General features: G+C 64.1%; 211 protein-coding genes, 2 tRNA genes and 5 pseudogenes (2 of these 218 cut by a window edge). 121 read left to right on the plus strand and 97 right to left on the minus strand.

Annotation, left to right across the window (positions count from 1 at the left end; translation table 11 throughout):
* A protein-coding gene (gene rimM, locus VDQ28_RS07635) for a ribosome maturation factor RimM (protein WP_323035367.1) crosses the window boundary here: on the plus strand, positions 1-94 show its 3' end. It extends 410 nt beyond the left edge of the window; only the last 94 of its 504 coding nucleotides appear in the window; its start codon lies beyond the left edge, outside the window; it ends in the stop codon at positions 92-94.
* Positions 91-909 carry a tRNA (guanosine(37)-N1)-methyltransferase TrmD gene (gene trmD, locus VDQ28_RS07640; RefSeq protein ID WP_323035368.1) on the plus strand — a complete coding sequence of 273 codons (819 nt, stop codon included), beginning with the start codon at positions 91-93 and terminating at the stop codon, positions 907-909. The genes rimM and trmD overlap by 4 nt, the downstream gene beginning before the upstream one ends.
* Here the strand turns inward: trmD and VDQ28_RS07645 are convergent.
* Positions 906-1,640: a heparan-alpha-glucosaminide N-acetyltransferase gene (locus tag VDQ28_RS07645; protein WP_323035369.1), complete on the minus strand. Its 735-nt coding sequence runs from the start codon at positions 1,638-1,640 to the stop codon at positions 906-908. The two genes, trmD and VDQ28_RS07645, sit on opposite strands and share 4 nt — an antisense overlap.
* A gap of 21 nt (positions 1,641-1,661) precedes the next feature.
* Complete coding sequence (gene arsB / locus VDQ28_RS07650; protein WP_323035370.1) at positions 1,662-2,672, minus strand: ACR3 family arsenite efflux transporter; 1,011 nt, start codon at positions 2,670-2,672, stop codon at positions 1,662-1,664.
* 500 nt (positions 2,673-3,172) lie between these two features.
* Between arsB and rplS the strand changes: the two genes are divergently transcribed.
* From rplS to VDQ28_RS07670, 4 genes are all read left to right on the plus strand, one after another.
* Positions 3,173-3,553, plus strand: coding sequence for a 50S ribosomal protein L19 (gene rplS, locus VDQ28_RS07655; RefSeq protein ID WP_323035371.1), 381 nt, complete (start codon positions 3,173-3,175; stop codon positions 3,551-3,553).
* Positions 3,554-3,564: 11 nt separating this feature from the next.
* Positions 3,565-3,786, plus strand: a complete 222-nt coding sequence (gene rpmE, locus VDQ28_RS07660) for a 50S ribosomal protein L31 (RefSeq protein WP_323035372.1) — start codon at positions 3,565-3,567, stop codon at positions 3,784-3,786.
* A 100-nt stretch (positions 3,787-3,886) separates the two neighbouring features.
* Complete coding sequence (locus VDQ28_RS07665) at positions 3,887-5,068, plus strand: hypothetical protein (protein ID WP_323035373.1); 1,182 nt, start codon at positions 3,887-3,889, stop codon at positions 5,066-5,068.
* Positions 5,069-5,154: 86 nt separating this feature from the next.
* The gene (locus VDQ28_RS07670; RefSeq protein WP_323035374.1) at positions 5,155-5,964 is read left to right on the plus strand and encodes a division plane positioning ATPase MipZ; all 810 of its coding nucleotides are present in this window, start codon (positions 5,155-5,157) and stop codon (positions 5,962-5,964) included.
* On the opposite strand, the gene VDQ28_RS07675 is transcribed toward VDQ28_RS07670, so the two are convergent.
* The gene (locus tag VDQ28_RS07675) at positions 5,954-6,112 is read right to left on the minus strand and encodes a hypothetical protein (protein WP_323035375.1); all 159 of its coding nucleotides are present in this window, start codon (positions 6,110-6,112) and stop codon (positions 5,954-5,956) included. The two genes, VDQ28_RS07670 and VDQ28_RS07675, sit on opposite strands and share 11 nt — an antisense overlap.
* A 199-nt stretch (positions 6,113-6,311) precedes the next feature.
* Here VDQ28_RS07675 and VDQ28_RS07680 point away from each other — a divergent pair, with 199 nt between their 5' ends.
* Positions 6,312-7,628, plus strand: a complete 1,317-nt coding sequence (locus VDQ28_RS07680; RefSeq protein WP_323035376.1) for an FAD-binding domain-containing protein — start codon at positions 6,312-6,314, stop codon at positions 7,626-7,628.
* An 8-nt stretch (positions 7,629-7,636) separates the two neighbouring features.
* Here VDQ28_RS07680 and VDQ28_RS07685 read toward each other — a convergent pair whose 3' ends face one another.
* On the minus strand, positions 7,637-8,110 hold the full coding sequence (locus VDQ28_RS07685) for an SRPBCC family protein (protein ID WP_323035377.1): 474 nt from the start codon (positions 8,108-8,110) through the stop codon (positions 7,637-7,639).
* Between the two features lie 25 nt (positions 8,111-8,135).
* A complete protein-coding gene (locus tag VDQ28_RS07690; RefSeq protein ID WP_323035378.1) occupies positions 8,136-8,537 on the minus strand; it encodes a VOC family protein in 402 nt (133 codons plus the stop codon).
* Between the two features lie 217 nt (positions 8,538-8,754).
* On the opposite strand from VDQ28_RS07690, the gene VDQ28_RS07695 reads away from it, so the two are divergent.
* From VDQ28_RS07695 to VDQ28_RS07705, 3 genes are all read left to right on the plus strand, one after another.
* The gene (locus VDQ28_RS07695; protein WP_323035379.1) at positions 8,755-10,908 is read left to right on the plus strand and encodes a malate synthase G; all 2,154 of its coding nucleotides are present in this window, start codon (positions 8,755-8,757) and stop codon (positions 10,906-10,908) included.
* 105 nt (positions 10,909-11,013) lie between these two features.
* Positions 11,014-11,439 (plus strand): heme-binding protein, encoded by a 426-nt coding sequence (locus VDQ28_RS07700; protein ID WP_323035380.1) that lies wholly within the window; start codon positions 11,014-11,016, stop codon positions 11,437-11,439.
* 68 nt (positions 11,440-11,507) lie between these two features.
* Positions 11,508-12,281, plus strand: coding sequence for a gamma-glutamyl-gamma-aminobutyrate hydrolase family protein (locus VDQ28_RS07705; RefSeq protein WP_323035381.1), 774 nt, complete (start codon positions 11,508-11,510; stop codon positions 12,279-12,281).
* A gap of 117 nt (positions 12,282-12,398) precedes the next feature.
* Here VDQ28_RS07705 and hemN read toward each other — a convergent pair whose 3' ends face one another.
* Entirely contained in the window at positions 12,399-13,754 is a 1,356-nt protein-coding gene (gene hemN, locus VDQ28_RS07710) for an oxygen-independent coproporphyrinogen III oxidase (protein WP_323035382.1), read from the minus strand.
* Between the two features lie 51 nt (positions 13,755-13,805).
* Here hemN and fnrL point away from each other — a divergent pair, with 51 nt between their 5' ends.
* The 4 genes from fnrL to VDQ28_RS07730 all read left to right on the plus strand — a co-directional run bounded on the left by fnrL (position 13,806) and on the right by VDQ28_RS07730 (position 16,707).
* Positions 13,806-14,561 carry a transcriptional regulator FnrL gene (gene fnrL / locus VDQ28_RS07715; RefSeq protein ID WP_323035383.1) on the plus strand — a complete coding sequence of 252 codons (756 nt, stop codon included), beginning with the start codon at positions 13,806-13,808 and terminating at the stop codon, positions 14,559-14,561.
* Between the two features lie 135 nt (positions 14,562-14,696).
* The gene (locus tag VDQ28_RS07720) at positions 14,697-15,188 is read left to right on the plus strand and encodes a hypothetical protein (RefSeq protein WP_323035384.1); all 492 of its coding nucleotides are present in this window, start codon (positions 14,697-14,699) and stop codon (positions 15,186-15,188) included.
* A 107-nt stretch (positions 15,189-15,295) separates the two neighbouring features.
* Positions 15,296-15,829, plus strand: a complete 534-nt coding sequence (locus tag VDQ28_RS07725) for a hypothetical protein (protein WP_323035385.1) — start codon at positions 15,296-15,298, stop codon at positions 15,827-15,829.
* Between the two features lie 395 nt (positions 15,830-16,224).
* Positions 16,225-16,707 carry a hypothetical protein gene (locus VDQ28_RS07730; RefSeq protein ID WP_323035386.1) on the plus strand — a complete coding sequence of 161 codons (483 nt, stop codon included), beginning with the start codon at positions 16,225-16,227 and terminating at the stop codon, positions 16,705-16,707.
* 1 nt (position 16,708) lies between these two features.
* On the opposite strand, the gene VDQ28_RS07735 is transcribed toward VDQ28_RS07730, so the two are convergent.
* Positions 16,709-17,038 (minus strand): TfoX/Sxy family protein, encoded by a 330-nt coding sequence (locus tag VDQ28_RS07735; protein ID WP_323035387.1) that lies wholly within the window; start codon positions 17,036-17,038, stop codon positions 16,709-16,711.
* A 57-nt stretch (positions 17,039-17,095) separates the two neighbouring features.
* Complete coding sequence (locus tag VDQ28_RS07740; protein WP_323035388.1) at positions 17,096-19,063, minus strand: bifunctional 2',3'-cyclic-nucleotide 2'-phosphodiesterase/3'-nucleotidase; 1,968 nt, start codon at positions 19,061-19,063, stop codon at positions 17,096-17,098.
* A 244-nt stretch (positions 19,064-19,307) separates the two neighbouring features.
* Here VDQ28_RS07740 and VDQ28_RS07745 point away from each other — a divergent pair, with 244 nt between their 5' ends.
* Positions 19,308-19,796 carry a hypothetical protein gene (locus tag VDQ28_RS07745; RefSeq protein WP_323035389.1) on the plus strand — a complete coding sequence of 163 codons (489 nt, stop codon included), beginning with the start codon at positions 19,308-19,310 and terminating at the stop codon, positions 19,794-19,796.
* Between the two features lie 81 nt (positions 19,797-19,877).
* Here the strand turns inward: VDQ28_RS07745 and VDQ28_RS07750 are convergent, their stop codons facing one another.
* Positions 19,878-20,717 (minus strand): universal stress protein, encoded by an 840-nt coding sequence (locus tag VDQ28_RS07750; protein ID WP_323035390.1) that lies wholly within the window; start codon positions 20,715-20,717, stop codon positions 19,878-19,880.
* 232 nt (positions 20,718-20,949) lie between these two features.
* On the opposite strand from VDQ28_RS07750, the gene ccoN reads away from it, so the two are divergent.
* The 10 genes from ccoN (at position 20,950) to VDQ28_RS07800 (ending at position 30,733) form a co-directional block, all read left to right on the plus strand.
* Entirely contained in the window at positions 20,950-22,548 is a 1,599-nt protein-coding gene (ccoN, locus tag VDQ28_RS07755) for a cytochrome-c oxidase, cbb3-type subunit I (protein WP_323035391.1), read from the plus strand.
* An 11-nt stretch (positions 22,549-22,559) separates the two neighbouring features.
* Positions 22,560-23,285 carry a cytochrome-c oxidase, cbb3-type subunit II gene (gene ccoO / locus VDQ28_RS07760; protein WP_323035392.1) on the plus strand — a complete coding sequence of 242 codons (726 nt, stop codon included), beginning with the start codon at positions 22,560-22,562 and terminating at the stop codon, positions 23,283-23,285.
* A 13-nt stretch (positions 23,286-23,298) separates the two neighbouring features.
* On the plus strand, positions 23,299-23,517 hold the full coding sequence (locus VDQ28_RS07765) for a cbb3-type cytochrome c oxidase subunit 3 (RefSeq protein WP_323035393.1): 219 nt from the start codon (positions 23,299-23,301) through the stop codon (positions 23,515-23,517).
* Positions 23,517-24,395, plus strand: coding sequence for a cytochrome-c oxidase, cbb3-type subunit III (gene ccoP, locus VDQ28_RS07770; RefSeq protein WP_323035394.1), 879 nt, complete (start codon positions 23,517-23,519; stop codon positions 24,393-24,395). The genes VDQ28_RS07765 and ccoP overlap by 1 nt, the downstream gene beginning before the upstream one ends.
* A gap of 200 nt (positions 24,396-24,595) precedes the next feature.
* The gene (gene ccoG / locus VDQ28_RS07775; protein WP_323035395.1) at positions 24,596-26,071 is read left to right on the plus strand and encodes a cytochrome c oxidase accessory protein CcoG; all 1,476 of its coding nucleotides are present in this window, start codon (positions 24,596-24,598) and stop codon (positions 26,069-26,071) included.
* Positions 26,071-26,538, plus strand: coding sequence for a FixH family protein (locus VDQ28_RS07780; RefSeq protein WP_323035396.1), 468 nt, complete (start codon positions 26,071-26,073; stop codon positions 26,536-26,538). Before ccoG ends, VDQ28_RS07780 begins: the two co-directional genes overlap by 1 nt.
* Positions 26,539-26,548: 10 nt before the next feature.
* A complete protein-coding gene (locus VDQ28_RS07785; protein ID WP_323035397.1) occupies positions 26,549-28,744 on the plus strand; it encodes a heavy metal translocating P-type ATPase in 2,196 nt (731 codons plus the stop codon).
* A 37-nt stretch (positions 28,745-28,781) separates the two neighbouring features.
* Positions 28,782-28,940 (plus strand): cbb3-type cytochrome oxidase assembly protein CcoS, encoded by a 159-nt coding sequence (ccoS, locus tag VDQ28_RS07790; RefSeq protein ID WP_323035398.1) that lies wholly within the window; start codon positions 28,782-28,784, stop codon positions 28,938-28,940.
* A gap of 119 nt (positions 28,941-29,059) precedes the next feature.
* The gene (locus VDQ28_RS07795) at positions 29,060-29,668 is read left to right on the plus strand and encodes a superoxide dismutase (protein WP_323035399.1); all 609 of its coding nucleotides are present in this window, start codon (positions 29,060-29,062) and stop codon (positions 29,666-29,668) included.
* A gap of 234 nt (positions 29,669-29,902) precedes the next feature.
* Entirely contained in the window at positions 29,903-30,733 is an 831-nt protein-coding gene (locus tag VDQ28_RS07800; RefSeq protein ID WP_323035400.1) for a DUF429 domain-containing protein, read from the plus strand.
* Positions 30,734-31,259: 526 nt separating this feature from the next.
* Here the strand turns inward: VDQ28_RS07800 and speB are convergent.
* Genes speB through panC form a run of 3 tightly spaced genes read right to left on the minus strand, consistent with a single transcriptional unit; the run spans position 31,260 to position 33,903 of the window.
* On the minus strand, positions 31,260-32,207 hold the full coding sequence (gene speB / locus VDQ28_RS07805; RefSeq protein ID WP_323035401.1) for an agmatinase: 948 nt from the start codon (positions 32,205-32,207) through the stop codon (positions 31,260-31,262).
* A 9-nt stretch (positions 32,208-32,216) separates the two neighbouring features.
* Complete coding sequence (panB, locus tag VDQ28_RS07810) at positions 32,217-33,044, minus strand: 3-methyl-2-oxobutanoate hydroxymethyltransferase (RefSeq protein ID WP_323035402.1); 828 nt, start codon at positions 33,042-33,044, stop codon at positions 32,217-32,219.
* 13 nt (positions 33,045-33,057) lie between these two features.
* Entirely contained in the window at positions 33,058-33,903 is an 846-nt protein-coding gene (panC, locus tag VDQ28_RS07815) for a pantoate--beta-alanine ligase (protein ID WP_323035403.1), read from the minus strand.
* A 173-nt stretch (positions 33,904-34,076) separates the two neighbouring features.
* Between panC and VDQ28_RS07820 the strand changes: the two genes are divergently transcribed.
* The 3 genes from VDQ28_RS07820 (at position 34,077) to VDQ28_RS07830 (ending at position 37,496) form a co-directional block, all read left to right on the plus strand.
* Positions 34,077-34,475: a hypothetical protein gene (locus tag VDQ28_RS07820; RefSeq protein WP_323035404.1), complete on the plus strand. Its 399-nt coding sequence runs from the start codon at positions 34,077-34,079 to the stop codon at positions 34,473-34,475.
* Entirely contained in the window at positions 34,472-34,882 is a 411-nt protein-coding gene (locus VDQ28_RS07825; protein ID WP_323035405.1) for a hypothetical protein, read from the plus strand. The genes VDQ28_RS07820 and VDQ28_RS07825 overlap by 4 nt, the downstream gene beginning before the upstream one ends.
* Positions 34,883-34,997: 115 nt before the next feature.
* Complete coding sequence (locus VDQ28_RS07830; protein WP_323035406.1) at positions 34,998-37,496, plus strand: FAD-dependent oxidoreductase; 2,499 nt, start codon at positions 34,998-35,000, stop codon at positions 37,494-37,496.
* Between the two features lie 58 nt (positions 37,497-37,554).
* Here VDQ28_RS07830 and VDQ28_RS07835 read toward each other — a convergent pair whose 3' ends face one another.
* Positions 37,555-39,489, minus strand: a complete 1,935-nt coding sequence (locus VDQ28_RS07835) for a bifunctional 2',3'-cyclic-nucleotide 2'-phosphodiesterase/3'-nucleotidase (RefSeq protein ID WP_323035407.1) — start codon at positions 39,487-39,489, stop codon at positions 37,555-37,557.
* A gap of 234 nt (positions 39,490-39,723) precedes the next feature.
* Between VDQ28_RS07835 and nudC the strand changes: the two genes are divergently transcribed.
* Together nudC and VDQ28_RS07845 are read left to right on the plus strand one after the other, a co-directional pair.
* Positions 39,724-40,686 (plus strand): NAD(+) diphosphatase, encoded by a 963-nt coding sequence (gene nudC, locus VDQ28_RS07840; protein ID WP_323035408.1) that lies wholly within the window; start codon positions 39,724-39,726, stop codon positions 40,684-40,686.
* Between the two features lie 22 nt (positions 40,687-40,708).
* A complete protein-coding gene (locus VDQ28_RS07845; RefSeq protein ID WP_323035409.1) occupies positions 40,709-41,146 on the plus strand; it encodes a hypothetical protein in 438 nt (145 codons plus the stop codon).
* Between the two features lie 31 nt (positions 41,147-41,177).
* Here VDQ28_RS07845 and glpK read toward each other — a convergent pair whose 3' ends face one another.
* Complete coding sequence (gene glpK, locus VDQ28_RS07850; RefSeq protein ID WP_323035410.1) at positions 41,178-42,656, minus strand: glycerol kinase GlpK; 1,479 nt, start codon at positions 42,654-42,656, stop codon at positions 41,178-41,180.
* A 115-nt stretch (positions 42,657-42,771) separates the two neighbouring features.
* Between glpK and VDQ28_RS07855 the strand changes: the two genes are divergently transcribed.
* On the plus strand, positions 42,772-43,728 hold the full coding sequence (locus VDQ28_RS07855; RefSeq protein ID WP_323035411.1) for an agmatinase: 957 nt from the start codon (positions 42,772-42,774) through the stop codon (positions 43,726-43,728).
* Between the two features lie 9 nt (positions 43,729-43,737).
* Positions 43,738-44,487 (plus strand): SDR family oxidoreductase, encoded by a 750-nt coding sequence (locus VDQ28_RS07860; RefSeq protein ID WP_323035412.1) that lies wholly within the window; start codon positions 43,738-43,740, stop codon positions 44,485-44,487.
* A gap of 117 nt (positions 44,488-44,604) precedes the next feature.
* On the opposite strand, the gene pncB is transcribed toward VDQ28_RS07860, so the two are convergent.
* Positions 44,605-45,900: a nicotinate phosphoribosyltransferase gene (pncB, locus tag VDQ28_RS07865; RefSeq protein ID WP_323035413.1), complete on the minus strand. Its 1,296-nt coding sequence runs from the start codon at positions 45,898-45,900 to the stop codon at positions 44,605-44,607.
* A gap of 57 nt (positions 45,901-45,957) precedes the next feature.
* On the opposite strand from pncB, the gene VDQ28_RS07870 reads away from it, so the two are divergent.
* The 3 genes from VDQ28_RS07870 to VDQ28_RS07880 all read left to right on the plus strand — a co-directional run bounded on the left by VDQ28_RS07870 (position 45,958) and on the right by VDQ28_RS07880 (position 51,590).
* Positions 45,958-46,962, plus strand: coding sequence for an NAD(P)H-dependent glycerol-3-phosphate dehydrogenase (locus VDQ28_RS07870; RefSeq protein ID WP_416349357.1), 1,005 nt, complete (start codon positions 45,958-45,960; stop codon positions 46,960-46,962).
* A gap of 259 nt (positions 46,963-47,221) precedes the next feature.
* Positions 47,222-48,400: an aminotransferase class I/II-fold pyridoxal phosphate-dependent enzyme gene (locus tag VDQ28_RS07875; RefSeq protein ID WP_323035415.1), complete on the plus strand. Its 1,179-nt coding sequence runs from the start codon at positions 47,222-47,224 to the stop codon at positions 48,398-48,400.
* 7 nt (positions 48,401-48,407) lie between these two features.
* On the plus strand, positions 48,408-51,590 hold the full coding sequence (locus VDQ28_RS07880; RefSeq protein WP_323035416.1) for a DNA translocase FtsK: 3,183 nt from the start codon (positions 48,408-48,410) through the stop codon (positions 51,588-51,590).
* Positions 51,591-51,911: 321 nt separating this feature from the next.
* On the opposite strand, the gene pncA is transcribed toward VDQ28_RS07880, so the two are convergent.
* Entirely contained in the window at positions 51,912-52,517 is a 606-nt protein-coding gene (gene pncA, locus VDQ28_RS07885) for a bifunctional nicotinamidase/pyrazinamidase (RefSeq protein WP_323035417.1), read from the minus strand.
* 143 nt (positions 52,518-52,660) lie between these two features.
* Here pncA and VDQ28_RS07890 point away from each other — a divergent pair, with 143 nt between their 5' ends.
* The 3 genes from VDQ28_RS07890 (at position 52,661) to VDQ28_RS07900 (ending at position 56,386) form a co-directional block, all read left to right on the plus strand.
* The gene (locus VDQ28_RS07890) at positions 52,661-53,530 is read left to right on the plus strand and encodes a LysR family transcriptional regulator (RefSeq protein WP_323035418.1); all 870 of its coding nucleotides are present in this window, start codon (positions 52,661-52,663) and stop codon (positions 53,528-53,530) included.
* Entirely contained in the window at positions 53,527-54,459 is a 933-nt protein-coding gene (locus VDQ28_RS07895; RefSeq protein WP_323035419.1) for a DMT family transporter, read from the plus strand. Before VDQ28_RS07890 ends, VDQ28_RS07895 begins: the two co-directional genes overlap by 4 nt.
* A 271-nt stretch (positions 54,460-54,730) precedes the next feature.
* Entirely contained in the window at positions 54,731-56,386 is a 1,656-nt protein-coding gene (locus VDQ28_RS07900; RefSeq protein ID WP_323035420.1) for an LCCL domain-containing protein, read from the plus strand.
* A gap of 60 nt (positions 56,387-56,446) precedes the next feature.
* On the opposite strand, the gene VDQ28_RS07905 is transcribed toward VDQ28_RS07900, so the two are convergent.
* From VDQ28_RS07905 to VDQ28_RS07920, 4 genes are all read right to left on the minus strand, one after another.
* Entirely contained in the window at positions 56,447-56,950 is a 504-nt protein-coding gene (locus VDQ28_RS07905; protein ID WP_323035421.1) for a tetratricopeptide repeat protein, read from the minus strand.
* A gap of 35 nt (positions 56,951-56,985) precedes the next feature.
* Positions 56,986-60,360 carry an error-prone DNA polymerase gene (locus VDQ28_RS07910; RefSeq protein ID WP_323035422.1) on the minus strand — a complete coding sequence of 1,125 codons (3,375 nt, stop codon included), beginning with the start codon at positions 60,358-60,360 and terminating at the stop codon, positions 56,986-56,988.
* 71 nt (positions 60,361-60,431) lie between these two features.
* Positions 60,432-61,913 carry a DNA polymerase Y family protein gene (locus VDQ28_RS07915; RefSeq protein WP_323035423.1) on the minus strand — a complete coding sequence of 494 codons (1,482 nt, stop codon included), beginning with the start codon at positions 61,911-61,913 and terminating at the stop codon, positions 60,432-60,434.
* Between the two features lie 190 nt (positions 61,914-62,103).
* Positions 62,104-63,762 (minus strand): thiamine pyrophosphate-binding protein, encoded by a 1,659-nt coding sequence (locus VDQ28_RS07920; RefSeq protein ID WP_323035424.1) that lies wholly within the window; start codon positions 63,760-63,762, stop codon positions 62,104-62,106.
* Positions 63,763-64,059: 297 nt separating this feature from the next.
* On the opposite strand from VDQ28_RS07920, the gene VDQ28_RS07925 reads away from it, so the two are divergent.
* Positions 64,060-65,373 carry a hypothetical protein gene (locus tag VDQ28_RS07925; protein WP_323035425.1) on the plus strand — a complete coding sequence of 438 codons (1,314 nt, stop codon included), beginning with the start codon at positions 64,060-64,062 and terminating at the stop codon, positions 65,371-65,373.
* Here the strand turns inward: VDQ28_RS07925 and VDQ28_RS07930 are convergent.
* Positions 65,370-67,322 (minus strand): lytic transglycosylase domain-containing protein, encoded by a 1,953-nt coding sequence (locus VDQ28_RS07930; protein WP_323035426.1) that lies wholly within the window; start codon positions 67,320-67,322, stop codon positions 65,370-65,372. The two genes, VDQ28_RS07925 and VDQ28_RS07930, sit on opposite strands and share 4 nt — an antisense overlap.
* A gap of 121 nt (positions 67,323-67,443) precedes the next feature.
* Here VDQ28_RS07930 and dapA point away from each other — a divergent pair, with 121 nt between their 5' ends.
* Entirely contained in the window at positions 67,444-68,319 is an 876-nt protein-coding gene (dapA, locus tag VDQ28_RS07935; RefSeq protein WP_323035427.1) for a 4-hydroxy-tetrahydrodipicolinate synthase, read from the plus strand.
* Positions 68,320-68,366: 47 nt separating this feature from the next.
* Here the strand turns inward: dapA and VDQ28_RS07940 are convergent, their stop codons facing one another.
* From VDQ28_RS07940 to VDQ28_RS07955, 4 genes are all read right to left on the minus strand, one after another.
* Positions 68,367-69,140 (minus strand): pentapeptide repeat-containing protein, encoded by a 774-nt coding sequence (locus VDQ28_RS07940; protein ID WP_323035428.1) that lies wholly within the window; start codon positions 69,138-69,140, stop codon positions 68,367-68,369.
* Positions 69,141-69,170: 30 nt separating this feature from the next.
* Positions 69,171-69,503 carry a hypothetical protein gene (locus VDQ28_RS07945; protein WP_323035429.1) on the minus strand — a complete coding sequence of 111 codons (333 nt, stop codon included), beginning with the start codon at positions 69,501-69,503 and terminating at the stop codon, positions 69,171-69,173.
* A 125-nt stretch (positions 69,504-69,628) separates the two neighbouring features.
* Positions 69,629-70,561 (minus strand): 3-keto-5-aminohexanoate cleavage protein, encoded by a 933-nt coding sequence (locus tag VDQ28_RS07950; RefSeq protein WP_323035430.1) that lies wholly within the window; start codon positions 70,559-70,561, stop codon positions 69,629-69,631.
* Between the two features lie 84 nt (positions 70,562-70,645).
* Entirely contained in the window at positions 70,646-71,980 is a 1,335-nt protein-coding gene (locus VDQ28_RS07955) for an amidase (protein WP_323035431.1), read from the minus strand.
* 94 nt (positions 71,981-72,074) lie between these two features.
* Between VDQ28_RS07955 and VDQ28_RS07960 the strand changes: the two genes are divergently transcribed.
* Positions 72,075-73,301 carry a UbiH/UbiF/VisC/COQ6 family ubiquinone biosynthesis hydroxylase gene (locus VDQ28_RS07960; RefSeq protein ID WP_323035432.1) on the plus strand — a complete coding sequence of 409 codons (1,227 nt, stop codon included), beginning with the start codon at positions 72,075-72,077 and terminating at the stop codon, positions 73,299-73,301.
* A 191-nt stretch (positions 73,302-73,492) separates the two neighbouring features.
* Here the strand turns inward: VDQ28_RS07960 and hrpB are convergent, their stop codons facing one another.
* Positions 73,493-75,949 carry an ATP-dependent helicase HrpB gene (gene hrpB / locus VDQ28_RS07965; protein WP_323035433.1) on the minus strand — a complete coding sequence of 819 codons (2,457 nt, stop codon included), beginning with the start codon at positions 75,947-75,949 and terminating at the stop codon, positions 73,493-73,495.
* Positions 75,950-76,044: 95 nt separating this feature from the next.
* Between hrpB and meaB the strand changes: the two genes are divergently transcribed.
* The 3 genes from meaB to VDQ28_RS07980 all read left to right on the plus strand — a co-directional run bounded on the left by meaB (position 76,045) and on the right by VDQ28_RS07980 (position 77,987).
* A complete protein-coding gene (gene meaB / locus VDQ28_RS07970; RefSeq protein ID WP_323035434.1) occupies positions 76,045-77,049 on the plus strand; it encodes a methylmalonyl Co-A mutase-associated GTPase MeaB in 1,005 nt (334 codons plus the stop codon).
* Between the two features lie 96 nt (positions 77,050-77,145).
* Positions 77,146-77,436: a 50S ribosomal protein L28 gene (rpmB, locus tag VDQ28_RS07975; RefSeq protein WP_323038087.1), complete on the plus strand. Its 291-nt coding sequence runs from the start codon at positions 77,146-77,148 to the stop codon at positions 77,434-77,436.
* A gap of 326 nt (positions 77,437-77,762) precedes the next feature.
* Complete coding sequence (locus VDQ28_RS07980) at positions 77,763-77,987, plus strand: hypothetical protein (RefSeq protein WP_323035435.1); 225 nt, start codon at positions 77,763-77,765, stop codon at positions 77,985-77,987.
* 165 nt (positions 77,988-78,152) lie between these two features.
* Here VDQ28_RS07980 and VDQ28_RS07985 read toward each other — a convergent pair whose 3' ends face one another.
* The 4 genes and pseudogenes from VDQ28_RS07985 to VDQ28_RS08000 all read right to left on the minus strand — a co-directional run bounded on the left by VDQ28_RS07985 (position 78,153) and on the right by VDQ28_RS08000 (position 81,946).
* Positions 78,153-79,427: a folylpolyglutamate synthase/dihydrofolate synthase family protein gene (locus tag VDQ28_RS07985; RefSeq protein ID WP_323035436.1), complete on the minus strand. Its 1,275-nt coding sequence runs from the start codon at positions 79,425-79,427 to the stop codon at positions 78,153-78,155.
* Positions 79,424-80,376: pseudogene (gene accD / locus VDQ28_RS07990) on the minus strand (acetyl-CoA carboxylase, carboxyltransferase subunit beta). The gene VDQ28_RS07985 and the pseudogene accD overlap by 4 nt, the downstream one beginning before the upstream one ends.
* Positions 80,377-80,447: 71 nt before the next feature.
* Positions 80,448-81,335, minus strand: a complete 888-nt coding sequence (locus tag VDQ28_RS07995) for a CPBP family intramembrane glutamic endopeptidase (RefSeq protein ID WP_323035437.1) — start codon at positions 81,333-81,335, stop codon at positions 80,448-80,450.
* Between the two features lie 8 nt (positions 81,336-81,343).
* Positions 81,344-81,946: a DNA-3-methyladenine glycosylase I gene (locus tag VDQ28_RS08000; RefSeq protein ID WP_323035438.1), complete on the minus strand. Its 603-nt coding sequence runs from the start codon at positions 81,944-81,946 to the stop codon at positions 81,344-81,346.
* A gap of 132 nt (positions 81,947-82,078) precedes the next feature.
* On the opposite strand from VDQ28_RS08000, the gene VDQ28_RS08005 reads away from it, so the two are divergent.
* Complete coding sequence (locus tag VDQ28_RS08005) at positions 82,079-82,768, plus strand: NnrU family protein (RefSeq protein ID WP_323035439.1); 690 nt, start codon at positions 82,079-82,081, stop codon at positions 82,766-82,768.
* Positions 82,769-82,777: 9 nt separating this feature from the next.
* Here VDQ28_RS08005 and VDQ28_RS08010 read toward each other — a convergent pair whose 3' ends face one another.
* The 3 genes from VDQ28_RS08010 to VDQ28_RS08020 form a co-directional block, all read right to left on the minus strand.
* Positions 82,778-83,329, minus strand: coding sequence for a carbon monoxide dehydrogenase subunit G (locus VDQ28_RS08010; RefSeq protein WP_323035440.1), 552 nt, complete (start codon positions 83,327-83,329; stop codon positions 82,778-82,780).
* 175 nt (positions 83,330-83,504) lie between these two features.
* The gene (locus VDQ28_RS08015) at positions 83,505-83,726 is read right to left on the minus strand and encodes a DUF1150 family protein (RefSeq protein WP_323035441.1); all 222 of its coding nucleotides are present in this window, start codon (positions 83,724-83,726) and stop codon (positions 83,505-83,507) included.
* 13 nt (positions 83,727-83,739) lie between these two features.
* Positions 83,740-84,153 (minus strand): Hsp20 family protein, encoded by a 414-nt coding sequence (locus tag VDQ28_RS08020; RefSeq protein ID WP_323035442.1) that lies wholly within the window; start codon positions 84,151-84,153, stop codon positions 83,740-83,742.
* Between the two features lie 177 nt (positions 84,154-84,330).
* Here VDQ28_RS08020 and VDQ28_RS08025 point away from each other — a divergent pair, with 177 nt between their 5' ends.
* Positions 84,331-84,549, plus strand: a complete 219-nt coding sequence (locus tag VDQ28_RS08025; protein WP_323035443.1) for a YdcH family protein — start codon at positions 84,331-84,333, stop codon at positions 84,547-84,549.
* A gap of 117 nt (positions 84,550-84,666) precedes the next feature.
* A complete protein-coding gene (locus VDQ28_RS08030; protein ID WP_323035444.1) occupies positions 84,667-85,539 on the plus strand; it encodes a hypothetical protein in 873 nt (290 codons plus the stop codon).
* 7 nt (positions 85,540-85,546) lie between these two features.
* Here the strand turns inward: VDQ28_RS08030 and VDQ28_RS08035 are convergent, their stop codons facing one another.
* Entirely contained in the window at positions 85,547-86,650 is a 1,104-nt protein-coding gene (locus VDQ28_RS08035; protein WP_323035445.1) for a class I SAM-dependent RNA methyltransferase, read from the minus strand.
* Between the two features lie 103 nt (positions 86,651-86,753).
* On the opposite strand from VDQ28_RS08035, the gene purE reads away from it, so the two are divergent.
* From purE to VDQ28_RS08055, 4 genes are all read left to right on the plus strand, one after another.
* Complete coding sequence (gene purE, locus VDQ28_RS08040) at positions 86,754-87,233, plus strand: 5-(carboxyamino)imidazole ribonucleotide mutase (protein ID WP_323035446.1); 480 nt, start codon at positions 86,754-86,756, stop codon at positions 87,231-87,233.
* On the plus strand, positions 87,226-88,296 hold the full coding sequence (locus VDQ28_RS08045) for a 5-(carboxyamino)imidazole ribonucleotide synthase (protein ID WP_323035447.1): 1,071 nt from the start codon (positions 87,226-87,228) through the stop codon (positions 88,294-88,296). Before purE ends, VDQ28_RS08045 begins: the two co-directional genes overlap by 8 nt.
* A gap of 230 nt (positions 88,297-88,526) precedes the next feature.
* Positions 88,527-89,621, plus strand: a complete 1,095-nt coding sequence (locus tag VDQ28_RS08050; RefSeq protein ID WP_323038088.1) for a carboxynorspermidine decarboxylase — start codon at positions 88,527-88,529, stop codon at positions 89,619-89,621.
* Positions 89,622-89,642: 21 nt separating this feature from the next.
* On the plus strand, positions 89,643-90,881 hold the full coding sequence (locus VDQ28_RS08055) for a saccharopine dehydrogenase family protein (RefSeq protein ID WP_323035448.1): 1,239 nt from the start codon (positions 89,643-89,645) through the stop codon (positions 90,879-90,881).
* A gap of 182 nt (positions 90,882-91,063) precedes the next feature.
* On the opposite strand, the gene VDQ28_RS08060 is transcribed toward VDQ28_RS08055, so the two are convergent.
* A complete protein-coding gene (locus tag VDQ28_RS08060; RefSeq protein WP_323035449.1) occupies positions 91,064-92,362 on the minus strand; it encodes a FliI/YscN family ATPase in 1,299 nt (432 codons plus the stop codon).
* Between the two features lie 100 nt (positions 92,363-92,462).
* On the opposite strand from VDQ28_RS08060, the gene VDQ28_RS08065 reads away from it, so the two are divergent.
* The 10 genes from VDQ28_RS08065 to VDQ28_RS08110 all read left to right on the plus strand — a co-directional run bounded on the left by VDQ28_RS08065 (position 92,463) and on the right by VDQ28_RS08110 (position 97,556).
* Complete coding sequence (locus VDQ28_RS08065) at positions 92,463-92,816, plus strand: FlgB family protein (RefSeq protein WP_323035450.1); 354 nt, start codon at positions 92,463-92,465, stop codon at positions 92,814-92,816.
* A gap of 11 nt (positions 92,817-92,827) precedes the next feature.
* Positions 92,828-93,229, plus strand: coding sequence for a flagellar basal body rod protein FlgC (gene flgC, locus VDQ28_RS08070; RefSeq protein WP_323035451.1), 402 nt, complete (start codon positions 92,828-92,830; stop codon positions 93,227-93,229).
* Between the two features lie 12 nt (positions 93,230-93,241).
* Positions 93,242-93,535, plus strand: coding sequence for a flagellar hook-basal body complex protein FliE (fliE, locus tag VDQ28_RS08075; RefSeq protein WP_323035452.1), 294 nt, complete (start codon positions 93,242-93,244; stop codon positions 93,533-93,535).
* Entirely contained in the window at positions 93,535-93,801 is a 267-nt protein-coding gene (locus VDQ28_RS08080) for a flagellar biosynthetic protein FliQ (RefSeq protein WP_323035453.1), read from the plus strand. The genes fliE and VDQ28_RS08080 overlap by 1 nt, the downstream gene beginning before the upstream one ends.
* Positions 93,802-93,804: 3 nt before the next feature.
* On the plus strand, positions 93,805-94,521 hold the full coding sequence (locus tag VDQ28_RS08085; protein WP_323035454.1) for a flagellar hook-basal body complex protein: 717 nt from the start codon (positions 93,805-93,807) through the stop codon (positions 94,519-94,521).
* Positions 94,522-94,530: 9 nt separating this feature from the next.
* Positions 94,531-95,316, plus strand: coding sequence for a flagellar basal-body rod protein FlgG (gene flgG / locus VDQ28_RS08090; protein ID WP_323035455.1), 786 nt, complete (start codon positions 94,531-94,533; stop codon positions 95,314-95,316).
* The gene (flgA, locus tag VDQ28_RS08095; RefSeq protein WP_323035456.1) at positions 95,316-95,747 is read left to right on the plus strand and encodes a flagellar basal body P-ring formation chaperone FlgA; all 432 of its coding nucleotides are present in this window, start codon (positions 95,316-95,318) and stop codon (positions 95,745-95,747) included. The genes flgG and flgA overlap by 1 nt, the downstream gene beginning before the upstream one ends.
* Before the next feature lie 12 nt (positions 95,748-95,759).
* The gene (flgH, locus tag VDQ28_RS08100) at positions 95,760-96,494 is read left to right on the plus strand and encodes a flagellar basal body L-ring protein FlgH (RefSeq protein ID WP_323035457.1); all 735 of its coding nucleotides are present in this window, start codon (positions 95,760-95,762) and stop codon (positions 96,492-96,494) included.
* 11 nt (positions 96,495-96,505) lie between these two features.
* Positions 96,506-97,036, plus strand: a complete 531-nt coding sequence (locus tag VDQ28_RS08105; RefSeq protein WP_323035458.1) for a flagellar basal body-associated FliL family protein — start codon at positions 96,506-96,508, stop codon at positions 97,034-97,036.
* A gap of 85 nt (positions 97,037-97,121) precedes the next feature.
* Positions 97,122-97,556 carry a DUF1801 domain-containing protein gene (locus tag VDQ28_RS08110; protein WP_323035459.1) on the plus strand — a complete coding sequence of 145 codons (435 nt, stop codon included), beginning with the start codon at positions 97,122-97,124 and terminating at the stop codon, positions 97,554-97,556.
* Between the two features lie 54 nt (positions 97,557-97,610).
* Here the strand turns inward: VDQ28_RS08110 and carB are convergent, their stop codons facing one another.
* The 6 genes from carB to VDQ28_RS08140 form a co-directional block, all read right to left on the minus strand.
* A complete protein-coding gene (gene carB, locus VDQ28_RS08115) occupies positions 97,611-100,940 on the minus strand; it encodes a carbamoyl-phosphate synthase large subunit (protein WP_323035460.1) in 3,330 nt (1,109 codons plus the stop codon).
* Positions 100,941-101,142: 202 nt separating this feature from the next.
* A complete protein-coding gene (locus VDQ28_RS08120; protein WP_323035461.1) occupies positions 101,143-102,375 on the minus strand; it encodes a glycosyltransferase family 87 protein in 1,233 nt (410 codons plus the stop codon).
* 153 nt (positions 102,376-102,528) lie between these two features.
* Complete coding sequence (locus tag VDQ28_RS08125) at positions 102,529-103,683, minus strand: iron-containing alcohol dehydrogenase (protein WP_323035462.1); 1,155 nt, start codon at positions 103,681-103,683, stop codon at positions 102,529-102,531.
* A 47-nt stretch (positions 103,684-103,730) separates the two neighbouring features.
* On the minus strand, positions 103,731-105,083 hold the full coding sequence (locus VDQ28_RS08130; protein ID WP_323035463.1) for a glutamine synthetase family protein: 1,353 nt from the start codon (positions 105,081-105,083) through the stop codon (positions 103,731-103,733).
* 12 nt (positions 105,084-105,095) lie between these two features.
* Positions 105,096-105,932, minus strand: a complete 837-nt coding sequence (locus VDQ28_RS08135) for an N-formylglutamate amidohydrolase (protein ID WP_323035464.1) — start codon at positions 105,930-105,932, stop codon at positions 105,096-105,098.
* A gap of 98 nt (positions 105,933-106,030) precedes the next feature.
* On the minus strand, positions 106,031-106,786 hold the full coding sequence (locus VDQ28_RS08140) for a prepilin peptidase (RefSeq protein ID WP_323035465.1): 756 nt from the start codon (positions 106,784-106,786) through the stop codon (positions 106,031-106,033).
* Between the two features lie 81 nt (positions 106,787-106,867).
* On the opposite strand from VDQ28_RS08140, the gene gspG reads away from it, so the two are divergent.
* Genes gspG through VDQ28_RS08180 form a run of 8 tightly spaced genes read left to right on the plus strand, consistent with a single transcriptional unit; the run spans position 106,868 to position 111,839 of the window.
* Positions 106,868-107,335, plus strand: a complete 468-nt coding sequence (gspG, locus tag VDQ28_RS08145) for a type II secretion system major pseudopilin GspG (protein ID WP_416349358.1) — start codon at positions 106,868-106,870, stop codon at positions 107,333-107,335.
* A complete protein-coding gene (locus tag VDQ28_RS08150) occupies positions 107,304-107,816 on the plus strand; it encodes a GspH/FimT family pseudopilin (RefSeq protein ID WP_323035466.1) in 513 nt (170 codons plus the stop codon). The genes gspG and VDQ28_RS08150 overlap by 32 nt, the downstream gene beginning before the upstream one ends.
* Entirely contained in the window at positions 107,807-108,169 is a 363-nt protein-coding gene (locus VDQ28_RS08155; protein ID WP_323035467.1) for a prepilin-type N-terminal cleavage/methylation domain-containing protein, read from the plus strand. The genes VDQ28_RS08150 and VDQ28_RS08155 overlap by 10 nt, the downstream gene beginning before the upstream one ends.
* A complete protein-coding gene (locus tag VDQ28_RS08160; protein ID WP_323035468.1) occupies positions 108,166-108,720 on the plus strand; it encodes a PulJ/GspJ family protein in 555 nt (184 codons plus the stop codon). Before VDQ28_RS08155 ends, VDQ28_RS08160 begins: the two co-directional genes overlap by 4 nt.
* Positions 108,717-109,634: a hypothetical protein gene (locus VDQ28_RS08165; protein ID WP_323035469.1), complete on the plus strand. Its 918-nt coding sequence runs from the start codon at positions 108,717-108,719 to the stop codon at positions 109,632-109,634. The genes VDQ28_RS08160 and VDQ28_RS08165 overlap by 4 nt, the downstream gene beginning before the upstream one ends.
* Positions 109,634-110,827: a hypothetical protein gene (locus VDQ28_RS08170; RefSeq protein WP_323035470.1), complete on the plus strand. Its 1,194-nt coding sequence runs from the start codon at positions 109,634-109,636 to the stop codon at positions 110,825-110,827. Before VDQ28_RS08165 ends, VDQ28_RS08170 begins: the two co-directional genes overlap by 1 nt.
* Positions 110,824-111,324 carry a type II secretion system protein GspM gene (gene gspM / locus VDQ28_RS08175; RefSeq protein ID WP_323035471.1) on the plus strand — a complete coding sequence of 167 codons (501 nt, stop codon included), beginning with the start codon at positions 110,824-110,826 and terminating at the stop codon, positions 111,322-111,324. Before VDQ28_RS08170 ends, gspM begins: the two co-directional genes overlap by 4 nt.
* Complete coding sequence (locus tag VDQ28_RS08180; protein WP_323035472.1) at positions 111,321-111,839, plus strand: hypothetical protein; 519 nt, start codon at positions 111,321-111,323, stop codon at positions 111,837-111,839. Before gspM ends, VDQ28_RS08180 begins: the two co-directional genes overlap by 4 nt.
* On the opposite strand, the gene VDQ28_RS08185 is transcribed toward VDQ28_RS08180, so the two are convergent.
* The 4 genes from VDQ28_RS08185 to VDQ28_RS08200 form a co-directional block, all read right to left on the minus strand.
* Positions 111,829-113,040 carry a type II secretion system F family protein gene (locus VDQ28_RS08185; protein WP_323035473.1) on the minus strand — a complete coding sequence of 404 codons (1,212 nt, stop codon included), beginning with the start codon at positions 113,038-113,040 and terminating at the stop codon, positions 111,829-111,831. The two genes, VDQ28_RS08180 and VDQ28_RS08185, sit on opposite strands and share 11 nt — an antisense overlap.
* A complete protein-coding gene (locus tag VDQ28_RS08190) occupies positions 113,037-114,485 on the minus strand; it encodes a GspE/PulE family protein (RefSeq protein WP_323035474.1) in 1,449 nt (482 codons plus the stop codon). The genes VDQ28_RS08185 and VDQ28_RS08190 overlap by 4 nt, the downstream gene beginning before the upstream one ends.
* Before the next feature lie 3 nt (positions 114,486-114,488).
* Positions 114,489-116,411 carry a secretin N-terminal domain-containing protein gene (locus VDQ28_RS08195; RefSeq protein ID WP_323035475.1) on the minus strand — a complete coding sequence of 641 codons (1,923 nt, stop codon included), beginning with the start codon at positions 116,409-116,411 and terminating at the stop codon, positions 114,489-114,491.
* A gap of 67 nt (positions 116,412-116,478) precedes the next feature.
* Positions 116,479-117,153 carry a hypothetical protein gene (locus VDQ28_RS08200; RefSeq protein WP_323035476.1) on the minus strand — a complete coding sequence of 225 codons (675 nt, stop codon included), beginning with the start codon at positions 117,151-117,153 and terminating at the stop codon, positions 116,479-116,481.
* A gap of 77 nt (positions 117,154-117,230) precedes the next feature.
* Between VDQ28_RS08200 and VDQ28_RS08205 the strand changes: the two genes are divergently transcribed.
* From VDQ28_RS08205 to VDQ28_RS08235, 7 genes are all read left to right on the plus strand, one after another.
* Positions 117,231-117,758 (plus strand): hypothetical protein, encoded by a 528-nt coding sequence (locus VDQ28_RS08205; RefSeq protein WP_323035477.1) that lies wholly within the window; start codon positions 117,231-117,233, stop codon positions 117,756-117,758.
* 3 nt (positions 117,759-117,761) lie between these two features.
* Complete coding sequence (locus VDQ28_RS08210; RefSeq protein WP_323035478.1) at positions 117,762-118,142, plus strand: winged helix-turn-helix domain-containing protein; 381 nt, start codon at positions 117,762-117,764, stop codon at positions 118,140-118,142.
* Positions 118,143-118,205: 63 nt separating this feature from the next.
* The gene (gene modA, locus VDQ28_RS08215) at positions 118,206-118,970 is read left to right on the plus strand and encodes a molybdate ABC transporter substrate-binding protein (RefSeq protein WP_323035479.1); all 765 of its coding nucleotides are present in this window, start codon (positions 118,206-118,208) and stop codon (positions 118,968-118,970) included.
* Entirely contained in the window at positions 118,967-119,671 is a 705-nt protein-coding gene (gene modB, locus VDQ28_RS08220; RefSeq protein ID WP_323035480.1) for a molybdate ABC transporter permease subunit, read from the plus strand. The genes modA and modB overlap by 4 nt, the downstream gene beginning before the upstream one ends.
* Positions 119,664-120,752 (plus strand): molybdenum ABC transporter ATP-binding protein, encoded by a 1,089-nt coding sequence (gene modC, locus VDQ28_RS08225; protein ID WP_323035481.1) that lies wholly within the window; start codon positions 119,664-119,666, stop codon positions 120,750-120,752. The genes modB and modC overlap by 8 nt, the downstream gene beginning before the upstream one ends.
* A 101-nt stretch (positions 120,753-120,853) precedes the next feature.
* Entirely contained in the window at positions 120,854-121,372 is a 519-nt protein-coding gene (locus VDQ28_RS08230) for a hypothetical protein (RefSeq protein ID WP_323035482.1), read from the plus strand.
* 49 nt (positions 121,373-121,421) lie between these two features.
* Positions 121,422-121,919 carry a hypothetical protein gene (locus VDQ28_RS08235; protein ID WP_323035483.1) on the plus strand — a complete coding sequence of 166 codons (498 nt, stop codon included), beginning with the start codon at positions 121,422-121,424 and terminating at the stop codon, positions 121,917-121,919.
* Positions 121,920-121,984: 65 nt separating this feature from the next.
* Here VDQ28_RS08235 and VDQ28_RS08240 read toward each other — a convergent pair whose 3' ends face one another.
* The 8 genes from VDQ28_RS08240 to VDQ28_RS08275 form a co-directional block, all read right to left on the minus strand.
* Positions 121,985-122,209, minus strand: a complete 225-nt coding sequence (locus VDQ28_RS08240) for a formate dehydrogenase subunit delta (protein ID WP_323035484.1) — start codon at positions 122,207-122,209, stop codon at positions 121,985-121,987.
* Positions 122,199-123,050: a formate dehydrogenase accessory sulfurtransferase FdhD gene (gene fdhD / locus VDQ28_RS08245; protein ID WP_323035485.1), complete on the minus strand. Its 852-nt coding sequence runs from the start codon at positions 123,048-123,050 to the stop codon at positions 122,199-122,201. Before fdhD ends, VDQ28_RS08240 begins: the two co-directional genes overlap by 11 nt.
* The gene (gene fdhF, locus VDQ28_RS08250) at positions 123,050-125,938 is read right to left on the minus strand and encodes a formate dehydrogenase subunit alpha (protein ID WP_323035486.1); all 2,889 of its coding nucleotides are present in this window, start codon (positions 125,936-125,938) and stop codon (positions 123,050-123,052) included. The genes fdhD and fdhF overlap by 1 nt, the downstream gene beginning before the upstream one ends.
* Positions 125,935-127,452 (minus strand): NADH-quinone oxidoreductase subunit NuoF, encoded by a 1,518-nt coding sequence (locus VDQ28_RS08255; RefSeq protein WP_323035487.1) that lies wholly within the window; start codon positions 127,450-127,452, stop codon positions 125,935-125,937. The genes fdhF and VDQ28_RS08255 overlap by 4 nt, the downstream gene beginning before the upstream one ends.
* Positions 127,449-127,931: a formate dehydrogenase subunit gamma gene (locus tag VDQ28_RS08260; RefSeq protein WP_323035488.1), complete on the minus strand. Its 483-nt coding sequence runs from the start codon at positions 127,929-127,931 to the stop codon at positions 127,449-127,451. The genes VDQ28_RS08255 and VDQ28_RS08260 overlap by 4 nt, the downstream gene beginning before the upstream one ends.
* Positions 127,932-128,027: 96 nt before the next feature.
* Complete coding sequence (locus VDQ28_RS08265; protein WP_323035489.1) at positions 128,028-128,906, minus strand: LysR family transcriptional regulator; 879 nt, start codon at positions 128,904-128,906, stop codon at positions 128,028-128,030.
* Between the two features lie 48 nt (positions 128,907-128,954).
* Positions 128,955-129,599, minus strand: coding sequence for a DsbA family oxidoreductase (locus tag VDQ28_RS08270; RefSeq protein WP_323035490.1), 645 nt, complete (start codon positions 129,597-129,599; stop codon positions 128,955-128,957).
* Between the two features lie 114 nt (positions 129,600-129,713).
* A tRNA-Ile gene (locus tag VDQ28_RS08275) sits at positions 129,714-129,789 on the minus strand.
* Positions 129,790-129,985: 196 nt separating this feature from the next.
* On the opposite strand from VDQ28_RS08275, the gene purM reads away from it, so the two are divergent.
* Both purM and purN read left to right on the plus strand, forming a co-directional pair.
* The gene (gene purM, locus VDQ28_RS08280) at positions 129,986-131,029 is read left to right on the plus strand and encodes a phosphoribosylformylglycinamidine cyclo-ligase (RefSeq protein ID WP_323035491.1); all 1,044 of its coding nucleotides are present in this window, start codon (positions 129,986-129,988) and stop codon (positions 131,027-131,029) included.
* Positions 131,026-131,625 carry a phosphoribosylglycinamide formyltransferase gene (gene purN, locus VDQ28_RS08285; protein WP_323035492.1) on the plus strand — a complete coding sequence of 200 codons (600 nt, stop codon included), beginning with the start codon at positions 131,026-131,028 and terminating at the stop codon, positions 131,623-131,625. The genes purM and purN overlap by 4 nt, the downstream gene beginning before the upstream one ends.
* Here purN and VDQ28_RS08290 read toward each other — a convergent pair.
* Entirely contained in the window at positions 131,614-132,828 is a 1,215-nt protein-coding gene (locus VDQ28_RS08290; protein WP_323035493.1) for an MFS transporter, read from the minus strand. The two genes, purN and VDQ28_RS08290, sit on opposite strands and share 12 nt — an antisense overlap.
* Positions 132,829-133,061: 233 nt before the next feature.
* On the opposite strand from VDQ28_RS08290, the gene sucC reads away from it, so the two are divergent.
* The 9 genes and pseudogenes from sucC to VDQ28_RS08335 all read left to right on the plus strand — a co-directional run bounded on the left by sucC (position 133,062) and on the right by VDQ28_RS08335 (position 142,661).
* Positions 133,062-134,255, plus strand: coding sequence for an ADP-forming succinate--CoA ligase subunit beta (gene sucC / locus VDQ28_RS08295; RefSeq protein ID WP_323035494.1), 1,194 nt, complete (start codon positions 133,062-133,064; stop codon positions 134,253-134,255).
* A gap of 30 nt (positions 134,256-134,285) precedes the next feature.
* Positions 134,286-134,912, plus strand: a complete 627-nt coding sequence (locus VDQ28_RS08300) for a hypothetical protein (RefSeq protein WP_323035495.1) — start codon at positions 134,286-134,288, stop codon at positions 134,910-134,912.
* Between the two features lie 46 nt (positions 134,913-134,958).
* Positions 134,959-135,842, plus strand: a pseudogene (gene sucD / locus VDQ28_RS08305) (succinate--CoA ligase subunit alpha).
* Positions 135,843-136,016: 174 nt separating this feature from the next.
* Complete coding sequence (locus VDQ28_RS08310; RefSeq protein WP_323035496.1) at positions 136,017-138,986, plus strand: 2-oxoglutarate dehydrogenase E1 component; 2,970 nt, start codon at positions 136,017-136,019, stop codon at positions 138,984-138,986.
* Positions 138,987-138,998: 12 nt separating this feature from the next.
* Positions 138,999-140,217, plus strand: a pseudogene (odhB, locus tag VDQ28_RS08315) (2-oxoglutarate dehydrogenase complex dihydrolipoyllysine-residue succinyltransferase); the annotation flags it as partial.
* Between the two features lie 84 nt (positions 140,218-140,301).
* A complete protein-coding gene (locus VDQ28_RS08320) occupies positions 140,302-140,520 on the plus strand; it encodes a hypothetical protein (RefSeq protein ID WP_323035497.1) in 219 nt (72 codons plus the stop codon).
* Positions 140,517-140,927, plus strand: coding sequence for an MAPEG family protein (locus tag VDQ28_RS08325; protein WP_323035498.1), 411 nt, complete (start codon positions 140,517-140,519; stop codon positions 140,925-140,927). Before VDQ28_RS08320 ends, VDQ28_RS08325 begins: the two co-directional genes overlap by 4 nt.
* A 99-nt stretch (positions 140,928-141,026) precedes the next feature.
* A pseudogene (lpdA, locus tag VDQ28_RS08330) lies at positions 141,027-142,416 on the plus strand (dihydrolipoyl dehydrogenase).
* A 171-nt stretch (positions 142,417-142,587) separates the two neighbouring features.
* A tRNA-Cys gene (locus tag VDQ28_RS08335) sits at positions 142,588-142,661 on the plus strand.
* Positions 142,662-142,735: 74 nt separating this feature from the next.
* On the opposite strand, the gene VDQ28_RS08340 is transcribed toward VDQ28_RS08335, so the two are convergent.
* Entirely contained in the window at positions 142,736-143,023 is a 288-nt protein-coding gene (locus VDQ28_RS08340; protein ID WP_323035499.1) for a hypothetical protein, read from the minus strand.
* Between the two features lie 44 nt (positions 143,024-143,067).
* A complete protein-coding gene (locus tag VDQ28_RS08345) occupies positions 143,068-144,234 on the minus strand; it encodes a nucleotide sugar dehydrogenase (protein WP_323035500.1) in 1,167 nt (388 codons plus the stop codon).
* Between the two features lie 313 nt (positions 144,235-144,547).
* Here VDQ28_RS08345 and VDQ28_RS08350 point away from each other — a divergent pair, with 313 nt between their 5' ends.
* The 6 genes from VDQ28_RS08350 (at position 144,548) to VDQ28_RS08375 (ending at position 152,455) form a co-directional block, all read left to right on the plus strand.
* Positions 144,548-147,484 carry a tetratricopeptide repeat protein gene (locus VDQ28_RS08350; RefSeq protein ID WP_323035501.1) on the plus strand — a complete coding sequence of 979 codons (2,937 nt, stop codon included), beginning with the start codon at positions 144,548-144,550 and terminating at the stop codon, positions 147,482-147,484.
* Positions 147,485-147,905: 421 nt separating this feature from the next.
* Entirely contained in the window at positions 147,906-148,118 is a 213-nt protein-coding gene (locus VDQ28_RS08355) for a hypothetical protein (protein WP_323035502.1), read from the plus strand.
* 107 nt (positions 148,119-148,225) lie between these two features.
* Positions 148,226-148,462 (plus strand): hypothetical protein, encoded by a 237-nt coding sequence (locus VDQ28_RS08360; protein WP_323035503.1) that lies wholly within the window; start codon positions 148,226-148,228, stop codon positions 148,460-148,462.
* Positions 148,463-148,580: 118 nt separating this feature from the next.
* A complete protein-coding gene (locus tag VDQ28_RS08365) occupies positions 148,581-149,243 on the plus strand; it encodes an NUDIX hydrolase (protein WP_323035504.1) in 663 nt (220 codons plus the stop codon).
* 410 nt (positions 149,244-149,653) lie between these two features.
* A complete protein-coding gene (locus tag VDQ28_RS08370; protein ID WP_323035505.1) occupies positions 149,654-151,093 on the plus strand; it encodes a mannose-1-phosphate guanylyltransferase/mannose-6-phosphate isomerase in 1,440 nt (479 codons plus the stop codon).
* A gap of 3 nt (positions 151,094-151,096) precedes the next feature.
* Positions 151,097-152,455 carry a phosphomannomutase gene (locus VDQ28_RS08375; protein ID WP_323035506.1) on the plus strand — a complete coding sequence of 453 codons (1,359 nt, stop codon included), beginning with the start codon at positions 151,097-151,099 and terminating at the stop codon, positions 152,453-152,455.
* 494 nt (positions 152,456-152,949) lie between these two features.
* Here VDQ28_RS08375 and VDQ28_RS08380 read toward each other — a convergent pair whose 3' ends face one another.
* The 6 genes from VDQ28_RS08380 to VDQ28_RS08405 all read right to left on the minus strand — a co-directional run bounded on the left by VDQ28_RS08380 (position 152,950) and on the right by VDQ28_RS08405 (position 160,010).
* Entirely contained in the window at positions 152,950-154,320 is a 1,371-nt protein-coding gene (locus VDQ28_RS08380; protein ID WP_323035507.1) for an MmgE/PrpD family protein, read from the minus strand.
* 52 nt (positions 154,321-154,372) lie between these two features.
* The gene (gene purB / locus VDQ28_RS08385; RefSeq protein ID WP_323035508.1) at positions 154,373-155,737 is read right to left on the minus strand and encodes an adenylosuccinate lyase; all 1,365 of its coding nucleotides are present in this window, start codon (positions 155,735-155,737) and stop codon (positions 154,373-154,375) included.
* Between the two features lie 67 nt (positions 155,738-155,804).
* Positions 155,805-156,956 carry a cystathionine beta-lyase gene (metC, locus tag VDQ28_RS08390; RefSeq protein ID WP_323035509.1) on the minus strand — a complete coding sequence of 384 codons (1,152 nt, stop codon included), beginning with the start codon at positions 156,954-156,956 and terminating at the stop codon, positions 155,805-155,807.
* A gap of 27 nt (positions 156,957-156,983) precedes the next feature.
* Positions 156,984-158,513, minus strand: coding sequence for a tripartite tricarboxylate transporter permease (locus tag VDQ28_RS08395; protein WP_323035510.1), 1,530 nt, complete (start codon positions 158,511-158,513; stop codon positions 156,984-156,986).
* Between the two features lie 9 nt (positions 158,514-158,522).
* Positions 158,523-158,987, minus strand: coding sequence for a tripartite tricarboxylate transporter TctB family protein (locus tag VDQ28_RS08400; protein WP_323035511.1), 465 nt, complete (start codon positions 158,985-158,987; stop codon positions 158,523-158,525).
* 72 nt (positions 158,988-159,059) lie between these two features.
* On the minus strand, positions 159,060-160,010 hold the full coding sequence (locus VDQ28_RS08405; protein ID WP_323035512.1) for a tripartite tricarboxylate transporter substrate binding protein: 951 nt from the start codon (positions 160,008-160,010) through the stop codon (positions 159,060-159,062).
* 114 nt (positions 160,011-160,124) lie between these two features.
* On the opposite strand from VDQ28_RS08405, the gene VDQ28_RS08410 reads away from it, so the two are divergent.
* Entirely contained in the window at positions 160,125-161,009 is an 885-nt protein-coding gene (locus tag VDQ28_RS08410; protein WP_323035513.1) for a LysR family transcriptional regulator, read from the plus strand.
* 32 nt (positions 161,010-161,041) lie between these two features.
* Here the strand turns inward: VDQ28_RS08410 and VDQ28_RS08415 are convergent, their stop codons facing one another.
* The 4 genes from VDQ28_RS08415 to VDQ28_RS08430 are packed head-to-tail and all read right to left on the minus strand — an operon-like array spanning position 161,042 to position 165,524.
* Positions 161,042-161,986: a sugar kinase gene (locus VDQ28_RS08415; RefSeq protein WP_323035514.1), complete on the minus strand. Its 945-nt coding sequence runs from the start codon at positions 161,984-161,986 to the stop codon at positions 161,042-161,044.
* 2 nt (positions 161,987-161,988) lie between these two features.
* Positions 161,989-162,717, minus strand: coding sequence for an FCD domain-containing protein (locus VDQ28_RS08420; RefSeq protein WP_323035515.1), 729 nt, complete (start codon positions 162,715-162,717; stop codon positions 161,989-161,991).
* Positions 162,714-164,519: a glycoside hydrolase family 2 protein gene (locus VDQ28_RS08425; RefSeq protein WP_323035516.1), complete on the minus strand. Its 1,806-nt coding sequence runs from the start codon at positions 164,517-164,519 to the stop codon at positions 162,714-162,716. The genes VDQ28_RS08420 and VDQ28_RS08425 overlap by 4 nt, the downstream gene beginning before the upstream one ends.
* Before the next feature lie 27 nt (positions 164,520-164,546).
* A complete protein-coding gene (locus VDQ28_RS08430) occupies positions 164,547-165,524 on the minus strand; it encodes a TRAP transporter substrate-binding protein (protein ID WP_323035517.1) in 978 nt (325 codons plus the stop codon).
* 223 nt (positions 165,525-165,747) lie between these two features.
* On the opposite strand from VDQ28_RS08430, the gene VDQ28_RS08435 reads away from it, so the two are divergent.
* Genes VDQ28_RS08435 through VDQ28_RS08455 form a run of 5 tightly spaced genes read left to right on the plus strand, consistent with a single transcriptional unit; the run spans position 165,748 to position 171,609 of the window.
* Positions 165,748-166,278 (plus strand): TRAP transporter small permease, encoded by a 531-nt coding sequence (locus tag VDQ28_RS08435; RefSeq protein WP_323035518.1) that lies wholly within the window; start codon positions 165,748-165,750, stop codon positions 166,276-166,278.
* Positions 166,279-166,281: 3 nt separating this feature from the next.
* Complete coding sequence (locus tag VDQ28_RS08440) at positions 166,282-167,589, plus strand: TRAP transporter large permease (protein WP_323035519.1); 1,308 nt, start codon at positions 166,282-166,284, stop codon at positions 167,587-167,589.
* A gap of 5 nt (positions 167,590-167,594) precedes the next feature.
* Positions 167,595-169,004, plus strand: coding sequence for a glucuronate isomerase (gene uxaC, locus VDQ28_RS08445; protein WP_323035520.1), 1,410 nt, complete (start codon positions 167,595-167,597; stop codon positions 169,002-169,004).
* The gene (gene uxuA, locus VDQ28_RS08450) at positions 169,001-170,185 is read left to right on the plus strand and encodes a mannonate dehydratase (RefSeq protein WP_323035521.1); all 1,185 of its coding nucleotides are present in this window, start codon (positions 169,001-169,003) and stop codon (positions 170,183-170,185) included. The genes uxaC and uxuA overlap by 4 nt, the downstream gene beginning before the upstream one ends.
* Positions 170,182-171,609, plus strand: coding sequence for a mannitol dehydrogenase family protein (locus VDQ28_RS08455; RefSeq protein ID WP_323035522.1), 1,428 nt, complete (start codon positions 170,182-170,184; stop codon positions 171,607-171,609). The genes uxuA and VDQ28_RS08455 overlap by 4 nt, the downstream gene beginning before the upstream one ends.
* 20 nt (positions 171,610-171,629) lie before the next feature.
* Here VDQ28_RS08455 and VDQ28_RS08460 read toward each other — a convergent pair whose 3' ends face one another.
* Genes VDQ28_RS08460 through VDQ28_RS08480 form a run of 5 tightly spaced genes read right to left on the minus strand, consistent with a single transcriptional unit; the run spans position 171,630 to position 178,539 of the window.
* A complete protein-coding gene (locus tag VDQ28_RS08460) occupies positions 171,630-173,135 on the minus strand; it encodes a carboxylesterase/lipase family protein (RefSeq protein WP_323035523.1) in 1,506 nt (501 codons plus the stop codon).
* Positions 173,132-174,100 carry an ABC transporter ATP-binding protein gene (locus tag VDQ28_RS08465; RefSeq protein WP_323035524.1) on the minus strand — a complete coding sequence of 323 codons (969 nt, stop codon included), beginning with the start codon at positions 174,098-174,100 and terminating at the stop codon, positions 173,132-173,134. Before VDQ28_RS08465 ends, VDQ28_RS08460 begins: the two co-directional genes overlap by 4 nt.
* Entirely contained in the window at positions 174,097-176,019 is a 1,923-nt protein-coding gene (locus VDQ28_RS08470) for a dipeptide/oligopeptide/nickel ABC transporter permease/ATP-binding protein (RefSeq protein ID WP_323035525.1), read from the minus strand. The genes VDQ28_RS08465 and VDQ28_RS08470 overlap by 4 nt, the downstream gene beginning before the upstream one ends.
* Positions 176,020-176,023: 4 nt before the next feature.
* A complete protein-coding gene (locus VDQ28_RS08475) occupies positions 176,024-176,968 on the minus strand; it encodes an ABC transporter permease (protein WP_323035526.1) in 945 nt (314 codons plus the stop codon).
* Positions 176,969-176,994: 26 nt separating this feature from the next.
* A complete protein-coding gene (locus VDQ28_RS08480) occupies positions 176,995-178,539 on the minus strand; it encodes an ABC transporter substrate-binding protein (protein ID WP_323035527.1) in 1,545 nt (514 codons plus the stop codon).
* 135 nt (positions 178,540-178,674) lie between these two features.
* Between VDQ28_RS08480 and VDQ28_RS08485 the strand changes: the two genes are divergently transcribed.
* Positions 178,675-179,715: a LacI family DNA-binding transcriptional regulator gene (locus tag VDQ28_RS08485; protein ID WP_323035528.1), complete on the plus strand. Its 1,041-nt coding sequence runs from the start codon at positions 178,675-178,677 to the stop codon at positions 179,713-179,715.
* 56 nt (positions 179,716-179,771) lie between these two features.
* Here VDQ28_RS08485 and VDQ28_RS08490 read toward each other — a convergent pair whose 3' ends face one another.
* Positions 179,772-180,677 carry an NAD-dependent epimerase/dehydratase family protein gene (locus VDQ28_RS08490; protein ID WP_323035529.1) on the minus strand — a complete coding sequence of 302 codons (906 nt, stop codon included), beginning with the start codon at positions 180,675-180,677 and terminating at the stop codon, positions 179,772-179,774.
* A 136-nt stretch (positions 180,678-180,813) separates the two neighbouring features.
* On the opposite strand from VDQ28_RS08490, the gene VDQ28_RS08495 reads away from it, so the two are divergent.
* The 10 genes from VDQ28_RS08495 (at position 180,814) to VDQ28_RS08540 (ending at position 190,049) form a co-directional block, all read left to right on the plus strand.
* Positions 180,814-181,770, plus strand: coding sequence for a radical SAM/SPASM domain-containing protein (locus VDQ28_RS08495; protein ID WP_323035530.1), 957 nt, complete (start codon positions 180,814-180,816; stop codon positions 181,768-181,770).
* Positions 181,767-182,708, plus strand: coding sequence for a phosphopantetheine-binding protein (locus tag VDQ28_RS08500; protein WP_323035531.1), 942 nt, complete (start codon positions 181,767-181,769; stop codon positions 182,706-182,708). The genes VDQ28_RS08495 and VDQ28_RS08500 overlap by 4 nt, the downstream gene beginning before the upstream one ends.
* A gap of 53 nt (positions 182,709-182,761) precedes the next feature.
* Complete coding sequence (locus VDQ28_RS08505) at positions 182,762-183,397, plus strand: glutathione S-transferase (protein WP_323035532.1); 636 nt, start codon at positions 182,762-182,764, stop codon at positions 183,395-183,397.
* Between the two features lie 111 nt (positions 183,398-183,508).
* A complete protein-coding gene (locus VDQ28_RS08510; protein WP_323035533.1) occupies positions 183,509-184,540 on the plus strand; it encodes an NADP-dependent oxidoreductase in 1,032 nt (343 codons plus the stop codon).
* A gap of 160 nt (positions 184,541-184,700) precedes the next feature.
* A complete protein-coding gene (gene dapF / locus VDQ28_RS08515) occupies positions 184,701-185,531 on the plus strand; it encodes a diaminopimelate epimerase (protein WP_323035534.1) in 831 nt (276 codons plus the stop codon).
* A complete protein-coding gene (mtaB, locus tag VDQ28_RS08520) occupies positions 185,528-186,784 on the plus strand; it encodes a tRNA (N(6)-L-threonylcarbamoyladenosine(37)-C(2))-methylthiotransferase MtaB (RefSeq protein ID WP_323035535.1) in 1,257 nt (418 codons plus the stop codon). The genes dapF and mtaB overlap by 4 nt, the downstream gene beginning before the upstream one ends.
* A gap of 165 nt (positions 186,785-186,949) precedes the next feature.
* Complete coding sequence (locus tag VDQ28_RS08525; protein ID WP_323035536.1) at positions 186,950-188,482, plus strand: ATP-dependent DNA helicase; 1,533 nt, start codon at positions 186,950-186,952, stop codon at positions 188,480-188,482.
* Positions 188,479-189,021 carry an RNA 2',3'-cyclic phosphodiesterase gene (gene thpR, locus VDQ28_RS08530; RefSeq protein ID WP_323035537.1) on the plus strand — a complete coding sequence of 181 codons (543 nt, stop codon included), beginning with the start codon at positions 188,479-188,481 and terminating at the stop codon, positions 189,019-189,021. The genes VDQ28_RS08525 and thpR overlap by 4 nt, the downstream gene beginning before the upstream one ends.
* A 57-nt stretch (positions 189,022-189,078) precedes the next feature.
* Positions 189,079-189,315, plus strand: a complete 237-nt coding sequence (locus VDQ28_RS08535; protein ID WP_323035538.1) for an Lrp/AsnC ligand binding domain-containing protein — start codon at positions 189,079-189,081, stop codon at positions 189,313-189,315.
* Positions 189,315-190,049 (plus strand): SDR family oxidoreductase, encoded by a 735-nt coding sequence (locus tag VDQ28_RS08540; protein WP_323035539.1) that lies wholly within the window; start codon positions 189,315-189,317, stop codon positions 190,047-190,049. The genes VDQ28_RS08535 and VDQ28_RS08540 overlap by 1 nt, the downstream gene beginning before the upstream one ends.
* 6 nt (positions 190,050-190,055) lie before the next feature.
* Here the strand turns inward: VDQ28_RS08540 and VDQ28_RS08545 are convergent, their stop codons facing one another.
* The 10 genes from VDQ28_RS08545 to VDQ28_RS08590 form a co-directional block, all read right to left on the minus strand.
* On the minus strand, positions 190,056-190,838 hold the full coding sequence (locus VDQ28_RS08545) for a TIGR02186 family protein (protein WP_323035540.1): 783 nt from the start codon (positions 190,836-190,838) through the stop codon (positions 190,056-190,058).
* A gap of 9 nt (positions 190,839-190,847) precedes the next feature.
* Complete coding sequence (locus tag VDQ28_RS08550; protein WP_323035541.1) at positions 190,848-191,768, minus strand: sulfite exporter TauE/SafE family protein; 921 nt, start codon at positions 191,766-191,768, stop codon at positions 190,848-190,850.
* A gap of 85 nt (positions 191,769-191,853) precedes the next feature.
* A complete protein-coding gene (locus tag VDQ28_RS08555; protein WP_323035542.1) occupies positions 191,854-192,819 on the minus strand; it encodes an ABC transporter permease in 966 nt (321 codons plus the stop codon).
* 1 nt (position 192,820) lies between these two features.
* Positions 192,821-193,912 (minus strand): ABC transporter permease, encoded by a 1,092-nt coding sequence (locus VDQ28_RS08560; protein ID WP_323038090.1) that lies wholly within the window; start codon positions 193,910-193,912, stop codon positions 192,821-192,823.
* 2 nt (positions 193,913-193,914) lie between these two features.
* A complete protein-coding gene (locus tag VDQ28_RS08565; protein ID WP_323035543.1) occupies positions 193,915-195,483 on the minus strand; it encodes an ABC transporter ATP-binding protein in 1,569 nt (522 codons plus the stop codon).
* Positions 195,484-195,495: 12 nt separating this feature from the next.
* Positions 195,496-196,491, minus strand: coding sequence for a BMP family ABC transporter substrate-binding protein (locus tag VDQ28_RS08570; protein ID WP_323035544.1), 996 nt, complete (start codon positions 196,489-196,491; stop codon positions 195,496-195,498).
* A 168-nt stretch (positions 196,492-196,659) separates the two neighbouring features.
* Positions 196,660-197,652 carry a tRNA (adenosine(37)-N6)-threonylcarbamoyltransferase complex dimerization subunit type 1 TsaB gene (gene tsaB, locus VDQ28_RS08575; protein WP_323035545.1) on the minus strand — a complete coding sequence of 331 codons (993 nt, stop codon included), beginning with the start codon at positions 197,650-197,652 and terminating at the stop codon, positions 196,660-196,662.
* 63 nt (positions 197,653-197,715) lie between these two features.
* Positions 197,716-198,273, minus strand: coding sequence for a NifU family protein (locus tag VDQ28_RS08580; protein WP_323035546.1), 558 nt, complete (start codon positions 198,271-198,273; stop codon positions 197,716-197,718).
* 117 nt (positions 198,274-198,390) lie between these two features.
* Entirely contained in the window at positions 198,391-198,729 is a 339-nt protein-coding gene (locus VDQ28_RS08585; protein ID WP_323035547.1) for a PilZ domain-containing protein, read from the minus strand.
* 10 nt (positions 198,730-198,739) lie between these two features.
* Positions 198,740-199,027: a PilZ domain-containing protein gene (locus VDQ28_RS08590; RefSeq protein WP_323035548.1), complete on the minus strand. Its 288-nt coding sequence runs from the start codon at positions 199,025-199,027 to the stop codon at positions 198,740-198,742.
* 177 nt (positions 199,028-199,204) lie between these two features.
* Here VDQ28_RS08590 and clpB point away from each other — a divergent pair, with 177 nt between their 5' ends.
* Positions 199,205-201,820, plus strand: coding sequence for an ATP-dependent chaperone ClpB (gene clpB / locus VDQ28_RS08595; RefSeq protein WP_323035549.1), 2,616 nt, complete (start codon positions 199,205-199,207; stop codon positions 201,818-201,820).
* A 70-nt stretch (positions 201,821-201,890) separates the two neighbouring features.
* Here clpB and VDQ28_RS08600 read toward each other — a convergent pair whose 3' ends face one another.
* On the minus strand, positions 201,891-203,135 hold the full coding sequence (locus tag VDQ28_RS08600; protein WP_323035550.1) for an Hsp70 family protein: 1,245 nt from the start codon (positions 203,133-203,135) through the stop codon (positions 201,891-201,893).
* Positions 203,136-203,305: 170 nt separating this feature from the next.
* Positions 203,306-203,512 (minus strand): cold-shock protein, encoded by a 207-nt coding sequence (locus VDQ28_RS08605; RefSeq protein ID WP_323035551.1) that lies wholly within the window; start codon positions 203,510-203,512, stop codon positions 203,306-203,308.
* Between the two features lie 476 nt (positions 203,513-203,988).
* Here VDQ28_RS08605 and VDQ28_RS08610 point away from each other — a divergent pair, with 476 nt between their 5' ends.
* Positions 203,989-204,201 carry a hypothetical protein gene (locus tag VDQ28_RS08610; protein WP_323035552.1) on the plus strand — a complete coding sequence of 71 codons (213 nt, stop codon included), beginning with the start codon at positions 203,989-203,991 and terminating at the stop codon, positions 204,199-204,201.
* A 173-nt stretch (positions 204,202-204,374) separates the two neighbouring features.
* On the plus strand, positions 204,375-205,160 hold the full coding sequence (locus VDQ28_RS08615) for a class III extradiol ring-cleavage dioxygenase (protein ID WP_323035553.1): 786 nt from the start codon (positions 204,375-204,377) through the stop codon (positions 205,158-205,160).
* Positions 205,161-205,169: 9 nt separating this feature from the next.
* On the opposite strand, the gene VDQ28_RS08620 is transcribed toward VDQ28_RS08615, so the two are convergent.
* Both VDQ28_RS08620 and VDQ28_RS08625 read right to left on the minus strand, forming a co-directional pair.
* Complete coding sequence (locus tag VDQ28_RS08620) at positions 205,170-205,805, minus strand: methyltransferase (protein WP_323035554.1); 636 nt, start codon at positions 205,803-205,805, stop codon at positions 205,170-205,172.
* Positions 205,806-205,946: 141 nt separating this feature from the next.
* Positions 205,947-207,860, minus strand: a complete 1,914-nt coding sequence (locus tag VDQ28_RS08625; RefSeq protein WP_323035555.1) for a DUF4139 domain-containing protein — start codon at positions 207,858-207,860, stop codon at positions 205,947-205,949.
* 235 nt (positions 207,861-208,095) lie between these two features.
* Between VDQ28_RS08625 and VDQ28_RS08630 the strand changes: the two are divergent.
* Positions 208,096-209,908, plus strand: a pseudogene (locus tag VDQ28_RS08630) (ABC transporter transmembrane domain-containing protein).
* A gap of 81 nt (positions 209,909-209,989) precedes the next feature.
* Positions 209,990-211,885: an acyl-CoA synthetase gene (locus tag VDQ28_RS08635; RefSeq protein WP_323035556.1), complete on the plus strand. Its 1,896-nt coding sequence runs from the start codon at positions 209,990-209,992 to the stop codon at positions 211,883-211,885.
* 117 nt (positions 211,886-212,002) lie between these two features.
* On the opposite strand, the gene VDQ28_RS08640 is transcribed toward VDQ28_RS08635, so the two are convergent.
* Complete coding sequence (locus VDQ28_RS08640; RefSeq protein WP_323035557.1) at positions 212,003-212,740, minus strand: alpha/beta fold hydrolase; 738 nt, start codon at positions 212,738-212,740, stop codon at positions 212,003-212,005.
* Positions 212,741-212,812: 72 nt separating this feature from the next.
* Here VDQ28_RS08640 and VDQ28_RS08645 point away from each other — a divergent pair, with 72 nt between their 5' ends.
* The gene (locus VDQ28_RS08645; protein ID WP_323035558.1) at positions 212,813-213,259 is read left to right on the plus strand and encodes an NUDIX hydrolase; all 447 of its coding nucleotides are present in this window, start codon (positions 212,813-212,815) and stop codon (positions 213,257-213,259) included.
* Positions 213,260-213,263: 4 nt separating this feature from the next.
* Here the strand turns inward: VDQ28_RS08645 and VDQ28_RS08650 are convergent, their stop codons facing one another.
* The 5 genes from VDQ28_RS08650 to VDQ28_RS08670 all read right to left on the minus strand — a co-directional run bounded on the left by VDQ28_RS08650 (position 213,264) and on the right by VDQ28_RS08670 (position 218,377).
* Positions 213,264-214,076: a manno-octulosonate cytidylyltransferase gene (locus tag VDQ28_RS08650; RefSeq protein WP_323035559.1), complete on the minus strand. Its 813-nt coding sequence runs from the start codon at positions 214,074-214,076 to the stop codon at positions 213,264-213,266.
* Positions 214,069-214,905 carry a 3-deoxy-8-phosphooctulonate synthase gene (gene kdsA / locus VDQ28_RS08655; protein ID WP_323035560.1) on the minus strand — a complete coding sequence of 279 codons (837 nt, stop codon included), beginning with the start codon at positions 214,903-214,905 and terminating at the stop codon, positions 214,069-214,071. The genes VDQ28_RS08650 and kdsA overlap by 8 nt, the downstream gene beginning before the upstream one ends.
* Before the next feature lie 13 nt (positions 214,906-214,918).
* Positions 214,919-215,899, minus strand: a complete 981-nt coding sequence (locus VDQ28_RS08660; protein ID WP_323035561.1) for a KpsF/GutQ family sugar-phosphate isomerase — start codon at positions 215,897-215,899, stop codon at positions 214,919-214,921.
* Positions 215,900-215,986: 87 nt separating this feature from the next.
* The gene (locus tag VDQ28_RS08665) at positions 215,987-217,645 is read right to left on the minus strand and encodes a SulP family inorganic anion transporter (protein ID WP_323035562.1); all 1,659 of its coding nucleotides are present in this window, start codon (positions 217,643-217,645) and stop codon (positions 215,987-215,989) included.
* A 78-nt stretch (positions 217,646-217,723) separates the two neighbouring features.
* On the minus strand, positions 217,724-218,377 hold the full coding sequence (locus VDQ28_RS08670; protein WP_323035563.1) for a carbonic anhydrase: 654 nt from the start codon (positions 218,375-218,377) through the stop codon (positions 217,724-217,726).
* Between the two features lie 156 nt (positions 218,378-218,533).
* Between VDQ28_RS08670 and VDQ28_RS08675 the strand changes: the two genes are divergently transcribed.
* The 3 genes from VDQ28_RS08675 (at position 218,534) to VDQ28_RS08685 (ending at position 221,270) form a co-directional block, all read left to right on the plus strand.
* Positions 218,534-218,914: a hypothetical protein gene (locus tag VDQ28_RS08675; RefSeq protein WP_323035564.1), complete on the plus strand. Its 381-nt coding sequence runs from the start codon at positions 218,534-218,536 to the stop codon at positions 218,912-218,914.
* Positions 218,915-219,012: 98 nt separating this feature from the next.
* Positions 219,013-220,440 (plus strand): leucyl aminopeptidase family protein, encoded by a 1,428-nt coding sequence (locus VDQ28_RS08680; protein WP_323035565.1) that lies wholly within the window; start codon positions 219,013-219,015, stop codon positions 220,438-220,440.
* Complete coding sequence (locus tag VDQ28_RS08685; RefSeq protein WP_323035566.1) at positions 220,437-221,270, plus strand: C40 family peptidase; 834 nt, start codon at positions 220,437-220,439, stop codon at positions 221,268-221,270. The genes VDQ28_RS08680 and VDQ28_RS08685 overlap by 4 nt, the downstream gene beginning before the upstream one ends.
* Before the next feature lie 126 nt (positions 221,271-221,396).
* Here the strand turns inward: VDQ28_RS08685 and VDQ28_RS08690 are convergent, their stop codons facing one another.
* From VDQ28_RS08690 to VDQ28_RS08705, 4 genes are read right to left on the minus strand one after another with little or no spacing between them, the layout of a single operon-like run.
* Positions 221,397-221,867 carry a copper chaperone PCu(A)C gene (locus tag VDQ28_RS08690; RefSeq protein ID WP_323035567.1) on the minus strand — a complete coding sequence of 157 codons (471 nt, stop codon included), beginning with the start codon at positions 221,865-221,867 and terminating at the stop codon, positions 221,397-221,399.
* A gap of 45 nt (positions 221,868-221,912) precedes the next feature.
* The gene (locus tag VDQ28_RS08695) at positions 221,913-222,263 is read right to left on the minus strand and encodes a hypothetical protein (RefSeq protein WP_323035568.1); all 351 of its coding nucleotides are present in this window, start codon (positions 222,261-222,263) and stop codon (positions 221,913-221,915) included.
* A gap of 55 nt (positions 222,264-222,318) precedes the next feature.
* Positions 222,319-222,933 (minus strand): enoyl-CoA hydratase/isomerase family protein, encoded by a 615-nt coding sequence (locus VDQ28_RS08700; protein ID WP_323035569.1) that lies wholly within the window; start codon positions 222,931-222,933, stop codon positions 222,319-222,321.
* The gene (locus VDQ28_RS08705; protein WP_323035570.1) at positions 222,930-223,697 is read right to left on the minus strand and encodes an SDR family oxidoreductase; all 768 of its coding nucleotides are present in this window, start codon (positions 223,695-223,697) and stop codon (positions 222,930-222,932) included. The genes VDQ28_RS08700 and VDQ28_RS08705 overlap by 4 nt, the downstream gene beginning before the upstream one ends.
* Positions 223,698-223,833: 136 nt before the next feature.
* On the opposite strand from VDQ28_RS08705, the gene VDQ28_RS08710 reads away from it, so the two are divergent.
* Together VDQ28_RS08710 and VDQ28_RS08715 are read left to right on the plus strand one after the other, a co-directional pair.
* Entirely contained in the window at positions 223,834-225,321 is a 1,488-nt protein-coding gene (locus VDQ28_RS08710) for a hypothetical protein (RefSeq protein WP_323035571.1), read from the plus strand.
* A gap of 4 nt (positions 225,322-225,325) precedes the next feature.
* On the plus strand, positions 225,326-226,354 hold the full coding sequence (locus tag VDQ28_RS08715) for a trans-3-hydroxy-L-proline dehydratase (protein ID WP_323035572.1): 1,029 nt from the start codon (positions 225,326-225,328) through the stop codon (positions 226,352-226,354).
* Between the two features lie 102 nt (positions 226,355-226,456).
* Here the strand turns inward: VDQ28_RS08715 and VDQ28_RS08720 are convergent, their stop codons facing one another.
* Positions 226,457-226,804, minus strand: partial view of an isoprenylcysteine carboxylmethyltransferase family protein gene (locus tag VDQ28_RS08720; RefSeq protein ID WP_323035573.1) — the 3' portion only. 201 nt of this gene lie beyond the right edge of the window; the window shows 348 of its 549 coding nt (coding positions 202-549); the start codon falls outside the window, past its right edge; its stop codon occupies positions 226,457-226,459.

Consider the following 226,804-nt stretch of genomic DNA (forward strand, 5'->3'; position numbering starts at 1 on the left):
CGCGCTGTTGCCCTTCACCCTGGCCGTCGTGCCGACCGTCGATCTGGCGAGCGGCCGCATCATCGCCGACCCGCCCGAGGGGCTGCTGGAATGAGCGACGACACGCCGCCTGAGGCCCCAAGACGCTCGCATGGCCGCGTCGCCATCAACCTCTCGCGCCAGCCCAGCGACCTGATGGCCGGCCCGCCGCGCCTCAAGGGGGCCTGGACCGCCAAGGTCATCACCCTGTTTCCCGAGGTGTTCCCCGGCGTCCTCGGTGCGTCGCTGACCGGCAAGGCGCTGGACTCGGGGCACTGGGCGCTGCAACCCATCGACCTGCGCCCGTTTGGCGAGGGCAAGCACCGCAATGTTGATGACACGCCCGCAGGCGGCGGCGCGGGCATGGTGCTGCGCGCCGATGTGTTGTCACGCGCGCTCGATCACGCCGCCACCGACACGCCAGACCGCGCCCGCTGGCCGGTGATCTACCTGTCGCCGCGCGGTCGCCCCTTTGATCAGGCCACCGCCCGCCGCCTCGCCAAGGCGGACGGCGTGACCCTGCTTTGCGGTCGCTTCGAGGGGGTCGATGAGCGCGTGCTGCAAGACTACGATATCGAGGAAATCAGCCTTGGCGACTTCGTGATGACCGGCGGCGAGATCGCCGCGCAGGCTCTGATCGACGCCACGGTGCGCCTGTTGCCGGGCGTTCTGGGCAACGCCGACTCCGCGGTCGAGGAAAGCTTTTCCCACGGCTTGCTGGAGCACCCGCAATACACCCGCCCCGCCGAATGGCGCGGCCATGCGATCCCCCCCGTTCTGCAATCGGGCAACCATGCCGAGATCGCCAAATGGCGGCGGGCGCAATCCGAGGCTCTGACGCAACACCGTCGCCCGGACCTGTGGGCCGCGCATCTGAAAACCAAACCCTAGCCGCGCAGCAGCGGTGTCACCAGCCAAAGCCCGGCGATCAACACCGGCTGATGGATCAGGTAAATCCACAGGCTGTGCCGCCCCGCCCAGGCCAAGCCGCGACCCAGCGCGCCGGGGCGCAGCGTAAGCCCGGACAGCTTGGCCGCCCACAGCCGCGCCGCCGCCATGCCCAGCAGGAACGGCCCGAACCACGGGAAAATCGGCTCAAGGTCCATGCTCAGGGGGGCGGCGCTGGCAAAGCCGATCCACGCCAGCGTGCGCGGGTTGAACAGATCGAAGCTGATCAGATAGGGCAGCGCCCAAACGCCCGCGCCCAGGACCACAAGCGCCCAGGCCGGAACCCGCAGAAACGCCAGCCCCAGCACGCGGCTGACGGCGATGATATGCAGGATGCCAAAGAAAATCCACATCTCCGGCATGGCAAGATAGGTCGCCACACTGACCGCCAGCGCCGCCACCGCGACCAGCGCCGTGCCGCGCCGAAAGCTGCGCCAGCGGATGCCCGCGCCATGCGCAAGGATCATGCTGACCCCGGCCAGAAACACGAAACTGCCCGCCACCAGCCGCGCAAACCCCATCCAGCCCGGCCGCAGGATGTTGCCCGGCGCGACCCAGCCAAAGATCTCCAGATCCAGCGTGAAGTGAAACACCACCATGCCGATCAGCGCCACGCCGCGCGCGATATCAATGCTGGGCAGGCGTTCGCTTTGGCGCATCACAGGGCTTTGCATCAGAGTCCTCGGGTTACGGGGTCATGCGGGAAACCGCGCGCGTGTGCGGTTGGCAAAGGCCACCAGAGACAGCATGACCGGCACCTCGACCAGCACGCCGACAACCGTGGCCAGCGCCGCGCCAGAGTGCAGGCCAAACAGGCTGATGGCCACCGCCACCGCCAGTTCAAAGAAATTCGACGTGCCGATCAGCGCGCAGGGGGCGGCAATGCGATGCGGCACCTTCAGCGCAAAGGCCGCCGCATAGGCAAGCGCGAAAATGCCATAGCTTTGCAACAATATCGGCACCGCGATCAGCACGATGACAAACGGGTCCGAGACGATCACATGCCCCTGCAAGCCGAACAGGATCACCACCGTCGCGATCAGCCCGATGATCGAAAACGGCTTTGCCCGTGCCTGAAATGCCTCGATCGCCGCCGAGGTCCGCAGCATCTTGCGGGTGACAAGCCCGGCGGCCAAGGGCAGCGCGATGAACAGCGCCACCGACAGCACCAGCGTTTCCCACGGCACGGAAATATCGGTAACGCCCAGCAGCAGCGCGACAATCGGCGCAAAGGCGATGACCATGATCAGGTCGTTCACCGAGACTTGCAGCAGGGTATAGGTCTCGTCGCCGCGCGTCAGTTGCGACCAGACAAAGACCATGGCCGTGCAGGGGGCCGCGCCCAGCAAGATCAGCCCGGCGATGTATTGCGACGCATCCTCGGGCTGAATCCAGGGGGCAAAGACGTATTGGAAAAAGATCACCGCCAGCGCCGCCATGGTGAATGGTTTGATCAGCCAGTTCACCACCAGCGTGATCAGCAAGCCGCGCGGTTGGCGGGCCACATCGCGCAACGAGCCGGGATCGACGCCGACCATCATCGGATAGACCATGGCCCAGATCAGCACCGCGACCACCAGATTGACGCTGGCAAACTCGGCCGCCGCCGTCGCCGCCACCAGCCCCGGCGCAAGCGTGCCCAGAACCAGACCGGCGACCATCGCCAGCGCGATCCACAGGGACAGGTATTTCTCGAAGATGCTCATGGGTGCGGGCCGTTTCCTGTGATCGGGTGGTTGCCGCATCAGACAAAGTCTCGCCGCGCTTGGCAACCGCAATACGACAGGCGTCTCTGGGCCGGGCATCTCTCGCGCTTTTTGTGACGGCTGATGCCGCTGTTTTTTAGGCGTCGGTCCGTGGGGAATGCTAAGATTTCGTAAACGCTGCACGCCAAGCCCTTGATTTTGCGTGTCTCTCACTGTGTCCCCCGGTGGGACATCACGCTGTCCCCCGCCTCGCCGATTCGCTTGACCCGCCCCCATTCGCCCCCTATACCGCGCCAGTCTGGGGCCGGAATCGGCCACCGGGCCTGTTCCTGCGTGGCCCCATCTTCTTCGATGGAACCCGGACCCCGCAGGGTCATGAAAACGCAAGGACGACCTTATCTCTGGCGGGCTGTTTTGACGGGACCCGATAGAAGACACAGAGCTCTTGGGCGGCACACAATTCACGGAACAACCGTGACAGATGATAGGAGTAGATCAGAATGAACCTGATCGCACAGATCGAAGCCGAGCAAATCGCTGCTCTGGCCAAAGAGATCCCGGATTTCAAAGCCGGCGACACCATCCGCGTCGGCTATAAAGTGACCGAGGGCACCCGCTCGCGCGTTCAGATGTTTGAAGGCGTCTGCATCAGCCGCCGCAACGGCGCCGGCATCGCCGGTTCGTTCACCGTGCGCAAGATTTCGTTCGGCGAAGGCGTGGAGCGGATGTTCCCGCTCTATTCGACCAACATCGACAGCATCACCGTGGTCCGCCGCGGCCGTGTCCGTCGCGCCAAGCTGTACTACCTGCGCGATCGTCGCGGCAAGTCGGCTCGTATCGCTGAACAATCCAACTACCGCGCACCAAGCGCCGCCGAGTAAGGAGCCCGACCATGAAAGACGCGATTCATCCCGAATACCACACGATCAACGTCAAGCTGGTCGACGGCACCGTCGTGCAGATGCGTTCGACCTGGGGCGCCGAAGGCGACTCGATGGCGCTGGACATCGACCCCAGCGTGCACCCGGCCTGGACCGGCGGCACCTCGCGCTTGATGGACACCGGCGGCCGTGTGTCGAAGTTCAAGAGCAAATACGCCGGTCTGGGTTTCTGATCCAAGACGTCTGGCAATTTGGAACGCCGCTACACTCGTAGCGGCGTTTTGAATTTTACGAACCCTGTGTCATAGTCCCGGCTTTTCACGAGGCCTGTTCATGTTGCTGGAACTGGCGATTTTGCTGGCGACGATCGGCACCGGCGCCGTGCTTGCTGTGCCGCGTCTGCGCAAAGCGGTGGTCTGGCGCGCGATCATCACCCCGTTGGCGTCAATCATCGGCTCGGGCTTCCTGGTCCTGGGGCCGCTGTTGAACCATGCATTCGGCTGGTTCGCCCCGTTGGCGATGATCCTGCTCTGCGCGGTTTCCTGGGGGGTCGGTGCCGCCATCCGTGACAACATTGCAGCCTTCGGGGATAAGGGTGTGCCGCATGGCCGGGCCGAAACCCTGGCCTCGGCGCTGCTGGGCTTTGCCTATATCATTTCGGTCGCCTACTACCTCAACCTGCTCGGTGCATTTGCCTTGTCGCTGACACCGCTGACGGAACCCGTCTATGGCCGGATATTGGCGACGGCGGTCTATCTCGTCATCCTGGGTGTGGGTTGGACTCGGGGGTTTGCCCTGCTGGAATCCATGGAATACGGCTCGGTTGCGTTGAAGCTGTCGATCATCGCCGGGTTGCTGGTGGCGCTGGGCATCTATCTTGCGCAAACGCTCAACGCCGGGACTGTGGTTGTCGCGCCTGCGCAAATCACGGGTTGGACGGGGATCACGCTGGGCTTCGGGATGATCGTCACCGTGCAGGGTTTTGAGACCTCGCGCTATCTGGGACACACCTATGACGCTGAAACGCGCATACGGTCGATGCGGCTGGCGCAGATCATCTCGGCGGCAATCTACCTTATTTACATTGTATTTATTGCCTACAGCTTTCAGCCCGATGCGGTTGATCTGTCGGAAACGGCCATTGTTGATATGATGGGGATCATTTCTCCGATCTTGCCGGTGTTGCTGGTTGCGGCGGCCTTGGCGGCGCAGTTTTCGGCAGCCGTGGCCGATACCAATGGGTCGGGCGGATTGATCACCGAACTCAGCCGAAACCGCCTGAAGCCCAAACAGGCCTATGCGGTCACGGTGGGTTTAGGGCTGGTGATCACCTGGACGGCCGATGTGTTTCAGATCATCTCGTATGCGTCGCGTGCATTTGCCGCCTATTATGCCGTGCAAGCCGGTATCGCGGCGGTGCGAAACTGGCCGACCCACAAATTGCGCGCCGGGATCTTTGCGGGCTTTTCGGGCTTGGGGCTGATGATCGTCATGTTTGGCACCGCGATCGAATAAGTTGGTGCGTCGGCGCTTCCCTCTGGCGGGCGCGCACCCTATTGTCGGCGCGCGCAGGTTTGGCGCAGAACAATCAGGAAGAGTTTGTGGCGCATATCATCGTCACCGGAAATGAGAAGGGTGGGTCGGGGAAATCGACCACCGCGATGCATGTCGCGACGGCCTTGGCACGCATGGGTTACAAGGTCGGCGCGCTCGATCTGGACCTGCGGCAGCGCAGTTTCGGCCGTTACATCGAGAACCGTATGGCGATGATGGCGCATGAGCGTCTGTCTCTGCCGACGCCGCAATATCGCGAGCTGCCCGAGATCGACGCGGCCAGCCTTGGCCCGGATGAAAACATCCACGATCATCGCCTGTCCGAGGCGATCAGCGGGCTGGACGCCGAGTGCGAATTTGTCGTGATCGACTGTCCCGGCAGCCACACGCGCCTGAGCCAGGTGGCGCATTCGCTGGCCGATACGCTGATCACGCCGATGAATGACAGTTTCGTGGATTTTGATCTGTTGGCGCGGATCGAACCCTTGAGCAACAAGGTGCTGGGGCCGTCGATTTATGCCGAGATGGTCTGGCAGGCGCGGCAATTGCGGGCACAAGCCGGGCTGAAGCCGATTGACTGGATCGTCGTGCGCAACCGTCTGGGCGCGCAACAGATGCACAACAAGCGCAAGGTGGGCGAGGCATTGGATCAGCTGTCAAAGCGGATCGGATTTCGTGTCGCGCCCGGTTTCAATGAGCGCGTCATCTTTCGCGAACTGTTCCCGCGCGGCCTGACCTTGCTGGACCTGCGCGATGTGGGCGTTGATCAGTTGAACATGTCCAACGTCGCCGCCCGGCAGGAATTGCGCGATCTGTTGACCGCGCTTCGCCTGCCCGGTGTGACGGTCAGTGTTTGAAGAAACGCTTTTCCGGCAGCGTGCTGGGCATGGTTTTGTGCATCTCATCCAGACGCATCATCACGCGATCTTCTTCATCGGCGAAAATGTTGAACGGCAGTTTCACGGCCTTGCCGAGACGGCTGAGGGTGGTGGGGTGCGTGCGCATGGTTGATTTCCTTTCTGGAATACCGGGACTGCGCTCACCTTGCTGTCCGCCTGTGGCAACACTTGGGCGCAGGTGGGGTTCTTTGGCGGTGAGGCCATGACACTCTTGCGGCAAAAGGTGGTTGCGAGAGATGCGAAACTAGGGGTAAACCGTGAACATGCGGGCGCAGGATGGCGGCGCCCCCAAGTGGCGGGTTTCTATGCTTTCGCTTGTCTGGTTCAAACGCGACCTGCGGGTCATAGACCACCCGGCGCTTGCCCTTGCTGCGGCGCAGGGCGGCGTGTTGCCGGTCTATATCGTCGAGCCCGGGCTTTGGTTGCAGCCTGACGCTTCGGCGCGGCAATGGGATTTCGTGGCGGAATCACTGGTCGAATTGCGCCGCGATCTTGCCGAACTTGGCCAGCCCTTGATCGTGCGCGAGGGGGATGCGGTCACGGTTCTGGCGCGACTTCATGCCAAGCACAAGGTCGATCAGATCCTCTCGCACGTTGAGGCCGGTACAGACTGGAGCATCGCCCGCAATGCGCGCGTCAGGGCCTGGGCCGGTGACACGGGGGTGCCGTGGGTCGAGGTCTCGCAATCGGGCGCGGGGCCTTTGGCCGATCCCCCCGCGCTGACGCCTTTGTTCGAGGGGACGGGCGGCGTGCCAACCGCGCGGTCGCTGAAATTGGCCGAGGATCGGTGCCCGTACCGGCAAACCGGCGGGCGCGCGGCGGCAGAGCTCGCGCTGGATCGGTTCTTGTCGAGTCGCGCGCAGACCTATGACCCGGCCGCCATGCCTGCGCTGACTGCAGAGCGTCTGAGTTCGCGTCTGTCGCCCTATCTGGCGTGGGGCGTGGTCTCGTCGCGCGATGTTGCGCAGCGGGTCGCACAGGAAAAATCCGCGCGGCGCGGGCAGCGGGCGTGGGCGACCGGTCTGCGCCGGTTCGACAAATGCCTGCGCCGGCGTGATCCCGGCGCTACGGCCTTGGCGGACACGCATGAGGATGACATCCCCGATGCCCAGCGCCTTGCGGCATGGTCCGCCGGCGAGACGGGCGTTCCGTTTGTGGATGCCTGCCTGCGCTACCTGCGCGCAACCGGCTGGCTTGAGGCGCGCGCGCGGGCTGTTGTCGCCGGGTTTGGCGTGCATCATCTGCGCCTTGGGGCCGAGGCCGTGGGTCTGCATCTGGCGCGGTCCTGTGTCGATTATGACCCGGCGATCCTGCGGCATGAGATGTCGCGCCTGACGCAAGGGCGGATCATCGACCCGATCACCATGGGGCGCAAACTGGACCCGGACGGCGGGTTTACGCGGCGCTGGCTGCCAGAGCTTGCGCCGGTGCCCGGTGACTTCCTGCACACCCCATGGTTCTGGCCCTCCGCGCGCGAGGCGTTGAACGGGCGCTACCCCGAACCCTTGGTCGATCCGGCCTCGGCCGCGCGCGCGGCAAAGGCGCGCATGGTCACCTTCGCGCGCCGTATCCCCGCCGCACCCCGACGCGCGGCGCTTGGGCAAATGGCCCTGGACCTGTAGGCCGGATGTCAGGCCGTGGCCAAGGACAGCGCATAGGCATCCAGTTGATCCGCCACGATCCCCCAGCCCGTGTGAAACCCCATCTCCTCATGCTGTTTCGCGGCCTCGGGCGTGCGGTGTCGCGCGATGGCCGTGTACTGCGTGCCGCCGTCGTCGGCGTCCTCCAGAAGGATGATGGCGGTCATGAAAGGCTCGGGCGCGGGCTTCCAGCCCTCGGTATAGGTGTCGGTGAACACCAGTTTGCGGCCCTCCACGATCTCCAGATACACGCCGTTATTCTCCATCACCGTGCCGCCGATATCAAAGGTGGTCTTGCACGCCCCACCCGGCCGCAGATCGAGGGTGCAGGCCGTGACGGTGTTGGGCGCGGGCACGAACCATTGCATCAGGTGCTCGGGCGTCGTCCAGCATTGCCAAACGGTCGCGCGCGGGGCGTTCGATTTGCGCGTCAACACAAGGTCGGTGTCAGGGTCCAAGATCATTCCGAAAGTCCTTTGAATCAGTGCCTTACGCGCTGTCTTGTGGCGGAAAATGGGTCAGTTCCCAGATATGGCCATCCGGGTCGGTGATCGCCCGGTAATACATGAACCCGTGATCGACCGGCTCGCCATGGGCTGCACCGCCCAGCGTGCCGGCGGCATCACAGAGGCGGTCCACATCCTCTCTGGTTTCCACCGTCAAGGCCAGCAGAACCTCACGCGCCTGCGGCGTCTTGGCGATTTCCGACCGCGAAAAGCCGCGGAATTTGTCATGCGTCAACAGCATTGCGAAGATGGTGTCCGAAAGGACCAGACAGGCCGCGGTGTCGTCGGTGTATTCGAGGTTGAAATCGAACCCGAGCGCGCGCCAGAATTTCATCGCGCGGGGCAGGTCGGCCACGGGGAGATTGACAAAAATCATGCGGGGCATTGCGCGCTCCTTTGGATCTGATCGCGGGTATTCGCAACCATCGACGCGAGTCGCGCAAGAATAAACATGGCCGGCGGGCGGTTTTGCGGCGTTCAGCGTCCGTCTCCGGTGGCGCGGCTTTGGGATCGGTGTTGCCTATCGGAAACAAATTCCCTACCTGTATTCCGCAGCATACAGGGACGCGTCGGAGACGCGCGGCGAACATGGAGGGCGCATCATGGCGCAACGAATCGACAAGGACGGATTGCAGGTTGACGCACATCTGGCGGAATTCATCGACACGCAGGCTCTGCCCGGTTCGGGCATCGAGGCCAAGGCGTTTTGGGCGGCGTTTTCCAGTCTGATCCATGACCTCGCCCCCAAGAATCGCGCACTTCTGGCCAAGCGTGATGAGTTGCAGGCAAAGATCGACGCCTGGCACCGCGATCACAGGGGGCAGGCGCACGATGCCCCGGCTTACAAGGCATTCCTGGAACAGATCGGCTATCTGCTGCCCGAGGGCGAGGATTTCCAGATCGGCACCACCAACGTGGACCCCGAAATCGCCAGCATCGCCGGGCCGCAGCTGGTCGTACCGATCACCAACGCGCGCTATGCGCTGAACGCGGCCAATGCGCGCTGGGGCAGTCTGTATGACTGCCTCTATGGCACCGACGCGATGGGCTCGACCCCTCCGGCGGGCGGTTATGAGCGTGGCCGGGGTGCGCGGGTCGTGGCGCGGGTTCGGGTGTTCCTGGACGAGGCCTTTCCGATCGAGGGCGGCAGCCACGCCGATGCGCGGCGCTATAGCGTCAAGGACGGCGCGTTGCTGGTCGATGACCTGCCGCTGATCAACCCGGGCAAATTCGTCGGCTACACCGGCAACCCCAAGGCGCCCGACACGGTGATGCTGATCAACAACGGCTTGCATGTTGAACTGGTGTTCGACCGCGCGCATCTGATCGGCAGCCGCGATCAGGCCCTGTTGGCGGGCGTGCATCTGGAAAGCGCGCTGTCAGCGATCATGGATTGCGAGGATTCGGTGGCCTGTGTCGATGCCGAGGACAAGGTGCAAGCCTATGGCAACTGGCTGGGGCTGATGAAAGGCACGCTGTCCGAGGAGTTCAAGAAAGGTGGGCAGACGGTGTCGCGGCACCTGAACGCCGACAAGGTGATCACCGGGGCGGATGGGTCCGAGGTGGTCCTGAAGGGGCGCGCCGTGATGTGGATCCGCAATGTCGGCCACCTGATGACCAACCCGGCGATCCTGACCCGTGACGGCGATGAAGCGCCTGAGGGTTTGATGGACGCGATGATCACCACGCTGATCGCCAAGCACGACCTGCAAAAAACCGACGGGCTGCGCAACTCGGTCAAAGGCTCGGTCTATGTCGTGAAACCCAAGATGCACGGCCCCGAGGAAGTGGCCTTTGCCGATGAAATCTTCTCCCGTGTCGAATCGGCGCTGGGCCTGCCCGCGAACACCGTCAAGCTGGGCATCATGGACGAGGAACGCCGCACCTCGGTGAACCTCAAGCAGTGCATTGGGGCCGCGCGCAACCGCGTGGCGTTCATCAACACCGGCTTTCTGGACCGCACCGGCGACGAGATCCACACCTCGATGGAGGCCGGGCCGTTCAGCCGCAAGGATTTCATCAAGCGCAAGGCGTGGATCAAGGCCTATGAGGATCGCAACGTCGATATCGGGCTGGAGTGCGGGCTGTCGGGCAAGGCGCAGATCGGCAAGGGCATGTGGGCCGCGCCCGACCTGATGGCGGCGATGCTGGACCAGAAGATCGAGCATCCGCGCGCCGGGGCGAATACGGCTTGGGTGCCCAGCCCGACCGCCGCCACGCTGCACGCGCTGCATTACCACAAGGTCGATGTGTTCGCGGTGCAAAAGCGGTTGTCCGGCGGCGGGCGTCGCGCGCATGTGGAAACGCTGCTGGATATCCCGCTGGCCAGCTATCAAAAATGGACCGAGGCGCAGATCCTGGCCGAGGTCGAGAACAACGCGCAGGGCATTCTGGGCTATGTGGTGCGCTGGATTGATCAGGGTGTCGGCTGTTCCAAAGTGCCGGATATCCACGATGTCGGCCTGATGGAGGACCGCGCGACCTGCCGGATTTCCAGCCAGCATATCGCCAACTGGCTGCATCATGGCGTGGTTTCGCAAGTGCAGACCATGGACGCGATGAAGCGCATGGCCGAGGTTGTCGACCGCCAGAATGCGGGTGATCCGTTCTATCAACCGATGGCACCGGGGTTTGATGGGGTTGCATTCCTGGCGGCGTGTGATCTGGTGTTCAAAGGCCGTGAGCAACCGTCGGGCTATACCGAGCCGGTTCTTCATGCGCGCCGCCTGGAATTGAAGGCCGCGCGGAACAGGTGAGGGGGTGCGGGGGGCCAGCCCCCCGCACCCCCCCGCCCAGGGGGGCGCACGCGCCCCCCTGGGAACCCCCCGTGAGTATTTCCTCGCAAGATGAAGGAGCAAGGCATGAGCGTGACACTGGAGCAGGCGCGTGTGATCATCGCGGCGACGCGTGCCAAAGGGCGCGAGATGGGGCTCAAGCCGCTGTCGGTGGTGGTGCTGGATGCGGGCGGTCATGTTGTGGCGTTCGAGCGTGAGGATGGCGCGCCGGTCGGGCGTTTCGCGCTGGCGCAGGGCAAGGCCTATGGGGCGGTGATGATGGGCATGGCGGGGCGCGCGCAATTGGCATTGGCCGCGGCGCGCCCGGCGTTTGCCGGTGCTCTGATCGGCGTGTATGACGGCAAGTTCATTCCGGTGCCGGGCGGTGTTCTGTTGCGGGATGCGGCGGGGGCCATAATCGGCGCAATCGGGATCACCGGCGATACTTCGGAGAATGACGCCGAGGCCGGACTTGCCGGGGCGGCGGCAGCCGGGATCGCGGCAGAGGCGTGACTCCCCCTTTCCCTTGGCGCGTCAGCGGGCTAGGTTCCGTGCCGAGGGAATGAGCCACGGGTAATACCATGTCGCCAAAGCGTCCCGTTGTCGGGGTTATCGGCAACAGCGCCATGCTGAATGAAACCTATGCCGTCCATGCGGGTGGCGTGATGAACTCCTGCGCCATTGCCGAGGTTTCCGGCGCGATGCCGCTGTTGGTGCCGGCCGATCCGCGCTTTGTGTCGGTCGAGGAATTGCTGGAGACCTTTGACGGGTTCTTGCTGACTGGCGGGCGGCCCAATGTGCACCCCGAGGAATATGGCGAGGAACCGACCGAGGCGCATGGCGATTTCGACCGTTCGCGAGATGCTATCGTCTTGCCGCTGGTGCGGGCTTGCGTCGAGCGCGGCCAGCCGTTCTTTGGCGTGTGTCGCGGCTTTCAGGAGGTCAATGTCGCGATGGGCGGCACGCTGTATCCGGAAATCCGCGATCTGCCCGGGCGGTTGAACCACCGGATGCCACCGGAGGGCACGATCGAGGAAAAATTCGCCCTGCGCCATATCGTGACCTTCACCGAGGGCGGCGTGTTTCACAAGCTTTTGGGGGCGTCCGAGGCGATGACCAACACCCTGCACGGGCAGGGTATCAAGACCCCCGGCAAGCGGATTGTGATCGACGGCTATGCCCCCGACGGCACGCCCGAGGCGATCTATATCAAGGATGCGCCGGGTTTTACGCTGTCGGTGCAATGGCATCCAGAATACAATGCCGCGAATGACCCGGTTTCCAGACCGCTTTTCGCCGCGTTTGGTCAGGCGTTGCGGGCGTGGCAGGGGCGTGACCGGGCGTCAAACGGCTGAACCGTTCCGCGCCGGGGATGACTGGGAGCTGCCGGTCGAAACCCGTTGCGCGCCGGACCCCGGCACGGCGTGGCAAATCCAGCCGCGGCACCCCCTGAGATATCGCGCAAGCTGCCTTCAGATCGCCGAGGAATGCCCGGTTTTCGTCATCGCATAGGCGTCGAAATGCGTGGCGATCATGCGGGTCAGGGGGCGACCCGGCACCGGAACCGCCAGCCCCTCGGACGTGTGCGACACGAAATCCCCGAATTTATCGGCAATCGGCTGAAACAATGCGTCGATCTGGGCGCGGCTCACCGGGAAATCCTGCAGCAGTTCCTCGGTGCTCACCTTGAAATCACACATCAACGCCTCGATCATGCGGGCGCGCAGACGGTCGTCGTCGCTGAACGCATGGCCGCGGGTTGTCGCGAATTCACCGGCATTCACGGATTTCCCCCAAGCGGCGGTTGCCGGGTTCATCTGGGCATAGCCTTGCGGGAATTTCGAGATCGAGGACGTCCCCAGCCCCACCAAGACCTGCGCCGGGTCATCGGTATAGCCTTGAAAATTACGCCGCAGGGTGCCGTTTCTGGCGGCAATCGCCAGCCGGTCATCGGGCCGCGCAAAATGGTCAATGCCGATATCGACATAGCCATCCCAGGTGAACAGCTTGTTTGCCGTTTCAAACAGAGCAAGCCGTTCCTCGGGGCGGGGCAGGGTGTCCGAGGGGATCATCTGCTGTCGCCGCGCCATCCACGGCACATGGGCATACCCATAAAGCGCCACGCGATCCGGCGACAGCGACAGCAGTTTCTGTACCGATTCCGACAGACGTTTGTTGGTCTGATTGGGCAAGCCGAACAGGATGTCGGCGTTCAGGCTGTGCACGCCATGCGCGCGAATGGCCTCGACGGCGCTACGGGTCAGTTCATAGGATTGCTCGCGCCCGATAATCGCCTGAATCTCGGGGTCGAAGTCTTGCACGCCAATCGAGGCGCGGTTCATGCCGGCCTCGGCCAGCGCGTCCAACCGGGCGCTGTCGATCTCGTTGGGGTCGATCTCGACCGAGAATTCGGCATCCTTCGCCAAGGGCGTGATCGCGAAAACTGTGGCGGCAAGGTCGCGCATGGCGTCGGCGGGCAGCAAGGTGGGCGTGCCGCCCCCCCAATGCAGCCGCGACAAAGTGACGCCTTCGGGCAAGGCATCGCGCAGCATGGCCAGCTCTGCCTTGAGGGTTTCGACATAGGCCAAGACCGGGGTGTCCGAACTCGTGCCTTGGGTCCGACACGCGCAAAACCAGCATAAACGCCTGCAAAACGGCACATGCAGGTACAAAGAGATCTGTGCGCCCGGCTCAATCGCCGCCAGCCAGCTGCGAAAATGCGCGGCGCCGACGTCACCCGAGAACTGCGGCGCAGTCGGATAACTGGTGTATCGCGGCACACGCGCGTCAAAGAGCCCCAAGCGGGCGAGTTGTGATTCGGTATTCATTCGCCTAGATTGTGTGAAGAATGGTTCCCAGCCTTGATGTAGATCAATAACATGACCAAAACCACAAATGCATCTTTGAAAACCGTCCATGCCGATTGCGGTGATTGCCCGATTCGCCATCGGGCGGTTTGCGCGCGTTGTGATACCAACGAGTTGATCAAACTGGAAGAAATCAAATACTACCGCAGTTTCCAGGCGGGCCAGACGGTTGTGTGGTCCGGTGACCGCATGGATTTCGTGGCCTCGGTGGTGTCGGGAATCGCGACGCTCACGCAGACGATGGAAGACGGCCGTCGGCAAATGGTGGGGCTTTTGCTGCCCTCCGATTTTGTCGGTCGTCCGGGGCGCGATTCTGCGGCCTATGACGTGGTTGCGACGACCGATCTGGTCATGTGCTGCTTTCGCAAGAAGCCGTTCGAAGAACTGATGTTGACGACCCCGCATGTCGGGCAGCGTCTGCTGGAAATGACGCTGGATGAACTGGACGCGGCGCGCGAATGGATGCTGCTCTTGGGCCGCAAGACGGCGCGTGAAAAGATTGCCAGCCTGATTGCGATCATCGCGCGGCGCGACGCCTCGCTGAAACAGGGGGGCAGCCTGGGCCGCGTGGAGGTTGATCTGCCGCTGACCCGTGAGGCGATGTCGGAATATCTGGGGCTGACGCTGGAAACGGTCAGTCGCCAGATCAGCGCGCTGCGCAAAGAGGGCGTGATCGAGATCGAAGGCAAGCGCCACGTCACGATCCCGGATTTCGACAGTCTGCTCGAAGTGGCTGGCGACGACAGCGACGGTGGCTTTCTGGTGTGAACAGCCCAGGCCCCATGGCCGGGTGCTTGAAGCGCAAGCGTATTCTCTCCTATAAGTTGTCCGTTGGCGGGACGTTCCGGCGACGGCAACGACCTGCGGTGCGAACACCCCCGGTTTGAGAAAGCAGAGTGGCGCATGTTTGACTGGGATGACGATGTTGAGGCGCTGTATCAGCAGACGCGTTTCCAGGATCAGGGTGCCAAGCGCGACGCGGCGCGAAAGACCGGCCGCTTCCGGGCGGCATGGCGCGTATTGGCGATGACGGGCACCCTCGGTGCGCTGGTTGTTGCGGTGCAGGTTATTGTGCCGCCGCAGAACGACGCGACGCCGGCGGCTCTTGCCGGGCATGGCGGCCCGCAATCGGAGCCATTGCCCGTCGGTTTGCGCGAATACGGCCCTGCGCAATATGCGAATTTTGCGCGCGGCATTGGCGCGTTCAGCGACGCCGCGTTATCGCGCCACGCGCAATCGGTGTTTGCGCAGCTTGAGGCGACGGATGATCTCTTGCAGCCCTTTTGGCACGACACCTTGTTGTTGACGAATTTCGAGCTGTCTCGGCGCGGTTTGCCTCGGGTTTCGATGCCGGATGCCGGTGATTTCGTGGCGATCAGTCTGCCCGACCGGTGATCCGTTCACCCGGTGTCACGAAATGGGCCATGACGTGCCGCAGTCTCGCCGTCTTTTGCGAAGAAGGTGCTTGTGAACCCACGCCACAGGACAGAGGGACACGGGCCATGTTCGACTGGGACAGAGATCTGGATTCGATCACCGCAAGCCCGTCACGGCCCGTCGCCGTCACGGCGGACGGTGTCGTCAATCGCGCCGGAACGTCGGGGCGCATCAGGGCGTTTCTGGCCCGTTGGGTCGCCCCTGTTGTGGTTGTCGCGGGGCTGGGCTTTGCCGGGCAATTCGCATTTCAGCCTGATGCACACCAAAGTCACGCCAGCGCGTCGATCAGCGGGGCGTTCTCGGGCGTTTTCACGGCAGCCCACCCGCCGCGACCGGCCGCGCTGTTGGTTTATGATGACCAGCAATATGCCCGTTTCATGCGCGGGATCGTCGGCTTCACCGATGAAAATCTGCTGGCTTATGCCTCGGCGACGGCCCACGATCTGAGCTTGAACGATGCGTTGATGACCCCGTATCTGCTGGATGTCCTGTATCTGACAAACCAGCAGATAGAGCGTCGCGGGTTGTCGCATCCGAGGGTGCTCGCCGCCTATGAGGCCGAAAGGGCAAGCTTTTCTGCGACACCGCGCGATTCGTAGGTTTCTCGCGAAACCGGCACCGCCGCATTTAAATCGTATTTGAGTCAAATTGTCGCCGAAAACCACCGTCTAAATAGAAGGATGGTGCCGCCGTTGTTCGCGGACCATCAACCCCAGGAGGACAGGCCATGAAGGTTCAAAAGCGTCAGCAAACAGCCCCGCATCGTGACCAGGACCGGGTTCGCATCTATCGGTACGGCGCAGATCGTGAGGGCGCACGTCCCGGCGCGTCGTCTTTTGCCGGTGGCGGCTGCGGCGGCGTCGTATGCGGTCGGCCGTAATTGAATAAAATATCGGGAATTATCGATCTGGCGACATCGGTCATTCGGTGATGTAATCGAAAAACCTCCGAAAAGGCCAAGTCAGTGTCAACAGGTTCCTCTCTGCGCATCATCGTGGCTCGCCCATTGTTTCGCTTTCTCAGGTCAGAACGCGGCGCGGTCACGGTTGACTGGGTGGTTCTGACGGCAGCGGTCGCAGGACTTGGGATCACGACGATTTTGGGTGTGCAGACCGGCGTCATCAACCTGGGTGGCGAGGTCAACAGCGCGCTGTCTGGCGTCGCAGTCGCGTCACTGACAGGCGAGGACGTGTCCTCTGGCGGCTACACGCCCTTTATCGCCACGCAAGATGACATTGCCAATTGGGTTCAGGAGTATACGGATAACTTCTCGGATGACGAACTTCGGAGCCTGTACGCTGAACTGTCAATGGGCGCTGCCAACGCCTTGGATGCCGGAAATCCCGCGGGTTCAGAAATCTACTTTGATCTCATGTCGGCGGCCAATACCGCGCTTCGCAACCGCGGGCTTGATATCCCCGACGGGTCCAGCAGTTTTGATGACCTGATGGCTCGCTATGACGCGGCAGTAACCTGAATCATTTCGTCGGCAGCTTTGAGACAAACCCCTTCGCCAGATTGATCAACGTCGCGCGCCGATCATCATCGGCCACGGTCTCATCGGTGACATCGACAAACCCGCGCATCGGCCGTCCGGTGAACGCCATTGCCTGCGTACCGTCCACGGCGAGGGCGGCGGCGATATTGTCCATGCCGACCCGGAACATGCCCCCGCCCTTGTGGACGCCGCACAACATGTTGCCGTCCATCATGAACACCAGGCCGCCGAACATCTTCTTTTCCGCAATGCCGGGTGTGTCGTGCAGCGCGTCCCGCAGAATATCTGCCAGGCCTTCATCGTAAGCCATAAAGGTCCGTCCGATCGTGGGCGGGCCGCCGATCCGGCAGCCCGCGTCGTTGTGATGTCAGAGCGTGATGCGATAGAGCGCAAAGCCGTTTTCGCCGTCTCCAGCGGGTTCGATGTTGATCCCGCGGCCCTGAATGTCGCCCAGATACTGCACGCCCGCGGGCCCGGTTTCAAACAGCACCGTTGCGCCCTCGACCGGGGCAAAGCCCCAATTGCCATCCGCTGCCGGTGAGATCGTGCCCTTGGCCACGATATAGCGCACGATGATGTCGCGGTTGGTATCGGGCGCGCGGAAGACGATGGTCGAGCCATCCGCACCCGGGAAATGCCCGCCGCCCGAAGCGCGATAATTGTTCGTCGCGACGATGAACTCGGCCCCCGGGTCAATCGGAGCGCCGTCATACTTCAGATCGACGATGCGATGCGCGTCCGGGTTCACCACCTCGCCGTCGTTGTTGTAACGCGACGCCTGGGTCAGGTCGATTGCATAGGTCACGCCGTCGATCACGTCGAAATTATACGACGGGAAATCGGGGTTCAGCAGCACCTGATCGGCCACGCCCGGTTCAATCTGGTTGAACATGCCCGCCGAACGTTCCAACCACTCGCGCACCTGCGCGCCGGTGATGCGCACTGCCATCAGCGTGTTCGGGTAGAGATACAGGTCGGCCACGTTGCGGATTGCCACCGGGCCTGCGGGAACATCGGTGAAATACTCCGGCCCGCCGCGCCCGCCGGCCTTGAACGGGGCGGCAGCCGAGAGAACCGGAATGCCGTCGTGCTCGGTGCCTTCCAGAATGGTGCGCACATAGTCGCCCTGCGCATCGCTGACCACCTGCACCGAGGGGTCATCCGCCACCAGCGCAAAATAGGAGTACAGCGGCACCGAGCTTTGCCCGACTTCGGCGCGCACATACTCCAGCGTTTCCTCATGCGCTTCGGCGGTGGCGTCGATGATCGGAATGTAATCCTCGGCCAGCGCGGTATAAGAGCGATCCTCGTTGCGGCGCGAAATCGGCCGGGTGCTGCTTTCCGAGGTGTCGATCTTCCAGCCGTCGCCGTCGCGGGTCAGCATGAGGTCCAGAATGCCCAGATGCGAGCCCCAGAATCCGGCCATGACGGCGGGTTTGCCCATCAGGGTGCCGCGCTCGTTGTCGATGCCTTCGCCCTCGAAGGTCGCGGACGGGAACACCTGATGCTGGTGGCCGCAAACGATGCAGTCGATGCCCTCGACCCCGGCCAGATACAGCGAGGCGTTTTCCATCATCGGGTCATAGGGCGCATCCGAAATGCCCGAGTGTGACAGCGCGATCACCAGATCCGCGCCCTCTTCGCGCATTTTCGGCACCCAGGCCTCGGCGGCCTCGACAATGCCGCGCGTGGCGAACCTACCGTGCAGATGCGCGCGGTCCCATTGCATGATCTGCGGTGGCAGGAAGCCGATGATTCCCACCTTGATCGGGAATTCCTCGCCCGTGCCATCAATCAGCATCCGGTCAAGGATCACATAAGGCGGCAGGTGCAGGGTGTCCTCAAGCGGCGTGGCACCGAGGCTGCTGGCGAAGTTGGCGCAGACCTGCGGGAAATCGGCGCGCGCGTTCACAAGGTCCATGAACTCGACACCATAGTTGAACTCGTGGTTGCCCAGCGTGCCCGCGTCATAGCCAAGCGCGTTCATCGCCGCCATGACAGGGTGCAGATCGCCCTCATGCATCCCGTGCGAATAGGCCATGTAATCGCCCATCGGGTTGCCCTGGAAATAGTCGCCGTTGTCGACGGTCAGGGTGTTGGTGGCCTCGCCGCGGATTTCCTCGACGATCGAGGCGGTGCGCGCCAGACCCATCGTGTCATTCGGGCGGTCGGCGTAATAGTCATAGGCCCGCACATGGCAGTGCAGGTCGGTGGTGGTCAGGACGCGCAGATGCGCCTGCCCGGCGCCGGCGCGGGCGGAAAACGGATGAAGCATCACCAGCCCGGCGGCGGCGGTCGTGGACATCAGGAATGAGCGGCGGGACAAACGGGTCATGAGGGCTCTCTCTGTTGGTGAGTCGGGTTTATCGCTGCATGGTGGACCCACTCCGCGTATCGGGCAAGAAATTTGACCATGTGGTGAAATCGAACCGGCGGCGACGTGCCACAGGGACCAGTGCCACGCCGATGCAGGAAAACGGGCCGAACTCTGCAAGGGCGGTGGGTTTTGCCAAACATTCGCCACAAAACAACGCGATGCTGACACTATCCTCTTAGTCAGATGATCCGGAGCGCGTGGAATGCGATTGGTTGATTTCCTTCGGGACGAGCGCGGCGCGGTGACCGTGGATTGGACGGTGCTGGCCGCGGCCGTCGTCGGGCTCGGCATTTCGGCCATTGCCGCGGTACGAACCGGTGTTGTCAATCTGGGCGGCGATATCAACACAAGTCTCGCAGGTGCCAGTGTCGCGGCTTTGGGGACTCTGGGCGGAGGTGGTGCGCCCAGTCCGCAAGATATCCGCGACGGCTATGACGTGGTTGCCTGTTCCGGAGGGCTTGATGGGGTCTACGAGTTTGGCCGGGCATCCGTGGATGCCGGGATGGGTCATTTTGACAATTACGCCGATTCGGATGCCCATGTTGACGGCTGGCTGGATGCCTCGCCGCAGGAGTTGCTTTCCGCAATTGATGAATACAACCGCTGGGTCGGAGACGGTAGCTTTTCCGATGACGAACTGATCCAGTTTGCCGCCGCGCATTGCCTCGCACAAGCGCAGGGGTTGATTTGACGCGCGCGCTGATTTCCGAACGACCAAAGGACTCTTGGGCGGCGTGTGTGGGGGCGCATCCCCCCGCACACGCGACTCGCCCTAATGCGCCAGAAAGATCGCGCGTTTGGCGTTTTCCAGCACGTTGCGCGTGGCGCCGCCCAGAATGGCCTCGCGCAGGCGGGAATGCCCGTAGGCGCCCATCACCAGAATGCTGGCGTCGATATCGCGAACATGGCGCATCAACACATCAGACACCCGCGGCATGGTTTTCGCCAGCACGGACACTTCGGCGCGGACCCCGTGGCGGGCCAGCATCTGGGTCAGCAATCCGCCGGGGTCTGAACGCTCGGGGCTGTGCACGGGGGGATTGACCACCGCAACCGAGACATGGTCAGCGGCTTGCAGCAAGGGCAATGCGCGGCGCACGGCAGAGAGCGCCTCGTTCGATTGGTTCCACGCCACGACGATTCGCTTGCCAAAGTCTTCCGGCAGTTCCTTGTTCGGCAAAACCAGCACGGCGGCTTGCCCCTCGAACAGGGCGGCTTCCAAGGCGGCTTCTTGCGTTGGCAGGGCGTTTTCGCCGTATGGACTCGTCTGGATCACAAGATCCGAGAATCGGGCGCGCAGGCCGACCATCGCCGGCAACCCGCCAAACTGCACCACCGCCGAGTCGGTGGACCAACGGAGGTCGTGTTTTTCGCACAGACGTCGGGCGATCACTTCGAGGGCCTCGGCCTCGTGCTGCGCGCGTTCCAGCGTTTCCTGAAGCAGGATTGGCGAGGCTCCCATGTAAAACCCACCCGCCGGGGTCATATCGACGCCCAAGAGATACGACGTCAAATGCGCCTGATGGTCGCGCGCGAAGGCCAGTGCCGCTGGCAGCGTTGCTGACAACTCGGCCTCACTGCCCAGAAATGTGACAATTGATTTGTAAGCCATGCGTATTCTCCAGAAAGTGCCACCGAGGCTGTCTCGAAACAGAAGTCTGGGGCATACGACACAGCGCCGCATTGATTTCTGTCAAGTGGCACCCTATGCGCTGATAACATGAACTTGACCTGAATCAAGGTTTTGGCAATTTGAGCGCGCGATAAGGGCGCTGGCGCGACGGGCCCGATTCTGTTTGGAATCGTGGGAAACGCTAATAAAACGAACGAAGGGACGCAAAACAATGTGGGATTACGTCAAGCTGATCGTGCTTGCCGCAGTCGCGGTCGCTGCCGCCTATGCGGCAAGTCACGCGCGCGATCTCGCCTATATGGTTCACATGATCATTTTCGTGTTGGCCGCGGCGACATTTTTCGTGTGGCAGATTCGCCATATGGGCGAGACTGAGCACAATCAAAGAGAATATCTGGACGGGGTGATCCGCTATGGCGTGATCGCGACGGCAGGCTGGGGAGTCGTCGGATTCCTCGTTGGCGTGATCATCGCCTTCCAGCTTGCCTTTCCGGAAACGAACCTGGAGCTGACCGGAGGCTATTACAACTTTGGTCGCCTGCGTCCCCTGCACACCTCGGCGGTGATTTTTGCCTTTGGTGGCAACGCCTTGATCGCCTCGGCGTTCTATGTGGTGCAGCGCACCTCGGCGGCGCGGCTGTTTGGCGGCAACCTGGCGTGGTTCGTGTTCTGGGGCTATCAGGTGTTCATCCTGCTCGCCGCAACCGGCTATGTTCTGGGTTCGACGCAAAGCCAGGAATACGCCGAGCCCGAGTGGCTGGCCGACCTGTGGCTGACGATTGTCTGGGTGGCCTTCCTGCTGGTCTACATGGGCACGCTGATCAAACGCAAAGAACCCCACATCTATGTGGCGAACTGGTTCTACCTGTCGTTCATCGTCACCATTGCCATGCTGCACCTGATCAACAACGCGCAGGTTCCCGTGTCGTTCTTTGGCTCGGATTCGGTTCCGGTCTGGTCGGGCGTGCAATCGGCGATGGTGCAGTGGTGGTATGGCCACAACGCCGTGGGCTTCTTCCTGACCGCCGGCTTCCTGGGCATGATGTATTACTTCATCCCCAAGCAGGCTGAACGTCCGGTTTACAGCTACAAGCTGTCGATCATCCACTTCTGGGCACTGATCTTCCTCTATATCTGGGCTGGTCCGCACCACCTGCACTATACCGCGCTGCCGGACTGGGCGCAGACACTGGGCATGACCTTCTCGATCATGCTGTGGATGCCGTCCTGGGGCGGCATGATCAACGGTCTGATGACGCTCTCGGGCGCCTGGGACAAGCTGCGCACCGACCCGGTGATTCGCATGATGGTTGTCGCCGTGGGCTTCTACGGGATGGCCACGTTCGAGGGGCCGATGATGTCGATCCGCGCCGTGAACTCTCTGTCGCACTATACGGACTGGACCATCGGTCACGTCCACTCGGGTGCGCTGGGCTGGAACGGGATGATCACCTTCGGGATGATGTATTACCTGGTGCCGAAACTGTGGAAGCGCGAGCGCCTCTACAGCCTGTCCCTGGTCAGCTGGCACTTCTGGCTGGCTACGATCGGCATCGTGCTTTACGCGGCCTCGATGTGGGTGACCGGCATCATGGAAGGTCTGATGTGGCGTCAGGTAGACGCGCAGGGCTTCCTTGTGAACTCCTTCGCCGACACCGTGGGGGCCAAATTCCCGATGTATGTGGTCCGGGGTATTGGCGGGCTGATGTTCCTGACCGGTGCGCTGATCATGTGCTATAACCTGTGGAAAACTGTGACGAGCGTGGGCGAAGCAAAGCCCGTCGCTGCGTCTGCAGTTCCCGCCGAATAACGGAGGGTGAAATGGGTATTCTAGATCACCACAAGAAAATCGAAACGCACGCCACCTTGTTGCTGGTCCTCAGCTTTCTGGTGGTCACCATTGGCGGCCTCGTGCAGATCGTGCCTCTGTTCTATCTTGAGAACACGATCGAAGAGGTCGAGGGGATGCGCCCTTACGCACCGCTGGAACTTGCGGGACGTGAGATCTATGTGCGCGAAGGCTGCTACACCTGTCACAGCCAGATGATCCGCCCGATGCGTGACGAAGTCGAGCGGTACGGCCCCTATTCGCTGGCGGCGGAGTCGATGTACGACCATCCGTTCCAGTGGGGCTCCAAGCGGACCGGGCCTGACCTGGCCCGTCTGGGCGGGCGCTATTCGGACGAATGGCACGTCGCCCACATGACCGACCCGCGCAGCGTTGTGCCGGAATCGGTGATGCCAACCTACGGCTACCTGTCGAACACCGTGATCGACGGCCGCTATGTCGAGGATCTGTTGCGCACCTATCGCATGGTGGGCGTGCCCTACAGCGACGAGATGCTGGAAAATGCCCGCGCCGACTTCCTGGCACAGGCTGATCCTGACGCGGATCATTCGGGCTTGCTGGAACGCTATCACTCGGCACAGACGCGGAACTTCGATGGCCAGCCGGAACTGACGGAAATGGACGCAATCATCGCCTATTTCCAGATGCTCGGAACGTTGGTTGATCGCAGCACCTTCGTCGTCGACGCAAGCCGCTAAGGAGGAAGGGATCATGGAAACCTACACCCTGCTCAGAGAGTTCGCGGACAGCTGGTATCTGCTGTTCATGACCTTGTTCTTTATCGGCATCGTGATCTGGGCGTTTCGCCCGGGCAGCAAGGCAGTACATGCCGAAACGGCGTCGATGATCTTCCGCAATGACGACAGACCGGCACAGGACGGGGCACCAGCCCCCTCCTCGGGTCGGGATCACAGCCAGGGAGCACGCTGATGGCCGCTCAACCAAAGAAAAAGCCCAAAGGCGATCCGTCGACGACGGGCCATTCGTGGGACGGGATCGAAGAGTTCGATAACCCGATGCCGCGTTGGTGGCTCTGGTCGTTCTACATCACCATCATCTGGGCCGTGATCTACATGATCTTCTACCCGGCTTGGCCGCTGATCAACTCGGCGACCACGGGCATCCTTGGCTACTCGACGCGCGCCGAAGTCGCGGCCGAGATCGCCGCCGTCGATGCGCGCAACCAGGTCTGGTATGACCGCCTGATGGAGGCTGATCTGGCCAGCATCACCGACGACGCCGAATTGCAACGCTTTGCGGTCAACGCGGGCGCGGCAGTGTTCCGGGCGCAATGTTCGCAGTGCCACGGTGCGGGTGCGGCGGGCGTTCAGGCCGGCGGCTTCCCGAACCTGCTCGACGACGAGTGGATCTGGGGCGGCACGATCGAGGACATCGAGCAGACCGTCACGCATGGCATCCGCAACGAGGATTATCCGGATGCACGTTGGTCGGAAATGCCCGCCTTCGGGCGTGATGAACTGCTGACCGGTGAAGAAATCGACCAGGTTGTGCAGCATGTTCTGAACATCTCGGGCCAACCCCATGATGCCACACTGGCATTGGCGGGTGCCGAGGTCTTCGATTTGAACTGTTCCTCCTGCCACGGTATCGACGGCGAAGGCGACACCTTCTCGGGCGCGCCAGCGTTGAACAACGCCATCTGGCTTTATGGTGGTGATGCGGAAACGATCCATGAAACCGTCATGAATGCCCGGTTCGGCATCATGCCCGGTTTCGGCGAGCGACTGCCAGCCGCGCAGGTCCGCGCCGTTGCGGCCTATATCCACCAGTTGGGCGGCGGTCAGTAACCGACACTGCGATCTGGCGCTCCGGGCAATCGGGGCGTCAGGGGCTGCACCAACCCCCGGTCCTGTTCGCGCGTTTCCAGGGGGTTTGGTGCAGTCAAGGCTGACACCAAGGGCGCGCCCGGCCACTCCGGCCGGAGTGCGCCTTTTTGGCGCATAACCCATTTTTAAAATCCGTATTATTGATTCAAGTCAAGGCTGGAATGCGGGTAGGGTGTCAATCACGCTCAAGGCCACCAACAAGGAGCGAATCCGTGAGTTCGTCAGAAGAAAAAAGCCTCTACGAAAAACGCGAGCCGATCTTTCCAAAGCGTGTCAAAGGGGCGTTTCGCAACCTCAAGTGGTGGTTGATGGCGTTCACGCTGGGCATTTACTACATAACACCTTGGATTCGCTGGGATCGTGGGCCGGTTCTGCCGGATCAGGCGGTTCTGGTCGATCTCGCCAATCGACGTTTTTTCTTCTTCATGGTCGAAATCTGGCCGCATGAGTTCTACTTCGTCGCGGGCCTGTTGATCATGGCCGGCATCGGGTTGTTCCTGTTCACCTCGGCGCTGGGGCGTGTGTGGTGCGGGTATGCCTGCCCGCAAACCGTCTGGACCGACCTGTACATCCTTGTCGAACGCTGGATCGAGGGCGACCGCAACGCGCGGGTCCGGTTGCATCGCCAGAAATGGGGTGCCGAGAAAATCCGCAAATATGGGTTGAAATGGCTGGTCTGGTTGCTGATCGGTTTGGCCACCGGCGGGGCCTGGGTGTTCTATTTCACCGATGCGCCGACCTTGCTGCGCGATCTTCTGTCGTTCAACGCGCATCCGGTTGCCTATGGCACGATCATTTTCCTGACCCTCACGACATTCCTGTTCGGGGGCTTCTTCCGCGAGCAGATCTGTATCTATGCCTGCCCCTGGCCGCGGATTCAGGCCGCGATGATGGACGAGGACACGATCACCATCGGCTATCGGGATTGGCGCGGTGAACCACGCGGCAAACAACGCAAGGGTGCCGAGGCTGAAAAACTGGGCGATTGCATCGACTGCATGGCCTGCGTCAACGTCTGCCCGATGGGCATTGATATTCGCGACGGGCAACAAATGGCCTGTATCACCTGCGGCCTGTGCATCGACGCCTGCGACGATATCATGGACAAGATTGGCAAGCCTCGCGGGTTGATCGGCTATCTGGCCCTGACCGACGAGGTCAGCGAACGCAAGGGCGAAGCGCCCAAGTCGGTCTGGAAGCATATCTTCCGGCCGCGCACGATCGTTTACACCGTGCTCTGGGGCGGTATTGGGCTGGGGCTTCTGGTCGCCTTGTTCCTGCGCACGGATGTGGATATGTCGATCTCACCGATCCGCAATCCGACGCATGTGGTGTTGGCCGATGGCTCGGTGCGCAACGCCTATGACATCCGCTTGCGCAACATGAACCAGGAGGCGCGTGAATTCCTGCTGTCGGTGGCGGATAACAACGATATCATCCTGACGATGGAAGGCATTGACGGCCAGAGCGTTCTCGTCGGACCGGACGAGCAATTGAACCAACGCGTCTACCTGACCGCAATGCCCAACACACCCGAGACCGCGGCGGGCATCACACCGGTGAGGATCTGGGTTTCTGTGGTCGGCGGCGAAGAGCGGATTTACGGCGAGACCGTCTTTAACGGAAGGGGTCGATAATGGCGAAATCTGGCGAGCGCGAACTCACCGGGCGCGGCGTGCTGATGATCACGGTCGGCGCGTTCGGGGTCATCATCGGCGTGAATTTGTTCATGGCCTATGTTGCGATTGATACCTTTCCGGGGCTTGAGGTGCGCAACTCGTATGTTGCCAGCCAGGGGTTCAACGAACGCCAGGCAAGCCAACGCGCGCTGGGCTGGACCACCGAGGCCGACCTGACCGCAGGACGATTGCGCCTTGCGATCAACAACGCCAACGGCTCGATTGCGGCGATTGACAGCTTGCAGGTCACGCTGGGCCGCCCGACCACTGCGCGCGAAGACTTCATGCCCGAAATGCGCCTCGAAGATGGGGCCTATGTTGCCGATGTCGACGTCGATTACGGTAACTGGAACCTGCATATTGTCGCAGTTGCCGCCGATGGCACTGATTTCACGCAGCGCATCGGCCTGATCCACCATCGTTGAAGGCCACGCCATGACCGACACGTTTGACGCGCCCTCTGTTTCGGCCTGCCCGGCTTGCTCCGTCGCCCCGTCGGCGATGGAGCGCGCGGCGGCGGCCAAGGCCGAGAAGGGCGCGCGCCTGATGCTGTCGGTGCCTGACGCGCATTGCGCGCTGTGTATCTCGACGATCGAGCGCGATCTGGAGGTCATGCCGGGCATTCGGTCCGCACGGCTGAACCTGACCCTGCGGCGGGTCTCGGTCGATGCGGATATCGACGTGACGCCCGAGCAGGTCATCGAACGCCTGGCCACCGTCGGCTATACCGCCCATGAGCTGGACCCCGGCACCCTGTCGATGACCCACACCGACCGCCAGGGCCGCGATCTGCTGATGCGCCTGGGCGTGGCCGGGTTCAGCATGATGAATATCATGCTGCTGTCGGTGGCGGTGTGGTCTGGCGCGACGGATGCGACGCGCGACCTGTTCCATCTGATCTCGGGGGCGATTGCCCTGCCGACCGTGGCTTTTTCGGCGCAACCCTTCTTTCGCAAGGCGATTGCCGGGGTGCGTGCCGGTCGCCTCGACATGGATTTCCCGATCTCGCTGGCCATCATTCTGGCCACCGGAATTTCGCTTTATGAGACGTTGAACAGCGGGCACCACGCCTATTTCGATGCGGCGGTGATGCTGACCTTCTTCCTGTTGGCGGGCCGTTATCTGGATTTCCGCACCCGCGCCGTGGCGCGCTCTGCCGCGCAGGAATTGGCCGCGCTCGAGGTGCCGCGCGCGATCCGCCTGACCGGAACCACCGAGGAAACCGTGTCCGTCGCCGAACTGAAGGTCGGCGATCTGGTGCTGGTCCGTCCCGGTGGGCGCATCCCGGTGGACGGGGTGATCACGGCGGGCACTTCGGAACTCGACCGCTCCTTGCTGACCGGCGAGACCTTGCCGGTCTTCGCCAGCCCCGATCTGGTGGTGTCTGCTGGCGCGGTGAACCTGACCGGCCCCTTGACCGTGCGCGTGACGGCGGCGGGCAAGGACAGCTCGTTGCACCGCATGGCCGATCTGGTGGCCATCGCCGAAAACGCGCGCAACAAATACACGACCTTGGCCGAACGCGCCGCGCGGATGTATTCGCCCAGCGTGCATATCCTCGCCTTCGGGGCCTTCGTGGTCTGGATGTATATCACCGGCGGCGACGCGCGCTTTGCCCTGAACATCGCCGCGGCGACGCTGATCATCACCTGCCCCTGCGCGCTGGGTCTGGCCGTGCCTGCGGTCGTGACGGCGGCCTCGGGCAAGCTGTTTCGCGCCGGGCTGTTGATCAAGGATGGCTCCGCGCTGGAGCGTCTGGCCGAGGTTGATACCGTCGTCTTCGACAAGACCGGCACCCTGACGATGGGCACCCCGCAGCCGGTGAACCTGCAGGATCTGAGCCGTCAGGATCTCGGCGTTGCCGCCGGGTTGGCGAGTGCCTCCAGTCACCCGCTGGCGATATCACTGGCCAAATCCGCCCGCGCGCAAGGCGTTGTCCCGGCAATGCTGGACGATATCGCCGAGGTGCCCGGCCACGGGATTCAAGCCCTGTGGCATGGTCAGCGCGTGCGTTTGGGGCGCGCGAACTGGGTCGGGGCCGAGGCTCTGAACGTCACCGCCACCTATCTCGCGATTGGCACGCAGCCGCCGCACGCGATCGCCTTTGCCGACCAATTGCGCGATGGCGCCGCCGAGGCCGTGGCGGCCTTCAAGGCGCAGGGCAAGCAGGTCATCCTGATCTCGGGCGACGTGCCCGGCGCGGTTGGTGATCTGGCGGCGCGACTGGGCATCGACGACTGGCGCGCCGAGGCCCTGCCGCAAGACAAGGCCGACGCGATCAATGCGCTTCAGGCGCAGGGGCACCGGGTGCTGATGGTCGGCGACGGGTTGAACGACACGGTTGCGCTGGTCGCGGCGCATGTCTCGATCTCGCCCGCCTCGGCACTGGATGCGGCGCGCGTGGCCTCGGATATCGTGCTGCTGGGCGCCTCGCTGGCCCCATTGCCCGAGGCACAGCGCGTCTCGGTGCTTGCCGTCAGGCGCATCCGCCAGAATTTCGCGGTGTCGTTTGGCTATAACATCATCGCCGTGCCGATTGCGCTGATCGGGCTGGCCTCGCCGCTGCTGGCAGCGCTGGCAATGTCGCTGTCGTCGATAACCGTCGCGCTGAACGCTTTGCGGCTGAAATAACGCGCCTTAGCATGTAGGCGCAAGGATCGGATAGACAATGGATATTCTGGCAGTACTGATCCCCGTGTCCCTGATCTTGGGGCTGGTCGGCCTCGCGGCCTTCTGGTGGACCCTGCGGCGCGGCCAATATGACGACCCCGAGGGCGACAGCCAGCGCATCTTGCGCGGGGATTACGACGATCACCCCAAACCGTGACGCTGGCTGCCGGGAAAAACCTCATCCGAGATGTCGGTCTTCTACCGCGCCGGGCTTGACCTTTGGGCACCAGAGACCCTTATTACTCTCAACGGGATAACCAACCAATGAGGACCGCTATGTCATTTACCCTTCCTGACCTGCCCTATGCCCACGACGCCCTTGCTGCGCTTGGCATGAGCAAAGAGACGCTGGAGTATCATCACGACCTGCACCACAAGGCCTATGTCGACAACGGCAACAAGCTGATTGCCGGGACCGAGTGGGAGGGCAAGTCGTTGGAGGACATCGTCACCGGCACCTATCAGGCCGGGGCGGTGGCGCAGAACGGGATTTTCAACAATGCCTCGCAGCATTGGAATCACGCGCAGTTCTGGGAGATGATGGGGCCGAATGGCAAGGCGATGCCGTCGGAACTGGAAGCCGCGATTGTGGACTCGTTCGGGTCGGTGCAGAAGTTCAAGGATGACTTCGCGGCGGCGGGTGCCGGGCAGTTTGGCTCGGGCTGGTGCTGGCTGGTTCGGGACAAGGACGGTGGGTTGAAGGTCACCAAGACGGAAAACGGCGTGAACCCGCTGTGTTTCGGGCAGACGGCGCTGCTGGGCTGTGATGTTTGGGAGCATTCCTATTACATTGATTTCCGCAACAAGCGCCCGGCCTATCTGACCAACTTCCTTGAAAAGCTGGTCAACTGGGAAAACGTGGCGGCGCGGTTGGCCTCGGCTTGAATGTGCTGGATTGACGGACGGGGAAGGGGGGCTTTGGCCCCCCTTTTTCCTGCGCGGTGTCGGGGGTGTCCCCCCGTGGGACAGGGTGTGAGACAGGGGAAATCAAGGGGTTGGCGTGCAGCGTTTACCCTTTGATAACGGTTCCACGCCGTAAAGAAGGGGCCAGCCCCTCGGCGCGGGTGCGCCTCACCCCGGGATATTTGGGGAACCAAGAGCACCGCAAGAGGAGAGGTGATGCAAGTTGTGAGCGGGCAAACCGAGTGTATCGTGTTCGGGTTTGACAGTGCCTGGACCGACAATCCGAAGGCCCCCGGTGCGATTGCTGCGCTGGGGTTTGATGCGGCCGGGCAGGGTGTGTTTCATGCGCCCGAACTGGTCAGTTTCGCGCAGGCGGCGGTGTATGTGCATGCGCGCCGCGTGGGGTATGGCCTGAGCCTGATTGCGCTGGATCAGCCGAGTGTGGTGCCGAATGCGGGCGGGATGCGGCCCGCCGAGCGGGTGGCGGCCTCGGTCCTGTCCTATACCGGGGGCGGGGTGCAGCCTGCCAATCGCGGAAAACACAGGATGTTTGGCGATCATGCGCCGCTGTGGCGGTTTCTGGACAGTGTCGAGGCGTGGCAGGAGGTTGCCTTGTCGCGGCGGGCAGTGACCGGGCATTTCCTGATCGAGGTGTTTCCGGCGCTTGCCCTGGCCGGGTTGCATGAGGGGTTTGCGGCGCGATTGGGTGCGCCGAAGTATAACCCGCAAAACCGCAAGACGTACCGGCACGCGGATTGGGGGGCGGTGTGCCGGGTGGCGGCGGAGGCGGCGGCGCGGTTGGTGGTGCCGGCCCTGACGACGTGGTTCGCGCAGATGGCGCAGATGGCCGCGCCCGGGAAGGGTGATCAGGACCGGCTGGATGCGGCGCTGTGCGTGTTGATCGGGTTGATCTGGCGGGCGGCCCCCGAGGGGGAAGCGCTGTGCATTGGTGATGCGCGGGCGGGGTATATTGTGACGCCGGTTTCTGCACCGGTACGGGCGCGGTTAGCGGCGGCGGCGGCGCGGTTGGGGGTGTTCCTTGGTTGACGCCGCGCGTGGGGCGGGCGTGGTGATGTGAGTATTTTTGGCAAGATGAAGCCGCAAGTGCGGGTGTGCGACCCGGCGCGTTTGCAAGGGTTCAGGGGGCGCCCGTTTTGGGGGGAGGCCGCGTTGGCAAGGCAATGGCACGCACGGCGGAAGGTGGGTTCCATCGGGTGTGACAGGGGTTGGATGGGGGGCGCATCAGGGTGCTCGCCGTTGCAAGGGGGGCGGCGGCGGTTGCGGGGCGGCGTGTTTTCTTGCCTTGTTGAACCCGTCACACCATCGCAGTTGGTGGGCGTAGCGGTTGCCGGGTGCCGGGTGTGTCAGCCCGGAGACCCGAGCGCGCGCCGGATCTGGGTGGGGTTTTTTGGTCTTTGGTGCGCAGGGCAAGGGGGACAATGTGGCGGATATCGCCGGGCCCTGGCGAAGCCGTCTGGCCCGCGACGGTGCGGGGCGTTGATCCTTCGGGGTGCCGGACTGGTGTTTGGTGATTGCGGCCTGACCGCATTTCGGGTGAGCGCCCCCCGAGACGTCACAGCGCGCGGTGGTGCAGGATGCGGCCGATGGTGTTCATCAGGATTTGTGCCGCCAGGATCGAGGTGGTGCCGGTCTGGTCGTAGTCGGGCGCGACCTCGACCAGATCCATGCCGACGATGGCGCCGCGTTTGGCGAGCCCGTCGAGCAGTTCCAGCATCTCGTAGTAATAGAACCCGCCGTGGCTGGGCGTGCCGGTGCCGGGCGCGATGGAAGGGTCGAACCCGTCGATATCGAGGGTGACGTAGTAGCGCGCGCCCGCCGGGATGCGGGCCAACATGCCCTCGACCCCCAGTTTGCGGAACTGGCGCACGGATTGGATGTCGGTGCCCATGGCGCGCGCGGCCTCGTAGCCGTCGCGGGCGGTGGAGGAGACGTTGCGGATGCCGATCTGGCTGATGCCGGTGACATAGGATTTTTCCGCCGCGCGGCGCATCGGGTTGCCGTGGCCGTTGCGCACGCCGTGGCGCACGTCGACGAAATCGAGATGCGCGTCGATTTGCACGATATGGATCGGATCCTGGTCATCGAAAGCGTCGATACAGGGGATATTGACCGAGTGATCGCCGCCCAGCACCACCGGAATCGCCCCCGCCGCGAGGATTTTGCGCACGCCGAAGGCAATATTGGCGTGGCTGGTTTCCGTATCGGTGTGGATGATGTCGGCATCGCCGATATCGACGATATGGGTGAGCGCCGGGTCGAGGTAGGTGATGTCGTCCTCGTGGTCATAGGCCCCGCCGAGGCCGAAGGAAAACAGCGTCGAGGCCTCGCGGATCGCGCGTGGCCCCATGCGCGCGCCCGAGCGGAACTGGGTGCCCGCGTCAAACGGTGCGCCCATCACGGCGACGTCGGCGTCAATCGCGTCCCAATCCGACACATGCGGGTATTTGCCGAAGGTGCAGATGCCGGTGAAGGGCAGGTTCAGGCGGCTGGATTGGGGCATTGTGGCCTCTTAGCGGTAGGTTTCATCGTCAGACGGAAAGGCGCGGGATTTGACCTCAGCCGCGTATTTTGACACGGCGCGTTCCATCATGCCGCCGAACTCACCGTAGACCTTGACGAATTTGGGCGGCTTGGGGTTGAGGCCCAGCATATCCTCGAGCACGAGGATCTGCCCGTCGCAATCGGCGGAGGCGCCGATGCCGATGGTGGGGATGTCGATGGCCTGGGTGATCTTGTTGGCCAAGGGTTCGACGACGCCCTCGACGACGACGGCAAAGGCCCCGGCCTCGGCGACGGCGATGGCGTCGTTGATGTGGTGCTGCCATGTGGCCTCGTCGCGGCCCTGGGTCTTGAAGCCGCCCATGACGTTGGTGGACTGCGGCGTGAGGCCGATATGGGCCATCACCGGGATGCCGCGATCGACCAGAAAGCGGATCGTGTCGGCCATGCGCGCGCCGCCCTCGAGCTTGACGGCCTGGCACATGGTGGCGGTCATCACCTTGGCGGCGTTGCGGAAGGCGACGCTGGGCGATTCCTCGTAGGTGCCAAAGGGCATGTCGACGACGATCAGCGCGCGTTTCGTGCCGCGCACAACGGCTTTGCCGTGGGTGATCATCATGTCCAGCGTCACGCCGACGGTGGATTCCATGCCGTGCATGACCATGCCGAGGCTGTCGCCGACGAGGATGAAATCGGCGTATTTGTCGACGATGGCGGCGGTGTGCGAATGGTAGGAGGTCAGCGAGACGATGGGCTCGCCGCCTTTGCGGGCGCGCAGTTGCGGCACGGTGATGCGGCGGATCGGGGTGCCGGGCTGGACGGAGGTCTGGGTGGACATCGGGGTTCCTTTCTCAGGGCGTGACGACGCGTTGGTCGATCAGGAGGACAGCGCCGAATTTCACCGCCAGCAGAATCACGGCGGGCGCCTTGAGCGGGCCGGAGATGCTGCGCAGGGTTTGCGCGTCGCGGATGTCGGCGGATTGCAGGTCGGCGCGCGGTTCGCTCTGGATATGGGCGGCGACCCAGGCGCGCAGACGCGAGGCGGTGATGCCGGTTTTGGCCAGGTCGGCGGCTTGGGTCAGGGCGCGCGACAGGATCACGGCGGCGGCGCGGTCCTGAGGCGTCAGGCGCACGTTGCGCGAGGACATGGCGAGGCCGTCGGCTTCGCGTACGGTGGGGACGCCGACGATGCGCACGGGGATGTTCAGATCGCGGGTGAATTGGCGGATGACGCAAAGCTGCTGGTAATCTTTCTCGCCAAAGCAGGCGACGTCGGGCTGGATGATGTTGAACAGTTTGGTGACGACGGTCGCCACGCCGCGAAAATGACCCGGGCGCAGTTTGCCGATCAGGATCTTCGCCAGATCCGTGGTTTCAACAATGGTTTGCGCGCCCTCGGGGTAGATTTCGGCGACCTCGGGCAGGAACACGGCGTTGACCCCGGCGGCCTGAAGCATTGCCAGATCGCGGGCCTCGTCGCGGGGGTAGGTTGACAGGTCCTCGTTCGCGCCGAATTGCGTGGGGTTCACGAAGATCGTGGTGACAACCCGCTGCCCCTCGGATTTGGCGCGTTCGACCAGCGCCATGTGTCCGGCGTGCAGATAGCCCATCGTCGGCACCAAGGCGACCGACTCACCGGCGGCGCGGAAGCCGGCGGTGGTGGTGCGGATGTCGGCGATGGTGCGGCAGATGTGCATGACGGGGCATCCTGAGGGGCGTTCCCTTGGTGATACCGCGTGTCTTTGAGCGGAGCAATGCGGCTGCGGGAACGGGATGCGACAAAGCGCCCCGGCGCGTGTCGCGGAAAAGGCGGCGGAAACCCGGGCTGGCCGCGTATAATGGTCGAGGTCTGACACAGGGATATGCGGATATGACCAGGATTGTGCAACGTGGCCTTGGGCTGGCAGCCGTCGGTTTCGGGGTTTTGACCGTGATCTCGGGGTTTTCGGTGTTGTTCGGCGGGGCGGATGTGGCGTCGCTGGCCGGGAACGTGGTGGCGGGTGTCTTGTGGTTCAATGCGCTCAGTGGCTTTCTCTATGTGATCGCCGGGGTCTGCCTGTATCGCAACAACCCCTTCGCCTTTACCCTTGCCAAGGGATTGGCCGCCGCCATTGCCGTCGTCTTTGTGGCGCTTGGTTGGCATATCCTTGAAGGCGGTGCCTATGAGGCAAGGACCGTGGCGGCGATGACACTCCGGCTGGGGTTCTGGCTGGCGATTGCGGTCTATCTGTTTCGGAAACGGCACACGGCCACAAGAGCGGCACCATGATCACGGGGAAAGCGAATATCGTCACGGGTTTGTGGTTTCTGGCCGGGTTCATGCTGTACGGGTTCTTCCTGATTTACCTGCGTGATTTCGCGCCCGGCCGCGAGGACTGGATCGCGCAGTATTCGACCGGCGTGCATTTCGAATCACGTCTGGCGCATGTGCATGGCAACCTCTTTGCATTGCTGAACGTGCTGATCGGGTATCTGATCTTGCGGTTGCCGATTTCGGCGGGGCAGGCCAAGCTGGCCTCGTGGCTGGGGCTGGCCGGGATGCTGATGCCGGTCGGCATTCTGGCCGAAGTGCTGTTCGGTGTGCCGCCGTATCTGGTGATCGTTGGGGGTGTCTCGATCGTGGCGGCGATGGTGGTTCTGGGACTGGCCATTTGGCGCGCGGATTTGTCGAAATAGCACCGCTGGCAGGGTGCGGGTCGTTTTCGCGCGTTCATCGGTCGGGTGCATTTGACCGCCGCGTGTGATTTGCTGCGATGACGTATCAAAATTGCAGCAGCCGGAGCACCGCGCGATGAAAACCCATGTGAAAGCCCTTGTCGTTGGTGGTGGTGCCGTCGGCACCGGCATTGCCTATCATCTGGCGAAGGCGGGCTGGGACACCATGCTGGTCGAACGCGATGAACTGACCTCGGGTTCGACCTGGCACGCGGCGGGCTTGCTGCCGCTGTTCAACATGAGCTACGCGACGACGCATATCCACAAATACAGCGTTGATTTCTATAAATCACTGGAGGCCGAGACGGGCCTGAATGCCGGTTTCGCAGTGGTTGGCAACCTGCGCATGGCGCAGACTGACGCGCGGATGGACGAATACATGCTGTATTCCTCGGTCGCGGAAACGGCGGGTGTGCACCATGAATTCCTGACACCGGAACAGGTCAAGGCACGCTGGCCGCTGATCCGCACCGACGATCTGAAGGGCGCGCTCTATCACCCGCAAGACGGCTATATCAACCCGGCCGACGTGACGCAGGCAATGGCCAAGGGCGCGCGCCAGCATGGCTGCACCATCGAGCGCAAGATTCAGGTCAACGCCTATCGCTGGACCGGGTCCGCGTGGGTGGTGACCTGCGAGCGCATGGCGGAAAAGGGCGGCAATCTGGTGCCCTCGGGCGAGGTGTTCGAGATCACCGCCGAGCATGTGGTGACCGCCACCGGCAACCACGCGCAGCGCACGGCGAAGCTGCTGGGCATCAAGATCCCCGCGATCCCCGTCGAGCATCAGTTCATCGTCATGGATCAGGATCCGGCCTTGGTCGAATGGCGCAAGTCGAACCCGGAACACCCGGTGATCCGTGACGCCGATGCGCAATCCTATGTCCGCGAGGAGCGCGGCGGCTGGATTCTGGGCGTCTATGAGCGCGGCGCCCCGGCGCGGTTTGACTATGGCGTGCCCGACAGTTTCCGCGCCGATCTGTTCCAGCTGGATCTGGAGCGGATCGAAGACCAATACGCGGCGATGATCCACCGGATACCGTCTTGCGAGGACAGCGGCCTCAAGGATGATTTCAACGGCCCGATCTGCTACACGCCCGACGGCAACCCGCTGGTTGGTCCGGCACCCGGTCTGCGCAACATGTGGCTGGCCGAAGGGTTCAGTTTCGGCATCACTGCGGCGGGCGGCACGGGCTATTATCTGGCGCAGTTGATGACGCAGGGCGAGGCCGAGATCGACATGGCCTCGCTGGACCCCAAGCGTTACGGCGACTGGATGACCACCGAATACGCGGCGCGCAAGAACGAGGAATGCTACGAGCACGTCTATATCCTGCACCACCCCGACGAAGAGCGCGAAGCCTGCCGCCCGCTGCGCACGACGCCGGTGTATGGCCGGCAAAAGGCGCTGGGTGCGCAGTTCGGGCAGGTGAACGGCTGGGAGCGGCCGAACTATTTTGGCCCGCTGGATGCGCCGTCGAATTTCGACCACGATGGCCGCAGCTTCCGGCGCGGCGCCTGGTGGCCGTATGCCGTCGCCGAGGCCAAGGCGATCCGTGAGGGCGTCGGCATGATTGATGCCTCGGCCTTCACCAAGCATCTGGTGCGCGGGCCGGGGGCGACGGCGTTTCTGGATCATTTCACCTGCAACAAGCTGCCCAAGGTGGGCCGCATCAACCTGACCTATGCGCTGACCGGGGCGGGCACGACGCGCACCGAATACACCATCGTGCGGCTGGCCGAGGAGGAATATTACCTGGTGTCGGCGGGGGCCTGGACGGCCTATGATGCGGATTTCCTGCGCAAATCGGCGGCAGATTTCATGGCCGCGCAGAGCACTTATGTCGACATCCATGATGTGACGACGCAATGGGGCGTGTTCGCGGTGGCGGGGCCGAAGTCGCGTGAGTTCCTGAACACACTGGTCCGCGATGCCGAGCCGTCAACGGTGCTCTCGAACAAGCGGTTCCCGTGGCTGTCGATGCGCAACATCGAATTGGGCATGTGTCCGGTGCGGGCGATCCGCGTGGCCTATACCGGCGAGCTGGGCTGGGAATTGCACCACCCGATCGAGATGCAGGCCTATCTGTTCGATCAACTGATGGCGGCGGGGCAGGAGTTCGGGCTGAAACTGGTTGGCGCGCGGGCGCAGAACTGGCTGCGGCAAGAAAAATCCTATCGCGCGTTCGGCAACGAATTGGGCCGCGACGCCACGCCGTTGGAGGCCGATCTGCCGCGGTTCGTGGATCAGGGCAAAGACTTCCACGGCAAGGACGCGATGAACGCCACCGGCATCCGGGCGAAATGTGTCACGGTGCTGATTGACGGGCCGCAGGACGCCGATCCCTGGGGCCGCGAAGTGCTGCTGGTGGATGGCAAGAAGGTCGGACGTCTGACCTCGGGCGGGTATTCGGTGGCGTTCGGCAAGCAGATCGGCATGGGCTATGTGACGCCCGATCTGGCGGTCGTCGGCACCAAGCTGAAGCTGCGCATGATGCGGCAGGAATGGGATGCGGTGGTGGTCGAGGACAGCCCCTATGACCCGACGAACGCGCGCATTCGCATAGATGGCTGAGCGATGACGGTTGCGCGAAAAGGGGCAGCGATCGTTGCCCCTTGATTGCCCGGTCGGCTCAGACCTCGCCCGATAGATCCAGCTTCAACCGCAGGAATCCGCTGCGCGTCAGGCCACGGGGGACAGGGTTGTAGCGGGCGATCTCGCTCAGGTGATGGCGGGCCTTTGGCCCGGTTTCAAACACCACACTGGTGTCAGGCATCGGTGTGAACCGCAGGCTGCCACCCGTGCCGACATGGACCGTATCACTTTGCGCAACATACTGGCGCACGATGTCACGGGCCACGGCCTCGTCCGAGAGCACGAGATTGGCGCTGCGTGCGCCGGCGAAATTCCCGGCACCCCCGGCGCGATAGCTGTTGGTACACAGGATATACCGGGCCTCTGGGTCCAGCGGCGCGCCATGCAGCGACACCGAGGCCACGCGGTGCGCCTTGTCGTTGATCATGGTGCCGTCGGCGTTGTAGCGGGCCGGTTTCGACAGGTCGAGAACCACATCGAGCGGGTTGATCATCTCGAAATTATAGCCCGGAAAGTCGGGGTCTCGCAACAGCGTGCCGGTGCTGCCCAGCCGGACCTGGCTGAAGGCCGATGCCGAACGTTCCAGCCATTCGGTGATCTCCTTTCCGGTCAGGCAGAGCGCGGCGATGGCGTTGGGAAAGGCGTAAAGATCGGCGATATGGCGCAACGCCAAAGGCCCGGCGGCAATATCGGTATAGCCCGCAGGACCGCTGCGACCGCCGGATTTGAACGGGGCCACCGCCGACAGAATCGGCAGATCCATGAGGTCGGGGTCGGTCAGTTGTGCGGCGACATAGGCGCGCTGGGCCTCGGCCACGACGCGCAGGGCATCGAATTCGCCCAGATGGGTGAAATAGGAATGCAGCGGCTGCTCCGATTGCCCGACCGGGCGACGAATGGCGGCGAGGGTATCGGTATGCGCCGCAGCCACGGCAGCGGCCACGCGCTGCGCCTTTTGCGGTGCGGCGGCGGGCGGGGCCTTGGGCAAGGAGCGAACCTCGGAGCGGGTGCCCAGAACCTCCCATTTGCCGGCGTCGCGGGTCAAGAGGATGTCGATCAGGCCGATATGCGCCCCCCAGCAACCGCCCATCACCGCCGGTTTGCCCGAAACGGTGCCCGCGGCGATATCAACGTCGGTCAGGTTGCTGAACACCGGCGACGGAAACACCAGATGGCTATGCCCGGTCAGCAGCGCGTCAATGCCGGGCACACGGCCCAGAGGCACGGCGGCGTTTTCCATGCCCTCGGTATGGCGCGAGGCGCCGATGCCGGTATGCGCCAGAGCAATGATCAGATCGGCCCCGGCCTCGCGCATTTCGGGGACATAGGCGCGGGCGGTTTCGATGATATCGCGGGCGCGCAGGCGGCCGTCCAGGGCGTGACTGTCCCAATCCACCACCTGCGGCGGGGCAAAGCCGATGACGCCAATCCGCAAGCGGTGCTCGAACCCCTGATCATCCGCAACCATCTTGTCGATCAGCACATAGGGCTTCACCAACGTGGTGTCGCGCAGCGGGTTTGCGCCGTGCCTGACGGACAGATTCGACGACACCACGGGGAACGCAGCACCGCCCAGCGCCGTCATCAGGAAATCGAGCCCATAGTTGAATTCGTGATTGCCCAGCGTGATCGCGTCGAATTCCAGCGCGTTCATCGCGGCGATGACCGGGTGCACATCGCCCTCGCGCAGGCCGCGTTCATGGGCAACATAATCGCCCATCGGCGTGCCTTGCAGGAAGTCGCCATTGTCGAACAGCAGGGTGTTGTTGGCCTCGCTGCGCGCGTCCTCGATCATTTGCGCGGCGTTGACCAGACCGATGCCGTTCCACGGCTTGTCGGCGTAATAGTCATACGGCAGCAGGTGCAGGTGCAGGTCCGTCGTTTCGATCACCCGCAGGTGAACGGCACGTTGACCGGCAGTCAGGCCACGAAAGGTGCTGGAGTTGAGCAACGCATTTCCTCGAACGATCACGTCATTGTCCCACTGCCGCCCTGAGTCGAGGACCGAAACCCAAAGCGCAGTACGAAGCTTTGGAAATGACCGCAATCAAAGGCAAAATTTAGACAAAACGCTGTCTGTGTCATGGCAACTAAGCACACCTTCTGGTTGCAAGACAACTCTCTGGATGATCTTTCCCTTTCATATAGTGGTTTTCATAACACAGAAAATGGCTTAAAGCAGCGGCGGTTCCAAAATGGGTGCTCCGTGCAACGCGATATCGTCTTTTCTGCTGAATGGGATGACCGGACCGCCGAGGTGCGCCGCGACCCGGCCGCGATTGCGGCCTTGCGGTCGAACCCGACGACTCGGGTGTTGCCGATGTGGCGCGGGCGTCCGTTGATCGCCGGCGCGGCGCGGACCAAGGCGGGCTGGGTCGCGCCGGGGCACAAGATCCTGGACGATGCGCGCGACGATTGGGTGTTTCTGGGGCATCACGAGGGGGCTGCGCGCTTTGCGGCGGATGTGTCCTCCTGGGTGCCCGATTCGCTGGAAGAAGCAGCGATGGCCGCATTTTTTGATCCGGTGGATTATTATCACCCGGCCGTGCCCTCTGATTACGCCTTTCTGGAGCTGCGCGGCTTGATGGTGTCGCTGTCGGCGACGGATGCGGCAATGGCCTCGACGGCGCGCGCGTTGATGAATTGGCACCAGTCGCACCGCTATTGCGCGTCTTGCGGTCAGCCGAGTGTCGTCACCCAGAGCGGTTGGCAGCGGCGTTGCCCGGCGTGCAAAGCCTCGCATTTTCCGCGCACCGATCCGGTGGTGATCATGCTGGTGCTGCGCGGCAACAAGGTGCTGCTGGGGCGCTCGCCCGGTTGGCCCGAGGGGATGTATTCCACCTTGGCCGGGTTCGTCGAGCCGGGCGAGGCGCTGGAGGGGGCGGTTCGGCGCGAGGTGCATGAAGAAACCGGCATCACCGTTCGCGCGGTGCGATATGTCGGCGGACAGCCGTGGTCCTGGCCAAATTCCCTGATGCTGGGGTTTGTCGCCGTGGCCGAGGATGACGAGATCACGCTGGACCCGGTTGAACTGGAAGACGCGATTTGGGTGACGCGCGAGGACATGGTGGATGTCCTGGCCGGGCTGCATCCGACGGTGCGCCGTCCGCGCGCCGGGGCAATTGCCTATGAATTGATCACCCGGTGGCTGTCTGGCGCCCTTGATTGATTGATTAAGAGAGTAGCGACTTATGAAAATTGAAACGATCCGTGATTTCCAGCGGCCCCGCGCGCAGGTTTTGCACATGTTCCGCGATCCGGCCCGGATTGAAACGGTCCTGCAAGAGATGGGCGCGCGCGTCGAGCGTGTCTCGGTGGCGCCGCAGATGGCGTGGTCCTGTGCGATGGTCTGGCGCGAAGAACCACGCAAATTCTCGGTCAATCTTCTGGAGACGTCCACCGATGAGACGATGACCATGACCCTTGAGTCGGACCTCGCCGGGGCCGACATGGTCATGGATTTTTATGACCTCGACGACGGCGGCTGCCGGATCATCGTCGAAGCCGAATTGTCGGCGCATACGATGGTTGCCAGACTGGCGCTGCAATCGCTGCGGCTGGTGCGGGGCAAGGCCGAGGACCGGTTGAAGCGGTTTGTCGGCGCGCTTGGCGGCCCGCCTCGCAAATGAGAGGTGGCGCCGGATTGGGCGCGGCGCCGGGTCACGCGGCGGCGATGGTCGCCCGAACGGCGCGTTGCCACGCCGCATAGCGTGCCTCGCGGGTGGTCGGGTCCATGACCGGCTCGAACCGGTGATCAAGCGCCCAGAGATCGGCAAACCCCGCCGCATCCGGCATGATCCCGGCCTTGTGCCCCGCCAGCCAGGCCACGCCCAGCGCCGTGGTTTCCAGCACGGTCGGCCGGTCAACCGGCGCGCCAAGGATATCGGCCAGGAACTGCATGGCAAAGCGGCTGGCGCTCATGCCGCCATCGACGCGCAACACGCCCTGGACGGCCTCGGCCCCCTGCGAGGCCCAATCGGCGCGCATCGCATCGGCCAGATCGCGGGTCTGAAACCCGACGCTTTCCAAGGCGGCCTTGGCAAATTCGGCGGGGCCGGAGTTGCGCGACAGGCCGAACACCGCGCCCCGGCACTCGGGCCGCCAATAGGGCGCGCCAAGCCCGGTAAAGGCGGGCACGATGATCACCTGCTGCGCGGGGTCGGCGGCCTCGGCCAAAGTCTGCGTTTGCGGCGCGTCTTTGATGATTTTCAACCCATCGCGCAGCCATTGCACCACGGCCCCGGCGATGAAAATCGACCCTTCGAGCGCATAGGTCACCTGCCCGTCGATCTGATAGGCAATCGTCGTCAACAGGCGATTTGTCGAGGGCACCATCACCGTTCCGGTGTTCATCAGGGCGAAACAGCCGGTGCCGTAGGTCGATTTCAGCATCCCCGGCTGAAAACACGCCTGACCGATGGTCGCCGCCTGCTGATCGCCCGCCACGCCCAGAATGGGGATCGGCACGCCAAACAGCGTGGTCTCGCCGAAGCTGGCGTTGCAATCGCGGACCTCGGGCAGCAGGGCCATGGGCACGTTGAACAGGGCGCACAGGTCCGCATCCCAGCCGCCGGTTGCGATGTTATAGAGCATGGTGCGCGCGGCGTTGGTGGCGTCGGTGGCGTGGGTCTTGCCGCCGGTCAGCCGCCAGATCAGAAAGCAATCGACGGTGCCCAGTGCCAGCTCGCCGCGCTCGGCACGCGCGCGGGCGCCGGGCACGGCATCCAGCATCCAGGCGGCCTTGGTGGCGCTGAAATAGGGGTCCAGCAACAGGCCGGTGCGGGCGGTGACCTCGGGCTCATGGCCAGCGGCTTTGAGCGTGGCGCAAATGTCCGCGGTGCGGCGATCCTGCCAGACAATCGCGCGGTGGATCGGCTCGCCGGTGGCGCGGTCCCAGATCAGCAGCGTTTCTCGCTGATTGGTGATGCCGATGGCGGCCACCGGACCGGCCTGATCCAGCGCGGCGCGGCAGGTTTCCAGCGTGGTGTCCCACAGGTCGGCGGGATCATGCTCGACCCAGCCCGACGCGGGAAAATGCTGCGGAAACTCGCACTGGGCCAGAGCTTTGACGCGCAACTCGGCGTCAAAGATGATGGCGCGGCTCGAGGTGGTGCCCTGGTCGATGGCGAGTATCTGCATGGTTCGGCGTCCTTTGGCGTGCGCTAGAGTGACCGCGCGCGGCGCGCAGGTCAACATGGGGGTGACAGGGCGCGGGGCATCTGATTGTCTGATCGAAACGCAAAGGGGGTTCGCCATGTCCACCGATTTCCAGCCAGTCTCGGGCTTCGTTCTGCCGCGCTATGCCGGGGTTCCGACCTTCATGCGCCTGCCGCATATCCCGCTGGATGACCCGCGATTGGCGCAGGTTCACATCGGCCTGATCGGCGCGCCCTGGGATGGCGGCACCACCAACCGCCCCGGCCCCCGCCACGGTCCCCGGCAATTGCGCGACGCCTCGACGATGATCCGCGCGCAGCATGGCATAACCGGCCTGCGCCCGTTCGAGGCCGCCAATTGCGCGGACCTTGGCGATGTGGCGCCCAACCCGGCCGATGTGCAGGACAGCCTGCGCCGCATGACCGAGTTTTACACCCAGGTCCGCGCCGCCGGGATCGTGCCGCTGACGGCAGGCGGCGACCATCTGTGCACTCTGCCGATCCTGCGGGCGCTGGCGCATGACCGGCCCCTTGGCATGATCCATTTCGACAGCCACACCGACCTGTTCCACAGCTATTTCAACGGCATGATGTACACCCACGGCACCCCGTTCCGCCGCGCGGTGGAGGAGGAACTGCTGGACCCAAAGCGCGTCTGCATGATCGGCATTCGCGGCACCGCCTATGACAGCGAGGACCGCGAGTTCGCACGCTCCGTCGGTATCCGCGTGATCCCGATCGAGGAATTCCACAAGCGCGGCGTTGCGGATGTGATGGCTGAAGCGCGCGAGATTGCGGGCGCGGGCGACACCTACGTCAGCTATGACATCGACTTTGTCGACCCGGCCTTTGCCCCCGGCACCGGCACGCCCGAGGTTGGCGGCCCCAGCAGTTGGCAGGCGCTGGAATGCGCGCGGCTGCTGGCCGGGATCAAGATCGTCGGCGCCGATCTGGTCGAGGTCTCGCCACCCTTCGACCCCTCTGGCGGGACGGCTTATCTCGGCGCCTCCTTGATGTTCGAGATGCTCTGCGCCATCGTGCAGGCAAAATCCTGAGGAAACCTTATGACCAAAATCGCGCTTGTCACCGGGGCTGCGCGCGGCATCGGCCTCGCCACCACGAAGCTGTTCTTGGAACTGGGCTGGCAAGTCGCCATGATCGACCGCGATCTGCCGGCCCTCGACAGCGCCTCGGCCGATCTGACAGGCGCGCAGAAATTCTACTGCGACGTGTCGATCCCCGCCGAAGTCGAGGCCACGCTACCCGCGGTTCTCAAGCATTTCGGCCAGATCGACGCGCTGATCAACAACGCCGGCGTGGCCGATTTCGGCCCCATCGAGGACACGAATTTCACCCGCTGGCGCACGGTGATGGAGACCAACCTCGACGGCGTGTTCCTGATGACCCAGGCCACAATCCCGGCGCTGCGCCAATCCAGGGGGGCGGTGGTGAACATCGCCTCGATCTCGGGCCTCCGGGCCTCCACCCTGCGCGTGGCCTATGGCACGTCAAAAGCGGCGGTGATCCAGCTGACCAAACAACAGGCGGTGGAACTCGGCGAATATGGCATCCGCGCCAACTGCGTGTGCCCCGGCCCGGTGCGCACGAAACTGGCGATGGCGGTGCATACCCAGGACATCATCGACGCCTATCACGACGCGATCCCGCTCAACCGCTATGGGTCCGAACGCGAGATTGCCGAGGTGATCGTGTTTCTCGCCTCTGACAAGGCCAGCTATGTCACCGGCCAGATCATCGCCGCAGATGGCGGATTCGACAGCACCGGCGTCGGCCTGCCAGCGCTCAGGCACTGACCCGGTTACCTCTGGCCTGTCTTTGTTCTTCAAATATCCACGGGGGGTTCCAAGGGGGACGCGTGCGTCCCCTTTGGCGAGGGAGCGCGAGGGGCGAGGAGCCCCTCGCTCCCCCCTCTACACAATCACGTCCTGTGCCGCTTGCTCGCCGACGCCAAACACCCGCTTGTAGCGCGCGATCTCCTGGGCCGGGCCCATCGCCTTCTTGGGGTTGTCCGACAGTTTCACCGTCGGGCGGCCGTTTGCGCTGATGGCTTTGCACACCAGCGAGAATGGGGCCAGGCGGTCATCGGCGACCAATCCGCGAAAGTCGTTGGTCAGCAAGGTGCCCCAGCCAAAGCTGGCCTTCACGCGGCCCTTGAATTGCCGGTGCAGCGTTTCGATCTTCTCGACATCCAGCCCGTCCGAGAAAATCACCAGCTTCTTGCGCGGATCTTCGCCACGGGCCTTCCACCACTGGATCGCCATTTCAGCGCCCGCCGCCGGATCACCCGAATCAATGCGAATCCCGGTCCAGCCCGCCAGCCAGTCGGGAGCATTGCGCAAAAATCCTTCGGTGCCAAAAGTGTCGGGCAGGATGATGCGCAGGTTGCCGTCGTGTTCTTCGTGCCAATCGGCCAGCACGTCATAGGGCGCGCGCGCCAGCGCCGCGTCATCCTCGGCGAGGGCGGCATAGATCATCGGCAATTCATGCGCGTTGGTGCCGATCGCCTCGATATCGCGGCGCATGGCGATGCGGCAATTCGAGGTGCCGATAAACGTGTCCTTGCCCAGCCCCTCGACCATCGCCTGCACGCACCAATCCTGCCACAGGAAGCTGTGCCGCCGCCTTGTGCCGAAATCGGCCAGTTTCAGCCCGTCGATGGCGCGCAGGCGTTCGACCTTTTCCCACACCCGGCTCATGGCGCGGGCATAGAGCACCTCCAGCTCGAACTTGCCCATGTCCTTGGTCACCGCACGGCTGCGCAATTCCATCAGGATCGACAGGGCGGGCACTTCCCACAGCATGACCTCGGGCCAGGACCCTTCAAAGGTCAGTTCGTATTGCCCGTCTCGCGTGTCCAGCTGATAGGGCGGCAGGCGCATGGTTTCGAACCACTCCATGAAGTCCGAGCGGAACATCGCGCGTTTGCCGTAGAACATGTTGCCGCGCAGCCAGGTGCTTTCGCCACGGCTCAGCGTGAGGCCGCGCACATGGTCCAGTTGCTCGCGCAATTCGCCCTCGTCGATCAGCTCGGCCAGGCGGATCGATTTGGTGCGATTGATCAGGCTGAAGGTGACTTGTGTGTCGCGCTTGTTGCGAAAGATCGACTGGCACATCAGAAGCTTGTAAAAGTCGGTGTCGATCAGGGACCGGATGATCGGATCGATCTTCCAGTTGTGATTGTGCACACGGGTTGCGATATCGACCATCTCGGCCCTCCTGCCGCTGGGGCGCGTTTGCCCCTGCATAGCGGGTTGCGGCGGGGGGTGAAAAGCCCGAAAGGGGCGGAAAGGGTGCGGATGAACGAGCCAAACATCGGAATTATCGGCGCCGGAGCCTTCGGGACGGCGTTGGGCGTGGCCATTGCGCGGGCGGATCGTGATGTGTGGCTCTGGTCGCGCAACGCGGATCAGGCGCAGCAGATGCAGGAACAGCGCCGCAATCCGTGGCGCTTGCCGATGGCCGATTTCCCCGATGAGCTGCATGTCACCGCGCGGATGCAGGATCTGTCCGACACGCCGACCATCCTGCTGGCGGTGCCGACGCAGCAGTTGCGCGCGGTGCTGGAGGCGCATCGCGCGGACCTGGCGGGGGCGAAGCTGGTTGCCTGTTGCAAGGGCGTCGAGTTGGGGACGGGGTTGTTGCCGACCGAGGTCGTCGCCGATGTGATCCCCCGGGCGCAAGTTGGCGTGTTGACCGGGCCGAGTTTCGCCGAGGATATCGCGCTGCGAAAGCCGACGGCCCTGACGTTGGCGAGCGGCGGCACGCATCAGGAGGCGCTGCAACGCGATCTGTCGACGCCCAATCTGCGGATCTATCTGACGGATGACGTGATCGGCGCGCAACTGGGTGGAGCGCTGAAAAACGTGATCGCCATTGCCGCCGGGATCACCATTGGCGCGGGGCTTGGTGAAAGCGCGCGCGCGGCGCTGATGACCCGCGGCTTTGCCGAGATCAACCGACTGGCACAAGCCCGCGGCGCCCATGCCGAGACCTTGCTGGGCCTGTCGGGGTTCGGCGATCTGGTGCTGACCTGTACCTCGGAGAAATCGCGCAACTACCGCTATGGGATGGCGATTGGCGCCGGGCAGGTGCCCGATGCGTCGATCACCGTCGAGGGGGTGATGACCGCCCATGCCGTCGCCGCCGGTGCCGATCCTGATCTGATGCCGGTGGTGTGCATGGTCTCGGCGTTGCTGAACGGCAAGGTCGGGTTGGCCGAGGCGCAGGACTTGCTGTTGTCGCGCCCCTTGCGCCAAGAGCGCGGCTGACCTGTCAAACGGACGCGCTGGCGCGCGACACGATGCTTTTCGCAGGGGGCTTTCAGCCCCCTCTTGGCTGCGCCAATTCACCCCCTGAGGATATTTCGGGAACAAAGACGGTTGGTTCGTGCCCAGAGCGTCGCGGCGAAAAAGCCACAGGGGGGGTGCGCAACTGACCGAAATGGTTTCGTTTTTCTGGACCTGAGGCCTTTGGCACGGTAACGTGCGGCAATACGGGGCGCGATGATCCCGAAAAACGAGGCAGTCCATGGCATTTCCAGAGCGGTTTTCGAACCTGCCGGAGTACGCATTCCCGCGTTTGCGCGCGTTGCTTGATCATCACCAGCCCGGTGGTGACCCGATCGCCATGACCATTGGCGAGCCGCGTCATCCTATGCCGCATTTTGTGGCGCAGGTGTTGAATGACGCTATCGGTGGGTTTGCGCGGTATCCGGCCAATGATGGCACTCCGGCGTTGCTGGGGGCGATCTCGGGGTGGATCGCGCGGCGCTATGGGGTCGAGGTGGCGCAGGATCGGCTGATGGCGCTGAACGGCACGCGGGAGGGGTTGTTCAATGCGGCCCTCGCGCTGTCGCCCGAGGAGAAGAACGGCCAGAGGCCGGTCATTCTGATGCCGAACCCGTTTTATCAGGTCTATGCGATCGGGGCGTTGACGGCCGGGGCCGAGCCGATGTTCGTGCCCGCGACCTCGATGACCGGGCATTTGCCGGATTTCGCCGGGCTGCCGGCGGAGGTTTTGGACCGGGTGACGGTGGCCTATATTTGCTCGCCCGCCAATCCGCAGGGGGCGGTGGCCAGTCGCGCGTATTGGGTGGCGCTGTTGGCGCTGGCCGAAAAGCATGATTTCCGCGTGTTTGCCGATGAGTGCTATGCCGAAATCTACCGCGAGACGCCCCCGGTAGGGGTGTTGGAGGTGGCGGCGCAGATCGGTGCGGACCCCGAGCGGGTGTTGAGTTTTCATTCGTTGTCGAAGCGGTCGAACTTGCCGGGGTTGCGCTCGGGTTTTGTGGCCGGCGGGCGCGCGTCGATCAAGGCGATCCGGCAGTTGCGGGCCTATGCCGGTGCGCCGTTGCCCGAGCCGTTGCAGGCGGTGGCCGCCGCGGCCTGGGCCGATGAGGCGCATGTGAGCGAGAGCCGCGCGCTGTATCAGCGCAAATACCGGATGGCCGACGAAATTCTGGGCGGTTTGAACGCCTATACACCGCCCGAAGCGGGCTTTTTCCTGTGGTTGCCGGTCGCCGATGGCGAAGCGGCGGCTTTGAAACTCTGGCGTGAAACCGGCGTCCGTGTGCTGCCGGGCGCCTATCTATCGCGAGATGTGGGCGGGCAGAACCCCGGCGCTGGGTATATCCGGGTGGCTTTGGTCACCTCGGAGGACGAGACCCGGCGCGGCCTGACCCTGCTGCGCGATTGCCTTTATGCGTGAGGACAAAATGGCATCCTATCCCAGCCCCCAACGCGAACCATTTCTGGACAGCCGGTTGCAGGAGATCCTGAGCCAGCGCGGCAAGGAGTTGTTGGGCCTGTGCCTGATCGGCGTCGGCTTGATCCTGGCGCTGGTGCTCGGGTCCTATGCCCCCGAAGATCCGTCATGGTGGGCGGCAACCGATGAGCCGGCGCGCAACGCGCTGGGCCGGTTGGGCGCGGGCATTGCCGGGCCGATGATGTTCATGATCGGCAAAGCCTCGTGGGGGATGGTGCTGGCGCTGTGTGTCTGGGGGTTGCGGCTGGTGATCCATCAGGGCGAGCAGAACATCATGGGGCGCACCCTGTTCGTGCCGATTGCCATCGCTTTGGCGACGATCTGGCTGGCCATGTTGGTGCCGTCTGCGGCCTGGGTCGCGGATTATGGTCTGGGCGGGCAGTTCGGCGATGCGGTTTTGGGCGCGGTTCTGACCGCGCTGCCGCTGACCTCGACCTTCGGATTCAACATCCTGACGATCCTGGTGTTTGGCGGGACCCTGACGCTGTGGCTCTATGTCCTGGGGTCGTCGGTGCCCGAGGTTTTGCGCATTGGCGGGTTCCTGTTGTCAGGTCTGATCCTGAGCTATGCCGGGTTGTTGTCGATCCTGGGCGGGTCTTTGCGTGGGGTTGGTGGTTTGGCGGTGCGCGGCCATGACGGCTGGCAAACGCGGCGTCATGCGCAGGCGCAGGCGCGACAGGCCGCCGAACACGCGGCGGCGGCGCATCCCGCATGGCAGCAGCCGCTGACGCAATGGCCGGATCAGGACCACGCGTACCGTGCGCCGCGCATCCATCGTGCCGAAGGCGGGATGCCGCCGCCACTGCGCGCGGCGGAGCGCCCCGATTATGCACCCTATGATCAGCCGGAATTTGCGCCCACGCCGCCCCGCAACCCCGATGTTCATACGCGGGTCGTCAATCCGGGCGTCGGTGCGCCGCGTCGGTCGGAGCCGACCATGCCGCCGCCTGTACACCCCGCGCCCGCCCCCGCCGAACATTGGGGCCAGCCAGAGCGTCAGGGCTTGCTGGCGCGCGTCTCGAATCTGGGTCGGCGCCGCACGGAAGCCGAGCCGCAGGCTTGGGCGCCCGAAGGCGAGTTGGTCGAGCCGTCGATGGCCCCGCAAGCGATGGGGGCCTTGGCGCCGACCGATGATCGCATCCGCACGCGCATCACCGATGTGATCCGCACCCGCAAACAGGTCAAGCCGGTCTTGCGGTTCGATCCCAACCAGCGGCCCGTGTCGCCGCCTGCCGCCCCGCCCCATGTCGAGCCGCCACTGACCGCCGCGCGCCGCGCGCCGTCTTTGGGTGGCGCCGCCCCTGCGCGCGGTCAGCCTGTGCCAGCCGCGCCCGCGGTGCCGATGCAGGGGATCGGGTACAGCCACAGTTTTGGCATCAACCCGACGCTTGGTGCGTTTTCTGGCGCGGTCCAGACCGGGTTCGACAGGTTTGAGGCCGAAGAGGACGCGTTGATCGAGGACGATGACGATCTGGACGACCGCTATGAGGCCCCGACAACCCGCACGGCGCAGCAGCCTCTGAACCGACGTGTGGTGCAGACGGCGCGCAACCGCACGCCCGCGCCCTCGCGTCAGGCAAAGGCCGAAGCGCAGCCGACCCTGCCCTTCGAGGCGCGGCGTCAGGCGTTTGAACTGCCGCCCTTGAGCCTGCTGTCGGATCCGTCGCGCGTGGAGCGATTCTCGCTGTCCAACGAAGCGCTGGAAGAAAACGCCCGTATGTTGGAAAGCGTTCTGGAGGATTACGGCGTGCGCGGCGAGATCGTCAGCGTGCGCCCGGGCCCGGTGGTGACGATGTATGAACTCGAGCCCGCGCCGGGCTTGAAAGCCTCGCGGGTGATCGGCCTGTCGGATGATATCGCGCGCTCCATGTCGGCGCTGTCGGCGCGGGTTTCGACGGTGCCGGGACGCTCGGTGATCGGCATCGAATTGCCCAATGTCCGGCGCGAAAAGGTTGTGCTGCGCGAAATCCTGGGCGCACGCGACTTTGGCGACAGCCAGCAGAAACTGCCGCTGGCCCTGGGCAAGGACATCGGCGGCGAGGCGATCGTGGCCAACCTTGCGAAGATGCCGCACCTGCTGATTGCCGGGACCACGGGTTCGGGCAAATCGGTGGCGATCAACACGATGATCCTGTCGCTGCTCTATAAACTGACGCCGCAGGAATGCCGGATGATCATGATCGACCCCAAGATGCTGGAATTGAGCGTCTATGATGGCATTCCGCATCTGCTCAGCCCGGTGGTGACCGACCCGAAAAAGGCGGTGGTCGCGCTGAAATGGGTCGTCGGCGAAATGGAAGAACGCTATCGCAAGATGTCCAAGATGGGCGTGCGCAACATCGACGGCTATAATGGTCGCGTGCACGAGGCGCTTAGCAAGAACGAGATGTTCAAGCGCACGGTGCAGACCGGATTCGACGATGAAACCGGCGATCCGGTGTTCGAGACCGAGGAATTCGCGCCCGAGGTGCTGCCGTATATCGTCGTGATCGTCGATGAGATGGCCGACCTGATGATGGTCGCGGGCAAGGAGATCGAAGCCTGCATCCAGCGGCTTGCGCAAATGGCGCGCGCCTCGGGGATTCACCTGATCATGGCCACCCAGCGCCCGTCGGTGGACGTGATCACCGGTACGATCAAGGCGAACTTCCCGACGCGGATCTCGTTCCAGGTGACCTCGAAAATCGACTCGCGGACCATTCTGGGCGAACAAGGCGCCGAGCAACTGCTGGGCATGGGCGACATGCTCTATATGGCAGGTGGCTCCAAGATCACCCGTATTCACGGGCCATTCGTGTCGGATGAAGAAGTCGAAGAAATCGTCACACACCTGAAAAGCTTTGGCCCTGCGGATTACATCGGCGGCGTGCTGGACGGGCCGGACCCGGACAGCGTCAGCGATATCGACGCGGTGCTGGGGCTGGGGGATTCGGGTGGCGAGGATGCGCTCTATGATCAAGCCGTGGCGATTGTCGCGCGCGACCGCAAATGCTCGACGAGCTACATTCAGCGCAAACTGGCGATCGGCTACAACAAGGCCGCGCGTCTGGTTGAGCAAATGGAGGATGACGGCGTCGTCAGTTCGGCGAACCACGTCGGAAAACGCGAAATCCTGGTGCCCGAGGGGCAGTAATCGGCTCTGGTAGGCCGCCTCTCCGTGGCATCGAGCCACGTCGATGCGTGGGGGTTCCACCCCCATCGGCCTGCGGCCTCCCCCTGGGGATATTTTAAGAACAAAGACAAAGGCAAACGGCGCGGCCCCGTGGGATCCGCGCCGCCTTGGTCTTGGGTCGTCTTCGTTCACGGTCATCGGCGTCCCCGCCTGTACCGTGCCCCCATCATCCCCGATAAGGGTAAAGAAGACGTAAAGGGGCCCTCTTTGTTCTTCAAATATCCAGGGGGTGAATTGCCGCAGGCAAGAGGGGGCATCGCCCCCTTTTTCATACCGGTTTCATCAGGCCAGAGTGACGCCTACGTCGCGCATGGCCTCCATTGCCTTGGCCAAGGACCCGTCAAGGTCGATAGCGCGGCAGGCCTCCAGATGAACCGTGACGTTGAAGCCCAGCTTGGCGGCGTCAACGGCCGAGTAGGCGACGCAGAAATCGGTGGCGAGGCCGGTGAGCGTCAGGTCGGTGATTTCGCGGGACCGCAGGTAGCCTTCGAGTCCGGTCGGGGTAGTTCGATCATTCTCGAAGAACGCCGAATAGCTGTCGATTTCCGGGCGAAAGCCCTTGCGGAGGATCATGTCGGCGGGGTCGGTTGCGAGATCGGCATGGAATGCCGCCCCCGTGCTGCCTTGCACGCAATGCGTCGGCCAGAGCACCTGTGGGCCATAGGGCATCTCGATCAGCGAATATGGGTCTGCGCCGGGGTGATTGGTGGCGAAGGACAGGTGGTCGGCGGGGTGCCAGTCCTGGGTCAGGATGATGACGGCGAACTCCTCCATCAGCGCGTTGATGCGCGGCACGATCACGTCGCCTTCGGTGACCGCCAGTGCGCCGCCGGGGCAGAAGTCGTTTTGGACGTCGATCACGAGCAGGGCGTGGTGAGCTGGGTGCATGGGAAACCTCGAACCTTGTGGCGTGTATCCGGGTATGCGGGTGGTGGCGCATGCCGTCAACGTGGATTTCGGGTTGCGAACACTCTTGCGGGCATGAACGCAATACGGGAAACTGCGCAGGACCTGTGAGGAGATGCACACTCTTGCCGATAGAATCCTGGGACGAAATCCGCACGGCCTGGCATGTCGCGCAGGCCGGAACCGTCAGCGGCGCGGCCGAGGCGCTGGGCGTGCATCATGCCACCGTGATCCGCCATGTCGAGGCGCTGGAAACGCGGTTGGGCGTGAAGTTGTTCCAGCGCCACGCACGCGGCTATACGCCCACCGAAGCGGGTCAGGCCTTGGCGCAGGTCGGGCGCGTCACCGAGGAACAATTCGCCCAGCTTGGCACGCGTTTGACCGGCGCCGGGTCGGGGATCACCGGCGATCTGGTGATCACGACCCTGCCGGGATTGGTGGGGCTGCTGCGCCCGGCCTTGGGGTTGTTGGCGCGGCAATATCCGGAACTGACGATCCGCGTGCGCACCGAAACCCGTGTGCTGCGGTTGGAGTATGGCGAGGCGCATTTGGCGATCCGTGCCGGGACGCGCCCGACGGAGCCCGATAATGTGGTGCAGGAGCTGCTGCATGGTGGCGTCTCCATGGTCGCCAGTCAGGCCTATATCGATCGGTTTGGTGTGCCCAGGACGGATGATGATCTGGCCGGGCATCGGTTTGTGACCGAGGATTCCGACAACCGCCGCGCGCCCTATGCGCTGTGGCTGGAGCGCCTGACTCCGGCGCCGCGGATTGCGCTGCGGTCCAATGAATCCGTGGTGCGCTATGGCGCGATGGTCGACGGGTTGGGGGCTGGGTTTCACTATGGCAAAGACCCCGAGAACGGGCTGGTCGAGCTGATGCCGCCGCGTCCGGAATGGGCGTTCTCGGTGTGGTTGGTCACGCATGTGGACCTGCACCGCACACCCAAGGTACAGGCGGCTTTGGCGGCCATCAAAGAGATGTTTGGTCAATGAGCACAACCCACGCTGCCCTGCACAGTCGTGCCGAAGCGCTGCGCGGTCATGCCGCGATGCTGGGCTTTTCGGCGGCGGTTTCGGGCTCGTTCAGCCTGGGTTCGATGGTGGCCAATGATATCGCGCCGGCGGCCCTGACCAGTGTGCGCTTTTTGCTGGCGTCGATCCTGCTGGCCTTGTTGGTGGTGCTGATCCCCGGACAGGGGCGCGGCCGGGTTCGCGGCTTTACGCGCGCGGATTTCGCGGCGCCGTGGCGGTATGCACTCCTCGCGGCGCTGTATGGCGGGTATTTCGTGTTCATGTTTGAAGGGCTGAAAACCGCGCAACCGCTTGCCGCCGGAGCCGTCTTTACGCTGATGCCGTTGATGGCGGCGGGGTTTGCCTGGCTGTTGCTGCGGCAGCGCCTGACGCCCTCCATAGCGTCGGCGCTGGTGATCGGTGGCTTTGGCGCGGTCTGGGTGATTTTTCAGGGCGATGTGCAGGCCATGCTGCGGTTCGAGATCGGCAGAGGTGAGGGCATTTATTTCATCGGCTGCATCTTGCACGCGGTTTACGCGCCGATGCTCAAGAAACTGAACCGAGGCGAGAGCGCGATGGTCACCGCCGCGATGATCACGCTGTTCGGGTTTTTCATCATCACGGCCTATGGCTGGCGCGACATCATGGCGACCGACTGGGCGGCGCTTCCGGTGCTGGTCTGGGTCGGTTTGGCGTATCTGGTGATCCTGGCCACCGCCTTTGCCGCCTCGGCGCTGCAATATGCGGCGCAACGGCTGCCGTCGTCCAAAGTGATGGCCTACACCTATGCGACGCCGGTTTGGATCATCCTGTGGGAGGCCGCGTTGCGGCATGGAATCCCCGGTGGCGTTGTTCTGCCGGGCATTGCGCTGATCGTCCTTGCACTGCTGAGCCTGCTGCGCGCGGATTGAGCCCCGGCGGCGCTAGGCCGCTGGTTTGCAGCCCACGCAGGTTGCGATCTTGCGTAAAAACGCCGAAAACCTTGATGTCAAACCCCCCTTTTGCCGCGTTATGCGGCAGGCTCTGGCCGACCGGATTGCACGATTTTCCTGGCCGGGCTTGGCCGAGGGGGTGGGCAGATCTGTGGCTTTTGGCGGGCCGCTTTAACCTGTGTCAAACGGACGTGCCGCCGGAACATATAGACTTATGCGCATGTGACTTGTTTGGAGAGGAGAGCACATCATGTCTGGAACCATCGTTTCAGCGTCGCGCCTGACGGGCCTGCGCCGTGTCTTACCCACCTTGGCCTTCGCCGCTGCCAGTGTGATCGGCACGGCGGCAATGGCATGCCCGGATTGGTCGATGACCGGCCAGCAACTGAATTATTCGTCAGATCAGCTTTGGACCGCGCAGAGCCTCTCCGTGGTCGCGGGGGGCGCGAACAATCTGTCGAATTGTCCGCAGCCGGGGGTGGGCTATGTTGCCTCACGACCGGATTTCGACCTGAGTTTCAGCGGCAACTCCATGGGCCGTGACCTCGATTTCCGGGTGACGGCGGATTGTGACACGGTCTTGTTGGTCAATGACGCGCGCGGCCAATGGTATTTCAACGACGACGGCGGTGAGGGGTTGAACGCGCGTCTGCGTGTGCCATCCGCACCGAACGGGGCCTATGACATCTGGGTCGGCACCTATGGACCATCGACCTGTCGCGCCACATTGACGCTGGAAACCTTCGGCGGCGGGTCGGTCGGTGGCGTTGTGACCCCGCCACCAGCACAGGCGCTGTGCCCTGATCCCGGGCAAAATGGCCGGATGTTGAGCTATGACGGTCAGGCGTTGTATACGGCGCAACGCTTTGATGTGATCGCCGGCGGCAACGTTGATCTGGCCCGGTGTCAGGCGGTTCCCGGTCGCGGGTATCTCATGCAAAGCCCGGACTATACGCTGAACCTGGCGGGGAACCCGCAGCAATATGATCTGGAGTTCCGGACGGAGGGTTCGTGTGACCCGGTGCTGTTGGTCCATGACAGCAGCGGGCAGTGGCATTTCAATGATGATAGCGCCGGTCTGAATGCGCGTCTGCGCCTCGATCGTGCCCGGCCGGGTGAGTATGATATCTGGGTCGGAACCTATGGCCCGCAGACCTGCCAAGCGATGCTGGTGGCCGAGAGTTTTGGCGGTGTCGCGCCACAACCGCAGCCGCCTGCGGGCGTAACCGCCGCGCCGAGCACCATGACCGGCTATCGTGGGCAGAACGGCCAGACCTTCAGCTTTCAGGTGACGGGCGCGTCCAGCGGATCGGTCTGGGGCACGGGTATCTACACCGACGATTCCTCGGTGGCGCGGGCGGCGGTACATGCGGGCTTGGTGGGCGTCGGGCAGACCGGTGTGGTCCATGTGCAAGTCCTGCCGGGTCAGCAATCCTATCAGGGCAGCGCGCAATACGGGGTGCAATCGTCGAACTACGGCACATGGCACGGCAGCTATCAGTTCGTGCGGGGCGGCGGTGTTGCGGGCGGTGTTGCGGGCGGTGGCCAGATGGTCGAGGCGCAGGGCCGGTGGGCGATCGTCGCCAATGGATATGCCGGCAGACTGGAACTGGACCAGCGCGGCGGTGTCTGGAGCGGGACGGTGTATTTCGACGCGCATGGTGGCCGGGCAGAGCCGTTGATGCATGTCGGGTATGACGCCGGGTCGGGCACGGTGACCTTTACCCGACCGCTTGGCGGCGCGACGAACCCGCTTGGCGGCGCGACGCAGATCTATCGCGGCACGCTGCGCGGCGATCAGATCTCGGGCCAGTTCAACCAGGGTGGCGGCGCGTATACCTATGAGTGGACCGCAACACGGACGGGCGGCGCGGCTGCGGCACCGGGCGGCGGCTTGGGCAAGTAACGTCGGGCAGGATGGTCATGGGGCCGGGGGTATCCCTCGGCCCCATGTCTTTGCCGGGCGCTAGTGGATCTGCGCCATTGCCTTGAGGGCTTCGTCCTTGACCTTCTGCGCGTGAATATCGCCGGGGCGACCCGCCAGGATGATCTCGGCCTGTGCCAAGGCGCCGTTGAAATCCCCGCCTTCATAGAGCGCTTCGGCCAGAACCTGCCGCAAACCAAGGTTATGGGGTTCCAGCTCCAGACCCTTGAGCACATAGGGCTTTGTGTCTGGCACGCGATCCAGGACGATCAAGATGGTGATGATGTTGCCAATCGCCTCGGCATAATTCGGCTCGACCTTGATGGCGCTGGCAAAGGCTTTGGCGGCGTCTTCGTTCTGGGCCAGTTGCGAATGCGCGATGCCCAGGACGTTGTACAGCAGCGCATGTTTGGGATGATTGCGGATCAAGGCCTGACTGAGGCTGATGGCGGCGGTGAACTCACCGGCCTGGACCTGTTGCTGCAGGCGCTCCAACCCCTCGGACAAGGACGGGGTGCTGGTTTTGGCGGTATGGGGCGGTTTCATCGAGACGTCCTTTGCTGCGGGTCTTTCCGCGTTCCTTAATGGAAATCGCGGCTGGGGAACAGGATTTTGGCTTGATCGCGCGGGTGGCGCATGCCGCGCAGGGTGCGGGCGCGCAGCGGATGGTTGGCGGGCAGTTCACGCAGGGCCACCGGGCGGCGGGCCTCGTCGCCGCGCCCTTCGGTCGGGTCGATCGCCTCCATGCCCAGATCGCCCAGAATGGCCAGGGTCGGCGACAGATCCTCGACCTCATCGGCGATCAGATGAATGATGCCTTCCTCGCGCTGCAACCGCCCGGTGATGCGCAACAGCCGCCCGCCGATGACAATCCGCCGGAACCGTTCATAAACCTTGGGCCAGACGACGACATTGCAGACATCGGTTTCATCCTCGAGCGTGATGAAGATCACCCCAGAGGCCGTGCCGGGCCGTTGCCGGGTGATCACCAGGCCGCAGACACTGACCCGGTTCGGCGCGTGGGGCAGGTCGGCATGCGGCGTCAGGCCGGGGAGGTGCGGGCGCAATATCTCCATCGGGTGCGCGCGCAGAGACAGGCGCAGCGCCAGATAATCGTCGATCACCTGCTCGCCCAGCGTCATCTGCGGCAGGTCGGGCGTGTCCTCGCGCAGCCCCTCGCCATCCTGTCCGAACAGCGGCAAGGGTTTCGGCGCGCGGATCGCCCGCACCGCCCAAAGCGCATCGCGGCGGTTCAATTGCATCCCCGAGAAGGCATCCGCCTCGGCCAGCCGTTCCAGCGCGGCCGGCGGCACCCCGGCGCGCCGCCACAGGCTTTCGGGGTCCGGATAGCCATTGCCGCGCGCCGCGACGATCCATTCGGCATCCGCCTCACGCAACCCCTTGATCTGCCGGAACCCCAGCCGCAGCGCCAACCGCCCGTCGGCGCGTTTTTGCAGGCTGTTGTCCCAGTCGGACTGGTTCACGCAGACCGGCCGCACCTCGATGCCGTGTTCCCGCACATCGCGCACGATCTGCGCCGGGGCATAAAACCCCATCGGCTGCGAGTTGAGCAGCGCGCAGGCAAAGGCCGCCGGGTGGTGGCGTTTCAAATAGGCCGAGGCATAGACCAGCAGCGCGAACGAGGCGGCGTGCGATTCCGGGAAACCGTATTCGCCGAACCCCTCGATCTGCGCGAAACATTGCTCGGCAAAGGGCAGGTCATAGTCTCTTTCAAGCATTCCCGAAATAAACCGGTCGCGGAAGGTGGCAATCGTGCCCATGCGCTTGAAGGTCGCCAGCGAGCGGCGCAAGCGATCCGCTTCCTCGGGGCTGAACCCGGCGGCGACCACGGCAATCTGCATCGCCTGTTCCTGAAACAGCGGCACGCCCAGCGTGCGCTCCAGCACCGGGCGCAGATCGGTCGAAGGCAGGTTCACCGGCTCACGCCCCTGTCGCCGGTTGATATAGGGGTGCACCATACCGCCCTGAATCGGGCCGGGGCGGATGATCGCCACCTCGATCACCAGATCATAAAACTCGCGCGGCTTCATGCGCGGCAAAAAGTTCATCTGCGCGCGGCTTTCCACCTGAAACACGCCAATCGCATCGGCGCGGCACAGCATGTCATAGGTCGGCACATCCTCGCGCGGCAGGTTTTCCAGTGAAAACCCCGGCCCGCCATGCTGCGCGATCAGATCAAAGCTCTTGCGGATGCAGGTCAGCATGCCCAGCGACAGCACATCCACCTTCAGGATGCCCAGCGCGTTGATATCGTCCTTGTCCCACTCGATAACCGTGCGCTCCTCCATCGCCGCGTTCTCGATCGGACACAACTCATCCAGCCGCCCCTTGGTGATCACGAACCCGCCGACATGCTGGCTCAGGTGGCGCGGAAAGCCGATGATCTCGGCAATCAGATGCAGGGTCTGTCCAAGGCGACGGTCGTCGGGGTTCAACCCCAGTTCCGCCAGCGCCTCGGGCCCCGGCGGGCGCGAGGACCAGCCCCAGGAACTGCCCGCCAGCGAGGCCAGCAGATCCTCGCTCAGCCCCATCACCTTGCCCACCTCGCGGATCGCCGCGCGGGTGCGGAAATGGATCACCGTGGCGGTCAGCCCGGCGCGGTGGCGGCCGTAGGTTTCATAGATATGCTGGATCACCTCCTCGCGGCGCTCATGCTCGAAATCCACGTCGATATCGGGCGGCTCGCCGCGCGCCTCGGACATGAAGCGTTCAAACACCATGCTGATCACATCGGGCGCGACCTCGGTGATGCCCAAGGCGTAACAGATCACCGAATTCGCCGCCGAGCCGCGCCCCTGGCACAGGATGCCCCGGCTGCGCGCAAAGGCGACGATATCGTTGACGGTCAGGAAATAGGCGGCAAAACCCAGCGCCTTGATGATGCGCAACTCCTTTTCCACCTTCTGCATCGTATCCGGCGGCACCCCGCCCGGAAACCGGCGGCGCAACCCCTCACCCGTCAGACGCTCCAACCGCTTTTGCGGCGGCTCGCCGTCGGTGACTTCGTCGGGGTATTCATAACTCAACTCATCCAGCGAAAAGGCACAGCGCCCGGCGATCTCCAGCGTGCGCCGTATCGCGGCGGGGTGATCGCGGAACAGCCGCGCCATATCGGCAGGCGCTTTCAGGCGGCGTTCGGCATTGGGTAGGGCGCGGCGGCCAATCGTGTCAATCGTCAGCCCCTCGCGGATGCAGGTCAGCACATCGGCCAATCGCCGCCGCCGCGCGTGGTGCATCACCACATCGCCCAGCGCGACCATCGGCACGGCGCTGCGCTGCGCCAACCCCGCCACCTGCCGCAACCGCACCACGTCGCGCCCGTCATAACGCGGCGCGGCACCCAGAAACACATTCCCCGGAAAACGCCGCGCCATGTCGCGCAGCAGCGCGTCGGGGGCAGGGTGGTGCAACGGATCAGGCGGCAAGGCGATCAGGATCATCCCCTCAGCGCCGGCTTGCAGATCACTCAAGGTCAACCGGCACTGCCCCTTTTCCACCCGCCGCTTGCCCAGGCTCAACAGCCGCGACAACCGCGCATAGGCCGCGCGATCGGTGGGCAGCGCCAGCCACTCGACCGCGCTGTCCACCAGAACCAACCGCGCGCCGATGATCAGGCGCGGCAAGCGGGGCGGGGCCTGCACCCCGCCGCTCGCCCGCATCTGCCGACTTGACGGATCCTGCACGCTCTGCCCGCGAATGCTGACCGTGCCATCCGCGCCCGTCACCCCCTCGTCCAGCGCCCGCTTGATCTCGCGCAGCGCCGAATGCGCCCGCACCACGCCCGCCAGCGAATTGCGGTCGGTGATGGCAATCGCCGAAATCCCCAATTCCGCCGCCCGCGCCACCAACTCCTCAGGATGCGACGCGCCGGTCAAAAAGGTGAAATTCGTGGTCACGCAAAGTTCCGCATAGCCCCCTTCCTCTGACGACATCATCTTGCCCAAAATACTCTGGGGGGAGCGCGCAGCGCGGGGGGCTAGCCCCCCTCTGGTTTTGGACCCAGGGGTCATGCGAATTCCCCCTGCACGGCCCAGCCGGGGTCTTGCGGCGTGTAGAACACCCACAAACGCGGCCCCTCGGCGCAATCGAGCCGCCAGTAATCGCGCACACCGCTGCGCCACAGAGGGTCGTCCAGCCACCATTCCGGCGTCAGCCGTTCCGGCCCGGTGGCGCGCACCACGCTCAACGCCCGCCGCCGCCAGCGCAGGCGGTGCGGCGGCGTGGGGCCACGCGCGCCCGGCAGGGGTTCGGGCGGGAACAGGATTAGCGGGCGGTCGGGGCCATGCGCCCAGACCTGTATGCCCGGTGCCTCGGTGAACATCGCCGAGGCCACCTGAAACCCGCGTTCCGGAATGTGGCTGTCGGCGGGCAGGAACCGGGTCAGCGCGTCCAGCCCCAACCGATTGCCCAGCCGGGTCATCAGATCGGCCAGAGCATCCGTGCCGGTGGTCTTGGCGCCGGTCAGTTGTGTGGGCGGCAGGGGTTCGGTCAAGGGCGCGCTCAGGCGCAGCCCGTCAAAGCCGAATCCGGCGTCCAGCGCCTCGACCGCACGCTCGAACAGCGCGGCCATCGTCGCGGCGTCGCGCATCGGGCGGGCCAGCGTGATCCGGGCCTCGGTGCGGGTGCCATCGGCGCGTTGCAACTCGAACCGCAACCGCCGCGCGCCGCGATCCTTGGCGGCCAAGGTGGCACACAGCCGGTCCAGCAGGCGTTTCAGCCCGGCCATCACATCCGAGGTCAGGCCGATCGGTTCCGGCAGCGTCAGGCGGATCGCATAGACCGGGTCATCGGGAGGGGCGGCAACGGGTTCGGCCAGCGCGCCCATCGCCTGATCGAAGCGCAGCATCAGATCATCGCCAAAGCGCCGCGCCAGACTGCCGCGTTGCGCCCGCGCCAGATCGCGCACCTGCCGCAAGCCCAACCGCGCAAGGCTGGCGCAGGTCTCGGGCGGCAGGCGCAGGGCGGCGATGGGCAGGGTGGCGATGGCGGCTTGGGCGTCGTCGGTGAGGATGATCGGAGCGTCTCCGAACCGCGCCAGCGCCCAGGCCGCGCCGCGTGTGGGGGCAATGGCGATACGGGCGTCGAGGCCCATCGTCGCCAATCGCGCGCGCAGATCCTCGGCCAGGGTTTGCTCGCCGCCGATCAGATGCGCGGCACCAGAGATGTCGAGGATCAACCCGTCATCGCCATCCACCGCCGCCCAGGGCGCATAACGCAAGGCCCAACGACGCAGGGCGGCCAGCGCGCGGCGTTGGATTTCGGGCTCGTGCGGGCGGGTCAGGAGGGTCGGCAGCAAGGCGCGGGCCTCGGACAAGACCTGCCCGCGCCGCAAACCCTGAGCCTGTGCCGCCGCATTCAGGCACGCCAGCACATCGCCGCGTCCCTGTCGGGCTATCAGTGCAAAGGGTCCCGTGTCCTCGCCGGACCGACGCAGCGCCAAGTCGCTGGCCAGCCGGGGCAAGCACAGGGATAACACGCGCCGTGTCATGCATCCGCCACCATGTTCTTCTTTTGTTCACATGTAGCGTGACAGGATGGTTGAGTCGAGTCGCTCTGGGGGTGGGCGTGGCTCGGGCCCATCGAGGGCCCTCGCCCCGCCGGGAGGGTTCCCCTCCCACGGCGCTTGCGCGCCTCCCACCAGAGTATTTTTGGCAAGATGAAGGAGGGAGGTGGTCAGGTCAGCGCGTGTTTTGGGCCTGGGCGCGGATTGTGTCGAGGCTGGCGCCAGGGGTCAGGGCCTGAGGGTCAAGGCGCAGTTCAAGGATGGCGACGGTTCCGGCGTTTTGCGCGCGTTGGAAGGCGGCAGCGAAATCGGCGGTTCTGGTGACGACCTCGCCGTGTCCACCATAGGCGCGGGCAAGGGCGGCGTAGTCGGGGTTGAACAGGTCGGTGCCGGAAACCCGCGCCGGATAGTGGCGTTCCTGGTGCATGCGGATCGTGCCGTAGCGGCCGTTGTTGGCGACGATGACGATGGGGGTGGCCCCGTATTGACGGGCGGTTGAAAGCTCATTGAGGGTCATCTGAAAGCAGCCATCGCCGGCGAAGCACACCACGGTTTTGCCCGGGTGCTCAAGGCTGGCGGCGACAGCGGCCGGGAAGCCATAGCCCATGCTGCCCGAGGTTGGTGCGAGTTGGCCGGGATAGGCGCGCGGGCGGAAATAGCGGTGCATCCAGGCTGCGTAATTGCCCGCGCCGTTGGTGGCGATCGCGTCGTCGGGCAGGGTGTCGGAGAGGTGGCGCATGATCTGTTCCAGCTTGACGTCGCCCGGGGTTTCGCGCGGTTCGATCCAGGCTTGGTAGTCGGCCTGCGCGGCGGCGGTCCAGGCCGACCAGTCGGGCAGGCCTTGGGGGATGCTGGTGGCGAGGGCGGCGGTCATCGCGGGGGCGGTATGAGGGATCGCCACGTCGGGGCGGAAGACGCGGCCCAATTCGTCCGGGTCGGCGTGGATGTGGATCAGGGTTTTGCCAGGGGCTGCGGGGGTGATCGCCTCGTAGCTGTTGGTGGCGATATCGCCGAGGCGTGCGCCGAGGATCAGCAGGCAGTCGGATTCGCTCAGGCGCTTGGCCAGCGCGGGGTTCATGCCGACGCCGAGATCGCCCGCGTAATTGGGGTGGCGGTTGTCGATCCGGTCCTGGCGGCGGAAGGTGACGGTGACGGGCAGGCCAGTGGAGGAGGCGAGGGTGGCGAGATCCTGTGCGGCTTGGGGTGACCAGTGGGGACCGCCGACGACGATCAGCGGTTTCTGCGCTGTCTTCAGCGCGGCCCAGACGGCCTGTGTTTGCGCTTCGGCGGGGGTGGTGACGGGGGCCGCGCGGGCGGGCAGGTCGGGGACATCGGCGCGGGCGGAGAGCATGTTTTCGGGCAGGGCCAGCACGACCGGACCGGGGCGGCCGGATTGGGCGACGTGGAAGGCGCGGCTGAGATACTCGGGGAGGCGGCGGATGTCGTCGACCTCGGCGGCCCATTTCGCGAGCGGGCCGAAGGTGGCGCGGTAGTCAACCTCCTGGAAGGCTTCGCGGTCGCGGTGGCCGGTGTCGATTTGGCCGACAAAGAGGATCATCGGCGTGCTGTCCTGCTTGGCGACGTGGATCCCAGAGGAGGCGTTGGTCGCGCCGGGGCCGCGGGTGACGAAGGCGATGCCGACCTCGCCGGTGAGTTTTGCGTGGGCCTCGGCCATCATGGAGGCGCCGCCTTCGTGGCGGCAGACGATGTTCTGGATCTCGCTGTCATGGAGGCCGTCGAGGGCGGCGAGGAAGCTTTCACCCGGCACGGAAAAGACCCGGCGAATGCCTTGGGTTTTCAGATGATCGACCAGAATTTGCCCGCCGTGCCGCATGATTTTACCCTCGCTTTGAATGGGAGGAAGGTGGCCCAAGACGGCGGGGTTTGCAAGCGGGTCTGTGGTGGTTTGGTGGGCGTGTGTCCCACCGTGGGACAGGGTGTGAGACATTTGAAATCAAGGAGTTAGCGTGCAGGGTTTACGAATTGGTAGGGATTGGAGGGGGGCGGGATGGCCGGCCGGGTGAGGGTTGATGCGCTGTGGTTGAGTATTTTTGGCAAGATGAAATCGCGAGTGGGTTGTTTGGAGGTGTGGGATCGGCCATCGTTCGTGCGGGGCGTGTGAGGGTGTGCGATGGGTGAAGCGTTTTTGGGATGGCTGCTTGATCTGGGCTGGGTGTATTTTGGCCCGGCCCTGACTTTTTTGATCCTGAGCACCTTTTTCTATCGCGGACTTTGGGAGCATGACGGCGACCGCAAAGCCGCAATGGCCCGGCTGACGGCGAGTTCATTTCATCAGGCGTACCGCGCCGGGATGGAGCGGGTGTTGGCCGGGATGGACACGCGGCCGTCGTCTGCTGAGTTGGCGCATGGCATGGGGCCGGGGCGTGTGGCGTTCAGCAGCGGGTTGTTGCAACGCATGATGCTGCTGGCGGTGGCCTATCCGATTGTGATGTTGATCGGGCAATGGTTGGTGCTGGGGACGGCGCTGGTACTGGGCGGAGTTGAGCTTGCCCCCGTTGGAAGCACCTTGGCGCGGGGGTACGTGGCGCTGTGGATTATCGCCATAATTGGTGTATTGATTTGGGTCGCACGATCGCAGTGGCGTTGGAAATCGTTGGTGGCCGCCACTGCGATCGTGAGTTTAACCTCTGGTGGGCAGATCCTGTCAAATAACTTTGACGTGCCCTCTGTCGTCGCAGACGCAGACGCAGTCGCATTCGCAGTCGCATTCGCAGTCGCAACCGTGATTGAAAGCCGCGAGGGCCGTAATGGGCCAGTGCCGGGCCTGTGGCTGTGGTATTTGGCGGTGCTGGCGCTGGTTTTGGCGACGGTGGTGGCAACGCGCAGCGCCATCACGGGTCAAGACACTCTGGTGATCATCGCCTTCTTTGGCTTCTTTCCGATCCTCAACGCCGTGGCGGATTTTGCGTCGGTTGGGTTGACGCGGTATTTGCTGCGCAGGGGCCTGAATGGGGTGACGATCTGGAATGCCATTCTGGATGTGCTGGGCGGTTTGCTGATCTTTTTCCTGCTGGGTTTCGCAGCGATCACGCTGTTTCATGTCATCCACCCGCGCGACGGGGTGCGGTTGATCGACCTGCCGGGGCTGTTCGAGGGGTTGCGCCATAGCCCCGGCGATAACTGGTGGCTGGCGGTCATGTTGGGGTCCACGCTGTTGCCGACGGTGCTGCACGCGATGATCGGCATGTTCACGGTGTTGACGCGCTATCCAGTGGTGCTGCGCGACCGGGTGGTGGCGCTGTTGAGGGATGATTTGCCGTCGAACCGCAAGTGGGGCACGGCGGCGTATTGCGTGATGGTGACGCTGTCGATCTGGGTGCCGATCTGGGCGTTGGTGGCGCTGTTCAGCGTGAACCACGGCGCGGTGTTGCGCGGGGTGATCGTGGTGTTCGAGGGCTATGCGCGGATGATTGGCGCGCTCTAATCCCGCCCGCGCAGGATATCCGTCAGGCCAATCGGCCCGACCTGACCCGCCAGAATCGCGCGGTAGATGACCAGCGATTCGGTGACGCGCATGACGTAGTTGCGGGTTTCGTTGAAGGGGATCATCTCGACCCAGTCGACGGGGTCGACGGCGTCGGTGCGCGGGTCGCCGTTTTCGCGCATCCAGCGCAGCGGGCGGCCCGGTCCGGCGTTATAGGCGGCGGCGACCAGCGACAGGGTTCCGCCGAATTGTTCTGACATTTCCTGCAGGTAGCCCGCGCCGAGCACGGCGTTATAGGGGCCGTCACGGGTCAGGCGGTCCTCGTCGAAGGCGATGCCGAGGCGGCGTGCGGTGTGGCGGCCGGTCGAGGGCAGGATTTGCAGCAAGCCGCGCGCGTCGGCGTGGCTGACGACGGCGGCGTTGAACTCGCTTTCGCGGCGCGCGATGGCGAGGACCAGCGCGGCGGGGGCCAGGAGGTCGGCCTGTTCCAGCCCGGTGAGGGGGAAATAGGCGCGGGGCAAGAGGATGCCGTTCTGAATGGCCTCCTTGGCGATTTTCAGGGTGAAATGGGGCTCGCCGCGGTCCAGCCAGAGTTGGGCGAGGGCGCCGAGTTGGGCCTCGTCGGTCAGGGTCGAGGCGAGGTGGATCACGAAGCGCCGCGCCTCGTGCCATTGGCCCGCGCTGTGGAGCAGGAGGGCGGCTTGCAGGACGTCGTTCTGCGCGAGAGGGGTGTCGTGCCAATCGGGGTAGTCTGGGTCGGCGATCAGCGCCGGATCGAGGGTCTGGCCCAGGCGTTCGGCGGCGAGTTGGCCGTAGAAGGCGGTCTGGTGTTGCGCGCCAAAGGCATAGGCGGCCCGGGCTTCGGCCTCGCGGCCTGCGGCCTCCAAGGCGCGGCCCTCCCAATACCCGGCGCGACCCAAGGAGATCGGGCTGGACACACGTTGGCGCAGCGCGGCGAAATGATGCGCGGCCTGTTCGGGGTCGTTCAGGTGGCGCAGGGCGACGTAACCGGCCAACCATTCGAGTTCGGCCAGCATGACGCCATCGGTCAAGCCGTGGTGGGCGGCGAGGTCGTAGGAGAGTTGGTAATTGCCATCGTCGAGGGCATTGCGGGCGAGGCGCAGGCGTTGACCGGCCCAGGATTTGGGGCGACCGAGGCCGTCGGGGGAGACCTCGCGCATCAGGTCGGTGGCCGAATCGTCAAAGCCCGCAGCCTGACGCCAGCGGAACCGATCATAGGCGAGGCCGGGGTCATTGGACAGCGCGGCGGGCACGGCGGCAACGAGGATATCGACGCCATCGGCCCGGTTTTGCAGCGCGATGCGGGCGCGGGCGAGGGCGCGGTGGTCGGCGTCCACACGGGGCAGCAGGCGCTCGGCCTGACTGATCTCGCCGCGCCACAACAGGTCATCGAGGCGCTGGGTATGGAGCGGCGCCAGAAGGGCGCCATCACTGGCCAGCAGCGCGGTTTCCTGGGCCTCGGAGAGATCGTGGTGCAGCCAGAGGTCTTGCAGCAACTCGGCAGGGTCGCGATCGGTCTGGCGGTAGGCGGCGATGAGCGCCAGCGTGCCGATGGTGGTTTGCGGCGTGCGGGTTGCGAACCAGTCGAGCACGGCTTGCGCGGGTTGGCCCGCAAGGCGCGATTCGGCGCGTTGGCGCAGCAGGTCCATGCCCGGCCAATCGGCGTGCGTGGCATCGAAGGTGGCATAGGTCGCCAGATCGCCCGCGATCCCGCCGCGCAGGATGCGCCAGGTGGCGATGCGCACGCCGATGGGGCCGGCGGCCTCACGCAGCCGGTTCACGGCGTCGATATCGCCGGAACGCACGGCCTCGACCAGCGCGCCAATCGCCCCGGCTGTGCGCGCGGGCGGCGGCGTGTCGCGGGCGACGCCGGGAAAGGCGAGGCCGAAGCTGGCGAGAATCGCAAGGACTGCGCGGCGGAGATGCATGGTTACTCTTGAAAAGGGGCAGGGATGAGTCTAACCGCCTATCACGTCTGCGCAACACACAAACCGGTTAAGGCCTAGGCGGTTCTGGGGTCATACGGCGCAGCGACAAAAGGAGTCACAGATGTTCCGGGGTTCTCTTCCTGCCCTGATCACGCCGTTTTCAAAAGGCGCGGTCGATTTCGAAACGCTTGGGGCGTTGGTCGAATGGCAGATCAAAGAAGGCAGCAACGGTCTGGTTCCGGTGGGCACCACCGGCGAAAGCCCGACGCTGACGCATGATGAGCATGAGCAAGTCGTCGAGGCGGTGGTCAAACGCGTGGCGGGCCGGGTGCCGGTGATCGCCGGCGCGGGCTCGAACAACACCATCGAATCAATCCGCCTGCTGCGCCACGCCGAAAAGGTCGGCGCGGATGCCGGGTTGGTGGTGACGCCCTATTACAACAAGCCGACGCAGGCCGGTCTGATCGCACATTACACCGCGCTGCATGACGCCTGCAATCTGCCGATCATCATCTACAATATCCCCGGACGCTCGGTCATTGACATGAGCCCCGAGACGATGGGCGCGCTGGCGAAACTGCCGCGCATCATCGGCGTCAAGGACGCCACCGGCAAGCTGGAGCGCGTGTCGATGCAGCGCCTGAGCTGCGGCAAGGATTTCGTGCAATTGTCGGGCGAAGATGCCACGGCGCTGGGCTTCAATGCGCATGGCGGTGTGGGGGCGATCTCGGTCACCGCGAACGTGGCGCCCAAGCTGTGCGCCGAGTTTCAGGCGGCGACGCTGGCCGGGGATTACGCCAAGGCGCTGGCGTATCAAGATCGTCTGATGCCGCTGCATGTGGCGCTCTTTCTGGAGCCGGGCGTGGTTGGCACGAAATACGCGCTGTCGCGGCTGGGCAAATGCCAGCCCGACGTGCGCTTGCCGCTGCTGGAGGCGACCGAGGGCACCAAGGCGGCGATTGACGCAGCGCTGCGTCATGCCGGGTTGCTGGCCTAAGTCCAACCCCTGAAGAGGTTTCTGACGGCTCGCTTTGGCGGGCCGTTTCAGTCTGGCGTGACCTCGATGCCCAGACTGCGCAGCAAGAAATGCTGCTGGCTGGCCGAGACGGTCATTGCCGCGTAGCTGCGCAATTCGGGCAGGTTGAACCCGTCCAATCGGCTGCCGCCGAGGTCCGCGCCGCTGAAATCGGCTTGCAGCAATTCGGGCGCGATCAGGTCGCAATCCTTGAGCACCGCATTGACCAACCGCGCGCCATTCAGGGCGGTGCCGGTCATGTCGCAATCGGTGAAATGACAGCTGTTCAGGTCCAATCGGTCAAGCAGCGCGTCGGTCAGGCGGCAATCGGTGAACCGGGCGGCGTTCAGCGTGCGGCGACCGGCGGTGAAGGCAAAGCTGGTGCCGTCGAAATTGACGCCGCGCATCTGGCAGTCGGTGAAGGCGATTTCATAGGCCTCGCAGCCTTTGAACCTGGTCAGCGTCAGGTCGCAATTGCGGAACACGGCGCGGCTCAGGGTGCAATGTTGAAACACCGACCCCTTGACCTCGGTGCTGTTGTAAAAACTGCAGTCGGTGAACTGGACCTCGCGCAGGTTGGTCATGGCAAAGGTGCAGTCGCGGAACTGGCAATTGGTCCAGCGGCTGGCAATCAGCGCGTCGCCCTTGAGCCGCGCGCCGATGATCTTGCAATCGGTGAAGCTGAGCTCGTCGTCGCTGCTGATCCGCTCGAAATCGACCCCTGACAGGTCTTGTCCGGTGCAGCCGTGATCGGCCTCGATTGCGTGGAGGAGCAGGGTGTTGGAGTGGCTTGTCTTGGGCATCGTGACCTCAGGTGCTGCGACCGAGTATGCCTATGGAGTAACGCGCACCGGCGGCCGGGGCAAGGGACCGATGGTTTTGCGCAGGGTCAGGTGGCCGTCTTGTCGGGTGATTGTCACCGCGCAGGGCAGCGGGGCGAAGGCCGCGGCGATCTGTCTGGGCAGGGTCAGCCGGTTGTTCGCAGCGTCAAACGGGCATTTCTGCGCGTGTTTGCGATAGATCGTTTCCATGGTTTGCACGACGGGCATGGACCCCGAGGTGCGCAACCGGGCTATCCGCCGGGTGACGGCAATCATCGCATGGTCATCCAGAATCTGGAATTTGCCGCCCGCAAGCCATGCGGGCGGGGCGGCCAGGGTGATCATGGATTTCGCGGCAACGGCCAGCGGCAGGGTCAGCGCGCCGTGTTCGTCGATGGTGGCGGTGTAGTCGATGACAGGTCCAGTCGGGGTCAGGGGTCAGGGTCAGAGTCGGGGGTCAGGGTCGGGGGTCAGAAATTCACCCGGTCGCCGCCCTTGAGGCCCAGCATCTCGCGGGCCTCATCCGGGGTGGCGATGGTGTTGCCGAGGTCCTCGAGGATCCGGCGCACCTTGGTGACCTGCGCCGCGTTCGACTCGGCCAGTTCGCCGCGCGCGATGAACAGGCTGTCCTCCAGCCCGACGCGCACATGGCCGCCCATCTGGCTGGCGGTCACCGCCATCGGGATCTGCGCGAGACCCGCCGCCAGCACCGACCAGCGGTACTCCGCGCCGAACAGCTTGTCGGCGGTGCGTTTGAGGAACACGAGGTTTTCCACATCCGCGCCGATACCGCCCATGATGCCCATCACGAATTGCAGGAAAATCGGTGCCTTGAAATGCCCCTGATCGGCCATCGCCTTGAGGTTATAAAGGTGGCCGACGTCGTAAATCTCGTGCTCGAACTTGATCTGGTCGGGGGCGAGGGTCTCGGCGGCTTCCTTGATATCCTTGAAGGTGTTGCGGAAAATATTGCCCTCGGAGCCCGCGACATAGGCTTTCTCCCAGTCGAATTTCCAGGTTGTGTAGCGCGCCGCCAGCCCGTGAAAGCTGAAGTTCAACGAGCCCATGTTCATCGAACACATCTCGGGTTTGAAGGTCAGCGCGGGTTTGATGCGGTCTTGAATCGAGGCGGTCAGCGAGCCACCGGTCGAGATGTTCACCACGGCATCGGTGGCCTGCTTGATGCGGGCCAGAAACGGCGCGAAATCATCGGGGTTGATCGACGGTGCGCCGGTTTTGGGGTCACGCGCGTGCAGATGCAGGATCGACGCGCCCGCCTCGGCCGCGGCAATCGCCTGCGTGGCGATCTGGTCGTAGGTATAGGGCAGGGCGTCGGACATGGTCGGCGTGTGGATCGCGCCGGTCACGGCACAGGTGATGATCGTCCTGGGTTTGCGCGCCATGGGTCAGGCTCCTTTGGTCAGACCGGTCACCCGGCGATTGCGGTTCAGAACCGTGGTAGGGTGTGTGCATGCACGCACCTTTCGTCACGCAAGCAGGGCTTTTTCGGCGGCCGCCCCCAGGCGCAAAAGGCGCGCCTCATGGTTGGGCGCGGCCATCATCATCAACCCGGTCATCGGGATGCCGGTCGGCAGGGTCAACGCGCAGAGCCCCATCAGATTGCCGATCCGCGTGTTGCGCAGGGTCATCAGGTTTTCGACGGTGAAGAATTTGGTGTCGGCCAGCAAATCCGCAATCCGCATCGGCGTGGTCGCCGCCGTTGGCAGGATCACCGCATCATACCCTGCGGTCGCCGCCTGATACTCGGCGCGCAGCGCCTCCAACCTGTGCCAGGCGGCCACGAAATCGGCGGCCTTCAGCCCAACCCCAGAGCGGAATCGGTCGCGGACCGGGGGGAACATCACATCGGGGTTCGCCTCGATCTGCGGTCCCCAGGTGCCATAGGTCTCCGAGGAATAGAGAACCCCGCTCAGGCCCATCGCCTCGGCCACGCACGGCAGCGCGCCGCGCTCCAGCATCACACCCGCCTTGGCCAATTGCGACAGCGCAAGGTCAAACCCTTTGGCCGGGGCTTCGCGCACGTCCTCCAGCGCGACGGTTTCCAGCACCAACAGGCGGGTGCCCGACAGCGACGCGTCGCGCAGATCAGGCGGCGCAGAGCCGTCAAGCAGCGCGAAACTCAGCGCCGCATCCTCGACCGTGCGGGCCAGCGGGCCGATGGTGTCAAACCGCGCCGCCAGCGGCACCACGCCGGTCAGCGGGATGCGCGGCGCGGTGGTTTTCAGCCCGACAAGGTCATTCCAGACCGCCGGTACGCGCACCGAGCCGCCGGTATCCGAGCCGATCGCCACCGGCGCCAGTCCCCAGGCCACCGAGGCTGCCGCCCCCGACGACGACCCACCCGCCACGCGCTCCGGGTCGTGGATGCAGGGCGGCGAGGCGGTGATCGGGTTCAACCCGAGCCCGGAAAACGCCAGTTCCGTCATATGGGTCTTGCCCAGGGGCGGCAGGCCCGCGTGGGTCAGGCGGTCGACGACCACGGCATTTTGCGTCGGCACCCGGCCCTTGAGCAGCGCAGACCCGGCCTCGGTGCCAACGCCCGCCGTGTCGAACAGGTCTTTCCACGAGACCGGCACGCCATCCAACGGCCCGCGCCGCAATCCCGTTTTCGCGCGCGCACGGGCGGCCATCGCGGCATCCTTGGCCTGCGATGCCATGGTGCGCGCGTAAATCCGATCCGCATGAGGGTGCGCCGCAATCGCCTCAAGAAAGCATTCAGCCAGTTCAACAGGGCAAATCCGGCCCGCATCGATGCCCCGGCCCAACTCGGCCGCGCTGGTGTTGCGCCACGTCTCGCTCATGCCTGCCCCCAATTCCGACCTTGGCCATCATGTCGCAAGGCTAGCGTGCGGGGGGAGCATGGACAATCCCGTTCACAGAGGCATATTTGACGGCATGACACATGATGCCGATATTCTGATCGTGGGCGGAGGGCTGAATGGCCCGGCCTTGGCCTTGGCGCTGGCGCAGGGGGGGCTGTCGGTTGCGGTGATCGACGCGCGCCCGGCCACCGCCCGCGCCGACGAAGCCTTTGACGGGCGCGCCTATGCGCTGGCGCTGGCCTCGGTACGGGTGTTGCAAGCCCTGGGGATCTGGGCGGGGCTGCGCGACAAGACGCAACCGATCACCGGCATTCGCACGTCGCAGGGCCACGCCGGGCAGGGCGCCTCGCCGTTGATGCTGGGCTTCGATGCCGCCGAAATCGAGGAAGGCGCGATGGGCCAGATGGTCGAGGATCGTCACCTCTACCGCGCCTTTCTGGCCGCGATGCAGGCCGAGCCGCGGATCACCCTGCACAGCGGTGCAAAAGTCGTGGGACAGGCGACCGAGGCGGGCGGCGTTTCGGTGACGCTGGAGGATGGGCGCGTGCTGCGCGGTCGGCTGCTGGTGGGCTGCGACGGGCGCGACAGTGCCGTGGCGCGGCGTGCCGGGATCAAACGCTGGGGCTGGGATTACGGGCAGACCGGGCTGGTCTGCGCGCTTGACCACGAGCTGCCGCATGACGGCGTGGCGCATCAGTTCTTCATGCCGCCGGGGCCGTTGGCGATCCTGCCGCTGCCGGGCAACCGCTGCTCGATCGTCTGGTCCGAACGCACCGCCACCGCGCAAGCAATCAACGCGCTGGAGGATGCCGCCTACCTGGAGGTTCTGCGTCCGCGATTCGGCAGCTTTCTGGGCGAGATTTCCCTGGCGGGCGCGCGGTTTGCCTATCCGCTGCGGCTGACGATTGCCGAGAGTTTCGTGGCCGAACGACTGGCGCTGGTCGGCGATGCGGCGCATGGCGTGCATCCGATTGCCGGGCAGGGTCTGAACCTTGGGCTGCGCGATGTGGCGGCACTGGCCGAAGTGCTGATCGAGGCGGCGCGGCGCGGCGAGGATATCGCGGCACCGGATGTGCTGGAGCGCTACCAAGCATGGCGACGGTTCGACGTGGTGCGGTTGGCGCTGGGCATGGATGCGGTGAACACGCTGTTCTCCAACGGCAACCCGGTGCTGGAAGCGGTGCGCGGGCTGGGCATGGGCGCGATCAACGCACTGCCGATGCTGCGCCGGATGTTCATTCGCGAGGCCGCCGGGCTCAATGCCGCCGCGCCGAAGTTGATGCAGGGCGAAGCCATTTGATCGGGTAGGCCGACGCTTGGGGGCATCGAGCCCCCGCACGTCGGCGTGTCTGCGACACGCGGGGGCTGCGCGCCCCCTCTGGCCTGCGGCCATTCACCCCCGGAGTATTTCGCGCAAGATGAAATCGGGTCTTGTGGCTTCATCTTGCCAAAAATACTCACAATCCGGCGTTTGGGCTGGGTGGTGTGTTGTCAGGTTCCGCGCGGTTTTGCCCGGGTTGTGGGCGTCGATTCCTGCGGATTTTCGGGCCAGGGGTGGCGCGGATACTGGCCGCGCATGTCTTTGCGGACATCGGCGTAGGAGGTGGTCCAGAAATTGGGCAGGTCCATCGTGGTTTGCACCGGGCGGCGGGCCGGCGAAAGCAGTGTGATTTTCAGCGGCAGGTGTTGCGGGCCGATGGTCGGGTGTTGGGTCACGCCGAACATTTCCTGCAGGCGGATTTCGATTGCGGGGTGGTCGCCGGCGTAGTCGATGGGGGTTTTGCGATCCAGGGGCGTGATGAAATGCGCGGGCGCGAGACGGTCGAGGGTTTGCATCTGCTCCCAGGTCAGCGCGCCGCGCAGGGGTTCGGTGAGGTCGAGGGCGCGCAGGTCGTCGGCGCTGCGCACACGGCTGAGGTGCGGCAGGAGCCAGTGTTCGGCGCGGGCCAGAAGCCCCTCATCGCTGAAATCGGGCAGATCGGTGCCTTGATGGCGCAGCAGTTCCACGCGGGCCTGCAGGCGCCGCGCGGCGTTGGTCATGCCGCATTGGGCGATCCCCAGCGTGCGGAGGCCGTCGAGGGCGGCTTTGGCGCGGGCCTCGGGCGGGGCGTCCCAGTGGCGTTCCGCGAGGATCAGCGCGCCCAGCCTCTCGCGGCTTTTGGCGATGAGGTGGTTGTCGCGGGGTGACCATTCGCACAGGTCTTGCCAGTGGATCGCCGGGCCGAACAGCGTGCGCAGCGCGGCCTCGGAGATTGGCAGGGCCTGGCGGATGCGTGATTCGCGGGGGTCGCCGTCGAGGTCGGTGGCAACGATCAGGCGGCTCATGGCCAGCGGGTCGGCGGCGTCGAACACAGCGCCTTTGCCGCCAGACAGCAGGTAGCGCGGCTGGTCGCCTTTGCGGCGCAGGCCGATGCGGTCGGGGTAGGCCAGAGCGGCCATTTCGGCGGGGTCCAGCCCTTTGTCGGCGGGCGCGAGGCGGGCGAGGCGTTTGGCCTCGAGGCGGATGCGCTCCAGCGCGTCGCGGCGCAGCGGCCAGGGGTGATCGGCGGCGTAGCGGCGCGGATCGTCCAGCGCCTTGAGCCGGAGCGACAGGTCAGCGGGTGCGCCTTGCAGCGGGTCGCGGTCGGCGATCAGCGCGGCCAGGGGGGCGGCCCCTTTGCCTGCTTTGAGCAGCATATGCGCGAGGCGTGGGTGCAGGGGCAGCGCGGCCATGGCGCGGCCGTGGGGGGTGATGCGGTTGGCCGCGTCCAGCCCGCCCAGATCGTGCAGCAGCGCGCGGGCCTCGGCCAGCGGGCCGGGGGGCGGTGGTGTGAGAAACTGCAGCCCGTCATCCGAGCCCCAGACGGCCAGTTCCAGCGCCAGCCCGGTCAGGTCGGCGGTCTCGATTTCGGCGGGGGCGAAGGCGGGCAGCGCGCCCTCCTGGCCCTTGGTCCAGAGGCGATAGCAGGTGCCCGGGGCGACCCGCCCGGCGCGGCCCCGGCGTTGCTCGGCCTCGGCGAGGCTGGCGCGCTCGGTGACGAGGCGGCTCATGCCCGAGTTCGGATCGAACCGGGCGCGGCGGGCGAGACCTGCGTCGACCACCACGCGGATGTCGCTGATGGTCAGCGAGGTTTCGGCGATCGAGGTCGCCAGCACCAGTTTGGGGCCGGTGGCAGCGGGGGCGATGGCGGCGCGCTGGGCCTTGAACTCCATCGCACCAAACAGGCTGTGCAAGTGGGTACCGGGCGGCAAGCGGTGGGCCAGCAGGGCGGCGGTGCGGCGGATTTCGCCTTCGCCGGGGAGGAACACGAGAATGCCGCCCTCGGTTTCCGCCAAGGCTTTGAGGGTCAGGTCGGCAACGGCTTGCGGCAGGCGTTGATCGCGCGGCAGGGGGGCGTCGAGCCAGAGGGTTTCAACGGGATAGGCGCGGCCCTCGGCCGTGAGCAGCGGCGCGTCACCCAGAAGGGCGGCGACGGGCGCAGCGTCGAGGGTGGCGGACATGACGATGAGGGCGAGGTCGTCGCGCAGGGCGGCGCGGGCTTCGAGCGTCAGGGCCAGGCCGAGATCGGCGTTCAGGGATCGTTCATGAAATTCGTCGAAGATGACCGCGCCGATACCATCCAGCGAGGGGTCGGTTTGCAACATCCGGGTCAGGATGCCTTCGGTCACCACCTCGATGCGGGTGGTGTTGCCGGACTTCGACTCGCCGCGGATGCGGTAGCCGACGGTCGCGCCGACGGGCTCGCCCAGTGTTTCGGCCATGCGCTCGGCGGCGGCGCGGGCGGCGAGGCGGCGCGGTTCCAGCATGACGATGCGGCCCTGTATCTGGTCGAGCAGCGCCAGAGGAACGCGCGTGGTCTTGCCGGCCCCGGGCGGGGCCTGAAGCACCGCCATGCCGCGCGCCTTGAGGGCCGCGCAGAGGTCTGGCAGCAGCGGGTCGATGGGGAGCGGATCGCCGGGGAGGGTCATGCAGGGGTTATGCGGCTTTGGCCGGGCAAGTTCCAGCCCACACTGGACAGCGGCGGCGCGGAGAGGCAAGAGAGGGGGCCTGAAAGGAGCCGCCGATGTCCGAGATTGCCGACCGAATTCTGCGTGCCGACCGCCGTGCCTTGGCGCGGGCGATCACGCTGGTCGAAAGCACGCGCGCCGATCACCGCGAGCAGGCGGTGGCGCTGCTGGAGGAATTGGCGGGCCACGGGCGGCAGGCGCTGCGAATTGGGCTGTCGGGGACGCCGGGGGTCGGCAAATCGACCTTCATCGAATTGTTCGGCACAATGTTGTGCGGGCAGGGGCTGACGGTGGCGGTGCTGGCGGTGGACCCATCCTCGGCGCGCACGGGGGGCTCGATTCTGGGCGACAAGACCCGCATGGAACGGCTGGCGCGCTTGCCGGGCGCGTTCATCCGGCCGTCCCCCAGCCAGACCCATCTGGGCGGCGTGGCGCGGCGCACCCGCGAGGCCGTTGCGCTGTGCGAGGCGGCGGGGTTCGACGTGGTGTTGATCGAGACGGTTGGCGTGGGGCAATCGGAAACCGTGGTTGCGGAATTGTCGGATGTGTTCGTGCTGTTGCTGGCACCGGCGGGCGGCGATGAGTTGCAAGGCGTCAAGCGCGGCATCATGGAAGCCGCCGATATGATCGTTGTAAACAAGGCCGATGGCGACCTGAAATCCACCGCGATGCGCACCTGCGCCGACTACGCCGGCGCCCTGCGCCTGTTGCGCAAACGGCCACAGGATGCGCCCGGTTTCCCCAAGGCGATGACCTGTTCGGCGCTCGAGGAGCAGGGTCTGGCGGCGGTTTGGGCGGAAATCACCGCGCTGAGCACTTGGCGGCGCGCGCAGGGCCACTGGGATCTCCGGCGCGCGCAACAGGCCCGTCACTGGTTCTCCGAGGAAGTGCGGCAGGCGCTTCTGGCCCGGTTGGAGACGCCCTTTGCCCGTGCGCAAATGGCGATCCATGCCGATGCCGTGGCGCGTGGCGAGACGGCGGCAGGGGCGGCGGCAAAAGCCTTGCTGGCCGCGTTGCAAAGCGCGGGCGACTCTCTTGACGAGGGGGCGAATTCCGCCTAATACCCCCAACGAGTTTCAGGGCGCTGCCGTGGTGGTGCCCTTTTGATGTTGTCAGCGCCCTCTGCGCCTGGACGAAAATTAAACGAGGAATATGCCATGTCGCGCCGTTGCGAACTGACCGGTAAAGGCCCGATGAGCGGGAATAACGTGAGCCACGCCAAGAACCGCTCGCGTCGGCGCTTCCTGCCCAATTTGGTGGATGTGACGCTTGCGTCCGAATCGCTGGGCAAAAGCTTCAAGCTGAAAATCTCGGCAGCGGCCCTGCGCTCGGTGGATCACCGCGGCGGCCTGGATGGTTTCATGGCCAAAGCCAAGGATGTCGAGCTGTCGCCACGCGCGCTGAACATCAAGAAAGACATCGCGAAAGCCGCCGCACCGGCTGCCTGACCCCGGTTTGATCCCTCTGGATCGCTGGAAGCCCCGCAAATATGCGGGGCTTTTCGCGTTTTCGGCGATCCGTGCTAGCCTCCTGCGAGAGAACAAGCTGTCAAAGGAATGCGTTATGCCATCGCCCGCCGACGTCGAAGCCCTGATTGACGCCCATATCAAGGAACTCGCCGACCTGAACGGCTGGGACGCGAGCGCGGGCAAGGACGCATCGGGCGCCCCCTTGCCGCCGCGCGAAATCCTGATCATCGACACGGTGTCCTTTTTTTTCGCAGACCGCCCTGGCGGGAACGGTTGTCTCGTCGGCGTATCTCAAGTTTTTGGGGGTGCCGTCGCCCAGTTCCCGGGTCACGCAGGGCTATGTGCGGTTTGTCGATCGCGGTCAGATCAAGACGCCACGCTATGACAGCAACACCAAGACCATCACGCTTTGGGTTGCCAATGACATGATGCCCCTGACGCTCGAACAATGTCGGCACCGAGATCGGTATCTGTTTATCCGTTGGTTCCACGGCGGCATCATCCATTGCGACCTGCACACAACCCCCTGATGGTGTCTCTGACACAGGGTCTGCCCGGCAACCCGCATGTGGCCGACGTCCGCGAGACGTTCTTTCTCTGCCCAACCTTGGCGCGCAGACGCCGCGCCCGGTTTTCATCTTGCCAAAAATACTCTGGGGGTGAGGGCCGCAGGCCCGAGGGGGCAACGCCCCCTGTTACCCGTTCTCGCGCAGGATTGCGCCGGCCAGATACAGGGATCCACAGATCAACACCCGCGCCGTGGGGTCTTGCGCGGTGATCTTTGCCAGCGCCTCGGCCACCGAGGCGGCCGTCTCGGCGCTGATCCCGGCCTTGCGGGCGGCCGCGGCGGTGTCCTCGGCGGGCAGGGTATTCGCCTCGCCGGGGATCGAGACGGCCAGCAACCCGTCGGCGTGACCGGCCAAGGGACGCATGAAGCCGGCGATATCCTTGGTGTTCAGCATGCCGCAGATCAGCCGGGTCGGTCGCTCGGGCAGGCGGTCCAGTGTCGCGGCGATGGCCTGTCCGGCGGCGGGGTTATGCCCGCCATCGAGCCACAGTTCCGCCCCGGGTGCGGCGTCGATCAGCGGGCCCTGGCGCAGGCGCTGCATCCGGGCAGGCCAGTCGGCGCGGGTCACGGCGGCCTCGAAGGCGGCCTCGCCCATCCCCAGCGCGCGCAGGGCCGCGAGGGCCGCCCCGGCGTTCTCGATCTGGTGCGGGCCGGGCAGGTTGGGCAGCGGCAGGTCCAGCAAGCCGCGTTCATCCTCGAACACCAGCCGTCCGGCCTCTTCGCGGGCGTGCCAGTGTTGGCCGCTGGCCATCACCGGAGCACCAAGGCGGGCCGCGCGGGCCTCGATCACCTCAAGCCCCGCCTGCTGTTGCGGGCCGATGATGCAGGGCACGCCCCGTTTGATGATTCCGGCCTTTTCACCGGCGATTTCGGCCAGCGTGTCGCCCAAATATTGCTGATGGTCGATGGAGACCGGCGTGATGATGGTCAGCGCGGGTTTTTCGAGGACGTTGGTGGCGTCCAGGCGCCCGCCCAGGCCGACCTCGAGCAGCACAAAATCGGCTGGTGTGCGGGCAAAGGCGAGGATCGCGGCGCAGGTGGTGATCTCGAAATAGGTGATCGCCTCGCCACCGTTCACCGCGTAGCATTCATCCAGAATCGCGGTCAGGGCGTCCTCGGTGATCAGCGTTCCGGCCAGCCGGATGCGTTCATGGAACCGCGCCAGATGCGGCGAGGTATAGGCGTGGACGCGTTTGCCCGCGGCCTCCAGCCCGGCGCGAATCATCGCTTGCGTGCTGCCCTTGCCATTGGTTCCGGCGATATGGATCACCGGCGGCAGGGCGTCTTGCGGATTGCCCAGCGCCTTGAGCAGACGCCAGACCCGGTCCAGCGTCAGGTCGATGATCTTGGGGTGCAGGGCCAGCATCCGGGCGAGGATGGCATCGGAATTTGCGGCGCTCACGATGATTTGCTGGCCTCTTTGGGGGTCACAGGGTCCGGGCTGGTGGTGGCCTTGGCGGTTTCGGCCTCGTCCGGGGCGGGCAGGTCGCCTTGAACGGCGGGCGGCAGGCCCATCAACATGCGGGTGATGGTGATCAACTCGTCGCGCATCTGCATCCGGTGCGTCACCCGGTCCAGCATCCCGTGATCCAGCAGGTATTCGGCGCGCTGGAAGCCTTCCGGCAGTTTCTCGCGGATGGTCTGTTCGATCACACGCGGCCCGGCAAAGCAGATCAACGCGTTGGGCTCGGCGATCTGCACGTCGCCCAGCATCGCATAACTGGCGGTGACGCCGCCGGTGGTCGGGTGGGTCAGCACGCAGATATAGGGCAGGCCCGCTTCCTTGAGCATTTGCAGCGCAACCGTGGTGCGCGGCATCTGCATCAGCGACAGGATGCCCTCTTGCATCCGGGCGCCGCCGGCGGCGAGAAGATGATCAGCGGGGCGCGGCGTTCAATGGCGCGTTCGCAGGCGGCGATGATCGCGTTGCCGACAAACATGCCCATCGAACCGCCCATGAAGGCAAAGCTCTGGGCGGCGGCAACGATTGGCGTGCGGCCGATCTCGCCCTCGGCGACCAGCATTGCCTCGCGTTCGTTATTGGCCTTTTGCGCGGCTTTCAGGCGTTCTGGGTATTTCTTCTGGTCGCGGAAATGCAGCGGGTCGGCCAAGGGCTCGGGCACCGCGACTTCGGCGAAAACTCCCGCGTCGAACAAGGCCGCGAACCGGTCGCGCGGGCTGATCGGCATGTGGTGATTGCAGTTGGCGCAGACCTGCAAATTGTCGGTCAATTCGCGGTGAAACAGCATGGTGCCGCATTCGGGGCACTTGGTCCACAGGTTCTCGGGCACCTCGCGGCGCGAAAACAGCGAGTTGATCGTCGGACGGACGTAGTTCGTGATCCAGTTCATCGCAGGCCCCTTGTTATCGGTTTCAGATAAGCCGCGCGGCCCATGATTGCAACATTTGCCGATTGCAACATTCAGCGCCGCCGGAGCCACAATCGACACGCGGCCCAGACCAAAACCATCAGCACCATATCCGAATACAGAAGCGGCCGCAGCAGGGTTTGTGCGGTCTGCGGGTCGGGGAAATGGAACAGCGCCAGCCCATCCAGCCCGCCCATGACGCTGATCAGCAGAATGGCCATCACATTATTGGCAAAATGCAGCCCCCAGGCCAGCCCCAGGGACCCGGTGCGCGCCGTCAGATCCGAGGCCGCCAGCCCGAACAGCCCGGTGGTGGCAACGACAATCCAGGTATTTTCGCCCATATCCTGCGGTGAATAATGCGCAAAGCCGAACAGCACGGTCGGCACGGTCAGCCAGACCAGCGGCGAGGCAAAACGCGCCGCCAGTTGCCCCTGGATATAGCCGCGAAACACCAGTTCCTCGGCCCCGGTCTGGATCAGGATGCCCAGCAGCGCCAAGGGCAGGAAGCGCAGCCAGAGTTGCGGATCGGTGGCGATCTCAAGGCCGGGCATGAGCGGTGTCAGTGCCAGCGCCAGCCCGCCGCCGACCACCAGCATCATGGCCGCGCCCAGCACAAAATCGCGCAAGACCACGGGCGCGCGGCCAAACAGGCTGCGCAGGCGGCGTGTGTGGAACACCCGCAGCGTGACCGCGACACCCAGCCAGCCGCCCAGAAAGGTGGCGAACAGCAGGATCAGCGACCACGGCTCTGCACCATTGCCGATCCGCGCCAGCTGCGCCTCGAACCCGTCCAGCCCGGCGATCAGCCACATCACGCCGCCCATGCCGATCATCCCCGCGACATAGAGGCCGATGATCAGCATCACCCCCAGGATCAACCGCCAGAGCTGGTTCGTGGCGCGGGCCGGGGCAAGATAGGCGGCGTATTGTGGGGTCATCAGGGCTTTCAGACGGGTTTGACAAAATCGGCGCGGGCCTTGGCGGCCGTGTCGCGCATCACACAGCCTTCGGCGTGGTCATTGATCAACCCCATCGCTTGCATGAAGGCAAACATGGTGGTTGGCCCGACGAATTTCCAGCCACGTTTCTTGAGGTCTTTCGACAGCGCGATCGAGGCCACCGAGGTGGTCTGGCTTTGCGGCGCTGCGGTGACATCAGGTTCAAACCGCCAGACATAAGCGGCGAGCGAGCCGACCTCGTCGATCAGCGCCAGCGCGCGGGCGGCGTTGTTGATCACCGCGTCGATCTTGCCGCGATGGCGCACGATGCCGGCATCGGCCAACAGGCGTGCCCTGTCGGCGTCGGTATAGGCCGCGACCTTGTGCAGGTCGAACTGGTCGAACGCGGCGCGGAAATTCTCGCGCTTGTCCAGAATCGTGCGCCAGCTCAGGCCGGATTGAAAGCTTTCCAGGCAGAGTTTTTCAAACAGACGCTGGTCATTGGCGACCGGAAAGCCCCATTCGTGATCATGGTAGGGGAAGAACGGCGCGTAATCGCCGCACCAGCCGCAGCGCGGGCGACCGTCGGGGCCGGAAACGAGGGTGCTCATGCGGGGCCTTTGGGTTTGGGGCTCTTGCGTCGATTTTGGCCATTCTCAGGGTTTGGCGACGCGCGTCAACTCATCGCGTTGCATCGGCGGATGTCCCGGGGCAGGGTGCGGCGATCAAGATGAGGTTTCAGGATGCAGGGTTGGGGTGGATTCGCGCTGGCAATGGCGGTGTTTTTCGGTGCGCATGCGGTGCCGGTGCGGCCACAGATCAAAGGGCCGATGGTGGCGCTGCTGGGGCGCGCGGGCTTTGGGTTGGCCTATTCGGCGCTGTCGATCGGCTTGCTGACCTGGGTGATCGTCGAGGCCGGGCGCGCGCCCTTCGTGCCGCTGTGGTATGCCGCGCCGTGGCAAACCCATGCGGCGCTGACGCTGATGGCCCTGACCTGTGTGTTGGCCGCCTATGCGATTGCCGGGCGCAATCCGTTCTCGTTCGGCAGCCGTGCCGCGCCGTTCGACCCTGAGCATCCGGGCATTGCCGGGGTCAGTCGGCATCCGGTTCTGTTGGCGCTGGGCTTGTGGGGTCTGTCGCATCTGATCGCCAATGGCGATCTGGCGCATGTGCTGCTGTTCGGGCCGATGACCGCGTTTGCGCTGCTGGGGATGGGGCTGATCGACCGACGCAAGCGGCGCGACTGGGGCGCGGAGGTCTGGCAGGCGCGCGCGCGGCGCACCTCGCTGTTCCCGTTTGCAGCGCTGATTTCGGGGCGCTGGCGGCCCCATGCCTGGCCCCGTGTGGGGCCGCTGTTGGCCGGGTTGGCGGTTTACGGGTTGCTCTTGTGGCTGCATCCGCTGGTGATCGGCGTGGACCCGCTGATCCTGTGAGCCGCGCGGTTAGTCCTTGCCCAGCATCCGCTTGAACCAGCCTTTTTTCGGCGCGTCGCCCTCGGTTTCGGCGGAGTCGGTTTCGGCGGCCTCGTCCTCGTCCTCGGGGCCTTCCAGCGCGTCCTGAAAGCGGGCAAAGAAATCATCGGCCATCTTGCGGGCGAACCCGTCGATGATCCGGCTGCCCAATTGCGCCAGCTTGCCGCCGACCTTGGCCTCGACCTCGTAGGACAACAAGGTGCCCGCGGTGCCATCCTCGGTGGTTGCGGGGGCCAGGGTGACATGCGCGGCCCCCTTGGCAAAGCCCGCAGCGCCGCCCTTGCCTTCGCCGTTCAGCGTCAGGCTTTGGCCGTCCACCCGATCCGAGATCGTCACGCCGCCGGCGAATTTCGCTTTGACCGGGCCGACCTTCTGCACGACGACGGCCTCGAACCCATCCTCGGGCGAGCCGGTCAGTTCCTCGCACCCGGGCACGCAGGCCTTGAGCACCTCAGGGTTCAAAAGCGCGGCCCAGACGACATCGGGGGCGGCGGCAATGGTGCGGCTGTCGATCATTTGCATCGGAGGGGCCTCGTTTGAAGACGCGTTGGCGCGACGATACGGAAAACGCCGCCACAGGGAAAGCCACCTTAGATCGGTGATGTCGGTGTTGCAGCGCGTGGCGCGTGCAAAAAAAATGACCTTGCCAAGCGCGCGGCTTGCCAAGGTCATATCGTTTGCGCCCACAGGGTCGGTCTTAGTGCACGCTGACCGGTGCCCAGTCGTTTTCGCGCGCCAGCATGAACGCATCCGACCGATGGCGGGCAAGCGCCAGACATTCGCCCTCAGGGGTGTGAACCCCCCAGACCGCGCCATCCTCGGGCAGTTGCGCCCTGATCTCGTCGGGCAGCGATTCGCGGGCGACTTCGCGGATATAGGTGGCCTGACCCTTTGGCAGATCGTCATATGGGGTTTCCATCACAGCCTCCTTTTCAGCCTCGCGTAATTGGAATCGTCCGAACCACGGTTTCGGGTTCGCGCCGCTCAAGTGACACTTTGAGCAAGCCATTGTCCAGCGCTGCGGCGCTGACTTCGACGCCTTCGGCCAGCGCAAAGATGCGCCGGAACTGGCGGGTGGCGATACCGCGGTGCAAGAACACGCGGTCCTCGGCCGGGTCGCCTTGTTGGCCGCGCACGACCAGTTGGCGATCCTCGAGCGTGATGCTGATATCCTCGGGGCGGAACCCGGCGACGGCCAGTGTGATCACATAGCGGGTCGGTTCTATCAGCTCGATGTTGAACGGCGGATAACCGTCTGCGCCGGCTCTGGCGGTGCGTTCGACAAGCCGTTCAAGCGGCTCGAACCCCAGCAGAAGCGGGTGCGATGGGAAAGCAAATTTGTTCATGGCATGGTCCTGTAGCAGCGACACAACGCCCAATCCCCGACTCTGCGGCAGACCGGACACGACACCGATATGGGGACCATTTATCACACCTGCAAGGGGCTGAATGCTTTGCCAGAACGCCGAGGATTGGCTAGACTGCGAAAATCGGGCCCATAACAAGATTGAGTCGCAGCGCTGATGAATGCCGCCGTTGAGTTGAACCACGAAGAGGTCCTGCGCGTGAAGCTGGAGGTTCTCAAGCGTGAGCATCGTGATCTGGATGATGCGATTGCCGCCATGCATGACCGTGGCACAAGCGATGAACTGGCGATGAAACGCCTGAAAAAGCGCAAACTGGCGCTCAAGGACGAGATTTCGCGGATCGAGGACGAGTTGACGCCGGATATCATCGCCTGAGCCGAAAACTTCACGATTTCGAGAAAATTGGCCAAAAACTTGCGTCAAAAGATAGGTACATCTAGCCTGTCGGTATTGATTGCTTGCTTTGCCCTTTCAAAATCGGAGTCCAGTCTCATGAGATTTTCCGCCCTCGCAACCGCAGCCATCCTTGTTTTCTCGACACCCGTCGCCGCCTTTGCGCAGCAGGGCTACCAGTGGGTCTATGATCGCTACATCACCCCGAGCGCTTATGATTCCGACCTGAACCTGACCTATGGCGTCCCGCAAACCGACGACATCCAGTTTGCGGCGCATTGCGTGTTTGGCGCGCAGGGTCCGTTTGTCCGGGTGACGATGGGCGCTGACATCGGGCCTATGGCGCATGGCACGCCGACCACGCTTCAGGTGTCGGGAAACGGCTATGTGCAGGCGATCACTGCCAGCGTGGTGCGTTTTGAGGAATTCCTGTACGGCGTCGAGTTTCCGCTGGCGACCAACGATCCGTTCCTTCGGGCGTTGGCGGCGCAGAACGCGTTGATCTATGCGGTCCCCGGCCAGCAATCGCATACGTTGGGGCTGCGCGGCAGTGCCGGGCCGGTGCGCCAGTTTGCGGCCGATTGTGCCAATATTCAGCGTCTTGCGCGCGATTCGGCGGGGCGGCCCGACCCCTCGGCACCGCTGACAAAGCAAACGGCAACGGCAAAACCGGGTGATTTCGGTTGCAACTTGTTTCCGGGGCTGGCCTCGCGCAACAGCGACACGCCGCAAACCGTGACGTTCGTCAACCAGTCCGGCGAATATCGCACGGTGATGTGGTTGGATTTCAATGGCCAGCCGGTTGAATACGCGGCCCTCAATCCGGGCGAATCGACGACCATCGCCAGTTTCCTGACCCATCCGTGGATGTTCACCGACGGGCCCGGCAACTGCATTCAGATCATCGAGCTTCAGCCGGGGGTCAGCAGCTATGCCATCGCCGCCGCCAGCCCGGGTTTCGGCGACGAATAATCCGCGATCAGCCCGGGATTCCGCGATACAGCGTGACCTTGGTGCCGCCCATATCGACCGGCGCGCCCGCCGGTTCCAGCCCCAGCCCGGTGGCTTTGACCAGCCCGGCATCGGGCGCGATCAGGCCGATTTGCCAGCCCGTGAACCGCTCGCGCAGGGTCTTGCCGGTCGCGCCATAGAGGGCAAACAGCAGCTTTCGCTCGCCGATGCGTGCGCCCCAGGGCGGGTTGATCATCACGATACCGGGCGGGCCGTCGGGCGGGGTCAGGTCGCTGATCGGTTTGCGGGTGAAGCTGCACCAGTCGGCAACCCCGGCGCGCTGGGCGTTCTTTTGCGCCATGCCCACCGCGCCTTGATCGCGGTCCGAGCCGTGGAAACGGGCGGTCGGCACCTTTGGCGCATGGGTTTTCAGCGCGGCAAAGCGGTTCGGGTCAAAACTGGCGAGGGTTTCAAAGGCAAAGGACCGACTGCGCCCCGGCAGCAGATCGGCGGCGATTTCCGCGGCCTCGATTGGAAAGGTGCCCGAGCCGCACATCGGGTCAACCACGGTTTGCGTGCCGTCAAACCCCATCTGCCGCAGGAACAGCGCCGCCAGCGTCTCGCGCATCGGTGCCTTGCCGACCGCCATCTTGTGCCCGCGCCGGTGCAGCGCCTCGCCCGAGGTGTCCAGACTGATGGTGACCAGATCATCCTCGATCCGGGCTTTGACGACCAGCGCGGCCTCGGGGGAAATCGTGGCGCAGAGTTCCTCGCGAATCGCCGTCTCGATCCGCTGGGTGGCCGCCTTGGCGTGATAGATCTTCGAGCGGTGGCAGGTGGTCTCGACCTTGACGGGAACGTCAGCGCGCAAGACCTCGGCCCAGGCCAGTTTGCGCGCACGTTTGTCAAGCTGCGCCAGATGCATCGCGCGGAATTCGGCGATCCGCACCAGAACGCGCCCGGCGCCGCGCAGGCTCAGGTTGGCGCGCCAGACCTCGGGCCAGTCGCCGGTGATCGTGACGCCGCCGGGCACGGGTTCGACGGTTTTGAACCCCCTCTCGCGGGCCTCATCGGCCAAGAGCGGTTCCAGCCCCGGCGAGGCCACGAGAAAGATCTGCAAATCGGTGTTCATCGCCCTCCCTTAGCGCGAAACCAACGCGGCGCACAGGGGCATTGCATTGCGCGTGCGTCCCTCGCTTGTATAGTGCGCGCGCAGAAGATGGCCGGAGGGCGCAATGGCGGTAAAAGTCGGGATCATCATGGGCAGTCAATCGGACTGGCCGACAATGCGCGAGGCGGCGGCGATTCTGGACGAATTGGGCGTGGCCTATGAGGCCAAGATCGTCTCGGCGCATCGCACGCCGGATCGGTTGTGGGACTACGGCAAAACGGCGGTTGAACGCGGCCTGCAGGTGATCATCGCCGGCGCGGGCGGGGCGGCGCATTTGCCGGGCATGATGGCATCCAAAACCCGCGTGCCGGTGATTGGCGTGCCGATCCTGACGCGGGCGCTGAGTGGCGTGGACAGCCTCTATTCAATCCTGCAAATGCCGCGCGGCTATCCGGTGGCGACGATGGCGATTGGCGGCGCGGCCAATGCCGGGCTGATGGCGGCGCAGATGCTGGCGGTTGGGGACGCGGATCTCGCCGCGCGGGTTGATGCCTGGCGCGACGCCCTGTCGGCCTCTATCCCCGAGGAGCCGCGCGATGAGTGATTCCCTGCCCCTCGGGGCCTGCATCGGTATTCTGGGCGGCGGGCAATTGGGCCGGATGCTGTCGGTCGCCGCCAGTCGTCTGGGCCTGCGCTGCCATATCTATGACCCGGCGCCCAACCCGCCCGCGGGGCATGTCGCCGAGCGGGTGACCACGGCGGCCTGGGATGATGCCGAGGCTTTGCGGGGCTTTGCCGCCTCGGTCGATGTGATCACCTATGAGTTCGAGAATATCCCGACCGCCACACTGGACCTGCTGGACTCGCTGCGCCCGGTGCGGCCGGGCCGCAAGGCGCTGGCGGTGTCGCAAGACCGGATGACGGAAAAGGACTTTCTGTCCGGGCTGGGCCTGACAACGGCACCCTACCGCGACGTGCCCGATGCGGCGGCGCTGCGGGTGGGGCTGGACGAGATCGGCACGCCCGCGATCCTGAAAACCCGGCGGTTGGGCTATGATGGCAAGGGTCAGGCCCGGATCATGGACCCGTCGCAGGCCGAGGCGGCGTTTGCCGGTATGGCCGGGCAGGAGGCGATTCTGGAGGGGTTTGTCGAGTTTACACACGAGATTTCGGTGATCGCCGCGCGGGGCGTGACCGGCGAAGTGGCGTGCTATGATCCGGGCGAGAATGTGCATGTCGAGGGGATTTTGCGCACGACCACGCTGCCCGCGACGCTGACCCCCTCGCAGCAGATGGACGCGGTGTTGCTGGCCGGGCGGATCCTGAATGCGCTGGAGTATGTCGGTGTGATGGGCGTGGAATTGTTCGTGACAGCCAAGGGGTTGGTGGTCAACGAGATCGCACCCCGGGTGCATAACTCGGGCCATTGGACGCAAGCCGGTTGCGCCGTGGACCAGTTCGAGCAGCATATCCGCGCGGTGGCGGGCTGGCCGTTGGGCAATGGCGCGCGGCATGTCGATGTGGTGATGGAAAACCTGATCGGCGCGGATATGGACCGGGTGCCGGCGCTGGCGCGCGCGGCGGATGTGCAGTTGCATCTCTATGGCAAGGGCGAGGCGCGACCCGGGCGCAAGATGGGGCATGTGAACCGCATTGTGCGCGGGTGAGGGCGGCGCTCTTCGGGGTCTGGTGACCCCTCATCGCGCCGGTGGGTTGCCACCCACACCCGCTTGGGAGGGTTTTCCACCCTCCCAAACCCACCCGAGAGTATTTTTCGCAAGATGAAGCCCGTGAGGTTGCGTGGAAACCTGTTTGAGCCTTGCGCAGGGTTCTTGTATCAGCGGGGTTCGCGCGGCGTGCCGCTCTGACCCCTGTTTCCCGTGGAGGGCCCGAGATGTTGCAGACCCCTTATTACCTTATCGACAAGTCGCGGCTGTTGCCGAACATGGAAAAGATCGCCTGGCTGCGCGAGTACTCGGGCGCGAAATGCCTGTTGGCGCTGAAGTGTTTTGCCACCTGGTCGGTGTTTGATTTCATGGCCGCGTATATGGATGGCACGACCAGTTCCTCGCTCTATGAGGTGCGCTTGGGGGCTGAAAAGTTCGGCAAGGAAACGCACGCCTATTCGGTGGCTTACGCCGAGCATGAGATCGACGAGGTGCTGGCGCATTCCGACAAGATCATCTTCAACACCATCGGCCAGTTGCAGCGGTTCGAGGCGCAGAGTGCCGGGCATACACGCGGGTTGCGGGTCAATCCGGGGGTCAGCACCTCGAGTTTCGATCTGGCGGATCCGGCGCGGCCCTTTTCGCGGTTGGGCGAGCATGACCCGGAGGTGATCGCCACGGTGGCCGACAAGATCAGCGGCATGATGTTTCACAACAACTGCGAAAACGCGGATTTCGAGCGGTTCGACGCCATGCTGTCGCTGATCGAGCAGCAATTCGGGCATTTGATCCGGCAGATGGAGTGGATCAGTCTGGGTGGCGGCATCCATTTCACCGGTGAGGGGTATCCGCTGGAGCGTCTGGCGGAGCGGTTGAAACGGTTTGCCGATCAGAACGGTGTGCAGGTCTATCTGGAGCCCGGCGAGGCGGCGATCACCGGCGCGGCAACGCTGGAGGTGACGGTGCTGGATACGTTGTTCAACGGCAAACATCTGGCGATTGTCGACAGTTCCATCGAGGCGCATATGCTGGATCTGCTGATCTACCGCGAGAGCGCCAAGGTCAGCCCGAATGCGGGGCCGCATGAATGGATGGTGTGCGGGAAATCCTGTCTGGCGGGCGATATCTTTGGCGAGTTCCGCTTTGCCGAGCCGTTGAAACCCGGCGACCGTTTGGCGTTTCAGGATGCGGCGGGCTATACCATGGTCAAGAAAAACTGGTTCAACGGCGTGAAAATGCCGGCGATTGCCATTCGCGAGCTGGATGGAACCATCCGGCAGGTGCGCGATTTTGGCTATGACGATTTTGCGGCAGCGCTGTCGTAAACTCTGAAGGATTGGAGCGAAATGAAAAAGACGGTTCTTATCATCGGTGCGGGTGGCGTGGCGCAGGTTGTGGCGCATAAATGCGCGCAGAATAACGATGTTCTGGGCGATATTCACATTGCCAGCCGGACCTTGGGCAAATGCGAGGCGATCGTGACCTCGGTTCGCGAAAAGGGGGCGCTGAAGGTTGCGGGCGTTTTGCAGGCGCATGAGGTGGACGCCCGGGACACGGCTGCGGTGGCCGCGCTGATCCAGAAAACCGGCGCGCAGATCGTCATCAATGTCGCGCAGCCGTTTGTGAACATGCCGGTGCTCGAGGCCTGTATCGAGACCGGCGCGGCCTATATGGACACGGCAATTCATGAAGATCCGGACAAGATTTGCGAGACGCCGCCGTGGTATGGCAATTACGAATGGCAGCGCCGCGATCGGTGCGCCGAGGCCGGTGTGACGGCGATTCTGGGCGTGGGGTTTGATCCCGGCGTGGTGAATGCCTATGCGCGCCACGGGATTGATACCTATGTGCCGGATGTCGAGTCGATTGATATCGTGGATATCAATGCGGGCTCGCATGGGCGCTGGTTCAGCACGAATTTCGACCCGGAAATCAACTTTCGCGAGTTCACCGGCACGGTTTATTCGTGGCAGGATGGTGCGTGGCAATCGAATACCATGTTCGAGATTGGCCGCGAATGGGATCTGCCGGTGGTGGGTACGCACAAGGCCTATCTGACCGGCCATGATGAGGTGCATTCGCTCGCCACCAACTATCCGCAGGCCGATGTGCGGTTCTGGATGGGGTTTGGCGATCATTATATCAACGTGTTTACCGTGTTGAAAAACCTAGGTCTTTTGTCAGAGCAGCCAGTTATGACGGCGGAGGGGCTGGAGGTTGTGCCGTTGAAAGTGGTCAAGGCGGTGCTGCCGGATCCGTCGTCACTGGCGCCAGATTATACCGGCAAGACCTGTATCGGCACGCTGGTGAAGGGCAAGAAGGACGGCAAGGAGGCCGAGGTTTTCGTCTACAACGTGGCCGATCACAAAGAGGCGTATGACGAGGTCGGCTCGCAGGGGATTTCCTATACCGCCGGAGTGCCGCCGGTGGCCGCCGCGATGTTGATCGCGGATGGGACATGGGATACGGGGACGATGGTCAACGTCGAGGAACTGGACCCGAAACCGTTCTTTGAAATCCTCGACCGGATTGGCCTGCACACGCGCGTCAAGGATGCGAAAGGCGACCGGGCCTGGAACGCATGAAGGGGGCTTTGCGCCCCCTCTTCGGCTGCGCCGAATTCACCCCCGCAGGATATTTGAAGAACAAAGAGCGGAAAATTTGAATGAAAGTTTAGGCGGTTTCAGGGGGCGCGGTGTTTCCGGAGGTCGAGGGTGATGCTGGAGGGTCCTGTGTCATGGTGGAGCAGTTGCAGGCAGGGGCTGTGCTATCCGTCGAGCGCCTTTTTCAGCCGCGCGAAGCTTTCGGCGGCGGTTTTCGCCCCTGATCCGCCCAAGAACGCATCCAGCTTTGGGAATAGTTTGATGGCGCGGTCGGTCAACGGGTCCGAGCCTTGGGCATAGAGCCCTGCTTGGACCATCATTTCGGCCCGCTCCCAGGCGCCGATCAGGCGCCGGGCCTCGGCGATCTGGGCGTTTTCGGTTGGTGTGGCGGCGGCGGGCAGGGACCGCGAGACCGAGCGCATGAGGTCAATCGCCGGGAAGCGCCCGCGTTCGGCGATTGCGCGGTCCAGAATGATATGTCCGTCCAGCACGCCGCGCAGGATATCGGCCACCGGTTCATCCATATCCGACCCGGCGACCAGCACCGTGAACACCGCTGTGATGTCGCCTTGCCCCTCTTCGCCCGGTCCGGCGCGTTCGGCCAGGGCCATGATTTGATGCGCCGTCGAGGGGGGAAAGCCGCGCAGGCTGGGGGCTTCGCCGGCGGCGAGCGCGATCTCGCGATGCGCCTCGGCAAAGCGGGTGACGGAGTCGACCAGCAGCAGAACGTGTTGACCCTGATCGCGGAAATGTTCGGCCACGGCCATTGCGGTTTGTGCGGATCGTCGCCGGGCGAGGGGCGATTGGTCGGATGTTGCGCTGATCACCACCGACCGCGCAAGCCCTTCGACGCCCAGCACTTCTTCGGTGAAGTCGCGCAACTCGCGCCCGCGTTCGCCGACCAGCGCCAGCACGACGACATCGGCCTCGATCCCTTTGGCGAGGTTGCCCAGCAGCATGGTTTTGCCCACGCCTGAGCCCGCAAACAGACCCACGCGCTGACCGCGCACCAGCGGGAGCAGCGTGTTGAAGGCGTCGAGCCCGGTCGAGATGCGCCCGCCCAAGCGCTTGCGTTTTGCGGGCGGTGGCGGCGGCGAGCGCAGGGCGCGCGCCTTTGGGCCGCGGGCGAGGGGGCGACCGTCGAGCGGCATGCCGTAGGGGTCGATCACCCGGCCGATCCAGGAGGTGTCGGGGGAAATGGTGTTGCGGCCCAGATGCTCAACCTGCGCGCCGATGGCCAGACCCTCCATCTCGCCCTCGGGCAGGATTTCCGCGCCTTCGCGCGTCATCGACAGGATCTCACCACCCACCGAATCGGCAATCAACACCCGGTCGCCGAGCCGGGCGCGCAAGGACAGGCCTTTGACCAGAACGGTGGCGGCGTGCATTTCACAGACCCGCCCGAAATGGCGCACGGGGCGGATTTCGGCAAGCTCGGCCATGAGGCTGTCAAACACGGGCATCGAGAATTCCTTTCAAATCGACCGGCGAACTTACGCCTCGTTACTGTTTCTAAACGAATCACCCTTAATGCTTCGTGTAGACCAGCCAAGGGAGAACCCTATGTTTGAAAGCCTGGACATCCTGCGCATGGCGCAGTCCTACGCCACCCATGCGGCGACTCGCCAACAGGCGATCGCGCAGAATGTGGCGAATGCCGATACGCCCGGTTACCGGTCGCGTGATGTGGTGTCGTTTCCCGAATATTGGCGCGCCACCAGCGGGCCGGGCGGAGAAGGTGCCGCATCAACGCTGATTCGCGTGGAGGCGCACCCGGTCACCACATCGCCAGACGGCAATACCGTTTCCCTGGAACACGAAATGATGCGCGGCGTCGCGGCGCGGCAACAGCACGAGATGGCGCTGGGCATCTATTCCATGGCGCGCGACGTGCTGCGCGCTTCCATCGGTCGCTGAGGGGGGAAGCCATGAGCAATCTGGATCGCACATTGGCGCTGTCGTCGTCGGGGATGCAGGCACAGGCCACGCGTTTGCGGCATGTGTCCGAGAATATCGCCAATGCGGATACCCCCGGATATCGGCGCAAGTCGGTCTCGTTCGAGGCGACGACGCTGCCGGGCGACCGGCTGTCGCACGCGTCTGGCGTGCAGACGGGGCCGGTCGTGCTCGACCGCACAGACTTGCCGCAAATTTACGACCCCGGCCATATCCTGGCCGATGAAACCGGCCATTACCTCGGCTCGAATGTCGATTTGATGGTCGAAATCGCAGACGCGCGCGAAGCGCAGCGTTCTTACGAGGCGAACCTCAAGATGTTCGATCAGGCGCGACAAATGTCGCAAAGCCTGATCGGGCTATTGCGCAGATAAGGAGAGACCAGAATGGAATTATCCGCCAACCTCGCCGCCCGTTCCTACGGCGCGGCCCAACCTCTCACATCCCCCGATCCGGACGCCGCCGGTGGCGCGGCCACGACGGCAGGCCGCTTTGCCGAGAATTTCGCACAAGTCCTGGAACGGGCGGATACCACCGCGCAGGCGGCGATGGTCGGTGATGCCGACCCGCACGCCCTGGTGGCGGCCTTGTCCGAGGCGCAAATGGCCGTCGAAACCGCCGTGGCGGTGCGCGACAAGGTGGTCGAGGCCTATCTCGAAATTCTGCGGATGCCGATCTGATGTCGGAATCCGCCGTATTTGACATCATGCGCCAGGGGCTTTGGGTTGCGGTCGCCATGTCGGCCCCGCTGCTGGGCGTGGCGCTGGTCGCGGGCCTGACGATCGGGCTGTTTCAGGCGCTGACCTCGGTGCAGGAAATGACCCTGACCTTCGTACCCAAGATCCTCGCCATGCTGATCGTCTTTTGGGTCTCCATGAGCGCCATGACCGCAATGCTGGTCGATTTCTTCCGGGTGCAGGTCATCCCGGTGATTGCAGGAGGGTAAACCATGGATAACGCCGGTTACACGACGCTGACACGCCAATCCGGTCTGCTGCGCGAAATTCAGGTGCTGGCGAATAATATCGCGAACATCTCGACCACCGGATTTCGCCGCGAAGGATTGCTGTTTTCCGAGTATGTTCAGAAGCTTGACAATCGAGAAGCGCCGCTGTCGATGGCTGCCGCCAATGCGCATCAGACCTATTTGAACCAGGGCACGATGTCGATGACCGGCGGGCAGCTGGACCTCGCGATCGAGGGCGAGGGGTTCTTTCTGATCGAAACGCCGCAGGGCGAGCGCCTGACGCGGGCGGGGCATTTTGCCACCAACGCGGCGGGCGAGATGGTCACGCCCGATGGCCACCGCCTGCTCGATATTGGCGGCGCACCGGTGTTTGTGCCCGCCGAGGCCGGCAATGTCGCGATTTCCCGCGATGGCACGATTTCGGCAGATGGTCAGCCGCTGGGTCAGATTGGCCTGATGCGCCCCGAAGACCCAAGCCAGATCCGGCGCGCGACCGGCGTTCTGCACGAGGCGACCGGACCGCTGGTCCCGGTCCCCGAGGCCAGCCTGTTCCAAGGGTTCCTTGAAGACTCAAACGTCAATCCGATCTCGGAAATGGCGCGCATGATCGAAGTGCAGCGCGCCTATGAAGCCGGGCAGAAATTTCTCGACCGCGAAGACGAACGCATTCGCAACGTCGTCTCAACTCTCAGCCGATAGGAGAACCCCATGCGAGCCTTACAAATTGCCGCCACCGGCATGAGCGCCCAGCAAATGCGGGTCGATACCGTCGCCAACAACCTCGCGAATATGTCGACCACGGCGTATAACGCGCGGCGCGCCGAATTCGCCGATCTGCATTACCAGCAACATACCCGCGCGGGGACGATTTCCTCTGCCGATGGCACGGTTGTGCCAACGGGGGTTCAACTGGGTCTGGGCGCGCGCCCGGCCTCGGTCGCCATGCAGGTGCAGCAAGGATCGCTGACCATGACCGGCGGCGATCTGGACCTGGCGATCGAGGGGCGCGGCTGGTTCGAGACGACTCTGCCCGACGGGCGCCCGGCCTATACGCGCGACGGGGGCCTCAAACGCAACGGCGATGGTTTGATCGTCACCTCCGATGGTTACGAGGTCGCACCGGGGATCACCATTCCCACCGACGCGCGGCAAATCTCGATCAACGCGCAGGGTGAGGTCTGGGGCTATTTCGCCGACCGCGTGGCGCCGGAGCGCCTGGGGCAACTGGCACTGGCGGGCTTCACCAACGAGCGCGGGCTGGAGGCGCTGGGCTCGAACCTGTTCGTGGAAACCGAGGCGTCGGGCCCGGCGCTGCAATCGGTGCCGGGTGAGGATGGTCTGGGCACGGTGCGGCAAGGCTATCTGGAGGAAAGCTCGGTCGATCCGGTGCGCGAATTGACCGAGATGATCAAGGCGCAGCGCGGCTATGAGCTGAACGCCAAGGTCATCACTGCCGCCGACCAGATGCTCGCCGCCACGACGCAGGTGCGGTGATGGGCCGTGTATCCCGCGTCGGGGGGCTGGCGATCTTTCTGGCGTTTGCCTCGGCCGCCCAGGCCGATGTCTTGCTGGCGGCCCGCACCATGCGCGCCGGCACCGCCATCGGCCCCGGCGACGTTATTCTGGACTCTGGGACAGCACCTCTGGGTGCCGCCACCCTGCTGGACGAGGCCATTGGCCAGGAAACCCGCGTGACGCTCTATGCCGGGCGGCCGATCCCGCTGGCCAGCCTTGGCCCACCGGCGTTGGTCGAGCGCAATCAACTGGTGACGCTGATGTTTCAGCAAGGCGGGTTGAACATTCGCGCCGATGGGCGCGCGCTGGGTCGCGGCGCGGAGGGCGACGAAGTTCGGATCATGAATCTTGGATCGCGCAGCACGGTTTTCGGCATCGTCGCCGGGCCGGCGCTGGTGATCGTACCGTGAAAGGGGCCGCATATGCGCCTGCTCGAAGTGATACCTGTCCTGTTTGCCGCTCTGGCGCTGTCGGCGTGCTCTGATCTGCGGAATGTCGGCCAAGCGCCCGAGTTCTCGCCGCTGGTGCCCAATCTGGAACATCATGCGCTTTACAACCTGCCGCTGCCCGAGGTCACCGACCGCCGCCGCCCGGCTGACAACTCGTCCCTGTGGTCGTCATCGCAGCAGTCCTTGCTTGGCGACCGGCGCGCCAATCAGCCGGGTGATATCCTGACGGTGGTGATCGAGATCGACGATCGCGCCGAGATTTCGAACAGCTCGCAGCGCGGGCGATCGGGGTCGCAAAGCATGGCCGTGCCCGAGATGCTGGGCCTGCCGCAACTGATTGACCGGCAATTGCCCGAGGGTGCCAGCATGGCCAATGCGGTGTCCGCCGACAGCAGCAGCAGCTTTCAGGGTTCGGGCAGTGTCAGTCGCAATGAGCGCCTGACGCTGCGTGTGGCAACGACAATCATCGAGCGGCTTCCGAATGGCGTCGTGCGCATCGAAGGCAGCCAGGAAGTCCGTGTTAACAACGAGTTGCGCGAGTTGATCGTCACCGGGTATATCCGCCCGACGGATATCTCGCGGCGCAATGAAATTGCGTATGACCGGATCGCGGGCGCGCGCATCAGCTATGGTGGCCGCGGCCAGATCAGCCAGATGCAACAGCCGCGCTACGGTCAGCAGATCGCCGAAATCCTGCTGCCGCTGTAAGGAGAACCGCTATGAAAAAGCTTATGCCGATACTGTTGCTGCTCATCGGATTGGGGGCAGGTGGTGGCGCGGGGTGGTTCTTGCAGCCTCGTGCCGAAGCCGCCGCAGCGCCCGCAGATCAAGCCGGGCAACCTGCCGCGCATGGCGACGCGGGTGCGGATGAAAACGCAGGCCATGCCACGGCGTCGACAACCGGGCATTACGCCCCCCCATCTGGTGACACCGAAACCGTGCGCATGCCCAATCAATTCGTGGTGCCCCTGATCACCGAGGGCGAGGTGCGGGCGATGGTGGTGATCGGTCTGGCGCTTGAACTTCGGGTCGGGCATGGGTTTTCGCTGCCCGACAAAGAGCCACGGCTGCGCGCGATCTTTTTGCAGCTCCTGTTCGATCATGCCAATCTGGGCGGTTTTGACGGGGTTTTCACCTCGGGCGAGGCCCTGTTGGGGTTGCGGCGCACCCTGCGCGAGGCCGCGCGGTCCGAGATCGGCACGGATCTGAACGATGTGTTGATCACGGAGCTGGTACGTCAGGAAACCTGAGCGCGCCGCAAGACATCAGTGAGGGTCCTGTTTGAAACGGGCGTCATGGGCCCAGCCTTGGGAACGGGTTTGCACCGGAGATTGCATGATTGAGAGCGACAACACGACACGCGCGACGACACCGGAGGTCGACGCATTTCTGGCGGCGCTGAAGAACCCGGCACGCCGTGCGGATGCAGAGGCTCTGGCGGCGCTGTTTCAGGAGATTACCGGCTTTGCGCCACGCCTGTGGGGGCCGTCGATTGTCGGGTATGGGCACTATCACTATCGCTATGACAGCGGCCATACGGGAAAGTCGCTGGCGACGGGTTTCAGCCCACGGGCCGCGAATTTGGTGGTCTATATCATGCCGGGATACACGGATTTCCGCGCGATCCTGTCACGTTTGGGCAAGTGCAAGCGTGGAAAATCATGCCTGTACATCAACAAACTGGCAGATATCGACCTGGCGGTTCTGGACGAGCTGATCCGGGCCGGCCTTGCGGATCTGAACCGCAAATGGCCGGTTCAGCCGACATGACTTGACCCGCGCCCGCGCCCGTGCCGGACGCGGGCCGGTGATGTCCGGGAGAGATCAGCCCTGCAGCGTGCGCACGCCATACCCCTCACGCCGCGCCTTCATCGCTGCGGTCGCCGCAATAGACCCGGCGGCCGTGGTGAAATAGGGGATCTTGTCCATCAGCGCGACGCGGCGGATATCGCGGCTGTCGTTGACCGCCTGCGTGCCCTGCGTGGTGTTGAACACCAGTGCAATATCGCCGTTCTTCAACCGGTCCACGATGTTCGGACGCCCCTCATAGACCTTGGAGACCAGGGTCGAAGCGATGCCGTCCGACTTGAGCCAGGTGGCGGTGCCGGAGGTTGCGACAATCTCGAACCCAAGCGCCACGAGATCGCGCACCGCCTCGGCCAGCGCGGCGGTCTTGTCATCGTCGCGCACCGAGACGAACACCCGACCCTCCAACGGCAGATCCACGCCCGCGCCCATCTGCGCCTTGAGGAAGGCCAGCGGGAACGAGCGGTCCCAGCCCATGACCTCGCCGGTCGAGCGCATTTCCGGCCCCAACAACGTATCGACGCCGGGGAAGCGGGCGAAGGGCAGCACGGCTTCCTTGACCGAGAACCACGGCGTGATCGGGTCGGCCAACGTCAGCGGATCGGCCAGCGGCAGGTCGGTATCGGGGCCGACGCCCTCGGGGTAGGCGGCGCGCATCGGGAAGTTCGACAGCGGCTCACCGGCCATCAGACGCGAGGCAATCGAGGCAATCGCCGAGTCGGTGGCCTTGGCGACGAAGGGCACGGTGCGGCTGGCGCGCGGGTTGACCTCGAGGACGTAAATATCGTCGCCCTTGATCGCGAATTGCACGTTCATCAGGCCGACAACCTTGAGCGCCAGGGCCATTTGCACGGTCTGACGCTTTAGCTCTGCGATGGTTTCCACCGACAGCGAATGCGGCGGCAGGCAGCACGCCGAGTCGCCCGAGTGCACCCCGGCCTCCTCGATATGCTCCATGATTCCTGCGACATGCACCTCTTTGCCGTCGGACAACGCATCGACATCAACCTCGATCGCGCCGGACAGATAGCTGTCCAGCAGCACCGGGGTCTTGCCCGAAACATCCACGGCGGTGGTGATGTAGCGGCGCAACTGGTCCATGTCGCGCACGATTTCCATGGCGCGGCCGCCCAGCACATAGGACGGGCGGATCACCAGCGGGAAACCCACGCGCTCGGCGATCAAGACCGCCTGTTCATCCGAGGTGGCGATGCCGTTGACCGGCTGTTTCAGCCCCAGATCATGGAGCAATTTCTGGAACCGCTCGCGGTCTTCGGCCAGGTCAATCGCGTCGGGCGAGGTGCCTAGAATCGGGATGCCCTCGTCTTGCAGCGCATTCGCCAGCTTCAGCGGCGTCTGCCCGCCAAACTGCACGATCACCCCGTGCAGCGTGCCGTTCGACTGCTCCACGCGCAGGATTTCCAGCACATGTTCCAGCGTCAGCGGCTCGAAATACAGCCGGTCCGAGGTGTCGTAATCCGTTGAAACCGTTTCCGGGTTGCAGTTGATCATGATCGTCTCATAGCCCGCATCGGTCAGCGCATAGCAGGCGTGAACGCAGCAATAATCGAACTCGATCCCCTGGCCGATCCGGTTTGGCCCGCCACCCAGAACGACCACTTTCTTGCGCTCCGAGGGGCGCGCCTCGCATTCGACATCGCCCATCGCCGGGGCCTCATAGGTCGAATACATATAGGGCGTTTGCGCCTCGAATTCGGCGGCGCAGGTGTCGATGCGTTTGAAGCTGGCGGTGACACCTACGGCGTGGCGCGTGCGGCGCACCTCGGTTTCGGTCTGACCGGTCAACATCGCCAGACGCGCGTCGGTGAACCCCATCATCTTGAGCTTGCGCAGGCCCTCGGCATCGCCGGGCAGACCGTCGGTGCGGATCTGGTCTTCGGTGTCGACGATCTCGCGAATGCGGGCCAGAAACCACGGATCATAGGCGGTGGCGTGGTTGATCTCGTCATCGCTCAACCCGTGGCGCATGGCTTGGGCAATGGTGCGCATCCGGTCGGGGGTCTGTTCGGTGAGCGCCTTGATCACGGCGCTTTTCTCGGGCGCGCCGGGGATCGCGACCTCGTCAAAGCCGCTCAGGCCGGTTTCCATCGAGGCCAGCGCCTTTTGCAGCGATTCATGGATCGTGCGGCCGATCGCCATCGCCTCGCCGACTGATTTCATCGCGGTGGTCAGGTGCGGTTTTGAGCCGGGGAATTTCTCGAACGCAAAGCGCGGGATCTTGGTGACGACATAGTCGATGGTCGGCTCGAAGCTGGCGGGCGTGACCTTGGTGATGTCGTTGTCCAACTCATCCAACGTATATCCAACGGCCAGTTTCGCGGCGATCTTGGCAATCGGAAAGCCGGTCGCCTTGGAGGCCAGCGCCGAGGAGCGCGACACGCGCGGGTTCATCTCGATCACCACCATGCGGCCATCGACGGGGTTCACCGCCCATTGCACGTTCGAGCCGCCGGTTTCGACGCCGATCTCGCGCAGCACGGCAATCGAGGCCGAGCGCATCATCTGATATTCCTTGTCGGTCAGGGTCAGCGCCGGGGCCACGGTGATGGAGTCACCAGTGTGCACGCCCATCGGGTCGATGTTTTCAATCGCGCAGACGATGATCGCGTTATCCGCCTTGTCGCGGACCACCTCCATCTCGAATTCTTTCCAACCGAGCAGCAATTCGTCGATCAACACCTGCGCCATCGGCGAGGCCTCGAGCCCCGAGCGCACGATGGCCTCATAGTCATCGCGGTTATAGGCCACGCCGCCACCGGTCCCGCCCAGGGTAAAGGCCGGGCGGATGATGGCGGGCAGGCCGACGTGTTCCAGGTCGCTCAGCGCCTGCTGCACGCCGGCGTTGATGTCATATTTGCCGTTGGCTTTCTTGGGCGCGGCAACGATGGTCGCCTTGGGGTTTTCCAGCCCGATACGGTCCATCGCCTCGCGGAACAACTTGCGGTCCTCGGCCATCTCGATGGCTTGACGGTTCGCGCCGATCAGCTCCACGTTGAACTTGTCGAGCACCCCCATATCGGCCAGCGCCAGCGCGGTGTTCAGGCCGGTCTGCCCGCCCATCGTCGGCAACAAGGCGTCGGGGCGCTCGCGTTCGATGATCTTGGCGACGACTTCGGGGGTGATGGGTTCGATATAAGTGGCATCGGCAAGGCCCGGATCGGTCATGATCGTCGCCGGGTTCGAGTTGACCAGGATCACCCGGTAGCCCTCTTCACGCAGCGCCTTGCAGGCCTGCGCCCCCGAGTAGTCGAATTCACACGCTTGACCGATGACAATAGGCCCGGCGCCGATGATCATGATGGATGAAATATCGGTTCTTTTTGGCATGTTCGGACCCCGTGCAAGCATGACCGCACCAACCCCGGAAGGTAGTGCGCAAATTGAGCCGGGTTATAGCCGCGCCAAAGGTCGGCGCAAGCCCCGATTGGCCGTTTGTCGCAACCGACCCCTCCCGCCAGCCGCCGTGCATTTCATCTTGCCAAAAATACTCAAACCCGGCGCGCCGCGTTTGATCAATCAGCGCCTCGCGTCACGGGGTGGCACGGTTTGGGCCGTTTGGGGCCACAAGATCGCAAGAAGCACCGCCAGCCAGGCGCCGCTTGCCAGGGCCGGATAAAGCGTATGGAACAGCGCCGTCGACGCAAGGCCCAGATAGAGCGGCATCGACATGAGGATCACGGTCACAGCGCCCAGCGGTATCGCGGCGCGGCGTGGCATCAACCGCGCCAGCCCGGGCAGGATCAGCAACGGCATGACATAATAGTGCAGCCAGCCCAAGGGCCCCAGCAGCCCGATGACCAGCGACAGACCCAGCAGCGCGGCCAGGGGGCGCTGGGCTGGCGGGCGGGTGGACACGCGCCACACCAGGAGCGCCGCCGCCCCTGCGGCGCTGCCGGTGCCCAGCAGGCTCAGCGCCGCAGGGGTCGGTGCGGAGGCGGGCAGGAGATCGGGGGTCAGCCACATCTGCCCCACCACCGAGTTCGAGGGAAATGTTCAGCGCGATCATCAGCGTCTGGCTGGAGACGGCACGAAGGCTGGCCAACATCGCGCCATGCGCCGGCCATCCTGTCAGCCAGATCGAGACCATCGCCAGCCCCGCCCCGACGACCCCGAAGGCGACGACCGCGCGCCCGCGGCGCAGCATGAGCGCGGCCAGGATGAACACCGCCGGGCTGAGCTTGATGGCGGCCGCGACGGCGATCAGCGCGCCGAAGGCCGCCGGACGCCCGGCTGCCAGTCGCTCGAAGGCCCAGAGGATCACGAAGCCCACAAATATGGAGGGCTGGTTGTGCATCAGCGCCAGAAAGGCCGGGGCGGACAATGACAGCACGGCAACGCCCCAGAGCGCCCAGAGCGTCCAGCTTGTTTGTGCAGGTTTGGCCAGCCGCCCGGCCAGCAGCACCGATACCGCCAGGAGCGGGACTTGCAGCACCAGCGCGGCATTCATCAAACTCTGGATCGAGGCGAACTGCGTCACGGGCGCGAGGAGCGCCGCCCAGAGCGGCGGATAGAGGTAGGGATAGCTCTGTTCGCCCGCAATCCCGAGGGTGTCCAGCGCGGGTGACCAGGCCGCAGGTGCGCCGCCAAAGAAACCGGGCGGCATGGCATAGATCAGATCGCGAGATCCGTGCTCCCAGAGCCAACTGGCGATCAGCAGCGCCGAGAGGTCGGGCATCCAGGCATTCCAGCGCAGCGCAATGGCCGCAACGCACCAGACCGTCAGCAGCAGCGCCGCCCGAATGTGATCCGGTTCAGGCCGCATGGGATAAGGCCCCATTTGGGGCCGGTCTGCGCGGGTGGGTGATGCAGCCTGTAGGGTGCGTGCTTGCACGCACCGTCCCTCGGGTCAACACTGGGCGCCGGTGCGTGCAAGCACGCACCCTACGGGCGGCCGCGCCGGTGTCCGAGGGTTCGACTACAGGCACGCGCTGATCAACTCCTGCAGGGTGTCCCGCGTCAAGGGCACCGGGTTTCCGCCGCAACTCGGGTCTGCAAGCGCCATCTCGGCCAGCTCGCCGAGCCGGCTCGGCTCGACCCCCATCTCGGACAGGGATGCGGGGATGTCGAAGGCCTCGCGCAGCTCCATCACCACATCGCGGAACCCGTCGAACCCGCCCGCGATGCCAAGATAATCTGCGGCGCGGTCCATCTTTTCCTCGATTGCGGCGCGGTTGAAATCCAGCACCATCGGCATCACCACCGCATTGGTCGTCCCGTGATGCGTGTTGTACACCGCGCCGACCGGGTGGCTGATGGCGTGAATGGCCCCCAGCCCTTTCTGGAACGCCACCGCCCCCATCGCGGCGGCGGCCATCATCTGCCCGCGTGCCGCCAGATTGCCGGGGTCGGCATAGGCCGTCGGCAAGTTGTCCAGCACCAGCCGCATTCCTTCCAGCGCGATGCCTTGCGACATCGGGTGAAACTGCGGCGCGCAATAGGCCTCGAGGCAATGTGCCAGCGCGTCCATGCCGGTTCCGGCGGTGATGAAGCGCGGCATGCCCACGGTCAGCGCCGGGTCGCAGATCGTCACGCCGGGCATCAGGCGCGGGTGAAAGATGATCGTCTTGCGGTGCGTCGCGGCCTTGGTCAACACCCCGGCGCGGCCCACCTCCGACCCGGTGCCCGCCGTTGTCGGCACCGCGATCACCGGGGCAATCGCGCGCGCATCGGCGCGGGTCCACCAGTCGTCGATATCCTCCAGGTCCCAGACCGACAGGTCGGCGCGCTGCCCGGCCATCAGCGCGATCAACTTGCCCAGATCGAGCGCCGAGCCGCCGCCAAAGGCCACCACGCCGTCATGCCCCCCGGCGCGATAGGCGGCGATGCCCTCGGTCAGGTTGGCGTCGGTCGGGTTGCTGTCAACACCCGCGAAAACCGCGCGGCCCAGCCCGCCCGCCTCAAGCACATCGAGCGCCTGCGCGGTGATCGGCAGACGGGCAAGCGCGCGGTCGGTGACCAGCAAAGGCCGGGTGATTCCGGTGGCTTTGCAGTGGTCGGCCAATTCCGCCAGCCGTCCGACGCCGAATTTGATGGCGGTGGGGTAGGACCAATTCGCAAAGGGAGTGTTCATGGCGGGGCTTTCTGGCTGAGGAATTGACGGGCCGCAGGTTGCAAGTCTCAGGCGCGTTCCAACCCGCGCCGGCGGTCCCAATCGGTGACCACACGGTCGGTTTCGGCGATTTCCCATTCGGCGGCGTGGACGTAATGTTCGACAACCTCGTCCCCAAGGGCGGCGCGCAACCACTCCGACCCGGCGGCGGCCTGCGCCGCGTCGCGCAGGGTCAGCGGGATCTCGCGGGCGTTTCGGGCCTGATAGACATCGCCCGTCGTCATCGGCTCCAGGGTCATCTGCTGTTCGATGCCGTCCAGCCCCGCCGCCAGCAGCGCCGCGCAGGCCAGATAGGGGTTCAGGTCAGCCCCGCCGATCCGGCATTCCACGCGCACGCCGCCCGAGTTCTCGCCGCACACGCGGAACCCGGCGGTGCGGTTGTCCGGCGACCAGACGGCCTTGGTCGGCGCGAACAAACCCACGCAGAACCGTTTGTAGCTGTTCACATAGGGGGCGAGAAACAGCGTGATCTCGCGTGCATGGGCCAGTTGTCCGGCGAGGTAGTGTTTCATCACCGCGGACATGCCCAGGGCGTCGGCGGGGTCGTGAAACACGGGCTTGCCGTCGGTCCACAAGGATTGATGCACATGGCTCGACGAGCCCGCCTTGTCGGTGTCGTATTTCGCCATGAAGGTCACCGATTGCCCAAGGCCGTGGGCGATTTCCTTGGTGGCGGTCTTGATGATCGCGTGATTGTCGGCGGTGGTCAGCGCGTCGGCGTAGCGCACGTTGACCTCGGCTTGCGCGGCATCGGCCTCGCCCTTGGTGCATTCCACCGGGATCCCGGCGCCATACAACCCGTTGCGCAGGGCGCGCATCAGGGGTTCCTCGCGGGCGGTCTGGAAAATCGCGTAATCCTCGTTGTTGGTGGAGACGGGGATCAGATCGCGGTGCAGCTCGCTGTAGGCGTTGGCGAAAACGTAAAACTCCAACTCGGTCGCCAGCATCGGCTCAAAGCCCATATCACGGGCGCGGGCGATCTGCCGTTTCAGGATCGCGCGGGGCGATTGCGGAACCTCTTGCTGGGTGTGCGGGTCCAGCAGGTCGCACAGCACCAGCGCCGCGCCCTCGGCCCAGGGAATCCGGCGCAGCGTGTTCAGATCGGGGCGCATGATATAATCGCCATAGCCCTTTTCCCAACTGGCCGAGGCATAGCCGGGAACCGTGTTCATCTCCATGTCGGTGGTCAACAGGTAGTTGCAGCAATGCGTCTCGCGCCAGCCGTGTTCGATAAAATTCGCCGCGTGAAAGCGTTTGCCCATCAAGCGGCCCTGCATGTCGATGGCCGCCACGATCACGGTGTCGATCTCGCCCGCGGTGGTGGCCTTGGTCAGGGCCTCAAGGGTCATGTATCCGGGCATTTCAGCCTCCAGTCAGGGGTGCAGCAACCCCGCACGATGCAGGGCCTCGGCGAGGATCGGGGCGAGGCGGGCGGCCATCGCGTCTTGCGCCGGGGCGTCGGCGATCAGGTCGTTGCGGATTTCCAGCATGGAGTGACGCAGCCGCAGGGGTCCGGCCTGCACGCGCGTCGTATGCGCCACGTCGCTTTGCGCGGAATAGGGTTCATTGAGGCGCGTCACCAGCCCGCAGCCCTCGGCCGCGCGCAGGATTTCAAGCGCGATGTCGTCATCGTCATCAAACAGGATGCCGAATTCCACGTCGCGTTTCTGGTCGAAATAGGTGGGCGTGAAGGAATGAATGGCGATCACCACCGGGCGGCGGCCACGGGTGACAAGTTTGCTGATTTCCGCCGTCGCCGTGGCGTGAAACGGCAGGTAGATCGCGTCGAGACGGGCCAGGCGGTCGGCGGTGCCCAGCGCATGATTGCCGGGCACATCGTAGAATTCCGAGGTTTTCGGCATGGCGTTCGGGTGGTCCGCCGGGCGGTTGAGGTCATAGACCAGCCGCGACAGCGGCGCATGGACCAGTACCGCACCGCCACATGCCGGGGCCAACCGCGCCGCCAGACCGCGCGACAGGCCCAGTGCGCCGATGTCATAGGCGGCGTGAGAGGCGCGGGTTTTCGCGTCCAGCCCCAGATCGCCGCCCAACTCGGGCCAATCCTCGGGCAGGGCGTTCGAGGCATGTTCGCAGATCAGCACAAGGCCGGGGATTTGCGCGTCATGGCCGGGCTGGCCATCGCTGCGCCATGTTTCGACATGGCCCGGAAACCGGGGCAAGGGGCGCGAGTTGGGGGGCGTGTCGGTCATGGGTGGCCTGTGGTTGTGCTTGTCTTGCAGGGTGTTGCATCGGGGCTTGGGGCGTCAAGGGCTTTCGGTCGGCGGCGGGCAAGGCGCGGCGCTCTGTCTCAGAGCACGGAAACCAGCGCTGCCGACATCGCCAGCGCCGCGCCAAAGGGCACGCGGCCCAGCCGGTTCAGCGGCCGACCCTTGCGCCATGCGCGCAGCGCCGACAGCGCCAGCGCGGTGAGCGCGGCGAGCAGCACCATGATCGGCAGGTGCTCCACCCCCAGCGCCAGACCCAGCGCGGCCATCAGCTTGACGTCGCCCAAGCCCATCCCGTCGCGCCCGCTGCGCCAGCGATAGGCCGCGCGCAGCAGCCAGAAACTGCCGCCCCCCGCCAGCGCGCCGATGGCGGCCTGCAATGCGCGGTCACTCAGCGGCGGCCAGCCGGTGCCGTCGCCTGCAAGGGTCAGCGCCAGCCCCAGCAGGGCGGCGGTCAGGGTCAGCGCGTCGGGCAAGCGAAACGACCGCAGGTCGGCAAGCGCCAGCCCCAGCAAGGCCCACATCCACGCCGCCAGCAGCAACGCGCGCGCGGGGTCGGGGGCGCTGAGGGCGGCGGCGAGGCCGAACAGCGCGCCGATCGCCTCGGCCTGAAACAGCAAGGGCGGGATGCGCGCCTGACAGGTCGCACAGCGCCCGCGCAACACAAGATACGAAGCCACGGGGACAAGGTGCCGCGCCCGCAGGGGGGTGCCACAGGTCCGACAGGCCGAGCGCGACAGGGCAATCGCCTCGCCGCGCACCAGCCGCTCGGCGACCAGCGCCACAAAAGACCCCATCGCCGCCCCCAGAAGGGCCATCAGCGCGGCAAAGGCGAGCATGTTTTCCCCCCGACGCATGGTTGTGCGGCGCGCGGCAGCGGGCTAGTCTGCGGATCGGTAAAGAGTGGGCAGGAGACGCACATGATCGAGAGTGCTAGCAGAGCATCGCGGCGCATGAAAGGCGCAGGGTTGCGCATGGACGCGGGCCTGACGCTGATCGAGCTGATGGTCGTCGTGGTGATCCTGGCGCTGCTGGCCGTGGTCATCGTGCCGCGCGTCATCGACCGCCCGGATCAGGCGCGGGCGGCGCGGGCACAGGCCGATATCGCGGCGCTGAGTTCGGCGGTGAATCTCTATCGTCTGGACACCGGCGGCTTCCCGACCACCGAACAGGGTCTGCGCGCTTTGGTCGAACGTCCGACACCCGCGCCTGCGAATTGGGCGACCGGCGGCTATCTGGATCGTGTGCCCGAAGACCCCTGGGGGCGGCCCTATCTGTATCTTTCGCCCGGTGTGCATGGCCCGTTCGATATCGTCAGCCAAGGGGCCGATGGCCGCCCCGGAGGGACCGGAACGGATGCCGATATCACCTCGTGGCAGGGCGAATAAGCGGCCCGGCGCGGCCGGGTTCACCCTGATCGAACTGCTGGTTGTCGTGACCCTCATCGCGATCCTGTCGGTGGGTGTCGGGCTGGGGACGGGGGGCGTTTTCTCGCGCGCGTCGGACAGCCCGAGCGCGGTTGCACAGCGTTTCTCGGATGCCATGACGCAGGCCCGCGATGCGGCGATCCTGGGCCGCGCGCCTGTCGGCCTGCGCGTGCAGCAGAACGGTTGGGTGCAGGAACGCCGCAGTGCCGAGGGCGAATGGCACGCCTCTGAGCCGCCGGTTTCGAGTGCCCGCGCCGACCTGTCCTGGGTGATCGACGGGCGCAGCTACAGGCCGCCGATCGGCGCGCCCTCGCCGGGGCAAGCGCCGCCGGTGGTGTTCCTGCCGGACGGGCGCAACAGCGTGGTGTCGCTGGAGATCACCAGCCGGAATGACCGGGTGCACTGCGAGGCCGATGGTTGGGGGGCGGTGGCATGTCGCTGAAATCCGGCCGCGGCTTTACCCTGATCGAGTTGGTGATCGCGGTGGCGATCCTGTCGATCGGCACGATTGCCGCCTATCGCAGTTTCGACGCGGCGCAACGCGGGATCGGCGGTCAGATTCCCCGGTTGCTGGCGTCCGAAGTCGCGCTGAACCGCGCCGCAGAGTTGAACCTGGCGGGGATGGCGGCGGGGCGGGGCCTGGCCTCGCAGGTGGACATGGGGCGCACGCGCTGGGCGGTCTCGGTCATCGAGACCGCAACCGCTGGCGGGCTGATCGAGGCGGAGATCCTGGTCAGCGCCGCCGACAGTCCGGGCGCGCGCCTCGTGGTGTATGTGCCGGTGGATGCACCATGACCCGGCGCAATCGCGGCTTTACCCTGATCGAACTGCTGGTGGCGATGGCGATCCTGGCCGTGGTCTCGCTGATGGCCGTGCAATCGCTGAGCGGCGCGCTGTTTCAGCGCGAGGTGATGACCCGCGTCGATCAAACGGCGGCGGATCTGGCGCGGGTTCTGGCGCTGCTCCGGCACGATCTGGAGGCCGCAGCCCCCTTGGCGCAACGCGATGCCGCCGGGCTGGCGTTGCCGGCGATCACCGTGCAGCGCAACGGATTTTCCCTGATGCGCTCAGGGGTTGCGCCCATGCCGGGTGGCGAGGGCGGCGGGTTTGGCCGGGTTGACTGGGCGCTGGCGGCGGATGGCACCCTGTCACGCCGCCTCACGCCGGATACGGCGCGCGACGAGGCCCCGCGGGTGGCGTTGCTGACGCAGGTGTCGAACCTGTCGCTGGAGGCCTTGGGCGGCGCGATGCCCACTGCCGACGACCCCACGCTGCTGCCACGGGGGTTTGCGGTGACCGTCACCCACGCGCAGCACGGCGCGCTGCGGCTGGTGGTGGCGAGATGAGGCGCGCAAGACATCCGTCGCGCGGCGTGGCCTTGATCCAGGCGCTGGTCATCGTGGCGGCAATTGCGGCGGTGGCGGCGGCACTGATGCTGCGCGCCGAGTCCGCGCGTCAACGCCTGTCAACGCGCCTCGAGGCCGATCAGGTGGCGCTGTATCTTGAGAGCGCGGTGGCCATCGTCGGCGCGCAACTTCAGGCCATTCCGCCCGACAGCGCCCTGCATCGCGGGCAGGATTGGGCGCGACCCCGGTCGGGGATCTTGATTGATCGCGGGGTAATGGCGTGGCAGGTCGATGATCTGCAAGCGCGGTTCAACGTCAACACGCTGAACGGGACGGATCCGCCGCATGACAGTGCGCGCGAGGCCTTCCTCCGGCTGGCCATTGATCACGGCATTCGGCGTGACACGGCGCGTCGTCTGGCCGATGCGCTGGGCGCGGAGCCCGACGCGCGCGCGGCTGCGCTGGGCGATCTGGTGTTGCCGCTGCCGCTGGTCGATCCGCGCCAATTGACGCCGCTTGCGCCCGATGAAGGCGAGGACTGGTTGGCGTTCGTGCAGGTTCTCTCGGCGCTGCCCGCCGCGACGCCGATGACCATCAACACGCTGGAGCCAACGGTGCTGCGAGCGCTGATGCCGGATGTGCCCTCGGCGATGCTCAGCGCGCTGGAGCGGCATCTGCGGCGCGACCCGCCGGGCTCGCTGGACGCATTGTATGACTGGTCCACGACCACGTTATCGCCCGAGGTCTCGGCAGCGTTGCAGTCGCTGGTGCTGGCGACCACCTCGGATTGGTTCATCGCCACCTTCGAGGCACGCCTTGACACGCTGCGCCTGCGAAGGTCAGTTGTGCTGAACCGTGATGGCGCGCAGGGGCGTAGCTCTGTGTATCTGTCCATCCCCGAGTCCGAGTTCTGATGTCGAAATCGCGATCAACCCGAACAACGCCCAACCGCCGCGTGGCTTTGCCATTGTGGCGGCTTGGCGATGGGCAACCGCCCGCCGGGCCGTTCATCGCGCTGGTGCCGGGGGCCGAGGCGCCGTTGATCACGCTTGCCTTGCCCGCCTCGCTCAAGGGCGTCGCGCGCGAGGATGTCGCACGGCGTCAGGCGCAAGACCGGCTGGGCGGCAAGGGGAGCGCGCTGGATATCCGCCCGGCGCGGCTGGCGGCTGGCGATGGCTGGACCCGCGTGGTCGTGGCGGATCGCGCGCAGGTGGCGCGCTGGCGGACGTCTCTGGGCGCGGCCAGCAGCCGGTGTCGTGGTCTGGTGCCGGATTACATGGCGCTGCCCAGTGCGCCCGGTCTGTGGAGCTTTGACCAGTCCGGCGACCGGATCTGCGCGCGGCTTGGCCCTGAGGATGGCTTCACCGCCGAACCCGCGCTGGCCGCGCCGTTGATCCGTCAGGCGCTGCATCAAGCCCGCGCCGCCAACACGCTGCCCCGCGCGATCTTGTGGACCGGCGCGCGCAACCCGACGCTTGAGGCGCTGTTCGAGGGGCTGTCCGTGGTGCCGCGTGCCGAGGATTTGCCCGATATGCTGCGCCCGAAAGCCATGGCGCATGGCGAATTGGCGCTGGATTTTGCCCGTGACCCACGCGCCGACGCCGAGGCCATCGAGACAAGCATCCGGCGTCTGGTCTGGCCTGCGATCTTGCTGCTGATGGCGGCAATCGGCTGGGCCGGAGCGACGATGATCTCCATTCGCAACGATCTCGCCACTGCTCGGGCCGTCGAGGCGCAGACCGTTGCCGCCGCACGGCGCGATCTTTTGGGCGCGGGGCCGATCCTTGATTTACGCGTGCAAGTGGCGCGCGCGCTGGAGGCACGGCGCGGCGGCGCGGCGGCCGATGCGGCGCCCCTGGCCGGGCTGGATTTGCTGCGCGCGGTGGCCGAGGTCATGACCCGGACCGACGCGCGCGTTCTGGGTGTGGCGATGGGCCGCACGGTTGAAGGCGTCGTGCTGGACACCGTGGTCGATGATTTCCGCGCGCTGGACGGCGTCATTGCAACGCTGGAACAGGCCGGATTGATCGCCAGCCTCACCCGATCCGGGATCAACCCCGAGGGCGGGGTCGCCGCGACCCTGTCGGTACAGGGAGGTGCGTCATGATCGCCAATCTCTCCGCCCTCCTTGCGCAACGATCCAGCCGGGAACAGCTGATGCTGGCGCTGTTGCTGTGGCTTGTGGTGCCGGTGGCCTTTGTCGGGCTGGTGCTGTTGCCGCTATCGGAGCAGCGCCGCACTGCCCGCGCCGCCCTGGCCGAGGCGACGGCGACGCAAACATGGTATCTGGCGCGGCAGGCGGATATCGCGGCGCTGCCGGTTGCCGATGCGCAGGTGCCCGACCCAAAGATCGAGGCGGTTGGCCTGGGCGGTATCGAGGCACGCCTGATCGACGCCGGGCTGCGCGGCGCGGTCACCTTGCTGGCAAACACCCAAGGCGACAACGTCTCGCTGACCCTGGCGAATGTGCCGTTCGAGGGCCTGATGCAATGGATCGAACTGCTGGAGGCCGACGCCGGTTATACGCTTGCGGCCCTGCAAATCGAGCGTGGCGAAGATGGTGGCCTGGTGTCGGCGGTGCTTCGGTTGGAGCCGCAGGCATGATCCGGGGCGTGGTGATCCTTTTGGCGCTGGTCATCGGCTTGGCAACGGCGTTTGTCATTGGCGGGCGCGTGGCGCATCTGCGGATGGTCTTTGGCACGGCGCTGCCCGCGTGGAGCACACAGTTGGAGGCCGACGCCGGGGTGCTCTCGGGTCAGGGCACGGTGAACGGTGCTTTGCTGCGCTGGCGCATGACCGGCGTTGATCTGGCCGGGCCGCGCTGGCAGGTGGCGCTGTCCGGGGCGGAGTGGCAGGTCAGCGGCGTGGCGCATTGGCAGGGCACACGGCTGCGGGTGGAGGATCTGGCGGGGCTGATCCCGGCGTCGCAACTGAGCGCCATGGCGCGCGGGATGCTGGCGATCAGCGCGGGGTCGGTGGCGCTGGCGATGCCGCAAGGGGCGCTGACCGACGGACAGCTTGCGGCGCGCGGGCGCGATCTGGTGCTGGGCGATCCGCTGCCGGATGGCGAGATCGTGGTGACCTGGACCGAAGGCGCGTGGATCGCGGTCAGCCCGTAACCAGCGCCTGCATGTCGAAAATCGGCAGCAGGATCGCCAGAACGATTGTCAGCACCATCGCGCCGACCACCATCATCGAGGCGGGCTCGATGATCACCGACAGGCGCTTGCGCTCGGTGCGCAGCCAGGTTTCCGCCAGCACCGCCGCGCGCTCGGTCATCGGACCAAGCCGGGCCGAGGCCTCGCCGGCTTCGACCAGTTGCCGTGCGACCGGGTGCAAAAATGGCAATCTTTGCAACGCGGTAGACAGGCTTTCGCCACGCCGCAGCGCCTCGCCGGCCTCCTCGGCGTCGTTGCGAAACCGGGTGATATCCACGACCCCGGCGGCAAACCGCAAGGCTTCGGTCAGCGGCAGACGGCTGTTGATCACCACGGCCAACGTGCGCAGATATTGCGCGGCGGTGGCCATGCGCATGAACCGACCGATCAGGGGCAGTCTGAGCAACATCCCATCGCGCCGGTCGCGCAATTTTGGGGTGCGGTTGATACCCATGATCAGCGCCACCAGCGCCAGAACCGCGATCAGCAAGGCCAGCCAATGATCGCGGATGAAATCGACGATGGCCATGACGCTCAGGGTCAGGGGCGGCAAGGGGCGGCCGGTGGATTCAAACATGCCGATGATTTCGGGGGCGACCGTGGTCATCAGGATCGCGCAGACAACAATGGCGACCACCGTGACAAAGGCCGGATAGACCAGCGCCGAGGTGATTGCCGCGCGGTCGCCTGCGCTGGTTTCAAGATGTTCGGCGAGGGTCTCGAACACGGCGTCCAGATCGCCCGATTGCTCGCCCGCGCGCACGGCCGCCGAATACCACGCGGGCAAGGCCCCCCCGGCGCGGCCCAGGGCGTCGGCCATCGCCTCGCCTTGCAGCAAGCCCGCGCGGGCCTCGGCGGCGAGGCGTTCGATGCGCGCCGACCCGGCGGCCCCCTGCACGGCCTCCAGCGCGGTTTCCGCCGTCAGACCCGCACTGAGCAACACCGCCATTTGTCGGGTGAACACCGACAGCAAATCGCGGTTGATGGCGCGTTCGCGGCGTTTCGTTTGCCGGGCTTGCGTGGTGGCCTTGGCCTCGATGGTGCTGGGCATCAGGCCCAGAGCGGTGATGCGGTCCGAGGCGTCGGTCTCATCCTCGGCCACCACCACACCGCGCTTGCGCTTTCCGGCGCTGGAATAGGCGGTGTAGGCATAGGTTTTCATGTGCCGGTCTCACCCAGAACCCGGCGGATTTCGGCCAGCGACGTCTCACCCAAGGCGGCGCGCGACAGGGCCGAGGCCATCAAGGACGGGCGCTCACCCGCGGCGCGGCGCAATTCGACCTCGGAGGCGTCGGTGTCGATGGCGTGCTTGAGCGCCTCGTCGATTTCCAGAATGTCGAACACCCCGATCCGGCCCGCAAAACCGGTGCTGTCGCAAGCCTCGCAGCCGTGGGCGGTGGCGATCTGCGCGGGGACCGGTAGCGCCTGGGCGGTGAATTGCGCGGCTTCTTGCGGTGATGGGGCCGCGAATTTGGCGCAACTGGTGCAAAGCCGCCGGACCAGCCGCTGCGCCACGACGCCGCGCAGGGTGGCGGCGATCAGATACCCTTCGACCCCCAATTCGCGCAGCCGGACAATCGCCCCCAGCGCGGTGTTGGCGTGCAGCGACGAGAACACCAGATGCCCGGTCAGCGCCGCCTCGGACGCCACCTGCGCGGTTTCGCCATCGCGGATTTCGCCGACCAGGATGACGTCCGGGTCCTGGCGCAGGATCGAGCGCAGCCCGCGCGCGAAACTCAGGCCGATCTCGGGGTTCACCTGGGTTTGCGAGATGCCGGCGAGGTCGTATTCCACCGGGTCCTCGACGGTCAGGATGGTGCGCTCATGGCGATCCGCCAACCTGAGCAGCGAATAGAGCGTCGTGGTCTTGCCCGACCCGGTCGGCCCGGTGGACAGGATGATCCCGTTGGGCAGGCCCGCCAGCCGGTTCAGGCGTTCGGCGTCGGCTTCCGACAGGCCCAGCCGATCCAGCGCCATCAACCCGGCCGAGCGATCCAGGAGACGCATCACCACCCGTTCGCCGTGGTGGCCGGGCAGGGTGGACAGGCGCACGTCAATCGCGCGCCCCCCCAGCCGCAGCGCAATGCGCCCGTCCTGCGGCAGCCGGGTTTCGGCAATATCGAGGCCGCTCATCACCTTGAGGCGCGACACCACGCGGCGGGCGGGCACGTCGCGGCGGTCGAACACCGATTGCATGGTGCCATCCACGCGCATCCGGGCGCGCAGCCCGTCTTCGTGCGGCTCCAGATGCAGGTCCGAGGCCTGGGCGCGCACCGCCTGGCGCAGAAGCTGGTTTACCAGCTTGATCACCGGCGCATCCTCTGGATCATCCAGGAGATCGCGTGTGGACCCCACACGCGCTGTCTCCTCCAGATCAAAGGCGACCTCGGGGCTGGAATCGCGCTCGCCCGCGGCATCGTAAAGCCGCGCCAGCGCCGCCTGAAATGCGTCGGCGTTCAGGGTTTCGGGGGTCAGCGGCATCCCCGCCGCGCGGCGCGCTTCGCGCAGGCCGTTCATCGTGGCGTCCGGGCCGATCAGCACCACCGCGCCGTCCAGCGCAACCTGATTGTCGCGCGCAAAGGCAAAAGGCAGGCGGGGCGCGCTCATGGCCTACTGGCCCACATCGACCATCAGCCGCGGCGGCAGCGCCGGAAACAGCCGTTCGCGCACGGCTTGATCCACATAGGTCTCGTCAAACGGTTGGTTCAGGTCGACGCCATCGAATGGCAATCCGGTGCGGCGGACTTGCGGGAACAGCGCATCGTTGCGCGGCGCGATCTGGCGGCTCAGCGACTGGGCCTCACGCGCGATTTCACGGCTCAGACGCGTTGCGTCACGGTCCGAACGCACCACCCGGGGCCGCAGCATGATGAGCAGCACGCGCTGGCCCTCCTGCACGCTGCGTCCGCGGAACAGGGCACCCAGAACGGGCAGGTTCGACAGGCCGGGCACGCGCTGGTTTTGCGCGGTCGAGGTGTCTTCGATCAGGCCGCCAAGAATGATCACTTCGCTGTCGCCAACCAAGGCGCTGGTCGACAGCCGCCGTCGCGCGGTGACCTCGCCACCTGCCGCCGAGGTCGTGCCGGTCAGGTTCGACACCTCCTGGGTGATCTGCATCCGCACGGTGCCGTCATCGGTGATCTGCGGGCGCACCTTCAGCGTCAGGCCGACGTCCTGGCGTTCGATGGTCTGGAACGGCTGGGTCGGCACCGCGCTGTCGCCGACGGTCGAGTATTGGCCGGTCACAAACGGCACGTTCTGCGCGACGACGATTTCGGCCTCCTGGTTGTTCAGCGTCAGCACCGCGGGCGTCGACAGCAGCCGTGTGGTGCGTTCGCGCGCGATGGCCGCGACCAGCGCCGAAAAATTGTCGTCGTGATACCCGACCAGGCCACCGTTGCCCGGAGCGGGTGTGGTCCCGGCCATTGCCGAGCTGATCAGGGTGATCAGCGAGGCGCGGCCATCCAGGGCAAACGAGGTGCCGCCGCCAATGGCTTCGTTGAGCATGCCGCCGAATTGCACCGACAGGTCGCTGAAGTTCTCGGCGGAGATTTCAAAGATGACGGCTTCGATCAGCACCTGAGAGGGGCGGATATCCAGCGCCCGGATGGCGCCCAGGATGATGTCCATGCGGTCTTCCGGGGCGGTGACCAGAATGGAGTTCGACTGCGGTTCGGCGACGATGGTGATGGCGGCTTCACCCTCGCCGCCGGTTGAGGTCATGGATTGGCGCACGACCTCGGCAAGCTCTGGGGCCTGAGCGAAATTCAGCCGCACCACGCGCGACGAGGGGCGCATTTGCTGGGTGTCAAGCTGCTGGATGATCGAGCGCACGCGGTTGCGGTATTCGGTGGGACCGGAAACGACGATGGAGTTGGCACCCGCATCCGCCGCGAGGCTGCCGCCGGTCGGGGCGGGGGCTGCCGAGACCAGCACCGCCAGCAAATCGGTGGCGCGCGCGTGATTGAGGCGCACCGCTTCGACCGAGCGATCCGAGGCTTGCTCCAGCCGGGCCATCAGTGATTCGATCCGGGCGATATTTTCGCGCCGATCCGACAAGACGATCAAGCCGGACGACGGGATCGGCGTCAGGATCGCCTCGGGCGCGATCAGCGATTCAATCACGTCCAGCGTTTCGTCCAGATTGCCCGCCGGAACCGGGATGACCCGCGTTTCGAACGCGCCGCCAGCGCGCGGCGTGCTCACGCCCGAAGCCAGCCCCATTGCCGTGTTCATCGGCACGATCCGGTCAATGCCCTCGCCTTCAACGATGGTCAGGCCGTTCAACTCCAGCACGTTGAGGAAAATCTCGTAACTGGCGGCGGGGCTGACCGGCATCGGCGCAAACACCGAGACTTCGCCCTCGACCGTGGGGTCCAGCAGGAAATTGCGCTGGGTTTGTTCAGAGACCAGTTGCACATAGCTGCGCAGGTCAACGTTGCGCAAATCCAGCCGGATCTGTGCCGTGGCAGACCGGTCGGCCCCCAAAACAAGGGCCATCAGGCAAAAGACAAAAACGCAGGCTTTGATCATGCGGGGGATTGTTCTCTTTTGCAGGGCAAGGTCAACAGGGAACACAGCGTTGTTTCCGGTTTGGTGCTTATCTGCCGACGTCACCAATGCCAAACAGAGTCGAAGGAGACGGCTCGCTGCGACCCACAAAGGGGTCATTAAAGCGAATGGCGCCGCGGTTTGTGGGGGGTGACGCCTCAAAGCGTTCCGGGTTTTCGACGACAAAGTCCAGCAGACCACCCGCAGGGCCGTCCATGTCTTCATCAAAGCTGATGAAATAGATCTCGCCGTCGACCTCAATTTCCACGCCTTCTTCATCAATGAAAGCAACCACTTCGCCACCGGGCAAGATGTCGCCGCGTCGGATCACCATGGAGCCGTCATCGGTTTCCAGAAGCGCCCAGCCGCCAGATTCCTGATACACCAATCCGCGCAGGACATAGATATCCGGGTCATATTCGATGACGTCGGGCGCTGCCGGTTCGGGTTCTGGCGTGGGCTCCGGGGGGGCGATCACCGGTTCTGGCGTCGGCGTGCCAAAAAGCGCCGCCCATTGCGTCGCGACCTCGGGCGCAGGGTCCGACGTGGCGGTTTGATCCGGCACCTGTGCGGCGCGGCTGCCGGGCAGCGGCAGGTCGGTCAGGTCGGGTGCGGGCGTCGTGGCCGCAAGCGCCAGCAGCCCCAGACCAAACGCCGCAAGGGCGGTTGCCGGAAACAACAACACCAACGAGGCGCGATGAGAGGGATGCGAATGACTGGACATAAGACCTTGCAGAGTGCTCTGACTGGACAATAGCGCCCGTCGGGCCTAGGATTCAACGAACAAAAAGGAGACTGCGCGTGAACATTCTGCGAGGACGTTCGGCTACGGGTTTGGCGCTGTCTGTTGTGATGGGCCTTGCCGCCTGTGAGGCCGCGGGCACATTGGCCGGAGGTGGGACGCAATCTGACTATCTCGTGGCGCGACAGGCTTTGGAAACCGGCAATTACGATCTGGCAATTCGGCGCTATTCCAGCCTGATGGACGGGATGGGACCGCAAAGCGCGGCCCGCCTGCAACTGGAATACGCCCACGCCCTGCTGCGCGGCGACCGGTATCAAGAGGCCTCGAATGCCGCCGATGGCCTGATCGCGTCGCATGAAGGGTCAATCCGTGCCTCGGCTTTGGCGGTGCGTGGCACGGCGCGGCATGAAGCCGCCCGCAGCCGCATGGCCGAGGGGCAGACCGACGCCACCACGCGGGGATTGTTGCAGGGCGCGCGTGATGATCTGGCGGCGTTTCTGGCGCAGCATTCCGCGTTGGACAGCTCCGGCAGTATGCGGGCGCGCGCGCAATTGATTGCGGCTGACCTGCAATCGCTGGGCTGAATGATGCCCGAAACGGGCCCGCAAAACCCGTCCTTGCTACGCCTGCGTCTTGTGCTGGGCGATCGCGTCTTGATGGGGCCGGGCAAGGCGCAATTGCTTGACCTCATCCGGGAGACAGGGTCGATTTCAGCCGCCGGGCGCGCCATGTCCATGAGCTACAAGCGCGCGTGGTCGCTGGTGGATGAGATGAACGCGGGGTTCTCCGAGCCCTTGGTGGAGAGCACGCGCGGCGGTCCGGGCGGGGGCGGCGCGCGCATAACCGAAGCCGGTGAGGCGGTTCTGCACCATTATCGCGGGCTGATTGAGGCGGCGCAATCCGGCGGTGCCGCAGATTTGGCGGCGATCGAGGGGAGACTTGCAAGGGTTGTGTCCGACGAGAAATAACGCTTGCGGGTTCGGGGCGCGATAGTGTTATATCCGTTCGAACATAACCAACCGGGTAGCCCCATGTCGTCCACGCGTCTCGCCCTTGCTTTTTCCGCAGCACTTCTGGTCCCGACGCAAGCGCCGGCCGCCGAGGTTCTGGTCTTCGCGGCCGCCTCGCTGCGCACCGCGTTGGATGACATCGCCGAGCAGTGGCAGGCCGAAACCGGGCATTCCGTGCTGGTCTCCTATGCCGGCTCCAGCGCACAGGCGCGCCAGATCATCGCGGGCGCTCCGGCGGATATCTTCCTGTCGGCCTCTACGGATTGGATGGATGCCGTTCAGGCCGAGGGGCTGATCGCCGATGGGATGCGCCGTGATCTGCTGGGCAATGCGCTGGTGCTGATCGCGCACGCTGCCGCAGCGCCGGTCACGCTTACCCCCGCACTCGATCTTGCCGCGATGCTGGGCGACGGGCACCTGGCGATGGCGCTGGTGGATGCCGTGCCCGCCGGACAATATGGCAAGGCGGCGCTGCAATCGCTGGGGCTGTGGGAGGCGGTCGCACCCTTGGTCGTACAGACCGACAACGTGCGCGCGGCGCTGGCCTTGGTCGCGCTGGGCGAGGCACCGCTGGGGATCGTCTATGCCACCGATGCGCGGGCCGAACCCGCCGTTACCGTGCTGGGCACCTTCCCCGACGAGAGTCACCCGGCGATCACCTATCCGCTGGCGCTGCTGACCGAGGCACGCGACCCTGCCGACCGGGCCTTTTATGACGCGCTGCAAGGCGAGGCGGCGCGCGCGGTGTTCGAGCGGCACGGCTTTGTGGTTCTGGATCAACCATGAGCGAATGGCTGTCGCCGACCGAATGGCAGGCGGTGGCGCTGTCGCTGCAGGTCGCGTTCTGGGCGACGCTGATAAGCCTGCCGTTCGGCCTTCTGACTGCGCACGCCCTTGCCCGCTGGCAATTTCCCGGCAAGGCGATCTTGAACGGCGTGGTGCATTTGCCCCTGATCATGCCGCCCGTGGTCACCGGCTACCTTCTGTTGCTGGCGTTCGGACGGCGCGGCCCGATTGGCGCGCTGTTGCAGGAGTGGTTCGGCGTGGTCATCGCCTTTCGCTGGACCGGTGCGGTTCTGGCGGCGGCGGTGATGGCCTTTCCGCTGATGGTCCGCGCGATCCGCCTGGCCATCGAGGCGGTCGACCCAAAGCTGGAACAAGCCGCCGGATCGCTGGGTGCAAACCGGGTCTGGGTGTTCGTCACCGTTACCTTGCCCTTGATCCTGCCGGGCATCCTGGCGGGCGCGGTGCTGGCTTTTGCCAAGGCGACCGGCGAGTTCGGTGCGACGATTACGTTCGTGTCGAACATCCCCGGCCAGACGCAAACCATGCCGCTGGCGATCTACTCCATCTTGCAAGTGCCGGGCGGCGAGGCGCAGGCCTTTCGTCTGGTGGGCGTGGCGATTGCGCTGTCGATGGGCGCGTTGCTGCTGTCGGAATGGCTGGCCCGTGTCGTAGCGCGCCGGATCGGCGGGCGCGATGCTTGAGGTCCGGTTGCGGCATACGCTGGGCGATTTCACCCTGGAGGCGGCCTTTGCCGCGCCCGCCGGGGTGACGGCGCTGTTCGGGCGCTCGGGGTCGGGCAAGACCACGATCGTCAACGCGCTGGCCGGATTGCTCAGGCCTGACGCCGGGCGCATCGCGATGGGCGACACGCTGCTGTTTGACAGCGAGACGCGGGTTTGCGTGCCGCCGCATCAGCGCCGCATTGGCTATGTGTTTCAGGATGCGCGGCTGTTCCCGCACCTGACCGTGCGCCAGAACCTTGGGTATGGCCGCTGGTTCGCGCGGGCCGAGCCAGCGGGCATCGAGGTGAGCCGGATCGTTGATCTGCTGGGCCTCGGGGCGCTGTTGCAACGGCGTCCCGAGGATTTGTCAGGGGGTGAAAAGCAGCGTGTGGCGCTGGGCCGCGCGATCCTGTCAAAGCCGCGGTTCTTGCTGATGGACGAGCCGTTGGCCGCGCTGGATGCGCCGCGCAAGGCCGAGATCCTGACCTATCTGGAGCGGTTGCGCGACGAGACGGGCTTGCCGATCCTCTATGTCAGCCACGCGGTCGCCGAAGTTGCGCGGCTGGCCACAACCGTGGTGATGATCGACAAGGGCCGCGTGCTGGCCGCCGGACCTGCCGCCGAGATCCTGTCCGACCCCGCAACCGCGCCGGCATTGGGGCTGCGCGAGGCGGGTGCGATCCTGATGGCGACAGTGGCGGCGCAGGATGATGACGGGCTTACCCGGCTGGCGACCGACACCGGCCCGATCTGGCTGCCTGGCCTGTTCGCAGTCCCGGGCGCGACCCTTCGGCTGCGCATCCTGGCGCAGGATGTGTTGCTGGCGACCGAGCGCCCCCGAGGGATTTCGGCGCTGAACGTGTTGGGCGCAACCGTGCTTGCCGTGCGGCAAGGCGACGGGCCGGGGGCGATCGTGCAACTGCAAGCCGGGCAACAACGCTTGCTGGCGCGGATCACGGCCCGTTCGGCGCGCAATCTCGATCTGCACCCCGGGAAAGCCGTGTTCGCGATCCTCAAGGCCGTGTCGGTGGCGCGCGGCGATATTGGCGATATGTCCTGAAACATACCGCCAATTTGTCACAAATCACCACGGTCTGCCCCCATTTTGGCCCTGAATCCTGAGTATTCCAGACCCATGTTCATCAGGTTTGGAGTTTCAAGATGGTTTTTCAGCCCCTTCAACAGTCTCGTAGGACGCCACGCACCGGCGTGGGTCTCATGGTCGGCTCGATGATTGCAGTGGGGTTGGCCTGTACTGCATCTCCAACCATGGCGCGCACGGAATATCTGGGCGGTGGCTTTATCACGGTTGATGATGTCTGCGCCCAGTATGGCTGGACCGGTACGCATCAGGTGATGCTGCGGATGGAGCCACAGGGACTGCCGGACAACGCCGAAAATGAAACCCAGATGGCGATCTTGATGAACACCGGCACCATCGCCCTGCGCCTGAATCTGGATCACGGCATCCGCTACAGCTATACGCCCACACAGGCGGTTTATATCTGGAATGGACCCTACGCGCCGGCCTCTCCGACGATGACCCTGTCCTTCGGGATCGACGCCGATTGGCCATTGCGCGGCGACTATATGATAGAGCGCCTGCAAGTGCGGATTTACAACTTCAATGAACACCCCGGGTGCTCGGCGTGGCTTTACGGGTCGTTGGTCCAGAACTGACCTGATTCACGCCTGTGCTTTTCCCGATTCATTCCATGAGGATTTTCCCATGTTTGCCTCTTATCTGATCTTCCGCCTTGTACGCCCGCTTGCCCGTCTGGCCGTGATTGGGCTGTTGCTGCTGGCCGCCATGCCCGCCAATGCCGAGTATATGGGGGGCGGCGCGATTTATGCGCCCTACAACTGCTCGTGGCCGGTGCAAACCGAGATGACGCGCGCGCGCTATGTGCCGGGCGAAGACACCGATGGCCGCAGTCATGTCACGCTGAATTTTGCGGTTGGCGGCGTGAATATCTACACCATCCGCCAGAACCTCGAGGAGGCACGGACATGGCGGCGCGGGTTTGGCCGGTCGGTTTGGGGGGCGTTGTATGGTATGGGCGCGGCGCCGACGGTGCAGGTGCTGACACGCAGCGATGCGATTTACAACGGAGGCGACAATCTCGAATACATCTCCAGAATGCGGCTGCGGCTGCGGATCCGGAACTTCAATGGCGAACGCGGTTGCTCGGTCTCGGTGGCGCTGATGATGGAACGCTGGAACTGACGCAAAGCGCCGACCTCGGAAAACCCGGCCCCGCCGCCTCTTGAGGGATGCGGCGGGGCTTGGAGTCAGGCAGGGTCTGCGGGGCGGCGGATCTGGGCCGAGGCTTCGATCAGCAGTGGACGCAGACCTTCGCCACCGGCATCCAGCACCGCAAACAATTGGCGGCGCATACGGGGCTCCCAGAAGTCGTTGATATGCGACGCACAAAGCTCCAGCCCCTCGGCATGGGGCTTGGATTCCATGAACGTGGCGATCTGGTTGGCCATGCGGATGATCTTGTCAGCGGACATGTTCGGTCTCCGTCGCGATGCGGTCAGTGTGGGTGTAAACGTCAAAACAATCGGCGCGGGCTTGCGCAATCAGGGTGATGCCCAGCGTTTCCGCCAGCGTAACGGCGTCGGCGGTTGGCGATGAAACGGCAATGAGGATCGGCGCGCCCAGTGTGGCGACTTTCTGGACCAGATCAATCGAGACCCGGCTGGTCAGGACGATGGCGCCGCGTCCTGGGTCGGTGCGTGCAAGCACACACCCTACGGTGGGGGCGACTGTAGGGTGTGTGCTTGCACGCACCATCGCCCCGGCCAGCTTGTCCAACGCGTTATGCCGTCCCACATCCTCACGCGCGTGGGTCAGCCGCCCATCGGTCCACCACGCGGCGCAATGCACCGCGCGGGTGGCGTCATGCAAGGTTTGCTGCCCCGGCAGCGCGGCAACGGCGGCCTTGATCTGCGCCGGTGTCATGGTGAAGCCCGAATGCCGGATCGGGGGCACATCCCGCAGTGCCTGCTCCAGGCTGTCAATGCCGCACAACCCGCAGCCAACCGGCCCGGCCATCGTGCGCCGCCGATCCTTGAGACGGGCCTCGGCGGCGGGTGTCACCCAGACTTGCACATCGAGACCCCGGTCGAGTTCGACGACGGTGATGCTCTCGATCTCCTCGGGGCGCGCCAGCCCTTCAGTCAGCGCGAACCCGGTGGCAAAATCCGCCAGATTGTCGGGCGTGGCCATCATCACCGCCTGGGTCGTGCCGTTGAAGGTCAGCGCCACGCCGACCTCCTCGGGCAACACCCGCTCGCCCGCCGCGATCGCCGCGCCGAACGTCAGCCGTGGAACGGACCGCGCACCCAGCATCACTCGGCCGCAGGAAGGATGCGCCGCGACATCTCGGCCTGTGCGGAATAGTCCTCCTGCCACTGGCTCGGCCCGTTCGAGGGCGTCACCTGCACCGCTGTCACCTTGTACTCCGGGCAGTTCGTGGCCCAATCCGAATTGTCGGTGGTGACGACGTTGGCCTGCGTATCAGGGTGGTGGAAGGTCGTATAGACCACCCCCGGCGAGACGCGGTCGGTGACATCCGCGCGCAGCGTGGTTTCGCCCGAGCGACTGGCAAGCCGGACCAGATCCCCATCGCGAATGCCGCGGTTTTCGGCGTCATGCGGGTGGATTTCCAGCACGTCCTGATCGTGCCAGACCACGTTCGCGGTGCGCCGGGTCTGCGCGCCGACGTTATACTGGCTCAGGATGCGCCCGGTGGTCAGCAACAGCGGAAAGCGCGGCCCGGTTTTCTCATCCGTCGCCACATATTCGGTGCGGATGAACTTGCCCTTGCCGCGCACGAACCCGTCCATATGCATGGTCGGTGTGCCCTCGGGTGCGCTTTCGTTGCAGGGCCACTGGATCGAGCCCAACGCGTCGATGCGATCAAAGCTGACCCCGGCAAAGCTGGGGGTCAGCATGGCGATTTCATCCATGATCTGGCTGGGGTGGGTATAGGTCCAGTTGGCGCCCATCGCATTGGCCAGCATCTGCGTGACCTCCCAATCGGCATAACCATTCTTGGGGGCCATCACCTTGCGCACCATGTTGATGCGGCGCTCGGCGTTGGTGAAGGTGCCGTCCTTTTCCAGAAAGGTCGAGCCGGGCAGGAAGACATGCGCGTAATTTGCCGTTTCATTGAGGAACAGGTCGTGGACGATCACACAGTCCATCGCCGCCAGACCCGCCGCGACATGTTGCGTGTCTGGGTCGGATTGCAGGATATCCTCGCCCTGACAATACAGCCCCTTGAAGGTGCCATCGACCGCGGCATCCAGCATGTTGTTGATGCGCAGGCCCGGTTCGGTGTCGATGCTGACGCCCCAGGCGGCTTCGAATTGGCCGCGCACATCGTCCAGCTTGACGTGCCGGTAGCCCGGCAATTCATGCGGGAACGAGCCCATGTCGCACGAGCCCTGCACGTTGTTCTGGCCGCGCAGCGGGTTCACGCCGACGCCCAGCTTGCCGATATTGCCGGTCAGCATGGCGAGGTTGGCGATGCCGATCACCGCGGTCGAGCCCTGCGAATGTTCCGTCACGCCCAGCCCGTAATAGATCGCGCCATTGCCGCCGGTGGCGTAAAGCCGCGCGGCCTTGCGCAGTTCTTCCGGGTCAACGCCGCATAGCGCCTCGATAGCCTCGGGGCTGTTGCGCTCTTCGGCGACGAATTCGGCGTAGTCCTGGAACTCGTCCCAATCGCAGCGCTCGCGGATGAAGGCCTCGTCGAACAGGCCCTCGGTGACGATCACATGCGCCATGGCGGTGACCACGGCGACGTTGGTGCCGGGGCGCAGGGGCAGGTGGTGCGCGGCGCGGATATGCGGCGCATCCTCGACCAGTTCGGTGCGGCGCGGGTCAACCACGATCACCTTGGCCCCGGCGCGCAGACGCTTTTTCAGGCGGCTGGCAAAGACCGGATGCGCATCAGACGGATTCGCACCGATGATCAGCGCCACGTCGGTGTGTTCCACGCTGTCGAAGTTCTGCGTGCCCGCCGAGGTGCCAAAGGTCTGGCCCAGCCCGTAGCCGGTGGGCGAGTGGCAGACGCGCGCGCAGGTGTCGGTGTTGTTGTTCAGGAACACCGCGCGGGTCAGTTTCTGCACCAGATAGGTTTCTTCGTTGGTGCAACGGCTCGAGGTGATCACGCCGACCGAATGGCGGCCGTGCTTGTCGATCAGCCCTTTCATGCGGCTGGCGCTGAAGGCCAGCGCCTCGTCCCACGACACTTCGCGCCACGGATCGGTGATCTTGTCGCGAATCATCGGGTTCAGGATGCGTTCCTTGTGGTTCGCATAGCCCCAGGCAAAGCGGCCCTTGACGCAGGAATGCCCGCGGTTCGCCTCGCCGCCCTTGTGCGGCACCATGCGCACCAGTTCATTGCCGCGCATTTCCGCCTTGAAGCTGCACCCGACGCCGCAATAGGCGCAGGTGGTGATCACCGAACGGTCCGGCAGGCCCATTTCGATGACCGATTTTTCCTGCAGGCTGCCGGTCGGGCAGACCTGCACGCAAGCGCCGCAGGACACACAATCCGAGGTCAGGAACGTGTCGCCGGTCATTCCCGCCGAGACCCGGCTGTCAAAGCCGCGGCCCTCGATGGTCAGGGCAAAGGTGCCCTGCACCTCGTCGCAGGCGCGCACACAGAGCGAGCAGACGATGCATTTCGCGGAATCAAAGCTGAAATAGGGGTTGGAGTTGTCGATCACCGTGTGCAGCGGGTTCTCGGCCCCGTTGGTGGATTTTGGCGCGACGTGGTTCATGCCCGGCGTATAGCGGATTTCACGCAGGCCGACCCGCGCCGCCATGCTCTGCAACTCGCTGTCGCCATTCGCGGCGCTGTCCAGGCCGGGAACCGGATGATCCGAGGCGTAAAGCTCCATCACGCCGCGCCGCAGCCGGTTCAGGCGGTCGGTCTGGGTGTGCACGCTGATGCCGGGGGCGACGGGTGTCGTGCAGGATGCGGGGGTGCCGTTGCGGCCGTCGATCTCGACCAGACACAGGCGGCACGAGCCGAACGCCGCAACGCTGTCGGTGGCGCAGAGTTTCGGCACCGGAATCCCGGCCTCGGTCGCGGCGCGCAGGATGCTGGTGCCGGCCGGAACCGTCACCGCAAAGCCGTCGATGGTCAGGGTGATCATCTCGGTCGATTTCGAGGCGGGTGTGCCGTAATCGCGGTCGTCCCAGGGGATGATGAAATCTTTCATTCGGCGGCCTCCTTGGCGGTGGTGGCGAAATCGTCAGGGAAATGGGTCAGCGCGGACATGACGGGGTAGGGGGTGAACCCGCCCAAAGCGCACAGCGAGCCGTCTTTCATGGTCTCGCACAGGTCGGTCAGCAGCGGAATGGCGTCTGGGTCGCCCGCCGCGATGCGGTCCACGGTCTCGACCCCGCGCACCGAGCCGATCCGGCAGGGCGTGCATTTGCCGCAGCTTTCAATGGCGCAGAATTCCATCGCGAAACGGGCGAGTTTCAACATGTTGGAGCGATCGTCGAACACGGTCAGACCGGCGTGACCGATCAGGCCCTCCTTGCCCGCGAATTCCTCGTAGCCGAAGGGTGTGTCGAACAGCGCGCGGGGGAAATAGGCCCCCAGCGGCCCGCCGACCTGCACCGCCTTGACCGGACGCCCCGAGGCCGTGCCGCCGCCGATCTTGTCGACGATGTCACCCAAGGGCAGGCCAAAGGCGATCTCGTACAGGCCGCCGTGTTTGACGTTGCCGGCGATTTGCAACGGGATCGTGCCGCGTGATCGGCCAAGGCCGAAGTCGCGGTAGAACGCCGCACCACGCTCGAAGATCACCGGGATGGTGGCCAGCGAAATCACGTTGTTGACCACGGTCGGCTTGCCCAGAAATCCCTCCAGTGCGGGCAGCGGCGGCTTGGCGCGCACCACGCCGCGCTTGCCCTCGAGCGAGTTCAACAGGCTGGTTTCCTCGCCGCAGACATAGGCCCCGGCACCGACCCGGATCTCCATGTCGAACGCAGGGCCGGTGCCCAGCACCGACGCGCCCAGCAGGCCCTCTGCGCGGGCTATCGCCACGGCCTCGTTCATCACCCGGATCGCGATGGGATATTCCGAGCGCAGATAGACGTAGCCCTTGGTGGCCCCCGTCGCCAGCCCGGCGATCACCATGCCTTCGATCAGCGTGAACGGGTCGCCCTCCATCACCATGCGGTCGGCGAAGGTGGCGCTGTCGCCCTCGTCGGCGTTGCAGACGATGTATTTCTGATCCGCCACCGCCTCGGAGACGGTTTTCCATTTGATGCCGGTCGGAAAACCTGCACCGCCACGGCCGCGAAGGCCAGACTCGGTGGTCTCCGCCACGATCTCGGCGGGCGTCATGCCCAGCGCGCGCTGCACGCCTTTGAGGCCGCCATGCGCGCGGTAATCCTCCAGCGACAAGGGGTCGATCACGCCGACGCGGGCAAAGGTCAGGCGGGTCTGACCCTTCATCCACGGCAGTTCCTCAACGGGACCCAGCGCCTTGGGGTGGGCGGCCAGATCGCCGAACAGGGCGGGCACATCGGCCAGATCCAGCGGGCCGAAACCAAAGCGCACGCCGTCGATTTCCACCTCGACCAGCGGCTCCAGCCAGACCATCCCGCGCGAGCCGTTGCGGATCAGCGTGACATCCTTGCCCTGTGCGGTGATCTCAGCGGCGATTTCATCGGCCCCAAGGGCCACGGCGGCGCTGTCCAGCGGAACGAATATCTTCATGCTTTTGCCCCCGCGATGAGTGCGTCCAGTTTTGCCACGTCGGCGCGGCCAATCAGTTTGCCATTCACCATCGCCGAGGGACCACAGGCGCACAGGCCAAGGCAGAACACCGGCTCCAGCGTGATCGCGCCGTCGGCGGTGGTCTCGTGCCAGTCGATCCCCAAGGCGTCGCGGGCGTGATCGGCCAAAGCCTCGCCGCCCATCGCCTGACAGGCCTCGGCGCGGCAGATCTTCAGCACCGTGCGGCCCGCCGGGTGCGTGCGGAAATCATGGTAGAAGCTCATCACGCCATGCGCCTCGGCGCGGCTGATCTGCTGATCCTTGGCGATGATCGGCAGGGCCTCTTGTGGCACAAAGCCGAACGCCTCTTGCACGGCGTGCAAGATGGGCAGCAAAGCCCCTTCAAGGCTGCGGTGGGCGTCAAGGATCTGGTGCAGGGTGCTGCGCTCTGAATCCCCGAATGTTGGCGTGGCTGTCATGTGGCTCCTCCGATCGGTCCGCGTTGCCTAACGGCAAAGCGATTGCCAATCAAATTACTATTTCCGTTGTTTGATAGATGGCGTCTATCGAAACGCTTACCCCAAACTTTGCACAAACGCATCCAGCAACAAGGTGCGGCGTCCGACCGGCGGAAGGATAAATGCGACATCGGTTGACGCCGCCTCGAGCCGAGACAGCGGAATACAGGCCAACCCGCGCCCTTCGGCAAAAAAGGCGGCGGTGCGTTGCGGCAGAATGGTGGCGGCGTTGCCATCGCCGACATGCCCAATCAGCGCAACAATCGAGTTCGATTCGATGCGCGGCGACACGCTCATCCCGGCCAGCGCCAGATGCCGGTCAAGGATGCGGCGGTTCTGCATGTCGGGCGTCAACAGGCCCAGTTCAAACTGATCCAATTGCGACCAGTCCAGCGTCGCGGGCAGATCAAGATCGGGGCGGGTGACCAGCGCGTAGGTCTCATTGTACAGGGTCAGCACCTCGAACCCCGGCGGCGTGTCATGCGCCAGATCGGCGGCGGCATAACTGAGGCCCGCGTCGACCTCGAAATCCACCAGACGTTCCAGAATTTCATGGCTGTTGAGCGACACCACCCGCAGCCGAACCGCCGGATTGCGGGTCAGGAACGGGCGCGTGTAATCATGCACCGAGGCCAGCGCCGTCGGGATCACCCCCAGCCGCAGCGTGCCCGCCAGACCATCGCGCGCCGTCGCCACGTCGGATTTCATCGCGCGGGCCTCGGCGACAATGGATTTCGCCCGCGCCAGAACGCGCTCGCCCTCGGGCGTCAGGCCAATATAGCGCGCCCCGCGCAGCACCAGCTGCACGCCCAGCGTTTCCTCCAGCGCCTTGATGGCTGACGAAAGCGTTGGCTGCGTGACATGGCAGGACTCAGCCGCGCGGCCAAAATGGCGTTCGCGTGACAGGGCAATCAGCATTTCCAGTTTGTCGATCATGGCCTCAACCATGCCGCATTGCACGCGAGGCGGAAAGGGGGGCTGATCTCAGGCCGGATCTTGGGCCAATTGGCGCAGGATCTGGGTGTAGTTCTCGACACCCTGCGCGCCGGTGACAAGGTGCTTGCGGTCGAACACCATCGCCGGGACGCCGCGAATGCCCTGATCGGTCCAGAATTTCTGCACCTTCCGCACGTCGCCCGCAAACCGTTGATCTTGCAGAACCGTCAGCGCCTCGGCCCGGTCAAGGCCGATTTCCCCGGCCACCGCGACCAACACCGCGTCATCGGACAGATTGCGCCCGTCGGTGAAATGCGCGGCGAACAGCGCCTGTTTCAGATCATGCTTGCGACCCTGCGTCTCGGCCCAGTGCAGCAATTGATGGGCGTTGAACGTGTTGTGCATCCGCGTGTCATCGGAGAAGTTGATCACGAAACCCAGTTCCGCCCCCAGCGCCATCAACTGCGCGCGGTTCTGCGCGGATTGCGCGGGCGTGGAGCCATATTTCTCGGCCAGATGCTCACGCAGGTTTTGCCCCTCGGCGGGCATATCGGGGTTCAGTTCGAATGGATGCCAGTGGATTTCATGCGCGGTGCCCGTCGCCTCGAGCGCCTGCGCCAATTGGCTGTAACCGATGATGCACCAAGGGCACATCACGTCGGACACGATGTCGATTCGAAGTGGCGTTGTCATCAAAAACCCTTTCCAGCAGTCCCGACCTGCGCAACATCGGTGGTCGCATGAAACGGCAATCGGCGGCAAGCCATGTCGTGCAACGACCCGCGACGCCTGACCGCAAAAGTCCGCTGGTAGGCCCGGAGGGACTCGAACCCCCAACCAAGGCGTTATGAGCGCCCTGCTCTAACCATTGAGCTACAGGCCCAGCCCGACCCTGATTAACAGGTTGTGCAGGGTGGTCAAGAAGTTGCGCGGGCCCGGCAGGTTGCAGCGCGCTGGCACGGGCCTGCGCGGCGGATTTGCCGCCAACACGGCGGTTCGCGGCGCGAAAACCGCACATGCAATTGATCCCCGGCCTGTGATGCGGTAACGCCATGGCAAACTTGGGCCGGGGGCACACCATGACCACTGAAAACGGGCTGACCTATGCGCAGGCAGGGGTTGATATCGACGCAGGCAACGCCTTGGTCGAGCGGATCAAGCCAGCCGCAAAGCGCACCAGTCGGCCGGGCACGATGTCCGGGCTGGGCGGGTTCGGCGCGCTGTTTGACCTCAAGGCGGCGGGCTATAGCGACCCGGTGCTGGTTGCGGCCACCGACGGCGTCGGCACCAAGCTGCGCATCGCGATTGATACCGGCGTGGTTGATACCATCGGCATTGATCTTGTCGCGATGTGCGTCAACGATCTGGTCTGCCAAGGGGCAGAGCCGCTGTTTTTCCTCGATTATTTCGCCACCGGCAAGCTGGACGTAGACCAGGCCGCCCGCATCATCGAGGGGATCGCCGAGGGCTGCGCGCGGTCCGGTTGCGCCTTGATCGGCGGCGAGACAGCGGAAATGCCGGGCATGTATCACGCGGGCGATTTTGATCTGGCGGGCTTTGCCGTGGGCGCGATGGAGCGCGGCACCGACCTGCCGTCGGGGGTGGTTCAGGGCGATGTGCTGCTGGGACTGGCCTCGAACGGGGTGCATTCCAACGGCTATTCCCTGGTGCGCAAGGTGGTGGAAAAGGCGGGCCTGAATTGGTCCGACCCCAGCCCGTTCAGCGCGGGCACGGTGGGCGAGGCCTTGCTGACGCCCACGCGGCTGTATGTGAAACAGGCTTTGGCGGCGATCCGCGCGGGTGGCGTGCATGCCTTGGCGCATATCACCGGCGGCGGGTTGACCGAGAACCTGCCGCGTGTCCTGCCCGAGGGGTTGGGCGCAGAGATCGACCTGAATTCCTGGACCCTGCCGCCGGTGTTCGACTGGCTGGCCCGCACGGCCAATCTGTCCGAACCCGAGTTGCTGAAAACCTTCAACAGCGGCATCGGCATGATCGTCGTGGTCGCCGCCGACCGCGCCGAGGCCTTGACCGCGTTGCTGGTCGCGCAGGGCGAAACGGTCAGCCAGTTGGGCCATGTCACGGCACAAGAAGGCGTGCGCTATAGCGGGTCCATCCTGTGACAGCGGACCATAAGCGGGTCGCGATCCTGATTTCTGGGGGTGGCTCGAATATGGTGACGTTGGCGCAGTCCATGACCGGCGATCACCCGGCGCGCCCGGTGTTGGTGCTGTCGAATGACCCCAGCGCCAAGGGTCTGGCGCGAGCGGCCGAGATGGGTCTTGCCACCGCCGCCGTCGATCACCGGCCGTTCAAGGGCGACCGCGCCGCGTTCGAGGCGGCGCTGCTGGAACCCCTGCTGGCGGCGCGGCCCGATATTATTTGTCTGGCCGGGTTCATGCGCATTCTCACCCGTGATTTCATCCAGCAATTTCAGGGCCGGATGCTGAACATTCATCCGTCCTTGCTGCCGAAATACCCCGGATTGCACACCCATCAGCGCGCGCTGGACGCGGGTGACGCAGAGGCCGGGTGCTCGGTGCATGAGGTGATCGCGGATCTCGACGCCGGGCCGGTTCTGGGTCAGGCGCGCGTGCCGATCTGCAAGGGTGACACGGCGGAAACGCTGGCCGCGCGGGTGTTGGTGCAAGAGCATCGGCTTTACCCCGCCGTGCTGCGCCAATTCGCCCAAGGCGACCGCACACCGCTAGTTCTGTAACGCGCGCCACGGCACCAGCCACAAGGCAGCCAGCGACAGCATGGCAAACCCGCAGGTGATCCACAGGGTCACACCGGGGCCGGAGGCGGCCATCGACCACGCCATGCCAAACGGCGCCAGTGCCGCGACCACCATGCGCAGGGCCGCCAGCCGACCAAGCCGCGTGGCGTAGCCCGCAAGCCCGAACAGCGCCAAGGGCACCGTGCCGCGCACCATTGTCGCCAGCCCTTGCCCCACGCCGAACAGCACCGCGAAAATCGACGCGGCGATCATGCCGACCGGGGCCAGCGCCAGAACTGCGACCGCCAGCGCAAGGCAGAGCATTGCCACCAGCGCGGTTTCCATCGGGTGACGGCGGGCGGCAAACATCATCTCGACGACGCGGGCAATCACCTGTGCCGGACCCATCAGCGCGCCCGCCGCGACGGCGATGGTCTGCTCCAGCCCGATGGCCGCCATCACCGGTACCCATTGCGCCGAGAACGCCGCCATCACCGCCCAGGACAGCGAAAACCCGAAGGCCAGAAAGATCATCGCCCGACGGTGCAGAGCACTCGGCAGGGGCGCGAATTGGGGCGGTTCGGTTGCCCGCACCGCCTCGTTGCGCACCGGGCGGGGCAGGCTCAGGTGCAAGGGCAGGCACACAAACAGATGCAACCCCGCGAACACCATGAGCGCCACGCGCCAATCCCAGCCCTCGATCAGCGTCAGGGTCAGCGGCCAGAACACCGTCGAGGCAAAGCCCCCAAGCAGCGTCATCTGCGTGATCGCCCGCCGCGCCCGCCGTTCGCCCACCGCTTGTGCAATCCCGGCAAAAGCGGCGTCGTAGAGCACCAAAGGGGCGATGATCTCGGCGAGGGTCAAGGTCACGATCAGGCCCGTGGCGCTGCCGATCTGCGACATGGCCAGAAAGGCCACGGCACACGCGACCGACCCCGCCGCCATCATCACCCGCGCGCCGTGACGGTCGATCAACCGACCCGCCAGCGTCGCGGTCAGGCTGCCGATCAGCAAGGCCACCGACAGCACGCCATACGCAAAGGTTTGCGTGATGCCCAGATCGGCGCTGAGCGGCGTGACGATCACGCCAAACGCATAATAGAGCGTGCCGAAGCCGATGATTTGCGTGATCCCCAGCGTCAGGACAGGGCGCAGGATCGCGGGAGGATAGGGGGTGGATCTTTGCAGGGAATCGGTGTCCATGGGCCTGTCACCATGCCGCGATCGCGGGTTCTCGTCAGGATCGCCGGGCGGCTCTCGGCGGTGTGAAAGCGATTGGCAGGGTGTTTGCAGGGTTTGTGATCACACGTTTCGAGACTGTGATCACAAACCAAAGAAAAACCCTGAATTCGCCTGTTGTGCATGATTTATTCATTTGTGTCACCGCAGTTTCGTGGCAAGTAAGGTTTAAATCGCAGCAGACGGGGACAGTTTCCGTGAATATTCATGAATACCAAGCCAAGGCCCTGCTTCGCAGCTACGGCATTCCGGTTTCGGAAGGGCGCGTCGTCCTCCGGGCTGAAGAAGCCAAAAGCGCAGCAGGCGAAATGGATGGCCCGCTCTGGGTTGTCAAAGCCCAGATCCACGCGGGTGGTCGCGGCAAGGGGCACTTCAAGGAGGCGTCTGCGGGCGAAAAGGGCGGCGTGCGCCTGACCAAATCGGTCGCCGAAGCCGCCGAGCAGGCGGCGCTGATGCTGGGTCGCACGCTTGTGACGCACCAGACCGGCCCGGCTGGCAAGGTCGTGAACCGCATTTATATCGAGGATGGGTCGGGCATCGAGTCTGAACTCTACCTCGCGCTGCTGGTTGATCGCGCCACCTCGCGCGTGTCCTTCGTCGTCTCCACCGAAGGCGGCATGGACATCGAGGAAGTCGCGGCCAACACGCCCGACAAGATCCTCTCCTTCACCGTTGACCCCGCCACGGGCATTCAGGGCTTCCATGGCCGCCGTGTGGCCTTCGCCTTGGGCCTCAAGGGCAAGCAGGTCAAGCAATGCGTGGACCTGATCAACAAGCTCTACAAGCTGTTCATCGAGCGTGACGCCGAGATGGTCGAGATCAACCCGCTGATCGTCACCGACGAGGGCGATCTGAAATGCCTCGACGCCAAGATGGGTTTTGATTCGAACGCCCTGTACCGCCAGCCCGACATTCTGGCGCTGCGCGACGAGACCGAGGAAGACCCCAAGGAACTGGCTGCGTCGAAATTCGACCTGAACTATATCGCGCTGGACGGTGAGATCGGTTGCATGGTCAACGGCGCGGGTCTGGCCATGGCGACGATGGACATCATCAAGCTGTACGGTGCGGAACCGGCCAACTTCCTGGATGTGGGCGGCGGCGCGACCAAGGAAAAGGTCACCGAGGCGTTCAAGATCATCACCTCTGACCCCAACGTCAAAGGCATCCTGGTCAACATCTTCGGCGGCATCATGCGCTGCGACATCATCGCCGAGGGCGTGATTGCGGCGGTCAAGGAAATGGGCCTGAAGGTGCCGCTGGTCGTGCGTCTTGAGGGCACGAACGTCGATCTGGGCAAGAAGATCATCAATGAGAGCGGCTTGAACGTGATCGCGGCGGACAATCTGTCGGACGCGGCCGAAAAGATCGTGAAGGCGGTTAAGGGGTAAAGCGAACGGACAGCAAGGAGCCATCGCGACATGTCCAATCAAGTGTTCACGCACATGCAAAGCGCTGCCACGGATGTGGCGCTCAGTGCTGCGCGCTTGGGATTTGTTGCGATGGGCTTGGCTGGGTGCATGGCGGCGCCGGAACCGACTACCCCCGCGGTGCCGGTGGGCATGCCAACACACGAGCAATACGAATATGCCAACCTGCGCCCCAGCAACATCGTGCCTAAATCCTCGCCCGCTGCTCTGGTCACCGCGTTTGAACGCTTCTGCCTCGATGGCGGGCGCGATGTGTCGCTGGTGTCGCAACGACTTCGGCGCGCGGACTATGTTGCCGCGCCGCGTGATGCTGATAGCGAAGTGATGGCATTTGTTGTCGATGACCGCCGACCAATGGTCCTGCTTTCCCGGGATGGCCGATATTGCGCGGTCGCGGCGGAGTCCAGAACCGGCCAGACCGCACGCATCACCGCGATGCTTGCGCGTCGGTTTCCCGGCGCGCGACCAGTCGACAATCGCTCAGAAGCTGCAGGGGTCCCCGTTGCCGGGATCACGGTTCAAACAACGGGCAGCAATGCGGGGATCGTCACGTTGCGAAGGCTTGCGCCTGCCGTTTCGGGGACACGCCTGGTTCTCGCAATCTTGCACTCGCACTAACATCAAGTCAGGGGCCTGACCCCGCCTACAGAGAAAGAATAACTGCATGGCCATTCTCGTCGACAAAAACACCAAGGTCATCTGTCAGGGCTTCACCGGCTCGCAGGGGACATTCCACTCGGAACAGGCCATCGCTTACGGCACCAAGATGGTCGGCGGCGTGACGCCCGGCAAAGGTGGCGGCACGCATCTGGACCTGCCGATCTTCAACTCGGTGCACGAAGCGCGCCATGTCACCGGCGCGAATGCCAGCGTGATCTACGTTCCGCCACCCTTCGCAGCAGATTCCATCCTTGAAGCCATCGACGCCGAGATGGAACTGATCGTTTGCATCACCGAGGGCATTCCAGTGCTTGACATGATGAAGGTCAAGCGCGCGCTGGAAGGCTCGAAAAGCCGTCTGATCGGCCCGAACTGCCCCGGTGTCATCACCCCGGACGAATGCAAGATCGGCATCATGCCCGGCCATATCCACATGCGCGGCTCGTGCGGTGTGGTGTCGCGCTCGGGCACGCTGACCTATGAGGCGGTCAAGCAGACCAGTGATCTGGGCCTTGGCCAATCGACCGCGGTCGGCATCGGCGGCGACCCGATCAAGGGCACCGAGCATATCGACGTGCTGGACATGTTCCTGTCGGATGATGAGACGCATTCGATGATCATGATCGGCGAAATCGGTGGCTCGGCCGAAGAAGAAGCCGCCGAATTCCTGGCCGCGCAACGCAAGAAGGGCCGCTGGAAGCCAACCGCCGGCTTTATCGCCAGCGCACCGCCCCTCCCGGTCGTCGCATGGGTCACGCCGGCGCGATCGTGTCTGGCGGCAAGGGCGACGCCGAAAGCAAAATCGAAGCCATGCGTTCGGCGGGAATCATTGTTGCCGACAGCCCCGCCACGCTGGGCGAGGCCGTGATGAAAGCGATCAAAGGCTGATGCCCTGCCGGACGGCCAATGAACCATGCAACGCCGCCCTCGCCCTTGTGGCGGGGGCGCTGGCCGGTTCAGATGTCGCCCGAAAACACAAAATTCCGACCCGTGGTTCTGATGAATTGCGCCACGGCATTTGACACTCCGTTGAAAATCTCCCTCTTGCCGAGGACTTGACCCATGAATGATCAAAGCCCCAATGACGCCCTTCACGCCTCGAGCTTTCTCGACGGGGCGAATGCGGAGTATATCGACCAGATGCAGGCTCGCCACGCGCAGGACCCGTCCAGCGTCGATGCCGCCTGGGCCGCGTTTTTCGAGGCCACGGGTGACGATGATGTCACCGCCATGCGGCAGGCCCAAGGGCCAAGCTGGGCGCGCGCCGATTGGCCGCCGATGCCCAGTGACGACCTGACCGCCGCCCTGACCGGCGAATGGCCGTCAGCCCCTGCCGCCGAGGCCAAGGCCGCGGGCGACAAAATCCGTGCCAAGGCCGAAGAGCGGGGTGTCGAGGTTACCGATGCGCAAGTGCAGCGCGCGGTTCTGGACAGTTTGCGCGCGCTGATGATCATCCGCGCGTATCGCATCCGCGGGCATCTGGTTGCAGACCTCGATCCGCTGAACATGCGCGACGAATCCCTGCATCCTGAATTGGACCCTGTATCCTATGGGTTCTCCAATGAGGATCTGGACCGCCCGATTTTCATCGACAACGTGCTGGGCATGCAGGTTGCCTCGATGCGCACCATCATCGAGATCCTGACGCGGACCTATTGCGGCACGTTTGCGTTGCAATTCATGCATATCTCGAACCCTGTCGAGGCCGCGTGGCTGAAAGAGCGGATCGAAGGCTATGGCAAGGAAATCACCTTTACCAAGATGGGCCGCAAGGCGATCCTGAACAAACTGGTCGAGGCCGAGGGCTTCGAGAAGTTTCTGCATGTCAAATACATGGGCACCAAACGCTTTGGCCTGGACGGGGCCGAGGCGCTGATCCCGGCGATGGAGCAGATCATCAAGCGCGGCGGCGCGCTGGGCGTCAAGGAAATCGCCTTTGGCATGCCGCACCGTGGCCGCCTGAACGTGTTGGCCAACGTGATGGGCAAGCCGTTCCGGGCGATCTTCAACGAGTTTCAAGGTGGCAGCTTCAAGCCCGAAGACGTCGATGGCTCGGGCGATGTGAAATATCACCTCGGGGCGTCGTCGGACCGCGAGTTCGACGGCAACACCGTGCACCTGTCGCTGACCGCCAACCCCTCGCATCTTGAGGCGGTGAACCCGGTTGTCCTGGGCAAGGTGCGCGCCAAGCAGGATCAACAGAATGACGACACGCGCCGTTCCGTGCTGCCGATCCTGCTGCATGGGGATGCGGCCTTTGCCGGGCAGGGCGTCGTGGCGGAGTGCTTTGGCCTGTCCGGGCTCAAGGGCCACAAAACCGGCGGCACCTTGCATATCGTGGTCAACAACCAGATCGGCTTTACCACCGCGCCGCATTTCAGCCGCTCCAGCCCCTATCCGACGGATATCGCGCTGATGGTCGAGGCACCGATCTTCCACGTCAACGGCGATGACCCCGAGGCCGTGGTGCATGCCGCCAAGGTCGCCATCGAGTTCCGTCAGGAATTCGGCCGCGACGTGGTGATCGACATGTTCTGTTACCGTCGCTTTGGTCATAACGAGGGCGATGAGCCCATGTTCACCAACCCGCAGATGTACAACAACATCAAGCGTCACAAGACGACTCTGCAATTGTACACCGAGCGTCTGGTCGCGGACGGGCTGATCCCCGAAGGCGAGATTGACGACATGAAAGCCGCCTTCCAGTCGCATCTCAATGAAGAATTCGAGCTGGGCAAAGAGTACCGCCCGAACAAGGCCGATTGGCTGGATGGGCGTTGGAAGTCGCTCAAGACCAAGGATATGGTCAACTATCAGCGTGGCCAGACCTGCATCAAGGCGGAAACGATGGCCGAGGTCGGCGCGGGGCTGACCCGTGTGCCCGAGGATTTCAAGGCGCATCGCACCGTGACCCGGCTGCTCGAGGCCAAAAAGCAGATGTTCGAAAGCGGCGAAGGCTTTGACTGGGCAACCGCCGAGGCGCTGGCCTTTGGCTCGCTGTTGACCGAAGGGTTCCCGGTGCGCCTGTCCGGACAGGACAGCACGCGCGGCACCTTCAGTCAGCGTCACTCGGGGCTGGTCGATCAGGAAACCGAAGAGCGTTTTTACCCGCTCAACCACATTCGCGCCGGTCAAGCGCGCTATGAGGTGATCGACTCGATGCTGTCGGAATACGCGGTGCTGGGGTTTGAATACGGCTATTCGCTGTCGGAACCCAACACCTTGACCCTGTGGGAGGCCCAGTTCGGCGATTTCGCCAACGGCGCGCAGATCATGTTCGACCAGTTCATCTGCTCGGGCGAAAGCAAATGGCTGCGCATGTCGGGCCTTGTGATGCTGTTGCCGCACGGGTTTGAAGGGCAGGGGCCAGAGCACTCGTCGGCCCGTCTGGAGCGGTTCTTGCAGAACTCCGCCGAAGAAAACTGGATCGTCGCCAATTGCACGACCCCGGCCAACTATTTCCACATCCTGCGCCGTCAGATGCACCGCGACTTCCGCAAACCCTTGGTGCTGATGACGCCGAAATCCTTGTTGCGGCATCCGAAATGCATCAGCAAAGCCGCCGATTTCACCGATGGCTCGACCTTCCACCGCATTTTGTGGGACGATGCGCAATACGGCCATTCCGACCTCACGCTGAAGCCCGACGCCGAGATCAAGCGCGTGGTGATGTGTTCGGGCAAGGTCTATTTCGACCTGCTCGCCGAACGCGATGCCCGCGGTCTGGACGACATCTATCTGATGCGCGTCGAGCAACTCTACCCGGTGCCGACACAGTCGCTGCGTCAGGAGCTTGGCCGCTTCACCCAGGCGGAAATCGTCTGGTGTCAGGAGGAGCCCAAAAATCAGGGCGCGTGGTCCTTCATTGAGCCCAACCTTGAATGGGTGCTGAACCAGATCGGCGCCAAGGAAAAACGCCCCCGCTACGCCGGGCGCCCGGCCTCTGCCTCGCCCGCGACCGGGCTTGCGTCACGCCACAAAGCACAACAAGAAGCGCTCTTGAACGACGCGCTGACGATTGAAGGGAACTGATCCATGAGCACCGAAGTCCGCGTCCCCACCCTGGGCGAAAGCGTTTCCGAGGCGACCATCGCCACCTGGTTCAAAAAGGTTGGTGACACCGTCGCCGCCGACGAAATGCTGTGCGAGCTGGAGACCGACAAGGTCACCGTCGAAGTGCCAGCGCCCGCAGCCGGTGTCCTGTCGGAGATCATCGCCCCCGAGGGTGAAACCGTCGGCGTCAACGCGTTGCTGGCCATGATCAGCGAAGGCGAGGCTGCTGCGCCAGCCCCGGCCAAAGCCGACGAGAAATCTGCAGAGAAACCTGCTGAGAAACCGGCAGAGAAACCCGCTGCGGCCGCGAAATCGGTCGAAGACGCGCCCTCAGCTAAAAAGGCCATGGCCGAAGCGGGTCTGACCTCGGATCAGGTGACTGGCACCGGCCGCGATGGCCGTGTGATGAAAGAGGACGTGCAAAAAGCAGTGGCGTCTGCGCCCGCCGTTGCGTCGGCCGGCACCGGCTCCGGTTTCGGTCCCGCGGGGCCCGGTTCCCGCCGACGACGCCGCCCGCGAAGAGCGTGTGAAAATGACCCGCCTGCGCGCCACCATCGCCCGCCGCCTGAAGGACGCGCAGAACACCGCCGCCATGCTGACCACCTACAACGAGGCGGACATGTCGGGCGTCATGGAATTGCGCAACGAATACAAAGGCCAGTTCGAGAAAAAGCACGGCGTCAAACTGGGCTTCATGTCGTTCTTCGTCAAAGCCTGTACCCACGCGCTGCGCGAAGTGCCCGAGGTCAACGCCGAGATCGACGGCGGCGATGTGGTCTATAAAAACTACGTCCACATGGGCGTCGCCGTCGGCACACCAACCGGCCTCGTGGTGCCGGTGGTGCGCGACGCCGACCAGATGAGCTTTGCCGCCATCGAGAAGAAGATCGCCGAATTGGGCCTGCGCGCCCGCGACGGCAAGCTGACCATGGCGGAAATGCAGGGCGGCTCCTTCACCATCTCGAACGGCGGCGTCTACGGCTCGCTGATGTCCTCACCGATCCTGAACCCCCCGCAGTCGGGCATTCTGGGAATGCACAAGATCCAGGACCGCCCGGTCGTGGTCAACGGCCAGATCGTCATCCGCCCGATGATGTACCTCGCCCTCTCCTACGACCACCGCGTCGTCGACGGCAAAGGCGCCGTGACGTTCCTGGTGCGCGTCAAGGAAGCCCTGGAAGACCCGCGGCGGTTGTTGATGGATCTCTGACGGTGCGTGCAAGCACACACCCTACGACCCGTTCGTTCGGCCCGCAGGGTGTGTGTGGAACCAAACAAAGCTGAAGGGAATGATATGCGCGCAGATGACCTGAGCACTGAATTCGGCAAACGCTCTCATGCCGCCGCCAATGGCATGAAAGCCGTAACAATTCATCTTTTTGGGATCGAGTTCGCAGCTGGGTTAGAAGGGCACAATCTGCCGGAAATCTGCGCAGGTGCAGGTGTCCCCACATCATATGGAACGGAGCTTCGCAAGGGAATGCGGCTCGCTGAATTCGAGAACATCAAATGACCCCCGAACTCCTCACCCTCACCCTCGCCGCCCTCCTGCAATGCGCCCAGTTCGCCGTCATGTCGCTGGTCGTCAACCTCGATGTCGGCCCCGGCAAGACCATGTCGCCGCGCGACCCGCAGCGGCTGGGCAAGCCGCTTCACGAACTTCTCAGCGTCAAGTCCGGCCGCCTCTATCGCGCGTTCAACAACCACTTCGAGGGGCTGATCCTCTTCACCATCGCCACCCTCGTCATCACCCTCACCGACCAATCCACCGCCACCACACAAGCCGCCGCCTGGACCTATCTGGTCGCCCGCATCGCCTATGTCCCGGCCTATTATTTCGGCCTGACCCCCTGGCGCTCCTACATCTGGTTTGTCGGTTTCCTTGCCACGCTCACCATGTTGATCGCCGCTCTGATATGACAGGCTTCATCTTGCCTCAAATACTCTCTGGGGGTGAGGCGCACCGCGCCGAGGGGGGCGAAGCGCCCCCTTCCCCCCACCCACCACAGGAGACCCGAAATGGCTGACTTTGATCTCATCGTAATCGGCGCCGGACCCGGCGGTTATGTCTGCGCCATCCGCGCCGCGCAATTGGGCCTCAAGGTGGCCTGCGTCGAGGGCCGCGAAACGCTGGGCGGCACCTGCCTGAACGTCGGCTGCATTCCGTCCAAAGCCCTGCTGAACGCGACGCATAACCTGCACGAAGCCGAACACAATTTCGAGAAAATGGGCATCAAGGTCGCCAAACCCAAGGTCGATTGGGAGGCCATGATCGCCTATAAGGACGACGTCGTCGGCGGCAACACCAAGGGCATCGAATTCCTGTTCAAAAAGAACAAGGTGACCTGGCTCAAGGGCTGGGCCAGCATCCCCGCCGCCGGTCAGGTCAAGGTCGGGGATGACACCCACAAGGCCAAAGCCATCGTTATCGCCACCGGGTCGGAACCCTCCAGCTTGCCGGGCGTCGAGGTTGATGAAGAGGTCATCGTCACCTCCACCGGCGCGCTCACCCTTGGCAAGGTGCCGAAATCCATGGTGGTGATCGGCGCGGGTGTGATCGGGCTGGAAATGGGCTCGGTCTACGCGCGGCTTGGCACCGAGGTGACGGTGATTGAATATCTCGACGCCATCACCCCGGGCATGGACAATGAGGTCGCCAAGGCCTTCCAGAAAATCCTGACCAAGCAAGGCTTCAAGTTCACCTTGGGCGCGGCGGTGCAAAAGGTCGAGCGTCTTAAAAAAGGTGCCAAGGTCAGCTATCAGCTGCGCAAGGACGACTCCGCGCATGAGGTTGAGGCCGAGATCGTCCTCGTCGCCACGGGCCGCAAGCCGTTCACCGATGGGCTCGGCCTCGACGCCCTTGGCCTCGAGGTCCTGCCACGCGGGCAGATCAAGACCAATGCGCAATTCGCCACCAATATTCCCGGCGTCTATGCGATCGGCGACGCAATTGTCGGTCCGATGCTGGCCCACAAGGCCGAGGATGAGGGGATGGCCGTCGCCGAGGTGATCGCCGGCAAGCATGGCCACGTCAATTACGACGTGATCCCCGGCGTGATCTACACGACGCCCGAGGTCGCCAACGTCGGCCAGACTGAGCAGCAGCTCAAGGAGTCCGGCCGCGCCTACAAGGTTGGGAAATTCAGCTTCATGGGCAACGCCCGCGCCAAGGCCGTGTTTCAGGCCGACGGTTTCGTCAAACTGCTGGCCGACAAGGAAACCGACCGCATTCTGGGCTGCCACATCATCGGCCCCGGCGCGGGCGATCTGATCCACGAGGTTCTGCGTGGCAATGGAATTCGGCGCTTCGGCGCAGGATCTGGCCCTGACCTGCCACGCGCACCCCACCTATTCCGAAGCGGTGCGCGAAGCGGCGCTGGCCTGCGGCGACGGCGCGATCCATATGTAACATGCGCTCCCTCGGACGGTCCCGCCAAAATCCGGGGCCGTCCAAGCCGCGCGCCTGCGGTCGAAAGCCCGTTCAAGGCACTTGGGTGCCGCTGACCGGGATACACTTCTCCCCTCACCGCCCCTTGCGTCGGCCTGCAACAGCGGCTAAATCATCCAGAACCTTGGCAACGGTGGGTTGGCGGAGAGGTTACGCACCGGATTGCAAATCCGTGAAGACCGGTTCGATTCCGGTACCCACCTCCAAGGCTTTTCAAGGGCTTGCGTCAAACCACCTTTTGCGCGCCATGCGCCGTTTACAGGTGCGTTTACAGTTTTGTTCATCGCGCGCGCGCTTTTGCCTTTGCTAGCTTGACCAGAACAGAGTCGGTTTCGTCTGGTGATACCCTTGCATAGTGCTCGATCACGTTGGCCGCATAGCGAACTGACCAGCCCATGTGATTGGCGATCTCGGCAAGTGTCAGCCCTGAATTGAGCAGGCGCGTAGCCGCCGTGCCGCGCGCGTCGTACAGGCGCAGGTCCTTTGATGGATTTGCCTTGTCGCGCCATCGCCGCTCCGGCGTCGCAAATTTCGGCTTGATGGTGTCCGCTGACCGATGCTTGGTCATGGTATTCCGCGACACCCCTGAAACCGCAGCAGACTTCCCGGCGGTCAGTCGATGCCAAACAGGTCGCGAGAGAAAACCTTGTCCATCACATCTGACAGGGCCGGTGTGCGACGGTTGGCGACAATGACATCAGCCTCGGCCTTGAACGCATCAAGATCGCGGATCACCCGCGAATTGAAGAACAAATCGCCTTCGAGCGCAGGTTCGAAGACGATCACCTCAACGCCCTTGGCTTTGATCCGCTTCATGATGCCTTGCACTGCGCTTTGGCGAAAATTGTCAGAGCCTTCTTTCATCGTCAGACGGTAAATGCCAACCACCTTCGGATTTCTGGCTATAATGGTGTCCGCGATGAAATCCTTGCGGGTTTGGTTCGCGGTGACAACGGCCTTGATGAGATTCTGCGGCACGTTCTGATAATTCGCCAGCAGTTGTTTGGTGTCCTTGGGCAGGCAATAGCCGCCATAGCCGAACGACGGGTTGTTGTAATGGTTGCCGATCCGGGGGTCGAGACCAACGCCGGTGATGATTTGCCGCGTATCAAGGTGATGCGCCATTGCATAGCTGTCGAGTTCGTTGAAATAGGCTACGCGAAGTGCAAGGTAACTGTTGGCGAACAACTTGATCGCTTCGGCTTCGGTGGGGTCCGTGAACAGGATCGGGCAGGTCTTGATGATCGCCCCATCGCGCAGCAACTCTGCGAAGATCCGCGCACGCTCGCTGCGTTCACCGACGACAATCCGTGAGGGGTGCAGGTTGTCATAGAGCGCCTTGCCTTCTCGCAAAAATTCAGGGGAAAACAAGATGTTGTCGTGACCCGTCTTTTCGCGGACCCGCTGGATGAAGCCGACCGGCACCGTGGATTTGACCACAATCACGGCATCTGGCGCCGCGTCGAGCACCCTGTCGATGACCGCCTCGACGCTGGACGTATCAAAGGCGCTGGTCTCGGAATCGTAATTGGTCGGCGTCGCAATCACAACAAAATCGGCGCCGAGAAAGGCGTCGTTGGCATCGAGCGTGGCGCGCAAATTCAGTGATTTCGTTGCCAGATACTCGCTGCATTCTGCGTCATCAAGATGCGAAATCCTGGCGTTGACCGCGTCAACCCGCACGGGGTCGATATCGGTCGTGACGACTTCACTGTTCTGGGCAAGAAGGATAGCGTTCGAAAGACCAACGTATCCAAGACCCACAACTGCAATCTTCATAAAGGAATCCGCACGTTTCTATCGGCAAAAAGATGCTCGATGATTTCCATCTTTGAGCCAAGGATACAAGCCAGAATGGCGGCTGATTCGCCCTCTCCGATTGATGGGGCGCGAGCGTAGAACTCACGCGGCGATTTGTGGCGTCATGGCGAGTGTGACGCCGCAGCCGACGGAAAAAGAAGGGGTGAAACCTGCCCTTGACCCACAACTAACCGAAAATCCATACTCAAAAGTGGATCACGTCTTGATGGAGAGCCTGGTTGCTTCTCGGCGGAAATTAACAAGCGGGGCACATGGTGCGTGAGATGAGCCGATGAACACGCAGGCGACGATCACCAAGCTGTTCATTTCCTATTCTCGGCACGATGATGACCGTATCGCGCGGCTGCATGAGGCGTTGTCGTCGCACGATGATCTGACGGTGTTCCGCGACATCCATGATATCTTGCCGACCGAGGAATGGCAGCCCCGGCTTGAGAAGCTGATCCGCGAAAGCGACACGATCCTGTTTGCGATTTCGCCCTCCTCGGTCCGCTCGGAGCTTTGCAACTGGGAACTGGAGCTGGCCGCGTCGCTCAACAAGCGGATCATTCCGGTGGTGATCGACGCTGTTGCCGATCTGCGCCGCGACGTGCCTGCCGTCGCCGCCAAGCTGAACTATATCTTTCTGACCGACGCCGAGGATTTTGCGCAGGGTCTGGGCAAGATCCGCTATGCGATCAATCTGGATATCGACTGGATCAGGGAGCACACGCGCCTGGCCGAGCTTGCCGGGCGTTGGCAGAAAACCCTGCGGTTCGGGGCGCAACCGTTGCGTGGCCGGGATCTTGAGGCCGCCGAGAAATGGCTTTTGTCGCGGCCGGCAAACGCGCCCGAGCCGACCGAATTGCAACGGGTCTTTATCATCGAAAGCCGCCGCACCCAGTCGCGGCGTCAGCGGCGCACGGTGGTTGGCGCTCTGGCGGCCTTGGGTGTGGTTGGCCTGCTTGCCGGTTTTGCCTGGATCCAGCGCAACGCCGCCCTCGAGAATGAACGACTGGCCCAGGAGCAGACGCAGATCGCCCACACGGCCCGCGACGACGCCGAGACACAGCGCCAGTTGGCCGAGGAAAGCGCGCGCCGTGCACAGGCGGAGCGGGACCGCGCAGAGCGCAATTTCGACACCGCCTCGAACGCGATCAACGCCCTGGTGTTCGACATTGCGCAGGGGCTGCAAGATGCGCAGGGGCTGCGGCTGGAAAGCCTCAATGCCATCCTGTCGCGCGCCGAAACCGCGGTGATGCGGCTGCTCGCCACCGATCCTGACAACCCCGAACTGCGCCGCATCGAGGCGGCCATGCGCGTCGAGTTCGCCGAGGTCTATGCCGGATCCGGGGCGCGCGAACAGGCCCTGACCTCGGCGGAACGGGCCCAGGATCTGCTTCTCGGTCTGCTGGCCACCGACCCGGGCAACAGCCAATGGCAGCGCGATCTCTCGGTCGCCCTTGAGCGGATCGGTGATTTGCGCCTGCAAGCCGGCGACGGGGCCGCCGCCCTGGAGGCCTTCACGCAAGCGTTGGACATTCGCCGCCGCCTTTCAGCCGCCGACCCTGGCAACCCCGGACGCCAGCGCGATCTGTCGATCAGCCTCGAGCGGATCGGCAGCCTGCATCTGCGCACCGGGGCGATCGAGGCCGCATCCGGGGCGTATACCGATGCCTTGACCACGCGACGCCGCCTTGCCGCGATGGATCCGGCCAATGCGCAGGCGCAGCGTGATCTCTCGGTGAGCCTGAACAATATCGGCGATTTGCAGCTGCGGGCGGGCCAGATCGACGCAGCGCTGAGCACCTATCTGGAAGCGCTGGAGATCACCCGCCGTCTTGCCGCCCGGGATCCCGGCAACACCCTGTGGCAGCGCGACGTGGCGGTCAGCCTGAACCGGGTCGGCGATGTTCACTTGCGCGCCGCAGATGCAGAGGCCGCGCTGCTGGCATATCAGCAAAGTCTGGAGATCACCCGCCGCCTGGTTGCGGGGGACCCTGACAATACCCTGTGGCAACGCGATGTCGCGATCAGCCTGAGCAAGATCGGCGACCTGTACCGACGGGCGGGCGATCTGGACGCCACGCTCGCGGCCTACAGCGATGCGCTGGCAATTGCCCGCCAGCTGTCGGCAACGGACCCCGGCAACACCGAATGGCGGCGTGACATTGCGACCAGCCTCGAAAGGGTGGGCGATCTGCGCCTGCAAACAGGGGACATGGCGGCCGCGGGTACGGCCTACCGCGAAGGGATGGAGATCCGCCGCCAACTTCTGGCGACCGATCCGGGCGATACCCAGTGGCAGCGCGATGTCGCGCTTGGCCTCGACCGGATCGGTGATCTGCACCGCGTGACCGGCGAGGTCGAGGCGGCGCTTGCAGCCTATGGCGAAGGGTTGCACATCGCGCGCGGTCTTGTGGCGACAGACCCCGGCAACACCGATTGGCAGCGTGGCATTGCCGTCAGCCTGAACAAGATTGGCGATCTGCACTTCATGGCCGACGAGGGTGACGCGGCACTGGCGGCCTATGCCGAAGGATTGCAGATTGTCCGCCGCCTCGTGACCATCGCCCCGCGCAACACGCTTTGGCAGCATGATGTGGCGTTCAGCCTGAACCGGATTGGCGATCTGCACATGCGCTCCGGGGATGCGGAGGACGCGCTTGCGGCGTTTGAGGAGGCGCTGGAGATCATCCGCGCGCTTTTGCAGATCACTCCCGACAACACGCAATGGCAGCGCGACCTGACCCTGGGCCTGAACAAGATCGGCCGTCTGCACGGGCTGGCCGAGGACCATGACCCCGCGCTGGCGGCCTTTCGCGAGGCGCGGGCGACGGCGCGGCGGCTGGTTGCCATCGACCCGACCAACACGCTTTGGCAGCAGGATCTGGCGCGCAGCCTCGATGGGATCGGCAGCCTGGCCCTGCGCGCCGGCGAGGTCGCGCCAGCGCGCGCGGCCTACCGGGAAGCGTTGGAAATCCGGCGGGCGCTCGCGGCTTCGGCCCCGGACGCGCCGACGGCGGCAACTGATCTTGCCTCAAGCCTTTATAACCTGTCCCAGGTCGAGGCCCCCGCCGTCGCAATGGATGCAGTGCGCGAGGCGCTTGACATCGTGACGCGGCTGGAACGGCAAGGCGCGCTTGGCCCGGAACAGACCCGCTGGCCCGAGATCCTGCGCGACCTGCTGGCCGGCCTGCGCGCCGAACGCGAGGTTGGCGGCGAGTGACCGCAGGGCCTGCGCTGCGGGCGCGGCCGCCCGATCCTGACTTTGCGGCCCCCACGCCCGGCTTTGGTGCCAAGCCCGCGGGGTCTTGTCGCGGCGCGCCCTGACGCTGTGCGCGGCGGTCAGAGCGCTTGCACCCGCATTGCCGCACCTCTCAAGCGTCCCGATTCGTCCCGATTCGCCCCGTCAGCCGCGTTTCGGTCGAGGTGAGTCTGTCGTTGCCGCCTCACTTCTTGGGATCAGCGCGAAAAGCCGGAAAGATAAACGGTTGTAAAACAATGTGTTGCTTGATTTTTGTCTGGCGACCCAAAAAGTGTCTTTACAACACTAACAGATAGTGTCACAACTACACTATAGAAAGACAAAACAACCCCTCAACCCCTCAACCCCTCAACCCCTCAACCCCAAACCCCGGAGATAGAAAATGTTCAAGATCACGCTCACCGCCGCCGCCTTCACCCTGATCGCAGGACTTTCGCACGCAACCCCAATCCCGTTCGACCTGCCCCAGAACACCACAGCCGTAACGCCGGTTGCCCAGGAAACCGCCCAGTTCGAAGACGTCGCCTATTACTGCGAATGGGCCACGGTTTACGACTACTGGGGCAACTGGATCACCGTCTGGCAGTGCTACTGACGCCAGACCGGGCGGTGCCGTCGCCCTCCCTCGGACGGCACCGCCCAGACCCAAAACCCGATCATCCCCCCTTTGAAACCCTCACAGTCAGACAGACAGGAAACGCCATGTTCAAGATTGCTCTCACCGCCGCCGCCCTCTCCCTCGCGTCTCTGGGTGTTCAGGCCGCGCCGACCGCCGATATCACAGCCCCCGCCAACCCAGCGAACCACCCCATTGCCATTGTGGCCGCAACGCCGGTTGCCGATGCAACCGCCCAGATCGAAGACGTCGCCTATTACTGCGAATGGGCCACGGTTTACGACTACTGGGGCAACTGGATCACCGTCTGGCAGTGCTATTGAGACCTTTCCTGGCGGCGCCTCTCCCTTGGGTGGCGCCGCCAGTCTTTGTTCAACATCTTGTGTTGTCACGGAAAAAGCGGATAAGATATTCCTGCGTTCAGGCACAAAGACAGGCGCCATGACCTATACATACGACTTCCCCCGGCCAAGCGTGACGACCGATATCCTCGTGTTCTCGATTCGCGATGGCGTGCTCGAAGTGCTTCTCATCGAAAGAAAATACGACCCGTTCAAGGCCGCCTTTGCCATCCCGGGCGGGTTTGTCCAGATGGACGAAGATCTGCACACCGGCGCCCTGCGCGAGCTTGAGGAAGAGACCGGCCTCACCGGCATCCCGATCCGGCAGCTTGGCGCCTATGGTGCCCCCGAGCGGGATCCGCGTGGCCGGGTGATCACGATTGCCTTCATCGCCCTCGTGCCCTCGGATGATCTGATCGCCAGGGGTGGAAGCGATGCGCAAGACGCGCGCTGGTTCCCGGTCGACGCGCTGCCGCCGCTGGCGTTCGATCATGCGCAGATCGTGGCCGACGGGCGGGCGCGACTGGCCAGCGACGTGACCCCGTCAATCCAGGATCGCGCCTTGGTCGCCTTTGATTTCCTGCCCGCGAAATTCACCCTGTCGCAAGCGCAGGAGGTGTTTGAAATCCTGCGCGGCGAGGCCATGGACAAGCGCAATTTCAGAAAATGGCTGACCAATGCCTGGTCCATCGAAGACACTGGCGAGAAATCCACCGGTGGCCGCCATCGCCCGGCGGCCTTGTTTCGGTTGATCTCGGATTGAACGGCCCCAGCCGCCACGGGTACGCGCCTGAAACGGTTGCGTGCGCGGCACGCATGCCCCGGACCGAAGATATATTTGCGCGCCCATGACACGCGCCCCCCATCCGGCTTGATGGCACTCAAGGCGCTGTTGGAAGCGGTCTATGCGCTGGAAAGTCCGTGTCGCGAAATGCCGGACACCGCGGCATCGGCAGATCAACGGCCTACTGGATTATCAGAAACGCAGCACCGTAACGCGTGAACCGCACCGGTTTTGCGAAGACGCCCGTTTCGAGGGTCAGGATACCTTTGCACCCTTGCTCAGGGCCGCGAACAAAGCCCGCCCCGCCGCGAATGCTTGCTGACAATCGGCGCATGTGGTTTACATGCGGATGGTATTTAGCACAAATTAACCACCTATTAGGATTGCAGATGCAAATTCACCCGGTACTTTTATGCGGCGGGTCCGGCACGCGGCTTTGGCCCTTGTCGCGCAAATCGTTCCCGAAGCAGTTTTCTTCGTTGCTGGGCGAAAGCAGCCTGTTTCAGGCGTCAACCAACACCTTGACCGGAGAAGGTTTTGCGCCGCCGGTGATTGTCACCGGGTCCGACTTTCGCTTTATCGTCACCGAGCAACTCGCCGAGATTGGCAAGGTGCCGGCAATTTTGATTGAGCCCTCGGCCCGGAACACCGCGCCCGCAATTTTGGCGGCCGCTTTGGTGATCGCGAAGACCGACCCCGAGGCGCTGATGCTGGCGGCTCCTTCGGATCATGTCATCCCCGATGCGTCGCGGTTTCGGCAGACCATTCAGGCGGCCGCATCAACCGCCCGGGACGGCGATATCGTTACGTTTGGCATCCGCCCTGACCGCGCCGAAACCGGCTTTGGCTGGCTTGAGATGTCGCAAACACCGGGCGCGGATTTTGCACCCATTCCGCAGCCCTTGGCCCGATTTGTTGAAAAGCCTGATCTTGCCACCGCGCAAGCGATGCTGGCGGGCGGACACCATTTGTGGAATGCGGGGATATTCCTGGTCTCGGTCAAGACACTCATCGCAGCTTTCGAGAAATATCAGCCTGCCATATTGGCGCAAACCCGCGCCGCCGTTGACCAAGCCGCGCAAGATCTAGGCTTTACACGCCTCGCAACTGAGCCTTGGGCAACGCTGGAAAACATCTCGATTGACTATGCCGTCATGGAAAAAGCGCCCAATATCAGCGTTGTCCCCTACGGTGGCGTTTGGTCCGACCTCGGCGGTTGGGAGGCAATCTGGCGTGAGTCCAACCCTGATGGAAACGGCGTCGTCACCAGCGAGTTGGCCACAGCCATTGATTGCAAGGATACGCTGCTGCGCTCCGAGACCAGCGGGCTGGAGGTTGTCGGCATCGGGCTTGAGAATATCGTTGTTGTGGCCATGAGCGACGCGGTGCTGGTTGCTCATAAAGACCGCGCACAGGACGTCAAGAAAGCCGTCGTGGCCCTCAAGGCCAAGGGGGCCATACAGGCCGAAACCTTTCCGCGCGATCATCGGCCCTGGGGTTGGTTCGAAAGCCTCGCGGTCGGCAACCGGTTTCAGGTCAAGCGCATCATTGTGCATCCGGGCGCAGCTCTGAGCCTGCAAAGCCACCATCACCGCGCAGAACATTGGATCGTCGTTCAAGGCACGGCCAAGGTGACCATTGACGATCAGGTCAAACTGGTGACGGAAAACCAGTCGGTCTATATTCCGCTGGGGGCCGTGCACCGCATGGAAAACCCCGGCAAACTGCCGATGGTGCTGATCGAGGTGCAGACCGGCAGTTATCTGGGCGAAGATGACATCATCCGCTACGAGGATGTCTATGCGCGCGGGCAGGGGGCCAAGGGCTGACCCGTGACACTCACCTGTTTCAAGACCTATGACATTCGCGGCCGCTTGGGCGAAGAGCTGAACGAGGCGATTGCCTATCGCATCGGGCGCGGTTTTGCGCGGGCGCTGAACGCACGGCGGGTGGTGTTGGGGCGCGACATTCGTGCGACCTCGCAGGCGCTGGCCGCCGCCGTGGCGCAGGCGCTGGTGGATGAGGGCTGCGAGGTTCTTGATCTTGGGCTGTCGGGCACCGAAGAGATGTATTTCGCCACGACGCAGTTTGCGGCGGACGGCGGGATTTGCGTGACCGCCTCGCATAATCCGATGGATTACAACGGCTTGAAAATGGTGCGGGCGGGCTCTGCGCCCCTGGACGCGGCGACCGGCCTGGCGTCCATCAAGGCGCTGGCCGAGGCGGATGATTTTGGCCCGGCCAAACCCGGTGGCATCGTTACTGACATCGCGGATCAGGCCCGCGCCGCCTATGTCGAGCAGGTGTTGTCGTTTGTCGATATGTCGGCGCTCAAACCCCTGACCATCGTCGTGAACGCAGGCAATGGTGCGGCGGGTCCGACCTTTGACGCCATCGCTGAGGCCCTTGAGACCAAGGGCGCACCGCTGGTGTTCAAGCGCATGCACCACCAGCCAGACGGGACATTCCCACACGGCATCCCCAACCCGCTGCTGCCCGAAAACCGCCCACCCACCGTGGCCCGCGTGCTGGCCGAGGGCGCGGATATGGGCGTCGCCTGGGATGGCGACTTTGACCGGTGTTTCTTCTTTGATGAGCACGGCGGCTTTGTTGACGGCGAGTATATCGTCGGCCTGCTGGCCGAGGTGTTTTTGGCCAAAGAACCCGGCGCCAAAATCATCCATGACCCGCGCGTGATCTGGAACACACAAGACGTCGTGGCCCGCGCGGGCGGCGTTGCCGTTCAGGCCCGCACCGGCCACGCCTTTATCAAACAATCCATGCGTGATCACGGCGCGGTCTACGGCGGCGAGATGTCGGCACATCACTATTTCCGCGACTTTGTGCATTGTGACAGCGGTATGGTGCCGTGGCTGGTGATGGCGGAATTGATCAGCCGCAAGGGATCACTGGCGGCGTTGATCGCGGAACGCCGGGCGGCGTTTCCGTCATCGGGCGAGATCAATTTTACACTGCCCGACCCCAGATCCGCCATCGCCCGCGTTCGCGCGCACTATGAACCCGATGCGCACAGCCTTGATGAAACCGATGGGATCAGCCTCGATATGGGCGGTTGGCGGTTCAACCTGCGCAGCTCCAACACCGAACCTGTGGTGCGGCTGAATATGGAAAGCCGGGGGGGAGCGCTCGAGGGGCATATCAATAAGATCAGCGCACTCCTAACGTCCTGAAGGCTCGCGCCGACCTTCAAGGCTGCTCGTTCATGCGCCTCGATGACAGCGCCAGAAACCCATGCAAGTCCCGTTGCCCTTGCGGTCATCCGACCTGAGTCTCATAGAGTGCGGACGCTGGATCGTCTCAGCAAGCCGACTGACCTGATCGCGCATGCCGGTGGTGTTGCCGATGATCGAGTTTGATCATTGTGCGCCTTCCGATGGCTTGATTGTTACGCATGATGGCGTTGACCTGCTCCCCTCAAACGTCCGCGATTTGGGGTTGGTCTGTTCCTTGCAAGGGCGATACCGGCAGCGGCGGGCCTGCGCTTTGGCGACATGGCGCGACGACGTCAAGCATCACCGCCCGCAAACATGCCGCGCTGGCCTGACACCCCGGGAATATACGAACCGGTCAACAAAAGACCAAACCCTGAACAGGGTCAACTCACAAGCGAGGACTCGCGGCAGAGCAGGTCAATGTTGATGGTCGCCGACAACGCCGGGGTGGTTCAAAGCGCACGCATGAGGTTGTGAACACCCTCTGGCGTATCCAGCGCCAACACGGCCCCGATCAACGCATCAGCCTGAGGATCTGTCAGGATACCTTCCACACAGCGCTTGAATTTGTGGGCAATCGCGTCGTCGGACAAGGGCGCGTCGGGGTTTCCGCGGTTGATCGCCACGCGTTTGTCGATCAGGCGACCGTCAGTCAGCGTGACCCGCAGATGCCCGGGGAAATACTTGGGAAACCCGGTAGTTCCCTTTTCGGCATTCTCGTAACTTGTCTTGCGCGCCAGCGACAGCAGATCGTCGCGGCGAATCTGATCGGCCGTGAAGGAGGCCTGATCAATCTGGCCGTCGATCAGGCCGCAAGCGACCAGATAGGGCAGGCTGAATTTTGCGCCGTAGGCATTGGTGGGCGCGAATTTCGACTCGATGGGATCGCAGACAAAGCCCGCCGCCACCTCGTCAATGATCGCGTGGATGTTCTGCACATCCGCCGCCTTGATGCCTTCCTCGCGCAGCGCGATGGCGCAATCCACGGCCCCGTGTGCAAAGTGGCAGCACGGATAGGGTTTGATCGACACGTTTTCCGTTTCCCACCGGGTTCCAAGATCGGCAACCGTCAGGGATGGGTCGGACAGGTCCGGCAGGCCGTGCGTGTTGAACACGCCGTTGCGGCCCTCGAAAATCGTGGCCGGTCCGGTTGCACCCGCCTTGGCCAAATGCGCGGTGATGATCGCGTTTTGCGCGGCCCAACCGACGTGATAGCCTTTGGATGATGACGAGTTGACCAGAAATTCGGTCACCCCGGCTGCCTGACTGCCGCACAGGCCAAAGGCATGTTGCATCTGCGCGGGGCTCAGGCCCAACAGTTTGCCCGCCGCAGCCGTCGCGCCGAAAATGCCGGCAATCGCCGTGGAGTGAAAGCCGCGGTTGTGGAAACTGTTGCCCGAGGCGATGCCGACCCGCGCCGCCACCTCCCAGCCCGCGACAAAGGCCGTCAGGATATCGCGCCCCGAGGCCGCAACCTCGGGCCCCAGCGCCAGAACCAGCGGCGTCAGGATCGCGCTGCCATGCACGATCGAGGCGGTATGCGTATCGTCGAAATCAAGCACATGACAGGCGACCCCGTTGGCCAGCGCCGCATAGGGTGCTGCCAGTGTCTCGGCGCGTCCCAGAACCGGCTGCGCGCCGCTGCTGCCGGGAATCGCCCTGATCCCGGCCAGGGCGATCTCGAAATTCGGATGCCTTGTGCCGGACAGACCGACACCCAGCGTGTCGATCATCAGTTGCTTGGCCCGCGTGATGGTGCTGGAGGGAATCGCATCGAAATCGAGTGCAATGACAAACGACGCCAGCGTGGCAGAATGGGTCATGGGTCTTCCTTCCAGCAACAACACAGAGTGGTTCGGGCGCGGCGGGGATGCGTTAAGCGATCCGCCCGCCGGCTTTGATATTGGCAAGCACCTGATCCACGATAGCCGGGGATTCGCCAACATAAGTCGTCGGGTCCAGCAACGTATCAAGCTCGGAATCGCTCAACGCGCCGCGAATGGCCTTGTTGGCGGCCAGCGCTTCCTTGAAGGTGATCCCCGCCTCGATGCCCTTCATCGCCGCGTGATACACTTCCTCGTGCGCGGTCTGCTTGCCCAGCTTGTCAGCCAGCGCGAACATGATCCGCTCGGCCAGCGCGTAGCCCTTGAGCAGTTCGAGGTTGCGCAACATGCTGGCCTTTTTCACCTCCAGCCCCGCCAGAACAAAGTTCAGGTTGGCCAGAACCACCGACAGCATCAGGCAGATTTCCGGAAGGATCTTCCATTCCATCTTCCAGATCGCGCCGTCACGCTCGTGCTCGTGCTTGGTGATGTCCGACAACATGTTGATGTTGGATTTCAGCGTGTTGCTGACCGTGACCGAGTTTTCCGTGACCGCCGGGTTGCGCTTGTGCGGCATGGTCGAGGAGCCGACCTGACCCTCGCCAAAGGGTTCGGCGATCTCGTCGAATTCATTGTGGGCCAACAGCAACAACTGGTTGCCGATCTTGTTCAGCGTTGCGTTGATGCCGCCCATGACCGCGCCATATTCGTACATCCGGTCGCGCGCCGGCTGCCACGAGATATTCGGCGTGCCCAGTCCCAGCTTGTCATTGACCGCCTTTTCCATCGCATGCGCCTTTGGGCCGAACGACGCCTTGGTACCAACCGCGCCAACGATGGAGCCCACGAAGACCCGCGGCTCCATTTCGTCAAGCCGCTGCAAATGGCGGTCGATTTCCGACAGCCAGATCGCGGTTTTGAAGCCGAACGTGACCGGGATCGCCTGCAACGACAGGGTGCGGCCCATCATCGGCGTGTTGCGGTGCTCGGTGCTCAGACGCAGCAACGAGCCCGCCATCACCAACAGATCGCGGCGCACGATGTCAAAGGCGTCTTTCATCTGCAACACCAGCCCGGTGTCGATGATATCCTGCGTGGTCACGCCAAAATGCACATATTCGCCCGCATCACCCTCGCAAGCGTGCTCCAGCGCGCGCACCACCGGCACCAGCGGGTGCTTGGTGATCGCCAGATGATGCAGGACCAGGTCCATGTCGATGGCGTCATAGCGCGACTTTGCGGCGATTTCCTTGGCGGCCTTGGCCGGGATCATGTCCAGATCGGCCTGCACCAGCGCCAGCGCGGCCTCGACATCCAGCCAGCGTTGAATGCGGGCTTCGTCGTTGAAAATGTTGCGCATTTCCTCGGTTGACCAGGAATTCTTCAGCAAGATGGAATCAAAAACGCTCGTACCCATGGGTGTCTCTTTCTGTTTGTCAAAGTCATCGACGCGACGCGTGTTGTGTCGCAGGCCAAGTAAAATCTCAGGAGGCAGCGGCGAAGGACGCCTGCATGTCGGCGATCAGATCGTCGATATGCTCCAGCCCGGCGTGGAACCGAACCATCGGCCCGCTGCGTGTGGTGTTGGGGAATTTGCGCCCCGCCTCGGGGTTGGAGGGCATCGCCAGACTCTCGAATCCGCCCCAGGAACTGCCGATCGAGAACAGCACCAGACGGTCCACAAAGCCGTCGGCGTCGAACCCGTCGACAAAGAACACGCTGAACAGGCCGTTGCAGCCCGTCGCATCGCGCTTCCAGATCTCGCCACCGGCATGGCCGGGCAGACCCGGATGGACCACCGATTGCACCTCGGGGCGTGCCGCCAGCCATTGCGCCAGCGCCAGACCGTTCTGCTCGTGCCGCTCCAGCCGAAGCCCCAGCGTGCGGATGCCGCGCAGGCAGTTATACGCCTCATCAGGGCCCAGCGTCTGGCCGGTCAGATGGGTGTGCTTGCGCAACGGACCGGCGGCAGCACCCTTTACGGCAACCGCGCCCATCATCACATCGGCATGACCGCCCAGATATTTCGTGCCCGCCACCACCGACACATCACAGCCCAGATCCAGCGGCCGATAGAGCCAGCCGGACCCATAGGTATTGTCGGCAATCACCACCAGATCGCGCGCATGGGCATCCCGGCACAGGGCGGGCAGGTCCATCACTTCATAGGTTTGCGAGGCGGGGGATTCCACCATCACCGCCTTGGTGTTGGGCTTGGCATAGGCGCTCAGATCGGTGGTGTCCCACGGGAAATAATCAATCGTCACCCCGGCGCGCCGCAGCACGGATTCGCAATAGCTGCGGGTTGCCGGAAAGATCGTATCCACCACCAACAGGTGATCTCCGGCCCCGACAAATGGCGCAAGCGCCCCCGCCACCGCCGCGACGCCGCTGGGAAACAGGAAACAGGCCTCGGCCCCTTCCAGATCGCAGATCGCCGCCGACAGGGCATGCGCCGTCGTCGTGCCGCGCCGCCCGTAGGACAGCACCGCGTCATCCGTCTCGCGCCGTTGCTTGGTGCCCTTGTAGGACGCAACCGTGTCGTGAAGGATGGTCGAGGCGCGCATGACGGGCGGGTTGGCCGGGCCGGGGGTGGCCGTGCGCCCGTAATGCATCAGTTTGGTTTCGCGTTTCATCGGATGCGTCTCCATGACGGAAGCGGGTCAGGCCGCTTTTTTCGGAAGGAAGTTCATGATGACCGGCACGATCCACAACAGGGCCGATACCAGGATCATGCCAGCGCTGATCGGGTGCGAAACCGGGTCAAGGAACACCCACCAGCTGCCGCGCGAAATGATCAACGAGTTGTTCAGCGAGGATTCCAGCTGTGGCCCCAGCACCAGACCCAGAATGAACGGCCCCAGCGGGATATTGGTCAGCCGCATGGCAAACGCCGCCAGACCGGCCACTAGCGCCACCCACATGTTGAACGTGTTCGCGCCATCCGAGTAAGCACCCATGAAGCACAGCAGGGCGATCACGCCGACCAGAACCTCTTTCGGGATCGAAAAGATCGGCTTCGAGACGGTCCGGATCACCGCAAAGGCAACCGGCCACATCAGGATATTGGCGGCCAGGAACGCGACGATGATCATCCAGGCGATGTTGCCATGCTGCGAGAACAGCAACGGACCGGGCACCATGCCGTGCAGCGCCAGCGCGCCGATGAACAGCGCCGAGGTCGAGTTCCCGGGGATGCCCAGCGACAGCAGCGGCACCATCGAGCTGGCGGTGACGGCGTTGTTGGCGGATTCCGGGCCCGCGATGCCCTCAGGTGCGCCTTCGCCCCAGGCCGGTTCGCCCGGTTTGCCCTCGTACAGGCGGCGGAACCGGCGGGCGGCGTTGTCATAGGCGAGGAAAATCGCCATCAGCATCCCGGCGCCCGGCAGCATGCCGATCACGTTGCCGATCACCGAGCCACTGACCCAGACCGGCAGCAGGCGACGCATCAGCGCGCGCGGCATCCGCAATGAGCCGATCTCGGGCAGTTTTGTCTGTGGCACGTTGTGTTTGCGGTCGCGGAAGATATCGACCATCAGGTCCAGCAGCGCCGCGACCCCGAACAGGCCGACCAGCAAGGGCACAAAGGGCAGGCCCTCGATCACGTTGACGCTGCCAAAAGTGTAGCGCGGAAAACCGGACACCGGGCTGAAGCCGATGGTGGCGACGGCAAGACCGATGATCGCCGCAACAGCCCCCTTGATGACGTTGCCGCGCAGCAGACCCACCACACTCGACAGGCCGAGAATGGCGAGCGCGAAGTTTTCGACATAGCCAAACCGCAGCGCCACCTGCGCGAGCGACGGCGCGAAGAACAGCAGCACGATGGAGCTGGCAATACCGCCCACCACCGACGAGGTGATGGCAATCGACAGCGCGCGCCCGGCCATGCCCTTGCGGGCCATGGCGTTGCCATCCACTGCGGTCAGCAGCGATGACGCCGTGCCCGGCACCTTGATCACGATGGCCGGGATCGCGCCACCGGTCGCGGCGGCGCAATAGACGCCGACCATCAACGCCAGCGCTTGCTCGGCTGGCATGGCAAAGGAAAACGGGATGAAAACGGCAAAGGCGATGTTGTCATTGATGCCGGGGATCGAACCGACGATCATTCCGGCGAACAGGCCAAGCACCAACATGAACAGGACCATCGGTGTGGCCAGTGTTTCAAATCCGAGCAGGATCAAATCCATAGCGATATCTCACAAAATCCAGGGCATGAGGGTTGCAGGCAGGCGCACACCCAACCCGACGATGAAGGCGAGATAGCTGACCGCGGTAATCGTCGCGGCGATCAGGATGATCTTGCGATACCCGCTCACGCCGCACAGCAGCAGGAAAACCAGTTGCATCACGAAGGTGGGCAGCAAATATCCCAGCCCCGAGGTCAGGGCGATGATCCAGGCCGCAAGGGTCAGCGTGGCAAAAAGCGCCGCTTGGCCCGAGATTTTGAAGGGCACGGTTTCCAGTCGTTGACGCGCGCCCTTGGCGACAAGCAGTGCGCCCAGCACGATCAGCGACACCGACAGAGCGATCGGATAGGTGCGCGACAGGGCATCAAAGCCGCTGGCAAGCCACGCGCCATATCCGCCTATCGCCATCAAAGACACGCCGACCCAGACATCGCTATGGGGTCGAAACGTTGGATTGCCGGAACCTTCAGACATCAGACTCTCTCCACAACGATCTGAGTGAAAGGGGAAAGCCTGCCCGGCAGTGATACCGGGCAGGCTGGGGGGTTACTGACCGAGGCCAGCTTCTTCGATGATGGCCGCTGACCGCACCGCATCTTCGGCGATCAGAGCCTGGAACGCGGCCGCATCCCGGAATGTCGGGATAAAGCCCGCCGCTGTCATCCGCTCGATATACGCAGGGTTCTCATAGATCTCGCGCATCAGATCGGACAGGAAGGTGACGATCTCGTCAGGGGTGCCAGCGGGCACGGCCCAGCCGCGGAAGGTGGCGAACAGCGGGATGTCAATGCCGACTTCCTGGAAGGTCGGAACGTCGGGGAAGTTCGGGTCGCGCTCTTCCTGGGCAATCGCCAGCAAGCGCACGCCGCCGGCCTGAGCCTGTGCCATCGCTTCGCCCATGGGCCAAAGCGCCGCGTCAGCGTGACCACCGACAACCGCCTGAACCTGCGCGCCAAAGCCGCTGGTCGGGATGTAGTTGAAGGTCACATCCGTCACGCGCTCGATGGCGAGGCCGGACATGTGGTGCGACGTGCCGATCCCGGCGACAACGATGTTGAGCGGCTCGGTAGCGGCCGCTTCCATGAATTCTTGCGCCGTTTGAAAGGGCGAACCAGCCGGCACCGCGATCACTTCGGGATCGAGGTTGTAAAGCGCGACAGGGCGGAAATCATCAATCGTATAGGTCGCGCCCTTCATCAACGGGTTGGTCACGACAGAACTGGTCATCGCCAGGATCGTGTATCCATCGGGTGCCGCCAGCGAAACCGAGGTCTGACCGACGATACCGCCGCCGCCGCCGCGGTTGACCACAACCATGTCGCCACCCTCAAGAATGGCGTTTGCCGCTTCCGCAAGGATCCGCGAGGTGGTGTCGACAGATCCACCGGGCTCGAACGGAACGACCAGATCGATATCGCGCACGGGATACCCGTCCGCAAAAGCAGGCATCACCAGCCCGCTCAGTCCAAGTGCTGCAATAAGTGCCAGGTTCTTCATGTTCTACTCCCATATGCAAAAACCGATTGGCCGAACTTAAAGCTTGCCAACTCATTTGTAACTTCGATAATTTCTCAGAATACATAAGAGATGCTGATGTGAACGGAGGTGCCCTTGAAGCCGAATTCTCAACTCTCGCTCTCGCTGTCGCTCTTGAACACCTTGATTGCGATTGACGAGGAAGGAAGCTTTGGTGCTGCGGCGCAGAAGATCGGCCGCACGCAGCCCGCGGTAACGCAACAGATGAAAAATCTTGAGCAAATCCTTGGCCTTCCGCTTTTTGTAACCAAGGGGCGGCGGCGCGAATTGACCGAAGCGGGCAAGACATTGCTGCACCACAGCCATGAGATCGTCTCGCTCTGCCATCAGGCCGTGTCGGCCTCGGGGCGCAGCCACAACACCGGCGTGATCAGGCTTGGCGCACCGATGGAGATCGCGCATGATCTGTTGCCGGACATCCTCAAGTCGTTTTCCCAAAGGTGGCCACGGGTGCGAATCGCTCTGGCCGTCGAACGCAGCGGCGTTCTGATGAAGATGCTTGACGACGGATTGCTGGACCTGACGCTCAGCACATGGCGTTCGGGCAGCCGCGATGGCGAGCGGGCGAAACTGATGAGCGTGCATTGGATTGCGGCGAAAACCTGGGAATACGACCCGAACGAGCCGTTGCCGCTGGTGCTGACCGATGCGCCCAGCATGTTTCGGCGCATCGCCCTGACCGCGCTGGATCTGAATGGCTGGACCTATTACGAGAAATTCACCTCACGGACTCCGTCCGGGGTTCGCTTCGGCATCGAGGCCGGTTTGGGTATAACCGCGCGAACCATAAGCGCGTTCCGATCAGACATTGCCATTCTGGACTCGCATTTCGGGCTGCCATCCTTGCCGCAGGTCTCGTACTACCTGCATCGCGCGTTCAACAAGACCAGCCCGGAATTGGATGATCTCTATGAGACAATCATCGCCAAAGGCTCGTGTGCCGTCGGGTCAGAAACCTAGCCCGGCTTGGCGCGCCTTTGTGCAAGACGCCACTATAACGTGTTTCCCGTCTCCGGGGCGCATGCCGCGACCAGTTCGTGCATCGGCGCCAATGCGCCTCGTTGTCCAACCACGACACGGGCTGCGGCCTGTCCGGCGTGGATGGCATCCACAAGGCCGCACCCGCCAAGGCGAGCCGCGAGAAAGGCGCCGTTGAAGCTGTCACCGGCGCCGGTGGTGTCAACCGCGCGCACGGGCGCTGCAACGGTGCAACTGCCCTGCGAGTCCGCGTTGGCGTAAAGCGTGGGGTTCGTGCCGTTTTTCACCACGACCTCGGGGATACCCAGAGCGCGATATCGGGCCAAGGTCGCGGCGGGATCCGCGTCGCCAAAGGCCATTGCCTCGTCGTCGAAGGTGGGCAGGACGATGTCGGAGACGGCCGCCGCCCTGTTGATCGCGTGGCGCATTGCGGCGGCATCGGACCACAAGCGCGGCCGGATATTCGGATCGAACGCCACCGTGAACGGGCGCGATCCGCGGGTGCCAAGAGCGTCCAGAAGGGTCGCGCGGTCGGCATCGGGCAGGATGGCCAGCGTGATCCCGCTAAGATAAACGAGCGACGCATCGCCGATCCCGTGCAACAGCCCGCCCCGGTCCGACGCCAGCCCCCGCGCCGCGGATTGCCCGCGCCAATAGGTGAACGACCGTTCCCCCTGATCGTCGGTTTCAATGGTGTAAAGCCCGATGGTCTTGTCACCGTCAATCTGGATCAGATCGGTGCCAAGACCGGCTTGTTTCAAGAAGTCCACAAACGCCCCTGAAAACGGGTCGCCGCCGATCCGGGTCAGGTAGGCCACCGGCACGTCCTGCGCCGCGCTCAATGCGCGCAGGGCCCAGGCGACATTCAGGGTGTCCCCGGCAAATCCTTGACGCCATGTCCCGTCTGGAAACCGAGAGAATTCGGCCATAGCCTCGCCGATCGCAACAAAAGAGCGCATGGTTACTGTATCCGAGCGGTCACGCCGCGTTTGTAAGGGGGCGAAATCACGTCCTCAAGATCGGTCAGGATCATCAACGTGCGCGAAACATTGCCAAGATGACGCCACATGGCCGCGCGCGCGCTATCGGGGTCGCGGGCTTCGATCGCGGCAAGGATTTCATAGTGGTCTGCCGACCACGCCCGCCGGTAGCCATCATCAAAGATTCGGGTGTGCAGGCGACTCCAGAGTTGCGAATTCTGGCGCAGCGACCAGAGCTGCTCCATCGCGGCGACAAGCGCCTGATTTTGTGTCGCTTCCGCAAGGATATGGTGAAACCGCGCGTCGCCTTCGTAAGACCCGCGCCGCTCGGCGATGTCTCGCTCTTCCTGCTCCAGCGCCGCCCGCATCTGCTGGATCTGGTCATCGGTGACGCTCAGGGCAGCGGCGGCGGCAATGGAGCTTTCCAGAACCTGCCGCGCGCGCAGCAACTCGAACGGGCTCAGATCGTCCGGCAGCACCACGCGCGGCGACGGCGCGGCGTCGCACACATAGATCCCCGAAGCATGGCGCACTTCCAGCAAGCCTTCGACCTCCAGCACGATGATGGCCTCGCGCACGGTGGCGCGCGGCACGCCGAGTTCGTCGGCAAGGGCCCGTTCTGCGGGCAATCGCTCGCCATAGGCCCAACGCTTGTCGATCAGCATGTCGCGCAGCGTGTCTGCGACGGAAAGATACTTCCGGTTACTCATGGGTTTCCTGTGTTCATCAACTCCGCGTAGAAATCTTGCATGATGCCAAACGCGACTTTCTTGGTCGCCTTATCTTGCGCGATAAGCCCCTTGCGGTTCCAGCCCTTTTGCCAGGTATTTTGCCGGCGTTCGGCCCGGAAATCATAAAGCACCCAAGGCGAGATGCCTTTGATGTAGTCCAGTTTGCGCAGGATCTCGATCTGCTTGCGATACACATCGCCCATGAACGCTTCGGAAAAACGCCCGGTTTCGGGGCCGCCCATCGACGGGATCACCGCATCGGCGCCCATCTCGGTGATGATCACCGGGCGATCCGGGTGCGAGTTCTTGCCAATCGCGACCAGATCTTCGTAGTTGGGAAAATACCACCCGAAGTACTCGTTGATCCCGATCACGTCGATCACCGAGGCCATGCGATCCGCGATTTTCAGCTGATGAAGGTCCACCAGACAGGCCGCCGAGATCAGGCGCGTCGGGTCCATCGCCCGGGCCGAGGCCGCGAGGCTGGACATGAAGTCAAAGCGCGGGTCGCTGTCGGGGTTTTCGTTGCCGACCGACCAGATCACCACCGACGCGCGGTTGCGATCCCGACGCACCACCTCGTGCAACTGGTTGGTCGCATCGGCCAGCGTGGCGGGGTTGGTGAAATCAATTGCCCAGTAGACGGGCAGTTCCTCCCACAACATCAGGCCCTGCTCGTCAGCCATGCGCGCGGCATCTTCGTGATGCGGATAATGGGCCAGCCGCAGGAAATTGCAGTTCATTTCCTTGGCATGGGCAAAGCGGCGCGCAAGGTCGGCCTTGCTGGAGACTTTGCCGACATGCTCGTCGTCCTCGTGCACCGCGACGCCGCGCATGAAAATTGGTTGACCGTTGAGCAGGATATCGGTGCCTTCACGGCGGATTTCGCGGAAACCGACGCGGTCGGAAACGCGGTCGTCGCCATAGCTCAGGGCAACGTCATACAGCTTGGGGCTATCGGGCGACCACAGCGCAGGGCTGGCGTCGATCTCGAGGGCGCCGCGCCCCTTGGACAGGGGGATGGTGCTGGCAATGCCAAGCTCCGGCACGGTGAACTGCGCCTCGTGCAAGGCACCGTCGCATTCGACCTCGACGCGGATTCTGCCAAAGTCACTGCCGGGCACCAGATGCACAAACATATCACGCACGATATCTTGCGGCGTCGCGAAAATCTCCACCTCGCGATAGAGGCCGCCATAGTTGAACCAATCGGTGTGCCGCATCGGCACGCGGTCCAGTGTGCGCAAGTTGTCCACGCACAGGAACAGATAGTTCTCTCCGTCGCGCAGGTGCTCGGTCAGTTCCACGAAAAAGGGGGTCGAGGCTCCTTGGTGGCGGCCCAGATATGTGCCGTTCACGAACACCTTGCATTCATAGGCGGCCGCGCCGATGCGCAGAAAGTGCCGCGCGCCGGTGGAAAGATCCGCGCGGTTGATGGTGCGGACATACCACGCGGCCCCTTCGAACAGGTAGTGGCGTTCATCGACGGTTTGCCAGGTGGACGGAACCGGTGTGGTCTCGGAATTGAACGGGTCCCAGTCGTAGGGAAACACGCGGTCTTTTGGGTCAATGGGTTGCATTTCGAACCAGCGCGACCGCAGGCCGTTGAAGTGAAGATCGGTCGTGAAGGCCCAATCTCCGTTGAGGGAATGCGCGGGGCGACCGCCCGTGAACAACCAGCCGTCATGGCCAATGATCTTGGACCGGAACGGGGCGTCATAATCCTCGTTGTGAAGGATCTCGTGGCCGTCCCCGATGGGGTCATGTTCTTTGGCGGTCATCGCGCGCACTCCTGTTTTCAGTACAGATTAATCGGCAAGAGCCTGAATCTGGCGGATCAGCTCGGCGGCCTGACCGCCTTGAGCAATGGCCTCGTCGATCATCGGGGCCACAGCGGCCTGGAACGGGGCCTTGTCGACATCAACGATCGTGCCGCCCATGTCTTCGGTGAAAATCCGCGACTGCACGTCTTCGTCCTCGACCTGCATCACGAAGGACAGCGCCAGCGTCTCGCTTGCGGCGGTGCGCAAAGCGGCCCGGTTTTCTTCGCTCAGGCCTTCCCAGGTATCGGCGGAAATCGCGTAAACTGCGGGAATGCACGAATGTTCGTTGCGCATGTAGTATCGCGCCACTTCGCCGTGGCGAATGGCGGTCAGGGCGACGACGTTGTTTTCGGCACCGTCAACGACACCCTGCTGCAGGGCCGAGTAAAGCTCGGGGAAGGCGATCGGCGTCGGCTGTGCGCCCATCAACTCGATCATGCGAATTGCCGAGGGGCTTGGCTGCACGCGGATGCGCAGACCGGCGAGGTCCGCCAGCGACGCGGCAGGTTCGACGGTGTAGAACGAGCGGCAACCCTCGTAGATCAGGCCAAGGCCGACCATGCCGGGAGCACCCTCGGACGCCAATACGGCGTCGCCCACCTCGCCCTGCAAGACGCGCGACATGTGCTCGACCGAGCTGAAGATATAGGGGAGGTTGAAGATCGAATAGATCGGGTCGAAGGCTTCCATCTCGGCAGCGTTGGTTTTCGCAATGTCCAGTGCGCCTTGGGCGACCAGTTCCATCGTTTCGCGCTGGGCGCCAAGCTGGCCGCCGTGGAACACACGAATGCGCAGGTCGCCGTCGGTCAATTCGTTCACACGCTCGGCAAACGAGTTGAACAGGCGGCCGGTGACGGTTTCTTCCGGCAGGGTATGGCTCAGGCGCAGGGTTTCAGCAGCGGCGGGAATGGTCGCCAGCGCCACGGCAACGGCGGCTCCGGTGATTGAGCGCGAAAAATTCATGGGGTCTCTCCTCCTTGATATACGACCGCGATTCGACCGAGTCGGATGAAGCGGCTCACCGATTCAGTAAGGATCTGGCGCAAACTGGTCAACCAAAATTTAAGAATTGGCGCTAAAACCCGCCTAAAATCGGGGCTTTCGCAAAAATCTTTGGATTTCTGTCATTTTGATTGACCAAAACGGCCCAACCGGTTAACCAAATGCATCTGGGTGGAGGCTCATTATGGAAAGAATCGCGAAACTGTCGGATGCCGTGCTGCGTGCGGCGCTTGTAATCTGTGTGAGTGTGCTGGTGATTTGTGTTACTTGGCAGGTGTCGTCGCGCTACCTGCTGAATGCGCCAAGTACTGTCACCGAAGAGATCGCCCGCTTCACCTTGATGTGGTTCGCCCTTCTGGCGGCGGCCTATGTTCTGGGCGGGCGTCGCCACCTCGCCATTGACCTGTTTGCGAGTCTCGAAGTCGGGCCGGTCAAGCGTGCGATTTCGGTGCTTCTGACCGTCCTGATTATCGTGTTCGCGTTGGCTTTTCTGGCTGGCGGCTGGTTTCTGGCCAGTGAAACGCTGGCATCAGGCCAGGTGACGCCGACGCTGCGATTGAAGATGGGCTATATTTATCTGGCGGTGCCGATCGCGTCGATCCTCATGCTGATCTATTGCGGCGACATCCTGCGGACCGCGCTGGGCCCCGACGCGCGCGGCCCCAACGACCCCCTTGTAACTGATCACACCGACGACCTCGTTAAGGGTAATTGAGCCATGGATATTCTACCCCTCGTCATCTTGTTCGCCAGCTTCTTTGTCCTGATGGCCATTGGTCTGCCGATCAGCTTCGCCATGGGTCTCGCGACGATTGCGACCCTGATCACCATGTTCTCGCTCGAGCAGGCGTTGTTCATTTTCGCGCAAAAGGTGGTTGTGGGCTATGACAGCTTCACCCTGCTGGCGCTGCCGTTCTTCATTCTGGCGGGCAACATCATGTCCACGGGCGGGATCGCCCGGCGCTTGATCAATCTGGCCAAAATGGCCGGTCGGCCGTTTCCCGGCTCTTTGGCGCACACGAATATCCTGGCCAACATGCTGTTCGGGTCGGTTTCTGGCTCGGCAGTGGCCTCGGCGGCGGCCGTCGGGGGCGTCATGGCACCAGAGATGCGGCGCGCGGGCTACGACATGCGATTCGGTGCGGCCGTTAACGTGGTTTCGTGCACCACGGGGCTTTTGATCCCGCCATCCGGCACCTTCATCATCTACTCGCTGATTTCGGGCGGAACCTCGGTCGCGGCGCTGTTTCTGGCGGGCTACATTCCGGGCATCCTTTTGGGCCTCACGCTGATGGTCGTCGCCGGGTTCATCGCGTCGCGCGCCGGTTTGCGCGGCGAGGGGCTGCCGTCCCTGCGCGAGTTCGGCTTTGCCTTCGCCGATGCCCTTTTGCCCCTCGGGTTGGTGGTGATCATCATGGGCGGCATCATTTCCGGCATCGTCACGGCCACCGAGGCGGCTGGCATCGGCGTGATCTATGCCCTGTTTCTTGCGCTGGTCGTCTATCGTGAGATGAAGGTCGCCGACCTTGGCAAGGTCATTCTGGAGACGTCGATCACGACCGGTATCGTCATGCTTCTGGTCGGTATCAGTTCGGCGATGAGCTGGACCATGACCTTTGCTGATATGCCGTGGATGATCCAGCAAGCACTTGAAACCGTTTCCGAAAACCCGCTGATGGTGCTGCTGTTCATCAACCTGTCGTTGCTGCTGATCGGGACCTTCATGGACCTGACGCCCGCTCTGTTGATCTTTACGCCGATCTTCTTGCCGGTTGCGCAGGAAATGGGGATGGACCCGGTGCATTTCGGGGTGATGATGACCATGAACCTGTGCATCGGCATCTGCACGCCGCCGGTTGGCACCGCGCTGTTCGTGGGGGCCTCGATCGCCGGGGTGCCGGTCTGGAGCATTCTGCGGCCGATTCTCCCGTTTTACGGTGCCTTTGTGGTGGTTCTGGCCGTCGTGACGCTGATTCCCGAGCTGTCTCTCTACCTGCCGCGCACCATCCTTGGTTACGGAGGATAAGAACCATGTCCTTGCTTCATCCCGACCGTCTGTTTCCGGCGGAGCCCGGCACGCGCGCTGTTGCCCGCGCCCTGTTCGACACCGTCAAATCCTTGCCCATCGTCTCACCGCACGGCCATACGGACCCGCGTTGGTGGGGCGAGAACCCGGCCTTTGCCGATGCGTCCGAGCTGTTCGTGATCCCCGATCACTACGTCGTGCGCATGTTGGTCAGCCAGGGTGTGCCCTTCGAGGCCTTGGGCATCGGTGCCGGGGCCGAGCCTGACCGCCGGAAAATCTGGCGCACATTTGCCGCGCATTACCACCTGTTTCAGGGCACGCCGTCGCGGCTCTGGGTTGATCACGCCTTATCCGAGACCTTCGGGATCGGGGCGCGGTTGTCGCCGGATACCTGCGACGAGACCTTCGACGCGATCAACGCGCAACTGACGCAGCCGCACACCCGGCCGCGCGCGCTGTATGATCGCTTCGGCATCGAGGTGATCGCCACCACCGACAGCGCGCTTGATGATCTTGGCTGGCACAAGATGGCGCGCGAGAGTGATTGGACCGGGCGCGTGGTGCCCACCTATCGCCCCGACGCGGTGACCGACCCCGAGTTCGAGGGGTTTGTCCGCAACCTCGATCAGTTTGGCAACCTGACCGGCTGCGACACGGGCACCTGGGCCGGCTATCTTGAGGCCCATCGCGCGCGGCGCGCGTTTTTCATCGCCCATGGCGCGACGGCCACCGATCATGGCCACCCCACCGCACGCACCGCCGATCTTGGCGCGGCCGAGGCGAAGGCGCTGTTTGACCGCGTCCGCGCGGGCAAGGCCTCTGCCGAGGACGCCGAGCAGTTCCGGGCGCAAATGCTCACCGAATTCGCGCGCATGTCCTGCGAGGATGGCCTGGTCATGCAGTTGCACGCCGGTTCCTTGCGCAACCACAACCATGGCGTTTTCCACGCCTACGGTCGCGACAAGGGGTTCGACATTCCCCGCCGGACGGGTTTCGTCGAGGAACTGCGCCCCTTGCTGAATGCGGTCGGCATGGACCCGCGCCTGACGCTCTTGCTGTTCACGCTGGACGAAGCGACCTATGCCCGCGAATTGGCACCGCTGGCCGGGGTTTATCCGTCGCTGAAGCTGGGGCCGCCGTGGTGGTTCCACGACAGTTTCGAGGGGATGCGCCGGTTCCGCGAAATGGCGACCGAAACCGCCGGATTCTATAACACTGCGGGCTTCAACGACGATACCCGCGCGCTGTGTTCGATCCCGGCGCGGCATGATGTGGCCCGCCGCAGCGATTGCGCGTTTCTTGCCGAGTTGGTGACAAGCCACCGCCTGGACGAAAGCGAAGCTTTCGCGCTGGCGCCGATGCTGGCGACCGGCTTGGCAAAACAGACCTACAAGCTTGGAGAGGCAGGCAAATGAAGCAGACATGGCGTTGGTTCGGCCCGGACGACAAGGTAACATTGGCGGATGTGCGCCAAGCCGGTGCGTCGGGCATTGTGACGGCCCTCTATGACGTAACCCCCGGCGCGGTCTGGTCGCGCGCCGCCATTGCCGAGCGCAAGGCGCTGATCGAGGCCGGTGGCCTGACCTGGGACGTGGTCGAGAGCCTGCCGATCAGCGAAGCCATCCGCACCGGCGCGCCCGAGGCAAAGGCCCATATCGCCAACTGGATCACCTCGCTGGAGAACCTCGCCGCCGAGGGGCTCGAGGTGATCTGTTACAACTTCATGCCGGTTCTCGACTGGACGCGCACCGATCTGGCCGCGCCGATGGCGTCGGGCGCGCGGGCGCTGCGCTTTGATCTGGTCGATTTCGCGGTGTTTGACGCCCATATCCTTTGCCGACCCAATGCGACCTCTGATTACACCAACACGGTGCTTTCTGCCGCCGCCGAGCGCGCCGCCGGGTTGAGTGATGCAGACCGCGAGCATCTGACGGCCACCATTCTGGCGGGTCTGCCCGGCGCGGTGGAGCATTGGACCCTCGACAGTTTTCGGCAGCGCCTCGAGACCTATGCCGACATTGACGATGCCACCTTGCGCGACCATCTGGCGGGCTTTCTGCGCACCGTGGTGCCCCATGCGGAACGGCTCGACATGCGCCTGTGCTGTCACCCGGATGATCCACCATGGCCGCTCTTTGGCCTGCCGCGCATCATGTCGACCGAGGCGGATTACACCTGGCTGGTGAATGTCGTCCCAAGCCCTGCGAACGGGATCACCCTGTGCGTTGGCAGCCTTGGCACGCGCGGCGACAACGATCTGCCCGGCATGATGGAGCGTCTGGGCGACAAGGTGCATTTCCTGCATCTGCGCAACGTGCGCCGCGAGGACGAGACCATTCCGGGGTCGTTCCATGAAGACGAACACCTCGCCGGGTCCACTGACATGATCGCGGTCATCAAGGCCGCCTTGGCCGAGGAGCGTCGCCGCCGGCAAGCGGGCCGCGCCGATGCCTCGATCCCGATGCGCCCCGATCACGGGCAGGAAATCCTTGACGACCGCAACCGCAAGGCAGCACCCGGCTATTCCGCCATCGGTCGCCTGAAAGGTCTGGCAGAGCTGCGCGGCGCCATGATGGCCCTGGAGCACGGCGCATGACCCCCTCGCCATTGCCCGCCGACCTGCGCAGCGGGATCCTGCATCTGGGTCTCGGGGCGTTCCACCGCGCCCATCAGGCGGCCTTCACGCAAGACGCCATTGCGGCGGCAGGCGGCGATTGGGGCATCGAGGCGGTCTCCATGCGCAACCCGGCGCTTGCCGAGGTGCTGAATGCCCGCGGCGGGCGCTATACGCTGATCGAACGCCACCCCGACGGCCCCCGCCTGCAAGAGATAACGGTGATCCGGCGCGCACATGCGTTGCCGGTGAACACGGATGCCGTCGCGGCGCGCATGGCCGATCCGTCGATCCATGTGGTGACCATCACGGTCACGGAAAAAGGCTATGGCGCGCATATCGGTGCCAAGCGGCTGGACCGCGAGAATCCTTGCGTCGTGCAGGATCTGGCAAACCCGGGTGCGGCCCCGCAAAGCCTTGTGGGGCTGTTGTGCCTTGGCCTGTCCAAGCGCCGCGCCGCAGGGCTTGCCGGGCTGTCGATCCTGTCATGCGACAACATCTCGGACAACGGTCATCTGCTGCGCGCCCTGGTGCTGGAGTTGGCCGGGGAAACCGACCCTGACCTGCGCGACTGGATCGCGCGCACCTGCACCTTCCCGTGCTCGATGGTGGACCGCATCACCCCCGCCGCGCAGGCCGAAACGCTGGCCTTGGCGAACGGCGACCCGGCCGCGATCGAGACCGAGCCGTTCCGGCAATGGGTGATCGAAGACGCCTTTGCCGGGCCGCGTCCGGCGTGGGAAAAGGCAGGCGCGCTGCTGGTCGCGGATGTCCGGCCGTTCGAGGATATGAAACTGCGGCTCTTGAATGGCGCGCATTCGCTGCTGGCCTATTCGGGTGCCTTGCTTGGCCTGGACATGGTGCGCGACGTCATGGCCGATGCGCGATTGGCGGCGGTGATCCGTTGGCACATGGCCAGCGCCGCCCACAGCCTTGCGCCGGTGCCGGGTTTCGAGATCGACGGCTATATCGACGACCTTTTGGCGCGTTTTGCCAACCCGGCGATTGCCCATCGTTGCAAGCAGATCGCTATGGACGGCAGCCAGAAGTTGCCGCAACGCCTCTTTGCCCCGGCATTGGATCTCATCGCGAAAGGCCAGTCGTTCGAGAGCTGCGCGCTTGCGACGGCGGTCTGGCTGCGGTTCGTGCAGGGAACCGACGCGCAGGGGCAGCCACTGGCCCTGGATGATCCATTGGCCGAGGGCCTGCGCCGCGCGGTGGCCGACGCCAAGGGCGATCCGTCCCGTTTGGTGTCCAATGTCGGCGCGATCCTTGGCCCGGTCGCCGCCGCCCTTTGGGCGAATGCGGCATGGCAGGCGGCGGTAACGGGCTATCTGCGCACCCTGGCGCAAGACGGCGTGGCCGCGGTGCTGCACGCTGCCGTGGACACCGCGAACCGACCGTGAGCCATGCCCGCAGACCCTGATTACGCGCTCCAGCAGGATCGGAGCGCCTGAAAATAATCGGGGTCTGTGGTTGCCTCACGGCGAAGGACATGCGCGAGATTCGAGCCGGCAGTATGGCGCGCCCAAGCCCCGGTTGCGGCGTCGGCTGGAACGCCGTCGCGCGCAAAAGACACCCAGATCTCTTGCACCAGTTTCGTGACCTGCGCCTCGTCTTCGGCACCGATGCAGAAACCGCAGGCATCGCAGGTCCCGAAAATGAACGGCCCTTCCGACCCATGGGTCGGGCGGAACGGCGGATCGCTGCGCTGCCAGTCGAATTGATAGAGCCATGTGGCACGCCCCGCGCGGGCGCGGTGATCGGCCAGCGCCAGACTTGGCCAGCGAAACATCATATCGCCGGTCGCCTGCGTTTCCGCCTCGGCACGGGGCTTGAAGCGCGCCTTGTACTGCGCGGCCATGGCATCGCCGCGCGCCCCAAAGCGTTGCACCAGACGGTCCAGCGTCGCCGCACTCTTGTAGGTGTGTTCAAAGAAATCCCCCTCGAACGTCGTGGTTCCGATCAGCAGAGCAACTTCCAGCGCCTTTGCAGGATCGGCGACAGCGGCGGCCGAGATCGTGTCGTCATCCAGAACCGGGCGCCAGAAGATCGGACCCTCGCCCAACGGTTTGGCGAGGCGTGCGCTGGTCTGGGTGATGGTCTGCCAATCCAGAGCGCCGATGGCCTCGGGCGTTGGGGCAACACCAAGGGCATCCAGCAAAAGCCGGCTGCGCTCGGTCGCGGCTTCGGGCGTCATGAAGCCGCTGCCGCCCCCCTCTGCCGCATCCGGGCCAAAGACACCGGCCTGACAGATGCCGCGCTGAAACAGGCCACGCGCCGCGGGCATCATTGCCAGCGTGGCGATCTTGATGCCACCACCCGATTCCCCGAACAACGTGACCCGGTCCGGGTCCCCGCCGAAAGCAGTTGCATTCTCGGCAATCCAATACAGCAGATGAACCAAATCCATCAGGCCAAGGTTGGCGGTTTTCACCGCGCCATCCGTCAGTGCATCGAGATACAGATATCCCGGCGCGCCAAGTCTGTGCGCCGCCGACATCACCACGACATCGCCGTTTCGCGCCAGCGCTGATCCATCGGTGCGCTTGGATGACGGGCTGCCAAGCTCGAACCCGCCGCCGTGGATATAGACCATGATCGGACGTTTGGCTTGCGGATCGAGGGACGGGGTCCACAGGTTCAACGTCAGCCCCGCCTCGCTGACGGGAACGGTGTCGCGGGGGCCGTTCAGATAGGCGTGATAGGCGACGCCCTTTTCGTCATAGGTGGGCGGGTTTTGCGGCACTGGCGCGGCGTTGGTCATGGCCGGGCGCACGCCCTCCCAACGTTCGGGCCAAGTGGCGGGCCGGATGCGGTTCGCGCCGTCAATCCGCCCGGAAAACGGGATGCCGCGAAACCGCAGGACGCCGCCGCTGCGGTCGCCCGAAACCCGGCCCGAGGTGGTTGTTGCGATTGGCGTATCGGTCATGGCAGGGCCTCCTGGCGGGTTGGGGCATGAAGGTGACAGGCGCAGATGCTGCCGGGGCGCGATTGCCTGAGGTCCGGGATCACCGTGGCACAGGGGGCAAAGGCATCCTTGCAACGATGCTGGTAGACGCAACCCTTCGGGTTGGGCGCAAGCGTGCCGCCACCCGGTTCAGGCTCCAGCGCGGGCATGGCGACACCGGGCGCCGGCATCGCGGCCAGCAGGCGGCGCGTGTAGGGATGTTGCGGGTTGGCGTAGATCGTTTCGGTCTCGCCCGCTTCCAGCACCGTGCCGCGATAGAGCACCATCAAGCGGCTGGCCACATGGCGCACCACCGCAAGGTCATGGCTGATGAACAAGAAGGCCACACCCGTTTCGCGCCGGATTTTGGCAAGCAGGTTCAGGATCTGCGCCTGAATGGACAGATCGAGCGCGCTCACCGGTTCGTCGCAGACAATCAGGCGCGGTTTCAGGGTCAGGGCGCGTGCAATCGCGATCCGTTGACGCTGCCCGCCGGAAAAGGCGCGCGGATAGCGCTGCGCGGCCTCCAGCGGCAGGCCGACCTGCGCCAGAACTTCCTTGATGCGCTGCACGGCCTCGGCCTTGGTCTTGCCGTGCACCAACAAGGGTTCCGCCAGCGTCTGACCGATGGTGCGCGCGGGGTTCAGCGACCCGTTCGGGTCCTGGAACACGACCTGAATCTCCGAGGTCAATTTGCGTCGTTCGCGCGCGCTCAGCGCTGCCAGATCACGCCCGTCAAACAGGATGCGGCCGGTGTAATGCGGCTCCAGCCCCAAGATGGCGCGGCCAATGGTGGACTTGCCGGATCCACTCTCGCCCACGACGCCAAAGGCTTCGCCCGCGCCGATTTCCAGATTGACGGTGTTGACCGCCACGAACCCCTGACCGGCGCGGCTGCCATAGACCACGCGGAGGTTTTCGATTTTCAGCAGCGGGGCGTTCGTCATGTCGTTGTCTCCGCAATGAGGACACAGCGCGCGTGGTGGTGCGCCCCGCAGGGCCGCAGGGCAACAGGGCCGATCTTGCAAGCCTCGTGCACTTGGGCGCAGCGGGCGGCAAACCGGCAATGCCGGGGCCATTCGGACGGGGGCGGGACCGTGCCCGCAATCGCGGGAATAGGCTGGCCCGGCTCGGTCAGATGCGGGTTCGAGGCCAGCAGGCCTTGGGCATAGGGATGGCGTGGATGGGCGATCAGATCTGCGGTCGGGGCGGCCTCGACGATCTGGCCTGCATACATCACAACCGCGCGGTCACAGATGGCACTGACCACGGACCAGTCATGCGTGATCAGCAATAGCGCCAGCCCGGTGTCCTGTTGCAGGTCTTTCAACAGCCGCACGATCTCGGCCTGAACCGTCACATCAAGTGCGGTTGTCGGCTCATCCGCGACGATCAGCCTTGGCCGCCCTGACAGCGCCAGGGCGATGCACACACGCTGCGCCATACCACCTGAAAGCTGGCCGGGATAGCGCGACAGGACCTCTTCGGCGTTGCGGATCTGAACCTTCTTGAGCAGATCCAACGCACGACCCCTGCGCGCCGCACGCGACAAATCGGGCTCATGGACGCCAATCAGTTCGGTCAGTTGGCTGCCAACGGAAAACAGTGGGTCCAGCGCGACCATCGGTTCCTGACTGATAAAGGCAATGCTGTTGCCACGCAGCCCGGCGCGCTCTGAGGCGCTGACCTGGGACAGATCGCGGCCTTCATACCAGATGCTCCCGTCCATTTGCCGCAAGTTGGCGGGCAACAAGCCAAGCAGGCCCAAACCCGTCAAGCTCTTGCCGCAGCCGGATTCACCGACGAGGCCCACGCATTCCCCCGGGCGGATGGAAAACGAGACGTCATCGACCAGGCGCATCCAGCCCGCCTCGGCGGTGGGCGAGGGGCTGCCGATGGTCATGTTCCGCACGTCGATCAAGACCTCTGTCACGGGCGCTGCGGAGGCAGTCTTTGGCGCTGGCAACGGGGCGTTCGATTTGTGATCTGCCGACACGCCGCCCCATGCCTCGGCCGAATGATCGCGCAGGGCATCCCCAAGCAGCACGAAGGCCAGAACCGTGACCACCAGAACCGAGCCGGTGGACATCAGCATATGAAAGCTCTCGGACATGACCGACGCGGCCTCGGCCACCATACTGCCCCAGGTCGGATCGGGCGGGCGCACGCCCAGGCCGATGAAGTTCAGACCCGTCGTCGCCAAAAGCGCCGTCGCGGCAAGAATGGACAGGTTGACGGCCACCGGCCCCATGATACGCGGCAGGACATGGCGCAGGGCGATTTGCAGGTCGGTCAGGCCGGACACCCGCGCGGCGGTGACATAGGTCTCGTTGCGCACGCCAAGGGTCGCGGCGCGGACCACGCGCATCAGGCCCGGCGCGGCCAGCACGCCCAGTGCCACCATCGCGGCGTTCATGTTTTGCTGAAAGACCGCCAGAACGGTCAGGAACACCATGATGCCGGGCACGGCCTGCACAAGATCCGAGATGCGGCCGATCACGGCATCCAATTGCCCGCCGCGCAGACCCGCGATCAACCCCGAGGGGATGCCGACGAATGCCGCGACCACCGAGGCGATGCCCACAAAGCCCAACAAGGCAATGCCGGAATAGAGCAGGCGGCTGAGGATATCGCGTCCCAAGGCATCGGTGCCAAGCAGATGCAGCCGGGAGGGGGGCTCCAGTGCCGCAAGGAAATCGGCTTCATTCGGTGGAAAGGGGGCCAGCACGGGGGCCAAGATCGACGCGCCGAAAATGAGGATGAGCACGATCAGCGATACGGCCGCCAAGGGTCGTCGGGCGAGACTGCGCAGCAACGCAAGTCCGGGAATTTTGCGTGGGGTCGAGGTAAGGTCGCGCATGGTCATGGGCTTAACGTCCGGTGCGAACGCGCGGATTGACCACGCTGTAAAGGATATCGAGGGTCAGATTGACGACAATCACGATGATCGTGAAATAGAGCGTCACGCCCTGGATCAGCGGGATGTCGTTGGTTGCGGTGGCGTTGACCGCAAGTCCGCCAAGGCCGGGGAGGCCGAACACCTGCTCGACAATCACCGATGAGCCCACGGCGGCCACAAAGATCTGCCCTGAAACGGCCAGCACCGGCAGCGACGCATTGCGCAATGCGTGACGGTAAATGACTCGGCGTTCCGGCAGGCCATTGGCGCGCAGGTTGCGCACGAAATCCATCGACAGCGCATCCATCATCCCGTCGCGGGTTTGTTTGGCAATGGACGTGACGGCCCAGAATGCCAGCGTCATGACCGGCAAGGTCATGGACCAGAGCCAGCCGCCAACCCCATCGCGCGGCGCGCTGTAGCCATTGGCGGGCAGCCATCCCAGCCACACCGCAAAGATCGCCGCCAGGACGATACCCAGAAAATAGTTGGGAATCGCCAACCCCAGAATCGAGACGACATCCGTCACCGCCCGCACGCTCCGGCCAGAGGTGGCCGAGACGATGCCGACCAGCACGCCGACCACAAGCGACACAACGGTCATCAACCCGACCAGGGACAGCGTGACGCCAAGGCGTGCCGAAAGCGCGGTGACCACGGGTTCGCCGTTCACCAACGACTGGCCAAGATCGCCCTGCACCGCCGCGCCAAGCCAGCGGAGGTATTGTTCGACCACTGGATCATCCAGGCGCAGTTCTTCGCGGATCTGCTGGACCTGCTCGGCCGGGGCATCCAACCCGGCGATGTAATTGGCAACATCGCCGGGAAGGAAGGACTGCAAGACGAACACAAGGCCCGTCACCAGCAGCAACAGCGGGACCGACATTGCAAGCCGCTCCAAAATGATACGTTTCATCTCTCGGTCCCGAGGTTGAAGGAAGGTCAGGCTTCTGGGAACATCCACACCGGATGCGGATCAAGGCCCGCGGCCATATGAACCCCGCCCAGACCCGGACGCGCATAGACAAAACGATCAAAGGTCGCATAGGGGATGCGCCACGCCAGCTCCAGGTGACGTGTCAGCAACTGCACATACAGCGTTTGCTGGCGGTCCGGGTCCGGTTCGGCCGAGACCTCTGCAAACAGCCGCTCAAGCTCTGCGTCGTGCACGTTCAGCGGGTTGCCCCACCCGAAATGAGTCTGATCCACCATGTTCCACGCGCCAGAATTGCCAAAGTGGAACTGCATCGCCGGGAAGGTGAAGGCCGTGGTGGCGAACTCGTTGAACGAGCTTGGTATGGTCAGATCGACTGTAACGCCGATGCGCGACCATTCGGCAGCAATGGCTTGCGCGCCTTGATCCTGATTTGGCTGAAGGTTCGAACAAATCATCGGCATCGTGAAGCCGTCGGGATATCCGGCCTCGGCCAGCAATTCACGCGCGCGATCCAGATCATAGGGGTAGTAGTTGGTGTTTTCTTCGCTCCAGCCGTCGCCGCCGGGAACGGTCAATTGCTGGTTGCCCTGGCCGGTTTCGCCAAACAAGGCCCGTGCCAGCGCATCGCGGCGGATCGACATGCTCAGCGCTTGGCGAACGCGGATATCCGACAGCGGTGCAAAGTTTTGACCGTTGCGATCCAGAAACTGCACCTCGGCAAAGCCATCGGGCGCGGAATAGACGTCAAGACCGGCCTCGGCGGCGGCGACCGCGGTGCGCGGCGAGCCCATCGCATAGTCGATCTGGCCGGCCCGCAAGGCCGACAACATGGCGTTGGCGTCCGGGATGACCTGAATGACGACCTTCTCCCAGTTCTGGGCGCCGGGATTCCAATAGGTCGGGTTGCGGACATAGGTATAGGTCTGGCCGGTGATGGTTTGGCCCGGGTCCAGCATGTATTGCCCGGCCCCGGCGGTGCTGGTGCCCAACGGCTCGGGGTTTTCCAAGGCCAGCGGGCTGATGATCGCGCCCATCATGGCGCGCTGCATGAAATAGTAGGGCAGGATCGGGTTGGAGCGCGCCAGGTTGATCCGCAGGCTCAAGGGGCCGGTCACGTCGACCGATTCAAAATACTCGAGCCGTTTGGCCATCGGGCCCCCGGCGACACCATAGTATTCCCAAAACGCCTTGACGCCCTCGGCGGTCAGCGCGCCGCCATCGCTGAACCGCACGCCGTCGCGCAGGGTCAGCTCGAAGACCTTGTTTTCATTGTCGGTATAGCCAAATTCCGTCGCAAGCCCGGGGCCATAGCTGCCGTCCGGCATTTTCGTGACAAGCGATTCGTAGGCCATTTCGTAAAACAGCGCGATGGGGTCACCGTTGCCCGCCCGCGCCGGATCCAATGTGGCCACGGCGCTGTTGGACCCGATCCGCAGCGTTCCGGGCTCTTGGCGTGCGATGTCTGCCAGCGCCGAGCCGGGAAGAAACAGCCCCCCTGCGATCCCTGCTGCGCCGCCCAAAGTTGTCTTGATAAACGACCGTCTATGCATTTCACCCTCTCCCAGGTTGGTCTGTTAACAGTAGTGCCTTGCCGAAAGGTATAATTTGCTTTTTTGAGTGTTGTCCTGTGCTATCCTGAGGGGAAACCCTCAGTTGCGGGAAATGGGCAGGGTAAGGCGATCCCCATGAGCAAGAAGGCGACACTTCGGGACGTGGCGGAACGCGCGGGCGTCGGGCTGGCCACGGTTGACCGGGTCCTGAACGAGCGCGGCGAGACATCCGCAGCCACGACCGCCAAGGTCATCGAGGCGGCGAAAGCCGTCGGTCTGCGTCGTGTGTTGCCCGAGCCGCATCGCGCCATTCGGCGACTTCGGTTTATCGTGCCGCCGCCAAACAGCCCGTTTCGCCAAAGACTGAATGACTCATTGCGCGCGTTGCGGCAGCGTGGCGGGTCCTCGGTCCTGGTGTCCTTGTCTCATGCCGACCCGATGGACGCGCAAGCCATCGCCGCCGAACTGGCAAAGAATACCGATGACGCCGTGGCCTTTTGCCGGTGGGGGCAGGGGGATGCCGTGATGCAAGCGGCGGTGTCCGGGCTGCGTGCAAAACGGCAGGCGGCCTATAGTTTGCTCAACGCGCCAGAGGGCCTATCCTGTGACGGCTTTTTCGGGATGGACAATCAGGCCGCCGGGCGAACCGTGGCGGCCTTGGCGAAGGGCAGGTTGCAAGAGTATCGCGATGTCATGGTTCTCTCGCCGATGCGGGATACGCCCCTGCAGGACGGAACCGACCCAAACGCCCGCCAGCACGGGTTTGCCGAGGCGATGGCCCGTTATCTTCCCGGCAGTCGGATCGTCGCCGTCGACGGAACGCGCAATGATCCAGAACGGGTGTTCGCGCTGGCATCGCAAGCCTTTGCGGCGAACCCGAACATTGGAATGGTTTACAATCTTGGCTCCGGCAATCCGGGGCTGCGCGCGGTGTTGATGGCGCAACGTGAACGTCGTCCGGTTTTTGCCGTGGCGCATGAATTGTCCGAGACCACGGAACAGATGTTGCGCGAAAGGCTTCTGGATTTCGTGATCAATCAACAGGTCGAAGCGACGCTTGCGCGCGCGGTCGAGGTCATGTTGACCGGGTCAAACGGCGTACCTCAACCCGGCAATGGCCTACATTACATCCCCTTCGCGGTGCATTGCATCGAGAACTTGCCGTCACGACTGTAACGCGGCGTCAGGACATCAGGCGGCCCGCCGCGCCGAGGTGCAGCGGGTCACGCGGGTCACGCGGCGCGATTTGCGGCCCGAAGTTGCGCCAGCAACGCGTGTAGCCCGGCGTTCAGCGGTGTCACGGGCTGCCAGCCGACCTGCGCCATCGCCAATCGTGGATCGCCGACAAAGGACGCCACGTCGAAGTTTCGCGGTTCGGCAAGGACAACCTCGCTGGGGCTCTGCGCGATCTGGATCACCCTGCGCGCCAGGTCGATCAACGGTGTTGCCTGCCCGGTGGTCAGATGCATCGGTGCCAGGGATTGACCCTCTGACAGGCGGGTGGCGACGTTGGCGATACAGGCGGCGACATCCGTGACATGGGTGATGTCCAGGCTGTTGGTCTCACCGTCGATGCGCAGCGGCTGCCCGCGCAACGCGGCCTGACAAAAGGCCGGAACGACCCGGTCCGCGTGATCCAGCGCCGAGCCATACACTGTTGAAAACCGCAGGATCGCCGCCCGAACCCCAGCCTCGCGCGCGCGGGTGACCTCGTGTTCGGCCTGCACCTTTGAGCGGGCATAGTGGTTCATGGGCCGCAAGGGCGCGCTCTCGGTGACCGGAAGGGTCGGACTCTGACCATAAACCTCGCGGCTGCTGCCAAAGATCACCCAAGGCGGCAGGTCACTTTGACGCACGCACGCCAACACAGTGCGCGTGCCGATCACGTTTGTCGCATGACAGGCCGCCGGATCACGCTCGCCCCAGATCACACGCGACACGCCAGCCAGATGGATCACACCGGTGCACCCGTCCAGCGCAGCGCCAAGAGCCGAGGGCACCCGGATATCCCCATAGCCGCCGCCTTGATCGGCAATGTCGAACCGGCGCACCACATGGCCGCGCCGTTCAAGATCCGCGCAAACCGCAGTCCCGATCAGCCCGCTCGATCCCGTTACCAGAATGGTTTCGCGCATCATTCCGTGCCCTCCGGGCCGCCTGTTATGTCCTGATGCAAGGGTTTTGACAGCACACTTCCCGTATATCGGCATCCCTCAGCGCAGAAACTTGACATAGATCAATTTCGAGGCACCGATTCTCGCGGATCATTCGCGCATGGAAAAATCAAATCACGCCGTAGAACTGGATCGAATCGCTGCCGGGCTGAAAAATCCGACGTTCCCGAAGATTTTCGCCGTCGAGCTTTGCGCAGATTGTGATCTCAATTGCTCAATGTGTCATCACGACCAGATGATCCGCCCCAAAGGCAACCTGCCGATGGCGCTGTGGCAGAAATGCGCGGATGAAATCGCCGAGGTCGCGCCCACGACCAACGTCTGGTTCTCATTCTGCGGCGAGCCGCTGCTGATGCCCGACCGGCTGATCGAGATGTTGCATTATGGCGCGCAGGTGGGGTTGCGCTCGTTGAACCTCAACACCAACGGGATGCGTCTGACGCAGGATGTGGCCAAACGGCTGCTCGAGACCGATCTGTCAACCATCGTCATCGGCATCGACGGGTTCGAGAAGGCGACGTATGAGAAATACCGCTATCTCGGCAACCGCGACACGGTTTACGTCAATGTCCAGTTTCTGCTCGAAGAGCGCGCCAAGCGGGCCCACGGCCCGGAAATCATGGTGCAATTCATCGAAATGGAGGACAACAAGCACGAGTTCGAGGTCTATCGCGACCATTGGCTGGGGCTGGGGGCCACCGTGAAGCTGCGCCGCCAGTTGAGTTGGGGCGGCAAATTCGAAACCGCCATCGAGATCGCGCAAGAGCAGCGCATCGCCTGTCCCTGGGCGATCACCATGATGCATGTGTTCTGGGATGGTCGCGTGCCGCGCTGCCCCGGCGATACCGAGGGTGAGGAAAGCGCCGGCAACGCCTGGGATGATTCCCTGGTCAACCTGTGGGGCAATCTGAGCGGCTATCGTCAGCTTCATCTGGATCACAAATTCGATCAGCTGCCCTCGCGTTGCGACACCTGCACCGACTGGAAAACCGGCGCGTCCATCAAGCTGCGCCCCGGTCACACCAAGCACCGCGCTGGCGCGACCTCGGCGCAATGAGCACCCTCTACCTATGCGCGGCGGGCAATCCCGAGGGGGTTCGCCTTGCGCTCGAGATCAACGAGGCGGCGCAGCGCTGGGATCGGATCGTTCTGCTCGATGATGATCCGACCAAACACGGCGCTCAAATTCTGGGCGTGCCCGTCCTTGGCCCCTTCAGCGCTCTGGCCGACCATCAGCCCGGGGATGAGGCGGTCAACCTGGTCGCCCGCTCGACCAAGGGCCGCGACCGCGTGCGCGCCAGGATCGAGGGTTTCGGCCTGCCCTTGGTGAGCCTGATCCATCCGTCGGTCGATGTGCGCTATGCCCAGATTGGCCGCGCCGTGACGCTTTATGCAGGGTGCGTGATTTCGGCGCTGTCCACGGTTGGCGACCACGCGGTGATCTTCACGCAGGCGGTGCTGGGCCATGGTGCCTCGCTTGGCGCGGGCGGCGTGCTGGCACCCGGCGCGGTGGTCAATGCACGGGTGCGGGTGGGGGCGCGGGCCTATATCGGCGCCAACGCCTCGGTGCTGCCCGATATCGAAGTGGGCGATGACGCCACGGTCAGCGCCTGTTCCGCCGTTCTGGGCGATGTCCCCGCCGGCTGCACCGCGCTGGGCGTTCCGGCGGAAATCATGGGGTTGCCCGAACCCGCGGCGACGACGGTCAATGCCGAGGCCCATCTCGACAGCATCAAGGCGATTTTTGCCGCAATCCTTGGCGCGCCGGCCATCGGCAGTGATGCGAATTTCTTTGACGCGGGCGGCGATTCGAAACAGGCCTTGGCGCTGCAAGCGGCCTTGCGTGAGGCGCTGGGCGTGCCGGTGATGATCGTCGATATTTTCCGCTTCCCCAGCCCGCGTGCGATCAGCAACCATCTGTCCGGCGCGACGCGCAAACCCGTGGCGCAAGCCCGCGCCGACATGCGCCGCCGCCGGTCGCTGGCGAAACCCTGAGCGCGGCGGTATCTGCGATTGACCCCACGGCCCGGTGCGGCCTAGGGTCCGGCATGGCTCAACATCCTGTCCTTTGGTCCTTTCGGCGCTGCCCTTATGCGATGCGCGCCCGGCTGGCACTGCTCAGCGCGGGTCCAAGGGTTGAGTTGCGCGAAATCCTGTTGCGACAAAAGCCGCAGGCATTTCTGGACGCCTCGCCCACCGCCACCGTGCCCGCGTTGCAACTGCCCGACCGGGTGCTGGATGAAAGCCTCGACATCATGCGCTGGGCCTTGGCGCAGCAAGACCCGGCGCGCTTGCTGGACATGCCGGACGAGGGCTGGACCTTGATCACCCACAGCGACGGCCCGTTCAAGACCGCCCTCGATCATACCAAATACGCAACCCGCCACCCCGGCCTCGACCCCGAGGCCGAGCGCGCCAAAGCCGCCGCGTTTCTACACGACCTGAACCAGCGGCTGACCGGGCAATCAGCACTGTTTGGCGACCGTCTGACGATTGCCGATCTGGCGATCTTGCCGTTTGTACGCCAGTTCGCGGGCATTGACCGCGCCTGGTTCGACGCCCAGCCCTGGCCCGCGCTGATCGACTGGTTGAACCGCTTCACACAGGGCGCGGATTTCGCGCAGGTCATGGGCAAATATCCCCCGTGGGCCAAGGGCGACCCGCCGCTGTGGTTTGGCGCGTGACCGGGCCATGCCGCCACGGCACCACGCCCGCCCCCCTACGAAACCGCGCTGGTGCGGCTTAAGTCATTCGCTACAGGCGCGCGGATGCGCTGACCGAACAAAGGAAACCCGATGACCCAATCCACAACGCAGAACCGCAAATTCGTGCTGGCCGAGCGGCCAAAGGGCGAGCCCAACGACAAGACGTTACGGCTGGAAACCGAACGCGTGCCCACCCCCGGCACGGGGCAGATGCTGCTGCGCAACGAATTCCTGTCGCTTGATCCCTATATGCGCGGCCGGATGAGCGATGCGCCCTCCTACGCCGCCCCCGTCGCGATCGGCGAGGTGATGATCGGCGGCACCGTCTCGCAAGTCGTCACCTCGGATGTGAAAGGCTTCGAGCCGGGCGATTGGGTGGTGCTGAATGGCGGCTGGCAGGATTACATCCTGTCCGACGGCAAGGGCGCAATCAATCTTGGCCAGAACCCGCAGAACCCGTCCTGGGCCTTGGGTATCATGGGGATGCCGGGCCTGACCGCCTGGGCCGGGTTGATCCAGATCGGCAAGCCGAAAGCGGGCGAAACTCTGGTGGTCGCCGCCGCCAGCGGGCCGGTTGGCGCGACCGTCGGGCAGATCGGCAAATTGCTGGGGCTGCGTGTGGTGGGCATCGCCGGCGGGCCGCAGAAATGTGCGCATGTCGTTGATACTTTGGGCTTTGATGCCTGCATCGACCACAAGGCCGCGGATTTCCGCGCCGCCCTGAAGGCCGCCGTGCCGGACGGCATTGATGTCTATTTCGAGAACGTCGGCGGTGCGGTGTTTGACGCGGTGATGCCGCTTTTGAACCCCTGCGCACGCATTCCGGTCTGCGGGTTGATCTCGCAATACAACGCCACCTCGCTGCCCGAGGGCCCGGACCGTCTCAACATGCTGCTGGGGCAAATCCTGCGGCGGCGCATGACGGTGCAGGGTTTCATCGTGTTCGACGATTTCGGCCATCTCTACCCCGAGTTCGCCAAGCAGATGGGCGCCTGGGTCAGCGAGGGCAAGATCCAGTACCGCGAGGAGATGATCGACGGGCTGGAGCAAGCCCCCTCGGCCTTTGTCGGCCTGTTGCGCGGCGAGTCCTTTGGCAAGCGGGTCATTCGCCTGAGCGCCTGAGCGCGTCGTCCAAGGCAAGGCGCGCGTCAAGGCGGCCAGCAAATCGGCCGCGTCCCATGTGGGGCGCGGCGGCGGTCGTCAAGTCGCCCCCATCCTCCGCCGCAACGACCCCGGCCGCGCCCACTGGAACGGCCGCCTGTTTTCGCCTATATGCGCCGGTATGGACACGACACACACCAACGGCCTGACCTTTCGCAAGATGCACGGCGCGGGCAATGATTTTGTCATCATCGACTCGCGCGGGCGTGAGGCGGTGACGACTCCGGCTTTGGCAGCGGCGCTGGGCGACCGGAATCGCGGTGTCGGTTTCGACCAACTGGCCGAATTGCGCGACGCGGATGACGCCGATCTGACGCTGGATTTCTGGAACAGCGACGGCTCGCGCGCCGGGGCCTGTGGCAATGCCACGCGCTGTGTGGCGTGGCTGGTGATGGCAGAGGCAGGCAGCGATTCATTGACGATCCGCACGGCACGCGGGCTGCTGCACGCGCGCATGGTGGACGGCCAGATCTGGGTCAACATGGGCGCGCCGCTGACCGATTGGCAAAGGATTCCCCTGAGTTCCGCGCAGGATGCGCTGCATCTGCCGCTGGCGGGCGATCCGGTTGGCGTCGGCATGGGCAACCCGCATTGCGTGTTTCTGGTCGAGGACGCCGAGGCGGTGGCGCTGGAGACCCTCGGGCCGCAAATCGAACACGACCCGCTGTTCCCGGAACGCACCAATGTCGAATTCGCCAGCCTGATCGGCCCCGATCACCTGCGGATGCGGGTCTGGGAGCGCGGGACGGGGGTGACACTGGCCTGTGGCTCGGGCGCGTGCGCGGTGGCGGTGGCGGCAGCGCAGCGTGGCTTGACCGGGCGGCGCGTGGTCATGGACCTCGACGGCGGCACGCTGATTGCCGATTGGCGCGCGGATGGCGTCTGGCTGACCGGCCCGGTCGCCGATGTGTTCACCGCGACCCTGACGCCCGATTTTCTGGCCGCGCTATGACGGCGCCCAAATTCACAACATTGGGCTGTCGCTTGAACGCCTATGAAACCGAGGCGATGAAAGACCTCGCCGCGCAAGCGGGGGTGGCCAACGCGCATATCATCAACACCTGTGCCGTGACGGCTGAGGCCGTGCGCAAGGCGCGGCAGGAAATCCGCAAGATCCGCCGCGAGAACCCGGATGCCGCGATCATCGTCACCGGTTGCGCCGCGCAGACCGAGCCCGAGACCTTTGCGGCGATGCCCGAAGTCACGCGGGTGATCGGCAATCACGAAAAAATGCAGCCCGCGACCTGGGCCAGCCTGACGCCCGACCTGATCGGCGAGACGGAGCGCGTGCAGGTCGATGACATCCTGTCGGTGCGCGAAACCGCCGGGCATCTGATCGACGGCTTCGGCAGTCGTGCGCGGGCCTATGTGCAGGTGCAAAACGGCTGCGATCATCGCTGCACCTTTTGCATAATCCCCTATGGGCGCGGCAATTCGCGGTCTGTGCCGGCGGGCGTGGTGGTGGATCAGATCAAACGGCTGGTCGAGGCGGGCTATCTTGAGGTGGTGCTGACCGGGGTGGACCTGACCTCGTGGGGGGCGGACTTGCCCGCCGCGCCAAAGCTCGGCGACCTCGTCCGCCGGATCCTGCGGCTGGTGCCGGATCTGGCGCGGCTGCGGATTTCCTCGATTGACAGTATCGAGGCGGACGCGGCGCTGATCGAAGCGATCGCCACGGAAAAGCGCCTGATGCCGCATCTGCATCTGTCGTTGCAGGCGGGCGACGACATGATCCTCAAACGCATGAAACGCCGTCATCTGCGCGAGGATGCGATCCGGTTTTGTCAGGAGATGCGCAAGGCGCGGCCCGATCTGGTCTATGGCGCAGATCTCATCGCGGGTTTTCCGACCGAGACCGAGGCGATGTTCGAGAACTCGCTGGCCCTGGCGCGCGAGTGTGGGCTGACTTGGCTGCATGTGTTCCCCTATTCGCCGCGTCGCGGCACCCCCGCCGCGCGCATGCCGCAGGTGCCGGGCGCGCAGATAAAATCGCGCGCCGCGCGGTTGCGCGGCTTGGGCGAGGCGTTGGCCGCGCAGCATCTGGCGGCGCAGGTCGGGCGGGTGCATCCGGTGTTGCTGGAGAACCCGCGCATGGGCCGCACCGAGCAATTCACCGAAGTGCGGTTCGAGAGCGATCAACCGGTCGGGCAAATTGTCACGGCGCGGATCGTGGCACATGACGGCGCGCAGTTGCTGGCGGGGTGAGCGGGGCGTGCCTTGGGGCCATCGAGGCCCCGCGGCCCGCGCGGGTTGCCACCCTGCACCCGCCCCAAGGGGCGCACGCGCCCCTTGGGAAACCCCGTGGATATTTGAAGAACAAAGACGGGTGGGTCGCTTCCCTCTGAATAAAACCTCCTCTAGGGTCGCGCCATGACGCAAATGCCGGTTTCCATCACCTTCTCCGACGATCAGGCCGCCGCGTGGGACCGGCTGGCCAAGCTGCTGTCCGACGCGGGAATCGACATTCAGGACGAGGCGACCTCTGCGCCCGATCCGGAGGCGGATGGCGCGGTTCTGGCGGTTCTGGGCAAGGCGGGGTCGGGCAAGACCATGTTGCTGGCCGAGTTGACCAAGGCGCTGATTGCCGCGGGCGTGGACATCGTTTCGGGCGATTATGAGGGGCGACGGCGCAGGGACAAACGGACCTTGGCGATCCTGGCGCCGACCAACAAGGCGGCCTCGGTGTTGCGCAATCGCGGTGTGCCGGCGACGACCATTCACCGCATTCTCTATACGCCGGTCTATGACCCGGAATACGAGAAAATCGCCGAGTGGCTGGCCGACAATGGCCCGCGCCCCGAGATGCCGGAGCTTGGCGACACGGCTTTGGACCGCGCCAAGGCGTTTTATGACAGTGTGAAATCCATCCCTGGGGCTTTGGCGGCGGCGGGATTGCGGGGCTCGGATTTCATCAAGGGCTGGAAGCGGCGCGAGGAGCCGTTGGATGTGGGGTTTGTGGACGAAAGCTCCATGCTGGACGGGCGGCAGGTCGAGGATCTGAAGGAGATCTTTCAGACTTTGGTGCTGTTTGGCGACCCGGCGCAATTGGCCCCGGTCGGGCAGTCGGGCGAGATGGTGTTCGACACATTGCCCGACGCGCAGCAACTGACGCTGAGCCGCGTGCATCGGCAGACGCAGGATAACCCGATCCTGGATCTGGCGCATGCGCTTGGCGATCCGGAGCTGACCTTCGAGGCCTTTGAGCGCCAGATCGAGGAGGCCGCGCGCCGTGATGAGCGGGTGGTCTGGGCGCAGCGGGTGGAGAGCGATCTGATGGGGCGCTCGCCGGTGTTGGTGTGGCGCAATGCCACGCGCATTCGGCTGATCCACGCCTTTCGCAACGCCTTTGGCGCCTCGGAAACCGAGTTGCTGCCCGGCGAGCCCTTGATTTGCGACGGGTTGGAATTGCCGCTGAAGCACCGCAAGAAGCGCATCGACCTTGAGGCGCGTGGCCTGATCAAGGGCGCGCAGGTGGTCTATCTGGGGCCGGGCAAGCGCAGCGGTTTCTCGCGGTTGCATGTGTTTGGCGCCGAGGAGCCGCAGGTCTCGGCGGCCTCGATCATCAAGATCGAGCGCGAGGGCGAGGAGGAGCCGTTCATCCCCTTTGCCGCACATATGGGGGCGGCGTTCCTGCATGGGGCGGCGGTCACGATCCACAAGGCGCAGGGCTCGCAATGGCCCGATGTGCAGGTGTTTGCGCCGGATCTTTACGCCGCGGCGCGGGCCGGGCGCATCGAGGCCGGGGTCGCGCTGTGGAAACGCCTCGCCTATGTGGCGATCACCCGTGCCGAGAACCGCCTGCTGTGGGTGGTGCGCAACCGTCTGGCGCGCCCGACCGGGCCGCTCAGGATCGACGATCTGGGCGGCGTGCCCGCGCCGCTGACCCTGGAGGGCACCGAATGATCCGGGCGTTCCTGGCGCTGCCCTTGCCGGATGCGATGCGCAACCGGCTGACCATTGTGCAGCATACCTTGCGGCTGGACGATCCGGTTCCGGCCGAGAACCTGCATGTCACGCTGGCCTTTTTGGGCGAACAGCCCGAGCCAAAGCTGGAAGAGATGCACCTGTTCCTGACCGCGCGCCCGCTGCCGATGCCGGTTCTGCGACTGGCGGGGCTGGGCGTGTTCGGCGGCAATGCGCCGCGCAACATTCATGCCTGCCTTGCCCCTGACCCGCGTCTGACCGCGCTTCAGGCGCGCGTGGTCCAAGCCGCGCGCGGTGCCGGGATTGCGCTGGAGCGGCGCAAATTCGTGCCGCATGTGACACTTGCGCGCTTTGCCAAACACGAGGTGAGCGCCGAGACGCTGGCCGCTGCGATGCAGACCGTGGGCCGGGTCCACAGTGACGCGCATAGCGTGCCGGAAATGGTGCTCTATCGTTCGACCCTGCGCAAGGATGGCGCGGTCTATGATGCGCTGGCGGAATACCCGCTGACCGCCTGAACCCTTGCAAGCCAGCCCACGCCTGTCATACCTTGCATCGCAACAAAGGAGCCCGCCATGCAATGCGTTTTCGTCCAGTTCCGCTGCACCCCCGGCAAGACCTATGAGGTCGCGACGGCGATCTATGACCGGGAAATCGTGTCGGAATTGTTCTCGACCTCGGGCGATTGGGACCTGATCGCCAAAGTCTATATCCCTGACGATAAAGACGTCGGGCATTACCTGAGCGAAAACCTGTTTGACGTGCCCAATATCTCGCGCACCCTGACCACCATGACCTTCAAAGCGTTCTGATGCCGGTTATCGTCGTCACCGGGGCCAGCGCCGGGATCGGGCGCGCCACGGCGCAACGATTTCTGGCCGAGGGCTGGCAGGTTGCGCTATTGGCCCGCAGCGAGGCCTCGTTGATCGCACTGGCCGAGGGGCAGGACCGCGCCTTGGCGGTGCCCTGCGACGTGACCGACGCGGCGCAGGTCGATGCCGCCTTTGCTGCGATCACCGCGCGGTTTGGCCGGATTGACGTGCTGTTCAACAACGCCGGGAAGATGCTGCCCGGTCAGTTGATCGACGACCTCAGCGTCGCCGATTGGCGCGCCATGGTCGATGTGAACCTGACCGGCATGTTCCTGTGCGCGCGGGCGGCATTTCGGCAGATGCGTCGCCAGACCCCGCAAGGCGGGCGCATCATCAACAACGGCTCGGTCTCGGCCCATGTGCCGCGCCCCGGTTCGGTGGCCTATACCAGCACCAAACACGCGATAACCGGGCTGACCAAGACCTTGGGGCTGGACGGGCGTCCGTTCGGCATTGCCTGCGGCCAGATCGACATTGGCAATGCGCGCACCGCACTGGCGGCGGCGATCGAGGCGGGCGTGCCGCAAGCTGACGGCACGATCAAACCGGAACCGATGATGGATGTGGCCGACGTCGCGGCGGCGGTCCTGCACATGGCCAATCAGCCGGCGGGCACCAATATCCCGTTTCTGTCGATCATGGCCACCAACATGCCGTGGCTTGGCCGCGGGTAAGGCGCGTCAGGCGCTGCGGATCAGCCGGAAGAGCGCCGCAGCGCCCCAACCCGCGATCAGGGCAATCGCCAGCGCCAAAAGCCCGTACACAAGCGGCTGGTCATAGGCCAGTTGATGCAGCCAACGTTCCAACCCGTCCTTGCGCACGAAAATGGCGGTGCGGAATTGGCTGACAACCTGCCCGTCACGCATCAGATACATGCGGGTGGTATAGGCCCCCTCGGTCAGATTTGCGGGCAGTTGCACGCGGGTGCGAAACAGGATGTCGCGCTCCAGATGCACGAAACGTTCCAGTGTCAGATATTGCGCCTCGCGTTCGCGGATGCGCAGCAGGGCCTCGGAAAACACGGTTTGATCGGCGACGTCGCTGATGCTTTGCTCGGGCCGGATCGCTTGCCGTGCCGAAATGCGATACTGTGCATCGGTTTCCGGGCTGACGGCCTCATGCAGCGGGATGGTCGTGGCCACCGCGTAGAACGAGGGCACCGCGGCCAGGGTGACGGAATCGACATTCACCCAGATCCCGGCGCGCCGCTCTTTGCGCCAGATGGCGACGGGCTGGCGCGGCCCTTCGACAACCACGACGATATCGAAGGGCGGCACGAAATCGGGATCTTCGACCAGGATTTCATAGGGGTCGCGCCGGATCGCGCCGAAAATCAGGATCTCCGAGCCAGAGAAATTCGCCGTCAGCGACACCCGGTTCTGCGACAGCGCGCCGACGATTTCATTCGCGCGGCCAGGGGGTGGCGGCGGGAAGCGCCAGAAGCAAGGCCAGCAGGAGGGCAAGAAGTCGCATCAGTGCCGCCCCGGAATGCGAATGGTGTAAACTTCCGCCGGGCGGATCAGCAGGTCCAGTCCGACCTTGATGCACACGGCAATCACCAACAGCGCCAACAGGATGCGCAATTGCTCGGCCTTCAGGCGCAGGCCGATCTGCGTGCCGAACTGCGCGCCGATCACCCCGCCGATGATCAGGAAAAACGCCAGCATCACGTCGACCGAATGGCTGGTGACCGCATGGGCGACGGTTGTGTAGGCGGTCACGAAAATGATCTGGAACAGCGACGTGCCGACCACCACCTTGGTGGGCATTCGCAGCAGATAGATCATCGCCGGCACCATGATGAACCCGCCGCCGACGCCCATCACCGCCGACAGGACACCCACCGCAATGCCGATCATCAGGGGCGGGATCACGCTGATATACAGCCCCGAGACCCGGAATTTCATCTTGAGCGGCAGTGCATGAACCCAGGTGTGCTGATGCAATTTGCGGCGCACCGGGTTGGGTTTCGACGACCGATACCACGCGCGCAAACTCTCTTGCAGCATCATCGTGCCGATGATGCCCAGAAACAGCACATAGGCCAGTTGCACGAACAGATCGACCTGACCCAACGCACTGAGCAGCCGGAACAGGGCAATGCCCGCCGTCGAGCCGATCAGGCCGCCGATCAGCAGCACCGTTCCCATCCGCAGATCCACGGTCTTGCGCCGCAGATGCGCCAGCACGCCCGAGATGGACGAGGCAACAACCTGATTTGCCCCCGTCGCCACGGCGACCGCGGGCGGGATGCCGATGAAGAACAACAGCGGCGTGATCAGGAACCCGCCGCCGACGCCAAACATGCCCGACAGCATGCCGACGCCCCCGCCGACCGCAAGCAGCGTGAAGGCGTTGGTCGAGACTTCGGCGATGGGCAGATAAATCAACATGATTTTGCATAAGACAAAGCCCCCGCGATTTACAGGGGCTTTGCCATATTATTTCCTTATCTCGGATACCCGTTTTGTCATTGCCTCAGCGCTCCTTGACATAGGGCTCGCCGCCCGCGCGCGGCCCGATGGCCTTGCCGACAAAGCCCGCCAGGATCACCACCGTCAAGATATAGGGCAGGGCGGTCATGAATTGGTTGGGCAGGGTGATGAACCCAAGGTCCAGATTCGGGAACCGGTTGCCGATCGCTTCAAGCATCCCGAACAGCAACACCGCGCCCAAACCCTGCCACGGCCGCCATTTGGCAAAGATCATCGCCGCCAGCGCGATAAAGCCGCGCCCGGCCGACATGTCCTTGACGAAGCCCGCCGCCAGGGAGGTGGACAGATACGCGCCACCGATCCCGCACAGCACGCCGGCGATGAGGATCGCGGCAAAGCGCATCTTCACCACCGAGACCCCCGCCGTATCCACCGCCGCGGGGTTTTCCCCGACCGCGCGCAGGCGCAGGCCAAAGCGCGTACGATACAGTATGTACCAGACCAGCGGCACACACAGCAGCCCGATATAGACCAGGATCGAATGACCGTTCAGGATCTGGCCGTAGATCTCGCCCAGGATCGGCACATCGCGCACTGCCTCTGCGCCGGGCAGGTCCAACCGCCCAAAGCGGCTGTCGCCGGATAGCGGGGGCGTGCGCCCGCCCTGCTGGAACCAGCTTTGCGCAATGACCACCGTCATCCCCGCCGCAAGGAAATTGATCGCGACACCCGAGATCAGCTGATTGCCCCGGAAGGTGATCGAGGCAATGCCGTGGATCACCGAGAAAATCACCGATGACAGAATCCCGACCAGCAAGCCAAGCCAGGCCGACCCGGTGTAAAACGCGAACGCCGCCGAGAAGAACGCCGAGATCAGCAATTTCCCCTCGAGCCCGATGTCGAAAATTCCGGCGCGTTCGCTGATGATCCCGGCCAGGCAGGCAAACAACAGGGGTGTCGCCAGGCGCAGGGTCGATTCCAGGATCTGGACAATCGTCACGATATCCATCTCAGGTCCTCCTGCGCAAAAGGGCAAACAGCGATTCCAGCGGCATGCGCACCATGTTGTCCAGCGCGCCGGTGAACATGATCACCAGCGCCTGAATGATCACGATCATCTCGCGCGGGATCGAGGTTTCCAAGGCCAGTTCCGAGCCGCCTTGATAGAGGAACCCGAACAGCAAGGCCGGCGCGATAATCCCCAATGGGTGCGAGCGCCCCATCAGCGCCACCGCGATGCCGATAAATCCGGCCCCCTCGACCGCGTTCATCACCAGCCGCTGCGGCCCGCCCATCACCGAGTTGACCGCCATCATGCCCGACAGTGCCCCCGAGATGAGCATCGCGATCATGATGATCTTGACGCCCGAAATCCCGGCGTAATGCGCAGCGGGTTCTGATTGGCCAAAGGCGCGGATTTCAAACCCCAGGCGCGTGTGCCACATCAGGTAATAGCCCAGAATACAGGCCGCCAGCGCGACGAACAGCATCACGTTTGCCGGGCCGGAGCGCGAGAATTCGATCCCCACGACGTCCAGGATGTCATGCAAACGGGGCAGACGGATGGTTTCGGGAAACCGCGCCGTGGCCGGGTCCATCGAGGTTGGCGGGCGCAGGATATGCGACAGGATATAATTCATCACCGAAAAGGCGATGAAGTTGAACATGATCGTGGTGATCACGATGTGACTGCCGCGTTTGGCCTGCAAATAGGCCGGGATCGCCGCCCAGGCCGCCCCCGCCAAGGCCGAGGCTGCAATTGCCGCCAGGATCGCCAGCGACCAATGCGGCCAGGGGATGAACAGGCAGACCATCGCCACGCCCAGGCCGCCGATCAGCGCCTGACCCTCGCCGCCGATGTTGAACAGCTTGGCCTGAAACGCGATCGAGACGCCCAGCCCGGTCAGCAGGAAGTTGGTGGTGAAGTACAGCGTATAGCCCCAGCCATAGGTTGACCCCAGCGCGCCCGAGATCATCAGGTTCATCGCCCGCACCGGGTCTTCGCCAATCGCCAGAATGACCAGCGCCGACAGCGCAAAGGCGATCAGCAGGCTGAACAGCGGCACCAGCAGCACGTCGGCCCATTTGGGCATCGATTTCACACTCATGCCGCGTCCCCTGTCATGCCGGCCATCAACAGGCCCAATTCGCTCGCGTCGGTTTCCTCAGGGAGGCGCTCGCCCATGATCCGGCCGTCAAACATCACCACGATTCGATCCGACATCGACAGGATTTCGTCCAACTCGACCGAGACCAGCAGGATCGCCTTGCCTTCGTCGCGCAACTGGATCAGCCGTTTGTGGATGAACTCGATCGCGCCGATATCGACCCCGCGCGTCGGTTGCCCGATCAGCAGCAGGTCCGGGTTACGCTCGATCTCGCGGGCCAGCACGATCTTTTGCTGGTTCCCGCCCGAGAAGCTCTCGGCGGTCAACATCGGGTTCGGGGGGCGCACGTCAAAACGCTCGAACTTGCCGTTGGTGTCCTCGATGATCGCCTGATTGTTCATCAGCAGCCGGTTTTTCTGATAGGCCGGGTCGTTGTGATAGCCAAAGGCGATATTCTCCCAGGCCATGAAATCCAGGATCAACCCGCGGCGATGGCGGTCCTCGGGCACATGCGACAGCCCGCTTTCGCGCCGCGTGGCCGCAGTTTCGTGTTTCAGGGACACGTCCAGCGGCACGCCGTTCATCGTCACCTCGCCGGTGCCCGGCACCATGCCCGCCAACACCTCCAGCAGCGCCGACTGACCGTTTCCGGCCACGCCCGCGACGCCCAGAATTTCGCCCGCCTTGAGATCAAGATCAATGCCGCGCAGACGTTCGACTCCGTATTGGTCGATCATCTTCAGATTGCGCGCCGACAGCACCACCTTGCCCGGTTTCGCCGGGGTTTTATGCACCTCCAGCAGCACTTTGCGGCCGACCATCAACTCGGCCAGTTCGGTCGGGCTGGTGTCGGCGGTGTTGACCGTCGCCACCATCTCGCCGCGCCGCATCACGCTGACCTCGTCGGTCACATCCATGATTTCGCGCAGCTTGTGGGTGATCAGGATAATCGTTTTGCCCTGTTCCTTCAGCCCGCGCAGGATGCGGAACAGGTGGTCGGCCTCGGCGGGGGTCAACACGCCGGTCGGCTCGTCCAGAATCAGGATATTCGCCTCGCGATACAAGGCCTTGAGGATTTCGACGCGCTGCTGATGCCCGACCGAGAGTTCCTCGATCAGAGCATCCGGGTCGACATTCAACTCATAATCCGCCGCCAGCCGTGTCAGCAGGGTGCGCGCCTTGTTCAGCGACGGCATCAGCCGCTCGCCGCCCTCGGCGCCCAGAATGACATTCTCAAGCACCGAGAAATTTTCGACCAGCTTGAAATGCTGGAACACCATGCCGATGCCGGCGTTGATCGCGTCCTGGCTGTCGCTGATGGTGGTCGGTTTGCCGTCAATCAGGATCTCGCCCGAGTCGGCTTTGTAAAACCCGTACAGGATCGACATCATGGTCGATTTTCCAGCACCGTTCTCGCCGATGATGCCGTGGATCGTGCCTTTGTGTACCCGAATACTGATGTTCTTGTTCGCCTGGACCGGGCCGAACGCCTTCGATATCCCGCGAAGCTCAATGGCGGGGGCGGCAGAAGGTGCCGCCCCCCCGTTGGTCACGTTTGCGACCATGCGTTCAAGCCCTCACTCGACCGAGATTGGGCAGGAGTTGTCCGACATATAGTCGTGAACCACCAACTCGCCCGAGGTGATCGCGGCCTCGGCCGCAGCCACGGCGTCGCGCATTTCCTGCGTGACCAGCGCGTCGTTGTTCTCGTCCAGCGCCCAATCCACGCCACCCGAGGCGAGGTCCATGACGTGAATGCCGGTTTCCATGTCAGCCCCTTCCGAGAAGGCCGCGAACACAGCGTTATCCACGCGCTTGACCATCGAGGTCAGAACCTGGCCGGGGTGCAGGTGGTTCTGGTTGCTGTCCACGCCGATCGACAGGATGCCGGCATCCGCCGCGGTTTGCAGAACGCCAACACCCGTGCCGCCAGCCGCGGCATAGACAACGTCCGCACCCTGGCTGATCTGCGCCGAGGTGATCTCGCCGCCGCGGACCGGGTCATTCCAGGCTGCAGGCGTCGTGCCGGTGTAGTTGACGATGACGTTTGCGTCTGGATTTGCCGCCATCACGCCCTGTGCGTAACCGCAGGCAAAACGACGGATCAACGGAATATCCATGCCGCCGACAAAGCCGACCGTGTTGGATTCCGAGGCCATCGCCGCCAGCATGCCGACAAGGTATGACCCTTCGTGCTCGGTGAACACGATGGAGCGCACGTTCGGTGCATCCACCACGCCGTCGATGATCGCGAAGGTGGTGTCCGGATAATCCGGTGCGACCTGCTCCAGCACCGAGCTGAAGGCGAAGCCGGTCATGACAATCGGGTTCGAGCCGGATTCAGCCAAGCGGCGCAGGGCTTGTTCGCGCTGGGCTTCGGACTGCATTTCGATGTCGCGGTAGGCGCCGCCGGTTTCGGCAGCCCAACGCTCGGCACCGCCGAACGCGGATTCGTTGAAGGATTTGTCGAACTTGCCGCCAAGGTCGAAGATCAGCGCCGGATCTGCCAGAGCAGCCCCCGCCGTCAGCGCCATTACAGCAGTTGCGCCCATGAGTTTGCGGGTCAGTTTCATAGTTGTTCTCCCAGTTGGGTCGTCATTGGCCGCCGAGGACAAACCTCATGCAGTTGAGCCGAAGACTCGGTCCATCCGTCATCTAGGTCCAGCAGCAGGGCAGCCGTCAAGCAGTTTTTACCAAACGGATAAGTCTAAGGAATCGCTTGGCCGGCCACAGGTTAAAACTCAGACGAGCGACTTGCAAAGGATCATTGCGGCCACCGCGTCTTTGTCGTCCCGGGCGTAGTATCCCGGCCGCTGACCGTTCTGCACCCAACCCGCATCGGCATAGAGCGCGCGGGCGGGGATGTTGTCTTCGGCGACTTCCAGAAAGGCTGTTGTCGCGCCGTGCGCGCGGGCGCGCGTCTCGAACTGCGACAACATGGCGCGGGCCAATCCGGTGCGGCGCGCGTGGGGGGCGGTGGCGAGGGTCAGCACCTCGGCCTCATCGGCTATCACGCGGCCAAGCAGAAAGGCCGTTTCGTCAGCCGTGTTGATCAGAAAAACATGCGGACTGTCCAGCACCGTGGCAAAGCTTTCCGCGCTCCAGGGTGCCGGTGAGCGGAAGCACAGCGCATGTAAAGCGGCCAGCGCGGCGGGGGTCATTCGATCAACGCAGGCGGCTGTTCCGAGGGGGGGGGCCGCGTCGGCCTCGCGCAGGTAGAGCGGCGCGGGGCGTGGTTGCGGGCGGCCGATCCGGCGTGTCGCCAAGATCGCAATCGCCACGCCGAGCGGGTGCGCGGGCGCGATTCCGCCGTCGCCGATTGCGGGGTCGGGGGCCGTGTCATGGAGCGTCGGGGTTTGGCCCGGCAGCGTCACCCAGACCTGACCGCGCACCGCGGGCACGACCACCGGCAGCGCCGGACCATCCAGCGCCGCCGCCTCGAACCGGTCGATGCCGATGGCGGGAATCCCCAGACCCAGCGCCAATCCCCGCGCGGCCGAGACGCTGATGCGGATGCCGGTGAAATTCCCCGGCCCGATGCCCACGCCTATCGCCGTCAGATCGGGCCATGTGACACCGGCCTCGGCCAGCGCCGCCTCCAGCAGCGGCATCAGGCTTTCGCCTTGCCCGCGCGCCATGACATGATGGTGATGCGCCAGTACGACCTCATCACGGGTGACCGCCACCGAGCACCAGCCGCCCGACGTGTCGAAACCCAGGACCGTTTTGGCCATCAGTCAGCCCCCGGATCTGGCGCGCCGTGGGTCAGCCCCTGACCTGCAGCCCGCGTGCCGTGCTCAGACGGCAACCGGGCGCACCTCGGTGACCTCGGGGATATAGTGGCGCAGCAGGTTCTCGATGCCCATTTTCAGCGTCATCGTCGAAGACGGGCAGCCCGCGCAGGCGCCTTTCATATGCAGATAGACCACGCCGCGGTCGAACCCGTGAAAGGTGATGTCGCCACCATCCTGCGCCACGGCCGGACGCACGCGCGTATCCAGCAACTCCTTGATTTGCTCGACAATCTCGCTGTCGGGGCCGTCTTGCGTGGCGTGGGCGTCTTCGGCCTCGCCCTCGATCGCCGGGCGGCCCGATTGGAAATGCTCAAGGATCGCGCCCAGAATCGCCGGTTTCACATGCGCCCAGTCGGTTGCATCGGCCTTGGTGACGGTGATGAAATCCGCGCCCAAAAAGACGCCGGTGACACCCGGCACGTCGAAAACCGCGCGGGCCAGCGGCGAGGATCCCGCCGTATCGCTATTGGGAAAATCAGCAGTGCCCTGGCCCAACACGTCCTGCCCGGGCAGGAATTTCAGCGTGGCGGGGTTCGGGGTGGACTCGGTTTGAATGAACATGGCGCAGCCTCCGTTTGACGGGATATGCGACCCGAGGCCCGGCAAGTCAAGGATCGCAAGCGTCGCAGGGCGCGTGAATTTCGCGTCTGGGCGGCGTGATCCCAAGGCCCCGGAGTCTCAGCGCATCTCTTGCAATTGCAGGTTCCAGCCTTTCGCGTTTGTCGTGGATTTATGCGCGGCCGATTGCCTCACCATCGCCAATTCGCGCGGCGTCAACTGTTGGCGAAACCGAATGCCGACATGGGTCAGGGTTGCCCACCGCACTTCGGCTTCGGGGAGGTGGTGGTTGCTGCCAAGGGCGATGTAGATGCGGTCGCCGGGACAGACCGCCGCCAAACGGGTCAAGCGCGCGCCAAAAGTGCTGACGTTGACGATGAACGCCGAGCGCGCCTGGCCATCGCGCAGCAAGACCCGGACTGCCTTGTCGCAGGGAAACCGATGTTCGCGATATTTCATCGTCGCCCCCTCAATGAAAGGTGCGCGACCCGAGGATCGCAGAGATATCGTTTTGTGTCAGGGGGTTGGAGAACATCAAGCCGCAGGTGTCGTCGAAATTCCAGCGCACCTCGGCTTGCAGGTTCCGGCCCATGGCCTGAATGTCGATCCGCTCGCCCACTTTCAGCGCCCGGTCAGGCACGCCCAGCAACCGCGCGCCGCCCGCGCTGAGGTTGCCGATGGTGGCGTCAAAGACAGTGTCGGCGGTGCGAACCTGTATCAAAACCCGTGAGGGGAGTCGTGTCGCGCGTTGCAGCATAAAAAGCCTTCCTCTCTGTCGATCAGAGAAGTTTCGCGCAAAGAGGTTTCGGGCCGGTAAACAGCGGCCCCTTGATCCACCGTTTTTGACTCCCCACATAGTCTGTGAGGCCCACAAAGGGCGTGCGCCGATGGTCGGGCGCGCCTTGCCAGACGGGCGCTTATGAAGGAGTAGACGATGAACCTTGAGAAGTTCACGGAACGGGCTCGCGGATTCCTGCAGGCCGCCAACACCATCGCCGCCCGCGAAAGCAACCAGCGGCTGACCCCCGAACATTTGCTCAAGGCCCTGATGGATGACGATCAGGGCATGGCGGCGAACCTGATTCGCAAATCCGGCGGCGCGCCCGAACGCGTGGTGCAGGCCGTCGATCTGGCGGTCGCGAAATTGCCCAAGATCACCGGCGATGCCGGGCAGGTCTATACCGATCAATCGCTGGTTCGCGTGCTGGATGAGGCCGAGAAGATCGCCCAGAAAGCCGGTGACAGCTTTGTCCCGGTCGAGCGGGTGCTGATGGCGCTGGCGATGGTGAAATCCGCCGCCAAGGACGCGCTCGACGCCGGTGCCGTCAACGCGCAGGCGCTGAACGCCGCGATCAACGACATCCGCAAGGGCCGCACCGCCGACAGCGCCAGCGCCGAGGACAGTTATGAAGCGCTGAAGAAATACGCCAGCGACCTGACGCAACGCGCCCGCGACGGCAAGATCGACCCGATCATCGGCCGCGACGAGGAAATCCGCCGCACGATGCAGGTGCTCTCGCGTCGCAGCAAGAACAACCCGGTGTTGATCGGGGAACCCGGCGTCGGGAAAACCGCGATCGCCGAGGGCCTTGCGCTGCGCATCGTCAATGGCGACGTGCCCGAATCCCTGCGCGACAAGACCCTGATGGCGCTGGATATGGGCGCGCTGATTGCCGGGGCGAAATACCGCGGCGAGTTCGAGGAGCGCCTGAAAGCGGTCCTCAATGAAATCATCGCCGCCGCAGGCGACATCATTCTGTTCATCGACGAGATGCACACGCTGGTCGGCGCGGGCAAGGCCGATGGCGCGATGGATGCCGCCAACCTGATCAAACCGGCCCTTGCGCGGGGTGAGTTGCATTGCGTGGGTGCCACCACGCTGGATGAATACCGCAAATATGTGGAAAAGGACGCCGCCCTTGCCCGGCGCTTCCAGCCGGTCATGGTGTCCGAGCCGACCGTCGAGGATACGGTCAGCATCCTGCGCGGCATCAAGGAGAAATACGAACTCCACCACGGGGTGCGGATTGCCGATTCGGCGCTGGTTGCCGCCGCGACCCTGTCGCACCGCTACATCACCGACCGCTTCCTGCCCGACAAAGCCATCGACCTGATGGACGAGGCCGCCAGCCGTCTGCGCATGCAGATCGACAGCAAGCCCGAAGAATTGGACGTCATCGACCGTGACCTGCTGCAAAAGCAGATCGAGGCCGAGGCGCTCAAGAAAGAGGATGACGCCGCCAGCCGCGACCGTCTGGGCAAGATCGAGGCTGAACTGGCCGAGTTGCAGCAAAAATCCTCGGAGATGACCGCGCAATGGCAAGCCGAGCGTGACATGCTGGAAGCGGCCCGTGGGCTGAAGGAAAAGCTGGATCGGGCGCGGCTCGATCTGGATGCGGCCAAGCGGGTTGGCGATTTCGCCAAGGCTGGTGAATTGCAATACGGCACCATTCCGGGGCTGGAAAAGCAACTGGCCGAGGCCGAGGCGCGCGAATCCGAAAAACTGGTTGGCGACGCCGTGCGCCCCGAGCAGATCGCCGAGGTTGTCGAGCGGTGGACCGGTATCCCCACCACCCGCATGCTGGAAGGCGAGCGCGAGAAGCTGCTGCGCATGGAGGAAGGTCTGCACAAGCGGGTCATCGGTCAGCACAAGGCGGTCAAGGCGGTTGCCAACGCGGTGCGCCGGGCGCGGGCCGGTCTGCAGGACGAGGGGCGGCCTTTGGGCAGCTTCCTGTTCCTCGGGCCAACCGGTGTCGGTAAAACCGAGCTGACCAAGGCGGTCGCCGAATTCCTGTTTGACGACGACAACGCGATGGTGCGCATCGACATGTCCGAGTTCATGGAGAAACACGCGGTCGCCCGGCTGATCGGCGCGCCTCCGGGCTATGTCGGCTATGAAGAGGGCGGTGTCCTGACCGAAGCCGTGCGCCGCCGGCCCTATCAGGTCGTGCTGTTCGATGAGGTCGAAAAGGCCCACCCGGATGTGTTCAACGTGCTGTTGCAGGTGCTCGATGATGGCGTGCTGACCGACAGCCATGGCCGCACCGTGGACTTCAAGCAGACGCTGATCATCCTGACCTCGAACCTTGGCTCGCAGGCACTGTCAACGATCCCCGATGGCGGCGATCCGACCGAGGCGCGGGTGCATGTGATGGACGCCGTGCGCGCGCATTTCCGGCCCGAGTTCCTCAACCGTCTGGACGAGACGATCATCTTCGACCGTCTCAGCCGCGAGGATATGGACGGTATCGTCACAATCCAGCTGCAACGCCTGATCAAACGTCTGGGCGCGCGCAAGATCACGCTGGAGCTCGATGCCGCCGCGAAAACCTGGCTGGCCGACAAGGGCTATGACCCGGTTTACGGCGCGCGCCCGCTCAAGCGGGTGATCCAGCGCTATCTGCAAGACCCGCTGGCGCAGAGTCTGCTGTCGGGTACGGTACTGGATGGTGCCACGGTGCCGGTGACGGCGGGTCCGGGCGGGTTGATCATCGCCGGGCAAAGCGCCGCGTTGGACGATGACGAGCCACGCATGAAGGTGGTTCACTAAACCAAGGTCACAGGAAACCAAGGTTACGGGAAACCAAGGTCACGGGGCGTCGGGAAACCGGCGCCCCGTTTCAGTGTTCGGCGGTTGCCAGCGCCAATCCATCCACCACCGCCGTAAAGGCGTCGGCATGTTCGAGGCGCGCGGTCGGGCAAACCATCTGCACCTCGCGGCGCACCAACCCCATCAGGCTGGAGCCGCCCACCAGGATCACCGACCCGATCTGCCCCGGCGAGACCTCGGCTTGCACCAGCGTTTCGTACATCGCCGCCCGCAGCGGCGGCGAAAACACGGCCAGCGAGGCGTTCAGCGATCCGGCGGTGATCGGCGCGCGCAGCCCGCGTTCGACAAACGCCAGATCAATCGCCGTTCTGACGCCCTGCGCATTCGCGGCGATCTTGCCGCGTTCCACCGCAAACGCCAGTTCATGCCCCAGATGGTCGTAAATAACATCCCGCAAACGCGTGATCGCCTGCGGGTCGGTCGCGTGTTTCAGCAGATCATCGACAAAGCGTTCCGTATCGCGCGCATACAGGAACGCGATCTTGGCCCAGGTTGCCAACTCGCGGTAAATCGCGTTGGGAACCGGCAGCACACCATCCCCCAGACTGCGCCGCAACGTGCCACCCAGCCCCAGCAGCGGCATCACATGCGCCACCGAGACCTCCTGGTCGAAATCCGTGCCGCCCAGCCGGATCCCATGGCTGGCGAGGATCTCGATGCGGCCCCGCGCCTCGCGAAACACCGAGAAATCCGACGTGCCGCCACCAATATCGACGATGAGTCCGATCTCGCCCTGCGGGCTCTGCCCGCGCCGGGTCTGCGCGGCGGCTTCCGGCTCGAACAGGAAATCCACCGTCTCGAACCCGGCCGCCGCGTAACAGGCCCGCAAATCCCCCTCGGCCCGGGCATCGCGCGCCGGGTCGGCGGAATGAAAATGCACCGGTCGCCCCGACAGGACACGGCTGAACACCATCCCGGCCTGCGCCTCGGCCTGATGTTTCACATGCCGCAGGAATGCGGTGACGATCTCCGACAAGGTGCGCCGCCGCCCGCCGATCTGGCGCGGCTCGTGGAACAGTGACGTGCCCAGAATGCTCTTGAGCGCCCGCATGTAACGGCCCTCATCGCCGTCGATCAGCGCCTGACCCGCCGCCGCGCCCACCCGCATGGGGCCGCGATCGGCAGGGAAGAACACCGCCGTGGGCAGCGTGTCGGCCGTCGCTTCAATCGCCAATCGCCGCGGCTGGCCATCGACCAGCACCGCCGCCGCCGAGTTCGACGTTCCAAAATCAATCGCCAGTACCGCAGATTTCATCGCGCCTATCCTCAGGTCGGAAAGGCGCGGGTCCTATCCAAACTCACGGCCGCTGGCAACTGCCCGTAGGGTGTGTGCTTGCACGCACCGTCCCCGGACATGCGAAAACGGGGGCGCCATTGGCACCCCCGCTTCCAAATTCGTAACGGTCAATCCGTCGGTCGAGCCAATCAGGCCAGAGCGAGGTTCGATGCCGATTCGCGACCATTGCGGTCGGCTTCCAGGTCGAACGTTACGGCTTGGCCGTCGTTCAGGTGCTGGATGCCAGCGCGCTCGAGTGCGGAAATGTGAACGAAAACGTCCTTCGAACCATGCTCAGGGGCGATAAAGCCAAAACCTTTGGTGGCGTTGAACCATTTCACGGTGCCTTTAGCCATCGTGATGTCTCCTACTTTCAATTGCCACCCGCAACATGCAGTGGCCCGGCTCGGTCTCGTCAGAATCGCGACTGAGCCGTAAAGGGGACAGTGGTCGACAGAAGAATCTTCGCACACCCCGTATGCAGCAGCGCGGGCATGAATGCAAGCCCCCAAGCAGGGACCACCTGGTGACCCGAGCGGCGATTCGCCCATGATCCAAAGACGAATCGTTTCAAACTTGCGGAAAATTGCCGCGTCAATCGGCCCCGCTGTTGCCGGTTTCGACACAATGCAGCGCGCGCGGCGATACTGTTAACGCATTACGCGCAATACATAAAATTTGTCGTGCTTTGCCCCGATCTTGCCCTGATCGACCCGTGTTTCCGCCACAGCCGGGGAGCAAAACAAGGTTACCCGAGGCGAAACGCATCAACCAAACCCAAACCGCGCGCCGCACCGGAACATCTGTAACCAAGTAACCAGGAGTACTTCACATGACCTTGACCACCATGATCAAATCCTTTGTCGCCAACGAATCCGGTGCGGTGACCGTTGACTGGGTCGTTCTGACCGCCGCCATCGTCGGCCTCGGCCTCGCCGTGATCTCGTCGGTCCGCAGCGGCACCAGCGCGCTGGCCACCGATATCTCGACCTCGCTGACGAGCGCCTCGGTCGCGTCGCTGGGCACGCTTGGCGTCAGCCAGTAATCCGCGCCGACATCGTATCAAACGGGCCGCAGTTCCCTCCTGCGGCCCGTTTCCTGTGTCGCCGCCGGATCTTTTTGAACGCACAACGCCTGTGCAGCCTGTGCGCTTTTCTTTGTCCGCCGGGTGCGCGATGGTGAGTCCGGATCAACGAGGACGCCCGGATGCCCCAGACGATGCCCACCTATTTTATCTCGCATGGCGGCGGTCCCTGGCCCTGGGTGCCGCAGATGCGGGCGCAGTTTCACAACCTCGAAGCGTCACTCAGGCAAATGGTTGCCGACCTGCCCGCGCCGCCCAAGGCCGTGCTGGTCATTTCCGGTCACTGGGAGGACGCGGTTTTCGCGGTGATGGGGGCGGCCAATCCGCCGATGCTCTATGACTATTCCGGCTTCCCGCCCGAGACCTATCACATCACCTATCCCGCCCCCGGCGCGCCCGATCTGGCGGCGCGCACCGCGGGGTTGATCAAGGCGGCGGGGCTTCCCACCCGGATCGACCCGGATCGCGGCTTTGATCACGGCACTTTTGCGCCCCTGTTCATCCTGTTCCCCGACGCAGATGTGCCGGTCTATCAGGTCTCCTTGCGCCACACCTTCGACCCGGCCGAGCATGTCGCGCTGGGCCGCGCCCTCGCACCGCTGCGCGACGAGGGGGTGATGATCGTCGGCTCGGGTCTGAGCTATCACAACCTGCGCCTGTTCGGGCCGGGTGCGAAAATCCCGTCCGAGGCGTTTGACGCATGGCTGGACGACGCGCTGGCGCAAGATCCCGACACCCGTCTGCACGCCTTGCTGAACTGGGAGGCCGCCCCCCACGCCCGCACCTGTCATGCACGCGAAGATCATTTTGTGCCGCTTTTTGCAGCCCTTGGCGCCGCCGAGGGCGAACCCGCCACCCGCATCTACCACGACCGCGATCTGATGGGCGGGGTTACCGCCTCAAGCTATCGGTTCGGATAGGAGTGCGGGTCAGCGGGCCCAGCCAGCCCAGCGCGGCCAGCCCAACCAGCGCGGCACGCGCTGCGCGTAAACGTTCCAGCCGGGCACCTCTTGCATCACGGTTTCCTCCTGCCGCACTTGTGCAATGGCAGAGCCTGTGACCAGAACGGCGGCGACCAGCATCGGCCCACCACCAAACGGCACCGACAGCCAGAACAGCGCGATTTGCCCCAGGAAAACCGGATTGCGCGACCAGGCAAACGGCCCCGAGGTGACCAGCGCCCCGGTTTCGCCCGATGCCGTACCGACCCGCCAAGAGCGGCCCATATGGGCTTGTGATGCCAAGGCAAACAGGGCGGCCAGTGCGGCAAGGCCGGGCCAGAGCATCGCGCCCGACCACGGGTTGCCGACCAGTGGCCACAGCACCAGAATGACAAATCCCAGAAGGAACCCCAGCACCCTCGGCGCTTGCCCCGGTCTGCCCAGGATCCAAACGGGCGTGCCCGCGCGCCGCATGGCAAGGCCGGTCAGGATGAAGAACCCCGCGACATAGGCGACGCCGATACTCCAGCCAAAGATCTCAGATTGTGTCGTCGCGTTGCGCCCGATAGCGCATCCTGCGGCAGGTGACGCCGCATCGGTCCAGGGGCAAGGCTTTGGGGTCATGTTGGCCTTGAAAATGCAGGGACACAGTGGGCCAACACCCTTAACAACGGGTAAACCCTGCAAGCTAACGCACTGAATTGGCGTGGTTTCGGATTTGTCCCCCCGTGGGACCGCTGTGTCCCACGGGGGAATTTGCGCACATCAGGCCCCGATCAGCGCCGCAATCTGCGCCCGCAAATCCTGAACCCGCTGCCGCGCCGCCTCACGGGCGGATTGAGTCGCCGTGATATCGGCATCAATCGCATCCACCCGCGCCCGCCGATCCCGGTTTGCCTGACTGTCATCCCCCAGTTGCACGATCAGATTGACCAGCCGCATTTGCTCGCGCTCCAGCGTCTGAATATCCGTGTCCGCCTTGCGCTGCTCTTGCTCGGCCTCGGTGATTTGCTGGCGCAGCCCCGTCAATTCCGTCAACGTCGCCCGGATCACAGGGTCGGTTGTGCGCGTCTCCCAGAAGGCCAGCGTATTGAGGTCGATATCCAGCAACCCCACCCGCCGCAACCGAGGCTGCCGCTCGGTGATCGTCAGGCTTTCCCGCGCACCCGCCGCGACATGGACAACCCAGCGCCACGCATCGGGCCGCTCCTCGCCGCCGACGGTGCTGGAAACCGTCCAGTCAGCGCGGCGCGGGTGATCAATCGTGATGTCCCGGTCCGCGCCCGGCGCGCCCTCGATCCGATAGGTCGTGCGGCGTTCCAGATCCTCGGTGACATACAGCAGCCCATTCGACAGCCGCATCTCGCGCACCGATTCCGTGGCGGCGGCCTCCTCGCGGATTTCAACGGCGGTATCGCGGGCGAATTCGACGATCTCGGTGGCACCGGGGGCCAGTTCGGGGATCATCGCGTCGCCGGCATGGCCGCGCCCGTCCTCATACAGGGTCAGCACACCCGCCGGCAGCCGCAAGGGCAGCGGGTTTTCCAAAGACAAGGCAATCGCCGGGTGGGTTTCGCCAGAGCCGCCGCGATAGAGGGTCAGCCGCGCGTCGGGCAGGAGTTCCGAGAGGAATGGCACGCTCATCATCTGGCCCGCCGCCAGAGTCACCGGCGTGTCCAGCGTGAAGCGGCTGAAGCTGTCGCCGTCATCGGCCGTAACCTGCACCGACGCGGTGCTGTCGGCCATTTGATCGAACATCGGCGCGGCTTCGGCCGCCATCACCCCGCGCCCCATCGCGATCGAGGCCATCGGCATGGGCGGCGGCATCGCGGAAATATCCTGCTCGCGGTTGGCATAGCGCCGCTCATAGAGCCGCGCCTGAATGGCGCGCACCGACCCGGTGGCCAGCGTCAGGTTGATGTCCTGCCAGTCGATCCCGGTGGTGTTTTCAACCACCGCCCAACCGATCAGACGAATGCCCTCGGAGGTATCAACCGCCCGCCAGGCCGTGCGCCACAGGGGCGCGTTTTGCAGATAGACCAGCCCGACCTCACGCGTACTGTCATCATCGGACCCCAGCGCCAATTCCACACGCCGAGGGTTGGCCGACCCGCGCCACGCCCGCAATGCCGCGGTCAGGGTTGCCTGATCCGCCGCATCCGAGAACCGTACGCTGAGCGCGTCCTCCATGACAAAGCTGTGCAGGGTGCCGTCGTCGCCTTGCAGGTTCAGGATATTGCAGGTCGCGTCGTCACAAGGGCGCTGGCTGACGCCCATGTTCAGCCCCTCCCAGGTCTCGCCACGGCGCTGCACGGTCAGCGGCGCGCCGATCATTGCCGACATCAGGCGCGCGGGGTCGGTTACATCGTCGGGGCCGAAGGGGAAATGCGCGAAGCTGTCCTCGAAACTGCCCGGCCCGGTCAACGTGACATGCGGCACTGCGCCCGCCGGATCGAGCACCCAGAGGCTTTTGAGAAAGTCGTCGATTTCATCACGCGCCACGGACAGGCGGATCGGCTCCTCGCCCATCGTGCCCGTGGCTTCGATCATGGCCAACCCGGCGGTGGATAGCGTCACCCCCCGGATCGCGGTTTCGGCAGAGAGGGGAAAGGCAAGGACCAGACCGCTGAGGGCCAGCAAAACAGAACGACGCAAAGGCAGGGGGACAAGACGGGACATCAGGGAAACTCCGCTGGACAAGAATTGCCGCGAGTTTGCGCTTTTGGCCGCGTTGCCACAAGCGCCCGCCTGATCACCAAGTTGCGCGCGGCGCGTGATACTGCAGGTTTCCGCCCAGCCGGGGTTGGGTTGGGCTGCCGGAGTGCCTAGATCAAAGCCTCGTGACGACTTGCGCTTGCCCATTCTGACCGGGTCTCTTAAGCCGAGTGCAGACTGAACCCTGGAAGGCCCTGATATGAGCGACGCTGCACAACTCGAAACCCGCGCCCCCTCGCGGAAGGTCAGCGCACTGTCGGGGCTGTGGCCTTTCCTGAAGGTCTACCAAGGGCTTTTGCTGGGCTCGCTGCTGGCGCTGATGCTGACGGCGGGGGTGTCGCTGTCGCTGCCCTTGGCGGTGCGCCGGGTTGTCGATGGGTTCGGCACCGGCGAGTTGGAAATCCTGAACCAGTATTTTGGCGCGGCACTGGCTCTGGCCGGGTTGTTGGCGGTTGGCACCGGGCTGCGGTATTACATGGTCACACGGCTGGGCGAGCGGGTGGTGGCCGACATCCGCAAGGCGTTGTTCGAGCGTGTGATCGCCATGTCACCCGCCTTCTATGAGCGCATCATGTCCGGTGAAGTCCTGTCACGGCTGACAACGGACACCACCTTGATTCAGTCGATCATCGGCTCGTCGGTATCGGTGGCGTTGCGCAATGTGTTGATGCTGTTTGGCGGCTTGGTGCTGTTGGCGCTGACCTCGGCCAAGCTGACCGGGCTGGTGTTGTTGCTGGTGCCGGCGGTCGTGGTGCCGATCATCGTGCTGGGGCGGCGGTTGCGGCGGTTGAGCCGTGAAAACCAGGACTGGATCGCGGTCAGCAGCGGCAATGCCTCGGAGGCGTTGAGTGCTGCGCAAACCGTGCAGGCGTTTACCCATGAGGGGCGCTCGACCACGAAATTCAACGAGGTCACGGAAAAATCCTTTGACGTGGCGATGGTCCGCATCCTGACTCGCGCGGCGATGACGGTGATCATCATCGCGCTGGTCTTCGCGGGTATCGTCGGTGTCTTGTGGATCGGTGCGCTGGACGTGCGCGAAGGCATGATGACGGTCGGCGAGTTGGTGCAATTCGTGATCTATTCGGTGCTGGTGGCCGGTGCGGTTGGGGCGTTGTCGGAAATCTGGGGCGAGTTGCAGCGGGCGGCCAGGGGCGACCGAGCGCTTGATGGAGCTGATGGCCACCGTGGATACCGTGCAGGACCCTGCCGCGCCCAAGGCGCTGCCGGTGCCGGTGCTGGGCGCGGTCAGCTTTGACAACGTGCGCTTTCACTATCCGTCACGGCCCAAACAATCAGCACTGGACGGGATTTCGCTGCACGTTGAACCCGGCGAGACGATCGCGCTGGTCGGCCCGTCAGGCGCGGGGAAATCGACGATCATTCAGTTGCTGATGCGGTTCTATGACCCGCAAGAAGGCGCGATCCGGCTGGATGGGATCGACCTGCGCGACCTGAACCGCGCCGATCTGCGCGGGGCGATGGCGCTGGTGCCGCAAGATCCGGTGATCTTTGCCACCACCGCGCGCGAGAATATCCGCTTTGGTCGCCCCTCTGCCACGGATGCCGAGATCGAGATCGCCGCCGAAGCCGCCGCGGCGCACGAGTTCATCAATGCGCTGCCGGATGGCTACGACACCCAGTTGGGCGAACGCGGCGTGATGCTGTCGGGCGGGCAAAAGCAGCGCATCGCCATTGCGCGCGCCATTCTGCGCGATGCGCCGGTGTTGCTGCTGGACGAGGCGACCTCGGCGCTGGATGCGGAAAGCGAGCGCGCGGTGCAAAAAGCGGTCGAGCGGTTGTCCGAGGGGCGCACCACCTTGGTGGTGGCGCACCGCCTGGCAACCGTGCGCAAGGCCGACCGGATCGTGGTGTTCGACCATGGCACGATTGTTGCCACCGGCACCCACGCCGAGTTGGTGGCCGAGGGTGGCTTGTATGCGCGGCTGGCCCGCTTGCAGTTCACCGATGGTTTTGACGAGGTTGCGGTGACACCCGACGCCACGGCATAGCCGCGAGCCAATTGCATCGGCGCGGCAAACCCGTCATTCTTCTGCCATGAGCGCCACAAGACCGCGCAGGGGAGGATGACAATGACACAAAAGTTTTCAGACGTTGCAGACCGCAATGCCATCGAGGCCCAGATGCCTTGGTCCGAGCGGGATATTCCTGCCACCGTTTACGAACAGATAACCCGCACGCGGCACGCTTTTGGCAAACGCAATGCGCTGTCCTATCAAATGTTCTCGGATGACGGGGCCAAGGCGGAAACCCTGACCTGGGATGCGTTTCACGGCAAGATCACGCAAGCCGCCAATCTGTTTCGCAGCCTTGGTGTCAAGGAAGGCGATACCGTCGCCTATGTCCTTCCGACCATCAACGAGACCGCGATCACCCTGTTTGGCGCGATGACCGCCGGAATCGTCAACCCGATCAACCCGCTGCTGGAGCCCGAAAAGATTGCCGGGATCCTGCGCGAGACCAAGGCCAAGGTCGTGGTGACGCTGCGCTCGTTCCCGAAATCGGATGTCGCGCAAAAAGTGTCCGAAGCCGTGTCCCATGCGCCCGACGTGAAATATGTGGTCGAAGTGGACATGAACCGCTATCTGACCGGGCTGAAGAAATTCATCGTGCCCTTGATCCGCCCCAAAAACCCGGTGCATCACACGGCGCGCGTGTTGAATTTTGCCACGGAACTGGCCAAGCAATCCGATCAGCGCCTGACCTTCGATCTGCCGAAAACCGACCGGGTTTGCGCCTATTTCCACACCGGCGGCACGACGGGTACGCCCAAGGTGGCGCAGCACAAGGCGTCGGGGATCCTGTACAACGGCTGGCTTGGCGCAGAGTTGCTGTTCACGGAAAAAGACATCGTGATCTGCCCGCTGCCGCTGTTCCACGTCTTTGCCGCGTATCCCGGCATGATGAGCGTCATTTTTGCCGGTGCCCACATGGTCTTGCCAACGCCGCAGGGCTACCGCGGCGAAGGAGTGTTCGACAATTTCTGGAAACTGGTGGAACGCTGGCAGGCGACGTTTGTCTATTCGGTGCCGACCGCGCTGTCGGCGCTGATGCAACGCAAGATCAATGCCGATATTTCGTCGCTTCAAGGCGGGTTCTCGGGGTCTGCGGCGCTGCCGATCGAGCTGTACAAACGCTTCAAGGAAGCGACCGGCGTGTCGATCCTCGAGGGGTATGGCCTGACCGAAGCGACGTGCCTTGTGTCGATCAATCCGCCGGTGGGCGAAAAGAAGATCGGCTCGGTCGGGATTCCGTTTCCGTATTGCGAGGTACGGATCCTGAACTGCGATGCGGAGGGCAATATCGTCAAGGAAATGGCGGTCGATGAAGTCGGCGAAATCTGTGTCGCCAATCCGGGGACCTGGGCGGGCAAGACCTATACCGAAACCGACAAGAACAAGGGCCTCTATGCCGAGGGGAAATACCTGCGCACCGGCGACCTGGGGCGGTTGGACAAGGACGGGTATCTGTGGATCACCGGGCGCGCCAAGGATCTGATCATTCGCGGCGGCCACAACATCGACCCGGCGATGATCGAAGAGGCGATGCTCAGTCATCCGGCGGTCGGCTTTGCCGGCGCGATTGGTCAGCCGGATGCGGTGGCGGGCGAATTGCCCTGCGTCTATGTCGAACTGGTCGAGGGGCAAACCGCAACCTGGCGCGAATTGCTGGACCATGCCGCATCGCGGGTGTCCGAGCGTGCGGCAGTGCCAAAGCACGTTGAAATCCTGGCCGAATTGCCGAAAACCGCGGTAGGCAAAGTGTTCAAACCGGATTTGCGCCGCATGGCGATCACGCGGGTGTTCAACGAGACGTTCGAGAAAGCGCAACTGGCGGTGACCGTCAGTCAGGTGTTCGAGGACAAGAAGCGCGGCTTGGTGGCGCGTTTGGCGAAATCGGGGGCCGTGGATGAGGCCAAAGTGGCCGAGCTCATGGGCCAATTCACCATACCGTGGGAGTGGGCTTGAGCGGTCTTGACCTGTTAAACGGAGATCACGCCACGGCGTGATCAGGTCTATTCTCAGAAAGAAGGGCGCGGGATGACCGCGCCCTTTGCCATGCGGCCGCCCAAGCGCGTGCTATGGTCAGGGATTCGAGAGTTTTCGCAAGGCGCCCAGCAGCGTGATGCCGTGATCAAACACGCCGTTGCGCAGGAATTCCAGCACCTCGGCGATGGCAACGGGATTGAGCATGATCAAGGTATGCGTGGCACCGATCACGATGTGATCGCGCATCCCGTCGATGCGCGTGCTGGCCACCGAAACCGTGCCATCATTCGGTCCGTCGATCACGATGGGGCCCAGCGGATTGATCGGCACGTCACCGGCAATGATCCCCAGTTCGAAATCCACCGACGGCGGCAATTGGTGCAGCGCCGACCCTTCATCTGTGCCCAGTTGCGGCACGGCGGGGCCGTTGAGCCAGATCATGGCGCGGCGCGTCAGGTCGGATTCGGCAAAGGTATCGACGATTTCCGAGCCGTGGTTCGGGGGGGCCAGCATCACCACGCGACCCAGGTTTTCAGGGTGCGCATTTGCCAGCCACGCCCGGACGAGGATACCGCCCAGAGAATGGGTGACGAAATGCATGCGTTCGGTGCCGCATTGCGCGGCGGATTGCCCGACGTAATCCACAAGGGCGCTGACCGGGGCGTCCTGGGAGGGGTAGGTGTGGTTGACAACCCGGTAATGGTGGAATTGCAGCACTTCTTCCAACATGCGCATCGAGTTTTCGGTACGCGACAACCCATGCAGCAGGACCACGCAATCGGCGCGGGCGGCAGAGGTGGTGAGAAGCAGGATCAGGAGGGAAAGGATACGCATGCGGTCAGTATACCTCTCGCCATCCCGAGACAGAAGCGCAAGAATGGGGTGCAGCGTAATTAGGGGGACACGATGACGCGAGCGCCAAGGTTGGCTGTACGGGCGGTGATCGTACGCGACGGACGGTTGCTGATCGTGAACGCGTATCCGGGCGATGTCAGCGACTTATGGTGCGCGCCGGGCGGCGGGGTGGAGCGCGGCGCGTCGATGCCCGATAACCTGCAACGCGAAATATTCGAGGAGACGGGCCTGGCGGTGCGGGTCGGCGCGCCGTGTCTGGTCAATGAGTTTCACGACCCGAAAAGCGGGTTTCATCAGGTTGATGTCTATTTCCATGCGCAGGTGATCGGTCGGGCGCGGATCGACGCGCATCGCGACCCCGAGGGGATCGTGAACCGGCATCAATGGGTGACCGAGGCGGAATTGCGGGCGCTGCGCTACAAGCCCGACAGCTTGCCGCAGATCGCCTTTGGCGCGGGCGGAATTCTTTATGATCCGCTGGAAGTGATCGTGCGTTGAGCCGTCAGTCCATGCCCATGCGTTTCAGGTAGCCCTCGATCAGCGGTACATCGGAGGGGTTGTTGAGTTCCCAGAACGCGGCACCGGGTGCCGAGACTTCCACGGCGGCGATCCTGTGCCCGTGTTCGAGGAAGCGCAATTGTTCGAGGCCCTCGATCTTTTCAAGTTGACCGGCCGTCAGGCCCGCATACAGGCGCAATGCCTCGGGCGTATAGGCGTAAAGCCCGACGTGGTGAAACACGGGGATTTCATCGCCGGGTTTGAGGCCGTCGGCGTAGGGGATCACCTCTTTGGAGAAATAGATCGCATTGCCCAGCGCGTCACGCACCACGGTGGTTCCGCCGACGCGCCCCGCCTTGCGGTCGGTGCGGAAATTGTCCAGCGCCTCGCGGTCGCAGCGCAGGACGGGCGTGGCGACCTGGCGGGTGTCGTCGGCGCGCATCGCGGCAATCAGGGCCGAGACGAAATGCGGCGGGGTCAGCGGCGCGTCGCCTTGCAGGTTGACGATGATTGGCTGCGTCAACCCCGCACGGGTGACGGCCTGCGCCACGCGTTCGGTGCCGTTGGCGCAGGACGGGTCGGTCATGATGACCTCGGCGCCGATGCGCTTGGCCTCGGCTTTGATGCGGTCGTCGTCGGTGGCGACATAAACGCCGGTCACGCCCCGGTTGGCAACGGCGGCGGCGCGGGCGGCCATCACGCTGCGCTCCAGCAAGCTGCGCGCGACGCCGTTCGCGCCCGTCAGCGTGGCCAAGGGCTTGGCCGGGTAGCGCGTCGAGGCATAGCGGGCGGGGATGATGATGACGGCATCACGCATGGTTTGCCCCTTTGGTCAGCGCGTCATAAGCGCTTAGTTGCCCGATTAGGGCCTGCATCTGGTCCAGCGGCACCATGTTCGGGCCGTCCGAGGGGGCGGTGTCGGGGTCTTGATGCGTTTCGATGAACAGCGCCGAAACACCCACAGCGCAAGCGGCACGCGCCAGAACCGGCACGAATTCGCGTTGCCCGCCCGAGGTGCCACCGCGCCCGCCGGGTTGTTGCACCGAATGCGTGGCGTCGAACACCACCGGATAGCCGGTGTCGGCCATCACCGGCAGGCCGCGGAAATCGGTGACAAGGGTGTTATAGCCAAACGAGGTGCCCCGGTCGCAGAGCATGATACGGGTGTTGCCGGTGCTGGCGATCTTGGCGGCGACGTGTTGCATGTCCCAAGGGGCCAGGAACTGCCCTTTCTTGACGTTGATTGCGCGGCCCGTCTCGCCTGCGGCCAACAACAGATCGGTCTGGCGGCACAAGAACGCGGGGATTTGCAGGACATCGACGTGTTCAGCCGCCTTGGCGCAGTGCCAGGGTTCATGCACGTCGGTGATCACCGGAACGCCGAATTCCTCGCGGATTGCGGCCAGAATCTCCAGCCCCTTGTCCATGCCCAGCCCGCGTTCGGTGCCGATGGAAGAGCGGTTGGCCTTGTCATAGCTGCCCTTGAAAATCAGCTTGGTGCCGGTGGGGGCACAGGCCTCGAGGATGCCGGCGCACATGGCGCGCGCATGGTCGAGGCTTTCCAACTGGCAGGGGCCGGCGATCAGTGCAAACGGATGGTTGCCGCCGATCTTGATGTCGCCAAGGGTCACGATGGTTTTGGGCATGGGAGCCTCCGGATCAAACAACGCCGGCACGCAGACAGTCGTGCAGACGCAAAACGCCAACCGGAATGCGGTCGGATTCGACAACGAACAGGGTGTAGATCTTGCGCTTGTTCATCAGCGCCACGGCCTCGGCGGCGGCGGTATTGGGGGCAACGGTGACGGGCGCTCGTGTCGCGACCTCGCCGGCGGTGCGGTCCATCAGGCCCAGCATGTTGCGCCGCAGGTCACCGTCCGAGATCACGCCGACCAACAGGCCCTGCGCGTCAATGACGCCGGTCACGCCAAAGCTGCTTTCGCTCATGCGCAGGATCGCGTCGGCCATTGGCGCATCGAGGCCCACCAATGGCAGGCTGTCGCCCGAATGCATGAGCTGCGAGACCTTGGCCAGTTGTGCACCAAGGCGGCCGCCGGGATGGAAGCTGCGGAAATTCTCGGGGCGGAACTCGCGCTGTTCCATGATGGCAATCGCCAAGGCATCACCAAGGCCCAGTGTCAGGGTGGTCGAGGTCGTGGGTGCCATGCCGAGCGCGCAGGCTTCCTCGATATCGGGCAGCGTCAGGCGCAGGGTGGCGGCGCGCATCAGGGTGGACTCGACTCGTTTCGAGATGCCGATCACCGGGATTTCAAACCGCAGACAATAGGCCAGCAAGTCGCTGAGTTCGGTGGTCTCGCCCGAGTTCGAGATCACCACGCAGATGTCATTGGGGGTGATCATGCCAAGGTCGCCGTGGCTGGCCTCGGCGGGGTGTACATAAAACGACGGCGTGCCCGTCGAGGCCATCGTTGCGGCGATCTTGCGGGCGATATGGCCGGATTTCCCCATGCCAGACAGGATCACACGGCCCGAATTGTTCAGGATCAGCCGGACGGCGGCGTCAAAATCGCGCGGCAGGGCGTCGGCCAGTGACAGCAGCGCATTGCCCTCATTGCGCAGAACCCGGCTGGCAGAGTCGGTGGGCGTCGCGGGGGTTTGCTGCGCGGGAGAATTGGTCATTTGGTCGTTACCGTGTCCGGGGGGCCGACAAAGGTGCGGCAGTGTGGTGGATAGGGCCTCAGATGGGGCGGGTCAACGCAAAGGCGGTCAGGCGCGGGGTTCGGAGGCTTGCAGTGCGGCCTTTGCCACATCGACGCCCAGCGCAATCGTGGGCGCAAAGGCGACGTCCGGAGGGCGAATGCCATGCGCTTCGAATTGCTTTTGCAGCGCGGGTCTGAGGCCGGTGAGCACCACGCAGACACCGCGCTTGCGGGTTGTCGTGACCAGGGCCCCGATCGTTCGAATGGCGGTGGAGTCGACCATATCGGCCTCGCAAAAGTCGATGACAATCGCGCGATAGGTGTCGTGGGTTTTTTCCAGCACGCCGCCCACCGTGGCGGCGGCGCCAAAGAAGAACGCGCCTTGTATGCGATAGACGAGGATTTCATCCGCGCGTCCGACACCGATGTCTTCCACCGACTCGCGCACATCCTCGGAGCGCACCCCGACCGCGGTGGACATCCGATGAATGAATAGCACGGAGCCCAAGGCAAAGCCGACCACGATCGCCTCGGTCAGATCGCGGAATATGGTCAAGAGCAGCGTCACGGCGAGCACGGCCGCATCCTCACGCGAGGTGCGCAGAAGGGTGGCGATGGCATGGCGTTCGATCATGTTCCACGCCACCGTTGCCAACAGCCCGGCCAGACTGGCCAGCGGGATCATGCCCACCAAGGGCGCGGCCAGCATCACAAAGCCCAGAATGAACGCTGCGTGCAACATGCCCGCCACCGGGCTATGCGCATTGGCGCGCACATTGGTGGCGGTGCGGGCGATGGTGCCGGTGGCGACCATGCCGCCCATGACACCGCAGGCCAGATTGGCCACGCCCTGCGCGATCAGTTCCATATTCGAGTTGTGGCGCTGCCCACTCATGGAATCGGCAACCACCGCCGAGAGCAACGCCTCGATGGAGCCGAGCAGCGTGAAGGCAATCGCGTTGGGCAACAAGGCGACAATCAGCGACCAGTTGACGGGTGGCAAGCTGGGCATGGGCAGGCCCGCCGGAATCTCGCCAAAAGTCGAGGCAATGGTCGGCGTGTCGAGGTTGAACACCGCCGCAACAAGTGTCGCCCCCGCCACGGCCACCAGCAGGTTCGGGATCTTTGGCGCATAGCGTTTGATGCCGACAATCGCCAGGATCGTCCCCGCGGCCAAGGCAATGGTCACCGGGTTCGCGCTGGGCAGGCTTTGCCAAAGCACCGGGAGTTTTTGCAGAATCGGGCCGGGCTCGGGCTGGCTGAGCGTCAGGCCCAGCAGGTCGGTGATCTGGCTGGCAAAGATGATCACCGCGATCCCGGCGGTAAAGCCGACGGTAACCGGGTAGGGGATGAACTTGATGTAGCTGCCCAATCGCAGCGCGCCCACCGCGATCATCATCGCCCCGGCCATCATGGTGGCCAGCATCATTCCGGCAATCCCGTGCTGCGCCACGGTGGTGGCGATCAGCACGATAAAGGCCCCCGCCGGGCCGCCGATCTGAAACCGGCTGCCGCCCAGCATCGAGATGAAAAACCCACCGACAATCGCCGTATAGAGGCCCATCGACGGCGTACCGCCCGCCGCAATGGCAATCGCCATCGACAGCGGCAACGCGACAATCGCCACCGTCAGCCCGGCCACCGCATCGCGACGCAAATGGGCAAGCGAATACCCCTCACGGAGGGACGCAATCAGAGCGGGGCGCAGGGTCGTGGCGTTGGGCACTGGAAAACCAAAGACTGGGAGATGTTGCGCACCGTAATCCGCGTTGCTTTACAGGTGCAACAGCATTCCCCGATGGCGTCAGGCGACCGGTAGGAAACTATCGGTTTCGACATCGTAGGCTTCAAGAGTACCCTCGCCGATGTCATGCCAGAGCCCGTGCAGGGTCAGCCGTTCGGCCTCAACCGCGTCGCGGATGAACGGGAAGGTCATCAGGTTGGTGAGCGAGATGCGCACCGCTTCCAATTCCATCGCCATGACGCGCTTGTCCTTGTCCGCAATGTCGGCCGTACGGTCAAAGCCAGGCCGCAGAATTTCCATCCAGCGACCGACAAAGCTGGTCTCTTTTTCGAGTTCGGGGGCAGTGCCTGCGCACATGTCGTGACACCCGCGAACGCCGCCGCAATTGGAGTGACCAACGACGATCAGATGCGCCACATGCAGCGAGGTTACCGCGTATTCAATGGCGGCCGAGGTGCCGTGGTGATCGCCGGTTGGCGTGAAGGGCGGCACCAAATTGGCGATATTGCGGTGAATGAAGAACTCGCCCTGATCCGCTCCAAAGATCGCGGTGACGTGAACCCGCGAGTCGCAACAGGCGATCAGCATGGATCTGGGGTGCTGGCCCTCATCGGCCAAGTGTCTGAACCAGCTCTTGTTTTCCACATAGGCCGTTGCATGCCAGCCGCGAAACCGGTTGACCAGATAACTCGGAAGTTTGTGTGCAAAACTCATGGGCGATTTCCCTTAATCCAGACCGATCATAGTGCTATCCTCAATTTGCAAGAAAATCGAGCGATATCCCGCACCCGGGGCAACACTTTGTTAGCCCGGATCAAACATCCTGAGGACGGGTGCAAGGGATTTTTTTGGGGCAAAAGAGGTGAGGGTGTGACACTCGTACATGAATTTCGACCAAGCGAGCGGATCATTATTGATGCTGCGCGGCTTGAGGAAGTGTTCCGACGGCTGGGTGACAAGGGCGCAGAAGCCTTTGTGATGGAGGCTGTCGAGGCGATCTCGGATCTGTTGGCCGAGGTCGATGGCTTCGTGCGCACCGACGTACTGACAGAAATTGCGCCACGCGCGCAGTTGGTCAGTCGGATCAGTGCGGAAATCGGGCTGACATCGCTGGCGCGGGTCTCGCGTGATATGGGAATTGCCGCGTCGCGCGATGATGTCGTCGCCTATCGCGCGGTCTGGGAGAGGTTGGTCCGCATCGGAGACCGCTCACTTTCGCAAGTGTGGGAGCTTCCGGGCTTGTCGATTTAGCGCCGGGGGCGGTTTAACCGTGACGAAGACGGGTGACCCCCCTTCCTTTCCGGTCCCTTGGGGCTTTAGGTTGGGGGGAGTTCCACAAGAGAGTTCCCATGAGTCACAGCCATATCGCCTTTGCCGCGCCCGAGAGCGCCTCGATTCCTCTCCATTGTGTCAGCAGCGAGGCGCTGCCGGACTGGTTGGAAAACCAGCCCGCACGGATTCGCAACTGGATCGAAGCGGTGGAGTTCAAGGCCAAGGTCGGCCGCGTCGTCTGCGTGCCGGACGCGTCGGGCGGGCTGTCGATCGCGGTATGCGGCATGGGCGACGTGCATAGCAAAGCGCGCGGGCGCATGGCCTTGGGGGCGGCGCGGGCCGGGTTGCCGGCTGGAACGTATCATCTGGCCAGCGGTATCGAACCCGCCGATCTGGCAGAGCAGACCTTGGGTTGGCTGCTGGCGGGCTATCGGTTCGACCGGTTTCGACGCGCTGCGGCCGGGAGTGATCAGGCCGCCCTGAAAGCGCCCGAGGGGATTGATGCCCGGCGGATCGAGATTCTCGCCGCTGCCGAATGCCTGACGCGCGACTTGATCAATACCCCCGCCTCGCAAATGGGGCCGGAGGAACTGGAAACCACGCTTCTGGCGCTGGCCGAGGAATTCGAGGCGCAGGTCTCGGTGACCTATAGCGACGATCTGCTGCAAGAGAACTTTCCGCTGATTCATGCGGTTGGCCGTGCCTCGGCGCGAATCCCGCGGCTTTTGGACATGCGTTGGGGCGCCGAGGGGCCGCGCATCACGCTGGTTGGCAAAGGCGTGTGCTTTGACACTGGCGGGCTGAACATCAAGCCGGGCGCGTCAATGGGCCTGATGAAAAAGGACATGGGCGGCGCGGCGACGGTGCTGGGGCTGGCGATGATGATCATGGCGCTGGAGTGGAAAGTGCGCTTGCGGGTGATCATTCCGGCGGTGGAAAACGCGATTTCCGGCGAGGCGATGCGGCCCGGCGATGTGCTGACCGCGCGCAACGGATTGACCATCGAGGTCAACAATACCGATGCCGAGGGGCGGTTAATTCTGGCCGATGCGCTGGCGCTGGCCGACGAGGAATCGCCCGATGCGCTGATCTGCATGGCCACCCTGACCGGGGCCGCGCGGGTCGCGCTGGGGCCGGATTTGCCGCCGTTCTACACCGACAGCGACGCGCTGGCCGAGGCGCTGACCGCCAGCGCGCGCGCCGAGTGTGACCCGTTGTGGCGTATGCCGCTTTACGATCCGTATGAGTCGATGATCGAGCCGACTATTGCCGATCTCGACAATGCGCCCTCGGGCGGGATGGCGGGCTCGATCACGGCGGCGTTGTTCTTGCGGCGCTTCGTGGCGAAATCGTCGAATTTTGCGCATTTCGACATTTATGGCTGGCAGCCCGCGGATGCTCCGGGGCGGCCCAAGGGCGGCGTCGGGCAGGGGGCGCGGGCCATTCTGGGGGCGCTGCCTGTGGTGCTGGGCGCCGATATTCTGGGCGATCAGGGAACCGCATGACGGCCGCCCCGAAGCCCGACCGGCGCCTGTTTCGCTGCGCAAAGGGCGTCGCGCATGAGAGTTTGCGCGGGGCGGTAGAGGGCGTGACCTTTGTGCCGGGCGACTGGCGCCGCGTCACGGTGGCGCTGGCCGAGTTGCGCGCAAAACCGGGCGGCGCGCGGGACCGGCAGCTGTTGCTGGGGACGCGGTTCTGTGCGCTGACGGCGGATGGCGACTGGGTGTTCGGCTTCGACGCCTATGACGGCTATTGCGGCTGGGTGGAGGCCGCGGCGCTGGGTGCGGATGCGCCGGTCAGCCACGTCGTTGCCAGTTCCGGCACGCATGTCTACCCGGTCGCCGATATCAAGGTCTTTGAGGTCATGGCTTTGTCGCAGGGCGCGCGTGTGCAGGTCACCGGCCAGATCGGGGACCTGACGCAGACGCCCCAGGGCTTCATCCCGACCAGCCATCTGCGCTCGATCGACACCCCGCTGACCGATCCGGTCGCCGTGGCGCGCGGGTTTCTGGGCACGCCCTATCTGTGGGGCGGCAATACCCGCGCGGGGATTGATTGCTCCGGCTTGGTGCAGGTCGCGCGGCGCGCCTGTGGCTTTGAGTGCCCCGGCGACAGTGATCTGCAAATGGCGATGCCCGGGCAGGACGTGGCCGAGGCGGATCTGGCCCCCGGCGATCTGGTGTTCTGGAGCGTGCATGTGGCGATGATCACCGAACCGGGGCGCATCATTCACGCTAACGGGCATCATATGGCCGTGGTCGAGGAGGATTATGCCGAAGCGGTCGCGCGGATTGCCGCCAAGGGCCATCCGGTGCTGCGCCTGTTGCGGCCATGAAAAACCCTGCCGAATGAAGGGTTCGGCAGGGGAGTTTGCCCTCGGAAACGGGAGGAACCTCGGGCAATTCATCCAAGGGCGAAGGGGACGCCTCCGACCTCGCCCTTGGAGACGGGGAGAGTCAGATCAGTTGCTGTCGTGACCCTGCATCTGCATCTCGGGCATACGCTCCAGATCGACGGGGATCTCGACGTCATATTCCGAGCCATCGGCGAATTCGAGCGTGACGCTCAGAAGATTGCCCTGCTCAAAAGGCGCGGTGAGGCCCATGAACATCACATGCTCTGCGCCGCGTTGCAGGGCAAGGTGGCCACCGGCGGGCACGATGAAGCCCTCTTCGACATGCACCATGCGCATCACGCCGTCATCGCTGGCGATATGGGTATGCAATTCGGTGCGCGCGGCAGCCTCGGAACGCACGCCGGTGACGTGGCAATCGGTGTCGCCATTGTTGACCATCATCATGAAGGCCGCACCCGATGTCGACATCGGGGTCGAGGCGCGGGCGTAAGGGTCCTGCACCTCGAAGCCGTCACAGGCAAGGGCAGGGGTGGAGAGCAGAGCCGCCGCGGCGGCAATTGAAAAGAAGCGGATCATAGGGATATCCTGTCAATGATTAGGGGTCTGAGAAGGGACGTGACGTCAGACCGTGACAGGCGGTGCGCGCGAGTGGTGGTGGGTGTTGATCGGCAGAACCGTCGCGCGCAGATCGCGCAGCCTGAACTGCATCGGCATCACCGTGCCCGGTGTCTGGATCACGGGAACGGCGGCATCCGTCAGTGCGGCCAGGGCGGGCGTCGCGTCGGGGCAGGGCATCAGGGGGCCGGTTGGCTTGCCTTGGGCATCCACCGCGACACTGACCATTCCGAAGCCGGTGCACAGATCAATCTCGCCAATCGCGCGGGGTTGGTGGCGCGCCATCGCCATGGTGACAGAGCCGGCGGCAAGCACCAGCACCATCCAGACCACGGAAAGGGCGCGCAAGATTTTCATACTTACCATTTATGCGAGCGCAGGCGCGACTGCTAGTGCGACCAATTGCCCGATTTCAGCGCGGGATCATCGCCTTGATCCGCCCGACATGCCCGTCCGGCGCCGCGCAGGGATCGGCGGCGAGAATGCGCGCGTCGTCCATCAGGGTCTTGGCCGAGATGACGCGGTCCACGAGACCCCACTCCAGTGCCTCGGCGGCGTTGATTTTGGCGCCACACATCAGGATCATCTTGGCCCGGCCCGGCCCGATCAGCGCGGTCAGGCGCGCCGGGTCCGAGGGTTGCGGCAGAAAGCCCAGCTTCATCACCGGGTAAAAGAACTTGGCGCTGGGCACGGCCAGGCGAATATCGCAGGCCAACGCCATGCCGAATGCGCCGCCTGCCAGGGTGCCGTTGAGCGCGGCAATGGTCAGGCAGGGCATGGCGGCAAGGGTGGCTGACAGTTCCTCCCAGATCGGATCGGTGGCAAGGCCCGCGCGCGCCTCGTCCAGATCGGCCCCTGCGCTGAACACCTTGCCGGAGCCGGTCAGCACCACGGCGCGCGCGGATTGGGCCACGGCGCGCAGGTTATCGACCAGATCCACCATCATTGCGCGGGTCAGGGAATTTGCCTTGTCCGGGCGATCCAGCGTCAGGACCGTCAAGCCGCCATCGGTGCGCCGGATGATCATGCTGTCAGGCCCAGGGTTTGCCGGATGCCAGGCTCGCGCAGACTGACTTCCTTGCCGCGATAGGCGTCTGACTCGGGGCTGCACATCCACAACAGCGCCTGCGCGGGCCATTCCGGTGGAACGTGGTCCGACCACTCCAGCTTGCTGACCGGGTTGATGCCTGAGGTTTTAATGACGCGCTGCATATCCGTCGCCACGGTGCCCGGCGACAGCGACAGAATGCGCACGGTCTGACCGGCCTCACGGTGCGCGGTATGTGTCAACATGACCGCCCCGGCCTTGGAGGCGCAATACCCGCTCCACCCTTCGAGCGGATTATAGGCCGCACCCGAGCCGATGGTCAGGATCGTGCCGCGGCCAGCGCCTTGCATCACGGGTAAGGCGGCGCGCATACCGTAGAACACGCCCTTGAGATTGACGTCGATTTGCCGAGACCAAGCGTCTGGATCCGCCTGTGCCAAGGGGGCGATGGGGTCGATGACGCCGGCATTGTTGATCAACACATCCAACCCGCCATGCGCCGCGACCATGGCCTGAACCGCGGCGACGACCTGCGCGTAATCGGCAACATCACAGGGGATCACGGGTGCACCGATCTCCTTGGCCAGCTGGTGCAGCGCGTCGCTGGGTCGCCCTGCCAGCCCCAGTTTTGCCCCTGCCTTGGCAAAAAGCCGTGCCGTTGCCGCGCCGATGCCCCGGCTGGCGCCAGTGAGCAACACGGACTTGCCCGCGACAGAGGATTGCCAGTCTTGCGTCTTTGCCATGTTCTGTTCCTTGACCTGATATTTGCTTGGTAACGCGCTGTTTTACGCCTGACCAGACCTGTTCATCGGCTTTTCGCTTGACCCAACAGACCCCTGCGCCACAAACTCGCGGCATAGATATCAGGAGTTTGAACCTATGCCTCCGTTCCTCGTTCGGTCATTTTCAGCTGCAGCCATCACGGTTTCTATCGTCGTTTCGCCCGCGGTCGCGCAGGAGTCTGCCGCAAAAACGGCGTGGCAAGACCTGCGCAGCTTCGCGCGCGAGCGTGGTGTCTTGATCGCCTCGCAGGGTGTCACGGATTACGGCACGTCGTTGATTGCGCAGAATGTGCGGATATATCTTGAGGGTGAACCCGATTCTGCCATGATCCAGATGCCCGAATTGCGGATCGAACCGCGTGGCGAGGCCTTGGCGCTGATTCCCTCGCCCGACTTTTATATTGTCGCCCAGCCGGATCGCACGTCGCAATACCGCGTCACCGTCAGCCATAGCGGGGAAATCGTGGCGGATGTGTCGCAAGACCGCATCGCCATGGAGTTTCCGTTTGATCATTTGCGGGTCGCATTGACCGACGCCGTGAGTCGAGGAAACGACCTCGATCAGTTCTTCAGCATTGATCTGCGCGGCTTGGCGGGTGGGTTTGAAATCCTGCGGTCAGGCGAGGCTGATTTGCGGCTGGATGCCGACTTCGCGCAATATTCGCTGATGTTCTCGGATACCAGCGGAAGCACGCCCATGCGGCAAAACGGCAGCGCCGAGATGACCGGTCTGCGGGTCGAGTTTTCGGCCTCGGAATTGGATATGATTTCCAACGATGAGGGCATGTTGCGCACGGCCTTTGACGCTGGCTTTGCCATACGGTTGGCGCTGGGCGTCGACACCAGCAGCAGCATATCCGACCAACTCGTTGACGGCAGCCAAATTGCGTTCCGGTCGTCAACCGGGGCCAATGAAATGGCGCTGGATATTGCTGACGGGGCGTTGAGCGCCCACACGATGGTGCAGGCCGGCCAGATCTCGGGCGGAATGGCCCCGTTCGTGGGTGAGGCGAGTTTCGATGAAATCGGCATGAGCATCGGCGTCCCGCTTTTGGCCTCGCCGCAGGATCAGACGGTGTCCTATCGGTTCAATTTCGACAACGTTGTCGCCTCGGCGGCGACGTTGCAACTGGTTGGTGCACAGGATTTCGCCGGCGAGGCCATCAGCGTGGCGCTTGACGTCAGCGCACAGGCCCGGTTGACCGAGGACGTTGGCTCTGAGTTTGGGCAAGGTGATACGCCGCCTTTCGATGTCTCCTCGGTCAGTCTGAACCGGTTGTTGACCCGGGTTGGTGATGCGGAGCTGACTGGCAGCGGCGCGTTTACGTTTCTGGGCGGTTTGATGAGCAGCATCGGTGAGGATATTCCCAATGGCACCGGCGATTTCATCTTTGATCTGATCGGCGGCGATGCGCTGCTGACCCGGTTGAGTGCCTTGGGGATCGTACCCAATGACCAGCAGTTCTTTGCCCGCATGATGATGAACGGTCTGGGGCGCTCGGTCGGCGAAGACCACTTGCAATCCGAGGTGTCGATCCGGCCTGGCGGGCAGGTCACGGTGAACGGCGCACCGCTGCCGTTCTAAGCGAATGCGCAGCCAAACGCTGATCCAGATTGTCGGCTGCCATGCCGAGGGCGAGGTCGGCGACGTGATTGTCGGTGGCGTTGCGCCGCCGCCCGGCGACACCTTGTGGGCGCAGTCACGGTGGATCCACGCGCACGGCGCGTTGCGCGATTTCGTCTTGAACGAACCGCGCGGCGGCGTCTTTCGGCATGTGAATCTGTTGGTGCCGCCCAAAGACCCGCGCGCCGATATGGGCTTCATCATCATGGAACCGATGCACACGCCGCCGATGTCGGGGTCAAACTCGATCTGCGTCAGTACGGTGCTGCTGGAAACCGGGATTGTGCCGATGATCGAGCCGGTGACGCATCTGGTTCTGGAGGCCCCGGGCGGGGTGGTTCATGTCCGCGCCGAGTGCGACCGTGGGCGGGTGACGCGCGTGCATGTGCAAAACGTGCCCAGTTTCGTCGGCCGGATGAATGCGCTTCTCGAGGTGCCGGGCGTGGGGTTGCTGCGGGTCGATACGGCTTATGGCGGTGACAGTTTCGTGGTGGTCGATGCCGCCGCGCTGGGCTTCGATCTGACCCCCGATGAGGCGCGTGATCTGGCTGAGCTGGGCGTGCGGATCACCAACAATGCCAATAAACAGCTGGGCTTTCATCACCCGCGGAATCGGGACTGGCAACACATCTCGTTCTGCCTGTTCGCGGGGCCGCTAACCGACGGGCCAGAAGGGCCGGTTACCCGCCACGCCGTTGCGATCGAGCCGGGCAAGATCGACCGTTCGCCGACGGGGACAGCGGTTTCGGCACGACTTGCCCTGCTGCGCGCACGCGGCCAGATCGAGTCACGCGTGCCGCTGACCGCCTATTCGCTGATCGGTTCGCAGTTTCAGGGCAAGATCATCGAGACCGGGATGATGGGCGACACGCCGACCGTGACGCCCGAAATCAGCGGTCGCGCGTGGCTGACAGGCACGTCGCAACTGATGCTGGACCCGGACGATCCCTGGCCGCGTGGGTATCGGTTGTCGGATACCTGGCCGGGGGCGTGATCGCGAGGCATGGTGCGTGCAAGCACACACCCTACCACATGAACCAACGTCTCGTAGGGTGTGTGCTTGCACGCACCGTCATAACACGACGACCCGAGGACGCTACAGGAAGCGTCGCACTTGCTGGCGATAGTCGCGATACGCGTTGCCATAAACGTCTTCCAGCCAGCGCTCCTCGGCAAACGGCGCAAGGATCAGAACGATGATTGCGCCGATGATGACGGGCAGGGCGGCCAGCGACGCCGACACCAGAAACCAGCCCACGCATAACGCGATATCCGCGACATATTGCGGGTGGCGGCTGTAGCGATAGAATCCGTCCGTCAGCAAAACCCCTGCGCCGCCCATCGTCTGCTTTGCGCCAAATCGGCCAGCCTCGCGCCAGACGACGATATTTCCCGCAGCCAACAGCGGCAGACCAACGCCGATACGCAGCCAAAGCGGCAGATC

The organism is Pararhodobacter sp., assembly GCF_034676545.1.
Classification (GTDB): domain Bacteria; phylum Pseudomonadota; class Alphaproteobacteria; order Rhodobacterales; family Rhodobacteraceae; genus Pararhodobacter.

Bases quoted from the DNA above. Each gene is read 5' to 3' on its own strand.
- trmD (WP_323035368.1), top strand. From the start codon at position 91: ATGAGCGACGACACGCCGCCTGAGGCCCCAAGACGCTCGCATGGCCGC.
- VDQ28_RS07645 (WP_323035369.1), bottom strand. From the start codon at position 1,640: ATGCAAAGCCCTGTGATGCGCCAAAGCGAACGCCTGCCCAGCATTGAT.
- arsB (WP_323035370.1), bottom strand. From the start codon at position 2,672: ATGAGCATCTTCGAGAAATACCTGTCCCTGTGGATCGCGCTGGCGATG.
- rplS (WP_323035371.1), top strand. From the start codon at position 3,173: ATGAACCTGATCGCACAGATCGAAGCCGAGCAAATCGCTGCTCTGGCC.
- rpmE (WP_323035372.1), top strand. From the start codon at position 3,565: ATGAAAGACGCGATTCATCCCGAATACCACACGATCAACGTCAAGCTG.
- VDQ28_RS07665 (WP_323035373.1), top strand. From the start codon at position 3,887: ATGTTGCTGGAACTGGCGATTTTGCTGGCGACGATCGGCACCGGCGCC.
- VDQ28_RS07675 (WP_323035375.1), bottom strand. From the start codon at position 6,112: ATGCGCACGCACCCCACCACCCTCAGCCGTCTCGGCAAGGCCGTGAAA.
- VDQ28_RS07680 (WP_323035376.1), top strand. From the start codon at position 6,312: ATGCTTTCGCTTGTCTGGTTCAAACGCGACCTGCGGGTCATAGACCAC.
- VDQ28_RS07685 (WP_323035377.1), bottom strand. From the start codon at position 8,110: ATGATCTTGGACCCTGACACCGACCTTGTGTTGACGCGCAAATCGAAC.
- VDQ28_RS07690 (WP_323035378.1), bottom strand. From the start codon at position 8,537: ATGCCCCGCATGATTTTTGTCAATCTCCCCGTGGCCGACCTGCCCCGC.
- VDQ28_RS07695 (WP_323035379.1), top strand. From the start codon at position 8,755: ATGGCGCAACGAATCGACAAGGACGGATTGCAGGTTGACGCACATCTG.
- VDQ28_RS07700 (WP_323035380.1), top strand. From the start codon at position 11,014: ATGAGCGTGACACTGGAGCAGGCGCGTGTGATCATCGCGGCGACGCGT.
- VDQ28_RS07705 (WP_323035381.1), top strand. From the start codon at position 11,508: ATGTCGCCAAAGCGTCCCGTTGTCGGGGTTATCGGCAACAGCGCCATG.
- hemN (WP_323035382.1), bottom strand. From the start codon at position 13,754: ATGAATACCGAATCACAACTCGCCCGCTTGGGGCTCTTTGACGCGCGT.
- fnrL (WP_323035383.1), top strand. From the start codon at position 13,806: ATGACCAAAACCACAAATGCATCTTTGAAAACCGTCCATGCCGATTGC.
- VDQ28_RS07720 (WP_323035384.1), top strand. From the start codon at position 14,697: ATGTTTGACTGGGATGACGATGTTGAGGCGCTGTATCAGCAGACGCGT.
- VDQ28_RS07725 (WP_323035385.1), top strand. From the start codon at position 15,296: ATGTTCGACTGGGACAGAGATCTGGATTCGATCACCGCAAGCCCGTCA.
- VDQ28_RS07735 (WP_323035387.1), bottom strand. From the start codon at position 17,038: ATGGCTTACGATGAAGGCCTGGCAGATATTCTGCGGGACGCGCTGCAC.
- VDQ28_RS07740 (WP_323035388.1), bottom strand. From the start codon at position 19,063: ATGACCCGTTTGTCCCGCCGCTCATTCCTGATGTCCACGACCGCCGCC.
- VDQ28_RS07745 (WP_323035389.1), top strand. From the start codon at position 19,308: ATGCGATTGGTTGATTTCCTTCGGGACGAGCGCGGCGCGGTGACCGTG.
- VDQ28_RS07750 (WP_323035390.1), bottom strand. From the start codon at position 20,717: ATGGCTTACAAATCAATTGTCACATTTCTGGGCAGTGAGGCCGAGTTG.
- ccoN (WP_323035391.1), top strand. From the start codon at position 20,950: ATGTGGGATTACGTCAAGCTGATCGTGCTTGCCGCAGTCGCGGTCGCT.
- ccoO (WP_323035392.1), top strand. From the start codon at position 22,560: ATGGGTATTCTAGATCACCACAAGAAAATCGAAACGCACGCCACCTTG.
- VDQ28_RS07765 (WP_323035393.1), top strand. From the start codon at position 23,299: ATGGAAACCTACACCCTGCTCAGAGAGTTCGCGGACAGCTGGTATCTG.
- ccoP (WP_323035394.1), top strand. From the start codon at position 23,517: ATGGCCGCTCAACCAAAGAAAAAGCCCAAAGGCGATCCGTCGACGACG.
- ccoG (WP_323035395.1), top strand. From the start codon at position 24,596: ATGCGGGTAGGGTGTCAATCACGCTCAAGGCCACCAACAAGGAGCGAA.
- VDQ28_RS07780 (WP_323035396.1), top strand. From the start codon at position 26,071: ATGGCGAAATCTGGCGAGCGCGAACTCACCGGGCGCGGCGTGCTGATG.
- VDQ28_RS07785 (WP_323035397.1), top strand. From the start codon at position 26,549: ATGACCGACACGTTTGACGCGCCCTCTGTTTCGGCCTGCCCGGCTTGC.
- ccoS (WP_323035398.1), top strand. From the start codon at position 28,782: ATGGATATTCTGGCAGTACTGATCCCCGTGTCCCTGATCTTGGGGCTG.
- VDQ28_RS07795 (WP_323035399.1), top strand. From the start codon at position 29,060: ATGTCATTTACCCTTCCTGACCTGCCCTATGCCCACGACGCCCTTGCT.
- VDQ28_RS07800 (WP_323035400.1), top strand. From the start codon at position 29,903: ATGCAAGTTGTGAGCGGGCAAACCGAGTGTATCGTGTTCGGGTTTGAC.
- speB (WP_323035401.1), bottom strand. From the start codon at position 32,207: ATGCCCCAATCCAGCCGCCTGAACCTGCCCTTCACCGGCATCTGCACC.
- panB (WP_323035402.1), bottom strand. From the start codon at position 33,044: ATGTCCACCCAGACCTCCGTCCAGCCCGGCACCCCGATCCGCCGCATC.
- panC (WP_323035403.1), bottom strand. From the start codon at position 33,903: ATGCACATCTGCCGCACCATCGCCGACATCCGCACCACCACCGCCGGC.
- VDQ28_RS07820 (WP_323035404.1), top strand. From the start codon at position 34,077: ATGACCAGGATTGTGCAACGTGGCCTTGGGCTGGCAGCCGTCGGTTTC.
- VDQ28_RS07825 (WP_323035405.1), top strand. From the start codon at position 34,472: ATGATCACGGGGAAAGCGAATATCGTCACGGGTTTGTGGTTTCTGGCC.
- VDQ28_RS07830 (WP_323035406.1), top strand. From the start codon at position 34,998: ATGAAAACCCATGTGAAAGCCCTTGTCGTTGGTGGTGGTGCCGTCGGC.
- VDQ28_RS07845 (WP_323035409.1), top strand. From the start codon at position 40,709: ATGAAAATTGAAACGATCCGTGATTTCCAGCGGCCCCGCGCGCAGGTT.
- glpK (WP_323035410.1), bottom strand. From the start codon at position 42,656: ATGCAGATACTCGCCATCGACCAGGGCACCACCTCGAGCCGCGCCATC.
- VDQ28_RS07855 (WP_323035411.1), top strand. From the start codon at position 42,772: ATGTCCACCGATTTCCAGCCAGTCTCGGGCTTCGTTCTGCCGCGCTAT.
- VDQ28_RS07860 (WP_323035412.1), top strand. From the start codon at position 43,738: ATGACCAAAATCGCGCTTGTCACCGGGGCTGCGCGCGGCATCGGCCTC.
- pncB (WP_323035413.1), bottom strand. From the start codon at position 45,900: ATGGTCGATATCGCAACCCGTGTGCACAATCACAACTGGAAGATCGAT.
- VDQ28_RS07875 (WP_323035415.1), top strand. From the start codon at position 47,222: ATGGCATTTCCAGAGCGGTTTTCGAACCTGCCGGAGTACGCATTCCCG.
- VDQ28_RS07880 (WP_323035416.1), top strand. From the start codon at position 48,408: ATGGCATCCTATCCCAGCCCCCAACGCGAACCATTTCTGGACAGCCGG.
- pncA (WP_323035417.1), bottom strand. From the start codon at position 52,517: ATGCACCCAGCTCACCACGCCCTGCTCGTGATCGACGTCCAAAACGAC.
- VDQ28_RS07895 (WP_323035419.1), top strand. From the start codon at position 53,527: ATGAGCACAACCCACGCTGCCCTGCACAGTCGTGCCGAAGCGCTGCGC.
- VDQ28_RS07900 (WP_323035420.1), top strand. From the start codon at position 54,731: ATGTCTGGAACCATCGTTTCAGCGTCGCGCCTGACGGGCCTGCGCCGT.
- VDQ28_RS07905 (WP_323035421.1), bottom strand. From the start codon at position 56,950: ATGAAACCGCCCCATACCGCCAAAACCAGCACCCCGTCCTTGTCCGAG.
- VDQ28_RS07910 (WP_323035422.1), bottom strand. From the start codon at position 60,360: ATGATGTCGTCAGAGGAAGGGGGCTATGCGGAACTTTGCGTGACCACG.
- VDQ28_RS07915 (WP_323035423.1), bottom strand. From the start codon at position 61,913: ATGACACGGCGCGTGTTATCCCTGTGCTTGCCCCGGCTGGCCAGCGAC.
- VDQ28_RS07920 (WP_323035424.1), bottom strand. From the start codon at position 63,762: ATGCGGCACGGCGGGCAAATTCTGGTCGATCATCTGAAAACCCAAGGC.
- VDQ28_RS07925 (WP_323035425.1), top strand. From the start codon at position 64,060: ATGGGTGAAGCGTTTTTGGGATGGCTGCTTGATCTGGGCTGGGTGTAT.
- VDQ28_RS07930 (WP_323035426.1), bottom strand. From the start codon at position 67,322: ATGCATCTCCGCCGCGCAGTCCTTGCGATTCTCGCCAGCTTCGGCCTC.
- dapA (WP_323035427.1), top strand. From the start codon at position 67,444: ATGTTCCGGGGTTCTCTTCCTGCCCTGATCACGCCGTTTTCAAAAGGC.
- VDQ28_RS07940 (WP_323035428.1), bottom strand. From the start codon at position 69,140: ATGCCCAAGACAAGCCACTCCAACACCCTGCTCCTCCACGCAATCGAG.
- VDQ28_RS07945 (WP_323035429.1), bottom strand. From the start codon at position 69,503: ATGATCACCCTGGCCGCCCCGCCCGCATGGCTTGCGGGCGGCAAATTC.
- VDQ28_RS07950 (WP_323035430.1), bottom strand. From the start codon at position 70,561: ATGGCGCGCAAACCCAGGACGATCATCACCTGTGCCGTGACCGGCGCG.
- VDQ28_RS07955 (WP_323035431.1), bottom strand. From the start codon at position 71,980: ATGAGCGAGACGTGGCGCAACACCAGCGCGGCCGAGTTGGGCCGGGGC.
- VDQ28_RS07960 (WP_323035432.1), top strand. From the start codon at position 72,075: ATGACACATGATGCCGATATTCTGATCGTGGGCGGAGGGCTGAATGGC.
- hrpB (WP_323035433.1), bottom strand. From the start codon at position 75,949: ATGACCCTCCCCGGCGATCCGCTCCCCATCGACCCGCTGCTGCCAGAC.
- meaB (WP_323035434.1), top strand. From the start codon at position 76,045: ATGTCCGAGATTGCCGACCGAATTCTGCGTGCCGACCGCCGTGCCTTG.
- rpmB (WP_323038087.1), top strand. From the start codon at position 77,146: ATGTCGCGCCGTTGCGAACTGACCGGTAAAGGCCCGATGAGCGGGAAT.
- VDQ28_RS07995 (WP_323035437.1), bottom strand. From the start codon at position 81,335: ATGACCCCACAATACGCCGCCTATCTTGCCCCGGCCCGCGCCACGAAC.
- VDQ28_RS08000 (WP_323035438.1), bottom strand. From the start codon at position 81,946: ATGAGCACCCTCGTTTCCGGCCCCGACGGTCGCCCGCGCTGCGGCTGG.
- VDQ28_RS08005 (WP_323035439.1), top strand. From the start codon at position 82,079: ATGCAGGGTTGGGGTGGATTCGCGCTGGCAATGGCGGTGTTTTTCGGT.
- VDQ28_RS08010 (WP_323035440.1), bottom strand. From the start codon at position 83,329: ATGCAAATGATCGACAGCCGCACCATTGCCGCCGCCCCCGATGTCGTC.
- VDQ28_RS08015 (WP_323035441.1), bottom strand. From the start codon at position 83,726: ATGGAAACCCCATATGACGATCTGCCAAAGGGTCAGGCCACCTATATC.
- VDQ28_RS08020 (WP_323035442.1), bottom strand. From the start codon at position 84,153: ATGAACAAATTTGCTTTCCCATCGCACCCGCTTCTGCTGGGGTTCGAG.
- VDQ28_RS08025 (WP_323035443.1), top strand. From the start codon at position 84,331: ATGAATGCCGCCGTTGAGTTGAACCACGAAGAGGTCCTGCGCGTGAAG.
- VDQ28_RS08030 (WP_323035444.1), top strand. From the start codon at position 84,667: ATGAGATTTTCCGCCCTCGCAACCGCAGCCATCCTTGTTTTCTCGACA.
- VDQ28_RS08035 (WP_323035445.1), bottom strand. From the start codon at position 86,650: ATGAACACCGATTTGCAGATCTTTCTCGTGGCCTCGCCGGGGCTGGAA.
- purE (WP_323035446.1), top strand. From the start codon at position 86,754: ATGGCGGTAAAAGTCGGGATCATCATGGGCAGTCAATCGGACTGGCCG.
- VDQ28_RS08045 (WP_323035447.1), top strand. From the start codon at position 87,226: ATGAGTGATTCCCTGCCCCTCGGGGCCTGCATCGGTATTCTGGGCGGC.
- VDQ28_RS08055 (WP_323035448.1), top strand. From the start codon at position 89,643: ATGAAAAAGACGGTTCTTATCATCGGTGCGGGTGGCGTGGCGCAGGTT.
- VDQ28_RS08060 (WP_323035449.1), bottom strand. From the start codon at position 92,362: ATGCCCGTGTTTGACAGCCTCATGGCCGAGCTTGCCGAAATCCGCCCC.
- VDQ28_RS08065 (WP_323035450.1), top strand. From the start codon at position 92,463: ATGTTTGAAAGCCTGGACATCCTGCGCATGGCGCAGTCCTACGCCACC.
- flgC (WP_323035451.1), top strand. From the start codon at position 92,828: ATGAGCAATCTGGATCGCACATTGGCGCTGTCGTCGTCGGGGATGCAG.
- fliE (WP_323035452.1), top strand. From the start codon at position 93,242: ATGGAATTATCCGCCAACCTCGCCGCCCGTTCCTACGGCGCGGCCCAA.
- VDQ28_RS08080 (WP_323035453.1), top strand. From the start codon at position 93,535: ATGTCGGAATCCGCCGTATTTGACATCATGCGCCAGGGGCTTTGGGTT.
- VDQ28_RS08085 (WP_323035454.1), top strand. From the start codon at position 93,805: ATGGATAACGCCGGTTACACGACGCTGACACGCCAATCCGGTCTGCTG.
- flgG (WP_323035455.1), top strand. From the start codon at position 94,531: ATGCGAGCCTTACAAATTGCCGCCACCGGCATGAGCGCCCAGCAAATG.
- flgA (WP_323035456.1), top strand. From the start codon at position 95,316: ATGGGCCGTGTATCCCGCGTCGGGGGGCTGGCGATCTTTCTGGCGTTT.
- flgH (WP_323035457.1), top strand. From the start codon at position 95,760: ATGCGCCTGCTCGAAGTGATACCTGTCCTGTTTGCCGCTCTGGCGCTG.
- VDQ28_RS08105 (WP_323035458.1), top strand. From the start codon at position 96,506: ATGAAAAAGCTTATGCCGATACTGTTGCTGCTCATCGGATTGGGGGCA.
- VDQ28_RS08110 (WP_323035459.1), top strand. From the start codon at position 97,122: ATGATTGAGAGCGACAACACGACACGCGCGACGACACCGGAGGTCGAC.
- carB (WP_323035460.1), bottom strand. From the start codon at position 100,940: ATGCCAAAAAGAACCGATATTTCATCCATCATGATCATCGGCGCCGGG.
- VDQ28_RS08120 (WP_323035461.1), bottom strand. From the start codon at position 102,375: ATGCGGCCTGAACCGGATCACATTCGGGCGGCGCTGCTGCTGACGGTC.
- VDQ28_RS08125 (WP_323035462.1), bottom strand. From the start codon at position 103,683: ATGAACACTCCCTTTGCGAATTGGTCCTACCCCACCGCCATCAAATTC.
- VDQ28_RS08130 (WP_323035463.1), bottom strand. From the start codon at position 105,083: ATGCCCGGATACATGACCCTTGAGGCCCTGACCAAGGCCACCACCGCG.
- VDQ28_RS08135 (WP_323035464.1), bottom strand. From the start codon at position 105,932: ATGACCGACACGCCCCCCAACTCGCGCCCCTTGCCCCGGTTTCCGGGC.
- VDQ28_RS08140 (WP_323035465.1), bottom strand. From the start codon at position 106,786: ATGCTCGCCTTTGCCGCGCTGATGGCCCTTCTGGGGGCGGCGATGGGG.
- gspG (WP_416349358.1), top strand. From the start codon at position 106,868: ATGATCGAGAGTGCTAGCAGAGCATCGCGGCGCATGAAAGGCGCAGGG.
- VDQ28_RS08150 (WP_323035466.1), top strand. From the start codon at position 107,304: ATGCCGATATCACCTCGTGGCAGGGCGAATAAGCGGCCCGGCGCGGCC.
- VDQ28_RS08155 (WP_323035467.1), top strand. From the start codon at position 107,807: ATGTCGCTGAAATCCGGCCGCGGCTTTACCCTGATCGAGTTGGTGATC.
- VDQ28_RS08160 (WP_323035468.1), top strand. From the start codon at position 108,166: ATGACCCGGCGCAATCGCGGCTTTACCCTGATCGAACTGCTGGTGGCG.
- VDQ28_RS08165 (WP_323035469.1), top strand. From the start codon at position 108,717: ATGAGGCGCGCAAGACATCCGTCGCGCGGCGTGGCCTTGATCCAGGCG.
- VDQ28_RS08170 (WP_323035470.1), top strand. From the start codon at position 109,634: ATGTCGAAATCGCGATCAACCCGAACAACGCCCAACCGCCGCGTGGCT.
- gspM (WP_323035471.1), top strand. From the start codon at position 110,824: ATGATCGCCAATCTCTCCGCCCTCCTTGCGCAACGATCCAGCCGGGAA.
- VDQ28_RS08180 (WP_323035472.1), top strand. From the start codon at position 111,321: ATGATCCGGGGCGTGGTGATCCTTTTGGCGCTGGTCATCGGCTTGGCA.
- VDQ28_RS08185 (WP_323035473.1), bottom strand. From the start codon at position 113,040: ATGAAAACCTATGCCTACACCGCCTATTCCAGCGCCGGAAAGCGCAAG.
- VDQ28_RS08190 (WP_323035474.1), bottom strand. From the start codon at position 114,485: ATGAGCGCGCCCCGCCTGCCTTTTGCCTTTGCGCGCGACAATCAGGTT.
- VDQ28_RS08195 (WP_323035475.1), bottom strand. From the start codon at position 116,411: ATGATCAAAGCCTGCGTTTTTGTCTTTTGCCTGATGGCCCTTGTTTTG.
- VDQ28_RS08200 (WP_323035476.1), bottom strand. From the start codon at position 117,153: ATGTCCAGTCATTCGCATCCCTCTCATCGCGCCTCGTTGGTGTTGTTG.
- VDQ28_RS08210 (WP_323035478.1), top strand. From the start codon at position 117,762: ATGCCCGAAACGGGCCCGCAAAACCCGTCCTTGCTACGCCTGCGTCTT.
- modA (WP_323035479.1), top strand. From the start codon at position 118,206: ATGTCGTCCACGCGTCTCGCCCTTGCTTTTTCCGCAGCACTTCTGGTC.
- modB (WP_323035480.1), top strand. From the start codon at position 118,967: ATGAGCGAATGGCTGTCGCCGACCGAATGGCAGGCGGTGGCGCTGTCG.
- modC (WP_323035481.1), top strand. From the start codon at position 119,664: ATGCTTGAGGTCCGGTTGCGGCATACGCTGGGCGATTTCACCCTGGAG.
- VDQ28_RS08230 (WP_323035482.1), top strand. From the start codon at position 120,854: ATGGTTTTTCAGCCCCTTCAACAGTCTCGTAGGACGCCACGCACCGGC.
- VDQ28_RS08235 (WP_323035483.1), top strand. From the start codon at position 121,422: ATGTTTGCCTCTTATCTGATCTTCCGCCTTGTACGCCCGCTTGCCCGT.
- VDQ28_RS08240 (WP_323035484.1), bottom strand. From the start codon at position 122,209: ATGTCCGCTGACAAGATCATCCGCATGGCCAACCAGATCGCCACGTTC.
- fdhD (WP_323035485.1), bottom strand. From the start codon at position 123,050: ATGCTGGGTGCGCGGTCCGTTCCACGGCTGACGTTCGGCGCGGCGATC.
- fdhF (WP_323035486.1), bottom strand. From the start codon at position 125,938: ATGAAAGATTTCATCATCCCCTGGGACGACCGCGATTACGGCACACCC.
- VDQ28_RS08255 (WP_323035487.1), bottom strand. From the start codon at position 127,452: ATGAAGATATTCGTTCCGCTGGACAGCGCCGCCGTGGCCCTTGGGGCC.
- VDQ28_RS08260 (WP_323035488.1), bottom strand. From the start codon at position 127,931: ATGACAGCCACGCCAACATTCGGGGATTCAGAGCGCAGCACCCTGCAC.
- VDQ28_RS08265 (WP_323035489.1), bottom strand. From the start codon at position 128,906: ATGATCGACAAACTGGAAATGCTGATTGCCCTGTCACGCGAACGCCAT.
- VDQ28_RS08270 (WP_323035490.1), bottom strand. From the start codon at position 129,599: ATGACAACGCCACTTCGAATCGACATCGTGTCCGACGTGATGTGCCCT.
- purM (WP_323035491.1), top strand. From the start codon at position 129,986: ATGACCACTGAAAACGGGCTGACCTATGCGCAGGCAGGGGTTGATATC.
- VDQ28_RS08290 (WP_323035493.1), bottom strand. From the start codon at position 132,828: ATGGACACCGATTCCCTGCAAAGATCCACCCCCTATCCTCCCGCGATC.
- VDQ28_RS08300 (WP_323035495.1), top strand. From the start codon at position 134,286: ATGTCCAATCAAGTGTTCACGCACATGCAAAGCGCTGCCACGGATGTG.
- VDQ28_RS08310 (WP_323035496.1), top strand. From the start codon at position 136,017: ATGAATGATCAAAGCCCCAATGACGCCCTTCACGCCTCGAGCTTTCTC.
- VDQ28_RS08320 (WP_323035497.1), top strand. From the start codon at position 140,302: ATGCGCGCAGATGACCTGAGCACTGAATTCGGCAAACGCTCTCATGCC.
- VDQ28_RS08325 (WP_323035498.1), top strand. From the start codon at position 140,517: ATGACCCCCGAACTCCTCACCCTCACCCTCGCCGCCCTCCTGCAATGC.
- VDQ28_RS08340 (WP_323035499.1), bottom strand. From the start codon at position 143,023: ATGACCAAGCATCGGTCAGCGGACACCATCAAGCCGAAATTTGCGACG.
- VDQ28_RS08345 (WP_323035500.1), bottom strand. From the start codon at position 144,234: ATGAAGATTGCAGTTGTGGGTCTTGGATACGTTGGTCTTTCGAACGCT.
- VDQ28_RS08350 (WP_323035501.1), top strand. From the start codon at position 144,548: ATGAACACGCAGGCGACGATCACCAAGCTGTTCATTTCCTATTCTCGG.
- VDQ28_RS08355 (WP_323035502.1), top strand. From the start codon at position 147,906: ATGTTCAAGATCACGCTCACCGCCGCCGCCTTCACCCTGATCGCAGGA.
- VDQ28_RS08360 (WP_323035503.1), top strand. From the start codon at position 148,226: ATGTTCAAGATTGCTCTCACCGCCGCCGCCCTCTCCCTCGCGTCTCTG.
- VDQ28_RS08365 (WP_323035504.1), top strand. From the start codon at position 148,581: ATGACCTATACATACGACTTCCCCCGGCCAAGCGTGACGACCGATATC.
- VDQ28_RS08370 (WP_323035505.1), top strand. From the start codon at position 149,654: ATGCAAATTCACCCGGTACTTTTATGCGGCGGGTCCGGCACGCGGCTT.
- VDQ28_RS08380 (WP_323035507.1), bottom strand. From the start codon at position 154,320: ATGACCCATTCTGCCACGCTGGCGTCGTTTGTCATTGCACTCGATTTC.
- purB (WP_323035508.1), bottom strand. From the start codon at position 155,737: ATGGGTACGAGCGTTTTTGATTCCATCTTGCTGAAGAATTCCTGGTCA.
- metC (WP_323035509.1), bottom strand. From the start codon at position 156,956: ATGAAACGCGAAACCAAACTGATGCATTACGGGCGCACGGCCACCCCC.
- VDQ28_RS08395 (WP_323035510.1), bottom strand. From the start codon at position 158,513: ATGGATTTGATCCTGCTCGGATTTGAAACACTGGCCACACCGATGGTC.
- VDQ28_RS08400 (WP_323035511.1), bottom strand. From the start codon at position 158,987: ATGTCTGAAGGTTCCGGCAATCCAACGTTTCGACCCCATAGCGATGTC.
- VDQ28_RS08405 (WP_323035512.1), bottom strand. From the start codon at position 160,010: ATGAAGAACCTGGCACTTATTGCAGCACTTGGACTGAGCGGGCTGGTG.
- VDQ28_RS08415 (WP_323035514.1), bottom strand. From the start codon at position 161,986: ATGCGCTCTTTTGTTGCGATCGGCGAGGCTATGGCCGAATTCTCTCGG.
- VDQ28_RS08420 (WP_323035515.1), bottom strand. From the start codon at position 162,717: ATGAGTAACCGGAAGTATCTTTCCGTCGCAGACACGCTGCGCGACATG.
- VDQ28_RS08425 (WP_323035516.1), bottom strand. From the start codon at position 164,519: ATGACCGCCAAAGAACATGACCCCATCGGGGACGGCCACGAGATCCTT.
- VDQ28_RS08430 (WP_323035517.1), bottom strand. From the start codon at position 165,524: ATGAATTTTTCGCGCTCAATCACCGGAGCCGCCGTTGCCGTGGCGCTG.
- VDQ28_RS08435 (WP_323035518.1), top strand. From the start codon at position 165,748: ATGGAAAGAATCGCGAAACTGTCGGATGCCGTGCTGCGTGCGGCGCTT.
- VDQ28_RS08440 (WP_323035519.1), top strand. From the start codon at position 166,282: ATGGATATTCTACCCCTCGTCATCTTGTTCGCCAGCTTCTTTGTCCTG.
- uxaC (WP_323035520.1), top strand. From the start codon at position 167,595: ATGTCCTTGCTTCATCCCGACCGTCTGTTTCCGGCGGAGCCCGGCACG.
- uxuA (WP_323035521.1), top strand. From the start codon at position 169,001: ATGAAGCAGACATGGCGTTGGTTCGGCCCGGACGACAAGGTAACATTG.
- VDQ28_RS08455 (WP_323035522.1), top strand. From the start codon at position 170,182: ATGACCCCCTCGCCATTGCCCGCCGACCTGCGCAGCGGGATCCTGCAT.
- VDQ28_RS08460 (WP_323035523.1), bottom strand. From the start codon at position 173,135: ATGACCGATACGCCAATCGCAACAACCACCTCGGGCCGGGTTTCGGGC.
- VDQ28_RS08465 (WP_323035524.1), bottom strand. From the start codon at position 174,100: ATGACGAACGCCCCGCTGCTGAAAATCGAAAACCTCCGCGTGGTCTAT.
- VDQ28_RS08470 (WP_323035525.1), bottom strand. From the start codon at position 176,019: ATGACCATGCGCGACCTTACCTCGACCCCACGCAAAATTCCCGGACTT.
- VDQ28_RS08475 (WP_323035526.1), bottom strand. From the start codon at position 176,968: ATGAAACGTATCATTTTGGAGCGGCTTGCAATGTCGGTCCCGCTGTTG.
- VDQ28_RS08480 (WP_323035527.1), bottom strand. From the start codon at position 178,539: ATGCATAGACGGTCGTTTATCAAGACAACTTTGGGCGGCGCAGCAGGG.
- VDQ28_RS08485 (WP_323035528.1), top strand. From the start codon at position 178,675: ATGAGCAAGAAGGCGACACTTCGGGACGTGGCGGAACGCGCGGGCGTC.
- VDQ28_RS08490 (WP_323035529.1), bottom strand. From the start codon at position 180,677: ATGATGCGCGAAACCATTCTGGTAACGGGATCGAGCGGGCTGATCGGG.
- VDQ28_RS08495 (WP_323035530.1), top strand. From the start codon at position 180,814: ATGGAAAAATCAAATCACGCCGTAGAACTGGATCGAATCGCTGCCGGG.
- VDQ28_RS08500 (WP_323035531.1), top strand. From the start codon at position 181,767: ATGAGCACCCTCTACCTATGCGCGGCGGGCAATCCCGAGGGGGTTCGC.
- VDQ28_RS08505 (WP_323035532.1), top strand. From the start codon at position 182,762: ATGGCTCAACATCCTGTCCTTTGGTCCTTTCGGCGCTGCCCTTATGCG.
- VDQ28_RS08510 (WP_323035533.1), top strand. From the start codon at position 183,509: ATGACCCAATCCACAACGCAGAACCGCAAATTCGTGCTGGCCGAGCGG.
- dapF (WP_323035534.1), top strand. From the start codon at position 184,701: ATGGACACGACACACACCAACGGCCTGACCTTTCGCAAGATGCACGGC.
- mtaB (WP_323035535.1), top strand. From the start codon at position 185,528: ATGACGGCGCCCAAATTCACAACATTGGGCTGTCGCTTGAACGCCTAT.
- VDQ28_RS08525 (WP_323035536.1), top strand. From the start codon at position 186,950: ATGACGCAAATGCCGGTTTCCATCACCTTCTCCGACGATCAGGCCGCC.
- thpR (WP_323035537.1), top strand. From the start codon at position 188,479: ATGATCCGGGCGTTCCTGGCGCTGCCCTTGCCGGATGCGATGCGCAAC.
- VDQ28_RS08535 (WP_323035538.1), top strand. From the start codon at position 189,079: ATGCAATGCGTTTTCGTCCAGTTCCGCTGCACCCCCGGCAAGACCTAT.
- VDQ28_RS08540 (WP_323035539.1), top strand. From the start codon at position 189,315: ATGCCGGTTATCGTCGTCACCGGGGCCAGCGCCGGGATCGGGCGCGCC.
- VDQ28_RS08550 (WP_323035541.1), bottom strand. From the start codon at position 191,768: ATGTTGATTTATCTGCCCATCGCCGAAGTCTCGACCAACGCCTTCACG.
- VDQ28_RS08555 (WP_323035542.1), bottom strand. From the start codon at position 192,819: ATGGATATCGTGACGATTGTCCAGATCCTGGAATCGACCCTGCGCCTG.
- VDQ28_RS08565 (WP_323035543.1), bottom strand. From the start codon at position 195,483: ATGGTCGCAAACGTGACCAACGGGGGGGCGGCACCTTCTGCCGCCCCC.
- VDQ28_RS08570 (WP_323035544.1), bottom strand. From the start codon at position 196,491: ATGAAACTGACCCGCAAACTCATGGGCGCAACTGCTGTAATGGCGCTG.
- tsaB (WP_323035545.1), bottom strand. From the start codon at position 197,652: ATGGCCAAAACGGTCCTGGGTTTCGACACGTCGGGCGGCTGGTGCTCG.
- VDQ28_RS08580 (WP_323035546.1), bottom strand. From the start codon at position 198,273: ATGTTCATTCAAACCGAGTCCACCCCGAACCCCGCCACGCTGAAATTC.
- VDQ28_RS08585 (WP_323035547.1), bottom strand. From the start codon at position 198,729: ATGAAATATCGCGAACATCGGTTTCCCTGCGACAAGGCAGTCCGGGTC.
- VDQ28_RS08590 (WP_323035548.1), bottom strand. From the start codon at position 199,027: ATGCTGCAACGCGCGACACGACTCCCCTCACGGGTTTTGATACAGGTT.
- clpB (WP_323035549.1), top strand. From the start codon at position 199,205: ATGAACCTTGAGAAGTTCACGGAACGGGCTCGCGGATTCCTGCAGGCC.
- VDQ28_RS08600 (WP_323035550.1), bottom strand. From the start codon at position 203,135: ATGAAATCTGCGGTACTGGCGATTGATTTTGGAACGTCGAACTCGGCG.
- VDQ28_RS08605 (WP_323035551.1), bottom strand. From the start codon at position 203,512: ATGGCTAAAGGCACCGTGAAATGGTTCAACGCCACCAAAGGTTTTGGC.
- VDQ28_RS08610 (WP_323035552.1), top strand. From the start codon at position 203,989: ATGACCTTGACCACCATGATCAAATCCTTTGTCGCCAACGAATCCGGT.
- VDQ28_RS08615 (WP_323035553.1), top strand. From the start codon at position 204,375: ATGCCCACCTATTTTATCTCGCATGGCGGCGGTCCCTGGCCCTGGGTG.
- VDQ28_RS08620 (WP_323035554.1), bottom strand. From the start codon at position 205,805: ATGACCCCAAAGCCTTGCCCCTGGACCGATGCGGCGTCACCTGCCGCA.
- VDQ28_RS08625 (WP_323035555.1), bottom strand. From the start codon at position 207,860: ATGTCCCGTCTTGTCCCCCTGCCTTTGCGTCGTTCTGTTTTGCTGGCC.
- VDQ28_RS08635 (WP_323035556.1), top strand. From the start codon at position 209,990: ATGACACAAAAGTTTTCAGACGTTGCAGACCGCAATGCCATCGAGGCC.
- VDQ28_RS08640 (WP_323035557.1), bottom strand. From the start codon at position 212,740: ATGCGTATCCTTTCCCTCCTGATCCTGCTTCTCACCACCTCTGCCGCC.
- VDQ28_RS08645 (WP_323035558.1), top strand. From the start codon at position 212,813: ATGACGCGAGCGCCAAGGTTGGCTGTACGGGCGGTGATCGTACGCGAC.
- VDQ28_RS08650 (WP_323035559.1), bottom strand. From the start codon at position 214,076: ATGCGTGATGCCGTCATCATCATCCCCGCCCGCTATGCCTCGACGCGC.
- kdsA (WP_323035560.1), bottom strand. From the start codon at position 214,905: ATGCCCAAAACCATCGTGACCCTTGGCGACATCAAGATCGGCGGCAAC.
- VDQ28_RS08660 (WP_323035561.1), bottom strand. From the start codon at position 215,899: ATGACCAATTCTCCCGCGCAGCAAACCCCCGCGACGCCCACCGACTCT.
- VDQ28_RS08670 (WP_323035563.1), bottom strand. From the start codon at position 218,377: ATGAGTTTTGCACACAAACTTCCGAGTTATCTGGTCAACCGGTTTCGC.
- VDQ28_RS08680 (WP_323035565.1), top strand. From the start codon at position 219,013: ATGAGTCACAGCCATATCGCCTTTGCCGCGCCCGAGAGCGCCTCGATT.
- VDQ28_RS08685 (WP_323035566.1), top strand. From the start codon at position 220,437: ATGACGGCCGCCCCGAAGCCCGACCGGCGCCTGTTTCGCTGCGCAAAG.
- VDQ28_RS08690 (WP_323035567.1), bottom strand. From the start codon at position 221,867: ATGATCCGCTTCTTTTCAATTGCCGCCGCGGCGGCTCTGCTCTCCACC.
- VDQ28_RS08695 (WP_323035568.1), bottom strand. From the start codon at position 222,263: ATGAAAATCTTGCGCGCCCTTTCCGTGGTCTGGATGGTGCTGGTGCTT.
- VDQ28_RS08700 (WP_323035569.1), bottom strand. From the start codon at position 222,933: ATGATCATCCGGCGCACCGATGGCGGCTTGACGGTCCTGACGCTGGAT.
- VDQ28_RS08705 (WP_323035570.1), bottom strand. From the start codon at position 223,697: ATGGCAAAGACGCAAGACTGGCAATCCTCTGTCGCGGGCAAGTCCGTG.
- VDQ28_RS08710 (WP_323035571.1), top strand. From the start codon at position 223,834: ATGCCTCCGTTCCTCGTTCGGTCATTTTCAGCTGCAGCCATCACGGTT.
- VDQ28_RS08715 (WP_323035572.1), top strand. From the start codon at position 225,326: ATGCGCAGCCAAACGCTGATCCAGATTGTCGGCTGCCATGCCGAGGGC.